A 230686-nucleotide genomic window follows, 5' to 3' on the forward strand; every position below is an offset into this window, starting at 1 on the left:
TGATCCCCTTTTCCGACATAAATTTAACTGTTGAATAAAATAAAGTAACTAATGAATCAATAATTATTTGGACCGAAACTTCCACATCTTCTCCATCGGCTGATTTTGAACATTTAGTGTTAATAAAGTCAATGTAGTCATGAAACAATCCATGAAAAAAATCATCAATTGATAAATGACGAAATGAGATTTCATTTTGATTTAATAGTTCTGTCGATATGGAAGTCTTTCCGGAACTTGAAGTTCCATTTAAAAAAACTATTAATCCTTGCTTCAATTTAATCACCCCTTATCTAAGGAATTCGTGTAGTGATTAAGGAATCCTGCCCGTTAGCGTAACAATATTATCTACTCACATCATTTAGCCGTTGTTCAAATTTAGATATCTTTTCTGCACAGCGTCTTATAGCAGCTTGGTGATTAATTATTATTCTGTCTTGCTTTAACTACTCTCGGTATTTGTTTCTCATAAATGGATAATACATTTGAAATCAATTCTTCGCTCGGATTCCCGTTATCTTTCAAAAGTGCATATATAAGGTTCAAGAAAGTCTTCGCGTCTTTCTCTGTTAAACTTTTGATTGATTCCATGGTACTATCATTTGAAAAATTTTCTTCCTTCGTCTCCATAACTATTCCTCCATCTCTAAATATCATTTATTCTTCTTACTCGACGTTATAAATGCGTTATCTCCAATCTACATCCCTTGGTTAAAACGATTCCAGTGGTTGGAAAGCTGCGTTTTTCTGCCCATTACTTCAATAAGAAAAGAGGAGCACATCGCTGCAAGCTCCTCCGCTATCGTGTCCCGTTAGCTCAATGCAACTATGTGTCGCTCACGATCTTCAACGCAAGCGACCTAGCATTGCGCTAGCCCCGAGGAACGCAAAACGATCAAAATCAAGGGAAACAACAGATTGGATGAAAAACGGTTAACCCGTCTGCTCACGCATACATCCTCTGCTATCTATCCTCGCCTGCCATTAGCAGAATTAACCTATTTGCCCCTATAGTATAGTGGCTGCCAAACAGGCTATTTGATTCCGCTTATATCATGATATGTCTTTGTTCAATGCCAGCCACTGCACCGCCAACTCGAACTTGGTTGATTTCACCGCTCTCGCTCAGGCGCAAACTTGCCTTGATTTCAGAAGGACAATCCATCGAATACCCTTGCCTGAACATGACATGCTCCACTTCCTGCAAAGATCGTTGGCCATGTTGGTACAAATAGCTGAGCAGGGCACCGTTGGATGTTCCTGTCGCGCTTTCTTCGGGAATATCGTACAGCGGCGCAAAATTCCGGCATTCCGCAGCAGCATCGTCTGGAGTATCCATCGTGAACAGATGATATCCAACCACATCATATTTTTCGCTGATGGCGGTTATAGCGTCAAAATTGGGCTGAACCTCATTCAAGAGCTTCCTGCTGCGGATCGGGATCAAAATGTCCCGCAGTCCCGTCGAAACAATTTGGATGGGTAACCCGGTTTCCAGATCTTTGGTATCCATTCCCAAGGATGGAGCTATTTCCTCACAGGATATCCTTTCAAGAAATTTTGGTAAAGCCTGTGACAAATAAACAAGACCCTCGGAGCTAATACCGACATCCAAAATCCCTGCCTTGGTTTCTATCGTATAGAAGGTCCCTTCTTTTGCCAAACCCAGCGAATGCATGAGTCCAAATGCAGCAATCGTGGCGTGTCCGCACAGATCAACTTCGCTGGCGGGGGTGAAATAACGGATTTTGTAATCCGCAAGCAAGGATTTTTCCATAAAGGCCGTCTCCGATAAGCCCAATTCCTTCGCTATGAGCTGCATTTCGGCAGCCTTCAGCGAAAGGCCATCCTCTAAGACAACACCTGCTGGATTACCGCCACGCTCCCCTTTCGAAAACGCATTTAATGTATACACTTCCACATTCATGTTCCGCTCGTCCTCTCCTTATCTTCAAAAAAACGATGTGCGCAACAGCACGTCCCATTCGCTAACTTGAGATCCAGCTGGGAAATCTCTTAGTACAGTAAATCGTATCATTAATAATACAGAAAAAATATGGCTACTTTATTTAGAACTACTCTGCCCGCTTAATGACTACACTTTTATTAAACGCTTCAGTCGCTGCTGTCCGTCGTTCAAAAACAGCCAGTTGCTTTGAGTATTCTGTCCATCCATACGAACGCCTACCACGTACATCCGGTTAATCTCGATCTGCTGTCCTCCGCATTTAAACAGTTTCCAGAAGCATCGCGCGGCGCGGTGAACAGTCGGTTCCGACCCGGTCGACTTGGATATGACGGCAGCTCTCTATAGCGAAAGTATTCGGGTTCATCACCAGAATATTGTCCTGTTCTATAGATACTGTTTTAGTAAACAAATGCTTCAATAAGCCCAGTTTGACTCTATCTGTTTGCAATAGTGCAATGAGGTGTCCGCATATTGGTTAAGTACAACGATTCTGGATTTTGAGTATTCACTAAAGCTAGCGAGATACTCTATATGTAGATCAATGAGCTGTTTGGGTGGAGTTGGGGTTAACATCAAGGTTCCAGCATTTAAAAATGTAGAAAGCGCACAATAAATTCAACATCGATTTCTAAGTAGTCTGCAATAGTAATATGTAGCTTCCAATTAGAAATTTCATAAGCGTTGTTAGATACATTACAATACCACATATTGGAACTATTCTGCCCGTTAGCGTAACGCGGCTGCCGATCCATGTCGGCAGCCGCGATTTGGTTTTTTATTACGTTATCAGGCGTAATCGAACTGCTCCCTCGCTATTGTGATAACGTACGTAAGACTGGTTTATTTCTCATAAAATCATGTGTGATTTATCGTCTTTGTAAAATAAAGCCCAACCTGTAATGTACTAGTATGGAATTCAAATTTATGCCCATCAGAGTCAGTAAAATAAACTGACCTCTTATCTCTCTCAACTCGTATACTAGCTGGGTGAATAACCCGTTAACACAACAATTAAAATACAAGGGCTAAAAGCAAATCCGGTACTGTCCAAAAATGAAATGTGCAATTGGCTCCTGGCTGAACTATCCTAAATTTCTACAACTTTTACGATAAAAAACTTATACTTAACAGACGACGATGATACCTTGATCCAACATTCTGTTCAATTCTTTAAAAGCCAGCCACACTTTTGAATAACCAAACTCGCACATAAACCGGAGTACAGCCCTAACTTGATCTATGCTTGCGCCATTTCGAAGAGCGAGTTTTACGTGGAATTCAAAAGGTTCTTCCAAAGTTTGATATAAAACATCAACGGCCAATGAAAGATATGCCCTTTCCAGAGGGGTTAATCCCCCGCGTCGCCAGACCTGTTTCATTTCACGCATAATGAAATTACTTAGATGTGGATCTAAAGATAACAACTTTTCTTTCGTATCGTCGTCAAACAACTCTGCATCTGCCGATTCGATTGATTCAGTTGACACTTCATAATTGAATTCCGGATACATCTCTTTTAATCGCGTTATTGCCTTTAGAACGATGGGATAACCTGCATGGCAGGCTAAATGTAGCAAAACTTCTTTCACTTCTTGGTGAGAATAACCATTCTCTAACGCCATGCCGACATGCAATTGAAACGGAAGATCTAACGTATTATTGCACACATCGTTAACAAGACATAGAAGAGTGCATTCCTTGACCGCCAAGCCTTTCAAACTAAAAGCCTCGGTACCAACCTGCACGGCCATCTTTCCAAAATCCGGATCGACTGCCAGGACTCCTTGATTTGCTTCTTTGTCTTTTGGCGTTATCATTATCATTACCTCCCGTACTTTTTGATTTTCCTATTCCCAAGCCCCGAATTTCTTGGGGAAACTAAAGAGCTTGAATCTCATCTTATCCAAGAATTTACTGGGCATGATTCGCGCCAATAAGGGCAATAGTTTTGACGACGGGCCTACCGGATAACGCGTCTTAGGCACCTTAGCCGTTAATGCATGGAATACAGTCCTGGCCATCATTTCCGGAGGGCTGCCGGCTTTCTCCCGCGCGACTGCAGTATTCAAAAATTCCCGAAAAATATCACCATACCGCTTCACCCCTTCTTCGGGAATTTTTAACAACAAAGCCTCACTATCAGCCATCAATTTGTCAACCGCAGGTGTAGAAATTTCACCTGGACCAATTAAACACACATGAATTCCCCAGGGATGCAGTTCCATTCGAAGAGCATCATTGATCGATTCCAAAGCATGCTTGGAACCACAAAGTGCTCCGCCGAACGGGATGGTTATTTTTCCACCGACCGAACCAACATTGATAATCCGTCCTTTGGCTTTGCGAATCAGCGGTAAAAAAGCCTGGATAACCGCAACCTGCCCGATTACATTGATTTCCATTTGCCGTCTTAGGTCGGAAATAGGCAGATACTCGATCGGTCCGGGAACACCGACTCCTGCGTTATTTACCAGTCCGACAAGGCCGGCTTCCCCAACGGCTTCTGATACAATGCTTGTGGCGGACGCAATCGATGATTCGTCGGTAACATCGATGAACAGCGGTGTTAGTTGATTGGAGGCTTCCTGCCTTAAGGAGTCGGCGTCCTTCTCCTTACGTACTCCGGCAAAAACACGGAACCCATGGCTATCCAGATAGAGGGCGCATGCTCTCCCCATTCCCGACGATGCCCCGGTTACAACAACAGCGCCTTTAACCGGAAACGAACGACCGATTTGTTTACTCATTACTAACACCCTCCAATTGATAATTTGATGGTACTCGATCACTTGTTTTGTCACTCCGGATTGCAGCTTCGTTATACGATCAATCGATCACAACTGTCTTCATAAAGAGGTCGACAATTTCTTCGATTTGTTTCGGATTGGGTCTAGAAGGAGGGGACTCTGCTGCGAAGAGACCGTCAAGAAGAACATATGTGATCAGTGGCCCGACAAACATGCGTGTTACGGCCTCCTCCTTGTCAATCTTCACCACACCTTGCGTTTTCGCTTGTTCCAAGAGAAGAGAAACATGTTGCATAATCCGCTCCGGAACGGTCGAACGAAACAGAATCCCCAACTGGGGGAACTTGGGCGTCTCTGAAATGATCAACCGTACCAAGGCCAAATACTCTGTTTGCATGAGACAGGCGATTATTTTTTGTGCCAGATAAATTAATGCTTCCTGTAATTCCTCGCGGTTGCATGGAGTTAAATTACTAACCTCGAATTCTTGAGAAAAGTTATGGATTATCCGTCGAAACACATCGATGAGAAGATCCTCTTTACCCGAATAGTAACTGTACAGCGTTTGCTTTGAAACTCCGGCTTCTGCAGCAATCGCATCCATGCTACTTGAGACAAAACCTTTTTCCAGAAATAACTGTTGTGCCGCCTTGCGGATCTGATCTCGTTTTGCCTTTGCTCTGGGTAAAAGCTCTGTCAAGTGAAAAGCCTCCTTGTTATATACTTTAATTCGCTCATAAAATCATACTGTACGGTCTAGTTTGATTTTATAACGACTCTCCCTTACTGTCAATATGTGGTAGCTAATTTTCTTTGTTAGCTGTTTGATCCTCAGAAATGAGCTCTAATCGATCCATCGCTGCTTTTGTTAGTATGTCTACAACGACTAATTTTAAAATAATATCCATATAAGTTTATATTTAACATTTTTTATTATTTCTTAAATGACGTTACTTTCAAAATTTAACCTTGCACAAATTAATGCAGACTTGACGCAAAAGGGACTCCAAACACCTACTCTCTCATTTTTCCAGTCCACATCGTTGAAGTAATCTGCCCGTTAGCGCAACGCGGCTGCCGATCTATGCCGGTAGCCGCGTTTTAGTTATTTATTAAGCTATCGTGTCCCGTTAGCATTCCTGTAGATGGATTAATTTCGTCTTTGCAAAAAGAAAAGCGCCTCGGTACGATGGGAGTACACAACGGGTCATAGCCCTTAAAATCCCATCATCCAGGAGGACGCTCTACTATGAAGTTTAAGGCACAGGAGAAACAAAATCAACTCATTGAAAAGATTACCGCCAAGCACCTCGTCGTCGGGATCGACATCGCCCAGCAAACTCATGTCGCACGTGCGGTAAACTTTCGAGGAATCGCCATTGGGAATCCCTTTTCCTTTTCAAACGATGAAGAAGGATTTCACAATCTCCTTCGGTGGGTGCAATCACTACAAGCATCACACAGTCTAACTAAAGCTATTGTCGGGATGGAACCTACCGGTCACTACTGGCTTAACCTTTCCAAGTGGCTCTCGGATCACCAATTCGAAGTCGTTCTTGTCAATCCGCATCTCGTGAAAAGGAATAAAGAAAACCGTGATAACACGCCTTCCAAGAGCGACAAAAAGGATGCTCTCGTTATTGCAGATATGGTCAAAAACGGCTATTACTCTTTCATTCGTAGCACGCCTGAGGCCTTTGTAGAGCTGCGTGTTTATCTCTCAAACCGTGACTCTGTCGTGACGAGACTCGTAAGCGCTAAAAACCAAATCCATCGCTGGGTTGACGTTGTTTTCCCTGAGCTGCGTCAAGTCTTTAAGAGCCTTATGTGTACCGGTTCGTTGGCCACACTTCGTCTTTTCCCTACACCTGAAGAACTTCGGAAATTACAGCCAAAAGAAATCATCGAAGGCTGGAAATCATTGATGAAGCGTCATTCTGGAGAGCGAAAAGCTCGAACTCTTATCGCTCTTGCTTGTAGCTCTGTGGGTTCCAGACAAGCCACGAATGCCTACAAGCTTCACTTGAAGCAGTTACTCGATGAATACGACCTTGCTTGCCAGCAGCTAAAAATAGTAGAAGCGGAGATTAGCGCCGTCTTAGATCGCATACCTTTTGCTAAATCTATGCTTGCTGTCAAAGGGATTAGCGCCATTTCACTCGCTGGTATTCTTGGTGAAGCCGGGGATTTAAGCGGATTTGTTCATGGCAATGCTCTGCTGCGGCATGCTGGCCTTAACCTCGCAGAAGCAAGCTCTGGGAAATGGACGGGTCAGATGAAAATTAGTAAACGTGGACGATCTCGCCTCCGCCGTTTCATCTTCATGATGGCCATGAGTTTGGTTGCAAACAATCCGGAATTCAAAGCGATCCATACATACAATGTTCAAGTGAAAAAGATGAAGAAAATGAGATCCCTGATGAAACTATGTGGTAAATTAGCTCGCATTCTCGTAGGGATGGCTCGTAGCAACGAGGCATACAATCCTCATAAAACGATGCCAATTCAACTAGCAGCTTAAGCTTAATATAATCGTTTCGTCGTACGAATTTTGGCTTATTCGCAGGGTTTCAAAGAAAGCACGGAGTACCGGATACATTGAACCAAAGGGCACCGACCCGTACCGTTAGCAAGACCGGCCTCCACCCCTTGGACAGGCGTAACGAAGGAATGAGAGGGCAAAGACCCGTTGAGACATGGGAGTGAGAACCTCCAGGGGCGGCGTGGAGAATGCGTGCAGTATATGGAAGAATATGGGGTTGTAACCTCCCCCTCTATTTCCCCACGCCTTCATGTTGTTCTGGTCTTCAACTAGCTTTCTCTAACTATCTTTCCGTTGTTCTTGCAAGGGCGGAATCCTGCGAATAAGCGAGTATTCGTGAGAAAACTAAATCGTACCGAGGTAGTTCAATGATCCGTACTTCTACTTATGATACGGTTCTCCGGGTTGTCTGTAACGGAAAGTTTTAAGGCCATCCTTTTTGCGGGATGGCCCTTTCTTTGTAGTGTATGACTAACTGAACTAACGTTTCCGTTTGTTAAATTATTACTTACATACCATCAATAAATTGCCATCTGGGTCACGAAATGCAAACCAGTGTCCATTTTCAATACCAGTAACCAATTCTACTCCGTTATCCTTCATGAATTGATAGGAGCTTTCAATGTCATCGGTTGCGAACATAAATGCAGGTGTCTGATAAGTAGGTGGTCCGCCTGGTTCTTTGCCTCTCCACATCGGCATCGTGTCCAAAATAAGTCCTGCACCTTGCATTGGTAGTGGGCACAGATGTCCACTCATTATTTCAGGTGTTTCCGAAATGCCGAAGATTTTGCAATACCAATCTCGTGCCCTTTCGATATCCCTAACTGGCATGAACGTCCCACCGATTCGGTTTGTAATTGGACTGGTTGATGTGCTCATAAAGCACCCCCTTAACAGAATATGGTAATTTATTCGATTTCATATACGTTATTTCCTTTGTCAATCTACAGATATTTAACGGATAGATTCTGAGGCTATTCCAAATATTTCCCCAATAGTTCAACTAATGCAGACAGCGACTTTCCACGTAATCTGCCCGTTACCTCAATGAAAACAGGGAGGAGTTAACGTGGAAATCTGCTCCCTGCCTATTAACTATCAGACCCACTGCTATACACTCAGTGAGTCGTTTTACTCTCATTTTCTAAGACATGTTAACGATGATTCTGACAGACGGTAATTACGTTGAAATCTGGATCTCTCATGTTGAAAAAGGATACTGCTTCATTTCTATGGATACCTCCATAGATTATTTCAAATCCAAGTTCTTGTACGAATGAAGCTGCTTCATCAATTTCATTTGCAGGCATAAAGAACAAAGGTGAAGCCTTCTCCGGTACAGGGACGTTTTCCATTCCATTTGAATCAATCATGATATCTAAACCTGAGGGTAGATGAAAAATATGTAGGTGTCCAAACCGTTCTTGTTGTTCTTGAGACAGCCTTAACAACTTATTATACATATCAACAGAACGTTCCAAATTCCTTGACCATAAAATTACGCCAGTTACCTTACTTAGAATCGGCGACTGATTGACCATATAGCACCTCTTTTTTATATGAAATTTTTAAAAAGCTAATTGTATATTCAACACAGAATAAACCATATCCTTCCACTACATTCACCGACTTGTATGATGTGTATCGGTTTACAAAATCGTTCCTTCCCTATTAATCCATGATATCCCACATAGAAAATATGATAGACTAGCATTAACAAGGTTTACCACTTACTGAAATAAGGAGAGTTGAGCAGATGGGTTTCCTTAAAAAGATATTCGGAGGCAAGAACGACGGGGAAAAGTCCAAGGACGGCACTACGATTTACAAATACGAAGAAAGAACTGATTATGAGCCCCCTGCTCCAATGGAATATGTGGAAGAAATCATTGCACATTTCGAAACGGTATTTCCCGGTAGAACTAGCAGTGTCTTTCATGAGATTGTATCGGACATCATACATATTGATGTGAATATCATGGAACCTACAGAAAAAGAGCCATTCTGGGTGCTTTACACGAACGGTATGAGTGACTTGCCTATGACGATTCCGAATGAGATACTAGCTGGGCTCAATGATCATTACGATCGGGCGGAAGTGATGATGTTTCTTCCTGCTTCCTGGGAACTTACACAAGAATCCGTAAAGGATGAAAACAATTACTGGCCTATCCGACTCATGAAGCAGATGGCTCGTTTTCCCCATCAGTATAATTCCTGGTTGGGATATGGACATACCATCCCAAATTACCAGGACTATGAACCATATGCCGATGGAACCGGTTTAAATGGGGTTGTACTCTATCAATTAAAAGAAGAGATCAGCGTCATCAGAGCCAAGGACGGTAATAAGATTCAAACTTATTTCTTGATTCCTCTGTATAAAGAGGAGATGGATTATAAGTTAGAGCATGGCATGGATGCATTGATGGAAAGATTATCAGAGCTCGGAAATGAAGTGCTCATGTTAAATGCGAACAGAAGAAATACCTGCAAATAACATTGTGCTGACGGTGTCAGTAAGCTCAAAAAGCCCATCCCGCAAAAGGATGGGCTTTCGTAACATTTATTTTATATATTCATGACTAACTAATGCACCTGCGATCACATCGGTCGGTATAACAAATTCCACCACACCCATATACCCCGGAGCGACTTCGTATTTATCAAAGGAGATAACAAGTTTGCCTTCATTGTTAATATAGAAGCTCTGATCTTTATCAACGGTTTCAAATCCTAATTCATTATCTAACCAATACGTCTTATCGGGGTCTTGTTTCATCTGCTGACGCATCTGTTCTTTAATATTTTCACTGATCAGGCTGATATAGCTATCATCTTTAAATAAACTTGGCAATGTAATCAAAAGTTGATTTTTCTTGTCCACCGTGTCGTATTTAAATGTTGTCGAGGATGAACCTACCGTATTTACAACAAATCTGCCTACAACAAGGATCTGATCATTATCAGTTTTGATGACATAATCGCTTTTAACGCCTGTGTGCCCTCCGCCGTTTTTCTCTAATTCCTCCATCTCTTCTTTAAAACTGTTAAACAGCTCTTTATTTTCCTCAAGGTATTTGTCATTTAGGGTGGCTTCTAGAGTTTTGTTTTCCATGTTCGTAATGGCTGGAACTTTTATATCGACTTTGGCATTACCATCATCTACTTTAAACTCAGTAAAAGTTAGTACCTTGACAAGCGAGCCAACCACGGGCACATCTGTTAAAGCATTTGCAAAAGTCGGACTGGCATTAATCCCTGTTACAAACACAATAGCTGCTACCCCGACCGCAGCGAGCCCCTTCATGATGCTCATATGTTTTCTCTTTTTTTGCTTGAGCGCTTTTTGCACGACAAAATCCAATTCATCAGGGATGGGTATATCCTTATATTTTCGTTTCAATTGTTCCATCTGTTCGTCCATGTTACTTGACCTCCTCCAAAATTTCGTTACTCATTTGAATTCGAAGTATGCGAAGCGCTTTATACAATCTTGATTTTACGGTACTGAGGTTTTCATTAAGCACTTCCGCAATTTCTTCAATTTTCATATCTTCAAAATATCTAAGTATAATTACAGTCCGAAATGCATAAGGTAGTTCCTCCAAAGCCTTTTCTAGATCAATGTCTTGATAGACATCTTCATTTGAAGGGATGTGTAATTCCAACGTCTGATCGTCCACGAGTTGTATCCTCTTTTGTTTTCTAAGGAAATCGATCGATGTATTCATCACGATTCTGTAAAACCAACTTTTCATAGCCACTTCGGATTGTATGGAATATGAAGATAACAAAGCCTTATGGATGGAATCCTGGACAATATCCAATGCATTTTCAGCATTCTTTACATAACTGAAAGCAAAACGATACAAATTCTCTTTGTTTTCTGTAATAAATCGAATTAGCTCTTTGTCTAACTTGTTATTCATGGAAAAACTCTCCTTTGATACGCGCGCATCATTCTCATGTCTTTCATATGTAAGACGTGTGAGCTACCTAAAAAGTCTATTTTCGTTAATGGGAAATGTAACTAAAAAAACTCGATGCCCCTATAGTATAGGTAATCGAGTTTTTGGTATTAGGCGGTTGGTTCCTTCTTATTGTTTTACAGTGGCCTGATTGTCCGCAAAAACGACCTTAAGTTTATTTTCTTGCCAAGATAAAACAAGATGATCTACGTATCCACCATTTCCTCCTTGAGGAGCCGTAACAATGATATCGTCCACTTTATCACCCGTATAGTCACCAACAATCAAGTTCGGTTCTCTTCCAAGCTCTCCGTACATAGTACCATCTGTACCTTTGTTCAACCAATCATATTTTGTGTACTTTTGAGTTTTTCCATCTTGTACGATGATCGATAAATCGCTGGCATATGCATCCAGTTCTCCATTATACATTTCTTTTGTACCTACCAGGATTACTCTGTCAGCAACAGAATCCCCTTGAACATCGGTAGTTTTGTAATCTAGAACATACGTATTATCCTTGAATTTAAGTTCAGGTACTATAAATTTTTGACCGATTTTTAGCTCAGATAATGTTTTCACAGCTTGCTCCGTTTTCGCTTGTGGGACGGCGGTTGCCTGCTTAGCAAATGTAACTTGATGTGTACTGATCGTCGCAGAGCAAAGGAAACCTGCCGCCAGTAAAATGGAAACTTTCTTTACGTTTAATTTTTTCATTTTCTAAACCTCCATTGATGTTTGCTTGCCTTACATAAGTAAGACGTACGAGGTACCCTAAAAAGTCTATTTTTCAATTCAAGAAGTGACATTATCAGAAAAACCCCTGAAACCAAAGGTCTCAGAGGCTCAAAATCACTCTATACTACATGCTTTACACTAAAAGAATTCTTAATTTACGTTAGCTTTTGGAGTGCATCCCTTTCTTCCAAGTATCCTTTAACGGAACGATGCGGTTAAATACAAGCCGATCACCAGAACAATATTTCTTATCTAAACAAAAATAGCCATGACGGAAAAATTGGAACTTTTGCTCCGGAAGTGCATTTTCAATGAAAGGTTCCATTAAAGCGTTCTTGATGGTAATGAGCGAGTCAGGATTTATTTTATCCGTCCAATCCTCGCTGTCCTCCTTCGGAATATCTTGGTCAAGCAGCAGTTTCTCATAAAGATGAACATCAACCTTAACGGCGTGCTCCGCAGATACCCAATGGATCGTCCCCTTTACCTTACGCCCAGTAAACCCCGTACCGCTCTTCGTGAGCGGGTCGTAAGTACAACGAAGCTCCTTAATTTCGTCTGTTTCCCGATCCTTGACTACTTCCTCGCACCGGATAAAATACGCCCCCTTTAATCTCACCTCAGCATTCGGACTCAGACGATGGAAGCCCTTGGATGGCTGCTCCATAAAATCGTCCCGCTCAATATAAATCGTTTTGGAAAACGGAACTTCTCTATGACCCAGTGCCTCATTTTCACTGTTGTTTTCAATCGTTAGCAGTTCCATGTCATCCTGAGGATAGTTGGTAATCACGACCTTTAGAGGGTGTAATACGGCCATGATACTAACCGTTTTTTCTTTGAGATCCTGCCTGAGACAATGATCCAAGAGTGAAATATCTACTATACTTTCAGTTCGAATGCTGCCAATCGTTTCTATGAAGCTGCGTATACTTTCTGGGGTAAAGCCTCTTCTTCTTAAGCCTCGAATTGTCGGAAGTCTAGGATCATCCCAACCGTCTACGAATCCTCCATTTACCAGAGACCTCAAAAACCGCTTGCTTGTCACAACACCCGTCAAGTTAAGCCGGCCGAATTCCCTTTGCCGTGGGGGATCCGGATAATCAAGCTCTTTTAAGACCCATTCGTATAATGGGCGATGATCTTTAAATTCATTTGAGCATAAGGAATAAGTGATACCCTCAATCGCATCTTGAATAGGATGGGCAAAATCATACATCGGATAAATGCACCAGTCTTTTCCCGTCCGATAATGCTCTGCATGGATAATTCGATAAATAACAGGGTCACGCAAATTTATATTGGGCGAGCTCATATCGATTTTGGCGCGAACAACCTTAGATCCAGCAGGAAAGTCGCCATTTTTCATTTTCGCAAAAACCTCCAGATTTTCCTCGACTGTTCGGTCTCGATAAGGACTGTTCCTGCCCGGCTCTGTCAAGGTTCCCCGATACTCCGACACTTGGTTCGGCGTTAAATCACAGACGTAGGCTTTTCCACGCCGGATCATTGTAATGGCGGCTTTATATATTTCTTCAGAGTAGTCCGAACCGAAATAAATATGATCTCCCGGATCGTAACCTAGCCACTTCATATCCTCGATGATCGCATTAACGTACTCAATATCCTCCTTAAGGGGATTCGTATCGTCAAAACGAAGATTGAACATCCCGTTAAAATTTTGAGCCACTGTAAAATTCGTGTTTATGGCATATGCGCTGCCGATATGAAGGTAGCCATTCGGTTCAGGTGGAAAACGCGTGCACATTTCCCTGCCAATAGGGTTCTGCTCAAGCTCTTCTCTAATCAACCTGAATATAAAATTCTCAGCTTGATGTTCTTTTTCGTTAACCATATCGACGCCTCCTAATGAACTGGATAAGGGACCATCCAAAACAAAAAAAATTTCACCTCCAAGACTCTTTTGTCTTGGGGACGAAATTTTCGTGGTGCCACCCCAGCTTCATTAATATGTCGCCATATTAACCTCTTCAAGTACGACATTGCAGGCAATGCTTATACTCTAGCTCTATAACGGGAGCTCCCGTCACGTCATCTCCGTTAAAGGTTCCGACGTACTGCTCAGAGGCTTGCTTCAGGGAAAAGCTCTTGACTCCTTTTCAGCTGCCGGAGTTCTCTGTGCAAGAACATGTTCCCTTACTCTTCTCATCATCGCGTTTGATTATTGCCTACATAATACCAAATCATTCCCATTTTTGTAAACGGCGATTCAAGGCATCGATCATTTTTATGTATTGCAGATCTCCTAGTCCATAGTGAGGAAATAGAGAGAATAATTGTTGCAATAAGTCATCCTGAGACAGACCCAAATGTTTTCTTATATAATCAGTGATTTTATTATCTTCCTTTAAATATTCTAAATATAATCTAATTCCCTGGTACATCACAGGCATTAATTTAACTTCAGGTAGACGATGATAAATCAAAACTTGTTCATAAATTTCTTTATAACCTCCTAGCAATATCTCCGTTTCTTCCACGTCATAAGTCGTCTCCTTAACCATATGAAAAAACACTTTCCCTTTATATCCCTCTTGTTCTAGAAACGCCAGTGCAGTCAGTAAATTCATTTGACAGAACATGTCATCACCAAACCATAAAACAATACATTTGTATTGGTTTTCAAATAGAGGTTTCAATGGAGTCACGGTAATCGTCTCGTAATCTTGTGTAGACACCTGATGTCCGGAAGCCCTGATTTTTATAAATTCATCACTGAAGATCGTAACAGTAGTATCATTTGAACACATCGCCTCATTAAAAGGAACATAATCACTTTTTTCCATTAACTGATGTTTATAAAATTCTTCATACATCATCTGTCCATTTAAGATATTCAATAGATCTTGATCAAACTGATCATATATTTTATTTTGTAGAGCTCCAATTTTTAATTTCTGTGAAATGTCCATCATAAAACCGTCCTTTCTACTATTGATATTAAGTTTCTTTATGGTGTTTCCAGTCAATCATCTCCTGCATCGTATTGTTCATAAGCACCCCCTCCTACATTTATTATAAATGAAAAGAATATCGTTTTTTTGATATAAGTTGTGTTGCTTATATGACGGAGGTGTATGGAAGGTGCGAAATCGGGTGCATAATCATAAAGAAAAGCAGCTCTCTTAAACAAGCTGCTTTCTCTTTTTATTAGTGGCTAAAGCCATGATCAAATAATTCCCTATAACCTAGCCTAAAAGAAATCCTTTTCCGAGCGGATCAGCAGGATCCACAATAAACTGGTGTGTGCCTGTGATGAAAGCTCTCCCCTTAATTTCGGGGATAACGGCTTCCTTATCGGCCACATACGTCTTCTCCAGAATTCGTCCGGTGAATTGACTATTCACGATGCTTTCATGGACAAAATCTTGGTCGATGTCGAGCTCCCCACGTGCATACAACGCTGCCATTCGTGCGCAGGTACCCGTTCCGCAGGGGGAACGGTCAATTTGGGCATCAGCGAAAATCGTCACATTACGCAGATGTGAACCATCCCTACGTGGCGAATCAGAGACGATAACGCCGTAAATGCCCTGCAGTTCCGGTTCCAACGGGTGTCTTACCGTAAGGGTGCTTTCGATGTATGCTTTAATCGCTGAGCCCCACTGTTGTAGATCCGGAAGTTTGGCAATATCGACCGACGTCCCAATGTCCTCCGCTTTGACAATCGCATAGAAAGCGCCCCCAAAGGCAATGTCAACCGTAAAGGACTTGCCTTCAATCACCACTGGATAGTCTTGGGCGTAAACGAAAGAGGGAACGTTTTGGAATGATACCGACTTCACTTCCGTGCCTTCGTGATCGGCATGCGCAATCACTTTCCCGGCCGGGCTATCGATAATAATTTGTGAGCGGTCTTCGGCTGCTGGGAGAAGTCCCAATTCGAGAGCTGCCGTAACGACAGCAATAACGCCATGGCCGCACATCGTGCTGAAGCCTTCATTATGCATGAACAAAACGCCAAAATCGGCGTCAGGACTCACTGGCGGAGTCATGACACAGCCGTACATTCCATGATGACCGCGTGGTTCATACATGAGCACTTTGCGAATGTAATCGTAATGTTCCCGGAAATACGCTCTTCTGGCAAGAATCGTATCGCCTTTCAATGGAGGAATGCCTCCCGTAATAATGCGCAGTGGTTCTCCGCCGGCATGCGCGTCAATCGTCGTATAATACTGTTTCAGTTCCATTTTCAACGACCTCCTTGTTTGGATTACCCGTGATCTTCCGCTGGCGGAATTAATAAAAAGCCTTCTGGATGCTCATCGTCTTCATGTATAAAAAATGTGTGCATCCCCATAACCCAGGCCGAGCCTTCAATCTTTGTCGTCACTGCAGGATAGGGGCCGACATGCGTTGTATTCACGATTCGAGCCCGGAAGAGCGATCCAACAATGCTTTCATGAACGAACTCTTCATGGATGCCTATTTCCCCGTTCGCAAACAATACAGCAAGCTTAGCTGAAGTTCCCGTACCGCAGGGTGATCTGTCAATGCCGCCAGGCGGGACGATGACGGTATTTTTCACGTCTGCTTCCGGATGCGACGGGTCTGAATAAAATTCAACATGCGTTACACCTTTCATATACAGCGCTTCGGGATGCATTACCTCGATAGATTGGTTGATTGCTTTGCGTATGCTCACTGCTTTGGCCACGATCGTGTCCGCATTCGATGGAACCAACTCAATGCCCAGTTTTCTGGCATCCGTTATTGCATAAAAATTGCCACCGTAGGCGATGTCGCAATCAACGCTCCCTACTCCTTCCACTTCCACATTCAGTCGTTTGTATAAAAAAGCGGGGACATTCTGAAAAGCCACACTCAGTACTTTCCCGTCCCGCACCGAAAGTTCCGCTTCAACCAGTCCGGCTGGGGTGTCGAGCTTCACATATGTTATTGGCTCCGTAACGGTAATCATGCCGGTTTCGACCAAAGCCGTGCATACGCCGATGGTATCGTGTCCGCACATCGGTAAATAACCGCCGGTTTCGATATAGATGACCCCGATATCCGCATCCGAACGACAAGGTTCCACGAGTACAGCGCCCGACATCACGCCATGTCCTCTCGGTTCATACATTAATATTTTCCGAATCCAATCATATTCGGTTTTCATATGAAGCATTTTTTCGGACATCGTTGCTCCAGACAGCTTGGGAATGCCGCTGATGATTGTTCTTGTGGGATTGCCTCCGGTATGCGTATCTACGGTCATAAACACTTTTTTGCTTTTCATGCATGATTCACCTTCTTCCGAAATCTCTCGAATTTTAATGGCTCAGTTGAAATAACCGTGTCAGGCTGTTCCGTTATCATTTGGCTCATCAGTTTGCCCGTTACCGCTGCTAAACTGATGCCGTCTCCTTCGTGACCTGCAGCAATATAAAATCCGGGAACCTCATCGACTGCCGATACAATCGGTAAATGATCCTGTGTCCATGGCCTGAGCCCTGTATAGGTACGGATGACGTGGAAATCGCCGATTTTTGGATAAAAGCGGAGCGTTCTTCTCGCCATCGTACGAATCGCTTCCATATTTACCGTCGTGTCAAACCCGACAAACTCCCTGCTGCTGCCGATCAGAAAATTTTGGCTCTCCGTGGGCTCGAATACGAGAGCTACTCCGTATTTCTCTGTTAATGGATCGACCTTACGCTCACCACCGAACTTGGAGATCAAATAACCGAACTCCATCACTTTGCGCATACCGACTGGCACTTGGCGGGAGGCTACAATCAAATGTCCTTTTCGCGGTACGATCGGGATATCTATGCCAACCATTTGGCCGATAACTGGCGCCCATACCCCCGCTGCGTTCACGATTTTTCGGGCTGAAAAATCACCCTGAGTTGTGCAAATCTTGAAATCAGCCGTTAATGGATTTCTCAAGATGGACTTAACCTCTGTATTTAAACTGACACGAACCCCGTATTTTTTTTGCGCATCGTCAAATAAGGCAAAGGTAAGCAGGTACGGATTAACGGTGGAGTCCGTTCCGCACTCCAATCCTCCAGGAAGGTCATCTGCAAGGAAAGGAGATTCCTGCCTTATATCCCCGCGGTCTAGCATCCGGAATGATAGCCCGAGCGCCTTCTGCCTGTTTACCCATAACTGCGCCGCCTCCATTTCCTCATCCGATTCACAGACGAGAATGCTGCCTGGCAACCTGTACTCGAACGGACTGCTGAGCTCCCTACTCAGTTCATCAATAATGCGTTGGCTGGTAAGTGACATTTGGCTGTCAAATCCAGGGTCTTTGTCAATAGCAAGAATATTGCCATCACATCGTGATGAGGTTCCGCTCGCGAGCTCTCCTTTTTCAAGTACAATGACGTTCACCCCCTCTCTGCCCAAAAAGTATGCAATAGCTGCACCGATAATCCCGCCACCGATGATGACGACCTCGGCATGGTTCACACCCATAGCCACGTTCCTTTCCAGTAGAATCATCAACTTCAAACTCATGTTCAAGTAGCAAGTTTTATGCCACACCAGATGAACTGGTCTGTTTATAGGAGAATCGAAAATTTACAAGTTATAGGACGACGTGTATAATTTAACCAATATGTTAACCCATATAAAGCGAGGTAAGCCCAATGAAACACGAAGCTCCTGCCATCATCGATCTTATCCGAACCAATTATTGTTTTATAGAAAATAATATTGATACCAGACATCGTTTGGAGCTATCTTCCTTGCAATCGGACCCGGAAATGATTCTATTTTTTAGGGATGGAAATCAGCTTTATGTTTATACAGGAACCGATTGGTCGAACGGTATGGAGCTCGATAGCATTCCTTGGCAAACTACAAGATCGGTCTGCAAAGAAGCGACGATGAAAGAGATTATTCCGCTCTTTCAGGTAAGCGATTACATTTTGGTGAATGAACTGAATGACCAACCTATCGGTTATGTCACAGCCGCTGACGCGCTTGCAACTTGTTATCAAGCACATCAATATTTGGAAGCATATTTTGAGGCCATGATTGAGACTATGGATGCCTCGGTTTCCATGATTGATGATCAGGAAAATACCGTCGTATGGACTCCAGGTGCCGAACGGATTTTTTCAATTAAGGCGAAAGACATCTTAGGCAAGCCGATGCCTGAATTTTTTCCCGTCGATATGCTGCAAATCTTAAAGACACATCAGACCGGGGAAGGTGTCTTCCAGAAACTGCACCAGCCGCGGCCAGACATATATGTTCTGATCAACTCGAATCCGATTCGGCTCAATGGGAAAATTATCGGTTCCGTCGTTGCGGAAACGGACATTACCAGCGAGGTAAGATTGAATCAAGAACTGTTTAACGCAACATCCAAAGTTCATCAGCTTCAGCAGCAAATGGCTCACTTAAATCCGTCATCCGATCCGTTCAGCCAAATCAAAGGAACAAGCAAAGCTATTAAGCGCACAGTCGATATGTGCAGAAAGATCGGATCGACCAAGGCGACTGCTCTTATTCTCGGTGAAAGCGGAGTAGGCAAAGAGCTTTTTGCCAAGGCTATTCACGATATTAGGGAGAAACCTGACGCTCCTTTTATAGCCATCAATTGCGGCGCTATTCCACCATCCCTGTTTGAAAGCGAGCTTTTCGGGTATGAAAAGGGAGCATTCTCCGGGGCTGATCTTAATGGCAAAAAGGGAAAAATCCAACTTGCTGCAGGCGGCACCTTATTTTTGGACGAAATCGGTGAAATGCCTCTCGATATGCAAGTCAAACTCCTGCGCGTGCTTCAAGAGAAAAAATTTTATGCGGTAGGCGGAACCAAGCAATTAAATGCCGACTTCCGGGTTATTGCTGCTACCAATCGCGATTTGGAAGATCAGGTCAAGAAAGGGGACTTCCGTGAAGACTTGTATTACCGGTTGAATGTCGTTACATTAGTTGTCCCCCCTCTTCGAGAAAGAAGAGAAGACATTATTGAATTGACTCATTTTTTTCTTAACGAGTTTGCCTTAAGCTATAACCGATTGATCCAAGACTTTCCGCAGGAAGTTCTCCTTGATCTGCTCCATTATCATTGGCCGGGTAATATCCGGGAGCTGCGGAATACGATTGAGCGATTAGTCGTTTTTTCATCTGACGGTACGATCGAGAGGGATTATTTACCAATGTCGATTTTATCAGATAGAAACGGCAAGGAACTCCCCCAAGCTGAAACAACTACGGGTGCGCTTCTAACGATGCAAGAGGAGCTCGAAGCGCATGAAAAACAGATCATCCTGTATGCACTGAAAATGGAAAACGGAAACAAACAGGCTGCCGCCAAAAGACTTGGCTTATCGCGGGCAACGTTGTACAACAAAATGAACAAGTTCGGTATCACCGATTAAGGCACTAAAACAACAAGTCCTTATGTCATAGAGATCTGCGTGCCAACGCCAGCCAACAACGCCCGATCATAGATTGCTTTGGCAACGACGACATCCATAGCAGCCAGACCCACTGATTTGAACACTGTTGTTTCGTCATGTCGCTCACGGCCCGGCTTCAATCCGCTGACAATCTCCCCGAGTTCTGCGTAAATAGAGGCCGGATCAAAGAGTCCTTGCTTTTCGGGAATGATGAAATCGCCCGTTTCCTCTAATGCCAATTCCCTGGATTCAACGACGATTTTGTCGGCATGGGCGATCAGGTGAGTCGGTAGTTCTTGCATATTTGGACGGAAGGATCCGACCGCATTTACATGGACCCCCGTAGGGACTGCCTCTTTGTTGAAAACAGGATGCATGGAGTTCGTAGCGGTGACGATAATATCGGTTTCCCTAATAGCTTCGTCTGCATCACTGGCAACTGTTATCTTAAGCATTCTTTGCTCTGATTCGGCAGATTCCTTCAGTTCGTGCGCCAACTCAAAGGCTTTGTGCGCATGCCGATTATACAAGCGGATTTCCTCAATAGGACGTACTTCTCTTATGGCTTGAATGATTCCTCTGGATTGCGCCCCAGTTCCAATGACGCTTAGCACTTTCGCATTTTCCTTCGCCATGAGCTTGCTGGCCAGGCCTGATGCGGCACCGGTACGGATGACCGTCAAATAAGATGCCTCCAGGATGGCCAGCGGCTCCCCCGTTTCAGTGTCTGCAAGTACCATCAAACCGTAAATCGTCTGTTTTCCCCTGGATGTATTATTCGGAAACACCGAAACGAACTTAACACCCAAGCTGTTTGCCGCTTCTACAAATGACGGCATAAATAACGACGTTCCCTCCGATTTTTTCATATAAAGAGCTGTACGGATGGGAGTGATGGCGCGCTGCCCCGAATACTCGGACAAAGCAACGCTGACTGCATCAATGACTTCCCCCATTTTGATTACTCTGCCTTGATCATTTGAAGACAAAAATAGCATGGAGATCTCCTTCCCCTCTTTTTGTGAGTAGAGGGCTTCTCCCCCTCTCGTTTTCTTAATGCAAAGTACATACCAACTCATTTCGCGCAAATAAACGAGATATCATGTCTAATTCTCTTTACAAAACACGGCTGTCATTTCAAATTTTAGACACTGATATTCAAAACAATATTGTTTTACGTTGACATAAAGCTGGCATTTTTTTTGCAAGGAAAATAATGTAGAAATCAATTTGATATAAATTGGGAGGAATTGATGTGCAAACAAGAATTGAAAAGCTTAGGGAACTGATGGAAACCCTCGAACTGGACGGCATGCTGATCGAGAGCCCAAGCAACCGCCGTTATATCACCGGATTTACCGGTACCGCAGGGACTGTGCTAATCTCTAGAAATCAAGCTAAGCTGATCACTGATTTTCGTTACGTCGAGCAAGCCGGTGCTCAAGCAATCGGATTTGAAATCGTTCGGGTGTCTAAAGCTTCAATGATTCAGCAAATTGCCGATGAAGTTTCGAAGATGAACATGAACAAATTGGGCTTCGAAAAAGAACATCTCACCTTCGGTACGTATCAGAAATTGCAAAATGCGATCGCTGCCGAGCTGGTCCCTGTTGCCGGAGTCATAGAGAACCTGCGCATGGTTAAATCCGAAACTGAAATTGGCTTCCTTCGCACTGCCGCACAAATAGCCGACACTTCGTTCGCCGAAATTCTTGAACATATTCGTCCCGGACTCACCGAAAAAGAAATAGCCAATACCTTGGAATCAACCTTGCGCAAGCATGGGGCTGACAGCTCCTCTTTCAATTTAATCGTCGTTTCCGGCCATCGCTCCGCCCTTCCTCACGGCTTGGCCAGTGAGAAAATCATTGAAAATGGCGATATGCTTACGTTCGACTTCGGCGCATATTACAAAGGCTACCGCTCCGATATCACGAGGACAATCGCCATCGGGAAGCCCGATAAACAACTGCAAGATATCTATCAGATTGTGCTGGAAGCAGAGATGAAGTGTATCGCCCTACTGAAGCCGGGAGCATTATGCAGCGAAATCGACACCTTTACGCATAATTACATCGAATCGCTTGGATATGGTGAATACTTTGGTCATGGCACGGGTCATGGTATCGGATTGGATATCCATGAAGAACCCTTCTTCTCGACCACCTCAGAAAAAGTGCTGGCTCCGGGTATGATCGTAACAGTCGAACCCGGGATATACATCCCTAATCTCGGGGGTGTCAGAATTGAGGACGATGTACTGATCACCGATACGGGATATGAAATAATTACAAATGCTTCAAGAGAGCTTATTGTTTTGTAAACAATTATTGAAACCGCTGTCATCTTCACGGAGCAATGTCGATCCGCTCATGCTGTATGTGTATAAAATGGGAGTTCAAATGACGCAAGATACCGGACGAAAGTTTATTTTTCCAGTTATATATAATTTGAACTAAAGTTTAACCATTCGCCTTCTTGATTCATGTTGTTAATCAAAGAAATAGGTACCTATTCTTTAGTTCAATTTATATAATTGGCGAGATATTTGCTGGAGAAAGTTTTAGATCTTGGTTGCAAAGCAGAACAGGAAAGGATGGTATCTAATGGAATCCCAATCAGTAATCATTTGTCGATGTGAAGAAGTGGACTTGAAGCAGTTGCTTGAAACGGCCGAACGGTTCTCCTGCTCTTCACGCGAATTGAAACTTCGTTCACGGGCAGGCATGGGATATTGCGGCGGTCGGACCTGCCGCTTGCTTGTCGATTCGATTGTACAGCAGCTCACAGATACGCAGACATCCAATGAAATACCGCTCAAACATCAGCCACCCGTTCGTCCTGTCACATTTCAAAACTTGGGAGGAGGTCTTTCATGAAATATGGTCGCGTTACGTATCATCCCGTATTGGGGACTCTAGACAAGCGAGAAAGCCTCCGCTTTCTGTTCGATGATCAAGAATTCGAAGCTTATAAGGGAGAAACAATCGCGGCAGCCTTGCTTGCCAATGGTGTACGTACACTTCGCCGTCATGAAGAGACCGGTACGCCCCGAGGCATTTATTGCAATATCGGTCATTGTTTCGAATGCCGCGTGACAATCGATGGGATAACCGGACAACGAGCTTGCCTTACAGTGCTGAAGGATGGTATGAATATTCGTTCAGGTGAGATGCTTCCTACTCCATTAAAGAAAGGAGCCCATTAATAATGACAGATGTTCTTATTGTCGGTGCTGGTCCTGCTGGCTTATCTGCCGCTATTTCTTGTGCGGAAAGAGGGTTACAGGTTCAAGTCATCGACGAATTCATGAGACCGGGAGGTAGACTGCTTGGTCAGTTGTATCAGGAGACAGACGGCTCCTGGTGGAACGGGATCGAAGAAGCGGCCAAACTTCAAGATAAGGCCGCATCACTTGGCGTCGTGCTTAAACTTGGCATATCCGTTATCGACTTAAATCAGTCGGAAGACGGCTGGATCGTTTATACATCGACCGGTATCCTTAAAGCGCCGGCCCTTTTACTCGCGACAGGCGCAGCAGAAACGGCTTGTCCTATTCCGGGTTGGACGCTGCCTGGCGTCATGTCCATCGGCGCCGCTCAAGTGATGACGAATGTACACAGAGTCCGCGTAGGTATGCGCGGAGTCATTGTAGGGATTAATGTACTGTCGATGGCGATTGCGCACGAACTTGAACTCGCGGGCATCAAGATTGCAGCCATGATGCTTCCCGCTAAAAATATGATCAACAAAGATGTGGGGGATCCTAGAAAAGTGATGCAGTCCATCGTCCGTCTCGGTCATCTTGCGCCATCTCCCCTACTTCGCCTCGGAAGTGGTTTAATGCGTTATTCCTCTCTGCAATCCTTGGGTCTTCACTTATATCCCAAACGAGGTTTTAAGGTATGGGGGATTCCTGTCCAGCTGCGTAAAGCTGCAGTAGAAATTGAAGGCATTGAGAAAGTCGAGAGCGTACGGGTGGCCAATATATCGCCAGAAGGCGATATTGTCCCGAGTACTTCTAGAAGCTTGCCGGTCGATTTCGTGTGCATGGCCGGTGGCCTTTATCCTTTAGCCGAACTGGCGGCAGTCGCCGGCTGCCCGTTTCGGTATGTCCCTGAATTAGGAGGACATGTTCCACTTCACAATGCTCGAATGGAAACGCCGCTCGCAGGCCTGTTCGTAGCTGGCAACATCACCGGCATTGAAAGCGCCAAGATCGCTGCTGCTCAAGGTTCCATTGCCGGGTTATCGATCGCGGCTTTCCATCAAGTCAGCGGAACTGAAGAAGATCTGTTGGAATCCATTCAAAATCTTCGAATAACCCGCGAGAAGGCTTCGATCCAGTTTCACCCTCAAGTCGCCGATGGACGGCGACGGCTGGAGTCGATGTTCAGCGAGAACTTCAGTTAAAAATGCGGCAGGGAATAATTCATTCCCGGCCGCATTTTTTTAGATAATTTATATCTTTTTGAGGTCTACGCAAAGGATTAATCGCAAGAAAAATTACCGCTAAATGCGGTCCTCGCTTCATAGAAGTACGTCGGTAGACGTTTTTCCTATAATATGAACTACGTATAACTTATTCCGCAAGTTTTTACTTCGCTATAGAAATCCAGCGCTGCTTGCCCTTGCTCTCGCGAGTGTGAACTTGACATTTTCATTCCGCCAAAAGGTGACTGATACTCCACACCGGCCGTTTCTTGATTGACTCGAACCATACCGGCTTGCGCATCGTCGAGAAAACGCAGACCGTTCGATAAATCCCTTGTGAACACTGAAGCGCTTAGGCCGAAAATCGATTGGTTACATAAATCAACCGCATGTTCGTAATTATCAGCCTCCAGCATGACGGCAAGTGGACCGAAAATTTCCTCTTGAACAAGTGCATGATTGCTATCGATGCCTCTAACAAGAAGCGGATAAACGTAATGCCCCTGGCATTCAGTCACTCTCTGCCGGCATTCGGCGATCACTTGAGCTTGTTCGCGGGCCATTTGCACGTAAGACATGACGCTTTGATATTGAGATGATGAGGCGACAGGCCCTAGATATGCAGTGGGATCAAGCGCCGGCCTAATGTTTAGCGACTGGATCGCTTCCTGCATCGCTTCGGTAAAAGCAGGTGCGATTTCACGTTCCACGATAATGCGGCTCGTTGCTGTGCACTTTTGCCCTGCCGATCGGAATGCCCCGCTCAGGATGGCCGGCACCGTTTTTTCCAAATCCGCGTCTTTCAGCACAACGGCTGCATTTTTCCCGCCCATTTCCGTCTGGTATTTGATATTACGTTTCGCGCACGTGGATGCAACATGCAGGCCGGTGCCGGTTGATCCGGTAAAGCTGACGGCATTCAGATCGCATTCCTCCAGCAGCGTGTCGCCAATTCGACTTCCTTTGCCAATGACGAGATTTAACACACCGGCTGGCAGTCCGGCGAAATGGAATATCTCCGCGATTTTGGTTGCCGTTAGAGACGCATATTCCGCTGGCTTCCATACGACTGTATTTCCACATATCAGAGCGGGGGCTAATTTCCAGATCGGTATTGCCACGGGAAAATTCCACGGCGTAATCAGACCGACAACGCCTAACGGAACACGCTTCGTATATTGCAGAATGTTCGTATCATAGGCCGGAATCACACTTCCGAACGAACGTACACCTTCCGCCGCATAATACTTAAGCAAATTTACACCCCGAGTGACTTCGCCTTTCATCTCCGTAATCGGTTTTCCCATTTCACGGCTAGCCAGTGTAGCCAATTCTTCGAGATTAGTTTCTAGCGCCACCGCAAGACGTGAAAGGTGTTCCCCACGTTTAGGAGCAGGTAGTCCCGCCCAACCTGAAAATGCCATGCGTGCTGCCTGTGCGGCTTGAAGCACATCGGACTTGCCAGAGAGATGAAGAACGCCTACTTGTTCCTGTATATCTGACGGGTTCATAACGGCGAGGCTTCCTTCCGTCGGTGTACTCCACTCCCCGCCAATCCAGATTCTGCTCTCAAACATAAAAAATCTCCCTACCTTTATTTATTCTTGAACGATTTTAATGGGCCGGTTGACAGCATATTTGTACGCTTCGTGAACTGCAAGCCGGTTTTCTTCCTGAAGCGGCAGCCTAGGAGGACGACTCGGTCCAGCCGGTTGACCGACTAAATCCATTACGTATTTGATCGCCTGTACCAGGCGCGGATTGGCATCAAAATGGAATAAAGGCAATAAATAGCGGTAAAGCTCAAGCGCTTCGTCCACACGGCCCGCTCTCGTCATGTTAAAGACCTCGATGCTTTCTTTCGGAAATGCATTGGCGAATCCGGCAATCCAACCGGTAGCTCCTGCCAAGGCACCTTCGAGCGCAAGATCGTCAACGCCAATCATCACTTCCAAATCGGTCTCCCGAAGAATGTCGTAAACCCGGCGCACGTCACCGGAAAACTCTTTTACAGCAACGATGTTCTCGAATTTAGACAGCTTCTGAAGGATGCGAGGTGTCAAATCAACAGGGTAATCATAAGGATTGTTATATACGATAACCGGCAATCCCGCATTGGAAACCGCCTCATAGTGAGCTATGACCTCATCTTCAGTAGGCTTATAATTGATTGGTGGCAGCGCCATAACTCCTTCTGCACCTTTTTCTTTGGAAAACTGGATCAGTTCGACTACTTGTTTGGTGGAAGGCGCTGCTCCTCCGATAACTACCGGCACACGTCCCGCGGCTGCGTCGATGGTTGCCGTGATCACCTGAGCTCGTTCTTCGCTTGTTAGAGTGGCATACTCGCCCAGCGACCCTGTCGGAACAATCCCGTCAACGCCCTCCTGAATCAGCCAGTCAACATGCTCTTTCAAACGTTTGAAATCAACTTCATAAGAAGCTGTAAAAGGTGTTACAGTTGCAACATAAATCCCTGGGAATTTGCTCATTTTTCGATTTCTCCTCTCAATTTTTATGCTGATTCTTGTACAAGTGCAAAGTTTGTTCGAGTACGCATCCCTCCTAATCAAAATTCACGACCTCATTCGTTTGTCTTCCGCATGGAGGAGCATAAGATATGTTCCTCTTCACGGTATTTGGCAACGGTTCTGCGCGATAAACAGATACCTTTCTCATTGAGCAAATTCGTAATATATTGGTCGGACAGCGGTTTCCTCTTGTCTTCCCCGTGAATCATTTCCTTGATCATGCATTTGATATTTTGAGCTGAGATATCTTCACCTTCACTTGTTTGAATGCCAATTGAGAAAAAAAACTTCAGATCAAATATGCCTCTTGGCGTACGAATGTACTTATTTTTAACCGTTCGGCTTACCGTGGACTCATGCAAAGCAAGCTTTTGCGCGATGCTTCTTAAAGTCATCGGTCTAATTCCGGGCGCCGTTCCATTCATAAAACCAGCCTGTTCTTCCACAATGGCCGTAATTACTTTTAACAGCGTTTGACTACGTTGGTCCAAGCTGCGCAACAGCCAATGAGCCTCCTTTATTTTTTCTTCATAAAAACGGGAAACCGCTCTATCATTAAGACCATCAACCATGTGAAGATACTCTTTGTTAACGCTGACTTTGACGTGATCTCGGTAATTCATCTCAATGACTAACTGATTGCTGTTCATGTAGACATGGGCATCGACGATGATGTTTTGCTCATCATCCGGTACAAAAGCTAAGCCAGGACGTGGATTGAGAGTACGAATGTATGTTAGGATTTTAGACACTTGCAACGGGTCGATGTTCAACTCTTTGGAAATTTTGTCGGTTCTGCCTTTGGAAAGGTCTTGCAAATATCCTGAAACCACCTCCAACGCCCCTTTTATTGCCTGTGGATCTCTTTCTATTTGAATCGTTAGACACTCCAGTAAAGTTCTCGCTCCAACACCAGGAGGATCAAACGATTGAAGCGTCCTGAGCGCGGTTTCCATGACATGGCTTGGCAAATTCAGCTCTTGTGAGGCTTCCTCCAGACTTACTGTCAAATAACCGGCCTCGTTCAAGTTGCCAGCCAAATAGGAAAACGCTTTTAATTCTTCTAAGGAGTAGCTCGTCATTCGAAATTGATTCATCATCCAGTTTTCCAGCGTCTCCCTTGTTGCAGCCCTAGTACCGTAAGCTTCAAGTGGGTTGAAATTAGATTTTTCCATATTTTTGACGCCGGAGCCGGAATAGAACGACTCAGATAACCATTCTATCTCTATAAAAGGATTTTCTACGGACTGCTCCTGAAGGTATGAAGCAAGATCCATTCCAGATAGCTGAAGCATGTGAAGGGACTGCTTCAGCTCTGGGGTTATGAACAGTTTTAAGTGCTGTTCCTGATTCATTTGATACGCCATCTGCATATGTTACATCCCTCCCGTAATCCAGGTGTTTTCATCATACAACCAAGCAATTTTCATGCCAGCTTGAAGAACTCCTTCAAACGATACACTTCAACGCACTGATTTCGCCATACGCAGGCATCCCAGCTACATGGGGGCTTGGTCCCTCCCGTGACTGGGCTCTCACCGGCTAAAAGATGCGTACTAATCTGGGACGCTAGCCGGTTTCGGTAATATCGCTCACCTTGAATTCGACTAAGTTATCGGTAACCTTGAAATACATCTTCATTGTTACCCCTATACTTGAAATGTCCAGTGTATAGGTTATAGTATCTCTTGTTACAACACTAGTTACAGTTGGTGTGTAAGTCATACCGTTGATTTTAACCTGGCTAAGCGTGTCTTCATTTCCGTAAAATACGGCACCGTTAGACGCTCCAGCCCCGAGCCATTGGTATTGAATAATTCTGGGAAAGGCGTCATCTACAGTCACATTCAAATTAGATGATTGAATAGTGGTCTGACTTGCCGCATAAGCTGTAGTCTCGCCAAAAAAAGGTGGATTACCAAATCCGAAAAACTGTGTCAAGAGAAACAAAAGCACCAGCATGATCCTCAGATTACTTCGTAAACTCTTTTGAATCATAATTTAATACCTCCTTTATAATTTTAAAGCGGTTTCAAAAATGAGAGATGTCATTCAATTAACCATCCCTTACGCTTTTCTTAGTGGCCACCCCCCTTTCAAAGTCACACTTATAGACAACCGTCATCTGTCACCACCTTTCGTTGCTTGCGCAAAGTTTTAATCGCAATATACGATCAATAAACTGTAGCCTACAAGGCGCAATTGTTGCACGGCTTCTTCCATGTGTAGAATTCAGCTCTTGCGGACTGTTGTCGCAATTTTTGCACGATATCGTAGAAATTAATCAGAGATGCGATTTCTATCCATAAACAAAAAACCGCGTAGATACGCGGTTTGACAGACCTTCATAAGATTCTCAATTTCCTTTGAGATGTTACCTAGCTGCTAAACGATTCCGCGGCAGCTTCGTGTTGTAGTTTATTGAGCTCTCGTTTCCGTTAGCGCAATAAAGTTATATACGTCTGTTTTGACAAATTCAGCTTATCTCCTATCTCAGTTAGATGGGATCACCGTCAGAATTAATCGGAATGAGCGTTCCGCTGAACTGTAAAGCCATAGAAGGCGGTAAGTGACCGCCTTGAAAAACAGCCTCCATGAACGCCGTCGTGGCTTCAACCGTAACGGCATGAACCGGTACCACATGTAGGTCACCGTAGTGGAGTGGCACGTCGGAGAACGACATATGCTGCGCTCCGTTTACCCGATAGAAGCAGGCATTCGTTAAGACCTTGAACATATTACGCTGTCCATCGATATAGTCGTATGCAATCTTCTCATTCATGACTGCTGCCATCGCACCATAGGTTGAAGCTTCTTGCCGCAACAGCAAAACCGGAACAGAGGACGTTACGCCATCCCAACGGATGAGGTGAAAGCTAGGATCGAGAAGGATAGCAGCCTTGATGCGATTCTCCAGCTTGGCGACTTCGAGAACAGCCGCGCCGCCCAGCGAATGCCCAACTGCAGTAACGTTTACCAGATCGAATAGTCCTTCAAACTCAGGGTCGGATCGGTTTAGAGTATCGAGATAGTCCATAACTACGGTAATTGACCGAGAGCGACTTTCCAGGAGTCGGTACCAGCCATTATAATCGGAACTCTTTAGTTCAGCCATTTCTTTCCCTTGCTTAATATAGCCACCATCAGGATATACAGTAAACACGGATTCGTGCGGGGCGCTAATAGTGACAATTATATATCCCTTCGGCACAAGCTTTGAGATAATCCCAAGATACATATCGCGTTCTACACCGAATCCCGGTGACAAGAGAACGACTGGCCATGCCCCTCTCTTTGCATCTGCTATACCACTTGTCGTCAAATCTTCGGTGACGTTCAGATTTTCGAGGTCGACGCCCATCTCTCTTAAAAAAGCAGCTACTTCTACCTGACAAGGTGCGTACAGGTCTAGCCCTCTAAGAGGGCTCCCCCCGGAAGAGGGGTAAAATATGCTGATGGCGAGACGAGGGTTCTGTTCCAAAACTCGTATGGTTCTCCCGATCATCTTATCACTCCATTCGTGAATGCTTAAACCCTACCCATCCATATTAACATTCCACTTTTTTCCACGTTTCCTGCCCTATAGCAGAACGAGGCTACCGATTCATGCCGGTAGCCTTGTCTTTATTTCTTATTGAGCTATAGTTCTTCGCAAGAATTCTACGATGACTTCTTGCGAACCGGGTATAGCATTGTAAAGTTGAATGTCTCGATTTCAGAATAGGGGATTGTGAGTGCGTTCAACGGTTCAAGCGGAACTGTCTCCATCCCGAGAACGCCTTCACGCCGATCCATTTCATATTCAGGTGACTGTTCGAGCCATGCAAATATCGCATCATATACTCGCCACATATGTGCCTCATTCCCGTACACTCGGGCGCTCACACAAAGCCCTCCGCTTACCTCCAAAGTCTCGATTCCAACCGGGACATCATTCAAACTGAACAACTTCTTAAACTTGTTATCACTCCCGCGTGTAATGCTTCATGGGCTAGTTGAAATAGCATTATCTCTCCGATCGTGTTCATGTGGAGAAACGATTTAACTAGTCTTTCTTCCAATCTTCCACGTGTTACATCTATGATATCGTCTTGTTGTTTAAATAAACTATTTCGAAGTTCAATCAGCGAGGGAGGATCTTCAACCCAGTGTGACGGCTTGCTGCCTGTAGGAAACATGATGTGATACTAGAGAGGTAGATGTCTTTCTTTTTTCAGATTGGTAAATACAGATGTGTCCAATATTCCACCTAAAATAATTCGAAAAACCAGACGGAGTAAAATCAAGAAGCTCTTCGTCCATTGAATCTACTAGTTCAATCGTCCATCTTCTCCACATTCTGAATTGTTCTTGTTTACAATTACTGCATTCGCTTCACCAACTCGATGTCTAGCTTTTCGGCCAAGTCGTCTAGTGTCTCCTTCACGTCTTCTCCTTCGAACACGATCTTACTCAATGCCGGATTTACGAAGTCCTCCAGTAATCGGAAATATGGTAGATTTGCAGGTGACACTGGAAGTGAACCTCCGTATGCCATTTCCGCCAAAATCGCACATCGCAGCGGATCGCAATCGTGCTGAGCCTCCTCATAGACTGAATGCAAAGGCGAGATAAAGCCCTGAGTCACGAGACGGGTAAGCTCGTTGCTCGTACAGCTTATCTCGTATAGTAAACTTCTTACGAGTTCCAGGTGTTGTGTTCGGGCTGAGATGCCGAATCCGCTTATCCACGGCTCATTGATTCTAACGCCTCCCTGAAAATGCGGTAATCCAGCAATGCCAAGGTCTCCTTTCAAATGCGGTTGAATCTCGTGCAGCATGATCCAATAATCGAGAACCATGCCGGTTTCATTTGCTATTAAATCGCTGTTCGAGAAATGTTCTTGCGTCGCACGAGCTACCCGGTGTTTTCGAACGAGTTCTGCTGCCCAAGTGATTGCTTTGACCGCTTCCGGGCTATTGGCGTACCCAGTCGCTTTTGTTCGGTCAGGTGACAACCAGTAAGTACCGGCAGTCAACAGAAGAAGGCCAATATATTCTTGGTGAAACGATATCCTTGCAGCGTAACGTTCTTCCCCTGGACTTACATTCGAACGCTGCAGCCGGTATGCAATTTCAAGAAAATCTTCCCATGTCCACCCTTCCTCTGGATACGGGATATTAGCCTTATCAAACCACATCTTATTGTAGAAAATGCCTTTCATTGTTGCGCTAATAGGAATGGTAGTAATCCCACTATCCGTACGTACAAGCTGCAGGATCGACGGATGAAAAAGAGCTGCAATACCAGCAGAATCGATCCACGGTTGCAAATCCAATAAAAGCCGATCCCGGCTGCTATCCGTTATATCGTCATTAAATAACTGGACAAGATCAGCAGTTGACTCGCCAGCATAAAGATCAGAACGAATAGCTCCATTCGAAACGAGATCGACATGTACGCTCACATCAGGATGCATATCTTCGAATCTTCGAGCAATAGTCTCGACCGATTCTTTCTGCCATGGCTCATCAATTGCTACCCGAAGTACTGGAATCCTCCTTTGGCACAAGGAATCTCACTTTTAGAGTAGTAACTGATTGTCTTTCCTCTTGGGGATTGCATTTATTTGATCCACCACCGTCTCATTCCTCCACGATTGCGACCGGACGGGCCCAACCGGCACTCGCTTTTTCTACTTTGATCGGAAAGCAGCAGACTTTGAATCCAAACGGCTTCGGAATTTTGTCCAAATTGGCTAGCTTTTCGATCTGGCAATATTCCCGGTCCTTGCCTACATAATGCGCTGCCCACAGAACGCCTTCCATCGGCTGCTTTTTATATGCTTCGGCCTGCAGGTTGAGTGGTATATCCCAGCCCCAGCCATCAGTACCGACTACCTTAACCCCTTGATCCAGAAGCCACCGCGTAGCATCGGCCGATACCCCGGCATGAAGGAATGCATAATGTTCGTGGTACAGCCGTTTGTCCGCATCGCTTCGGATGAGAACGATATCGAGTGGTTTTAGCGTATATGCGATCCGTTTCAGCTCGGCGATCAGGTCGTCCGTCGTAATCTCGTAACCCGTTGGCTTCGCGCTGAAATCGAGCACCACGCCGTCGGAATAAAACCATTCAAGCGGCAGTTCGTCAATCGTTCTTGCCTGCTTCCCTTCCGAAGTCGGCCAGTAGTGCCACGGCGCGTCGATATGAGTACCCGCATGCGTATTCAGCGTCACCGTTTCTGTCGCCCACGCCTTGCTCTCCGGAAAATCGTCCTGCTTGAGGCCAAGTGCTGCCGCCGCTTGTAGCGCCCCGTCTTCATGAGTCCCATATTCGATCTTTGCCGGCAACGGCTCGCGGATGCGCGGACTAATCGGCACGCTCAAGTCAATAATCTTCATCATCTATTCCCCTTCCCTCAACTCCCGTTTCATGCATATTATACCAAATTGATCCAGCTACTGATAGACCAACGTCGCGTGCAATAAAGGGCAGAACGAAGCTTCTCTTCTGATTGATCCCCTTCCATCCAAGCATGGCTTCGATGTCTTCCAGAGAAAAATGATATTTAACAACAAAAACCGCGTAAATACGCGGTCTCTATGTATATATTTGTTGTCCTATATAGACATGATCTTATTTATAATGCTTTAATATACCATGCATCACAAGCAAAATGTTCCGTTGTATTTAAAGGCTTTTCTAATTGAATGAATCCGTTCTTTTTATAGAACTTGTTGGCTGCGACCATATTGTTAAGTGTTTCAAGATAACATTTTTTATAATGTTTTTTTGCAAAATCTAGGGCTATCCCGAGTAATTCGCTTGAAATACCTGTACCACGTGCTTCTTTTAATGCATACATTTTTTGTAATTCACAAATATCCGGCATTCCCTTAATCGGTCCAATGCCACAACCAGCTACTATTTTTGTATTTTCCTCAACAATCCAATATTTAGAGCCCTCAGACCCGTACAGATTATAGAAATCTCCCAAATTCGGATCAGCCCAAGCAGTCCCTGGCTTATTTGCCCCAAATTCCACTAAACAACTTCTAATCAGACTCTCTACTTGTTTATTATCTTGTTCCTGTATCTCTCTTATTAACATGAAGCTGCCCTCCATATCAAATTTAGCCTGTCTAGTTTCCCGATTTTATCCAAACAAAAAAATTTCTTTCTTACATTACGGAGAATCATAAAAAAAGACTGCTTTTTACGAGCAGCCTTTTTCTAATTATATCGTTATTTGCAAACTGAAAGAATGAACTTCTCCAGTGATCCTGTATCAGTTATGCTCTGATTACATCCATGGTTCTCCATACATACGTACTGACCAATGGAAGAATAATTATCCAGCGAAGCCTTGGTCCTGACAGTGAAGAATGCAAGCTCTTGATGCCGATTGCAGAACAAGCAATACCCTTTCTTGTATGTCGGCGTGATTCTTCCCTCGATGCCAATGAACTGTCCTTCGAACGGATATACAATATATAATTTATTCGTGGCAATATCTACCCAGCTCAGATACGTCACATATCGAAAGTCGATGGATTGTAGATCAGGTACTTTCAATTTCTTATTCTTAGGGAATAGCTTCTGAATCTGTTTCAGCGTAATCGGCGGAAATGGCTCTAGGTATGGTTCTAATCCGCTAAGATATCTCTGGAAATCATACGCCGTCTCGAAGGACGATATTTGTTCCAGCATCTGCTGCTGATCCTCTGTCAGATAAGGAAATGCTTCAATAATGTTCGTTGCAGCACGATATCTTACGGTCTCCAATACGCTCCGATCCGCAACGGTTCGCAGTGTTTTCTGAAGGAATTCCGCTTGTTTCTTAATAATGTTATATTGATGGTTTCTAATAAATGGTGTACTCATAGCTCTTCAGCCCCTTATTTTTCATGAATGATCATAAGGTGCAAAGCCTGTTATTAGAAACGATAAAGTTAAGTTTGGGCGATTGAATCCATTTCTATCGCACCCCACGCAAAGTATCGCCCTAGATCAGGCTTTGCATGAGGACTTCCTAGCTAATGAGCAATTCAGTATTGCCATCTGTAAAACCCCCAATCAAATATCATGCGAAAAGTATAGCAGATACTCCCAGAGGGCGCAATTGATGGATAAGTCTAATCTATAATGGGGTCCCATTTGTACATTTGTTTGCTTCCAAGGCCGATTTGGAGCTGCGTTTTTTGACATACCAGGCGAAGCCCCCAAGTAGCAGAAACGTAATGCAACCGATCACTCCCAAAGTAAGGGAACCCTTTTGAACGCCGGCAAAGAGAAGGCTCATGGCTACCGTGTGTGGCAGAATGGCGATTCCTGTAGTCCACACAAAGCTTATTAAGTTGACTTTTAGCATCCCGGCGGCGTAGTTAACAAAATGATAAGGAATGAGCGGTACGAAACGAATCAGCAGCAAGCCTTTGCGCTCGTGCTGACGTAACCATCCCTCCATCTTCTGCAAATATGGATTTATTTTTTTGCCTAACAGAGGCTTGGCGATCCACCAGGTCAAATAGTAGCCTGCAACAGCCCCAAGGAGTCCACTTATCCAATTATATACGCCTCCCAGAACTGGACCGTAAATATCTAATAAGATAATGGCGGTAAACTCGCCCGGAACAGGCAGCATGTTTATCAGGCTTTGTAAAATAATCGCAGCACAGACACCGGGAAAACCCCAATTCCGAACGAATTCGATAATATGCTTCGCTTCACCAGTCTGAAGGAGATGTATGCCATAAAGAATGAACACGGTTATCCCCAGCAATCCCAGCACCATAATCGCACTTTTCTTTTTGTTCATTATTTTCTCACGGCCAACTCAGGAATTCGGCGAAGATGATGCTTCTCGTTAAGCGTTAACAACGTATCTTCAACGATTCGTTCAGCCGCATCTCCTTTGTACAAGGCAGCCATGTTGTTTCTGATTCGTTCCGCAGAAGCAGGGTCATTAAGAAAATGGATCATTTTCTCTCCTAACTCCCCGATGTCGATAGCGATATCACCCAGGCCGCTTTGTTTGAAGATCCGTGCATTCTCGCGCTCCTGTCCGCCATACGGCTTAAATATAAAAACGGGGAGATTCAATACCAGAGCCTCGGATAACGTAACTCCACCTGCTTTGGTCACGATGCAAGATGCAGCCGCCATTAGCTCGTGTATCCGCTCAACATATCCCAATACATTCACTTCCGGACGATTCGGGAACAGCGAACGCAGCTTCATAGCCATTTTCTCATGCCGTCCGCATACGAGATCAATGGCACAGTTTCCCTTCTCCAGTAGCATTTGCACTAACTCCACAATATGATGAAATACGGCAAAAGATCCCGCCATGATCAGGACTCTATTACGAGTCGATTGGGTTTTAGCTGGACTGGACATCTTCGCAGCGGTCGCAGCATGATAAAAAGACGTACGTACCGGAATCCCCGTCACACTGACGCGATCTGGAGCCGTTCCGTGTTCGTTTATCAGCTCCCTTTTGAGTGCTTCAGTGGCGACATAATATTTATCGGTATCCGGGTGGACCCACCGCGAATGCAAGGTATAATCTGTGATGATGGTAGATGTAGGAATGGAGAACTTCCTGCCTATTTCTGTGACTGCGCCGAATGGGAACGTATTAATAATGGCATCTGGCCGCACACTTTCAATCATTTCCAGCATTTTTCTTTTTCCGATGGCGTTTAAATACCGGTTAATGGACTTTACGGGATTGGCATCCCGCGTCATGTAATAGCTCCAACCGTAATAATCCAAACCGAATTGGGATGAGTACGAGCTTATTTGATACAGTTTGCAAGATACCGAGTTTAAGATCGGATGCGCTTCCTTCATGAGGTCGACAATATGTAGATCGTTAACCTGATTAGACAGGAAGCCTTGTTTCAGGGCGCGGGACACTTGTAAATGACCTTCTCCATAGCCGGCTGTCAAAATTAGAATTCGTGGGTGCTGGATGCTCACAATGATCCCTCCTATCAGCTTGGTCTGAAACGATGTTTTCGACTTAAACCCAGTATAAAACTGGTATATTAGAATTAGATTAAAAATAAGAATTTTCATGGTTCACTCACGAACCTTGCCTACATCGCGATATGATGGTGACTATAGGAAAAAGGTTTAAAAAACATGGTGTAATGTGGTATAACGTTTAATCAATAAGAAAATAATACTTAAATACAAATTCTCATGTAAATTAGTTGCAAAAATCGTTTTTTTCGCTGGATTAAATCATCTGCTAATTTCGCTCCGTGTTGAAGGAGTTCCAAATATTTTTTGCAATTTAATAATCATCTACTCAGCTATGGAAACAACTTCTTGTCCTTCTTCAATCGTCGATTATTAATCAATGAATGCATAAAAAAAAGCTGTGGAGTTACCACAGCCTTACAAACATATTATACATGGTATCCCGGCAGACAAAGTTCATGATGAACCAGTAAGAAGTATCTCATCATTTACCTCAGCGACCGATTATTTTTGCCTGCGATCAGGAAAGCCTAATCTGCTCTGGATCCATTAACCCTTGCCTGTACATCCTCTCCAAGCCATGCGCCTTGGTCAATTAACGTTTTCTGCAAAGCGGGAATATCGACATCACGATTACTACCACCTTTGCTTGCAGCCATTGCTGCTGCTGTACCTGCCGCTTGCCCCATAGCAAAACAGTTAGGCATCACGCGAAGCGAACCCTGCACTACCCGGTCAGAGGAGGCGGAACGCCCAGCCACCCATACATTATCAAGACTGACGGGCAGCAAGGAGCGGTACGGCACACCATGCGATTTCCCTGGCGGGAGATGTTTGATCTCCATCTTCGACTTACTCGTTGCAAGATGAATATCGATAAAATAGGAATTCCGTCCGATATCATCCTCGAAGCTGCGCATTTCAAGGAAATCGTCTTGCGTAAGCACGTAATCGCCTACAATCCGACGAGTTTCTCTGATGCCAATCTGCTCGCCCGTAGCGACGACATGTGCCTTCTCAAATCCGGGAACATACTTGCTCAGAAACTGTACCTGTATCTCGACAAGTTTGCGTCCATCGATGGCTCCGCGAGTCAAATCCTCTGCATTTGTTCCATCAATTCCAAACACATGTCCGAAGTTGACACCGACTAAATAATCGGCCACCCAGGCAAAGCCGGACACTTCCTTTCGCCCATGCGGCAGATCGCCATTTTCCTGAGCCTTGGATACTGCAAGCGGTATCTGATCGGTGTCTCCAGATTCCTTCAAGTATTCCTCAAACCGTATACGGTCCACATTGGTAAGGAGGTAGCACATCGTCCCCGGCTGCAGTTCACCGTCATCTCCGCCTTTTTGGAAGGGAGCTCCTGCCAAGGCAGCAATATATCCGTCACCTGTTGCGTCAATGACGTATCCGCAGCGTACTACAGACGTTCCGGACTTGTTATGAATGACCAGTCCCTCAATGCGCCTGCTATTCTCATTCCGCAAAATCTGGGTCACGCTCGTATGGAATAGCACTGCCGAACCACTGGCTAATACCGTATCATCGTAGACCCGTTTTAGAATTTCTGGATCAATGGGGACCCAATCGAGCCGCTTCTCGAATCGTGCGCGGTAATCCGACTTAAATCGCCGCTTCATTTCAAGCAGAAGTTCCAATCCAATTCCACGGATGACGGGCTTTTCATGGTCCGTAAAGGGACAGAATGCCGGAACCAACGAGACCGTACCCATCCCGCCGAAGAATCCTCTCTGCTCGATAATCAATGTACGGGCGCCATTTCGCACCGCAGCAATGGCGGCGGCTATGCCTGCCGCACCGCCGCCAACGACCGCAACATCCACATCATATGCTATCTCTGCCTCAATAGCAGGAAGCGTAACAGTATTAACCCGATTCATTCTTCTAATGCCTCCCTAGCTCAATCGAACTTGCCGAGACTGAATGTCAGCTTGGCATTCTCGTACTTTCCGTTTCGCACTTTGGTCAGGCGTCCATGATCTGTTAAGAGATATACTGTCGCTTGATTCGGGCGCTCTCCCGGTCTCAATTCGTAATCTACAGTGATCCATACAGACTTATTCCCATTGAACTTGTTTATCGTCTCTCCGTCTTCTGTAATCCTGAACTTATAGATCGGGCGGCTGTCTAAGGAAACTTCTGCATCCTCGCTCCCTAGGTTGGATAAATCCACGGTCTCCATTGACAGCTCAATTTCTGAACCCTCATGACGGAGACGATAATCTAGCATATCGGGCGCAAAATCCATTGTTGCAGCACGGCTGTTGAAGAAGACTTGATCAATCCCCTGTTCAGATGCTGCCTTGAGCATTGATGCCTGAAATACTGCAATGAACCTCTGCTCCGCCTCGATTGAAGGTATCGTAATCAGCAACTGCTTCGTAACGGATGCTGTTACTCCCTTGGTCTTGGCATAACTCTCTAATGCTGCAGTCACGCGATCAATGTTCTTTATGCTTGCCTCAACAGCCTCATCGCAGACTTGAACCTTTACCTGCTGTTGATCTGTGGCAACATCGCGTGTGTCTATCTTCACTTCGTACACTTGCTTCAAAGCCTGTTCAATTATCGTCTTTACAGCAGCTTCTTTACCTTTCATTCGTTCAGTTGTCTCTATGGCGACGTCTATCTCTTGGATACCTGACTTGATGATCTCATCGATCGAATCGATAGGCGGCACATAGATGGCTTCGAATTCCATAAGACGAGCAATTTGATCATTCGGATTCACAGGAATTCCGCCCCAAGACGGTTTGGTAATGCGAATTCGAATCGAACTCGTAACAACCGGTTCGATAATCAAATGATTAAACTCGCCTCGGAATCCGTCCTTATCATTATCTACAACCGTCGTGAGCGTCTTCCAATCATTCCCGTCCAGATATTCAATCATAAAGTCGCGAATATGCCACTTCTCCCCACTCATTGCTCCGCTCCACAGCTTAAACTCATTGATTGTTTGGGGATTCGCCCAATTGAATTGTATAAAGTGCTCATTGCTTCCGCCAAGAGACAACCATCGCCGCTCCAGACTCCCGTCAACCGCATTCGCAGCGACGTTCGTACCGTTAACCGAATCGACCGTTATTTGAGCTAGCTGCGCCAAATTATGCACAATAATGGGTCCTACAATTGCGGAAGGGAGCGAACTGCCTCCAGCGTTGTTAGCCTTGACTCGGTAATAGTAAGGCACGCCGCCCTGAGCCGTTCGATCTGTATAAGGTCTGTCTCTCTCTAACAAGCCCTTTCCCACAACCGTCCATGGCCCATCAGGATTCGTTGCCCTCTCTACTTCATACGTGACGGCCCATTGACTTGGCATCCATGAGATGGATGTGACAGTCTGAAACGGTACAATGATCGGAGCAGCAGGAACGGGAGGAATTGTGGATGCAAGGACCGGACCAATAATATTCGACGGCGCAGAAACAGCATCGCCATTCTTAGCAACCATACGATAGTAATAGACAGTTCCATTGACTGCTGTACTATCCTTGAATGGCTTGTATGGAATGTCGCTGTCCGACACATCCGCTCCGATGACACTCCACGGTCCGTTAGGAGTTTCTGCTCTCTGGATGTCGTATGTTTTGGCACCTGCAGAACCTTTCCAGGATATGGAAAGAACTGATTCGATGGGCAACAAGATCGGAGCGTCCAGGTTAATGGCCTCCAACGCTTTACCCTGAATTTCATGAGCTTTGTCCCGCATTAAATTCATGACAGCCGTTTCATTGTACCCATTGCCTGAAGGGAAGCCCGGCCATCGATAGTCAGTCCCTTTATTGTAGAATCCACCATCCCGGTTATGGAACTTCAAGGTCCACAGCAATGCGCCAGATGTCCCGTTGGCAATCACTTCGTCAAGTAAACTCTTATAATTAGCGGGATTGGATTCCCCGAATTCGCCGATAATGAACGGCTTCTTGCCGATGGTTGTATTTCTGTCTATGGCACTGCGCTGCGCATAGTTTGAGCCAGTGCCCTCATAATAATGGTTGGATACGATGTCCACATTCGGATCATCCAAGGTAGCCAATTTAATGCCGTAGCTTCCGTCCATTACAAGATGATTAGCGTCAAGGCTCTTAATATAAGCACTCATTTCATGGGTCCAGTCGTCGGTCGGATACAGTTCATTCCCTGTTTCCCACGCTAAAATTGCCTTATCGTCTTTATACTGAACACCTGTATAGGTGTTGGTACGATTTAATGTATAAGCCACAAGGTGCTGGAAGTCTTCCTTTAATTCCGGATCGGCATAGAATTGTGCTTGCGTCTTCCCCCGGAATGCGGCAAATTGTTTAACACCGCCGACATGATCCCAAGTATCAATGAAAGGAATAATGACACGAATCTGATACTTATTCGCAAACTCGAGCACCTTATCCAGATCACGGAAAAAATCCTCGCCGTAGTCTCTTAATCCATTAATATGGCTCGGCTGGTCTTTGTTGGCGATTCCGCCCTTAATCGTGAAAGGATACAAGCGGACAACCGTTCCTCCTATCTGAACGAGCGATTTGAACACATCCTCTTGTTCCCAGGCGTCCACGCGCTGCCAACTTGGGTTTGGAATGTAGGTCAGATTGGACCCGTTCATCGAGATAAAACGGAATTCCTTCTCTCCATCCATCAGTTTATCCCCTTGGCGAGAAATAAAGGTATCGAAACCCTCGATCGACGTATTGGATTTCGTATCATCGACTGGTTGCAGCGGCATATCGTCGTTCGCCCGTGCTGTGAACGGTCCCAACAGACTGAACAGTAACATCAAGCATAGTGTCATTGCCAATGAACTATTGAACCTTCGCTTCAACATCTATTCCTCCTCATACTCGGATGAACAGCGGCTTATTTCACTGCTCCGCTTGTTATACCTGAGAAAATATATCGTTGCAGAAACAGATACAGCACAATGGTAGGGATGAGTATAATCAATATTGCTGCACAAAGTACGTTCCATTGTGCACTATTCTCGCCAACGAATCGCATTAATGATGTTGATACCGTTCCGAGATGCTGTGACGGCATATAGAGAAACGGAGTATACATATCGTTATATATGCTGGCTGTCTTCAAGATCACAAGCGTAGCCGTAGCAGGAGCCAGCAGCGGGAAAATAATTTTACGATAAATTTGCAGCAAGGTTGCTCCTTCGATCATAGCGCTCTCATCCAATTCATAAGGAACATTGCGAATAAATTGTAAGTATAAATAGATTTGCATCACATCCGCCCCAACATAGAGCAGGATCGGTGCGTAGAATGTATTGAACAGCCCTAGAGACTTAATTAAACCAAAGGTTGCGACCTGCACCGTTATAAGCGGAATCATCTTGGCCAACACATAGGCTCCCAAAATCCCCTTCTTCAACCGGAACTCAAACCTTCCGAGCACATAAGCAATCATCGTACCCAGCAAAACGTTTAATGCTACGGAAACGACAATTAATATGGCGGTATTGCCGAAAGCCCTGCCTAATCCTCCAACTTCGAAAACGACGCGGAAATTTTCGAAGTTTAAAAAGTTCTGCGGCCAATCGAACACGCTTGTCTTCGCGTATTCTTCATTACCCTTAAATGCATTGATCACCATAATGTATGGAGGAAACAGGACGATGAAAGAAGCAAACAGCAAGCAAGCGTATTGAATGAACCTAATTGAAATCTTTTTCATGTTCCCCATCTTAATCCTGCCCCCTGTTCAGCACTTTGCTCTGCGAATACATTACCAGAAGGACAATCAGAAGCAAAACTACGCTCATCGAAGCTGCAAGGCCGTAATTGTTGAAGTTGAAGGCGGTATTGACCGTCTTCGTTACGAAGGTCTCGCTCGCTCCGCCAGGGCCTCCTTTAGTCAGGATGAACGGGTATTCAAATGCTTCAAGTGCACCAACCATAGTCAAGAACAGGTTCAGCTCGATCACTTTGCGAATGCTTGGCATCGTAATGTACCGGAAGCTCTGGAACGAATTCGCTCCGTCAATCTTGGCCGCTTCATATATGTCCGAAGGAACAGATTGCAGCGCACCTAAATAAATAATCATATTCATCCCCATAAACTTCCACATACCGATAAAGGCGAGTGAAAAGTTGACTAAATTCTCATCACCAAGCCATCTGGATACGAGAAAATCCAGTCCGACAGCATCTAAAAACAGGTTGATCGAGCCATTCTTGTAATCATACATAAAATCGAACATATAAGCGGTAGCAACACTATTCATAATGAACGGCAGAAACAGTAAGACTCTAAAAATATTTCTTCCCTTCAACGATCCATTCAAGAGAATGGCAAAGAACAAAGCTGCTATATTCTGAAGGATTCCTCCTAATAAATAGGCGAGATTATGAGTTAAGACTTGAAAAGTCTCCTTGTCACTCATAAGCCTCTTATAGTTATCCAATCCAGCCCATTCCCTCGAGGACAATCCATCCCACTCCATAAAGCTTAGACGGAACAAATCAAAAGTGGGATAATAGCTGAATAAAAGCAGCAGTGTGATCGGAATGAATAAGAAAGCCCAGATCAACACCATCCTTTGCGTTCGATAGGAAAGATTCAGCATAGGGTTCCCCTCTTTCTCCTTCTAAGAGATTTTCAAAAAGTCAGCAGATGAACGCCGACTTTTTGAACTCGTACGTGTAGGGGCTATTTTTTTGCGTCAGCCCATTTTTTATTGTATTTGTCGATCGTTTCTTGTTGATTTCCAGTTAGAACCTCTTGCATATACGTGCCGATATCAAATTGAGCTTTATTCAGAATTGTAGAATAATCGGCATCAAGCGGCGGATTCTCGATTACCTTCGGCCCCATCGCCATGAAATTTTTCAGCTGCTCCATTTTCGACTCCCGATCTTTAAGTACCGGCAAATATCCGCCAAAATCATCAAATCCTGAATCTTCCACCATAAACTTCACGAAGGCTTTGGCTGTATCGATGTTTTTGCTGTTCTTGCTGACACCCCAAGGCATGCCCGGCGAAATAACTGTTGTTAGACTACCGCTGTTGCCATAGGGCATCGGGAAGAATCCGATGTCCTGCGAGCTCGCGCCATTCTCAATAATTTGCGGAACGACCCAGTTCCCGAGCAAGAACATCGCTATTTTCCCGGACGCGATATCTTTTTTGGAAGCTTCCCAATTCGTAGACATCAGATCTTCTTCTACGTATCCTTTATCAATCATCGTCTTCAAGATCGCTGTGGTCTGACCAAGCGGCTTATCTGCATTGAACGGAGCATCGTCGTTCTTCCAGTTGTTCAAATACTGGGCATCGCCCGAGAGTGCCATAGCGAGTGTTCTCCACTCCCCTAGAACCCAGCTGTCCTTAAAGTTCGTAGCAAGAGGTATAATGCCTTTGCTCTTCAACTTCTCGGAAGCATCCATAAACGCATCCAATGTTCGCGGAACTTCAGTGATTCCTGCCGCTTCAAACGCCTTCTTGTTATACACAACGCCAGATGCTGTACCCCCGACAGAAATTCCGTACAGTTTGCCATCTACGGTGTAGTTGTCTTTGAAATAGATTTTATCGTTAAAGCCTAGATCATCTAGCGGTTCGAACAGATTCGGATAAGACGTGGCGGCAATTTGTGGCGATGGAATCATTATGATATCCGGCAGTTCATTCGCACTTGCACGAATCTTAATCACATTGCTGTAATCCTTGAGCGCTTCGAATTCAACCTCTGTCACTTCAGGATATTTCTTCTTGAATGCTTCTCCATACTCTTTGAATTTCGTGTTCACCAGATCGGTCCGATTCGTCGCAATGGTAATTTTCCCTTTTATGTTCTGTCCCGAAGACACAGCTTCAGGCGAAGCAGCGGGCTCGCTTTTGCCCCCGTTGTCAGGCGTCCCTCCTTGAGCACAACCGGATACTATAGCTGCCATGAGTATGGCAATGATCGATGACCTTCCAAACTTCTTCATTGATGCCCCTCCAATAAACAAATATAATTAAGCGCTTACAGGAATATTGTAATATAAACGATCTGCTCCAAATTTGCGTTAGAATTAGATTTCTTGTTCTTTATTTAGGGTTTCTTGGACATTTAGATTCCTGTACTTATTTGGCGTTACCCCTACTTCTTTCTTAAATAGCTTGTTGAAATAGGCTTGTTCAGGATATCCAACCAGATTCCCCACCTCGTAAGTTAAGAGTTCAGGATGCTCTCTCAGCAAATATTTTGCCCGGTTCAGACGAAACCGTGTTACATACTCAGTAAATGTTTCTCCTGTCTCTTGCTTGAACAATTGACTAATATAATTGGCATTTAAATGTACAACGTGAGCGACATCTTCCATGGAAATAGGTGTATGGTAATTCTCATGGACATATCGTTTCACTCGTTCTACTGCCGCCGCTTTACTGGAGGCCTTATCTGTAACCTCAATTCTTAGCGCCTCATGAGCCAGTCGGGTTGTGCTTGCCTCCATTTCCCGAAGGCTTCCAAGCTTCTCAAGCTCCTTGCTCCACAGACCGGTAGCAGGACTGAAGAGAACTTCCTTCCCCAAAATATATTGTAATCGATCTACACATGCCATCATCTGTTCAATTGAGGCACGGTGTTCCTTGAACACGCGGAACAAATGCTGGATCACCTCGTCCGACAAATCCGTATCTTTACTGCTGCATGCCTGCGCGAACCGATTCATCAGTCCATGCACCTCAGAGTCCTTCATCTTTCTGCAGTTGACATGCCTTGTGCTCGTGACTATGTAGCCCCCATTGCCATAAAGACCATAGTTGCACGCAATTCTAGCTTCAACGAAAGCAGTATGTATGGAAGATGGACCTGAATGAAGCTCGCTTTCTCCAACCAACGCCAATCCTTGGCCCGATTTGTACAATCGCTCGACAGCGGCGTCAGCTGCCAACTTTATATTTGCTAGCGCATGCGCACTTGTAATTGTATTCGGATATCGAAGCACGATGATCCCGTAAGGCTCCCGTTTCAATGCTGCTTCAAAGTAACTGTTGCTGTGGAATGTATGCATGAAAGGCTCCCAGCAGTCAGGATGAGAGAATTTCGCCGCGATTAATGCAAATTTATCATCTTGCCGATAATTATATTTCCCGAATGCAGAGGGATCGCCATCCAACATTTGTGTATAAAGACCCTGTCTCATATGTTCGAGTTCTTCCTTATCTGCTACCAAATCCTCGTTTATCGCTGTCAACAGTTGCTTCAATTCGTCCTTGTCGAATGGTTTAAGTAGATAATCCTTTACCCCAAACCGAAGACCTTGCCGAGCATATTCAAAATCATTGAAGCCGCTGAGCAATATACACCGGATATGAGGATAATTGGTTCTCACTACCTCTACCAGCTCAATCCCGTTCATATTCGGCATGCGAATATCCGTCACAATAACATCGACCTTCCCATTGCAATGCTCAAGCCATTCCAGCGCTTCTTCACCATCGGAGCAAGATGCTGCAATCGTACTGAACGGTACAATTTCGTGAATCACTTTAGCTAGTCCAAGACGAATCGTCTCTTCATCATCAACGATTATGATCGATAACATCGGCTTCCATCTCCTGTCTCAAAGGCAATCTAATTGTTATACAAGTACCCTGACCTTGTTCGCTATGTATGAGTAGCTCTGACTTATTTCCATAATGAAGTTTGATCCGTTCATACACATTCCGCAGACCAATTCCGCGATCGTTGGTAGTCTTTATGGCTGCTGATTCCATCTGATTTATCAATCCCTCCAATTGAGACACGCTCATACCAATCCCATTGTCAGCAATATGAATATATACAGACTCCGGATTGGATTCAATGTGGATTGCAATAATTCCAGTACCGCGTACACCTTCCAGTCCATGATAAATTGCGTTCTCGGCGATTGGCTGAAGCATGAGCTTCGGGCAACGCAAGTCATTCCATTCTTCCGGGATGTCTAGTTCCAAGCGGAACCTTCCACTAAAACGATAGTTCTGCAATGCCATATAGGTTTCCAAATACTGAATCTCCTGTTGCAGCGTGACCGTCTCCATACTGTGGCTGATACTGTATCTCAGCAACTTGCCCAGCAAATACGACATTTCGGATACCTTATGATCATCATTTAGCTCTGCAGTGAGACGAATCGTCTCTAATGTGTTATACATAAAATGAGGATTGATTTGACTCTGCAACACCCGCATTTCCACATCCTTTTTATGCAACGTAATTTCATAATTCTCGGTGATCAGTGCTTGAATACGCTCTAGCATCTTATTGAATTGAGCGCCTACGATGCCTACCTCATCAGAACTGGTCACTGGATAGCGAACATCGAGCATCCCCTTCTGAACATTTTTCATCAATCCGACGATTTTCCGTAATGGAATTGTAAGCGCACGGGAGACAAGAATTGAGATTGATAACGCTGTCATTATAACGATCGCGATTGACAAGACCGTGTTATACCGGATCTCGTTCGCTTTTTTCATCATTACATTCTGCGGGACGAAAGTAAGAAGCTTCCACCCTGTTTGAGGTGAACTCACACTTACGCAGAGAGACGGTTCTCCATTCCATTCGGTCATATAGTTCTCAAGACCATGTTCTAATGCCGGTCTGGTCCGGTTGTCTTCCCGTATATTCGTACCGATGATATTCTCATCAACTGCATAGATTACATAACCTTGATCATCAATCAGGAGCGCATTCCCTTTCGTCGTCTTGTTCAACTCCTCTATCTTGCCAGCAATAAGCCCCATCCCCGCATCTACTAATATGAATCCGATTGGTTTGTCTGTATAAGCGCTCGTTAGCCTTCGAACAACAGAGTAGACATATCGGTTGTTCTGACCATCTGATACTCGTTTAGGACGAAGTAGTGTTGCGCTTCCGGAGCTCTCTTCCGCAATCTGCTTCCATTTCTCATAGTTCTCATTCAAATCGTTTCTTGCTCCTGAAAATCGGGTGTGTTCGTAGTATCGCCCTTTCGTATTACTGAACAAATATATCGAGTCCGAATTTTTGATTTCACTCATAAATTGTAAGTAAAAAGATATCTTCCTATTGACGTCTAATGCATTGTCCCCTTGCTCTAGCAAGTCTTGAAGTTCGCGAATATACAGTGGCATTTTGCTTAGGTCAGACATTCCTTTCACATCATATTCAATCTGACTGACAATTCCCGTACCGATCTGAACTACATAGGTTCTCGTGTTATCGACCAATACCTTCGGATAGTAACTGTAGGAGATATATCCGATGATTGAGATCGGCAATATGATGAAAATAATAAATACGATAGCGAGCTTACGCTCCATACGAGCATTGATGAACATCCGATAAAAAAAGGACATCACAGTGCATCCCCCAATAACGCGCGAATTTGAATCATAGATTATGTCCATTCTACGATTAGAGGACTGTTTCGTCTATTAGCTAATCATAATGTGCGGCACATTCAGCAACAATCATGTGGACCTGGATTCGACGAAGTCTTAAGGTTACGTCTGTGTCTGGAGAAACCAAAGCATTCTAGGACTTTTGTTTCTTTTTTTATGCGTCCAAAGTACCGAACGACATCGAACGACATCACCGGGGAGAGAGCGGACAGTAGGACGGCGATATACAGGAAAGAGAGGCATCAGGCTGAATAGAGCTATGTTGGTTGAAATGACCGAAAGTCCCGATACTTTCAAGAAGGATGGCTTCAACACAGAACTGACTTTAAGAAATGAGCCTCTGGCCACAGAACGAAAAAAAGGAATACGTGAAATGTCAGCGAAAGTCTTAACCATCCAAATATGACATCACATGATCGCCACCTGGAAGGATATTCAAATAAAATTCAGGAGGGAATGAGCATGAAAAAAACGAAATTGCTGCTACACACTGGACTGCTGGGCACCCTACTTCTTTCCGGATCGGTCACGGCGCTTGCTGACGAAGCAGAGCTTGTGCCGATCGAATCGCTGAAACCCGCTGTACCGATGGTCAAACCAGTACTGACGGGAACCGGTGGATCCTTGATTCTGAGTGACTCCCCGGAATCCCCGAAGACGGAAGGCGCTTATTACCGGGATACGGTGACGGGATCGTTCCGGGTATTCTGGCACCATCAAAATATGACCGGTGAACCGCTGACCGTGGCGGTGGCTGTGACCAACGAAGCCGACGAGCCTGTCATGTTGTTTTCAGAGGGAATCGGTCTTGCGACGGACTACTATCCGGATGTCGCAGGACAGAATGCGCTGGCCGATTTTATGAGTAATCACGCGGCCCAGAAGAAAGAAGCGATCCTGCAGCCGGGTGAAAGTTATTATCTGACCGCCCTCACGGAAAATACGTACACCGCTAGCGGCATCGCCAATTTTACTGCTTATACGCAAAAGGGACATCGGGAAGCCACGGTAACGGTAACGACACTGGGCTACAAAGAGCAGCCGGGAAGCCCGCTCGACGTGCCGATTCTGACGAAAGATATGCACGTGCGAGGCACCTTCCCACATGCTGACCGAACCGGTACGCTACAGTACAATACATCTAGCGGCAATTCGCTGATTCGTATCTCCTCGGCCGCCTCCGGCCCATGGAGCGACAGCATGCCGGGCGAGTATGAGGAAGGCTGGAACGCGGTGGACGGCGGTACTGTCATCAACAACGGGAACTACGGCGTCATGTACCACCTGAACGTGGACATTAATAACGAAGAGGACGTGAAGCGGGTCATTTCAGTGTACGACAACCCATCCGGAGGCGCGGGCCACTATGTGATCGGCTGGGGCAAGGATCTGCTGCAGTCGCCATTCGTGAATTACCAGAAGGCCTGGAAATTTACCGAGTTTACGGTCAACAAAAAGGGCAAAACCGTGGCAGCTGAACTAAGCTTGACCGGTGGTGCGGCTGGACCGCAAACGCTTTATTTTACCAACAGTGATGTAAAATAGTCCGGTTTCTGCTTACCATACTTAAATAGGTCCTTACCATCAAGGACATCATTTATTTTAAGTAGCAAAAAGACCGCCTTGAGGCGGTCTTTTGTATTAATCATTTTAATATCTCCTTCAATGTTTGAACTGGTTCCTTGGTCATGTGATCATATTTTTCCTTTGTTCTCAGGACAATAGCCATAAATCTGGAGTATCGTTTACTTCGATCGATTTTTCTGTTTCATCTAAGTTTATTAAACAGGTATCGTATCTTATTGATTTGCTTTCTATTATTTCCTCATGGAGCTTTATCGAGGTCGTACCACCAGTAACCTTTCCGGAAATATGAATGGACTTTCAAAGTAACATCGTCTTTTTTATAAAATATGAGGTCACCATTTGTGTCGGAATATTCCCACCCTCGTTGCCCAAGATATGCGGAGAGTTGTTTCTCGGATGGACCGCGTCTCCCTACCATTTTACTGGCATCAGATGTGAGAGGGACTAAACTGGCATTTCCAGTTTCTATGGCAAGAATTGCTTTCGGTACAGAAAGAGGGTATTCCTTTACTTCCATAAGCATAATCAGGGCAATGGTCGAAAGGGCCAAAACAAACCAAACGGCTATTTTCATTTTATTTTTCCTGTGAATTCTTTCCCTGTTCACAGACGCCATCACCACCTTTTTCAGCGATGTTCCTTCTTTTTATCATATTACCATATATTTCATTCATCTCCTCTCTTCCCCTCCTTTTCATACTCTGGCGAAGGAATGAACGGGTCTATATTAAATCATTACCTCTAAGCGGATTGGAAAACGCCATTTGATCTTGCCTATTTCATCCTTCGATTAGGCGTGTACATAAGTTCTCAGAGCATCATTAACATATGTTGAAATAAAATGATTTTTGGGGTGATGTTGTGGCCAAACCCAAAAGAAATGCCTCTAAGATCGAGGACTTGTCTTCCATAGAATTAGCTAAAATTGGACTAACATTAAATGTTATCGGGGATATATTCGGTTTTTTCTCCATCATCAAAGCGGAGCAAGAGGAAGCGATCCGCTCTGCCGAGAATGATAAAAAATCGTAGTGAAAAACACCTCCAAGGTTGTTTCCATATCTAACGACGCGGTTACATTATCTTGAAGGTGTTATTAATTTACAGTTTGGGGACAACAAATATTGAGCATCCCGGAGCAAATAGGTCACAGCTTCGCTTTGAAATATGCTTGCCGTACCCTAAAGATGACGCCATCAGTGACACAGCACAAATAGGACAGCCTCTTGAAAGGCTGCCCATTATTCTTCGGAACCGGTTTTGATCATGAATGTTTTTTCTCTGTTTCATAATCATCTAATATTATATTAATAATATCATATGATTGTTTTGCTATTTCCTGGTTAGAATTTTTATTGCCATCGTATGTTATTAAAGCTTTCCAAAGTGCCCATCCTCTTGCTCTCTTCCAGGTTTCTTCATCCATTTTTAAAACATTCTTGAATAGCTTTCTACTATTTTCATCAAAAAATGTCCAGGCCATAGCAGCATCACAAGCAGGATCTCCTACGCCCAATATTCCAAAATCAATGATTGCAGAAAGTGTTCCATCCTTAACCAGTATATTTCCTGGTGCTATATCGCCATGAATCCAAACAGGTTCTAATTCCCATTTCGAATCTAATGCCAGTTCCCATATTTCATTCAGCAAGTGTTCGCTAAAGGTATCTTTATTATTCTCAATTGCAATTCTAGACTCTTCATCGTATACAGCTAAGGTTCCACCTCTATAAAAATTATGCTCTCCTGCTAAAGGACCTTCACTGGCATCAATAGATTGTAATTCAATTAAAAACGTTCCCAAGTCTCTTGCGAATTGATTAATGTCATTAATATTTTCATGAGACAAGGTCTCTCCTTCTAACCAATTATTGATAGACCACGGCCATGGATATTCTCCGCTAGGATTCCCTTTAGCTATTGGTGTGGAAATGGGTAAAGAAAGTTCTTTGTTTAGTATGGGCAGCCATTTTAGTTCTTTCTCCACTTGAGGAACATAACATGCTGCACTTGGTAACCTTACACTCATCTGTTCACCTAAATGAAAAGTTCTATTATCATTCCCACTAATTTTTACAGGTCTGATATCTAAGTTATTCCATTCGGGAAATTGTTCACTTATTAATTTTACAACTAAATCGACGTTAATTTTATTCATGAAATGCCCCTTCCAAAAAATGAGTGATTTATAAAAATTTGCTTATATATGTTAAATAGGCTGCCACTAAAGGCAGCCATTTTCTAATTATAGTGTTCCTGTATCAACCAGCCTCTTAGAACACTTTTGTCGTCCATGACTCGCAGTTCCAAACATGTGTTGCGATATCATTATAAAACTCAGGTTCGTGAGATATCATCAGGATGCTGCCCTTGTACGCTTTTAAAGCGCGCTTCAGCTCATCTTTCGCGTCTACGTCCAAGTGGTTCGTCGGTTCGTCAAGAACAAGCAAATTGGTTTCTCTGTTAATAAGCTTACACAAACGGACTTTGGCCTTTTCCCCTCCGCTAAGCACGGCGATTTTGCTCTCGATATGCTTGGTGGTAAGTCCGCATTTGGCCAGCGCGGCTCGCACTTCAAATTGGGTAAAGGAAGGGAATGCTTCCCAGATCTCCTCGATACAAGTGTTGTAATTGCCCTCTTTCATTTCTTGCTCGAAATATCCGATATCCATGTTGTAACCGAGCTCCACCGTACCGGATAAAGCGGGGATTTCACCCAGAATGCTGCGCAGCAGCGTCGTTTTCCCGATTCCGTTCGCGCCGACGAGCGCTACTTTTTGTCCACGTTCCATCTGTAGATCAAGAGGTCTGGAGAGCGGGCTATCATAGCCGATTACGAGTCCCTTGGTTTCGAAAATCATCTTACCAGAAGCCTTGGCTTCCTTAAAGTTAAATTGTGGTTTCGGTTTTTCTTTCGCCAGTTCGATGACATCCATTTTGTCGAGCTTTTTCTGTCTAGACATCGCCATATTGCGTGTAGCTACGCTGGCTTTATTACGGGCGACGAAATCCTTCAGGTCGGCGATTTCTTGCTGCTGCCGGTTATAAGCTGATTCCAACTGCTGCTTTCTCATTTCGTATACCTGCTGGAACTGATCGTAATCGCCGACATATCGCGTCAGCTTTTGGTTTTCCATGTGATAGATCAAATTAATGACGCTGTTCAGGAAAGGAATGTCGTGCGAGATCAGGATAAACGCATTCTCATACTCCTGCAGATACCGCTTCAGCCATTCAATATGCTGTTCATCCAAATAGTTGGTAGGCTCATCCAGAAGCAGAATATCCGGTTTTTCCAGCAGCAGCTTAGCCAGCAAAATTTTCGTGCGCTGACCTCCGCTCAGGTCGTTGACGTCACGATCCAGCCCAATGTCTGTGATCCCAAGTCCACGGGCCGTTTCTTGTACTTTTGCATCAATCATGTAAAAATCCTGGCTCGTCAGTGTATCTTGGATTGTTCCAACTTCTTCTAGTAGCTTGTCCAGTTCTTCGGGGGTGACTTCCCCCATTTTGTTATACATGTCATTCATTTCTTGCTCGAGATCGAACAAATATTGAAAAGCGCTCCGAAGCACGTCTTGAATCGTCATGCCTTTCGTCAGAACAGCATGCTGGTCGAGGTAACCTACGCGTACCCGTTTGGACCATTCCACTTTTCCTTCATCTGGCTGCAGCTTATTCGTAACGATGTTCATGAATGTGGACTTGCCTTCGCCGTTGGCACCGATCAATCCAATGTGTTCGCCTTTTAGAAGTCGGAAAGAAACATCCTTAAAGATGGCACGATCTCCAAAACCATGACTTAAGTTTTCAACATTTAATATGCTCATATATGGACACCTTTTTCTATTTATTATCGATCTATTATAAGCATAAAAAAGCCATGATTCCAATACAAAGAAGTCCTTTTTTACAAATCACCAGAAATCGGATCAAGTGGTTGAACTTTTGACAAACGTTGAGATGGATGAATGGTATCGATGAATAGCAAGCCATCATATTGATCACGAACAATCATATTTTCCTCCAGCACTCCCCATGATTTGGCGACTCGAGGTGTGAACATCCAAGATGTTGACGGTTCTAACTTGGCCTGTGTCAAATCAAGGAACTGGTATGGATGTCCGCCCGCATGCAATAAATCTTCAATGCTTCCTTCTTGGTGAGGCTGTGAGATTTGCTCGGTCTCCTTGCTACTCTTGTTGGAGCTTCCTTGGTAAGCATATAGGCCAATGACATAATTGTCTTTGCGAAGTGAAAAAGGTAGCAGCTCTCCCATCGTCGGATAGGGATGATTATCGTAGTCAAAGCCATTGTGCTCAGTGATCATCGTCGAGTTATGTTTCCGCACATGGTAGTTATGGCCCCACACAATGATCTTCTTGTCAGGATATAACTCTTCAGCTAACCAGGCTGCATTATTCGCCATTTGTTGATCACGAATATAACTTGCTTCTTTCATTTGGCGCTCTGGTTCAATCCCGGCAAACAGCTTCACCATATGTATGCAATACGATTCCAGCATATCGATTCGATTCTGCAGCACACGCTCGATGACGGGGACAAGCTCCGGATGAGCGGGATATACATCCTGCAGCTCCGCTTTATTCTCTTTTACGAATTGTTGGAACGTCCGATACTTCTTGATTAACTGAGGTTGTTCGCGATTGAAGCGTTCTAGGTCGTCATAGGTGTGCACCTTCAAATACCAACGCTCCGTCTGACCGAATGCTACCGATTTGCTCTTGTCTACGGTTGAAAACCACTTCTCCACGAATCCGATGAACGGCTCAGATGTGCCCTGCACGTCCAGTCCCGTCAAAATAAGCGGATGCTCCGTCTTGCTCTGCTGCGCGATATATTCAAATAACGGTAGGACTTCCTGCACATGCCATACGCCGTAGATCGATTTCTTCATCGTATCTTCCGGCGAATCTAGACCAACTTGAGCATACGCAGCTGATGCCTCGCCCAAATTCGATTCAAAGGCCAGAACATCATACCCCATTTGTTCATGCAAAAACTGTACTAGTCGTACTTTTGCTGAATTATATTCCGACGCACCATGCGATGCTTCTCCAAGACTAACCATCCCCTTGTCCTTGAGTAGGGGCTTAAGGAACTGCAAATCTTCATACTGATCTGAAGACACGCTCCCCTTGACGGCCGATTCGGGTACTATACTTGAAATAGGCTTTGCGTTCTTCTTTACCCACTGCTTCCACTGAATCACGCTTCCTTGGTTCGCCATCGCTACTTCGTCAACGGCACTCATGCAAGCTGCGTCAACAACTCCTGATACAGATGAGAATACAATCGCACAAGCGGTTGCGCTCACCGCAAGCTTTTTTCTCCAACCTATCATTCAATTCACCTTCCATGTATGTCTTGTTGATCTTCCATAATCAAGCATACCGGGTGAACTTTAAAATTCGGGAGTTCTACGTTTAAATTCAGTTTAAAAATTTCTTGTGCTGCGGATCGTTAAACACTTCTTTTATGGATCTCGCGTCTAGAACTATTCTTATATTGACATATTATATATTATGTAAACAATGTACCTCACTGAATTGATTACATGACTATTCGTTCTTTTCTTTAATTTAACCTGCTGATTTGTCCAAAGAAAGTCAATACCCATAAGTGGTTATATGCTTATTCCCCATTAACAGGATTAGGTAAAGAAGGAATATCCCGCACTTCTTCCGGAAGTTGATTTGACATACTTGGCACCTTTTTAGGGAGATATTCGATGACATCTGATGAAAAAATGGACACAGACACACTTCCACCTCCTACAAATGTCCGAATCAAAACGGGCTGGTTGTACGCATTATCAAATACAAAATCCGGACCTCCCCAGCTTACTGTCGCATCCCTTCCCGGAGGAACATAAGGAACGTGGCGGCTGTGGGAATACCGCTGTACTATGTTCAGCCCTGCCCGATCTGCCGCGTTAAATAACGTTGAGGATACCTGACAGATTCCTCCGCCAACACCTTCAGATAATTCGCCCCGTACGATCACTGCCGCCTGCCTGTACCCTCTTCCGGTAGTTCGAATTCCGACCACCTGATTAAAGGAGAAGGATTCTCCAGGAAATATGACCGTGCTGTCAATCGCCTTGGCCGCCAAAGCAATATTATGAGAACGATCCGTATTATTAGCGTTAAAATAAGTTACATAATAGCCGATTTGTTTAGCCCGCAAAGAAGCCAGCAATTCCGTATCTACCTTCGGATACACTGGATACATGGGGACTTCTATCGAAGCCGGACCACTGCTGTAGAGATATGCAAAATAACGTTTTAGAAGCTCTCTGCGGTTGAGCCGGTATCCCATTTGCCCGGATACGATTTGTCCGTTACCGTCAATGCGGGCATTTAGTGCTTCCTTATACGTTTTCCGATCCAAATCATTCACCCACTGGTTAACCTTTTCCATATCCAGCAAAGGAAACACCAAAAGGCTGTGTGCATCTCGATTCAGGCTGGAAATGGTTTTCCCCTCCTGGGTAACGGTTAGCCTGCCATTATCCTGTTCTCCGCTTTGGTCTTGCAGAAGTGTGAACAGGAGACATGCTATTGATGTCCATTTCAAGTATCATCACTCGCTTCATCATTATGATCGCAAACACTGAGTTCTTCCTGTTATTATGATTCCATTTATGGATATTCATTCAATTATTCTCCTTAAAACATCCACATGTAATAAATGTCCGATATTTGATATATTAGTCATTAACAATGCTTTATATATGAGGAAAAATACATAGAAGCAGGAGATATTATGCGCGATTTTCATAAGGTCGAAGTGGAAAAAGCAATCCATTTTATGAAGAATCATTTAGATGAAGATATTACTTCTGAACAAATAGCCGCAGAAATTGGTTATAGTCCCTATCATTTTACAAGAATTTTCAAAAGCGTAACTGGTGTATCACCTCGTCACTATCTAGCAGCCTTACGAATCGAAAAAGGGAAAAAAGAAATATTGAATAACCAGAAATCGCTTCTAAAAGTGATTTTATCGATCGGTTACCGAAGTGTAGGATCGTTTAATACTAGATTCAGGGACTATGTTGGGGTAACGCCTAAAAAGTTCTTCTCAAATGCGAAACCTCTTACATCTCACATGAACAAATATCATGATTCAGAGATAGACCTTCATCCACAGTCTCATACTTCAACTTCTCGCATCATATGTCGTATTGATACTCCGGATTCCTTTAAAGGAATCATTTTTGTAGGTCTATTCCCAAAACCAATACCTGATCAGAGACCGGTAGTAGGAACGGCGTTGAATCGTAATGGGCAGTTTCATCTATGTGGCATACCAAATGGTACCTATTATGTACTGGCTACAGGTATCCCTTGGAGCATGAACCCCCGCGATTACTTTATCCTTGATCATTCGTTGCGGGGCATGTATTCAGAGGCTATTCATGTTACCGAACAGACGGATTTAAAGATTGCAATCAAACTAAGGGAGCCGTTAATCTCAGATCCTCCAATCGTAATCAATTTGCCTCTATTATTATTTGAACATATGCAGCAAAAATAGCAATGTAGAAGAAAATAGAATCATCGATGCCTAATATAATTAATCATGAAAAAATCCATTTGGGAGGTTCTTTCATGAATAAGTTATGTGTCATTTCAATTTATGTCTCCGATCTGAGCAAGGCTAAGGAATTCTATTGTGAAAAATTAGGTTTTGAAATATCACGTGAATATGATGAGAATACCGTAAGTCTGCAGCACGATAGCATACCAATCGTTCTGTTTCAAGTTGATCAACCTTCAACAATTGAGTATCCGCAACAATCTCAAGTCGTCCTTGGGATGCAGACAGATAATATTACAGCCTCGATTCAAGAACTCGAAAGCCAAGGAATTGAGGTTATATACAAATCCCCTCAGGCCTGCCCAGTTGGTTACTATACTGCTTTCAAAGATCCGTTTGGAAATGTCATTGAACTGCTAGAGTTCAAGTAAATAACCGCAGTATCATGAGCAGCTTGTCTTTCGCGGTTTGACCTTTATATCTAATCAAAAAGTCCGCTATTTATGCGGACTTTTCAGCGTATATGTTCTTAATCCCTCAACATTACAATTTAAAAAAGCCCAAATAATCATGCTATGGTACGCAAACGAATATGGTTTTAGCTGAATTCCCCCCTATCCCTTCAGCCCCGTGGTAGCAATACCCTCGACGAAATATCGCTGCGCCGCAAAAAACAATAGCATCTGCGGAATAACAGATAGCAGTGACATAGCGAGTACCTGTCCCCAGGAGACAGCCGATTGCGTATCAATAAACATGCGTAAAGCAAGCGGTACGGTAAATTTATCGACGGTATTCAAATAAATGAGCGGGCCGAAATAATCTTCCCAGTGCCACAGAAACGAAAAGATCATCACGGTAATTAAGGCGGGCTTCATGAGCGGCAAAATAATACGCCAATAAATTCCAAACCAGGTACAACCGTCAATCTTGGCCGACTCATCCAGTTCTCCCGGAATACCTCTAATGAATTGTATAAGCAAAAAAATGAAAAATGCTCCTCCCATTGCGCTCGGTACAATAAATGGGAGATAAGTATTGATCCAATTGAATGAATGGAACATGGCGTATTGCGGGATCAACGTTACCTGGCTGGGCAGCATGATCGTCAGCAGCAGAAGGGCAAACCACATTTTTTTTAGCGGAAAATTGAGCCTTCCGAAACCGAACGCGACCAAGCTGCTTGAAATGACCGTTAAAGCGGTGGTTGTTATGGTCAATTTTATACTATTTAGAAAAAAGTATGTGAATGTATATTTCGGAAGCGCCACCCAACCATCCGAGTAGTTGTTCCATTGGAACTTGTGCGGAAATAGTGTCGGCAAACTAAGCTCCGGATTCGACTTAAAGGAAGCGCCAATCCACCACAGTACAGGATAGAACATGATCGCGCTGAAGAGCAGCAATATCACATGAGCCACGAACTTGCTCGCAGTTAACGACTTCATCGATTCCCTCCCGTATCATTCTCATAGAATACCCAGTATTTGGACACAAGGAAGTTAATCGCCGTTGCAACCGCCACGATCGCGAGCAAAATCCATGCCAATGCGGAGGCATACCCCATATGCAAGGCGGCAAAGGCTTTTTCGTATAAATACAAAGCATACATCTCCGTCGAATTTAGAGGCCCGCCTCCCGTTATAACGAAAGCAGCGGTAAATGATTGGAACGAGTTAATCAAGCCCATGATCAAATTGAAAAAAATAACGGGAGACAGCATTGGGAGCGTTACTGTGAAAAATTGCCGGAGTTTTCCCGCGCCATCCACGGATGACGCCTCATATAATTCGCCCGGAATTTGCTTTAATCCAGCTAAAAATATGATCATAGCCGAGCCAAACTGCCACACACTTAACGTGACTAACGTTCCTAATGCTGTACCCGGGGTTCCAATCCAGTTTTTTGGCGCAATGCCGAATAAAGCGGTGATGTGGTTAATAAACCCGGTCATTCCGAAAATATTTTTCCATAACACGGCTACAGCAACGCTGCCCCCAATAAGTGATGGCAAATAAATAATCGTTCGGTATAATCCGATACCTCGGATTTTTTGGTTCAAAAGCATGGCAACGAAGAGTGCAAACACGAGCCTCGCCGGAACTGAAGTGATGACGAATGTAAAAGTCACCTTTAATGAATTGTAAAAGAAGCGGTCCTCCGAAATCTCTTTGAAGTTTTGCATCCCAATCCATCGTGGTGGACTGAGCAATGAAAAATCCGTAAATGAATAGTACAACGATTGGATCATCGGCCAAACCGTTAATATAGCAAATCCGATCAACCACGGAGAAATAAACAGGTAGCCTGCTAAAGGCGCATAAGAATGGTTCTTTCCATGATTCATGCTATCTCCCCGATTCATTTTCCTTATTTCTTATTTCTCGTACTTTTTGGCGGCTTTCATCAGCGCATCATAGGCTTGTTCCGGAGTCATTTTCTCAAACATTAGCTGTTCACGAATGTCCTTCGCTTCTTTACCGAAATCCGCCCAGCCTGGCGGTCCTGGATTGAATACTTGCGAATTTAGAGCGGTTTTGTTAATCATTTCAACCGTCAGCTTATCACCAATACTGAATGCAGGCTTCAGGAACTCAAGAACATTGTTCGAAATGGGGATGCCTCTGGTCGTACCTCCGATCTCTCCTGCTTTCTGATCATTAATAAACCAATCAATGAATTTCATTGATTCTTCCTTATATTGGGAATCCTGAGATATGCTAAAGTAGAACGTTGCTTTTAACCATCCTCCTGCTTGCACCCCTTGAGGCATGGCTGCAACGCCAATCGCACCCGGCTTCAAAGAATCATAGGCAGATACTTGAGCCGCATGCAATCCCTTGAACAGCAAGTTTCCGTTAACCAGCATATCTGCGGTTGGATCCAAATCCTTATCGGCGAGCTGTACATCGGGAGGCGGTACAACGCCTTCTTTTCTTAATTGGGCAAATTTCTTTGTCCATTCGAGCCAGGTCTCTTTATCGTAATTAAATTTCCCGTCGGCAGTAATCGGCCAGCCCTTTCCTTTGCTTAGCTGAAAAGCGGCATATTGCTCCGTATCTGTTGTTCCATCTTTGATGACGTATTGTCCTTTATGAAGCTTGGGCTTAATCTCCTCAACCATCTTGAAATAATCATCCCAAGTGTAACCGTCTTTGGGCTCTGCCACGCCGAGCTTTTCCAGTGCAGCCTTATCATAGATCATGCCCCATGCGTTAAAACCGAGCGGCACAGCCGTCAATTTTCCGTTATACTTCCCAGTATCCAGCACCTTCGGATCAATATCCTTGGTATTTAGTGAAGATAGATCGGCGAGCTGCCCTCGTCCGTTCCAATCTGCCAGCCAAGCAGCATCCATTTGAATAATATCCGGTGCATTTTTGGCGGCGGCCTGGGTTGTCAGTTTATCCAGATAACCGTCAAACCCCTGATACTGCGTTTCAAAAGTAACATTCGGATGTTCTTTAGTATACAGGTCTAGTATTTTGAGCGTAGCGTCATGTCGCGCTTGCGATCCCCACCACATGATTCGAAGCTTGATTGGCTTGTCGTGAGCCGTCGCATTCGCATTAGTGGTTTCATTCGGCTGACCTTCATCCTTAACTCCAAGGGAGCTGCAACCTGCAGCCGTGATTGCCAGCACTAGCGAAGCAATGACTAATGATGTAATTTTCAGCGTGATTTTCATTAGCTATTTCCTCCCCCAATAATTGCTAAGCTCATGCACACCGTTATTTGGAAAACGATTGAGTCATATCTGTTTTAATAGCTTTGGATGGGGATTTTTGAAATTCAGAGGTCGAAATCAACTCCTGAAGCAGGCTCTCGTATTGATTCGAATCGAAAGGCACTTCCACCATTTGCTTTGTGAACGATGAGAGCATGATCCCGTTAGCAATGGTGACGGAACGGATCCCTTCCGTACCTTCAGCAATCAATTCCCCTTCTCCAGTAAGAATTTTATGTATGAACTTCTCTGTCACCACCTTGTGTCCCGAAGCCGCGTCTGTGTTCACTTCGATCTCTTCCACCGTAGATTCCACATTGCCGAATCCTTGTGACGTTTCTTGAAGATGCTTCAACATGGATATACGATTGCGATTGATCCGAAGCTTATTATTTTCGTATACGAGCCTTCCGTTTTCCCCAACGATCTCAAGACGATTGACCCCCGGAGACTCGGCCGTAGTTACGATAAAATGCCCGATCATGCCATTATCATGCTCAAAATAGGCGGTTACTTCATCCTCCACTTCAATACGGTGATACTTGCCGATATGAGCGTGACCGCTTATTCTTGCAGGAATCCCGAATACCCACTGGTAAAAATCAAGATTGTGCGGACACTGATTCGTCAGTATCCCACCTCCTTCTCCAGCCCAGGTTGCACGCCAATCACCGCTGTCATAATAAGCTTGGGAACGGAACCAGTCGGTATTGATCCAAGTCACCCTGGTTAACTGCCCCAACTCCCCACTGCCAACGATTTCTTTGATTTTTTTATAAAAAGGAAGCGTCCGTTCTTGAAACATCAAGCCGAACACCAACTCAGGGAACTTCTTTTGTGTCCGAGTATACGCATCGATGGCAAGCTTCGCATCGTTGACATGAACGGCCAATGGCTTCTCACAGAGCACATGAATTCCACGTTCAAATGCATCCACAATTATAGAGGGATGGCTGTAATGTGGTACAGCAATAATGACGGCTTCTAACCCGGATTGGTCCATAAGATCCAGATGGTTGTAATATGCTTTAGTTCCGCATTCCGCTGCGAACCGGTCCGCCTTTTCCTGGATAAGGTCACATACGCCTACTAGCTCAATTTGCTCCAACGTCATCATATTGCTGATATGGGTTTTCCCGATGTTCCCCAAACCTACTAAACCGACTTTTACTTTCTGAGTACCCATGTGATTTCCCCTCTCTATTTCAGTCATAAATTAACTCATGACCAGGCTAGACCTTCATTTTGCAGCAACTTCTTTAATGCTTGTGCCGCGATCTTAAATCGCTCTATCCCATCATGTTCCGGGAATGCTTTGTGTAAATGTGGTTCGATGGATAAAAATCCGGAATAGCCGCACTCCATCAATGCCTTCACAAATGACTGAAATTCACCGTCCCCCTCGCCTGCCGGGACAAAAATATGTGCCTGTCTGTCCGCATCTTTGATATGTACATATTCCAGGTAAGAGGACAGCAGCGGGTATGCCTCACTCATCGGCATGATATCATTCATGACAAAGTTTCCTGGATCAAAGGCAAGCTTTAGGCAAGCTGAGTCGCAATGCTGTAAAATATCTAGACAGCGCTCATCGTTATTACCGTAGACTCCACTTTCATTTTCCAATAAGAGCTTTATCTGTGCACGCTCTGCTTGATCAGTCAACTGCTTCATCCGGGAGAGCACTTCGTCACGATAAATCTCTGGGGCTTCATTCTCAGGAATATAATAAGAGAACACCCGGATATAAGGGGCATCCAGCTTTTTGGCGATATGTAAGGCGTGATCTATCTTCTCAATTTCAGGTGCAAATGGTTCCTGAATCGGATATTTACCGATCGGCGAACCGATCGAAGATACACGGATCCCTCTTTCAGTCAATGCGGATTTCAATTGGGTCAATTCACCATCGGTTAATTCCATTACATTTTTTCCATACACGCTTCGGAGTTCCAAATGTGAAATACCCTCAGAAATGAGAACATCCATTTGTTCCTCCAAATGATTTGAAATTTCATCGGCAAAACCTGTCAGCATGAGCAATATGATTCACCTCTCCTAATTATTATGTAAGCGATTACAAATACGATTGACACTTCATAGTTTAGCAGGTGACGAATCGCGAGCGGTACTTTCCGGTTGACCACGTTAACCACAACATTGTTCTAAAATTGACTTTTTACCATACGCCTATAGTTATTTGGAGTTTTACCCTCCCATTGCTTGAACACTTTACTGAAGTGGGAATGATTTTTAAAGCCGGTTGCGTAGCAAATGTCCGTCACGGATTTTTCCGGCTCAAGCAGAAACAAAATTTTGGCCTGATTGATTCGTCTTTTATATATGTAATGGAACAATGTCATTCCTGTTATTTCGTGGAAAATGCGTGCCAAATAATGTTTGTTGATATGAAGAGCCTCCTCTAGATGATCTAGACAAATATCTGACATATAATGCTTCTCAATATAGGTCAAGGCGTTCTGTACATGCTGTTCCTTTTCTGAAGGGAACTCTATTTCTTTCTCTACCGGCTTCATCATCACCTGACATATGAAAAATAACGCCTCAAGACATGAGACCCGAAACCGTTCATTTGAGATGGCATTCCCAGTGGAATAAAGCCGGTTCATTTTGCATAACAACTCTTCAAATTCGGCCTGCTCCTCTAGAGTGAGCTGCACTTTATAATTTCCAAGTCTTTCAAAAGGAAGCAATGGATTGATCGAGAATACATGTTCTGAAGCTGCGCGGAAAAATGCCGGATCAAAATTTAGAAGCGTTCGTACATATGGATGCCCGTCAAGGCTCTTAGGCATATGCAAAGTCAAGCCATGCATGACGATAAGGGTACCTGGCTTCAGCACATGAATGTTATCACCAATTAAATAATGGCCTTTTCCCTCGTGAAAATAAAAGATTTCATAGTGGTCATGGGATTGGAAATTTCCTGTCGTCACCGGAATGCTTTTCAAATACTCATATCTTAATAAGTATAATGAGTCCACGCTGATACCTCCGATCTCACTTCGAAACTCCGGGATGTAAAAAATAGAGCCAGGAAAGAACGATCCCAGCAAGGCCAGTCCAATTTCGAACATTACCTTCACAATATATGCGTGCAATCTTCGAACAATGCGAGAAAGCCAGCCAAATGGATGGCTTTCTACTCTCCTATTTCAGAATATACTTAAGTAAATCGTCCGTACTGCTTAGCATAGTATATGATTCGCTGATACAGCTCTTTATCCTGCAAATTCTTTAATGGATAAATCTGAGGCCTCGTGTTGACTTCCAAAATCCACAGTTCCCCTTTGGAATCCAAAGCGACATCCAATCCGAGTTCTCTAAATCCTTTAATATAATGGTCAAAGTGATTCCCCACAGAGACACCCAATTGTTTCAATTTTTCCTCGATCTTTTGAATAGAAGCTGAGTTGTATCCTGCACCTGACATCGTTTGATGGAAATAATCGATTTTCCCGCCTTGATTATAGTTTGTAGCAACCTTTCTCGAATCTCCAATTTTTGTGCAAACAGCAGTACTGACCCATTCCCCATTGTTCGTCTTCTGAACCATCACACGAATATCAAAAGGTTTTCCGTTTGTTCTCGCCAATGTAATGCCCTTTTGCAGCAAAAATGATCTTTTATTAGAAAAACGATGGAGATAATTGTACAAATCATTCATAGTCTTGTGAAATGACGTTACTGTCTTGTACTGAGTTTCATATCCTTGTGATTTCTTACTAATTCGAACGATATTGAATCCACCAGAACCATCCGTAGGTTTAAAATAAACAATCGAATAATCGGAAAGCATGGAAGTCAAGTTCATTTTATTAAAGAGCATCGTTGATGGAACATGCTTGCGCAGATCCTGATGCTTTATTAGCCAATTATTTTTTGTCCATTTGCTGCGAATTGAGGTGCTCGTATAGGACAATTCAATCCCCTCCCTCTTCATAGTAATATGCTTAAGGTGTGGAGCTTGTCACCGCTTTTACCTATGATCCATCCAATGAAGTATAGACCGAGATATTAATAAAAAAAATCCGCGAATTTCGCGGATCTTAAGCGTTTCTCTCTATTTTCTCAGCTCGGGCCAAACTGGTATACCCTCGAAATCAACAGCTACTACGGTATTCCATTCATCGCAATCCTCAGGTGCGAGGTCAATCGATATCCGACTGACATAATGCTCCCCATGCACTCCCCCAGACACGCCAACGGTTTCTTCCACCCGATAAGAAAGTGCCTTTCCTGTCCGGAGAAGTCTCACCTCCCTCACCTTGCCTTGGATCCAGCGAAACTCCAGTGGGAAACGAGGAATATCCTTTACATGTAGATAAACTGTATTTTCTTTGACTGTAATTGGACCGTAAAAACAGGGCGGAAAATGCACGGGTGTTCTTTTCGTACCGTAGATGCTTTCACCCGAGTGTTTCAGCCATGTTCCGATGGCCTCCAGACGCTCCAGCGCTTCCTCAGGCCAGGTTCCATCTGGGCGGGGACCGACATTCAGCAGCAGGTTACCTCCTTTGGTTGCAATCTCTAGCAATGTATTAAGTAGGGTAAGCGTACTTTTGTAGCAGGTCTTGTCTGAATGATACGCCCACTGATTGTTCATCGTCATACAGGTCTCCCACCATTCATCCGGAGGATGTACTGGAACAAATTGCTCCGGCGTCTCATAGTCCCCCGCATCCGGTAATCGATTGTTCACAATCAGATGGGGCTGCAAATTCAGCATCATTTGTTTGACCTCACTGCTCCGCCAGCGATCCGCTCCAAAACCGGGCACATCAAACCAGATCAGGTCAATCCTTCCGTAGTTGATCAACAGCTCGCGAAGCTGCTCGACAAATCGTTTATGGAATTCCCACCAGCGCATAGGATCGTACACGTTCGGTTTGGGAGATTGAATACCAGCTGAGATTGGAATCGTCGCAAAATCGGGATCATGCCAGTCAATTGTCGTAAAATAAAGCCCTACCTTAAGTCCTTCACTACGTACGGCTTCAACAAACGGCATCACTAGATCACGTTTGGGGCCTCTTTGTACAGCATTGTAGTCTGTTGTTTTCGTGTCAAACAAACAGAAGCCATCGTGGTGTTTGACGGTCAATACGATGTATTTGGCACCAGCCGCTTTGGCCGCTTTGGCCCAAACCTTCGGATCGTAGTTCAGAGGATTAAATTCATCGGCTAAACTTTCATAAACATCCACGCCCAGATGTTGACTGCTATGGGGCATAAGTGGCCAGGAAGCCTCAATTTCACGTAGGGAATAAGGCCCCCAATGGATAAAGATGCCGAATCTTGCCTCATCAAACCACTGCGCTTCAGGGTGTGTCGCTCTCACTATAAATCTCCTGCCTTTCGTATAAATAAATTGAATTTTAAACTGTTGCCGGTTCTTCAAAAATGTGATGAATCCACTAATAACCCAGTGAGGCTCCTCCATCTACAGGTAGCGCAACTCCGGTCACGAATCGCGATAAGCCGCTTGCCATAAACAAGGTTGCATCAGCTACTTCTTCGGGCAAAGCCGGTCTTCCCAATGGATGCATATCATTTAGAGCTTGTCGGGTAGCCGTAGGATCATCCTGTTCCAGCGTCCATTTCTCCAGCAGCGGAGTCGCCACACCAGCGGGACAGATGCAATTTACACGTACACCATCAATCGCATAATCAAGCGCGAGTGACTTGGTTAGCGCTACAATGGCCCCTTTGGTGGATGCATAAGTGGCGTTCTGCCTTTGCCCAATAAGTCCGTTTAGGGATGCCATGTTGACAATACTGCCCTTACTTTGCCGGAGTAATCCGATTGTGTGCTTAACTAGTAAATATACACTTTTGAGGTTCACGTTCATCATCCTCGTCCATTCTGACTCTGATACATCTTCGAGTTGTTTTGGGAGAATCGTAGCCGCATTATTAATAAGTACATCAAGCCTGCCGAAGCGAGACGTCACTTCATTGATAAAATTCTGAACTTCCATTTCAGATGAAACGTCAACTTGAAAAAAGTACGCCGAGGACGCATTGTGTTCTGCTGTAATTTCCTTGGCTGTACGGTTTCCTTCATGTGCATTCAAATCAGCGATGATGACAATAGCTCCCTCCTCGGCAAATCGTCTTGCTGTTACTTGCCCAATACCCGATGCTCCCCCTGTAATAATGCATACTTTTTCTGAAAGCAACATAGATTTACACGCCTCTCTTCTTCCTTATAGATTGCAGCTTACGCATATTTTCGGACAATCATATTAATTTCGTCCTCTGCCTGCTTTAATGCCTGTTCTTCAGACAGGTCTCCCTTAATACATGCCCTCAAGGCATTCCACAAAATATCTTCCGTTTCCGGATATTCAGCAAATTTCGGTGGAATAACTACACTTTTGGCCATTGTCTCCTCTAGAAATTGCCAACGTAGTGCCTCGATGGTTCCAGGCTGCGAGATGCCCTTCTGCCGATCCATAACGGAAAAACGAACTGGCACATGCCCACTGTCTGCATCAATCATCTGACGTTCAGGCGAGGTAAGATACTTGAGCAGCTGAACAGCCTTCTGCGGATTGCAGCTGGCGGTCGTCACGGCAAAAGAATGACTACCACAGTAAACCGCACGTTTACCTGTAGATCCTTTCGGCAAAAGTGCCAGGCCATAACAGTTCGCTACTTGACAAGCTGGGTCGCTCAGTAGACCAAAATAGCCCGGCCAATCGGCTACCATCAAGCTGTCTCCGTTTCGGAAACTTTCAGATACTTCGTCATAATGCATATCAGGTAGATTGGCAGGTGTTAAACCTTGCTGATATAGCTCTTTTAAATATTTAAGTACTTTAATTCCGGCGGTACTATTAAATGCCGACTGTAATTTTTCATCGAACAGCTTCCCACCTTCACTCATCAATAATTCGAAAAAGGTACCAAACAAACCGGATTCCTTGCCTGGGTATACGAAACCTGTATAACCTGCAGCTGTAGCGCGTTTCACTGTTTCCATTAGCTCTTCCCAGCTATCCGGAACCTGTAATCCTAGTTCTGCAAATCGATCCCTACGGTAGAAAAGTAGTCTAGCATCAAAATTTCGTGGAATACTCATCAGCCCGCCATTCACCCGCGCCAATTCAACCAAAACTGGTGATAAATCCTGAAGCTCTTCCTCTGAGAAGTATTCATCCAGAGGCAACAAATGTTCTGCTTGGGAAGGGGCATATTTCGTATGTGTGGAGATCAGATCATATTCAGCTTTCCCTGAAGAAAACGCTTCCTGAACGTGCCGATTTAAATCCGGATGAGGACCTTTGAAACCGACTTCTACCTTAATTCCTGTAGACTCCTCGAATGCTCCAAGACTACTGTAGAGCGGTTCATAAGTCGGCCCATCAACAAGAGCTACCTTCAAGGCATTGTCGACCATTTCTTTCACATCCCTTTCCATATGTATTTATGAGCAATATAATACATCATACACGATTTTATAGCTATCACATCTTCATTTTCATTCTCCGGAATCCAATAAAACCGAGACGCCATATCTCCAAATATGGCGTCCCTCTCTACAAAATCTACTGAAACCATTCTTAAGCGCCAACATGAAACAATGCGACGGAGCGAAATGTTCTAAATCCTGCCATTTCAATTGCTGTGGGGTCGGCTTTGCCAGCAAATGTTGGTTCATCCTTGTATCACTCCTCTAGATTCCTTCATGATCATGGGAATGAACTCCGTGCTATAGATATCATCCTCCTTTACAAGAGTAATGGCGAAACCAATTCTCTTGCAAGGAGGATTTTTTTCAACAAATAAGCACTCTCCTGAAATTTACTCTGGTGCTTTACCAGAAGAAAGTGTATTATATGTATCTGTCAGTACTTTTTATATATTAACCAGTGACTTTTCAAAATATTGCAGAAGGGGTTTATCATCATGACCAAACATAAATTAGGATTCTGGATGTTAACCGCCCTCGTGGTCGGCAACATGGTAGGTTCCGGAATCTTCATGCTGCCTCGATCTCTGTCGCAAGCGGCGAGTCCTGCCGGGGTCATACTTGCCTGGGCCGCTACAGGACTCGGTGTACTCATGCTTGCGCTTGTCTTCGGCAGTCTGGCTGTCCGTAAGCCTGAGCTCAGCGGAGGCCCACAAATCTATGCGAAGGAGCTGTTTCCTGAAGGTTCGCACAGATCCCTCTTGGCCGGCTTTATGTCCACATGGGGATACTGGATCGGCAATATCGCGGGTTTTGTGGCGGTTATTACGACGTTCGCGAGTTACCTGTCCACCTTCTTCCCGGTACTTACCAGTAACAAGGAATGGCTAACCATCGGGAACTTCACATTAAAAGCGGGCAACGCCCTGACGTTCCTCGTCTGCTCAGCTCTGCTGTGGGGAACGCACGCCATCTGTCTAAAAGGCATAAAGAGCGCAGGGCGGTTGAATTTTATCGCTACGATAACCAAGGTCATCGGATTTGCGCTCTTCATTGTGATTGCTCTCTTTGCATTCGAACAGAGCAAAATTGGGCCCTTCCTGGCTCCGCGTACCAATGACAGCGGGGAGACGCTGGGCCTACTCTCTCAGGTTAACGCGGCCTCGATTGCAACGCTGTGGGCTTTTATCGGCGTGGAATCCGCAATGGTCTTTGCCGCACGTGCCCGCCGCAAGCAGGATATCCGCCGTGCGACCATCGCAGGGCTGCTGATCGCCATCGTGCTGTATGTCGGCATCAGCATTCTGACGATGGGACTACTGACACAGGACCAACTGATGGCTTCCCAGAACCCGCTGGTGGATGGTATATCCACCGTACTGGGCCCTATCGGCGGCAAGCTGCTAGCAGGCCTCGGACTGATCAGTCTGCTCGGATCCACGATAGGATGGGTGCTGCTGAGTAGCGAGGTGCCGTTCCAGGCGGCCAAGCTGGGCGTGTTCCTGCCGTCCTTTTCCAAGGAGAATAGCAAGGGCATGCCGACGGCATCACTCTGGATTTCTAACGCACTCGGCCAGATTTTGCTGCTGTCCACGATTTCAGGTTCCATCTCGTCAGCGTTTGATTTTATCATCTATATCGCTACGCTCGCCTATCTGTTGCCTTATCTGATCGCATCTCTCTATCACCTCAAGCTAACCTGGACGGGCGAAACCTATTCGTTGCAAAAGGAGCGGGTGACCGAGGGGATCATTGCGGCTTTGGCCGCCATCTACTCACTGTGGGTCATCGTGGCGGGTACCGCGGATCTTAAGACATTCCTGCTTGGACTAGCACTCATTGTCAGCGGCATCCTATTTTATCCGTTTCTGCTGCAATATCAGAAAGTCCAAAACAAAAAAATGTAAGCTTAGCGTTGAATGCAGGAAAGGCGTCCATCATGAGATGGGCGCCTTTTTATATTGGAATAATACCACCACATTTCCCCCTCCCCAGCATCATATAATGTTAAAAATATGACGTACTTCGGAGGTCCCACGGAATGGGCAATGTGCTGAGCACAGTAGATGAGGAAATCGGGCGACTGACGGCATTCTTGATTCAGAAGCAGCAGCAAGATGGATCCTGGCATTTTTGTTTTGAGAACGGGATCGTTATCGATGCATATGTCATCATTCTCTTTCGGATATTGAACGTACAGAATGAAGCCCTGATCAGGCAGCTGCATGACCGCATCCTTAACGAGCAGCAGCAGGGTGGCTTCTGGAGCTTGTATCCCGATGAGGAAGAAGGGAACTTATCCGCATCGGTTGAAGCCTATTACGCCCTGCTCTACTCCGGGCACAGCAAAACTACAGACGAGCCAATACAGCGGGCTAAACGTTATATACGATCCAAAGGCGGTCTTGGAAAAGTCACCAGCATTTTGACGAAAGCTATCCTCGCCGCTACAGGGCAAATTAAATGGCCCTCAACGATCTCATCGATCCCACTTGAGATACTACTTTTCCCAAACTATTTTCCCATTAACTTTTTTGAGTTTTCTGGCTACTCAAGGGTTCATCTTACTCCTTTGCTTATCATGGCCGACCGGCGTTTTTCGATCACAACAGCTCATGCCCCTGATCTGTCAGATCTCTTGGATCCGCGTTTTGATAAAGATGAGCCAATCACCCAAGGATATCAGGAAATGCAGGACGACATCCAAACAGGGTTAAGCAGACTCATTGGCACCCCCCGCTATATCCATGAAGCCGCTACAACCAAGGCGGAACAGTTTATGCTCCAGCGTATTGAATCCGACGGTACCCTTTACAGCTACGCCAGTTGTACGATTCTCATGATTTTCGCCTTATTGGCATTGAAATACGATCAGCAGCATCCGGTCATCACGCGCGCCATTCAGGGGCTCACCGCGATGCAGTGCCGTTCTGACGATAAAACAACGATGCAGAACTCCCCTTCTACCGTGTGGGATACTGCTTTGATCGCCTACGCTTTGCAGAGTGCCGGGACTCTCAGTGATCATGCGTCAATTCGACGTGCTGCTTCGTATCTACTGTCCAGACAGCAGCATAAACTTGGCGATTGGAGCATTCATAATCCGAATACAGTACCCGGTGGTTGGGGATTTTCCGAGTCGAATACGATCAATCCGGACGTGGATGACACAACGGCAGCTTTACGGGCCATTCATAGCTTGTCGAATACAGATCCAACGTATCAGGAAGCATGGAATCGCGGATTGAATTGGGTTTTATCCATGCAAAATAAAGACGGCGGATGGCCATCTTTTGAAAAAAACACCAACAATGAAATGCTCTCTTGGCTCGCCATCGACGGTGCCAAATCCGCTGCCATTGATCCCGCGGAGGCGGATCTTACCGGTCGCACCTTGGAGTATCTCGGAAACTTTGCCGGGCTTGATGCACGACACGAATTCATCAAACGGGGAAGGAAATGGCTGATTCATCATCAAGAGAGAGATGGTTCGTGGTACGGAAGATGGGGCGTTTGTTATATCTATGGTACGTGGGCTGCATTAACAGGTTTACAGGCTGCAGGCCTTCCGGCAAACCATGAAGCGCTGCAAAAAGGAGCCAATTGGCTCTTAAGCATACAAAACGCGGACGGAGGCTGGGGAGAATCCTGTCAAAGTGATCGGCTTATGCGATATGTACCTTTAGTGGAAAGCACACCTTCTCAAACAGCCTGGGCACTTGACGCACTTATCGCTGTTCAGCCGCAGCCAACACCAGCCATAGATCAAGGAACTCTTAGACTTATCACATCTCTGCATGAAAATGATTGGAAGTCTTCTTATCCGACAGGCGCTGGCCTCCCAGGCAACTTTTATTCCCACTATCACAGCTACCGGTATATCTGGCCGCTTCTTACACTTAGTCACTACAGAAGGAAATACGGGAGTTCGTAATAGAACTCCGATTGCGGGAGTCTTCTGGAACACATAAACCGCCAAGAATGGCGGTTTATTTTAAATACACATCGTATCCCCTATCAATTTGCCAATCTGAAAAAGAGCTCATGACTTAACCTGGTCAGCCCGGTCATTTAACTATTCTTCCAGAAGTTTGGCCCGAAGCGCATTAAGCTCAGGCTCCGTCAAGCCGATCGATGCCAAGTAGTTCTCTGCTCCGCCATATTTTGCCTTCAAATGCTCCAGCATCATGATCATGTTACCGGGATCGCTGCCGAGAAACTTGTCGTAGCTCTCGTCGGGTAAGCCTTCAGGCTTACCCTTGCGCAGTTCCTCCATCAACGGAGCAATGCATTCCCCAGTCAACGAGTAGTCGGCGATAATCGTTTCCTCAGGCACTCCCGCTAAACCGAGGAGCAGCGCAGCCGTAACGCCTGTGCGGTCCTTGCCTGCGGAGCAGTGGAATAATACCGCCTGGCCGCCACCCGAAGCCAGCAATTGGAAGACGCGCAGCAGTTCTGGTTGTACGTTGTCCAGCATATCGATGTACAGATCGCCAAGGGTATGAATATCCTTACGGTTCGTCGTAGCCGGATTAACTAGACTTACATTGTAATAAGCAACTTCATTCGAATCAGAGAAAACATTTTTGAATTGCTTCAGTTCATGTTCGTGTCTCAAATCGATCACAGTATGAAGCCCTCTAACAAGCAGAGCTTTCTGATCGTCTTCTGTTAGCTTGTGCAAACCGTCAGCCCGATAAAAACGTCCCCAGTGGATTGTTCGTCCATCCATCGTGGAGTAACCCCCGAGATCACGGACATTGTATGCGCCTGATAACGACAGGCGTCTTTCTAAGGAATGAGTGACTGATGACATTAGCGCAAACCGCCTTTCACGAAGGAATCGATAATTTGTCTTTGCAGCAGTAAATAAATGATGAGAACCGGGAGACTTGCAATTGTTGTTGCTGCCATCAACGGTCCCCACATATTTGCATCCGAGGACATAAACATTTGCAGCCCTTTTTGCATCGTGGAGTGTTCCAGTTTATTCGTCACCAGAAGCGGCCAGAAGTAATCGTTCCACGATGTAATGAACAGCAAAATGCCGATAGAAGAGATCGAGGCTTTCAAATTCGGGACAATCGTGCACCATAACACGCTCCAGTCTGATGCCCCGTCCAGACGAGCGGCTTCTATTAGTGTTTTCGGAAAAGCCTTGAAGGCGTTATACAACTGCATAACCGCAAACGCTGAAACGATATTGGGAACAATCAGCCCGGTTAAAGTATCCTTCCACCCCAGATTGCTAATCACGACGTAGTTCGGAATCATAATCACCTGGAAAGGAACGAGCCATGTCAATCCGATCAATCCGTAAATAATACTGCTGCCGCGAAAATTCCAACGGGTAAACGCATATGCCGCGAGGATGCTCGTTAAAAGCTGCGCAGCCGTCTGGGAAATGGCGACCAGCATCGAATTACCGATCATCCGCGCCATCGGGATAGAATTCCATGCCTGAATATAGTTGTCGAAAGTCCAATGTTTTGGCCAAAGGCTGGCCGAGAACACTTCTCCTTCCGTTTTGAATGAAGTATTGATCATCCAATATAGCGGAAACACGGCCAAAAAACATAGCGCGATCAACATTGCATGCTTGAATAACGTGGAGGCATTGATTTTTTTCATACTCATGGTCGTCCCCTCCTAGTCGTCAAAGAACGAAAGCCGTTTGGACAGTTTCATGAAACCTAGTGCGATCAAACCGAAGCCGATAAACAGCACGACAGCGGCCGCAGAGCTCCAGCCCACTGCAAACGTTTGGAAGCCGTATTGCCACAGCAAATAGTAAATATTTGTGGTTGATCCGAGTGGGCCGCCTTGTGTCAATACGTTGATATAAGAGAAGCTCCACTCCGATGCGAACAAAATGCTCAGCATGGACATAAACAGAATGGATGGTGAAAGCAGTGGCAGCGTAATGTGGCGAATGATCTGCCAGCGGTTTGCGCGATCGATTTTGGCTGCTTCGTAATATTCTTTGTTAATACCGGTCATCGCCGCAGAGAATATTAAAGTGCTAAACCCGATCAGCTTCCAGCCCGTAATAAAAGTGATAGAGTATATCGCCCACCGCTCGTCAGTAAAAAACCGAATCGGTTCGTCAAGTCCGAAGTATTGGAGCGCCTGGTTCAAAATGCCGTTCGTAGGGTGCATAATCCAGCGCCAGACCGAAGAAACGGCTACCGGAGCCATGATCATCGGGATGAAAATCAGAGCTCGATACACGTTACGAGATCGTTTGCCGATGTTGTCCGTAAAAATAGCGATAAGGAGAGGCAAAATCAATGAAAACGGAATAACGCCGATCGTATAGATAAGCGTATTCTTTAGGGCGTTCCCCATTTCCGGCAGCGTAAGTAAATTTTCGAAATTTTGCCATCCAACGTAGGTTTTCGGCGAAGTCGGAAGCAGATTCCACTCATAAAAGCTAAGTTGAAATGTTTGGACCAGCGGACGGTACACCCAAAACCCTAACGACAGCACGACTGGGAGCAAATATAAATAGGGCTTGATGCCGCTCATACGGATTCTTAACGCTTTTCGTTGTTTCTCCCGCGGTTTCGACCCCGTTTTTGAATTTGGTAAGACCGGCGAAGTCGTCGTATCATAATTCACGTGCTTTCTCCTTTCATGAGTAAGTAGAAATTCTTGAAGGCTGAAGGAGTCCACTCCTTCTGCCTTCAAGCCACATCATTATCGTACGAGCGCCTGCGCCCGGGACTGCGCTTCTTGCATAATGGCTATAACATCATCGGTCGATTGGGTCGCCTTTTGAACTGCTTCTAGCAAAATTGTTTCAATCTGATACCAGTTCGGGCCGGGATAGGATACCCAAGGCGTAAGACGATCGAGCTGTTCCAGGTTCGGCTTAATCAGTGGATTTTTCTCCACCCATCCTTTCAAGTACTGAGGGTCATCGACAATCGCCGGACGAAGCGGCAAATAGCCAATTTCGGATGTAATGATCGTATAACCACGTTCACTGGTGACGAATTTGAGGAATTTCCAAGCCGCCTGCTGCTTAGCCGGATCGTTCGACAGAATGAACAGCGCGCTGCCGGAGTTGACCGGAGTCGTTGGCTTACCATCAAAGGAAGGCATCGCAGCCGTCTTCAGTTCCCAGCCGCCAGCCTCGGACGCCGACAGAAACGCGCTTTGTAATGCGCTGGTAAAGAGCAGCATACCGACTTTCCCTTGGCTGAACGCCTCGATAACTTCGCCGTCGTTAAGCTTGTCGCTTGCGCCGCTGCTGACCATATCCTGCCACATCTGAATGGCGCCGACCGCCTCCTTGCTCCCGAATTCAATCGTCTTCCGGTCGTCGGAAAGCACTTTGCCGCCATTACTGCCGATGAGCGCTTGAATGATCCAGTCGTTACCAACCGAGCCACCGATATGAACGCCGGAAGCCTTCGTTTTTTCGGAGATTTGAAGTGCGTACTTCTTCACTTCCGCCCACGTGGTCGGAGGCTTATTGGGATCAAGTCCGGCTTCCTCGAACAATTTGGCATTGTAAAATAGAACCGGCGTACTGAACGTAAACGGCAATCCATATGTTTTTCCGTTCAGTTGTCCGAGCTTCAGACCATTTGGTGAGAAGCCTTCGAAAGTTTGCGACAGCTCGTCCGCGGGAACGATGTCCTCCAGCGGTTTTGCGCCAAAATTATTGGCAATGTAATCTAGACCGTCAAAAACGAGCTGCGCAACGTCCGGAGGCGATCCTGCCGCAATGTCGGCCTGTACCTTAGCGGTCATATCAGGCGAGGCGACCGGAATGCCTTCAACTTCGATATCCGGATTGGCTGCTTCAAATTCATCAATCAGCTTTTGTGTGCCTGCCTTTTGTGACGCTGTTGCCAGATTGTAGCTGTAAAATGTAATCTTGGTCTTATCACCTGAAGCTGCTTTGCCTGCTGATTCGGACGTGACAGTAGTAGATCCATTTGCATTAGAGTTCCCCGCATTGTTCGTTGCCGAGTTCCCGCAAGCCGCGGTTGCCAGAATCGTTAGAGACAGCAAGCCTGCCGTCCATATTTTTTTGCCAGCCATGGATTTATACCTCTCCCTTTTCGGATTGAGCTAATTTTTTATTTATGGTCAAGTGTGAGCAGGATCCTTTTTCAAATTGTATTCGAACAAAAGCTGATGTTCCCCCGGTAAGTAGCGTGGTTGAACGGCCATTTGTCCGTTTTTGACCGTGACGAGATTGTAGCCGCTGTTGTCGAGAAAGATCATACTATCCTGTGACGTCGGATCAAGTCCGAACGCTACGCCTGTCGCCGCACAGCTTGGAATGCCATTCAGACTGCCGATGTTGTGAAAATGAATGTGGCCGGAAAGCAGTCCGATGAAGTGACGACCAGTGATGACGTTCGCAAGTTCTTCGGGATTCTGCAGCAGATGGCTGTCCATTAACGCGGTCGGCGTTGCCGTAACCGGATGATGAAGCACGACGATACTCCCCTGTTCTGCTGGTTCGTTCAATGTTTCCGTAAGCCAGTCAAGCTGAGTTTCATCCAGATGCCCGTCATGCGAACCTTGAACTTGTGTATTTAGCATCACAATCCTGAGCCCACGTTCGACGAAGCTGTAGTAATATGACTCATCAGATGGTACTTCTTCCAAGTATCCTTCGCGAAATGGTGCTCGAAAGTCATGATTACCGAGGCCCACATGCACCGGAATACCCGCTTTCCGGGATTCTTCATCGATGAGGCGCTTCAGATGACGGTAATCTTCCAGGTCCCCATCCTGCGTTAAATCGCCACTGATCAAGACAAACGACGGTTTGGTCTTCAAATTTCGAATATCCTCGAAAACCGCGCGCAGCTTTGCCGTCATGTCAATACCGAACATCGGATTGTTCTTTTCCGGAGCGTTAATGTGAATATCCGTCAGATGTGCAAAATGAATGGTCTCCACGCCCATCACCCCTCCTTTTGTTCATGCGAATGAGGCGGATACGCAGCGACATCGGTCACTCCGTCCAAATGCATAACCCGGTAGGAAACGCTACCGCTGCGAACCGTAACCCACAAGATCAGGTTGTCGTCGGCTCTTCCGGTTCCATGTGCGGCGGCTCCGGTGCGGCCCAATTGAATATAAGTACGGTTGTCTTGTTGCGAATATTCGAGCGAGTGGAAATGTCCGGCAAAAACGGTGTACGGCCGATCAGCAAGTAGTTCTTCGAGGCGGGCGAATTCCACACTTTCGGCCTTCCAGCCCGGCTTATGCATGCTGACGAAGGTATGCTTGGCGTCTGCATTTTCCGTCAGTACCTTCTCGAAAAACGCAAGCTGCTGCGCGCTGATCCCTACATTGACATGATTCATTCCCTGTTGTTGTTCCGGCGTCAGAAGGCTTATGATCTCATCGTAAAACTCCTTCATATATTCCATCGTGCGTTCGGGCTCTTGGTGGACTTTTTCTGTCGAACGTTTGACGACATCGATGAATTCGTCCGGCATCGCATCAAACGGATCTTCCGTGTTCAGCGTTAGAAATAAGGAGTCTCCGATACGGAAAGCATAGTAGTCCATCCCTTTGCGCTCGCGCCATACGTCGACCATAGCCTGCGTTCCGTAATCGTGATTGCCAATTGTCTGGAAGAAAGGCAGGCTGGTTGCCGCGATTTTCGCGTCGATGTATTCCCATTCTTCACAGGCCTTCGCCGCATCTTTCCAGTAGCCCTCGACCAGATCTCCGACAAATAGAACAAAATCCGGACGCAGATCCTGAAGCAGTTCCAGTCCCTTCTCAAACACGCCAGCTGTCATCATACCGCAGCGGTCGCCCATAACGGCGAAGGAGAAATCGTTAGTCAAACCTTCGGGCAATTGCCCAAACCAAGGTCGCTTGTCTGTGGCAATCCGGCTTTCGTCTATAAACATTTCAATAAGTTTACGTTCCAATTGAGTTGTCAATTTCCATTCGCTCTCCCTTCGGTTTTGAAAACTCGTTACAAGATGATTATGCAGGTTGTATGTAAGTTGTGTGTTAATCGAGTGCATCACTTTTGTTAATTTATTTCAATATAAATAAAAACGAGCCCAAATAAGAGCTCGCCTTGTACACCTTATATGATTCCGTTCATGATCAGATCTTCGTATGTGACCGTGTAAGTCTCCAATACCGCTTCTCTGGCTGCTTTCAAATCTCCCTTGACCAGCGCTTCATACGCCTTGCGGTTCGATTCCAGTGATTTGTGCGGCTTGTACTGGGGATATTGCTTGCGGTAAGAAATCATTTTGAATAATACCTTGCCTCTCGACTGCTCCATTACGCTCAGCATATGCTGGTTATGAAGCGTACGAATAATCGTTTCGATAAACTGCAGGAAACTCTCATAATAGGCAGGTACGTTATCGTCTTCCTTTGCCTGAATTTGGCGCTCAAGATGCTCCTGGAGTGTATGCAGATCGAAGGTGAGCTCTCGTCTCTCCGCTGTGTTGATGACGTACAGCTGCATCGATATCAGCATTTCGAGTATTTCCGCATATTCACGAAAGGAAATTTCCTTCACCAGCACTCCACGCCCTCGGAACGATTCGACAAACCCCTCCGTCACCAGCAATGAGATAGCGGCTCTGATCGGTGTCCGGCTCATTTGCAGCTGTTCAGCAAGATCATTTTCTGACAACAGCGTTCCGGGCAAATATTCTGCATAAATGATTCTGCGGCGAAGTTCCTGATAGGCCCTTGTTTCCAATGTTGGGGAAGACATTTCCTCACAAATCCTTTGCTTTTTTTAGTTTAATGTTAGCAAATCAGACCAATTTTGAAAAGACCGTCTCCAACCTGACCTAAGGATGTAGATTAGGAGAGCTAAAACTTAGGTGGATGATCTTAATACTAATAGGCTGTTGGAAAGTGGTTTTGCTATACATCATTTCTCTAACGCTAATCTGAATGCCAAAAGTGTCATCAGTATTGTTATTGGTGCAAGTATCATTTTTTCAACAGAAACCACAGAGGCAAAATTCCCGATTGTATTAAGTGAAAAATATCCAAACATTATCCATATACCAATATTATTAGCTTTCATGAATCTTTTAGTTTTTATGTAACCTATTTTTATTGAGATAACTAAAATGAACATTATTGTTAAAAATAACGCTATGCATTCTAAGATCATTAAAGATGATGAATCAACGATTTGCCCGCCCCACACTGTTTCATAAGGAACGATTCTCAACAGTATTAAAATATGAAAAATGACCAATAATACCAAAGAAATAACTAGTATATTTCCTGATAGTCTTGCACTAATGAGTTTTTCCATTTATCCTCCTCTCGTAATAACCAGGTTTATTCTCTTCGCCCCAATTGGATGTAAGGTTGTTGTAATCAGGACGCCCCAGTCATTTAATTTTGTCAAAATAAATCAATCTCAAGATCTGTTATTTCGTTAGAATCCCATTCATCTGTTATCTCTAAATGCCAAGATCTTTGCAATCATTCTAAATTGTTTTCTTCTATCCATTTGTGTAGTTTTTCATATGTATTTCTAATTTCAGAATTAGCACCTTTATGTCTAATGACTGCATATTTTTGTTTTGGAACTGCTAGAGAAACCATTCCATTAGGTACTTTTCTAATATAAGAAACGTTTCGGCAAATTATGTATCGGAATCGCATTAAGATTTGCGGTTGACTTGCCAGCAGGCAGCGTTCTTCTCCCTACTAGCTCAGTATACGCCGCATCTGCAACAACAGCTGATCAAATTATTGCTACAGGCAAGCAGTATCTAGGAGTCCCTTATAAATATGGGTCGAAATCCGGTGATACAAGTACTTTTGATTGCTCATCTTTTACTCAGTATATTTTTAAACAAAATGGTTATTTCGCTCCCACGTTCTTCCAAAGAACAATCTACCGTAGGCACATACGTGCCAAGGGATCAGTTACAGCCCGCCGCGTAATACCAACAAATGGACAAGCTGCACCGAAATCAGATTCAACAAACCAGGCTATGTTTCTCATCATCAAAACACACGGTCAACAAAGCCATAGAAATCAAGGTCACCGATCTGAAAATAGAGACTAATTGACTACAGATCCACAGGAATCTCCACTATAACTTCCGTTCTCGCTCCCTCTGTGCTCGCAATGGAAATCGATCCCTGATGCGCCTGGGCTATGGATTTCGCGATAGGAAGTCCCAGACCAGTGCCCCCCGTCTTTCGGTGACGTGAGCTATCAACCCGGTAAAAGCTTCTTGGCTCGCCATCGACGGTGCCAAATCCGCTGCCATTGATCCCTCGGAGGCGGATCTTACCGGTCGCACCTTGGAGTATCTCGGAAACTTTGCTTACGTGCAGACGTGCAAACAGCCTGGGCACTTGACGCACTTATCGCTATTCAGCCGCATCCAACACCAGCAGTAGTTCAAGGAATCCATAGACTTATCACATCTCTGCATGAAAATGATTGGAAGACCTCTTATCCGACAGGCGCTAGCCTCCCAGGCAACTTTTATTCCCACTATCACAGCTATCGGTACATCTGGCCGCTTCTTACACTTAGTCACTACAGAAGGAAATACGGGGGTTCGTAATAGAAAGAATATCTTCATAGGATAATGACCTGATTCAGCCAAAAATTCAGCTTAGCCAATGGCGCATACCAGGCCTTATAGGGACTAGGTTGTCATAACGATCAAATCGTAACGCAAGACTGATAATCTCCATCACAGTTCATGATGAGGCATTTGTGCAGCAATTCTTTGTCTTTTACTTTCCATGTATGTTCATGGAACTTAGGCCTTCGAATACAAGTATAGTTAAATTTGTCTGCCGCAAAAAATCTAAAGCCCTGTTCCCTGCAATCCTTCAAAAATAATGAATCTGAACCGACGACAATATCTGTCCGGAACGTTACATGATCAAATACGTTTTTTTTAACAACGAGAGTAGCTCCAGCGAGATGACTTACATACCTGTTTTGCCTATCTGGATACTTCAACGCCAAACATTTCTTCCTTTCAAAATAAATAAAAAATGCTCTCTTCCCCACAATATCCGCGTCCGATTCACCAAAAGCATGCATCATATCGGTCAAATAAAACGGCGCATAATAATCATCATCATCCAGTTTCGCAATATAATCATATTTTGCACGTGAAACGCCAAAGTTCAGACATGCCCCTAAATTTTGATCTTCGGGGACCTGATATACGGTAATCCCTTCATAAGTGGCAGCCTTTTCTTTCCATTTCGAGATATCCATTTCATTGTTATTCAAGATGATAATTAATTCTTTAGCGGCCCATTCCTGTCGGATATAGTTAGCAAATACATTTTCAATAAGATGCTCGCGCTTTGTGCAGGTGATGACAGATACAGCCTCATTCTCCTTCTGTTCCGCCAATTGTCTCCCAATAAATTGTTGAACTCTTTTTTTATATAAAGATATCGCAGACGGATCTTGCTGGACCGTCTTATAGTTCATCGGCAAATCATAGATTCTAGTGCTGACTTCCTTAATCCGATCACTTATTTTATGATTTACAGATATAAAAACTGTTTCCATCCCGTTGTTTTTGCAGTGTTCAAGGATCCGAAGCAGTTTGTTTTTATTAGATTTCCAATCTTTCGATGCAGATACCACTAGAAGAATATCGGGCTGTACATCTGCGATATGCTGTCTCCAGGATTTAAGATCGATTTGGTGTAAATCACATAGATCTCTGAAGCATTCCAAGCTGAATGGATCTAAAAAACCGGATACCCTTGTTTTATCCTTCATGTGAAATGGACACCTCTTTACAGATGAATGGCATTCCTCATTTTCTTAATCATTTGAATGCATTCATAGCTTCCACGACCAATTCCATTTGCTCTTCAGACATTACCGGGCTAATAGGCAGACTTAACACTTCATTATGCAGTTTTTCTGTTATTGGGTAGACGCGATCGTGCCACTCTGCATAGGCTTTCTGTTTATGAGGCGGAATCGGGTAATGAATTAACGTCTCAATTCCTTTCCCCCGTAGATACTTGGACAATTTATATCTGTCCATCGTCCGAATCACAAATAAGTGCCATACATGTCTGCTTACATCATTCCCGTACAATTCTGGAAGAACCACCTGTCGATTATCAATATTTTTTCTATAAAATTCTGCGACCAGACGCCTTTTTTGATTGTCTTCATCCAGATGCTTCAGCTTGATCCTTAAGACGGCTGCCTGGAGTTCATCTAATCTACTGTTCATTCCTTTATAGATATTTTCATATTTGATTTGAGAACCATAGTTCCGAAGAGCTTTAAGGCGCTCGGCTAAAACATCATTATTCGTCGTTACTGCGCCTCCATCTCCCATGGCGCCAAGATTTTTGCCTGGGTAAAAGCTGAATCCTGCACTATCTCCTAAACTTCCGGCACGTTTGCCTTTATAATAGGCGCCATGAGCCTGTGCAGCATCTTCGATCACAATCAGGTTATATTTCGCTGCGATCGATAATATTTCGTCCATCTCTGCGATCTGACCATACAGATGCACGACCATAATCGCTTTTGTCTTTCTCGTAATCTTTTTTTCAATTTCACTAGCCCGAATATGATAACTGTCCGGATCTGGTTCTACCAATACAGGCAATGCTCCATTGGCAGATATGGCTAGAATCGAAGCAATAAAAGTATTAGCAGGAACGATGACTTCATCATCTTTTCCGATATGGTAGGCTTGAATCGCCAGTTTTAATGCGTTCAGCCCATCTGAAACGCCTATGCAGTGCTTTACCTTGCAAAAAGCTGCATATTCCTGTTCGAAGGCCTTGACTTCGTTCCCTAAAATATACATACCGCTGCTTAGAACTCGTTCGAACGCATCTTCAATTTCCTGTTGGAAACGGGTGTTAACGGCTTGTAAATCAAGAAAGGGAACCACGTGTATGACACCTCTCTTCTATGATGTGATTCGCTCAAGTCCGCCGGTTTTCATTTTGTAATGACAACTGCATTTAGCACAAAATAAGCGATCATCCAATTTTTCTCCGCAATCGCAAATAAAGCTTCTGAATACGGCAGGATTCCCATACCACAACGTGTTATTCGGTATAGCCTTCGTCACGACGGAGCCCGCGCCGACCATGGCATATTTTCCAATATGATTTCCCGCGACAATCGTAGCATTGGCACCAATGGAAGCCCCCTGCTCTACAATCGTCTCCTCATATCTGTCCGGATAACATTTGGATCTTGGCCTTAAGTCATTGGTAAAAGTAACATTAGGACCAATAAACACGTTATCGTGGATGTGAACACCATCCCAAATATACACGCCGGATTTTATCGTCACGTTGTTTCCGATCCTTACATGACTCTCAATATAGGTATGGTCGCAAATGTTGCAGTTCTCCCCGATGACAACCCCTGAGGAAATGTGTGCAAACGCCCAAATTCTAGTTTTAGGGCCAATTTCCATTGATTCGACTAAAGCTTTCGGATGAACATAATATGTCATCGCTCCCACCCCTCATCCATTATCCTTTTGAACCGATGAATGATGTCTTTGCAGTGCCCTTTCTATCTCTGGCCAAACCTTTTGGAGCGTATTTTTGTACGAAAACCTCTCCCTGGCATACAGCATGCCTGTTTTAGCTATTTTTTGTCTTGCATTTTCATGTTTTAAATAGAAGGATATTTTCTCAATCGTTTCTTCAGGTGAGCCAGACACATCACAATGAACTCCAACTTGCAGTTTATCTCGGACTCCCGGTGTATCCGAAGTCAACAGGAAGGCTCCCGAACTCAAAATATCGTAGGTACGATTGCTGATCTGATCAAATACGTTTTGAGGGCTGATATTAATTTTGGCGGAGCTGTACACGATCGGAGTATGGTGGAAAGGCAATATGCCTTGCAATAGGTGAGCAGGCGGCTGCTTTCCAAAATATCGCACGGCCTCTGTATTCCATTTCTTCCCCCATATTTTAGTGTCGAATGGTTGATCGAACAGAGGAATAATTAAATCAGATAGGCTCTTATGAAGAAAAACATTTGGTTTGTATGAGAAATGATCGACAACAGATACCTCGCATGCATATCTGGAGTCGTACGGCATCGGCCTGTGAAATTCCGGTACAATGCCGACATCCAAGTAGGCAGCCTTAATTCCCATTTCTTTATATTTTGGAATGCAATCTTCACTTCTCGTTAATACAAAATCCGGTTTCGTAGCCGTTACATATTGCTTGGACCATCTCTCATACGATAAATAGTCCTCCTCGGCAAAATACACATGAAATAATTGATGTTGTTTTACAATTTCCGTCCTGAGATCCGAATTCCAATGCTCGATATCCCACCCCATATCGAATAACATATCTGGTTTATATGTTAGAATCGCTTCTTCCATTAAAGGTTTGCTTATCGTATTGAGATAATATACTTCATGGCCCATGGACTCTAATGCCCATCCTAAGGGTAGACGAAAAACATCATACGTCATTTGAGCGAGTATTCTCATGGGTTAAAATCACTCTGATCTGTTACGAGATATGCCGCTTCGAAACCTGTTAATTTCCTCCAAAACATCAATCCAGGATTTTCGTGGTAATAACCTGCATACATGATATAATCCAGTCCTTGAGAATAAGGATTGCCGGCATTACAAATCCATTCCATGACGGCAAAATGTAAACGATACATAATTCCATCATTCAAATAATCTCCATGACCGATAATAAGCGCGTAATAAGCAAGATTTCCAATTCGCTCCAAACAGATATAGGCAAGCAACTTTTCGTTCGTTACTACACTTCCTTGTTGATAACCAGGAATCGGTTTAAAGATCCCCCACATCATTTCGTAATGATTTGGGCAGCTAGGAAGCGATAACTTATGAGGCGCCGAAGGAGCTCCACCCATCTCCTCAACAGACTTTTTATAATAACCGGTTAAGGGTCCGCCACTGCGTATTTCCTTACTGAAATGAATCTCTACTATATCCGGTATGAACTGCTCTCTTACGAAAGGCTTGCAATAATAATCTTGCTTATCTGCTATTTGCGCAGTTCGTAAGGTACGACCCTTATTTATTTTCTTGACCTTCATCAAATAATGATCATACGTAAGATTCTTAACCGGGATCAAGGCTGATGGACACTGATCATTCGCGATCTGTCCAACCCCCAAATATCGTCCTATAACAAATTTTTGATAGACTACTTCTTTCGAAAATCTTTGACATTCGGGGGAGTGAATACAATGACCGTTATTTAATCGGAAATCAATGTTTGCCGTAGGGAACATAAAACTCACCTTCTCAAATAAAAATCATACGGGGTAATAAACGCGACATCTTTAGTGAGTAAGAAATCTATTATTTTTTCGAATTCCATAAAATCCTCCTTGCTCCATTCCTTCGGATGAACTTGCAGCACAAGGTAATCCCTTTGAGTCGTATAATGTTCTACAAACTTTGAATAATCGGGTTTTAAGGTCGGGTATTCGATGTCGCAGTACCTATACAGTACAAGCTTTCCGGACGGTTTGCCGAAAAGCCAGACTTTGATTTCATCGATTTGTTCGATCGCCTTTACGGTGTTATCATCAATCGCATTTCCGGGAGCGCCAAACGTTCGAAGGGTTATGCCCAGTTTCGTCTTCGCGAGTTGTTGTGTTTTCAGCATGTTATCGTATTGATATTCTGATGATGTATTCTGAAACTCATCAAACATTTCCCCCCGAACCTTACGCCCACGCAGCAGATGCTGGTACCCATGATTCCAAATTTCAAATAATCCAGAGGAATGAATCTCTTGTAGAGCATCGAAGTACGCGGTAACATCTGTTTCCAATGATCTGCCGATGATCCCGAGCGATGCTTTAATTTGTTTTCGCGAAATATATTCTATAAACTTGTTAAAACCAGCCGGTAACGTATGAACGGAGTCATAGATCAAATCGTCTGCTTTGAGAATGATCCATTGACTATCCGATTTGCTATCAGGCAAAAGAAACTCCTCCTCCGGGAACAAGTTCAATTTATTTGTGAATAATCAGCACTTGCTTCGGATAAATGATATCTTCTGTCAATCCGTTATTACTCTTTAGTTCATTGACCGTGGTTCCAAACTTTTTGGCTATGGACCATAGCGAGTCTCCCTTAGCTACGGTGTAGAAATCATAATCATAGCGCTCGTAATCTTTGTCGCTTGTTAGAATTCCATGTCTTTGTAACACATCAAGCATATATTGGGCGCGGAGCGTGTAAGTATCGTTGAGTACAGCAGCTCTTGCTTTTGCACGTATTTTCTCTCTTTTCTCCGGGTGATTCAGATAATAATGGACTAATTTAACTGTTTCTTCAGGTGAATTGGATATGACTAACTCCTTGCCAAGCCGGTACAAACGTCTTATTGCCGGTGTATCGGAGGTGAGCAGAAAACCGCCAGAAGCGAGAATTTCGCGCGTACGACGGGTCACTTGCGTCGTATAGTTTTGAAGCCCCAGAACAATAGATGCGGAGCTGTATACTTTGTTCGCTTCTCCATAGGGCAGGAACCCACGAATCCATTCCTTCGGTATGTCATAACCCAGGGTGTGCATCTCATCCCAGGATTTCCCCCATATATCCACACGAATATTAGATTCCAACAGAGGTTGTAGAAGCGTTTGAAGAGAATGATGGCGGTAATGCTGCGGCGAACTGCGAAGAACTTCCGGGTAAGCATTAGCAACAATGGCAATTGAGCATTTATATTTATCGGTTGCTTCCGCAGGATGATGTACACTTGGATGGTAACCAAAGTCCATATGTGCTGATGGGATCCCCATCGATTGATATAGAGCCACATTTTCAGGTGTCAAAGTAAAGACAAAATCCGGTTTCATCCGATGGATTAGAGGGATCGTAAACGTATGGGTAAAATGCGGATCTTCCGTTGCCCAGTACACCAGTGGAATTCGAAAAAGTTTAACATACTTTCTAATCCATTGCTGAGTTCGGACCTTTTGTTCTGACCCCCATCCCATGGTCAATATTAGATCCGGTCTATATTTACGAATAAGCACAGGTATGTTTTCTTCTGTTAATGGACCTGAAACCTTTAGTTTGATTCCTAAATCTCGAAATCCCTCAGGTAAACCGGTCACGTTAGCCCAGTTACTTTCAAAAAAAAGTATTCGCATTTCTTAGCACTCCATTTCAACGCAGGGTCTTCGAGTCTATAACAGAATAACATTTCCTTTATTTTCAATGTGGCTCGTAGCATTTCTAGTATCAATGACCAAGGGTGAATACTGGACGATGTCGTCGTAGGATATACAAGAATGATCTGTTAATATTAACGTACAATCACAAAGCTGTAGGTGCTCTTTCGTTAATATGGACCTCTTCAGAAGTTCTGAACTGAGTTTCAATTCCTCGATGTACGGGTCATAGAAATAAACCACTGCCCCTAAAGTCTTTAACCGTTCAATGATGGTTACGGCCTTGGATTCACGATAATCGTTGACATTTTTCTTAAAAGCAGCACCGATTACGAAGATACGGCTTTCATGAATTCGTTTCATAGGCTGTAACGACTCTTCTACCAAATGAACAATATAGCTTGGCATCTGTTCGTTGATCTTATTGGCTAGAGAAATAAAGTTAATTTCAAATTGATGCTGTTGCTTGGCTTTCCAGTGCAAATACAGAGGATCTACCGGTATGCAATGTCCTCCGATTCCCGGACCTGGATAATAAGGGGTAAACCCGAAGGGCTTCGTACCAGCTGCTTGAATGATCTCCCATACATCAATTTTCATTTCCTTACATACCATGGCGATTTCATTCATAAATGAAATATTGATGAATCGTTGGCTGTTCTCCAAAAGTTTGGTCATTTCTGCTGCTCTCGCGGAAGAAACGGCCACCACCTTGTCAAATATCGTCTCATAGACCTTCATACCTGCTTGCGTACAAAAAGGAGTCACTCCTCCAAGCACCTTAGGTATTTTTTCAATAGCCCACGTTTGCTGTCCAGGATCCACTCTTTCAGGCGAGTATACAAGGGCAACATCTTTGCCTACCTTTAACCCTTGAGATTCAATGACAGGCAGCAATTCCTCTTCCGTTGTCCCTGGATAAGTAGAGCTTTCCAGAATAATCACTTGTCCCGTATGGAGATAAGGGGCTGATGAGCGGATCGCTTCACGAATGTAGGTCAGATCCGGATTTTGACTTCGGTCTATTGGTGTCGGAACACAAATAATAACAACATCCACATCCGTGATAACGTCAAAAGATGAACCGACCTGAAAGCTCTCCTTAGCAAATAAAGCCTGAATATCCTTGTCTGAGAAATCGGATAAATAGCTTTTTCTGTGGAGCAGGCTATTCATTTTGTGCTTATCAATGTCAATTCCATAAACCATGCAGTCACCTTTATGAATAAACAGCTTCACGAGCGGGAGTCCTATATATCCAAGGCCTATAACAGCAACTTTTTGCCTTGGCGGCGCCATACAACATCACCTCTTATGTTTTAGGTAGAGCATTGTGCTAAACGGGCAAATTCTTCGATTTGGCCATATGGAAATCTACATATCCTGTTTTCGAATCTACCTCATAAATCTCCACCTTGGTTCCTTTGCAATCAAAAACGTATTTCCTTTCATCTTGTTTCTGAATATACTTTTTTTCATTTTTATAAATCCATTGCAGTTGTCTCGCCACGAGCTGCAGGGAGTGATGTTGGTCCACATACGTCTTCCCTTGTTCACCGCATCTTCTTCGTAGAATGGGGTCTTTTAACAATCGTGACAGTTTGTCGTACAGTGTTGCTGGATTGGCGGATATAATCGGCAATAGGGGGTCTAGTCTAAAACGAAGATCTTCACGAATATATGAAATGACTGCTTTACTCCTATTCATCGCTTCTACAGCAATATGGCTGTAAAATCCACACATGATTTGATCGATCACAATATCGGATTGGCTAATCACCGTGGCAATTTCATCAGGCGTTTTGTTAACTGCTCTCACATAATTAAAGCGGTGTCCATTCTCAGACAACTTATTTAAATTTTCTTCAATATACAGATACTCATCATAGAATGGATTAGGTACATGAACAATGAGGGGAACTTGCTGCTGATCCGAACCTGCCGGAGGTGTTAAATGTTTACAGCGAACAGCCAAAGGAAGAATATAGATTCTCTGATATGCTCCACTAACATACGGAACCATTTCAAAATTCGGCACAATACAAGCAGGAATATATCTACTGGCTTTCAAAAGATACTCAATTTCTGCTTCATTATGAAACTGATCTAACAACTGAAGATACGGATTATGCCTCTCTGCGATTTTCTTACTTCTGATTTCATAGCCCCAGTGATGCATCAGCCGAATACGATTCTCTTTACTTACATAAGTAAATTCTCTTCGATGACCCGAAAAAGTCTGACCTAGATGGAAATGAAAGATATCGCATTTCATTTTCTTGCGTTCAAATTTACTTAAGCGATCGATATCTGGATCTTTATAATGATAAACTTTATTTCCATTTCTAGATAATTCTTTGGAAAGCATCTTAATTTGGTCAGACATCGGATTTGGCGACATAAAAATGTTCATTCGCTCCCATATCCCCCCATACATACTATAATCATCACAAAAACGACGGCACGGCTACGATCGCTCCGACGAGAAAATTATCGCGAATCGCGATCAGACCGGCTATAGTTGGATCGGGGCTCCGCTCTGTTTTAGAGACGCATCGGATGCTTCGAGCATTCGGACAATCCTTGTACCTGAACTTGCATCGTTCATAGGCTGCCGATTGTTCTCTATACACTCCACCAAGTAATCGATTTCCTGCAGTAAGGCTTCTTTTTTGTGAACGACGGGAGCATGCATCTCCCCCATTCTGTAAGAGGCCAGATAATGATATTTACTTTCCACGGATTGAATCATGTCGACTCCGCGATTGTAGATTTTTAAGGATTCATCCGATAAAAGATCATTCCAAACGATCATGGAATGACTTCCTCCAATAAGGGTTTGTCGGATTTTCACAGGAGACAGCCAATTGACATGGATGTGGGCAATCATGTTGTTCTCATAGTAAACCGTAAGATAAGCGATATCCTCCAATCCTGTTGCATAATGCGATTTCCCAACGGCTGAGATCGCTTGAGGCTTAGAGCCTAGGATATAATCCATAATAGATAGGTCATGCGGCGCCAAATCCCAAATTACATTTACATCTTGTTGGAATAACCCTAGATTTACCCTGACGGAATCATAATAATACATTTCTCCTAGCCGCTTTTCGTCAATCAGCTGTTTGATCGTTTGAACAGCACCGGTAAAGAGAAACGTATGGTCAACCATCACGATTTTATTCTTTTTCAAAGCAAGCTCTATGATCATCTCCCCTTCTAAAGAGGTTGCAGTCATGGGCTTCTCGATCCATACATGTTTGTCATGATTCAGTGCATCAAAAGCCAACTCATAATGGGTACTGACTGGTGTAGCAATAACAACGACGTCGATATCCGGAGAACGTGTAACATCTTGAACAGAAGAAGAAAGTTCGGTCTGGGGATGTGCAAGTGCAGCAACCATTCGACGATCTTGTTTCAATTCGACGATTCGTTTCAGACAAACCCGAGGATGATTGGAGAAATTTCTAGCTAAGTTGGGCCCCCAGTATCCATAACCGATAATGCCAATATTGAGAATAATGTTCACCTTCTTCCGTTAGATCAGGCAATTAACATCATATCGATGGACTATCTTATGAATAACACAAAAAATGGACACGGCATTTGTCAGCACATGAAATAAATTCAGGAGCAAGAATCGAGGGACATATGCGATTCTATAACCTATTATTTCTATCTTGACTCGGATTTACTTGATAAAATCGTTTGTACATTTTACTGAAATAAAAAATATCCGGGATGCCGACTTGCTCGCCGATCTCAGCGATGGATAGTGGTGTCGTTCTCAGCAGCAGTCTCGCTTGCTTCATTCTGTATGCCTCCACATATTCCGTAACCGCGACGCCGAGTTGATCTTTAAACAGCTTGGAGAGATGGGAACGGCTTAAATGTACAGCGGAGCTTAGTTCATCCAAGCTTATTTTTTGCTGGTAGTTTTCATGAATATACTGTAGGGCTTGAATGATCTCTTCTCGCTGCCCCCCAAGCAATTGCAACTTCTGAAGCCATTCATGAAACAATTGTTTATATTGATGCAAACGATTCATTTGACCTTTTTCTATTCTTCGCTTGAGTTCATCGGTCACCATGTAACCCTTTTTCTCAAGAAATGCCGTCAAAAATCTCAAATCTTCCTTAATCACTTGCGGGGAACGTCTTAAATAGATGAACAGTTTAAAAAACGACTCAATCCATGAATAAAGCTGGTTTGATTGGAATGACTCCGTAAGTTCACTATCTATCTTTTGGAAAAAACCGTATAAATCGAGATCGGACCTAACGGTGCCTGTAGTCTCCTGGCATAGTATGATTGCGTCATCTTCATAGAATAGTCGATCAAAATCTTCTATATGGGCCTTTATCGCAGCAAACAATCCTTCAAATGAGGAAAAAGAATAATTGGCCAGCGAAGATGCGTCCAACTTCAAATATGCTTTCAAATTTTGCTGAATGTCCTTGCATATTTCCATGTGACGCGATGCATCGCGTTCCCCTATATGAAGCATAACGAATTTGCCATTTGCAAGATGTATGATTTCATTTCGAACATCATATGTTTTGATCTTCTCTGAAACGATATTCATAACAGAAAATACGGCGAGATCTGTCTGACCAGAGAATCTTTCCTGCGACCATATAAAAAATTGGTCTATCTCAAGAAAAGCAAAGTATGACGCCGGAATTTCATGCTGAAAAAAATCGATTTGAAGCTTTTCCGCCCTTTTTCGAAGCTCGTTCATATTCATATGCTGATAAAGACCTTCGTGAAATAAAGAGTTCAACAACATCTTCATTTCGTTCGAATTTAGACTATTGATCTTTTCCAATTCCACCCTTCGTTCTCGATACGTCATCTTCAACTCGGAGATCAGGGTTTCCTTTTCTACTGTAGCCTTAAGCACATAATTTTTGGCTCCGTAACGCATCGCCAATTGAGCGGATTCAAATTCAGCATAGTTGCTCAGTACAATAGACCAGACTTTAGGAAAATGAACTCTGGCCTCTTTAATCAGTTCAATACCATCCAAGACAGGCATGCGTATATCCGTTAACATAATATCGATAGGTTTATCTTCAAGTAGTTGAAGAGCTTCTTGACCGTTTCCCGCTTCATAAATATCAAATCCGACGTCTTGGAGCATGAACTTCAGGTGCCGTCTCATCGAGATTTCATCGTCTACAATTAAGATTTTCATGCTGCCACCTCCGATGAATAGGGGATTAACATCGTTACGGTCACACCTATATGAGGGATGCTATCTATAGAAAATTCCGCACTGTCTCCATAATGGAGTTTAATTCGCTCACGAATATTCTTGATGCCGATCGACTTTCGCGTTTGGCTTGTTTCAGTTTGGACAATCCCCGTACCGTTGTCAGTTATCGTAATAGCCAAACGATCTAATGACAAACGTACAGCACGTATACGGATCTCACCGCTCTTTCGGCCTGCGAAAGCATGCTCAAAACAGTTTTCTACCAGAGGCTGGATTAACATACGCAAAAGCGAACGCTCCATTAACTCCATTTCAAAATCAATATATACTTGAAAGCTCTCACCAAAACGCGCTCTCAGGATCTCTATATATTTTTCCAAATAGGCTTTTTCTTCACGAAATGTCCAATACTCGCCATCATTGTAGAGCTGCTGTTGTAATAAATAGGATAAAGATAGCAGCAACGAGCTTACTTTAGGTTGTTTTCTAATATCGGCAATAAAACGGATGGTGTTCAAGGAATTCAATAAGAAATGCGGATTAATCTGATGCTGGAGCATTTGCATTTCCAATTTCCTTTTTTCATCTGAAGCTTGTTTATAATTCTCTCTTGAAGCATTTAAATTATGTACAAGTTGTCTAAGCACTGCCGATAATTCAACAATATGATGATCTGAATCCATCGATATTTTCAATACAGGGGAGTGGGCAATCAGCTGATTGGAAAGGGATCGGACTTGATAAAATACTTTGCGAATGGTTCGTATGACCAACGCGGAATTAATGAGGAAAATGATAACGATTAATCCCATCGTCATATAAATGGCAAAGTCAAACCATTTCAACTGTTTTTTCAAGAAATTCGTCCCGCGAAGCTGCACTAACGACCAATCGGCAGGCTGCAACTGAATCGAAATTTGCTGATCTCCCTTACGTGTGATTTTAGAACGTTCACTTGATGACGGTGTTGAGTAAAGTACCTTGGCTTCCTCATCCTGAATTTCATAGTATGTATCGTCTGATAGCAATATTTGCTCGATATAAGAGATCGGGATAAAAATGGTTGCTATTCCTTTTGGCGTCGCTGTATCCGGCTTAAATAACAATCGTGTAAATACGATAAAACGCTGTTCACTGCTGAATTCGGCTATTGACCACTGGGAACTATGAAATATATCGGTTCCTATGATATCGTGCTTGCTATGGACAAATTGAAGCAGCTCCTGTTTCTTTACTTGCAGACGTGAAGTTTCAGAAACAAATTCATTGCCACTTCGATCTTGAATAACAACAGTATATTTTTCATTCAAGAAAAAAGCGTATTGAAGCCGTTCAACCGCCTCTAAATAGATTTGATTTTTGGTGATGTCATGAGGTTCTTTGATCTCAAGTGCATCGATAAACTGCTTGTCGTTAATAAATAAATTCGTCGCCATAAAAATTCTTTGCAACAGATCTTGTACACGAGATGCGGTTTGTTCTACTCTTATTCGGTTAATCTCTTCAACCTTCGACACCAAGGTCTGTTCAGCAAACGAATAAACAAAGTAAAGCAGCAATGATATGGGGATAAAAACCGTCATTAGCATAATCAATAGCCGCTTTTGAACAGATTTAGGTCCTCCATATCTTCTGCTGCTCCATTTCATCGTTCTTCGCCCCTAAAATTCGATTACTTATCTTTTTGCTCCGTAATCGCTTTGTCTACCTTCTGTTTCGTGTCATTCAATACCTGATCTACCGTTGCTTTTCCTGTATAGTAATTAACGATTTGATCGAGGAACGTAGATTCATATTCCTGTGGCGCTCCGAGTATAGGCTTTTCCTCAACGTTAATAGTATTAGGATCCCCACCGAACAAAAACTTCACTTGATCCAATGTGATGTCATCATCTTTTAATTGGTTAGCCAAGTCTTGATAAAATTTATCTGCATTTACTTTATTATACATTGGTAAAGTCCCTGTACTCAATGTATAATCCGATACATATTCTTTGGCAAAAATGAGCGCTTCTTTCGGGTGCTTGGCGTTTTTTGGTACTGCCAATGAATCTACACTTGACCAGTTCATATGCTTACCTGCCATTTCCTTCGGAACCGGCATTGGCGCAATGCCCGCTTTCCAATCTCTAGGAAACTTATCCTTCTTTGTTGCAGCAAGCTGCGCATACCATTGAGCGCCTACCGCCATACCGAAATTACCATTCCAGTATGAGAGAAAATCAGTATTATTTGAAATATATTCCGAAATCGGCATTGCCGCTTTGCGCACATTCATGACATCGTTCATCCACTCCAAACTGCGTTTAAACTCCGGCGCGTTAATATTGCTCATACCATCTTCCGTATAGAACTTACCATTGGTTAACTGGCTTCCATATCCATAGTAATACATGCCCCAGTTATTATAGAAAAGACCATACACTTTCGTTTTGCCCTCGGTATTCGTCAATTTTTGTGCAACATCAGCTACTTCATCCCATGTCATCGGCACTTTCGGATCCGGATAAGGAACATGGGCGTCGTCAAACACTTTTTTGTTATAATACAACATCCAATTGTTTTGCTGGATTGGGAAACGGAAATAGTGACCGTCCTTATCTGCTTTAAAATTACCGAAATCTTTGGTCATATCAACATCAACTTGCTTTGCAATGTCTTCGATCGGCATCAAAAATCCTTTATTGATAGCGTCGAACTGGTCTACGCCGTTCCCCCAAATCAAATCAACACTTTCACCGCTGGCCATCATGATATTTCTTTTACTGATATACTGTTCATGCGGAACGGAGATCGGATCGATTTTAATATTCGGATACTTTGTTTCAAAACGTTCCACAAACGATTTAAATTCAGGAGTATCCAAGTATTCAGAAATGTTCAGAATTTTCAAGGTTACCTGTTCGTCAGACTTCTCTGTATTGCTTTGAGCATTTGCTTGCTCGGATTTTTGCGTATTCCCCTCCTTAGCTGTTCCATTCGTTGTACTCGTTTTTCCACAGGCTGAGAGTAGTGATATGACTATGAAGCACCCCAATGTAATAAGCGTCAACTTCTTTAACATCTTATTGCCCTCCCTTAATTTTATCTGTTTATGTACAATTTCATTATCAACGAGTTTCCTGCAGGTATGAATGTAGAAATCAATTTCTCAATTTGTAATATTGCATTTTTCTGTATTACGATTTCACCCTTTGATTCCCGAGGAAACGACACTCTCTATAAAATGTCTCTGTAACGTAAGGAAGACTGCCAATACTGGAACAATCGCCAAGCATGCAAGCGCCATTTGCTGCGCATAGGCTTTACCGAATTGCGTCTGAAAGCTTTGCAAACCTATTGGAATCGTAAACAACTCCTTTGATTTAAGAAAAATTAATGGCTGATAATATTGATCCCAAATCATGAAAAAGCTCAATAGACCCAGGGTAACTAATGGCGTTTTAGCGAGAGGCAGCGCTATTTTAACAAAAGATTTAAAGACGCCGCACCCCTCCATATAAGCTGCACTGATTAATTCTCTCGGGAAGCTAAGAAAGAATTGTCTCATCATAAAAATGGATAAAATGTCGATCATGTTGGGAATAATAAGCGCCCATCGCGTATCCAATAATCCAATGTATCGATAAACGATAAATTGCGGAAGCAAGGTTAACTGATAAGGCACAAACAACGTCATTAGAAAGAGGAAGAAAATAGCCCCAGAGTATTTGAATTTTAAAAAGCCAAATGCATATCCTCCGAATACAGATAGGATTAACCTCAGGATGACAGAAAAACAAACGACAAAAATAGAATTCCAAAACCAGGTTAAAAACGGAGTATCCATCAATATGGTTCTATAATTATCGAAGTTTACATGTCCCCAATGCACGAACGTAAAGGGCTGTTCAAATACTTGATTCTCAAATTTAAAAGATGTGGACAACATCCAGAGCAATGGAGTAATAAAGATAATTCCTATAAGCAAGAAAACAATGCTTGTCGATAATTTCCGAATGGATAATTGTGACATGTTGACTCTTCCTCCTTTCTGTTTTTGGGATTACTGGTAAAATACCCATTTCTTCTGCGTGAGCCAATTCATCAAAATAAATACTAACGTTAATGCGAATAAGAACACACCAACCGCTGAAGCATATGAAAAATCGTAGAATTCGAATGCGGACCGATAAATGTAATACGTTAATGTCGTTGTGCTGAATGCAGGTCCACCTTTCGTCAAGAGAGCCATCTGATAGAAGGCTTGTAGACCGCCTATAATTGTAATCAACAACAAGAAAAACGTTGTCGGAGAAATTAAAGGAAAAGTAATATGCTTAAATCTCTGCCAGCGATTGGCGCCATCAATGGAAGATGCCTCTAAGAAGTCTTTCGAGACTCCTTGTAGTGCTGCCAAAAATAAAATACAGTGATAACCTACGTCTTTCCAAGAACCGATAAAGGCCAGCACCGGAAGTGCCCAATGGCTATCCACCATATATTGGGGAGGATGTGAGAAGCCTATGCTCATCAATAAGCTGTTTAACGGTCCTTCTGTTGGATGCAAAAACACGTTCCAGACCACCAATGTCGCTACATATGTCGTAATGTACGGAATAATAAAGAAGGTTCTAACGACTCCCCGCAAGTACATTTTTGAGTTTAAGATCATGGCCATAGATAACCCTAAAGTTAGTGTTAATGGAACGTAAATAACTAAATAAACGACAGTGTTCCTTACTGACCGCCAAAAATCCTCGTCATTCAACATCTTGTTGTAGTACTTCATTCCTTCTAGACTAAACTGTCCAGACATTAAATCCAGTTTACTGAAACTCAGCACAAGCACAGTTAACATCGGTAACAAAATAAATACCAGAAACCCGACCATGCTCGGCAAAGCAAACAGAAAACCCATTTGCCGTTCTCTTCTTTCTAAAGAGTAACTTTTCACCATTACTAGCTCCTCCTATCCTCGTCTATATCTCAATTATCTATATTTTTGACAGGATAGGTATGGAGCATCCCCTGCAATGATTTGTAATATTGTCTGCATAAATAAACCGCCATGTAATGAAAGCATTACATGACGGTTTATAGAAATTTTCAGATTATTTTGACCAATCTGCAATGATCGCCTTGGCATCAGCAATCAGAGCTTGCTTCGCATCGTAGGATATTTCACCCTGATCAGCTTTATCTATATGCTTAAGGAAATCCTCCATGTGTTTGACCGCCTGGTCCTTATGTCCTTTATCGAAATGGTCCGACGCTTGATTTAAACGATTCGTAAGTTGATTCTGAAGCGATCCATTTAATTCACCGGATGCTGAATATCTGTCCAGAAGCTGCTGCATAACATTCGTATTAGTCGTTACGTTTACATTGATCGTCGATTGGTTAACGTTGCCCGCCAGATCCATAACCGAAATCTCAATAAGATGACTACCAAGCTTTCCGGCCCAATCAAGCGGAGAACCTGGGGCATACTGCACTCCATTCACCGAAATCATTTGAGTCACTATGCCCGACAGGCTATCCGAGACTTCTAGGTCCAACGTTATCAATTGACCGTCCTCCAAATTCGTCTCTGAGGAAAGCAGATTACCGTTAGCTGTCAGATCAAATGCCGGTGGTGTCAAATCGGATTTGACGGTAATTGTTTTCGCAATTTCTATATTCCCTGCAATATCCGTCGAACGAAACTGCACTTCATAAATTCCTTCACCGAGTGTAATCGGCGATGTATAAGGAATGAACCCGTTGGTCGATTGAACTTCGCTTCCGTCTGCACTCTGTATGACTTTCAAGGCATATTCGGTCGAAGCAACCCCGGAATCATCCGTTGCCTGAAGGGAAATCTCCGTGTTCGAAACGTACCAATCATTCAAGCCAATGTTCCCGGATATGGAAGCTGTGGTTACCGGAGCCTTTAGGTCGGCATCAGAATTCCCGTAGATTTCAAATTCTGATATGTTCGGTTCCCTTCCCCAGCCATTCGAATCGGTTTGAGTTCCGGTAATATAGAGCCTAACTTTCTGTGCTGTAATACTCGGGAATGATTGGGTAGTCGACGAATTTATCGTTGTTCCAGTTACAATATCGACCCAAGTTGAGCCGTTATAATACTGTACTTTATATCCTGTTGTCCTGTTCAAATATTCCTTGATTGTTACCTGATTGAACGTTTTATGGGTTCCAAAGTCCATTTCGAGCCACTCGTTTACACCATTTCCAGACTGAGGGGCCCATTTGGTGCTGGTGTTTCCATCTTTCGCATTACTAGGCGTGAAACTTGCATTATATTGACTCGATGCGGTCGCAATGGCATTCAAAGAAAGATTTTGAAGATTTTGTGGCACACGTTCAACATTCAATTCAGCAGCCGAAGCAAAACCACCGTGTCCACTGGTAGCTGTAAGTTTTACATAATTTGCAGATACAGGATTGAAGGTTGCAGTCTTTTCTGTTTTATCATCTGCCCACGTACCGGACGATACGTTCGTAAAATTAACTCCATCCGTACTAGTAGCGATGGTGTATTCCGTAATAACACCGTTGGAATTGCTGTCTTGTCTTGGCTGGTACCTTAATTTCGTAATCGTATAAGCACCTCCAAGATTGATGGATATAGACTGAGGTAGATTTGCCATCGGGGACCATTCCGCATGCCAAAACGTTGAACTGTCCCCGTCAATTGCTTTACTTGCCTCATTACCGTTATGCTGGCTGTTAGCAGTTGCTATCATTTGCGATTGCGGGATGTCGTTAGGATTAGGAACAACAGGAACATAATTGTTGCTTCTCGTTACCGTAAAACCTTGAGACGAGTCAATGGTATCGGTATCCGTATACATGTTGGAAAGGTTTATACTTTTGGTTACCCCACTCTGTACAAATTTATTTCCTGTGATCGTTACATTTTTTGAACCTTGGGCATTAATCTGAAATCCACCTTCTTGAGCGGTATTATTAGTGAAATTAAATCCATCCACACTACCGGCATAGATCGAAGAGGTACCGCCTGTCTTATAAAATATATTGTCTTTAATACTTATGTTGCTATGCACGGTCTGATCAGGGTTCGTGGAAGGCGCACTAGGCTCAATACTTATGACAGAATTCCCTGTGTTATTGAACGTGTTATTGCTTATGGTCACGTTCCTGACCATACCGGATTCATACCAACTGCTGGCATCGTCAGCAATTAAAATTGCGCTCATAATCATTTGGTTGAACATATTATGATCAATCAAAACATTTCCACGGGTAGTCACCAAGATACCTCTTGTAGGAATGGATTCAAACGTTGAATTCATAATTGTGACATCCGGGGTCCACGTTACGTTTTCCACAAAGTAATCATTGACGGTTACCGAGCTTGGAACATTTTGATTCAGTGTAAGAAGGATATTATTATCATCTAATCGGGTCACACCGGTTATGGTAGCGCTGCCGGAGGAAGTTAGTGTAGATCCCTTTATAAAATCGATGTTGTCATTAACCGCAAAAGCGTCGAATCCCCAGCTCTGGGAATGCTTAAATCTTACTTTGACCTGGTTTGGTGCTGGTTTATCGACGATCTGCAGGTGAGTGCCATGGACATTAATCGGGTCATCATGCGCTCCGAAGAAGTTGGAATTGTTAACCGTAATCTGGCCTTTGCACCCGGAAAATTGCATAAAATCGGCCATAGATGCGTTTGTTCGCCCACTCCCCGTTTTCGGTGCGAAATTCAATTGATCAAAGGTAAGGTTTTCACTATACTGCCCAACGATACCTAACCCAGGAGCAGCGTAGAAGTTTACACCAGTCCAGGTTACATTCTTACTCCGGTAAATAAATGCACCTTGTTCTTTGCGAACGTCGTTTCTGAGCTGATAGGTATGTCCGATTGTTAGGTTCGGGGCGCTGGTATAATTAAACCTTACTCTCCTTTCTCCCAAATCCTGCACACTGGAGGAGCTTGCAAACGGATTTGACGTTCTCCAAGTCTTTTTTGTATTCGGATCGTACTCCTGCACAACAGTGATTTTTGAGTACCCCTTGGCCACCCAATTGTCTAAGGCAGCTCCAGTACTGTCAACCTCGCCCGTCCATTGCAGTTTATTATTTACAATCTGATACAATGAATCCGGATGAACATTCATATCAATATAGTTACTGCCAACTGCAGCCACCGTCATCTCGGACATAACCGGCCGCTTGAAATCAAAGCTAATGTCATTCATGTTCACATTAACGGCATGATCAAATACAATGGGCGTCATTACTCCGTGAAACATCATCGTTGACCCGTTTCCCCGAATCGTCAAGTCGCTTATGTTTTTAAACAAAAGCCCGACCTTTCTCCACCCGCCTGGCGTTTCTGATGCTGTTGAAGCATTGGAAATATAATATTGAGCATCAATGGCGGACGAATCTTTAAAGTGATATGTGGCTTTCGGAAAATCCAATATGACCGGTTTTGCGGCGCTTCTAGCGGCTTCAATCGCTTCATTTATTGCCAGACCTGCATCATCCCCGGAATAAGTGACAGTTATAACCGAATAATGAACACCGTCAATTGTTTCCGTTGTTTGGGTATAATTTGCTGAAGTAGCATTTGCCCTCGGTATCTGAACCACTATTGCGAATAAAACTGCAAATACAGTTAGAATCAGAAACATAGAAATTGAAGTCTTACTCACTTGAAGCATTTTAAACATACTATTTTCCACCTTTCCTGAAACTTCAACTCGAATTCTGTTGCACTTTCCGTTGAGAAGCCTCTGGCTGAATTTGTCCCCCCTTCAATTACAAATTTAAATTGTAAGCGCACTCAAATTATAATTCATTAAACGCTAAACGCTTTGTAGTTTTAGCTGAAACCATTTGTATTTTGTTATCAATGTTTATGTAAATTCAGTTTCCATATCATTGCTTTACTTCATTCATAGCTCTTTGTATAATTCGGACTAATGTAGAATACTGCTTAGACGATACTGACATGAAGGAAGAGTGACGTTTCGATGATTGTTTCACCTTATGAGCTTATCTTGTATTTTGGTAATGATCATATTTCATTTCTGACGAACAAAGTAGATGCAAGCAATCACAGCCATCATTATATTCAATTGACCGTTGGTCTCGAACAGAACGTAAACATCACTATTGCGGGACAGCCTGTACAAGCCCAGGGCGTCATACTTCAATCCAACACAGTTCATCGATTAGACGGAAGCCGGCAATGGCAGTGGTACTTGCTTATCAACCCTGAATCCATGTTCGGAGAACTGCTTAAACGCACCTATTTCAACAATAAAAGTATGCATGTACTGGACAATGATCAGGTAGAGCTGCTGCAGCAACTGGCAATCCAGTCGATATTCTCGGTAACCTGTTCAGCCGATTATGGAAGTGCGATAGAGCAATGCAAACAAATATTACAGCTTGAAAAAAATAGTATAGAATCCATCTTGGATGAACGCATTCAGCATGTTTTACAAATAATTGAAACACATCGTATGGATCAAATGTCTGTGAAAGCTCTCAGTGAGCGCATGTACTTATCGGAGAGTAGACTATCTCATTTGTTCAAAGAAAAGGTTGGAATATCGCTAGCCAGTTACATCGTTCATCATAAATTGGAAGCTGCATTCCATTACATATTCGGCGGCTCGTCTATAACGGAAGCAGCGATTGAAGCAGGTTTCAACAGCTCCTCTCATTTCTCGAGTACGGCAAGAGACAAGCTCGGAATGGCTCCGCGCTCAATCGTTCAAAATAGCAGATATTTGAAAGTCTAATCATCCCAACTCCCTTATAGTTAAGTCAGAAAGGGTGATGGGAATGAAACCATATTTACAAGAAACCAAATTAGTGGACTATATCCATCCAACGATTCAAAAACTAATTGCACAGCAGCAATGGAATCATGCTGAGGAGTACGAAGCAATTCGCCAAATATACGATTTTGTCCGCAATCAGATCAAATTCGGCTACAACCGGGGCGATGATATTCCTGCTTCCGAGGTGCTGTCCGATGGCTATGGACAGTGTAATACGAAAAGCATACTGCTCATGGCATTACTGCGGGGCGTAGGCATTCCCTGTAGAATTCATGGATTCTACATTGATAAGAAAATGCAGAAAGGAGCTCTTACCGGTGTTATCTACGCGTTAGCTCCTAGCAAAATCGTACACGCTTGGACGGAAGTGTTGTTCAAGGACAAATGGATGGCACTAGAAGGAGTCATTATCGACGATTCTTATCTGAATGAGGTGCAGGATAAGTTGTGCAGTTATAACGGTGGGTACATTGGATACGGTATATCCATTAAGAGCAAAGACCAGGTCAATTTATGCTGGCGCGGTGACAGCACATATATTCAGAGCTTCTCGATTACGGAGGATCTAGGGTATTACAACAATCCAGATGAATTCTTTGAAACCTACAACAATACTAAGAGTTCTTTCAAAAAGGCAGTCCTTAATCTGTTACGTAAACGGGTCAATCAGCGTACGGATGCTATTCGAGAAGGCAAATTTAACAAGTAATCAAAATGTCAATGAAAAATTAACGCAGGAATTCTCATCGAATTCTAATTTTGCTGGTCAAAGCCTTGCCAACACTCGTCTCACGACTCCTCTGGAAAATGGCGGAAACTTTTATTGTGTTATGGTTGATGCAGGTGATCAAACCTAATCCAATAAGTAGATGGAGGAGAGTTATGAATACTACATCTAAGAAACGTTTCAGCAAATTATGTATCGGAATCGCATTAAGCTTTGCGGTTATCTTGCCAGCAGGAAGCGTTCTTCTTCCTACTAGCTCAGCATTCGCCGCATCTGCATCAACAGCTGATCAAATTATTGCTACAGGCAAGCAGTATCTAGGAGTCCCTTATAAATATGGGTCGAAATCCGGTGATACAAGTACTTTTGATTGCTCATCTTTTACTCAGTATATTTTTAAACAAAATGGCATTTCACTCCCTCGTTCTTCTAAAGAACAATCAACCGTAGGCACATATGTGTCAAGGGATCAGTTACAGCCCGGCGATCTGGTGTTCTTCTATTCTCCAATCCACCACGTTGCGGTGTACATGGGGAACGGTAAGATACTTCATACGTACGGAAAAGGCGGAGTTACGATCTCCGATTTGAACTCCGGTTGGTGGAACTCACATTACACGACGGCTCGCCGCGTAATACCAACAAATGGACAAGCTGCACCGAAATCAGATTCAACAAACCAGGCTGCAGCTTCCGATTCTAGCCAAGTATCCGCTCCTGATTCCAGCCAAGGTTTACAAGATCAGTCCGTAGATAATGGTTCATCCGAGCAAAACAATCAACACAGTAATGTTTCACATCATCAAAACAAATCACATGATAAACAAACCCATAATCATCAAGGCCACCAAGCTGAGAATAGAGACTAATTGACCACAGCATAAAACTACGTTTAACCACCGTGTTAAACGTAGTTTTTTCTATTGGCCGCCTTCATATCACTTCGCTGATCGTTCAATCAGATCCATCGGAATTTCCACTTTAACTTCCGTTCCCGCTCCCTCTGTGCTCACAATGGAAATCGATCCCTGATGCTCCTGGGCTATGGATTTCGCGATAGGAAGCCCGAGACCAGTGCCCCCAGTCTTTCGGTGACGCGAGCTGTCAACACGGTAAAAGCGTTCGAACACATGATGAACCTCATCTGCCGGAATACCTATACCATAATCTTTTACATAGATTACAGCATTCCCTTCTTCACTTGAAATATGGAACTCGACCGTTTCGGAACTGTATTTGAGCGCATTGTCTCCTAAAATGAGCAGCAGCTGTTTTATCTTGGTTCGGTCAGCATACAGGTTCAATTTTCTTTGTGGATTGTATAGCTTAATATCCCGGGGATACAATTGTTTCAAATTCGAGATCACTTCACTGCAGCATTCCGCCAAATCAAATTTCTCAAACTTTAACGGCACACCATGCTGAAATGATGCTAAGTCCAGCAGTTGCTGGGTCATGATGCGCATTCTCTTTGTTTCCTCAAAAATCGAATTCACGGCTTCGTTCTGAATTTCCTTATCCTGATTTCCCCACCGCCTCAGCATGCTTGCGTACCCCTGCACGATCGTAACCGTCGTATTCAGTTCATGCGAGGCATCCGAAACAAACTGCTGCTGACGTACAAAGCTTTCCTCCAGTCTATCGATCATACGGTTAAAAGTCTCGGTCATTTTGTAGAGTTCGGCATTGGAATTACCGCGTACAGGAATTTTTTTAAAGAGGAGGCTGCTCTCAATTTCCTGCATCGTTTGAATACTGCTGGCGATCGGTTTAACAATCGTCCTCGAAATTAGAATTCCCCCAAAAATACAGGCGATGATGGCTCCGATCGTGGAAAATGTAAGAATACTAACCAGTATCTCCATATTCGTATCGAGTGTATCCCATTTTTCGGAGATCTCAAACGTGCCTATTCGTTCGCTACCGGACATCATTGGCAAATGGACGATCAATATTTTCCGGTCATCGATATTAGCTAGCGTCGAATAGATATTCGGATCGAACGTGATATCCGACAGACTGTAATTTGCCCCGTTCCGGTATTCATGGATCAGCCGCGACTGCGCGTCGAAAATCCGGATCATCATATCTTCTGTCAAGTAACTGCTCAAATCAACCTTGGCATTTTGAACAGCTTCCACACCTGTCTTCTCAGCGATCGGCTCCCATTTATCGTGAAGCTGCTCTACTTCATTCTGTGTTGCGGTACGAATAAACAACAGATATACAGCCACGTCAACACACAGAAGGATGACGATCAGGAGGCTTGTGGTCAGCAGTGTAATTTTCGTTCTGAGCTTCACGGCTCTTCACTGTCCTTCTTCTCGAATACAGTAACCGACACCACGTATCGTTTGAATCAATTTCCCTTTGAAATTCTGTTCGATCTTTTTCCGGACATACCGGATATATACATCCACGATATTCGTATCACCAAAAAAATCATAACCCCATACATGTGTAATGATCTGCTCACGACTTAGCACATGATTTTTATTCTCCAATAAATAAAGCAGAAGATCATATTCTTTAGGTGTCAGGTCGATATCCTGTCCTTCCCGTTTGACGCTTCTTGATTTCCTGTTTAAGACCAGGCTCCCGATCTCCAAGACGTCCTGATTTTGACCCTGCTGCAGCGTTTCGTCAACTCTGTGTCTAATGTTAGCCCGGATTCTGGCAAGCAGCTCCTCGATCTCGAACGGCTTTGTGATATAGTCATTTGCGCCTTGATCGAGTCCAGCTACCTTATCAGGCGTGGTGTTGCGGGCAGTGACCAGAATAACCGGTGTGACCAGATCCACTTTTCGAAGTCTTCTCAGCACTTCAACCCCATTCAATTCCGGGAGCATAATATCCAGTATGATCAGGTCCCAGGATTGGTGCTGCGCCTTTTCCAGACCTTCACGCCCGTTATCCGCAAGCTCTACTTCATAACCTTCGTGCGTGAGTTCCAGCTCAAGCAGTCTGGATATTTTCACTTCATCATCAATAATGAGAATCCTTTTTTGCACGATCTTCCCCCGGTTCATGTCATGTAAGGGTATGAGAAAAGTATAAAAATAACGATGCTATTGTTCAGTATCACCAAGTTGAAGGCGGCTATTCGGTACAAAAAAAGAACCCACTTTTTATAAGTGGGCCCATCTAGTATCGGATAATTAAATGCGTAAAATAAAATAGTACGTAAAAGGACCAATTGACTCCTATTCCGCTTTCTTCGGTTCTGGAGCCATCCTCTTCGCCAAAAATACGGCTACGAAAATCGCCGAAATTCCGCCGACAAGCTTACCGCAAATCATTGGGAAAATCATTTCTTTCGCTACCCCAGCCGTAAAGCCGAGATGATCGCCGAACACAAACGCTGCAGATACGGCAAATGCGACGTTGATGACTTTGCCTCGCGCATCCATGTCTTTCATCATGCCGAACATCGGAATGACGTTGGCAAGCGTAGCCACGAGGCCTGCCGCTGCGATCTCGTTCATGCCGAGCAATTTGCCCAGTTTCATGAGCGGCTTTTTGAATACTTTCGTGATGACGAATACCATCGCAAAAGCACCAGCCAACACAATAGAAATATCACCAACGACCTTGATTCCGTCTTCAATTGGAGCAAGACCCGGAATAATGGTAATACCCGTCAACTGCTGCACGATACCAGCTGCGAGTCCCAATGTCGCTACGATAACAATAAACTGGCCAAAGATCGTGAAGCCTTTGATCATGCCTTGCGGGAACTTCCACAACCCAAGCACGATAAGTACAGCAAACAAAATGATTGGTACAAGGTTAGACAAAATCATCGAAAGCTCGAAACCAGCCACTAATCCACCGATCAAACAACCAAGTGGAATCGTGATGATACCAGCCAACACGCCGGTAGCTAAATATTTATGGTCTTCCTTTTTGATAATGCCAAGCGCAACCGGAATGATGAATACAATGGTAGGACCAAGCATAGCCCCTAGAATTGTACCTGCGAATAAACCCGCCTCCGGACTTTGTGCCAGTTCCTGAGCCAGTGCGAATCCACCCATGTCATTTGCAAGCAGCGTAGTTGCAAACATAGCAGGGTCTGCTCCCAGCGCCGTATACAATGGAACGACAATCGGACTCAGCAAGTTAGCTATTACCGGAGACAAGGAGATGATCCCCACCATAGCCAGCGTAAGCGAACCCATGGCCATAATACCCTCATCGAATTGTTGCCCGAGTCCGAACTTATACCCAAGGCACTTATCGATGGCACCAAGAATCATGAAAATAACCATGCCGTAAATGATGATTTCATTAATCCCCACGAAAATGCTCCTCCATTCTTTCACTATGTGATCAAAAGCGAATCTTCTAAAACTTCCTATCGGAAATGCTGCTGGATTTCCTCGGACGGGGAACGAAGTACGGTGTAATGAATAATCCGCTTTTGATCCATGGAGGATACGAACACCTTCATCCCCTGCTCGACATCACTGACACTTCCCGTGAACACGGCGAGGAACTTACCGCCAATCGCCATGCCAAGATTCATTTTCTTTACATGAATATCACACTGCTTTAGAGCCTCATTAAGTGCAAATATACCGGAAGATACCGTAGACGTCTCTACTATTCCAAGTGCATCTACAGGCTGAGAAGATTGCCGACGTTTCAATCCGTTCACAATATCAGGATGAACGCCATGCAGTTCAAAATCACTGATCCGGAATTCTCCGGATTCCGCCTTGGCTGTCTCCATCGCTGCCTGTACGTCTGCGGTATCGCCGCTCATGATGATGAGAAACTTGCCCGGACAGATCGGCTTCATGTGATGCACCTCGACTGGGGAAGTCTTCAGCATGCGGTCTGCCGTCTCATAGCCTTTGCTAATGCTGCGCAGCTCGACAACACCTATTGCACTAGTCATGGGGCACCTCGATAGAATCGACGATACCTACGATGACAGCGTCAACGGGTACGTCTGTATTGGCAAGTGATGTTCGAGCCGCACTTCCTGTCGTCACCAGAACTGTATCCCCTATGCCAGCTCCTGCGTTATCCGCAGCTACAAAATAGTCGCGCTCGACAGGTTCATTGTTATATGATAGCGGCTTGACCACCAGAAAGGTCAGCCCGTTCAGCTTATTATCCTTGCGGGTAGCCCACAGGCTTCCCGTAACTTGTCCCACGATCATAGGTTCACCTCGCCCGTTATCTTCTGTGCACCTGCATCTGCTGCGTGCGCAAGTAATCCTGAGCAAGCGGCGTAATGATACTATGCCGGTCAATTACGATTTCTTTCCGATTTTTCAGACGGCACTTTTTGAGTTCCGCTTCGGTAATGACTTTCCGATTCAGCACTTCCGGTTGATTCGATCCATCGAAAGATTCGGTACGATGATCAACCTTATGAATATCGGGACTCCGGCCTTCCTCTATACAAGTCGTAAGCACATCCTGTTTTTTGACTACCCGGATGCCATAATTGCTCAACTTGTCCGTAAATTCTTCGTACATCTTGTACAACAGGACGGGTGCCGTTGACTTGTATTTACGGTAATTCAGACCTTCCTCCAGAGCAACAACTTTTCGTCCCTTCAGCAGCATCGTCAACACAAACCGTTCACGCGGGCCTGCACTGATACCGTTCGCGAGATTGGATAACAGCTGAAGACATAGATTCGTAATAATCAGCACATCGCAATCTCTAAGGGTCTCGTCATAATAACGAACCTCAAAATATGGCTTTAGCATGTTTTCAAGTTCCGGCAACGGTTCTACAGTCAGAAGAACCGCTTGCTTTTTACATGCAATCGGTTCGTCCTTCTGCCCCAGCCTCTTCATGACTTCAGCCGTGACGGCTTCAACAATTGCAGCCCGATCCAGAGCTTCTATGTTCATTTTTTCACGCTCCTAAACCTGGATGCCCTACTTCAAAATTTTCCCCTTCGTACCTTTCGTAAAACCGCATGCATTCGCCTCATCATAGTCAATATGCATGTAGGTTTCATAGCTCTCGCTGACTCTTACAAGCACGTCGTCGAAAATAAGAGGGCGTTTGCCGTACACTTTCACCTGTACAATCTCGCCGTTCTTCACGTTGTATTTTTCCGCGTCTTCCGCTTTCACGTGAATATGACGCTGTGCAGCGATTAAGCCTCGGTCGAGCCGAATCATATTGCTGCCCGAAGCGATGACTATACCCGGGGTTCCATCCAGCTTGCCGCTTTCATTTACCGGAGCAGACACGCCGAGCACGACCGAATCCGTAAGCGAAACCTCGACTTGTGATTCTTTGCGTTCCGGACCGAGCACGACAACATTATGCAGAGAGCCTTTTGGCCCGATCAGCGTGACGCGTTCTTTGCATGCATATTGTCCCGGCTGGGAAAGATCCTTTGCTTTCGTCAATTGATAGCCTTCGCCAAACAACGCATCAATCGCCTCACGGTTCAAATGCACATGCTTGCCGGATGCTTCAATCTCGATACAGGTTTCATCCTGCACTCTCTTGACTACTTCATTGATAATGCTCTCTACCAGAGTGTTATCCACCATTATCACCTCATCAGTTGTACTGTCCGACACGGATGCGGAACATGATAATCCAGAACAAGGAAGATAAACGGTTCAATGTCCGAATGATGTCTTCACGCTCTACATCTCCGTGTTCCTTCTTGAAGGCTTGATAAGCCAGCAGTTCCGTCTCTCTTGTCAATGTGCGTAACGCATTTATGACAACAACCGCTTCGCCCATATCATAGCTGGGTTGAAAATGTTCCAATCCAAAATACTTCTTGGGAAAATGGGATTGCTCCCGCAATTCCTTAGGTGTCATCCCAAGCAGATTAAACTCTTCAATACTTTCGCTCAGCACTTCACAGCGTACGATTCGCCGTACGAATTGCAAGATCTCTTCCAAATCGTCGACCAGCTTGGTCATATTCAGCTTGAAGCAGCTGATTTGCGCTTCCAATATTTTCGTTTCCAATGAATCTAGCTTACCGCGGAATAATATCCGTGGATGATCTTTAAACACGAGCATATTTCCATGCAAATGCGTCATATGCTCCGGCTTCGTTTCCAAAAATCCGCCGTACAGTGTTCGAAACCGCTTTTTTCCTCCTGTTGCCGGTTCAACATCCAGGTTGGTTGTAATTTGAAGCTTAACTTCCTTTTGGGCTGCCGACGTTGATGCCGGTGCAGGTGCATCCACTGTACCTTTATCATCCTCAGGAGCTTTCACATATCGAAGTTCAATCTGATGATCGGTCAAAAAGCTTTTGGCCGATGGTGTCAGAATCGTTCCAGGCGCCGTCTCATAAACGGCAACTTCCTTTAGATTCTGATTCCGATAGTGCTTACGAAGCTCACTTTCCGTAATCAAAGCCATGTTCTCACATCCTTCTAAGGCGAATGCGTGTTCATATTACCTCTATACGCGATCGCCCGAGCTGTTACTTGCCAGGGCATCGCTTATAGGCAGGAAGTGGAATGCGGGCCTAAGCCCGCATTCTACTGTCCACCTAATCTGGCTTGTCCGGAATGTATTATTCTGCCTTTGTCTTAGGCAGAATTGCGTCCACTTCCGCATGTGGTCTTGGAATGACGTGTACCGACAACAATTCTCCAACGCGTTCTGCTGCTGCTGCGCCTGCATCAGTAGCTGCCTTAACCGCACCCACATCACCGCGAACCATAACAGTAACGAGACCTGCACCGATTTGCTCTTTACCAATCAATGTAACGTTAGCTGCTTTCACCATTGCGTCTGCTGCTTCGATTGCTCCTACCAAACCTTTAGTTTCTACCATTCCCAATGCGTTTGCGTTTGCCATGATTAAATTCCTCCTAGAAATTGTTATTTATAATAAATTTTTGTGTAACCTTTGGTTGTTTAACTCTGACGAGGATACGGTAATTTAGATCTTTTCTAGAATGCGTGCCACGATCATACTGATCAACTGCTCTGTATCTTCCAGGTTCATGCTCGCCGCTTTCGGCTGCGATTCTGGCTTCGATTCCTCCGGCTGCTCTACCAAATCTTCCATTTCCTTCAGTCCGTACGCGACTCTACGAATGTTGAGCAGATTGAGCGGACTGATGTTGTCGGATGTTGAGCTTCCACCAACTGCGCCACATCCCAGTGTAAGCGCTGGTGCGATGGCAGTTGTTGCGCCAATGCCGCCAAGTGTGCCCGGCGTGTTGACCAATAAGCGGGATACCGGCTTTTTCAGAGCGAACTGACGTACAATCTCTTCGTTTTCCGAGTGAATGCACATCGTATGACCGGCGCCTTCGCCATTCAGAATTTCGATGCAGCGCTCGCATGCCGCTTCCCAGCTGTCTTCGGTGTAGAAAGCCAGAATCGGTGCTAATTTCTCGCGTGAATATGGAACATTGTGTCCAACGCGAGTTTCTTCTGCGATCAGTACGCGTGTGCCCGCTGGAATATCCAGTTTCGCGAGCTTCGCGATATGCTCTACGCTGCGGCCAACGATTTGCGGGTTCATGGTGCCATTGGCCCGCATAATGAATTTGCCGAGCTTGTCAGCTTCCTCTGCGGAGAGGAAGTAAGCTCCCTGCTTCTTGAATTCAGCCACAACCGCTTCCTTGCTGCACGCTTCGACAACGACGGATTGCTCAGATGCGCAGATTGTGCCATTATCGAATGTTTTGGAATCCATAATGCGCTTGACAGCAAGCGGAATATTCGCACTCTTCTCGATGAAAGCAGGGCCGTTACCCGGACCAACACCGATCGCAGGCGTACCGGATGAGTAAGCGGCTTTGACCATCGCCGTTCCGCCGGTTGCGAGAATCAAGGCAACATCGTTGTGCTTCATCAATTGATCTGTTCCTTGAATTGTTGGAACTGTCATGACGCCGATGGCGCCTTCTGGACATCCTGCCTGTATAGCTGCTTCGCTGATGAGCTTCACTGTTTCCATGATGCACTTCAGTGCATTCGGATGCGGGGAGAACACGATGCTGTTCCCGGCTTTAAGTGCGATCAGCGCTTTGTAGATGACCGTTGATGTTGGGTTGGTGGACGGTATCAGGCCAGCGATGACGCCGACAGGAACTGCTACCTCCATCAACTTATTCTCTTTGTCATCTTTGAGTACGCCAACTGTCTTCATGTCCTTGATCGACTCGTATACCTGCTGCGAAGCAAATGCATTTTTGACGATCTTGTCCTGCCAACGACCGAAACCTGTCTCCTCATTGGCCATCTTCGCCAATTTCTCGCGATGCTTATAGCCGGCATCGGCAACTGCTTTGACGATTGTATCGATCTGCTCTTGCGTCATAGCGGCAAGCTTGACTTGCGCTTCTTTGGCTTTCTTAATCAGATCTCGGACTTCTTGAATGGATCTTAGGTCTTTATCCAATGCTTCCATCAATATTCCTACTCTCTACCACGTATTTACATCGATAAACGTTTTCTTACGAACTTGCTTTTTTCTTCTTCTTGCTGGATTTCGCTGCCTGTGTATGCGCCTGCACTCGCGGATTTCCGCCATTGTTCTGGCCTTTCGGTGTACCGCTTTGCTTCTCAGCCGTTGCTGATATCTTGACTACAGCATCCGCCTGTTCGGTTACTGGCTTAACCTCACCAGCTTCTTTGGTTACCACCGTGGATACCGGATCTGCCTTAGTTTGCATATCTGCCGCGGCTGCAGGTTTCTTAGACTCAGCAGCGTCCGATGCCTTGTCCTTGAGCGGCTCTGACTTTTGAGCCTCAGTTGCTTTTAAAGCTTCCGCTTTCGAATTTGCCCCAGATTCCATCGATTTCTCAGCAACTGATGCTTCAGACGCTGCTTTGCTAACCGCGTGTTTGGCGTTATCTTCGACAGAAACTTGTGCAGTGACCTTTTCAAGACCGTTTCCAGTAGCTTGAACAGCTTCTTTCTCCTGCTCTTTGTCCATGGCTTTGCTCTTCTCCGGTTGACGCTGGCCTTCGCCTATGTCAACCGGACCCGCCACCAGAGCTGCCGTCTCTTCATGCATTCTTGCAATCACATGACGGGTCACCAGCACATCTAATTGCTTCGCCATCTCCGCGCCAGCCTCAACGGCAGCTTGTACAGCTCCGACATCGCCATCCAGCTTGACTGTCACCAGTCCACCCTTGATGATCTCCACACCGATGCAGGTAACGCTTGCCGCCTTCAATGCGGCATCCGCTACAGCGACTGCACCCAAATACCCTCTGACTTCCACCAGACCTAACGCGCTATGTCTCATGGGCTGTTACCTTAATAACTCGTCGGATTGTCTGCAACGAATTGAACTGCGTCTGCAAAGGCATCACATGCCGCTTTGCAAGCCGATTGACTGCCCGTAAGCAATGCACCACCAAAGTTGGTCTCGGAAGGCGGACCGAAGAAAGTAGCAATCGTCACATCAGCGGCCTTGAGTGCTGCGTCGAGCGCATACATCGCTTCCAGCGGCGGAGCGATCAGATATGCCAGTGCCTCTCCTTCTTTAATGCCAGCAGTCTCGGATAAATAGGAGCCTGTACGGGATACGCAATGGGCGAAATATGTGATGCTGTCATCCTCGTTGGCGCTAATGAAATGAGCACCGCTCTCGAAGAAATCAACGACGGCGTTCAAGCCGCTGCGCACTTCCTCCGGACTTGGCCCTGCCAGAATCCCAATGACCTCACCGGCCAGCTTCGTCGAAGCATTAGCCGATCCGGCATAAAAGCTTCTTGCATACACAACATCTACAACAGCGGCCTTCGTCGCTTCATCGAGCGCTGCATAAGTTACGTCATCAGTGTCAGCAGTAATGATACCCAAACTTTTATGGTGTGGCTTCAGCTCCAGCTTGCTTGCCATATCCAGACTTACATTGGAAATGATCTTGATGCCAAGCACTTTTGCTTGAATCGGTTCGTTTCTCATACGTGCCTCCTTGCCTTTCCTATAATTTCAGATCAATACCTGATGCTTTGCGCTCAATCATCGTCTTGATCAGTTCAGCAATGTGTGCACCCGCTTCCACTGCAGGCGTTCCGCCAGAGTGAATGTTGGAGATCACGGTACGTCTTGCTTCAGGCATGCCTACAGTCGGTTTATATGCAATGTAGGCACTCATGGATTCTGCAGTTACAAGTCCTGGACGCTCGCCGACTAACAGGCAAACCACGTCTGCTTCTGTTACATCGCCAATCACATCCATAGAAGGAACACGGCAATGCTTGACGAACAAGATATTGCCTACGTCCAAACCGTACATTTTGAAACCTTGTGTAATGGATGGAATAATATCGCGCAAGTTGGCTTCAATTGCTGCTGAGCTTAAGCCGTCTCCAACCATAATCTGCACTTTTGCCTGCTTGGTCGTATTCTGCTTGATGTACTCGATGGTTTCTTCAGAAAATTGACGTCCCAAGTCTGGGCGTGTAATATATTCGTCCTTATCGCGGCACTTCGTTGCAACCGGTACAAGGTTCATTTCCTTTACGAACTCTTCAGATACGTAGGAGAATACGGCATCTTGCGCAGCAGCATGGTCAGCACGGAAACGCAGCGATGTAATGGTCTTGTACCGAGGGCCTGCACGCCAAACACCTAGACGAGCTGGTGTCTTTTCTTTCATTTTCAAATATCCTTCGCGATCCTCTGGATCAGGGACAAGCAGCAGCTTGCGAAGATCAATTTCCGTAATATCCTCCAGGCATTCGCCGTCGTCCTCTTGTACTTCCTCAGGCACACTTGCCTGTACAAGCTCACTTTCGTTCGACTCTGCAGCTGCCACTGTTTCAACAGGCTTCGCTGTTTCTGTTTCTTGCTCTGCCTTGTTTCCTACCATTTCGTTTAAGATCGATTCAATCATCGATTTCAGATCTTTTTCGTTCATGAGAGCTTCCTCCTTCCCTTACTTGAGAAATACTGATGCATCCCCAGCTTTTTTAGTCAGCTTGCCATTTTCAATAAATCCCATCTTCTCCATCCATTGTTCGAACTCCCGGATTGGACGGAGGCCCAGCATTTCACGCAGCGTCGCCGTCTCATGATATCCGGTCGTTTGATAATTGAGCATGACGTCGTCACCATGCGGGATACCCATGAAGAAGTTACATCCAGCATTGGACAAGAGAACCGCGAGGTTTTCCAAGTCGTTCTGATCAGCCTTCATATGGTTCGTGTAACAAGCATCACAACCCATGGAGATGCCCGTCAGCTTACCCATGAAGTGGTCTTCCAATCCTGCACGAATAACTTGCTTCGCATCGTACAGATACTCTGGACCGATAAAACCGACTACGGTATTGACGATGAACGGGTTGTATCTCTTCGCGAAGCCGTAGCAGCGCGCTTCCATCGTCACTTGGTCGATTCCGTGATGGGCTTCGGAAGACAGCTCGGAGCCTTGACCTGTCTCGAAATACATCACGTTTGGTCCAACCACTTGACCTTGATGGAGTGCAAGATACTGTGCTTCATCAATCGTGGCTGCATTGAAGCCGAACGCTTCATTACCTTTCTGCGAACCTGCGATCGATTGGAAAATGAGTCCTGTTGGCGCTCCGCGCTTCACAGCTTCCATCTGAGTTGTAACGTGAGCCAATACGCAAGTTTGCGTTGGAATATCCCATTTCTGACGGAACTCCTCGAACCGTTTCAGAACACGTGTCACGCTTTCTACGGAGTCATCGACCGGATTGAGACCAAGCACCGCATCCCCGATACCAAAGGTTAAACCTTCCATCAAGGAAGCCATAATGCCGTCAGGATCATCTGTCGGATGATTCGGCTGTAAGCGAGCCGATAATGTACCCGGACGCCCGATTGTCGTGTTGGCGTGCGCCGTAACCCGGATTTTACTCGCGCCATAAATGAGGTCAAGGTTAGACATGATCTTCGCGACCGCAGCGATCATCTCAGCTGTCAGTCCACGGGACACACGCTTGATGTCGGCTTCCGTTGTGTTATCATCCAAGATCCACTCCCGAAGCTCTTCGACAGTCCAGTTCTTAATTTCATCGTAAATGCGCTCATTCACTGCATCCTGAATAATGCGGGTAACTTCATCCTCTTCGTAAGGAACCGCTGGATTGTTGCGCAAGTCCGACAATTTGATTTGGGATAGCACCACCTTTGCGGCTACGCGTTCTTCAGATGAAGTAGCGCCAACTCCGGCCAGCGTATCCCCCGACTTTTCCTCGTTGGCTTTTGCCATAACTTCCATGAGTGTTTTGAATTGATAGACACGGCCAAACAGTTTCGTTTTTAAAATCACAAAAGCTCCTCCTTCCAATACTCGATTCGTTAATGTTCAATCTTCTTTAGTGAAAAACGAGCGTTTTAATGACGACAGGGAGCACCTTGCCATCAGCAATCGGCTTGCCGATGTCGATATAGTCGCCATTGTCTACCTGTACGCTGTCGATGCAGATGACATCTTTCTTGTAGCCTAGCAAAGCGTACAGTGACTGACCTAGCACCTTGGCCATATCGTGCTGGACGATTACGATGAGCGGGTACTCTCGTGCCAGCAGTTCGGACATTCCTTGGTGCAGACCTTGTGCATATTTCTGAACCTCTAGGAAGCTCGGGCTCTTCTTCCCTTCAAGCGCAATAGCGACCCGCTGCAAATCATTGTTCAGCTTGAACCAATTCAGCTTATCGGCAATAGCCCCAGCCAGCTGCTCGCTACTTCCCGATTCATCTGCTACAGCAAGCTTCAGAATCGGTATATTCTTGATCGGGAAGCTCTCTTCCGTATAGGTTATCGTGCTCCCGCTGATCTCTGTCGTATGAGAGCCCGCTCCGACAACGGTAGCCCGGATGGTCTCGACTGAACGCGCAACGGTCAGCTGCTGCGTTAACGGAGAAGCGGCGATCGCTCTTCCGAGCAATATGCCGATGTCTCCGAACTCAAACACATCGCCAGTCGCTTCTTGATAAATGTAGTCCGCTACCCCACCGGAGAAAGATATGCACGGAATCGCCCGATCCAGCCTCAGCCCTTTGTTCGTGATAATGGTGTCGTAGAAGTCGCTTGGCGGTTTGAGGCCGACACTTTCTTCAAGCAGCTTAACCATTTCCCCGATAATCGGCTGAAGATCTGCCGGAGTTACCCGCTGCCCCAAAGCGAGATATAATCCCTTTCGCTCCGCAAGTTGTATGATCTTAGGCGCGATGTACGTAATCTCATGAGTGCTCTGGTCAACCTTGATTAGCCGCCCTCCGATATCCAGACATCCCGTGTCCAGCAGTTCACCGCCTGCGAATAGCGCCAAATTGCTTGTACCGCCGCCAATGTCGATGTTGACGATGGAAGTGGAATGCTCTTTAGAATACGTATGGGCACCCGCGCCTTTGGCGGCGATGATGCTTTCCAAATCTGGACCCGCAGTTGCGACCACGAAATCTCCAGCGAAGCCGCTTAGCGACAGCAGCACTTCATTCGCGTTATCCTTACGTGCCGTTTCACCCGTAATAATGACCGCGCCTGTCTGAATCTCGTCCTTGTGGATTCCGGCCTTTTCATACTGTTCCTGTACGAATGACTGGATCTGCAGCATATCGATTCGATTATCCGCTAGCACGGGCGTGAAGCAGATATCACTTCGATAGACCACTTCTTTGTCCGTGATGACCAGGCGGGGCACCGAAAATGATGAAGCCAAGTTCTGAATATGGAGCTTCGATAACACGAGCTGGGTCGTTGATGTCCCCATGTCGATGCCTACGCTCAGCAATTGCTCATTCACTTTTCTCACCCCCATGGCTTGATTTCCACTTACATTCGAACTTTCGTCTTGAAGAATACAAAAAGGCTTAAAGTGATAACCTCCCGGATGTATCGGAATGGTTAACTTTAAGCCTCATCGCTTCAAAGACTACACCTTTGTAGTCCGAATATTCACTTTTTGAACGTAAACGTAACCGTTGTGCCCACATCGCCCGAGACGATCGCGAGCTTGCCTTTCAGTTTGTCCTTTACATAACTGCGGACAATCGACAGCCCTAAGCTTTTACTCGAAGCTTCTTCAACTATGAATCCGGCCCCATCGTCCGCAACGACGACCGTCACCAGTCCGCCTTCAACCCGCGCCTTGACAGTAATCTTGCCTTCCGAGCAATCACCAAAAGCATGCTCATAGCAATTATGTAGCAGTTCGCTTACAATAAGCGCGATGGTTGCGGTTCGATCGCTGTCTAAGCAGATGCTCTGCTCTGAAGTGATGTCTACCTTAATTGAACGACAATGGACAAAGCAGCGTTCGATATTCGACGCGATCAGGCAAATGACATCCAGCAAATCCACTTGTGCTTCGATTTCGGTCGATAGCAATTCATGGGTTGCCGCGATTGCGAGCACCCGGCTGACGCTGTCGTCCAGGCATTTCTTCGCCTCGGGGCTCTTGCATTGTCGTCCCTGGATGCGTAAGAGAGATGCCACCGTCTGCAAATTGTTTTTTACCCGATGGTGAATTTCGCGGATGGCCACCGATTTAGAAATAATTTCCGCTTCCTTGTTTTTAATCTCGGTGATATCATGCAAAATCACACCTACACATAAATCCTTTTCCTCAATGAACAGCCGCTTCACTTGGTAATAACCGCCAGCCGCTTTCACTTCTGTCGTCAATGGACAGCATGGTGAAGATGAGTGCTGCTTCATTACTTCAGAGAACATCGTCTGATCAAGCGACAAATTATCATAGTGCAGGCCTTGAATATCTTCCAAATATCCAAGCTGTCTGTAATACACATCTGCCTGTTCATTTTTCAGCTTCAAAAACCCGTATTTGTCAAACACCAGAACGGCGTCCTCCAATTGGTTGATGATCGGATCCTTGAACCGCAGCATGGCCGCCAGCATCGAAGACATCTCGCCATCCTCGCATGGTTTTCCCATCATATTGAAGTGAGCTTGAATATTGTCGCTGATATCTTTTTCATAGATGAGGACGGCAATGACGCCGGTTTGATTTTTGATCGGGTATACCGTTTGACGAACCAAATGATCCTCCTGCGTATTGGCGACGAGTCCTTGTGACATAATTCCTGTCTCCAATGTGCGCAGGACACCGGGCTCGTTCTTGCGCAGCGCCCTCTCGCCTGCTACCGGCAGCTGATACAGCGATTTGCCTTCGCCAGGACGGCGGTGATAGACCACAACGGCCTCGTTAGCCATGCTGGACAGTACGTCGATGAAGACATCATCTTCCACCTCGGTCATTTCAAAAGACTCTGCTATTCCGCATATCCGCGCAATATCTGCTTCCGACAACCCGGTATGAAGGGAGCACAGTTGTTCGATCCGTTCTTTGAAATCAATCATAGGAAATGACGATGGTGGTTGCAATTTCAATCATAGGACATCGCCGATCCATACTAAGTTTGCGCAGGGTTTGATAGGCTTCCTCTTCGGTATAGCCATTTTCCTTCATCAGGATCCCTTTTGCTTTCTCGACCGCTTTGCGCTCTTCCATTTTCTGCGTAAGCTTCGAAAGATCTTGTTCCAGCTTGCGTATTTCCTTGCCTTTGGCAATCGTTACTTCCACCATAGGAATGAACGACTTTTCATCAAGCGGCTTTACCAGATAACCAAGCGCTCCGACAGAGGATGCTTTTTCAATCGTCTGTTTGTCACTGTAGGCAGTTAAGAGAATAATCCCGCCCGCCAGCTGCTCTGATATGATTCGTTTGCCCGCCTTGAGCCCATCCAAAATGGGCATTTGAACATCCATGATGACGAGGTCAGGCAGATGCTTCTTGCATAATTCGATAGCTTCAAAGCCATCAGAAGCTTCGCCTACTACATTGTAGTTCGCCTCTTCGAGCATCTCACGAATATCCATTCTTGTAATAGGTTCGTCATCGACTATTACAATTTTTCCATTCATGTGTCATGCACCTCATAATCTGTCGTTATTTGCTTATCTATGCTAAAGCCTCTCTTGTAAAGGTTGTTCAAAAAGTCCGCTTTTGATCACGAAGTAATAAAAGAAAAAGTCGTTTACGCCTCCAAATACTGTTGAAGTGCATCCACTCCTACATTCTCAATCGTCGAGACTTCAAAAATCCGCTCTACTCCTGCCGCTTCCAAATAGGCTCTAGCTTGCGCGATTTCCTCTTGCGACTTTGCGAGTTCCACCTTCGTGACTACGCCGATGACCGGCTTGGCGAATACCGTCGCAAAGGCTGGCGGGAAGTAGCTGTCTTCCTTCGTGCAATCTTGAACAAGTCCGATTACATCAGCATCTACGCTGGATACTAACAGCATTTTGTATAAATATCGGTTCTCGATGCATTCGCCTGGCGTATCAATCGCCTGTTCGAAATTCTCGACGGCTTGCGTCTTTTTGTAGGTAATTTCCTGGCCGTGCAACCGTTGGCACAACGTGGTTTTACCCGACCCAGTGCTTCCGGCAAATATAATTTTCTTCATCGCAGCTTCTCCTACGTTCTCGTAATGTTTGCAGCAGCCGAGAAGCCTAGAATATTCTGCAATCCACGCAGCACTTCACTGATAGCTGATTCCACAGAAGACACATCACCTGTTATGACGAGCGAACCACTGAAGCGATCTACAAAGCCGATTTGGACTCCAGCCGCTTTCGTAGCGATATCCGCTGCAATAATGGAGGCTTCGCTTGGCGTGATCGTCATTACACCGATGGAATTATGCGCGTCGCTTCCGAGTCCCAGCTTCTTGTAGATATCCGGATTCGGATTCGCGATAATGTGAGCCAACGTGACCTGTTTACCAGGCACATACTCCTGAATGACACGTTGTTTCTCGGCTCGTTGTTCCATACTCATCATCTCACTCTCATGTCTGAAACACGTGATTATCTGTAAAAAACAATAAAAGCCCCTTAAAAAGTTCACGTGGAATTTTTAAGAAGCTCCTTCGCTTTTAATTGTATGCAACACGCCGTTGTGTTACTTTTACTATATTTTATTATTGCAAGCGATGTCAATACATAATCAGACAAAATTCGACTTGGATTTAGAATTGAAACATTTTGTTCAAAATTTCAGCGACATCCCCTGCAGTTGGAACACGAGGATTCGTAGCCGTGCATCCATCTTTCAGTGCACCTTCAGCAATAGAATCTCTCATGTCTTCGAGCATTGCTTGATCTACACCACACTCTCGCAGCGTTTGCGGCATATTCAATTGCTTCTGCAGCTGCTTGATCGCTTGTACCAAACTCCGGACGCCACTCTTTGCATTAGGAGACGGCAATCCAAGTATTTTGGATATTTCGGCATATCGAACCGCTGCGCGATTACTTTCTTCCTTGCCATAACCCGGCTTGTAATCGGCATTGAATTCGATGACATGCGGAAGCAATATCGCATTCATCCGTCCATGAGCAATCTTGAATTTGGCTCCAGCTACATGTGCAATCCCATGATTAAGCCCAAGCGACGTAATATTAAACGCCATCCCAGCGAGGCAAGATGCATTATGCATTTTCTCGCGTGCCTCAAGATCATTTCCGTCCTTAAAAGCTCTTGGCAAATACGCAAAGACCAGCTTAATCGCCTTCTCCGCCAGCGCATCTGAAATATCATTCGCTTTGGTGGATACGTAGGATTCAATAGCATGCGTCAGAACATCCATCCCTGTATCGGCGGTAATGAAGTCCGGCACGCTTTTCGTAAGTTCCGGATCCAAAATCGCCTCTTGTGGCAGCATATCATTGGATACAAGCGGATACTTAATGTTTTTCTGCTTGTCGCTGATGACGGAGAATGACGTTACCTCTGAACCCGTTCCGCTTGTCGTCGGAATTGCTACGAACGGGATGTCGCGCTGGTTCAGCAGCTTTTGAGCAAACAGCTTCATCGCTTTGGCCGCATCAATGGCAGAACCACCGCCAATGGCGATGATCAAATCGGTGTTGAACGAACTGAGCGCCTCGACACCTTCCGTGACGATTTCTACTGGTGGATCGGGCACGATGTTGCTGAATATATACTGCTCATTACTGCTGTGCAAGCGATCGAACACCATGTTAATCATTCCCGACTTCACTATGAATGGATCCGTGACGATGAAGATTCGTTTGTTTCGCCACTCTGTAAGACGATCCATAGCGCCTTGTCCCATATAGAGATCGGCTTTGATAGAAAGCTTATCCATGTAATGCACCTCCAAGGAGTATTTACAACAAAAAAAGAGGTCTCTCAAAGGAAAATTCCCTTCAAAAGCCTCTTTGCTTGTTATCGATTGTGCACGCCATTGTGCAGCTTATCATTATTTGATTTTGCAATTATACTGTACACCGTAGTTCCGATATTCGTCAACCGATTCCAGTACTTGTCCTTAGATCAGACACATAAGATGAATTCGCGAGTTCCAAAATTAAGTTTTCATGTACATTTTTTAGAAAAAAGGGATATGCACGCCAATGTGCATATGATTCTTCGCCATAGAAGAACTTCCCGTTTGTTTGCTATACCCCATTGTATATGTTCGGCGGCGACACCTGGTTTTTTCCGACAGCATTGTCGGCAGCCATTGGCTACAACAAAAAAAGCCTAGCGAGGCGTTTAACATCACTAGACTTGTAAACCAGCCACTTTCGCCTCGAAATGACTGGTCTGGCAAAGTTATTAGACAAAAGACCTGACTTAAGACCGAGCATCCGATCTATTACAGTGGCGGGACCGTGTTGGATTTGCACCAAACTTCCATTGCCTATAACTTCTTCTATTGTGTTTGACGTGAATGGTCGTCCATTCGACATAATTATAGCATAAAAGATTCGTTTGGCAATATGAAAATGAAGAACGTGACGGATTTTATCCACGCATTCCGTAAGTTTTGCCCTAATTTCAGTAAACCTTCGAAATCATGTCTCTCATGACTTTTGCTGAATTTTCAAGGGCATCGCGCTCCTTGCTGTCCAGCTCGATTTCAATTACCTCTCTTACTCCGCCACGGTTTACAATTGCCGGTGTGCTGATATATAAGTCGCTCTCTCCGTAATGGCCTTCCATCAAACAGGAAACAGTCAAGATGCTGTTTTCGTCATGGAAAATCGCTTTTGTAATCCGCGTCAAACACATGCCGATCCCGTAATATGTTGCCCCTTTGCGGTCAATAATGTGGTACGCCGCGTCTCGTACGTTCTCAAAAATTTTATCCAACTGTTCTTTGTCTTCAGGATTGTTCCGGCGTTCCAGTACTTTGCACAGTCGCTCTATTCCTATAGACGCTTGCGACCACACAGGGAATTCGCTGTCCCCATGTTCCCCAATGATCGCGGCGTGAATATTGCGCGGGTCAAGGCCAAAATACTCGCCAAGCATATACCGGAAACGGGCCGTATCAAGAGTTGTGCCTGACCCGATAACCCGCTCCTTCGGCAGTCCACTTTCCTTCCACACCACATATGTCAGGATATCCACGGGGTTAGTCGCGACAAGGAAAATGCCATTAAACCCGCTTTTCATAATTTCGGACACAATGCCCTTCATTACCTTTGCGTTCTTGTCGATAAGCTCCAGCCGTGTTTCACCTGGCTTCTGCGGAACCCCTGCCGTAATAACGACAACGTCTACGTTGCCGCAGTCTTCATACGAGCCTGATGTCACACGTGTAGGAGAGGTTGCGAACGCCATCCCGTGTTGCATATCCATTGCTTCGCCTTCTGCACGCTTTTCGTTGATGTCAATCAAAATCATTTCTTCTGCCACGCCTTGATTGATCATGGAGTAAGCGTATGAGCACCCAACTGCTCCAGTTCCGATCAGTGCTACTCGGTTTATTTTGTTTTTCATCATATCTCGCTCCTTTTGCTTTCTAATAGATCAGAAGGTTAATTATACCAACAACCACCAAAAATATAACGCTTATTTTAATGGTGAATTTGAACAGCTCGTTTTCCCTTCCCGTCAGACCCACTGCTGCGGCAGCAACCGCAACCGACTGCGGACTAATCATTTTCGCCATATCTCCGCCAATAACATTTGCGGCTACCATTGCTGCAGGCGAAATTCCAATCTGCGCCGCTGTTACGGCCTGTAGAGGTGCAAACAGCGAACCGCAGTTCACAACCGATCCGGTGAGGAATACGCCTATCCATCCGAGCACCGGCGCGAACAACGGGAACATCCCCCCGGTTGAAGCGAGCGCAAGCCCAAGAGTTGAGGACATACCCGAATAGTTGCAGATGTAGGCGAATGCCAGAACCGCGCAGATCGTCACGATTGGCAAAAAGAGTTCCTTCCCCGTCTCCCTTGCTGCGTCTTTTATTATTCCCCACGGTATTTTGAATATGAGAATGGTCAGCAAACCGGCAAGCAGTATCGCAACTGTAGTTGACGCGAATTCTATTTTGAACACCGCCGCGTATGGAGTAGGCTTTGAAACGATCGGTGGGAGTCGGTATACCATTTTATCAAGTCCCATAATCGGGAGATTAAGCGTTAAGCCATTAAATACATCCTTGAACGACTTAAGGGAAAACAGAATGACAAGTGCCGTCAACAATCCAAACGGTAACCACGCTTTTGCTATCTCTCCACGGGAATGTTTAATCACTTCAGCTGATTCTCCCTCTACTATGCGGTATATCTGTTTTGGTCTCCATTTACGCAAAAACAACGTCAAAGCAAGTAACGCTGCCAGTGCCGATAGGATGTCAACCAACACGGCTCCAAGTGTGTTAAGGACTACAAACTGTACTGCCGCAAACGTACCACTGCAAACAAGGATTGCCGGGTATGTCTGCTTAATCCCCTTCATCCTGTCCACAAGGAACACAAGTAGAAACGCAAGCACAATGCTGATAAGAGGGATGATATAGCTTGTGCGGCTTGCGATCTCTAACGCCGGTAAGTCAGTCAACGTAGCAGGAGTTGTTACTGGGATCCCCATTGCACCGTATGAGCCACCTGCGATATTGGCAACTAAGCACAAACCAGCTGCTTTTACCGGCTTAAATCCTAATCCGATGAGGATCACCGCCGTAATCGCGACGGGTGCACCAAACCCCGCTGCCCCTTCGAGGAATGCCCCGAAACAATACGCCACGAGCAGAACCTGTATTCGCTGGTCTGCCGTTATGCTCGTAATGCTGTTTTTGATGATTTCAAACTTTCCTGTTTTTACAGTCAGTTTGTACAGGAATATCGCCGCCAGCACGATTGTTGCCACGGGGTAGAGCCCGGACAAAGCTCCGAAAACGCCTGCTCCTACGACTTTTCCAAACGGCATACCGTAAGCCATTAAAGCTACCAAAGCGGCAACAGCCACACTTGCAAGTCCTGCTACATACCCTTTGAGCTTAAATACCGTCAATGCAATGATAAAAAACAATATCGGAATGGCCGCCACAAGCGCGGATATCCATATGTTACCCAGCGGATTGTACACTTGCTCCCATATCACAAAAAAACTCAACCCCTCGAACCTCTGTTTGTGTTGCACATAATGTTCCCGCTATACTTTGCGCATATTCCCTTTTTTTGATTTTAGCGACAGCATGTGTATAAGGTCACAAACAGTGAGGTGCGGCGACCGAAGAGGTGCCTTTCATATTTACAATCATCACCCCATTTTTATGGGTAACGATTTAGATTCAGGGTGAGAAATTGAGGAAGGAAAAATGATTGTGATCGGGAAGAAAATCAAGGCCTTATGGAAGGGAGCGGACTGATATAACACGAAGTGGCGGAAAAGCTCAAACTAAATCGTGCGAGTATTAGTAACGATGCAGAATGCCGGACCTTTGACCTATTCAAATGTACTTTCGAAAAAAGGCCCTTCAACATCATTTATGTAGTTTTCAATGATCTTTCTCATCGGTTGGGGGAGAAGATTATGTCGGTCCATTTCATTTATAGGTATCCAATAAAACTCTAAATGGCTCTCTTTGGATTCTGGATTCTTTGTATAATCTACGTTTTCTAATTTTGTAATAAATACATGAGTTATTTCTTGATGGTATATACCTTTATATTCGTATCCAGATTCTACGGCTCCTATGTACGACCCAACCTCACTGATTAAACCAAGTTCTTCATGAATCTCTCTATACAAAGATGTTCTAATACTTTCATAAAACTCAACATGTCCTCCTGGTAAAAACGTGTTATCCATTCCTATGCAATGTGCAACTAAAAGATGGTTATCATTTAAAATGACTCCACGAGCCAGCACGTGATACTCATGTGGTTGTTCTTCTTTTTTCATCTTGAAGTCTCCTTCTAAAAATGTTGTTTTTTATGAGGTTATTATGCTTCCGAGTGTCATCGTCTCTTCCCTTCTATCCCGGATTCACGAACCCGAGAAGTGCAACCAACTATTTTTCAATCTACTTACAAATGAAATTTTGATATCTTCTTCCGTTCTTAATTGTTACCTTTACTTCCCCATCAGATATTTCTTCTATTACCCTATCCCAGAACTTCTGTGCTGGAATATTATTCTCAAGCTGATAAAGCTCCCACTCTCCCTTGGACATCTTGAATATATGTTTAGCTGCCTTCGTACCTATTCCTACTCTCCTAAATTTTCGAAGAATAAAAAAAATGCGCTAAATAGTTGTTCTTTCTGGTATCATCTTTTTCTTTAGTCAAAATAAATCCCGCTATTTCACCGTTTACTTTAATTTATCACCTAGGTTACTTAAATTTATTACTCTCTACTTATTCGGATTAAAGTAATCAAGTATTATTAAAGATTGCTTCATCGTAATCTCATTAATATATTTCATATAATATGGTTTAAAAATTGGGTCTATGGAGACAACTACTATCGAAAAAATAATTATTAATAAAGAATCAATCCGTGATAAATTCTGATTCTTTACAATGAAAGTACTTCCAAATATCCACAATAAAAAAATTAATAATGCTGTTCCAACTATAAGAATTTCTGGCACATATCCTTCCATGCACCAATAATACAATCTACTCCAATACAAACTAATCAAGGTCCAAAGGATATTAAATGATATCAATATAAATTTACCCTTCATTTACAACCCTCATTCTAATGCTTAAATTAACTCGATTTTATTCGTACGGACAGAGGGCCGAATAGCCCGAAGCGTATACTTACTCATTCTTCTTTCCAGATCCAAATGCAATGATGTAATGATCAGGGTCTTTAATTGAAAACTCTTTCCATGATCCCCATTCAAAATCATATAATTCCGGCTCTTGATTAATTATTGCTCCCTTACATTTTAATTCCTTATATAATTCATCTAAATCATGATGTGTTTCAACATATGAATAAGTATCCCATACTTTCTCTTGGCCATTTCCTATTTTATTTGGCTGAATGTCCTCAGTTGACTTTGCCTCTATTAACTTAAAACCTAATCTAAAGTCATCTCTCACTGCCCACCAATCATTGACTTCACATCCTAGCACATCTTGATAAAATGCTCTTGATTGTTCTAAATTCGAGACCACTAATACCTGAACAGAAAATTGGATTTTGCTCATGGGAGACCTCCAAAAATGTTTTTTTATAATTTCTGATAACGTTCTTGTGTTCACGAACTTGAGAACCTTAGAGGGCAGCTGCGACACGGTTAGGCTTGCGGATTAAATAATAATACTCGAAATTAATCTCGTTTTCCTTTCTTGCGACGAAAAAGTGAAATTCCTCCGAAACCACTTATGACAGCGAGGTAAAATCCAAAATCATACCACCAACCCGAGTTATATATTTCATACAACCTGATTTTATGATTGAATACTCCAATTATTAATGAAATAGGAGCGATCCATCCATGCCATATTCCCCAAAAAAAACCAGCATGATTTAGAGGGTTGTTAGTTCCATCTCCAGGTACACACCCCGTTAAAAGAGACATGATGATAAATAATGTCGCCATAATTAAGAAATACCTTAATTTCATACCCATCACCTTTCACCTAATTATTATATTTCAACAAATATTCGTGAGGCATTGCCGTTATGATCCTCAAGTGGTTCCAGATGGTTTTATTTTTGTGCTGATTTCTTATAACGTTTCATGGATTCACGACGGACGTCCACCTGAGATATCCTAATATTCGCATCATTTTGATTTCTCTTGATCGTACTTATTATCTCCCTTCAGGCCGCTTTTCCATCCCTTATTTTTGGTTAGATGCAACAAATTGCTCCTTGTTTTTAAGTACTTTAAGTTCAATACAATCCTTTCTATTGTCGTCAGTTATAAGTTTTAATTTGACAATCAAATTGACTATAAAACTCACTCCTTGTTTATTAACGGTTTATTAACGGTTCTATTACCCTGCCTAACCACTTCATGTGAACAAGAGGTGAACGCCCCGCGTCGTAGGAAGTTTAAATCTTTTTCGTTATACCAGAATTCTTCTTCGATATATAGCCAATCGTCATTAACTGACTTAAAGTAATTAAGTGCTGGACCCCAAACTAATATTTCTTCTTCATTGAAATACTTACAATATTATTATGCTTGAAGGCATTTATAGAATGTTTCATTAAAATAATTCTGATCTTCAGTGTAGTCTTCTGTATATTTATTTAACATTCGAACTCCTACTGCATTAAGCTCTGGCACAATTACACAGTGGCAACCTGCTGCACCTGATGCATAATAGCACTTATCCTGATAGTACCATCCAAAAATTCTGTTCTTATCTTCGGTGTCTATTCGCAATTGATCAACGAGTCTAAAAACTTCAACTGGGACTAACTCATTATGATTAATTAAACCTCTATTTAGATGTAAATTTCCCCACTGTGCCAAATCTCTCGCACTTGAATACAGATTTCTTTCATGACCTTCATTTGACTCAATTCTAACTGATGCATAGCCGTCTGCAGCTTGAAAATCACAAACTAATTTCTCTGTATGTACTGAAATCCACTCGGTATCAGTCAACTTCATTGGTTTAAATATTCGTTTTGTCAGTAGTTCAGCAATATTATATCCTGTAAGTTTCTTTATGAGTTCACACGCTACTTCCTCGCGTTCAATACGTTTTGGTCCAAAATACTTAGCACCTGATTTTGTTGCCAAATCTCTTATTGTGGTATTACCCAACTCATATTCAGGAAATTTTGTGAGAACATCTGAAACTTTACAGTCAATGGACATTTTGCTTTCTACAACAGCAATTGCTGTAGCAAATCCGACATACGTCTTCCTTAGTGAATACAAGTTAAACATAGAATCAGTTGTTACTGCGAGAGATCCATTCTTAAAATGATGCTTTCCTGAATACCATTCTGTTAAAATTTTATTGTCCTGAATTATCACAATAGACGCAGCTGAAGACCCATACTTTTCTTTTGCTTTTTCCGTATATGAAATTAAAGGTAAAAATTTGTTATCAGTTAGTGCGGGTGCTATCATGATTTCGACCTCCAATTATTATTTTTCATTACTTTCACATAACGTTTCCGTGCTCACGACCCCTGCGACATCATGAGATACCCTCAAATATTCTTCTCGTCATTGAATTCAACACAAAAAGGGTGCATTTCAGGTTTTAAACAATACTCAATTCTTTGTCTAAAATCTTTCCATTCAACTTTTTTTAGTGCTTCTTCTATTGGAAAAAAGCCTGACTCCAAGCTCTCTGATGATTGTATTAATTCTCCACCTATAGGCTTCGCTAAAAATAGTGTATTGAAAATTGAATTTCCTACGTTCTGAAATATTCCACAGAATTTGATAATTTCTATGTCTATCCCTGACTCCTCTTTGGTTTCTCTTATGGCTGCATGACTTAAGGATTCTCCTTCTTCAACTTGACCACCAGGCATCTCCCAGCCTCTTCTTGGTCCTTTTATAAGTAACAACTCGTTTTTTTCATTTATTACAATGGCAGCTGCCGAAACAATATGTTTGGGTGGGTTCATAAAAGTCTCTCCTTAATAGATTAATGTGGGCAAAGCCATTTGGTTCCCCATGACCTCCTCCATAGTTTGACAAACTATAAACATAAAATTCGATTAATCTATTTTGAAAATCTTCAATCTTCATGAAGTCACCCCCCGTACTTTTCCACTTCTCCGAAAAGCCTCGGGCAGATCAAGGGAGCTATCTCCCGCAGCGTGAATGCGTTGGTATATAATGTTAGCGGCTCCCTTGAGTTACTCCAAAAAATAATCCTTTATGTTGCTGAAATATATAACTCAAGTATTGAATCTTCGGCCATTGGGTTAAATCGTTCATCATATCTTTCAAAACTCAGACCACTCAATTGACAATTATCTGATATCTGATTCCAAGTGTTCATCAAAGTAAATATAGGTCCTTTATGAATGAACACATTATATGGTCTTTCAGGTATAATTATTGAAAACATACCTTCAGGAATATCATTAATTAATTGGACTTGTACACCAGCAATATATAATCCATTATCAATGACTCCATATCCAACTTTTGTATTAGTAATATTTCTTATTTCACCCATTCGGTCATAAAGTTGATCCCATAAATGCTTTGCTCCATTGGGTCCTAACTTATCCTGAAAACCAACTATAATCATTTCAGGAACATCTACTTGCTTGATTTCTAAATTCTTATTCATTTTCTACCTCCAGAATTTATTTATGGTTTTGGAAAAACTCTTTGCGCTAATTTCATATAACGTTTATGTATTCCTGAACCTGAGAGGCTTAAAGGAGTGTATGCGACTGGGTGGCTTTGCCACTTAGCCTCGCAGGGTTGTCTGCCTGAATCTCTTCCTTGAATTGCCTCGGCAGACCAAGGAGCGTTAGCGACGCAGCGTAGATACAGTGTTATAAGATGTCCACGCCTTCTTTGAGATACGTGTATATAGTTTATTGTAATTGCTTTATTAGGCTTACTCGTACAACTTCATCCCAAATCGGCCCTCTTCTTACTATCCTATATCCTAATTTCTCATTAAGTTCGATAACGTGTTTATTCTTCTCTTCTGTATGTGTGTATATTAGGTTCACATCATTTGTTATTGCTAATTCCTCAAGTTTGAGTTTAAGCTTCGTTGCAATACCGCTTCGCCTATATTCCGGGGCTACCCATAATTGAAATATCTCTACGAATCGTCCGTCTTTCTGAAACAAATTTCGATCCAATTCTTGAAAGATGGTTTTCCAAGGAAATATAGCATCTCGGTTAACAATCGAGTACATGATTAAGCCTATTCTCTTTTTACTTTCCTCTTCTTCAAAAATAAATGCCCCTCTATCTTCTTCAACAACAAATCTCAATATCTTACTTGAATGCTCTTTCAACTCTTCTTCCGTCTTTAGAGAATCAGAAGTAGTAACACCTTCATCTTTCAGATCAATTTGAATCATAAAATCAAAATCTGTAATTCCTGCTTTTCTGATCATCTCTTCACCACCAGCAACTATCTTTTATATTGGTTTTTAGGCTTTGCAGGGATTTCTTATAACGTTCTTGTATCTGCGAACCCGAAAGGCTTAAAGGAGTGTATGCGACTGGGTGGCTTTGCCACTTAGCCTTGCAGGCTTGTCTGCCTGAATCTCTTCCTTGAATTGCCTCGGGCAGACCAAGGAGCGTTAGCGATGCAGCGCAGATACGTTGTAATAAGTTGTCCCCGCCTTCGAAGCTGATCCCGCACTTACTTCTTAAGTTCTGTCATTCTCTTCTCAATGTTCTTTCTTCTTGTCTTTGGGTTCTTAAAGTGGCTTATCCCATATATGAATTTTGATTTTTCGGGATACGATAAGTTCTGAAAAAGATTGTTTGCTACTTCATCTTTCTCAAATGCTTCTTTAAAATCCTGTGGAATCTTCACATTTATTTCTTTGTTTTTATAGATTTCATCAATGTAGAGCTCCATAAAATGCGTAATTTCCCCATTAGGTTCATACTTCGATTCAAATACGCCATATTCCGGATCATAAAAAGTTCCATCGCAGTAAAGCACACTATGTGTATATGTTGGAAACTTAACGAGTAATACGCAAAGTGGTGGAAGTTCATCAATCGTATCAATATCACGCCAACTCAAGTAATCAATCTTATATCTTTTTAGAGCTTTATAAAAATCTGAAGTTCCTGAACCTTTCTTTCCTCTCATTGCAGCCATTGCTTCTTCAATAGTAATTTGTGCTATCATTGCTAAGCATGCCTCATCACACGATGAAAAATCTGGCTGAGGTACATAATTAATCTTAAATTCGTTCATCTTCCAGCACCTCATGTAATTGTTGTGTTTAATTGTTTGCGGGGATTTCTTATAACGTTACCGTCACGACGTCCATTCAGCCTAAGCTGCACGAGTCGTGCGGTAAGCACGATCTCAGCCGGCCGCGACTGCGGTTGGGTGAATGGATGTGTCGCCTGATTCTGCTTCCTCGACTTATCTTCTGGCGACCGTGGGACGGCGAATGCCGGCATGAAGCGTAAACACATTGTTATAAGATGTCAGCGCCTTCTTCGAGTAATGTTCAGATCAGCTACTTTTTCCCGTTAGGCAACGAAGTAGCTAGAAATCCTGCAAGTGCCCCCTTTGTATACTAAATAATCCGTTCGTCATACTCAAAGGGTACTTCACATGAATAAATTTCATGGAAAAATCCCTTGAACGGGATATCATCTTCCAAGCATTTAATGAGATACGACAGTTCTTCGTCACACTCCGGCTCTTCGCCGTTGTTCCGCATTACCTCGAATGTATCAATAATATTTTCCATGAGCGATACTTGGATAAATAGGGGCAGTTTGTCCAACATCAAATCATCAATCCCGGTCTCGGATCTGTATCCCGTGAGGACTGTTTCAAAATAATCATCCATGAAATTTTTACGTTTACCGGCGTCTGGTTCAAATTGTATCCAACCCACTCCTTGTGTCCAGATACCTGCTAGGTCAAACATATACCAACAGTAACATGAACTATCGAAGTCATATACAGTTATTTGCCCGGTATCAAAATCGATCGAATAATTCCCATCGTTGTAATCAAAATGGACCATACCAAAGTACTCATGGTTCCTGTCCAATCCTTCCAAGGTTTTAAGGAGCTTAAACAGCTTTTCCTTTAGCAGAGGTAACGAGTCGGGTATCAATTTATCGATATATTCAGCATTGTATTTGTCAAAAAAACTATACCGGCGATGTGCAGGAGTGTATCCTTTCGATATTTGGTGCAGTTTCCCCAAGACTTTACCGCAATTATAATAATATTCTTTGATTGGAACCCCTTCCCTGTATCGATAATGATTTTCCACAAGCATTTTTCCCTTAGCCTTTTTAAATAGGCAGATAAAATAGGTGCGATTATTAAGAGTTATCTCTTCCAACAGATTCCCCTTCCGGGAGCTGATTACATCTGAGACACTTCCGCCATGAGCAAATAAATATCTGACGTATTCAACTTCGCCCAAAAGATCTTCCCGGCTTCTGTCATTTAAGAAAGCGATTCGAAGTATCTTTGCTTCGACACCTTCTTTTTCGCAGGTATAAACGACATTACGCCCTCCTTCATGTGCCGGAATCAGTTGGATTTCATAGCCTTTCAAGTCGTACAGCTCCGATATTAATGGAAGTAAATGTACATCCCCGATTCTAACAACCTCGTTATAAGTAGTAATATCTTCTCCTCTCAAAACCACTCAATAATGAACCCGAAAGGCTTAAGGCGCGTAGCGCTGGGTGGCTTTGCCACTTAGCCTTGCAGGATTGTCCGCTGAATCTTCTTCTTCGAGTTGCTATAATTAACAATTTCATTATGGAATCAATGGTACAGAATTCATAGATACCTTATCAGCAATAATTGTATAAAATGCAGGGATATTGTTATTAATGTGGTGTGGTTCCTCTTCAAATTTTCTTAGAAACATATTCTTTTCCGCTAAAGTGGACAGTATTTCACCAATTGTCCATTTTTTTAATAAGACTTTTGGCAAACTTTTACGATCCTTCTCGGACAAAAAATCCGCAAAGGCTATATCTTCTTCAACAAAGTTAGAATTGAAGTAATTTGCATTTTCCTTAAATGAGACTGTACCATTTGTGTCATTTATTAGTTTGCTTGAAAATGGATGGAAATCAGTTAGAATGAATCGACCATTATTTTTCAGCAAATTATGTACCAATTCAAAAATTGGATTTAAATTAGCAAAGTAATGTAAGATTCCAAACTCCATGAGAACAATATCGTACTCATGCAGGTTTAAGTCATCTGGTATATTTAATACATCTGCTAAAATGTAATTCAACTTTACTCCAGCATAATTTGCAACTTCCAAAGCGTATTGTCGGTTCTCGCTAGACATATCAATTATTGTGACGTCCGCACCGAGTAAAGCTAAAGGAATTGCTTTACCTCCAGTTGATCCCAGAAGATTAATAATCCGATTTCTTTTGGATCACCAATGTATTTTAACCAACGACGAAGTGTGTACTTGGCGTTAATCTTTAAGTCTTCTGCCCTTTCTTTGGGTGTTCCAAAATGCGTCAACCAAGCTTCATATGCTTTCGTATTCCAAGCTTGCCTATTTACAGTTGTTTGTCTTTCCTGCATGAGACACCTCATTCTGAGTTATTTGTTTTGAGGGGATTTCTTATAACGTTCCCATATTCACGACGTCCTACCGTCTAACTGCGCTTGCGCAGTTAGTCGGTGCGGATGTGTCCGCTGAATTCACTTCCCTGCCAATCTCTTCTCGCGGACCGAGGAGCCGCCAGGCTCCGAAGCGTGAATATAATGTTATCAGAAGTTATTGCCTTCATTGAATTAGCTCTCTATATTTCTTTAGCCTTATCACATATTTTTCTGTATTTTTCAGTACCTCATTTGATCCCTCAATAATACTTCTTCTTAAAAATTCTCCTTCGAGTTTCGTTTTGTCGTAGTCATCTTTTGTTATTAATCCTTCGCTTAATGCACTTTCTAGTTCATCTACATCTTTTGTGATCAATTGCCCATTAGGAATTAAAATATAGTCTAAGTACATATCATTCATATATGGTACTCCTTCATTTGTGAGCCCTATAGATTGAATCATGTCAAAGTACCATTGAAGTACTTCATACTTCTGATTAATCATTATTGTTAAACTATACGGCTTCCCCGTCGGAAAGAGCATTATCCATGAGTAACCATTATCTGCAATACAGAATCTCTCCAATTCATACGTTACTGTTAGTGGTTCTTTAACTTTATCAAGTAGTAAATAAGTGATATATCCATCAAAGTATTCATCACTTATATATTCTTGAAAATATCGTTTTTCAATTATTCGTCCCCAATTGGGACGATCCGCTTGTTTTTGTTTCATCGATACTCCCTCCTGAAATACTACAAACACTCATGCAATAATTTCTTTGATAACTATTATTCTGCGAATATCGCAATACTTCCTCCATTCAGAATTATTGTCACATTCGTAATAATCAGTACATCAAATTCACGGGTTATCGTTGTAACAAAATGATTCAAAGAGAATATGATACTTGTTTTTATCGCTCGACATTAATTAATAAAGGTTTAAGCATTTTCCTCTCACGTTTTTAAACGTTATAAAATAGACCCAGTACCTAAGCGGTACCGGGTCTATTTTTTCAGCTATCAGTTTGCATTTTACAGGGATCTTCCCTCATACGTATTTCCCCATCAGAATTTATAAAAGGATCATTCCTTTGGCTTAGCGGGTTCTCCATGCCAATATGCCGGCGTTCACGCTTCGGCAAGCCTCAATTGCTTTTTGTGGAGTATTATACGCCCCAATTATTTATATATATTACACTTTCCGAATCCAGAACTCATACGCTAGATCCTGATCGGACTTGATGCGATATTCCTCATGAACTGGAGCTCCCCAGCTGTCGTCACCGCCTACACCCATTTGGCGGACAGCTACTGTAACAACTGTGTAATGGACTTGCGGCAGCTCATATGGATGCATGGCTTGCTCAAGCTCGAATGCGGTATATGGCGAGATATTGCATTCCACTGGTGCAGATGTGGGTGCACTAATCTGAATCCCTCGTCCTGCCTGATTCGTGATATTCACACGACGCACACCAATCCGATTGCCCGACTCTTGCGGTACGATGTACGGTGATACATTATCCGCAGCTTCATTCTGGAAGGTACACAATCTGGCACCATGACAACGATCGATGTAGTTCTCTTCAGGTCCCAATGCATACCAGTCAAGCTTATGATAATCTGCCGACAGCTTGAAGGATACTGCGAAGATTGGCATATCTGGCAGCCCTTGAACACCATGATAGCTTGGCTTCACCTGAATACTTCCATCTCCATACACCGAATACGCCACTTGTACACGCACATCTGGGTGAATGTTTACCAAGTAAGTGAACGTAATCGTTGCATGATCGGCTTCTTCCACCAATGCGGCATCGATACATTTAGGCTTTAGACTTGCACCATACCAAGCTCCGAGGTCAAAGCCCATTACTGTACCCCGATCATTATCCGTCGTCGCTCTCCAGAATAATGGATAAACAGGATGCGCAATCAGCTCCTGACCTTCATAGTTAACTGATGTTAAACTTCCTGCCATTTTGGAGAACTGGATGCTAAAGCCTTCGCCCTTCACACCGATATTGACATCGCCTTGAGCTGCTCGGATTGACCCTCTTGGTACAGTGTTAGCCTTTTCTAATTTCTGTTCGAACACGTTCTGTCCAAATGCCACCTCATGTCCTGCCTGCGCCCATAACGTGCTTGACTTAAGCTTCATTGACGTATTAAAGGTATATTCCCCTTCTGCATCCGCATATTGTTTCCAGTTCAGCTCGATATACTGCTCTTCTCCTGGGGCAACGCCAACGTCCATCTGTCCAACATATACCTGATGCCCTTCATGACATACACTGTATTCCAGCACATAGCCCGCTGTATCGATAAACAGGTTCTCATTCGTAATTTTGACACCTGCTTGATCTGGTACAAGTTTTACGTTCTGATATAAAAATTTCACTTCCTGCATCTTCGGAGATAGTGTTCGATCTGCACAAACAATACCATTAGCAACGAAATTGTAGTCCGTCGGACGATCACCGAAGTCTCCACCATAGGCCATAAATTCCTTACCGTAACGATCCTTCTTCAGAATCGTTTGATCGATGAAATCCCAAATAAATCCGCCTTGGTACATCTGATACTTCTGTTCAAGCTCCGTATACTTATGCATACCGCCCACTGAATTGCCCATTGCATGGATATATTCACAGTTAATGAATGGCTTGGACGGATTATCGTTTAAGTATGCTTCGATATCCACCGGCTTCGCATACATTCGGCTTTCCATGTCGCTTGTATCATTGAAGCTGCGATCATGGAAGATGCCTTCGTAATGAACAAGTCGGCTTGGGTCGGTCTTGCGGAAATACTCTGATACGTTATAAATGACTTCTCCACCGTAGGATTCATTACCGCATGACCAAATAATAATCGCAGGATGATTCTTGTCACGCTCAAGCATCGACACTGCACGATCCATAACGATGGGTTGCCACTCAGGCAGATTACCAGGGATTGCCCATGATGGGTCTACATCCCCCAACTTTTGCCACGAACCATGGGTTTCAAGGTTCATTTCATCGATGACATATAAACCATACTCATCACACAGCTCGTACCATAAGCTCTGATTCGGATAGTGGGATGTACGAACCGCGTTGATATTGTTCTGCTTCATCGTTTGAATATCCCATAGCATATCCTGCCTGGTTACAGCCCGACCGCTTCTGCAGTTGAATTCATGACGATTCACGCCTTTGAACACAATTCGCTTGCCATTAATGAGCATCAATTTATCGATCATCTCGAACTTGCGGAAGCCTACTTTTTGCGGAACGACTTGGGCGAGCTGACCCGCTTCATCATAAACCTGTATAAACAACGTATACAAATACGGCTGCTCAGCACTCCATAACTCCACCTGCTCAAGCGAGGATTGAGCCTGTGCACCATCCGCAGATAGAACAGCTTCACCACTTGCAACCACTATCCCACTGCGATCACACAGCTCATACTCCACTTTGCCTGCTGGTTTTCCTGTCAGCTTAATATCTACCGAGAGGTTGGCTCCCTTATAAGCAGCATCCAGATCTGTCCGAACGAATATATCTTGAATATGAACTTCTGGAACCGTATAGAGATATACATCACGGAAAATACCCGAGAAACGCCAGAAATCTTGATCCTCCAGCCAGCTTCCTGTACTACGTTGGTAAACCTCAACAGCGAGTTTATTGGCACCTGCTTGTACAAATGGGGTTAAATCAAATTCCGCTGGCGTAAAGCTATCCTCGCTATATCCTACAAACTGTCCATTGAGCCATACATAGAAAGCGGATTCAACACCTTGAAAGGAAATAAATACAGGGCAGTCTTGCATCGACTCAGGCAATTCAAAATGCTTCACGTAGCTGCCAACTGCATTAAACTCTTCTGAAATAGCAGGCGGGCGAAGCTCTTCATGACCATCCCACGGATATTGGGTGTTCACATACTGAGGTGCGCCAAATCCTTGCAATTGAATATGTCCGGGTACTTGAATCTCATTCCAAGCCTCGCAACTAAATTCTTTCGAATAAAATTCAGCTGGACGACTTGCAGGATTAATAGCGTAATGGAATTTCCATGTACCGTTAAGACTGTGCCGCATAGACATGGAAGCGAAGCTTTGTGCCTCCTCCTTGCTTGTATAGTAACGGTGGTCGGAGTGTGCAGGCACCCGATTCACTGCAAATACATTCAAATCACTCAGCCATGCTAATGTCGGTTTCAATTGTTCCATTTCCCTCTCCCCTTACCTTTGATATTCATCAAGCTATAATTACTTCACTGAGCCCATCATACCTGCTACAAAATGTTTCTGCATTATAAAAAACACAGCTGCTGTTGGAATTGTCGCAATTACAATCGCCGTCATGATCACACCATAATCAGGTGCATAGCCAGCCCCCAAGTTGGATATCAATAGCGGAATGGTTGTGTTCTCAGGCGTTTGCAGTACGATCAGAGGCCATAAATAGTTGTTCCAACTGGACATGAACGTGATAATGGCAGCTGCTGCATAGGTGGTCTTCATCGTTGGCATATAGATTTTGATGAACACGCCTAGCTCATTTAATCCATCCATTCGGCCTGCTTCGAGCAGATCCTTCGGAAACATCTTCGTGCTTTGACGGAAGAAGAAGATCAGAAAGGCAGTCGTCATGGTTGGCAAAATAACTGCAGAAAGCGTATCGATCCCTATTGCTGGGGCGACTTTCGAAATTTGGGCAAAGAAGCGGTACAACGGTACCATCAATGCTGCGAACGGAATCATCATTGACAAGAGAATAATGTTAAAGACGATATCTCTCGATTTGCTACGGAAGACTTGAAAGCCATAGCCTGCCATTGAAGCAATGAACAAAGCTAATATGGTTGTAATAACAGCAATTTGGGCCGAATTAAGCAGCGCCGTCGTCAAATCTGTTGTATTGAGCAAGTTTCTAAGGTTCTCCATAAAATGTGTACCCGGCAGCAAGCTGCCCTTCGTTACATCGACAGACTTATTCGTAGAACTAATAATCATCCACAGAAATGGAAAGATTGACACAAACGATACGATGCTAAGAAATATATAAGTTAAGCTGCGTTTGATTTTATGCATCTTTATCACCTGCCACTTTAAACTGAATAATTGCTAGGATCACAATCATAAAGACAATCGAATAAGAAACCGTTGCCGCATAACCAAAGTCTGCGTTGTATTTGAAGGATAGATTATAAATGTATTGCGAAATCGACAACGTAGCATTACCAGGACCACCCTTGGTAATATTCATGACCTCATCAAATAATTGCAAGGTACCAATTGTCGAGGTAATCGATGTGAACAGAATGATCGGCTTTAACATCGGAATTGTGATGTTAAAAAATTGCCTTGGTGCATTCGCACCATCAATCTTGGCTGCTTCATAAATGGACTTATCAATATTTTGCAATGCGGATAAATAGAAAATCATATTATATCCTGTCCAACGCCATGTAATGGCGATAATAATCGTAATTTTGGCCCAAAACGGATCGGTAAGCCACTGAATCGGATCTGCGATGAGATGTAGCTTCATCAGCAGCATATTGACTAATCCATCTGCAGCAAATAAGTATTTAAAAATGATTGAATATGCTACAAGTGAAGTTACACACGGCAGGAAAATGGCCGTACGAAAAAATCCTCTTCCTTTAAGATTACTGTCATTTAATAAAACCGAAATAAACAGTGCCAAAATGATCATTACAGGTACTTGTATAATTAAGTAGAAAAACGTATTCGATACAGCTGTAATAAATGTACTATCCGTAAACAGTCGTTTGTAATTGTCGAGACCTACAAATTGTAAGTTGGCGCCCATACCCGATTTAAACGAGAGCAGCAATGCATCAATCATCGGATAAAAATAAAATAGAACAATTATGGAAACTGCGATTATAATAAAGGACCATGCTGTAAGCCCTGTAGTTTTGTGCAAACTAAGGCCTGATTTTTTTTCTTTCACGACACCCCAGCTCCTTCCGGTACTGAATAGGAAACCTCAGACCGCTCCCTTGCCTGAGGTTTCCGTCTTCATCTTTCTCCTACTTCAATTGTGCCTCAGCTTGTTTCTGAGCATCGTTTAGAACTTGATCAATATCCTTGCCCTTCAAGTAATTCTGAAGCTCAACCTTCATAATATCCTCGATAGCGTAAGTGTGAATACCATAGTTCACTTTAGGAATCGTCTTCGTCCATTCAGCAAAGTCAGCTGTAATGTTCTGTCCGCCAAAGAACTCATCACCTGATTTATAAGCTGGTCCACTTGTTGCTGGTGTATAGGTACCGATCGCACCAACGTCAGTTAATAGCTTTTGGTAGAAGTCTACATCTGCACCGAAAGTTTTGGCCAAGAAGTCAGCAGCCACATCTGCACCATCCATATTCAGAACATACCAGGAGCTTCCGCCCAAGTTTGAAGAATTAGTAGCATTTGGAGTTTTCGTTAATCTTGGTGTTGCTGCAACTGCCCATTTACCAGATTGGGATGCCTCTGCCTTAACAGATGGCGTAATCCAGTTTCCTTGTACTAGTGATGCTACATTGCCGCTATTGAAACCAGCAAGCATTTGGCTCCAGTCGGAGTGAATCGTCATAATGCCTTCATCCAGCATTTGCTTATAGATTTCCAAGGACTCTTTCAACGCTTCATTTCCAGCCAGATTAGGTGTCTTACCGTCTTCCTTCAAGTACCAGGAGCCTGCAGACTGCATCATAACACGGAGAATACCAAGATCATTCGGATCTGTTGACATCATGAACTTTCCTGTTTTCTCCTTCACTTTCTTCCCGATCTCAATATATTTGTCCCAAGTGATATTTTCCATATCTTTAGCTGTATATCCAGCTTGCTCCAAGTAATCTGTTCTGTAATACAAACCTGTTACACCAGAGTCGAATGGAACACCATATTGCTTGCCATCATAGCTTGTTGGACCAATTTTGTAATCTGCAAAGTCCGAAGCTTTGATTACATCAGATAAGTCATAGAACGCATCAGGATAAGACTGTAAGAAGCCTTGTGCACGATAATCCTCCATTAGAATAATGTTTGGAAGACCTTTCGTTGTGCCTGAATTCAAGCCAGTATTCAGCTTCTGAATCGTATCCGGTTGTGCATATTCAACAATGTTAATTTTTACATCCGGATTGATTTTGGCATAAGCTTCCTTCGCTATGTTCAGTGCAGCAATGTTGAATTTAGGATCCCATGCCCATATTGTAATTTCTTTCGTTTCTTTGCCGCTGTTAGCGCCGTTTGCACCAGGTTTGTTAGCTGCATCCTTAGATCCTGATGAGCAACCAGCTAGAAGCAGCACACTTGCCATAATGATGGCCATTAGTTTCTTCAAAATCATCTACCCCTTTTTGTGTAATATGATGTGAAGCTTATTTGTAAGCGCGTTCATCTTACGAATTAAGCATATCATTCAGCCGAAAGGGGCCGTTAGGAATATATTTGTCCGCATTTGTTCTTTCTTTATCAAATTGCAAACGCTTTCTTAGAGATTGTTTTCACATTGGTAAAATTTTTGGAAACTATAAAAATTTTAATGAGAATCTTTCATAATAAGCGGGAGGCGTATATTAACCTTAGTTCCCTCGCCAAGTTGACTCGAGATGGTTACGCCATATTCATCACCATACAGCAGCCCAATACGACTATGGACGTTCTTTACACCAATTCCTGAAAATAGCTGACGCTTGCCTCTCATATATGGCAGACCCTGATGATCAGCAGCTATTTCCATACCATCGCCATTATCATTGACTTCGCAAACCAGCGAATCGGCTTCTTTGTGTACCATTACTTGGATAGTCCCTTCGCCCTTCTTATTGAATGCATGAAAGAACGCATTTTCGATAAAAGGTTGAATAACCAGCTTAGGCACCTGATACTCCAAACAATCGGGCGAGATAAAATAGTACACTCGTATCCGTTCACCATATCGAACTTGATTGATATAGACATAGCTTTTGAGAATAACCATTTCTTCCTCTATACTATTCGTTTCATTAATATTACCGATCGCGTTCTGCAGCAAGACAATGAGTGCATTAATCGTTTCTGCTGCCTTTTCCTTGCTTCCTTGCTGAACAAGAATCTTAATCGATGCAAGGGTATTATAGAGAAAATGAGGATTAATCTGCCTTTGCAGTGCAGCTAGCTCAGCATTGCGTTGTTCTTTTTGAGTTTCAACGAGCTTGTCGACATAATCATGGATCTCATCCAGCATATAGTTATATGCATCGCCCAGTTCTCTAATCTCATAAGAGCCTTTAATCTTGACGTAGTTGTCAAAATTGTTGCGAGTCACCTTTGACATTTGCCTTACCAGCATCGTTAATGACTTTGTAATTTTTCGAGTGATTAAGAACACGATAATCAGGGCAATAACAACAATTGCTGCTGTGATTAAAGTAACGGCTTTGTGATCCAGAATTTGCCCCATCGCTGCCTTTTTATCAATTACATTGACCAGATAATAACCAAAGTCCGGCATGTACTCAGAAAGCACAATACTGTCTTGACCCATAACATTCACGTTTAAGCTGTCAATTTGTTCCGATACGATTTTTTGGGCAATCCCCATTAAGCTCACATCTGTCTGTCCAATCCAATCCTCGCGATTACTGGATACGATAACTCCAGAAGCATCCAAGAGCGCGATATCATTACCTTCACTCGTCATATTGTTATACAGCTGCTTAAAATCTCTCTCAAACATCGTCACATACATCGTCCCGTATACAACGCCTGTCGACCTCTCCATCAATGCCTTTGTTGCAATAATAAGCGGTTTTCCTTGATAGTCCGGATTCAGACTGCTGTTATAGTACTGGTATATCAGCCTTTTAGGCTCTGCTTGTGCAATCATGGTTATCTCATGCTTCTTCAGTTCTTGATCTGACATCGGAGGCGCTATATTGCTATTCGTCGAGTAGCTTCGTCCATTCACGCCCAATATTTTAATGCCAACGCTATACGAATCCAATACAGATCCGAACATCTTTACCTGCTGACTGATATCGTAGTACATTCTCGCTGTTGTCACTGAGTCTACTTCCGGCCCAGTCAAGAAAGACTTAATAGAACCGCTTTGCTGAAGCTCGCCAGCTGTGGTGACAACGGAATAATTGAACGTTTCGAAATTCGTTTTGATCTGATTCACTACTTTGGAATTGGTAATTCCGAAGGTTTTCATGAATACATCAGTAGTCATGTTTATGGTCAACCAAGACGTCAGCATCGTAACCCCAGCAATACTGACAACCATCACCACAAATATTTTGAGAAATAGGCTATGCCATTTCAACTTATCGTAGATGATCCGCATATTCGTTTCTCTTTTCTAGTTATTATGGTTTCTGCGATATTGACTAGGCGACAAACCTGTAAATTTCTTAAATACCTTGCAAAAATAACTATGATCCGAAAACCCAACCATACCGCTAATCTCCGAGATCGAAGCTGCCTTATCACGAAGTAATTCAGCTGCCTTTTCAATCCGCACCCGGTTCAAATATTCATTAAAGCCTTCTTTGTTATTTGCTGCAAAATAACTGGATAAATAGGAGGGATTAAAATGAAAATGTTTCGCCATTTCGGACAACGTTAGCGCTTCTGCATAATGCTTCTGTACATAGTCCAATAATCGTTTCATATTCTGATTGCTGTGTTGATCCTGACTTTCAAAAAAGCTCGCAGCTTCATTCAGGAAGGTTTGCAGCAATTCTATGGTCTGTACCGCATACAGTGCTTCATCAATCGCCTTAAAATATCGATACTTCGCCTCATCTAATTCCGTTATATCCATTCCCATATTGGACATGATGATGGTGATATTAAAAATCATATTGCTGAGAAAGGACTTGAACTCATAGATATCCGTTCGATAATTGCGGGACATCCGCTGAGCATGCTCGAGGAGATCCTGAAAAGCTTCTTGATAGCGCCCTCGTTTCAAATCCTCTGTAAGCCCGTTTAACTGGAATTTTAAATCCACCGCCTCAGCATTAGGCAATTCATTGTTTACCATAATCAGACGCTCTGGAAAATAGTATTGATATTGGAAAAGCTTAATTATCTGCTCTTGATAGACCGTGGCCAAATTGTTAGCGCCCTCGAATACATCGCTAAGCGCCCAGCACATTCTCAAATCTTGGTTCATAAACCCTTTTACCGCTTCGCTTGCCATACACGAAATCTCATGCAAGTGAACATGATTCTGGTTGATGATAAAAATAGCAATGTGAGGCTCCGGATATACAGTATAGAGATTCATTTGTTCCTGCTGTATATTTGCCTCGAGTGCAGTTCTAAGCTTATCTTCGAGCCCTTTACAATTAGGCTTGGCTTGTCCAGGCTTCAATTGAATGCCGAGCAGAGCAAATTGACGGTAGGGCAGCACATCTGCCAGTAGAGAAGACTCACTGTCTTCGCTCTCGAGGTCATATCCCGTTATCGCTTTAGTCAGAACGTGATCAATCGATAATTGATGATCTAGTTCATTCGGTTTTAACTGAAGCGTAGGAATGAGTGCAGCTGTCTTCTGTAAAACACGCAGCAGTTCCTCAGACTCTAGCTTAGGTTTCAAAATATAATCTACCACGCCATGCTGGAAGGTTGATTTAACATAGTCAAATTCACTGAAGCTGCTAAGTACGATCACTTCGATCTCTGGATATTGCAGCTTCACCCTGCGTGTTAATTCTTGACCATCCATTACAGGCATCACAACATCTGTTATAATGATGTGCGGATGTAACTGCTCGACCAGTTGCAAAGCATCCTGTCCATTCGAGGCTTCCCCAACCAGTTGAAATCCTTCTTTTTCCCAATTGATATAGTGTTTGATCCCCTGCCTAACCAACAACTCATCATCAACAATCAACACTTTGCATAGCTCGCTCATAAAAAGGACTATCCCCCATTCTCTCTCAGCTTGTACCTTTTAAAGCGTTTACACAATACATTATAGCAGAAGCAGGAAAAGTGTAAGATTATAAGATGAGTTACTTTGCTAACCCCTGACGCTTTAATACTCTCCTATTTTGAAGTATAGCATCGTCAATTCGTTATGGATTCGTATCAACGTAGAATGTGGAATTTTTGTTTGGAATTCATGCGAACTTTTTGTTAGTTACTTGACAATATATACTTAAGAAGTTTATGATGATAACAGACAAAGAAAGTGAAGACAGAACATTAATGATATGAGAAGAATGAGGAGGTAAATTCAATGTCGAAATTGAACATCGGAATCATCTTAGGAAGCACCCGTCAAGGTCGTTTAAGTCCACAAGTTGGTGAATGGGTAAAAAGTATCGGGGATCAACGTGAAGATGCCAATTATGAAATTGTAGATATCGCAGATTACAAACTTCCACTTCTGGGGGAAGCCGATGCATCAGAACAAGCAGCCGCTTGGAATATCAAGCTTGCAAGTTTGGACGGCTTTGTATTTATCGTACAGGAGTACAATCACAGTATTAGTGCATCATTGAAAAATGCGCTGGATTATGCGCGTGACGCGTGGAACAATAAAGCAGCAGGTATTGTAAGCTATGGCTCAGTAGGCGGTGCTCGGGCTGCTGAACACTTGCGTGGCATTTTGGGAGAATTGTCTGTAGCTGACGTTCGAGTGCATCCAGCGCTCTCTTTATTCACTGATTTTGAAAATATATCTACACCTGATGCGGTTTTCAAACCTGCCGATCTGCACCTTACCAATCTTAACGGGATGCTTGATCAAGTCCTCGCTTGGAGTGGAGCACTGAAAACTTTACGCTAATCCAAAGTCGATGGATGTGGTGAAGAAAGAGCTATTGGAGATTCTCCAATAGCTCTTTCTTGTATTTACGTGTTCTGGTATGCTTTCTGTTTGTGCTTACTTGAATAACCAAATTCTTATTTATCCGCCAGTAAAAGAGCATCTCTAGGGCTTAGCGGGTTCTCCATGCCAATATGCCGGCGTTCACGCTTCTGCAAGCCTCAATTGCTTTTTGAGGAGTATTATACTCTTTCCCCCATGCCACAACGTATCGGAATTCATAGAAACCTCCCAAGGTCGCAGCGAAGTTCGTTTCCCAGTAATTGTTCATCGTCCATGCATACAGATGTGCCGGATCTTCTGCAAGCTTGGCATGACCACTCAGTAATCGGGATTCATATTCTAAAGAACCTAGCTGAATTAACGGGGTGTCCGGCATTGCAATGAGAACACCCTTCGTATCGCCTACGTAAGCCACACCCTCGCCAACACAGTAGTAATCCGCTAAAGAGCCTGGCAATTGATCCACGCGAGGACGTTCCAGCGCATCTACCTTATCAATCCACAATTGTTCATTGCTTGCCGAAGATGTGCTTCCAAACGGCAGCGACACATACAGGTTCTCCGGATCCCAGACACTGTGTTTATGGATGCGAACCGCAACATCGACACGCGGCCGGTCCGCATATGCCGTAATAAGCAGCGAATAATGGTCACAGCCATCCACTTCATAAGTCAGTTGAACTTTGCCAAACACCGCTCCATTTTCGACCACCGTTGCGGAAACAAGGTTGCCTATGGATACCAGGGCATCAGGACCTTTACGGTTACGTCCCATCTTTCTACGAACCTCATTCATGCTGTCTAAACCTTTCGCCTTCGTTACATCATAAACAGGTGTAAAGGCATCATGCAGCCGATCCGCTCGCAGCATATCCTGATCTGTAAGTTTATCGATCCAATTCGTAATTCCCTGCCCCTTCTTCCAGCTGATCCGGACGAAAGGCGTCTCTATATATGTCGGCGTGACATAAATCGCTTGCTCCTCGGGAGGTATGATATCCATCATGCGGTCCGAGCCGACGAAGTCGTTTCGGAATGCTGTTTTTGTCGGCGGTCCCGTCAAAGGTTGAATTTTCAGAACGCGTTCCTCTTTAGGTTGAAGCAATACGGGTGCACTTACAATGACTCCACGAGGAGCTAAGGTCATCTGAGATGGGAAAATAGTGCCGTCCTGCTCATCAATCACCTCAAAGCCTTCCTTAATTAGGTCGTAATGCCAATTCTCCATAATCAGATGGACAACATCCGATTGCACATAGTCGTACGGGTTATGGACCTTAAAGCGCATAGGACGATCAGGCTTCAGAAGTGCATCTCCCTTAACTTCCAAAATGTCATAAAGCGCTGTATGTGCGAGCCTGCTTGCGTTCGTAGCGTATGCTTCCTTCCGCAATCCCAGCTCCTGCACGAACGGATTCCAAGGCTCGCTGACGGACGAATGATAACCCCATGTATGTTCAGCGAATAATGCCAGTTCATACTCCATCTCTTGAATTCGTTCCGCTGATATGATCTGCTGATCTGGATCCAGCTGCTTCACCTTGTGATAAACGCGCTGTGCTTCACGGAATACTTGCACATGCTTAGGTGTTGAGCATGCCCCATCGGTCCACCAATCCGGCCAATCGCCGCGATAAACCTGGATCGCATCCGGATGCTGTTCCGCATATTCCCGAACTTCATTGAAGAAATCTTCCAGCGTAGCCGGTACGATGCAGATTTCCTCGCCATGCTTTTCATTCCATGCGTTAACAAATTCCATCATCTTAGGGTTAGGTGAACCATTATCTGTCGGAAGGCCCGACAGCATCACTGGAGCAAATGGCATTTCCAAACCGTCTGCCGCCAACCGTTCAATATAGCGCTTTATTCGAACCTCCGCAATTTCGAACGTAACTCCCCTGCTGGTGTCAAACTCATCTTTTATCGTATATGAGCCGCCTAAACCTGGCATTATTCCAAGATCGTTACCAAACACATAATGCTCTCCATTCCAGGTCAGGATACGATCCCCCTCTGGGGTCTCCCACCAAAATGGCATTTGCTTTTTCCATAGTGGAAACATCGAATGATGTGTATGAATACAGGTTGCCAGATTGCGAATCCCAGCATCGGCCAGAACTTGCCCGTAACCCCAACCAAAACCGGTAATATCAGCAGTCATCGCACAATGGACAGGATTCTCTATACTGTTTCCATAGTCTGTAATCCGCTTGGTCACTGCTTCCAGAAGTTCCTTTCCAATCAGCTCACCAAAGTTAAGATACGTTCCAGACAAACCGATCGTACCGCTTTTTACAGCTCGCTTGAATTGCTCCTTCTCCCGCTCCGTTGCTTTCTTTAAGAAGGATTCCACGGGCCAGAATGTTTCGCATACCCACTTATAGCCCGTCCATTCGGGACGACGTCCGGATTCAATCTCTTCGAAAATATGCAATGCTTGCCGGATGTAATCTACATGATACTGCTGTATCTTCTCCTGTCTCTCGGTATAGCCTACATCAGTGTGTGAATGTTGGATCGCGTAAAGTTTCCATGGTTTTTTGTTGTCTGTCATCATCATCGCTCCCTATCCCCAATGTTTGGGGGTGTATTTAAAAAAACTCTATAAATAGGATGTAAAGCTCAATTTGAATCGGAAAAGAGCATCCTCTTCATACCAGGCAGGAAAATTGGTTCCCCAAACATTGTTATGCAGATTCACATGCATACCTCCTGTCAACGGGGCAAAGGAATGATCGAATTGCAGTAATCTCCGTTCACCTGGGCTTACAAGCGCCGCGTCCAAAGTTTCAATCGTAACCTCACCGTCTGCGCCACGATAGTACATGCCCTCATGAACCGCATGCATATTCCGATTTCCACCCTGTACAACCTCGAGCGGAGAGATAAGTTGTCCAATCTTGTCCAGCTCCCACAAATTACAATTATTCACTACCGGATTGAACGTCATCCAAGAGGCTTCAGGTAAACGATAGGCATCTTTACCAAACCACATGAGCTTGCATTCAACGATAGACTCATCGGCAGGAAATACATATTCTATGATAATCTCCCTTGGGCCACCCATCTGTTCAACTGCTTCTTTAGGCATAATTAGCTTGGCGCATACCGTGTCTTTCTCAACCGATTGCTGATGCGTCAGTGAAACCAACTTAGGAGTAACCGATTGATGCTTAATCCACTGCTTTGTCAGATCCATTCCTGGTTTACCGAAATCGCCGACCACCCAGAAATGAGTCTTATCCCAACGCACATGATACTCTTGATACCAGCGATCATAATCTGCTTGAGCAAATGTTTCGTAGGTAAACAACCCAATCCGGTTCTTAGGACTTGCCCATTGCTTGCCTGTTTGATCCTGCAAACCGATGACCGATCCATCATCAGAAAATATGACCTGAAAGGAGCCCAACTGGTATGCTTGATCGATTATCAACTCTGAAGTTCCATCGATAACTGAAATTTTCTTGGGCTGCAGCGCTTCCAAAGCGGATTCTGCTTCCTTTTTTCTTTCAGTACTAAGGGCATTGACCGCCTTTTCCAGATAATCGCGCTGTTCTTGCCAAGACTTCTCCATTAATCCATAAGAACGTGCTTCCAGCTTCGCAGTTGCCTCGTCTCCAAACATTTCAATGATTTCAGCACGTGAATTTTCTTCCAGGAAACGGTACACCTGCGGATTCAAGCTAACATTCGTTTTATCGTTTTTGCGCGCCCGCTGGAAATCGTCCTTGTCATAGTGTGCGTAATCCGCCAAATAACGTTTAATGTCCATGCCCCATGTATGCTCCGGAATCATGATCAGCTCATCGCAAAATGCTGCATATTCGTCATCCGTTTCCTTAAGTGAACCCTCATTCAACCATTTGCTCTTCAATCTAAGCAGTTCACGATATGCGGCAAGCTTATAAGGATCCGTCGAAGCGCCATGAATCCAGGTGTCACCGATTTCTTCCTCTACCACCGGAAGCGTGTCACGCAGGGCCCAGATCTTTTCAGCGTATTGATCCAGTGTTGAAGCCTTGATTATGGCATCCGGGTAGGATCTACGCAGTTGGGCAAATTCGTCCTCGATCTGCTGAACTGATGATGGACCGTGATTGTCATGAGTATGTGCAAAATACAGCATATCTGATAAACCTTCTACCCTGATGGAATCGCCGTAATCTTTGCTGTACTGCACAATGATTTCGGAGCCATCCTTATTTCTCCACAGGAATAAATCAGGAACATGAGGTACATGGCTTGATGCGTTCACGCCCAGATGCAAATATTTAATTCCCGCCTTTGCCAAATATGTAATCATCGAACGGGTATGACCAGGAACATCTGTCATCTTGGCTGCAATCGTTTTTTTGCCAAATCGCTGATCCAATGCGCTAGATATGCCGAGGCTATATTTCAGCAGCTGCGGATCAAAAAGCTCTGTGTATGTTGTAAAAGGAAGACCATGCCAGGTTAAATAACCCTTGCGAATAGCCTCTTCCGTCTTGGACTTCTCACTCTCACTACCATGCTTTAATAGATAATCGATCAACCACGAACCTGTAGTCCAAACAAATTCTCCCTTCTCTTTATGCTCAGCAAAATATTCCGCTGCCTCAATGGCCTTGGGAAAAAATACGCTCATATAACGTGAAACGACGTGCTCTGCAAGATCGGTGTAGCCGATGTCCAGATGAGTTTTGAATACCACGTGGATATGATGGGGTTGATTTTCCACAATGATCACCTCCTAAAATCCTTTTCATCTCCATAGTAAGGTTTATAAAGAAATTTGACTTTCTAAATCATATCTAATAGGATCAGAAACATTAGGAGTAATGCAGGAGGGTTCATTGATGTCTTCTTACATACATGACGAGCGCTGGGTATATGAATGTGGAGATCATTCCGAACTGAAACAACTAAGCGAAATCGTTCTCTTAGGGTATGATCATTATAATAAAGCCGAGCAGCTCAGTAATCATATACATGAGAATGCATATGAGTTTGTTTATATCGAGCAAGGGGCTGTTAGCTGGGACGTAAACGGAGAAACGTATCATATGCATGCGCAGCAAATATTTCACACTCGACCAGGGGAACTGCATAGAGCAAGCTTTGATTATATCGGGCCATGCAAAATGTGGTGGATGATTATTCGGGACCCCCAACATGCGGGAAGCTGGTTTTCTTTAGGAAAAGAGGATCGTGAACAATTTAGCCAAGTTCTACGTCATCTACCACGGATCATTTCTACGAACAAAGTAGTGGCTGAATCCTTTCGCAGTTTAAGAAAATTAATCGAACAGCCAGGAGCAATGCTACTGGAGTATCAGGTGCGCCATCATGTGCTTGAGGTCTTCCTTCATCTCATGCATTCCTCTAGCGCATCGCTTCAATCTCCTGATATTCACGATTTTTCCATAGAACTGGCCAAGCGAATTGAGATGAATCCTGCATTAAGGTTATCGACCAGGCAGCTGGCTGCGGAGTTGGGTTTAAGCGAATCTCATTTTTATCGTGTGTTTCGGGAAACCAATGGACAGTCGCCGGCTTTGTATATGGAGCGCGTAAGAATGGGATGCGCCTGTCGGTTGCTGCTGCAGTCCTCGTTGTCTATTACGAACATTGCACACGATCTGGGATTCAAGACTAGTCAGCACTTTGCGACTGTATTCAAAAAATATATCGGAATGACCCCCAGGGAATGGCGTAGTCAGGAAAATAAGTGAGGGTTTTTCGGGTGGAGTATGTTTAAAAAGCTGGGGCGTTTGTTGACTGAGCTACTTCTATGATTAAGGGGCGATAGTATCTGTTTTTGTTTAAAATGCTATTTTACTTTTCGAATTTCAGTCTTTTCTATAATGTTTAATTTCGCTTTTTCAATTCACTTCTTTTTCCAATTGTGTTATCATATTTTTAAAGAAGCCGAGTGCGGCTAACACTCGGCTGAACAATTGGCTTGGATAGGTTTATCCTTCTTGAGTCTAAATTGGATAAGAACCCACCTGTGGCGTTAACCTTTGGGTGGGTTTTTACTTTTTCTTGTTGTTATCTGAATATGCCCACCCAAGATTCAATTGTCTTTTCTATTCTACCATGTTATACCATTAAAATGAAGAACGATTGTTCGTGTATATATAGTCATTTGAATGTTTAAATCTTGTTAATTGCGTCAAACGTTGTTGTGTTCACGACGTCCTACTGACTTAAGGAGTGCCAGCATTCGGCTGCAATGCAGTTAGTCGGTGCGGATGTCACGCGGTTCAAGCGGATTTTGAAGCGTATATTTTTTTGCTGTCTGACTGTATTTATATCCTAAGAGGAGGGACCTTATAACTCTAATGCACCCCATTTTCCACGAATACTCTTTGCTTCTTTAACCATTCGGTCGATCAACTCGGAAACTGTAGGAATATCGTGGATCATCCCAGTCACTTGGCCTGCCCAGCCGAAGCCTTCTTCTTTCATGCCATCGTAAATCCAGCGCTTGTTGGCTTCGCCGCTTATATAATCTTTTAACGCCTCATAGGTAGGTGTCTCACGTTCAATGGCGAGAATGTTATCGATGTAGCTGCCTCGCAATACCCTGCCAGGGGAACCGATTGAACGTTTGATAACAGCTGTATCCGACTCTGAACTCTCTACTAAGGCCTTTTTATAAGAAGCAGAGGCATCAACGCATTCCTGGGTAGCGATAAAGCGTGTGCCCATTTCGATTCCCTCCGCTCCTAGTGCATGGGATGCCATCCATCCACGGCCGTCCCCGATTCCACCCGAGGCAATGACAGGGATTGTTACAGCATCAACGACCTGAGGCACGAGCACCATCGTTCCAACGTCGTCACGTCCTATGTGCCCTCCTCCCTCCTGCCCGACGACAATTACAGCAGATGCACCGAGTTGTTCAGCTTTTTGCGCCTGTCTTCGTGAGGAAACGAGTACTAATGTTTGGATATCCGTAGGCTGCATCATCTCTAGAATAGGGGCAGGGTTCCCTCCCGTAATGCTCACAACAGGTACTAGCTCGTCGATTGCAACCTGCACCCGATCCACGTAGTCGACACCATGCATGCCGATGGCAAAGTTAACTCCGAATGGCTTGTCAGAAAGGGTACGAACACGTTGAATTTCAGTTCGCAGGGCATCTACACTAGAAAGACTCATGGCTGTGATTTGACCCAGTCCTCCTGCGTTCGAGACTGCTGCAGCAAGATCTGCGTACGCTAAATAGGCGAGCCCTCCTTGAATGATGGGATACTTGATTTGCAGTAGCTCCGTCAGGCGTGTGTTCCATTTCATCGTCATCCCTCCCCATTATTCTTCCTTAGCAGCTTGTTCAAAATATATATGATAATGATTGGCACATCTCTCATTGAAAATGGCATGGCAATGCGGACAGCTGACTGCATTCATATACTGTCTGATGGTCAATTCAGTATGGCAGTTGCCGCAAAGGATGGCCAATTCGTCAAACTGCTCCTGCGGCCAGCGCTCAATGCTGTGATCCGCATCCTCTTCATGGCATTTGTAGCATGGATAATATCGATTGCAACATTTGAACTTTATCGCGATAATATCCTTTTCTGTATGATAATGAACACATCTTGTTGCATTGTCCACGACAGCTCCGTAAACGTGCACCTAAATTCCCCCAATCTTGAAAAACAGCAGGGTCACCGTAAATACAATGGCTAATCCCATTGCAAAGTAATCAGTTCGTTCAAATTTCAGTTGCCTGTAAACGGTTCTTCCCTTGCCATTCCCATATGCTCGTGCATCGATCGCAGAGGTCAGCTGTTCGGCACGTTGAATGGTCGTCATGAACAGCGGAATAAGAATAGGAATATACGCAAAAATGCGTTTCGGCAGTTTGACGGATGATATATCATAACCTCTAGCCTTTTGCGCCAAAAGAATACGATCCAGCTCCTGCACAATCGTTGGAATAAAACGAATCGCAATAACGATCATTAAGGAAAACTGCTCCACGGGCACATTTATTTTAGAGAGTGGTGCCAGCAGCTTCTCCAGCCCCTGGGCTAATGATAACGGCTTTGTAGTCAACGTTAACACTGACGCGAGCAAGATAAGAAGAACAATACGCCAGACGACGCGCGTTCCATTTTGCAGTCCCTCCACTGTCACATGAATGAATGACCAAGACCAAATGATTGTCCCTTTTGTCATGAAGACATTATATAGAAAAGTAAACATCAAAATAAATAAGATCGGCTTTAATCCTCTTCCAAACATGCGTAACGGGATTTTTGATGTTACTAAAATAATCAAAACAAAGATGGTTGCGACCACGTAGCTGATAAACGATTCCAGCATCAGAAAGCTCAGCATAATCACGATCATACTTAAAAGTTTGGCCCGTGGGTCCAAACGGTGGATGATGGAATTCGTCTCCGTAAACTGTCCTATTAATATGCTATTTTCCATTGATAAGACCTCTGGCCTGCCAGATTGGCAGCACTTTTTTGAAAATATCCTGCTCTCTGCAGCTCTCTACTTCAATTTTATGACCGGTTAATTCCTCTACCAGCTTTAAGAATTGTACAGGCTCAGGCAGTGGCAATTGGGCTCCCGTGAGCAATTCCGTCTTCTCCAAAAATAAAGTGCTCGCGTCAAAATGCCCTACTAGGCGTCCTGCATGGAAAACAATCACTTCATCCGAATATTCAGCAACATCATCCATGTGGTGTGAGATAAATAGAATCGTGCGGTTGTCTTGCTGCTGCCATTGTTTTAACATCCGCAGTAGATCCGCACGACTTAATGGGTCAAGGCCTGCTGTTGGTTCGTCTAAAATAAGCAGCCTCGGATTCATCAACAACACCGAAGCAATGGCAATGCGGCGCTTTTGACCTCCACTTAATTGAAATGGAGCATATGGAAGAATCTCTTTGGAAAGACCCACTTGCGGCAAAATAAGTTCAATAACCTGCTCGATCTGCTGAGCTGAATAACCCTGCATTTTTGGAGCGAAGGCAAGCTCTTTGTATACTGTCGTCTCAAATAATTGATGCTCTGGATATTGAAAAACAAAACCGACATCCGGGACAACCTTTACCCGCCCTTTGGAATCTCTGGGAATAGACTGCTGATCCATCAAATATTCTCCGTTAAAGTCGGGTATCAGCCCCTTCAGTATTTTGGCGAATGTTGACTTGCCGGCCCCGGTTTGACCAATGACGGAAATCCACTTACCTTCCTGAATGGTGCAACTGACATCCTGAAGAGCCGTGCGACCGGCATAGCTCACGCTCACTTGGTTTAGCTCATAGACCATTCCGAACGAATCATCTCCTTCCAGTCTGCCGTCAGTGGTGCATTTAAACCAAGTAATTTATGTAACCGTACGGCAAAAGGTTGGTCCAATTGATAGTCCGTTACAGATATGGTATCAAAAAAGGTCGAAGGGTCACCATCAAACTCTAGCCGGCCTTGATGTATCAGCAAGACGCGCTCTGCAGACAGTACTTCGTCCATATGATGGGTGATGTGAATGATGGTTAAGCCCTGGTGGTGTAGCTCATGCATAATAGATAGCACCTGCTTCCTCCCCAAGGGATCAAGCATGGAGGTTGCCTCGTCGAAAATGATAATCTGGGGGCGCATAGCCAGTATCGCTGCAATAGCGACTCGCTGCTTTTGACCACCGGAAAGCTGATGCGGCATTGCTTCTAAATAATCTTCCATCTGAACAGCTTGTAAGGCTTGATCTAAGCGAAGGCGAATTTCTTCCCTTGGCACGCGAATATTTTCTAAGCCGAATATCACTTCATCCAAAACCGTCGTGGTGATGAATTGATCCTCCGGATTTTGAAATACGAAGCCGATTTGCTCATGAATCCGGGCAAGTTCCGTCGGCTCTGAAGTGTCCAGACCATTAAAATTCACATGTCCTTCCTTCGGCAGCAGTAGACCATCCATGAGCTTGGCGATCGTGGATTTCCCGCAGCCATTGCTTCCGATGATCGCTACGAACTCGCCTTCTTCAATTGTAAAGGTCATATTGTCTATGACAGGCTGTCCTTTTCGATAATAAAAATGAACTTGATCAAATGTAAGCATTAATTCCTTCCCCTCTGCTGGTTCCATGCTGCGAAAAATGCCTCTGGTCCGTTAGCGGAAAAGGCAGGCGTTGGCTTTTGCCATCTAGTCACCTTCGTACCGTTAACCCCAAATATTTCACCTGTTAAATCCTTATCCGGCTGTGCGAGCAGTGCGACCACGAACCGGGCGACATCATCCGCTTCACCCACTTGCCAGAAATCGGGAAACGGCTCATTTCGGCTGGCGTATTTTTGCTGAAGATGCTCGATTACAGGCCTTGTCATATCCGTTAAGGCGGCAGGTGAAATGGCATTCACCCTGATCTGATTCCGCTGCAGTTCGGCTGCGAGCGTCCACACCATGCCGAGCATACCCGCTTTAGCCGCACTGTAATTCACCTGCCCCACGGAACCTGATAATCCGGCAGTCGAAGTCATCAGAAGAATATCACCACCCCGTTCCGGAAAATAAGGTAATACCCGCTGAATACAATAAAAGGCGCCGTTCAAATGCACATCCAGCACAGACTGCCACTCTTCATCCGTCATCCGCAGACATTTCTGGTCATGTAAATTTCCGGCATTATGGATCAATACATCAATACAGCCATATTTCGCAATAACAGCATCCACCATTCTCGTGACGGCTGACGGATCTGAAACATTGGCACAGTATCCAGTTGCCACACCACCAGTTTGACGGATTTCGCTCACAACTTCGTCAATTAACGCTTGCTTCGTACCATTGACGACCACTTGATAGCCGCTTGTCCCGAGCTGTAAGGCGATACTGCGCCCAATACCCCGCGTCGCGCCTGTAATTAAGGCTGTTTTCGCCATCAGAAACTCTCCTTCACCGAAAAACTGCCCAACGCAATCACCTCGCCAGTTTCTGTGGTAACGGTAACGTGGATTGTGTCTTCACAAGCCTCAAAATCAAAGCTCGCCATCGTATCTATGAAAAGTGGCTTTAGGAATTTCATGCTGTAGTCATGGATCCATAGCGCCTGATGTTCTGCCAAATATAAGGACTGAGCAAGTCCCATAATATACATTCCGTGTGCAATGGGCCGCTCATACCCGGCCTTAGCTGCGGCTTCAGCATTCAGATGAATGGCAGCCGTATCACGGGAAGCGGCGGCATATTGCCGAACAGCGTCAGCTGTAATTCGTTTTTTCATGTTCCATCACCTAATGAGATTAATACAGTTTCCGCTGTGACAATGAGATCTCCGTTGCACGTACAAACAAGGTTATGGGTAAACAATGTCAACTCCCCCTTACGGCCTGCTTTTTTCTCCACTTTCGTTAACGATAATTCACAATCCAAGGTCATGCCCGCCATGATCGGTTTCTCGTATGAAAAATGCTGTGAGCCGTGAATTAAGGGAACATTCTTGTTGAGCCAAGGAATATCAAATTCGTTCCAGAAAATAATAGGCATGGTTGTAGGAGCGATCTGAACGCCGTTTAACATTTGCACGGGGGCTTCGATGCTTTTCGCATACTGCGTAATCGCCTCGGCAGATATATACAGCTGATGTTGGAGCTTTTTCATTCGACCGCCTCCACTAAGGTAGCGAGACCGATTCCGCCGCCAATGCCAAGCGTGGCAAGCCCGCGCTTGTATGGTTGTTGCATCATTTCAGCACATAGGCGCGTCATTAAGATAGCACCAGATGCACCGTAAGGATGGCCAATGGCTAGTGCGCCACCGCCGAGATTAACTTTGTCCTGAGGGATCTGAAGCTCTTTTAATGAGGCCAGCACTTGGGAGGCAAAGGCTTCATTAAACTCTACGATATCCAAATCGTTAACTGTTAGCTGCTGACGGCGTAGCAACTTTTGGACGGCTGGAACCGGCCCGATGCCTAAATAATGCGGATCTACCCCTGCAGCCTGAGCATCCACCACACGCAAAATTGGCTTTAGCTTAAGCTCCTCGCATTTTTTTCGCGACATGATGAGAACAAGAGCTGCCCCGTCATTGAGTGGACATGCATTGCCGGCGGCTACGGTTCCTTGATCCAGAAAAACAGGCGGTAGTTTCTGCAACTTTTCCAGGCTCGTATCGGATCTTGGACATTCGTCGGCGGTAACCCACTTTCCATCCGTTTGTAGAGGTACAATTTCCTGAGTGAAACGTCCCGTTTCCTGTGAATGGATAGCCTTCTGATGACTTTTCAAGGCATAACGGTCCTGTTCGTCTCTCGTAATTGCGAATTTCCGGGCTACATTCTCCGCAGCGATGCCCATATCCGGGTCGCCGTAAGAGCTTGGAGTGAAATGAGCTCGCGTATAAAGCTGCGGCACACCCATTAAGGTTTGGGGCTTGGCCATTTTCCACGGTGCCCGACTGGTGCTTTCGACGCCACCTGCTAAATACACCTCGCCTGCGCCACTCTGAATGAGTCGTGCCGCTATATTAATAGCTTCAAGGCCGGAACCGCACTGCCGATCAATCGTTACACCCGGAACCGTTACAGGAAGCCCTGCTTCCAAAGCAGCCACCCGTGCTATATTGCCTCCCGGACCAACGACATTGCCTATAATCACATCATCGATGCAGGTCTTTGGTAAATTCGTTTCTGATACAATATGCTGAATAAGCGGCGCTAATAATGCCTCCGGTTCAAGCCTACTCAATTGGCCGCCCATCCTTCCGATCGGCGTACGTTTAGCTATGACAATTACAGCTTCTATCATATCATCACTCTTTTCACGTATTCTTTCATCGCATGTCGAGCCATTTTCCCGCTGCTTGTATAGATGAACTGATCTACCGTGATGAGCTGCTTCGGCGCTTTATAGCTTGCCAAATGCTGGCGGCAATATTTTTTAATTTCATCTTGAGTTAGACGCTGTTCTCCGCTCCATTTCACAATGGCTGTCACCTGTTCTCCCCAGTATTCATCCGGCACTCCAAACACCATGACCTCCTGAATTTCCGGCAGTTGCTGCAGCACAGCTTCCACTTCTTCGGGGAAAACATTCAGACCACCGGATACCATCATATTTTTGACTCGACCGGCCATATGCAAATAGCCATCCATATCCATCGACGCATAATCTCCAAGCTTGAGCCATCCATCACGAAAAACGGAAGCTGTTTCCTCAGGCAAATGATAATACCCTGAAAAAATCATCCCGCTCCGAACGTAAAGCTGCCCGATGGTTCCGACAGGAACCTCCTGAAAATGTTCATCACGAATGGAAATCTCTACGCCATTGAAGGGACGGCCTACCGAATTGGGCTTGTTTTCAGCATAGACATCTATATAACTGATATAGCTCGCTTCTGAAGAGCCGTAATATTCATATAGCTTCGACCCGCCAAAAACCTCCTTGCTCCTTTTCTTGGAGGCCTCTGACCATTTCCCGCCCGAGCTAATCAGCGCTTGGATTTGAGTTTGACCAGGGAGCGCGTGCTGCATCATCGATTCAATCATCGTTGGCACGACGAACAAAATCATATTCGGAATCTGTTTACACAGCTGCAATACCTTCCCCGCGTCAAAATGCTGGGCGATATGAAACGTCGCACCCCAGTAGAGGCTCTGCATCAAAGCGAATAACGACAAGGAGTGTACGAGAGGACCTGGGGCTAAAATATGCTCCATGCTGTTCAACTGGAAGGCTTCACTCGTTGCCTCAAAGCTTGTCATCCACGACAAATGAGTCCGCATATACCCCTTTGGCGTCCCTGTTGTGCCTGAAGTAAAACCAATAAATAATAATTCGTTGGTGTTATCCACTTCAGCTTCCGGCTTTAAAGAATCTAACCAGTCGTCATAGGATCCCGGTTCTTCAGCAGTAAAGGTGAGAAGCTGGGTGTCCCTGTCCTGCATGACCAGATGCTTTGTAAATGCCGTTTCTGCAAAAATCATGCCAGGCTCACACTGCTGTAAAATGGCGTTCACTTCCGCGTTACTCCATTTTGGATCCATCGGAACGGGCACACACCCTGCATAGATCGCTCCCAGAAAAACCTCCACAAATTCGATGCGATTCGTAGATAAAATGGCGATCTTGTTATGGCTCAGACCATTTTGCTGTAAACCATGAGCGATTTTTTTTACACGCTGCATCAATGCCGAATAAGTAAGCCTCTCTTGGTTATGGGATAATGCGATTTTATCCGGATGATGCGCTGCATGGCGCAGTAACGGCATTACTAGATTCATTTCTCATCACACCTATTTCAAATTTCGTACATTATGAGTTATGCACTTTTTCTTCAATTGGACTAATTGATTTTAATTGTACTGCAATAATGGCTGCGATGATCGCTTTGATACAATCTCCCGGTAAAAATGCAGCAGAACCTGCTAGTCCGGCCCAGACCGATGTATGCGTAATGATAGCCATGACCGGAGCACCGATTAAATTGACAAGGAGAACTCCAAATACAATATTAATAACAATTAATTTCCATGTTTTTAACGTCGCCCATACCTTCTCAGTCATAAATCCGATACAGAATGCGGCTATAGGCCAGCTTATAAAGTATCCGGTGGATGGTCCTATTAAGTGAGAAAGACCTCCGCGTCCTCCAGATAATAAAGGTAAACCAATAGCGACTAATACGAGAAACAAGATTACGCTGATCGCACCTGTTTTCTTCCCCAAAAAGCATCCTGCCAGCATAACGCCAAGTGTTTGTACGGTAATGGGAACTGGGATAAATCCTAACGGAATAGGTGGAATCAGGCCTAATACTCCTATAAATGCGGCGAATAAAGCTGCGAATACCATTTCTTTTGTCTTCAACGTGCTACCTCCGATCAGGTTAAGAAAGCTATGTTCTATTAGAGTCGACATCTAATGCAATAGCAATTATAGCCTGATGTAAAACAATTGTAAACCTAAACATTTTTGACTGGTTGACATTATATTTCGATATGTATTGGAAACGGATAATCCTTGGTGAAAATAAAAAAGAGGCGTATAACCGGTAAGGTATACACCCCTTTAAATTTTTCACCTGACTACTCCAGAGGAATCGCATACGGTGCGGCCTTGATCCAAAAGCTTTTAAGTTCCCTGGAATTTACGACTCCGGCGGTATCGTTTCGAACAGCTTCTTCTAACCCGAGCGTAGGATAGCTTGAAAAAGGCTCCAGTCCAATATTGTAATGCCGGCCATACCAGGGATAACACTCTGTTGCACCGTATTCCTGCCAATACCACAAATACGGCATAGCAGCTGCATCCCATTCAACTTTCAAACCCATACTCAGAGAGTTATTTTCAATCCGATACCACGCTTGATCGCTAAAGCCCGTAAGATATATCATCTCCGATGGCGTACCTTTTTCAGGGAGATGGGAAAAATCAACAAGTTTACCCGTTTCAGCCACTCCAGACGGCCATTCGTAAGAAGCACCTCGCTTCACTCTCCCTGGCCTCGAGACGGGGGATTCGATGGATTCCGTTATCAATTTAACATTATCCGGCAAAATAATGTTGCATCCCGGCTCCAAAAATGGCTTGCCAAACGCGATATGCTGTCCCCACATATACCGTAATGGGATGTCACTCAAATTTTCCAATTGTTCTTCAATCAGAAGAGTAGCCGATCCGCTATCCAGTGTTAATGTTTTGGTCAGCTGAAAAGGAAGTTTTTTAGTCCTCACACGAAAGCGAACGGCTATACGCGTCGCCGTATCCTGAACAATGTCATAGTCCCACGGCATCTGCGCCACTTCTCCGTGCTGCCCGAACTGTGCGCCGAGATAGACGCTCGTCGGTCCCCCATTAGGGAAGACTTCCTGCCACCCGCCGGGATAATAATCAATAAATGTAGAGACAGGATCAGGAGATGTAGGTAAATAATCGTTCGGATTTTGTACGCCGTTTTCGGAAAGCCACATGAAATCGAGATCCTTCGGTTTATACAAATACTCGAAAATTTCCGTACCTTTATCCACTAATATGGATATTCGCACCAAATCATTTTCCAGTACAACTGTACGTAAACCAAAGTAACTGTTCTGATCATGAATCCTGCATCCGTAATTGCGCTGGGGCCGATATCGAGACAATGCCCTTCCCCCTTACATCTATTTTTAACCTCGTGTATGATCTGCCCAGCGTTCATTAGGCACTATTGGATACCAATCCGGTCTTACCGGGTCTTTATCATACGAATATCCGCCAAGCTCACGATATAATTCTGCATATTGACGTACCTTTTCTCGGTCAACTTTAATGCCAAGGCCCGGCCCATCCGGTACTTGGATTGCTCCGTTCACGTACTTCATTTTGCCGCCGACCAGGATATCATCACACAATTGGTGGTAGTGAGCATCTGCCGCATGAGACAGATTTGGAACTACCGCTCCCATGTGCAGCATCGTGGCTAATTGAATACCCAGTTCGCCCGACGAGTGAACCGCAGTTCCCAACTGAAAAGTTTCGCACACGCCAGCTGCCTTGATACAAGGCCTGATTCCACCCCAAAATGTCGTATCCAGCAAAATAACGTCCACAGCCAAATCAAGGATATTCGCTGCAAGCTGTTCAAAGTTAACGACCACTGTATTGGTCGCTGTAGGAATGCGCACCATTGATCGTACACGCCGCATCCCGTTCAATCCCCATGTCGGATCTTCGAAATAATCGTTGTTCAGATGCTCAATCGCTTGACCGAACCGGATTGCTTCTTCCACGTTTAGCGAAGCATTTGGATCATATCGCAGCTTGTCTTTCGGAAATGCAGCCGCTAAAGCATGATAGCATTCCAGCTCATAGTCTGGATGGAACACGCCGCCTTTTAGTTTATGTACTGTAAAGCCATGCTCCCGCTTCAAATCAGCGCAATGCTGAACCAATTGCTCCGGAGTTCTGACTTCTCCTGGACCGCCCGGGTTATTCGGAGAACGGAAAAATAAATAGCTAGCAAACGGAATGTGATCGCGAATTTTACCACCAAGCAGTTGATGGACAGGAACTCCCAGCTTCTGCCCCATAATATCCAGGCAAGCAAACTCGATTGCCGCATGAAGCTGTGTCCGATTGTTATACAAACTTGCTGTTGGATTGCATATTTTAAAGCGGAGTTGTTCCAAGCAAAATGGATCGTGACCGATCAAATAACTTTTCAGTCCGGCAAAAGCGAGTTCCGCGCTTTCTCCGCCGCCTCCCATTTCTCCATACCCAATAATGCCTTCGTCCGTTTCCACCTCGATGATCGTCCGTACGAACCGCCCCCAATGCGCGCCTACCGCGTGCCGTAAAGTCGCTTCGAGCGGAACGGTAATCGTCGTTGCCCGAATATCTACGATTTTCATCCTGATAACCTCTCCTCTACTAATCCGGTAGTTTCACGCCGACTGTCGCTAACAATCCACCGTCAACCTTGATATCTGCTCCGGTAATAAAACCAGCTGCATCGCTGCACAAGTATGCGATAAGTTCCGCCACTTCCTCTGTTGTTCCCACACGTCCGATCGGATGCATTTTGCCCCAGGATTGGATCACTTCTTCCTGTGTAGATTCTCCTTTAAACTTGTCTGCAGCCCAACGCAGCATCGGCGTATCGACGGAAGCAGGGCATACCACGTTTACGCGAATATTTTCCGATGCATGATCCACCGCCATAGCACGTGTCAATGCATTAATTCCGCCTTTGGAGGCCGAATAAGCCGCCACCTGCTGTTGGGCAACATAAGCCTGGACAGAGGAAACATTTACAATCGCCCCACCACCCCGTTTTCTCATCTGCGGAATGCAATATTTGGAGGCAAGATACATTCCTTTTAAATTCACGTCAATCACTTCATCCCACACGGATTCATCCGTATCTACCACATCGCCATAGCGCTGAACGCCTGCGCTGTTGACTAGCATATCTATCCCGCCAAATGAATCTACTGTCTGCTGCACAGCTTCTTGTACCTGCACGGCCTTCGAAACATTCGCTTGAATGGCTATAACCCGCTTATCTCCTAACATTTCACATAGTTCATTGGCAATGTCTGTCGCTGCATGAGAAGAAATGATTGCAACTGAGGCCCCTTCTTGGGCCAAAAACCGCGCAGCAGCGAGCCCAATTCCTTTGCTCCCTCCTGTTACAAGTGCGACCTTGCCGTCAAAACGCATCATGCCTCTCCTCCTCATTCTTCATCATAATCTAGGCCATTTTCCCAAATGTGCACCCGCCGTCAATGTACATAGGTGAACCCATCATAAACTTCGATTCGTCCGAGGCGAGGAAGAGAGCCGCATTCGCCACATCCTCAGGTCTTCCCAGTTCTCCTCCTAACTGCCGCTTTCGAATCGTATTCAGACCTTCTTCAGGATCCGAATAGGACTCCTTTAAGTACTTCTCGACAAACGGGGTTAAAATGGTACCGGGTAAGAGTGCATTGACGCGGATGTTATAAGGGGCATAATCGACCTGCATACATTTCGTTAGCGTCAACACAGCTCCTTTGGTCGCCGCATATACCGCTCTCCTCATCAGCCCGATCTCCGCGATCGCCGAAGACATGTTAATGATGGTGCCGCTCTTATTTTCCATCATGTGAGGAACGATATATTTGCAAGGGAGAAACACGCCTTTCATATTCACATTCACCACGCGGTCCCACAGTTCCTCGGTAAGTTCGTGTATGGCGCCAACACCGGAAATCCCTGCATTGTTGAACAAAATATCAATTCTGCCAAAATGGCCAAGTGCTTGATTGACCATCCTTTCTACAGCCTCAGCATTTGTTACATCGGCCTGAATAAATACAGCTTCGCCTCCCTGTTGTACAATTTCTGCAGCCGTTTGCTTTCCACTCTCTTCAGCCAAATCAACCACCACGACCTTAGCTCCCTCTTTCGCAAACAACAGTGCCGTTGATTTTCCGATGCCTGAGCCGGAGCCCGTGATTAGAGCAACTTTATTTTGCAGTCTCATGATTTTGATCATCCTTTCTTAGATAAATGATTTGTGTGTGATAAAATACTCCCACCTGCGAATGCTCCACCAAGCTGCTCGTTAATACGCAGAAGCTGATTATATTTGGATAAACGTGAAGAGCGCGCAAGTGAGCCAATTTTAATCTGTCCGCCATTTAGTCCAACTGCCAAATCTGAGAGTGTAGCGTCTTCCGTCTCGCCCGAACGGGCAGAAATGACGGTTTGAAATCCAGCGCTCTTGGCTAAACGAACGGCTGCTACCGTTTCCGTTAAGGTACCGATCTGATTCATTTTGACCAGTACAGCATTTCCTGCTTTGATATCGATCCCATGTTGAATACGATTAGGATTGGTAGTGAAAAGGTCGTCCCCTACTAATTGCACTTTTCCACCAAGCCTTGCCGTCAGCTCCTGCCAGCCTTCCCAGTCATCTTCAGCAAGCCCATCCTCAATAGACAAGATCGGGTAACGGTGAATCCATTGTTCTAACATATCAATCATTTGCGAGGAGGAGAGGATTCGCTGCTCAGAATGAAGCTCGTATACATGGTTATTAATGTTATAGAAATGCGACGAAGCAATATCTAGCGCAATACCTACCTCTTCACCCAATTTTAAACCTGCAAGCTCGATCGCACTGCAAAGCAATTCTAGCGCTTCCTCATTCGATGACAGCGCAGGGCCGAATCCGCCTTCATCAGCCAATAAGTAACCGACGTAGCCCTTTTTTAAAATCAGCTCTTGAGTCTTCCAGTACACGGCAGATATCATTTCGAGCGCTTGAGGGTAAGTTTCTGCACCGACGGGGTAAATTAAAAAATCTTGGATATCGATATTTTTTCCTGCATGAAGTCCCCCGCTAATGATATTTACCATAGGCAGCGGAATGGACAAACGCTCATTTTCGGACAGGTACATATCAGCCAAATGCCTATACAACGGTTTGCCAGCCGCAGATGCGACAGCGTGAGCCGCCGCAAATGAAATTCCTAGAATCGCATTTGCCCCTAGCCTCGATTTATTGTCCGTTCCATCCAGTTCCAGCATCCGATGATCTAGATTCGCTTGATCTTCAGCATCTTGACCGATGAGTATTCCAGACAACTCATGATTGACATGATGAACGGCTTTTTGCACACCTTTTCCACGAAAACGGGAGGAATCGCCGTCCCTTAATTCCCACGCTTCAAATCGTCCTGTCGATGCCCCGGATGGAACCATCATGCGTCCGGTATGCCCGGATTCAAGCGTTACATCCACCTCCACGGTGGGGTTCCCTCTTGAATCCAAGATTTCTCTTCCTGTAATGCTTTTGATTCTATTCACGTTCTGGTTCTCCTTTCAGTGCTTTTTCAATCACAGGTAGCGGATTCTCAACGGATGTCGATTGGATCCACGCGATAGCGGTTGAACGGATGATGTCTATTAGTTCATCCTTGATATAATCGACCGTCGATTTCCCATCCAGTCTCGCTAACAGCAGCAACCCGATATGAGGAAGCAGATGTCTGGTTTCTAATTGATACTCGTTCATAAACGCCTGAATAAGAGCATAGCTCTCACGTTCTCTTTTCAACCCCCACCCTTTGAGCAATAAATGGGTCAGCAGAAAAGCGACATCAAAAACCGGGTTTCCCCAATGCGCCACTTCATAGTCCAATAAAATCATTCGATCGTTATCGTCAACCAACATATTTTTGGGCGAAAAATCACCATGTACAATGCAGCTCGAATTTTCGGTTAATTCCCATATTAAGTCATCGATTTCGCTTTGAAGCTGTGGGTACAGACGTTTCAGGTAGACATAGAAGGGATCTACTCGCAATTGTTCGAAATAGCTGAGATCCTGAAAAACTTTGATCTGCTCTAGAGGAGCAGTTCGGCTGTTGAAATGCATCATACGCAGCAGCTCTCCAGCTTGACGTGCGACCTCAACCGAGAACCGGCCTTCCATAAGCACGCTTTTCCAAGTCTTAGCCCCTTCTGGCGCGCACGTCATGACATAAAGATGCTCATTCGGATCTTCATGCACGATTTGCGGGAGTGAATTTTCAGGAAGCAGTTGTGTGAGAAACTTCATCGCTTGAACTTCGCGCACAATTCTGTTCACATCGGAATACCACTCTGCTTGAACATTCAACTTGGCAAGCGCTTGCTTCAGCACAAGCCTCGTTTCACCGCAAGTTATTTTCCAGACCTGACAAGAAACTCCGCCTGCTAACTGTTCAACTACAGCTTCGTGATCTGGATGGATCAGCCTTGTCTTGATTACGTATTCCTTGACTTCTTCGGAGGAAATTAACACTTTAGTCGCCTGCCTTTACATAATCTGATGTCAATGCCAGAACATTCGGACGATCAACTATTTCTGAAGCTGTAAATTCGAGAAATACTCATCTTTTAAAAAGGTTTGTGATTCCGCCAAGTTATCTCCATTAATCAGTGCAGCATTAACCAATATATCGTCTGTGTTCGTCATCTCTCTCTTTCCATTGATGATCTCAAGAAGCGTATCCACAGTCGCTCGTGCGAGCTCCTTTGGTTTATTGGCTACGGCCAGCTTCAAGGCGCTGTTTGGATCCATAATTTTGAGGACCTCAGGCTCTGAGCCGTCATGGCTGACAACAAGCTCAGTTGCAGAGGTTCCTCTTCCACGCGCTTCCAACGCCGCTAAAGCTCCAAGTGACATATCGCCATTACCGCCATAGAATACATTGGCGTCCGAGTTCTTTTGCAGGAAATCCTCCGTGACATTCAAAGCAACATCTTTCTTCGATTTACCGTCCAATCTGCCTGCAATCTTGGCGTTAGGAAGCACTTTTTGAAAGCCTTTAACGAAGCCGTCAATTCGATCGTTCACAGGTTTAATGCCAATGCTATCAATCAAGCAAAGTACAGGCGCTTTATCCGGGAACTTCTTCTGGAAGGTTTTAGCTGCCTCTTCGCCTCCTAATGCTCCAGCATCTGATTCCGGTATGCCGACAAATGGTGCCTTGGCAATGGCGGGATCGTGTTTAATGGCAAAAGTCGCGACCGGAATGCCTGCTTGCTGCGCTTCATTGATATCTGCGGATGCAGCTTTCGGTTCAAGCAAAGCATAGATAATTCCATCAACCTTTTGGGCGATCAGATTTTCCATCTGCGTTGTCATGTTGGCTTGGTCTGCTTTCCCGTCCAGTTCGACCAATTCAATGCCCTTTTCTTTGGCATATGCTTGCGTTTGTTTGGCATGTGCTTGATAGTACGGATGTTCCGCGGTTAAATAAATGACACCGATCTTCAGTTTCTTTTTGGTATTGTCCCCACCGGCGGTCTTGGTTTCACCGCATCCTGCTGCAATCGCTGCCGTTAGTAACAATATCAACGTCAGTGCAACAAATTTACGAACATTAACCATTCACGCTTCCTCCCCTTTGGACATTTTTCAATAACCCTTTAAAATTGATACCGTTCCCTTTTAGTGTCATATCAACCATGACCGCAAGGACAAGTACAACACCCTTAATGATGTATTGATAGAATGCATTGACACCCAAAAGGTTGAGTCCATTGGAAAGAACACCAACGATCATTGTCCCGATGAGCGTGCCTGTTAAAGAGCCTTCTCCGCCTTTTACACTAACCCCGCCAAGGAAAACGGCAATGATAACATCAAATTCGAACCCCTGACCGATCTGCGGATTGCCTGAGTTTAATCTAGATGCCATGATGACCCCGCTAAGACCTGTTAACAATCCAACAATGACATACAAGGAAAACATCACTTTTTTAACAGGAATGCCGGATAATCTCGCTGTTTCGATATTTCCTCCAATGGCATAGGTATATTTGCCAAGCAAGGTTTTGCTTAGAATGAAACCGAAAACAACGTAAATGATCAACAAAATAAGGACAGGAATAGGCAGAAATCCGATATACCCCCTTCCCAAGTTCATGAATTCCAGCGGAAGTCCATTGACGACAGCCTGCCCATCTGCAAGGAGATACGCGATTCCACGTACCGCATACATCGTACCGAGTGTGGCAATGACAGGGTTTATTTTCGCTCCAACAATCATGGCTGCATTTAACGATCCGATAATTCCTCCGGATACAACCGCCAAAATTGCTGCCAAAAGTATAGGTATGCCTCCCTGAACCAATAGAGCAAATACGACGCCCGACAGCGCCAGAGTACTGCCTACAGAAATATCAAGTCCGCATGTAATCATGATGAATGTCGCGCCGGCAGCAGCGATCGCTACCATAGACTGCTGTCTAATCAAATTCGTTATATTCGTGACGGTGAAAAAATCCTCGGATAACAACGCCATGACCAGTGAAAACAAAATCAATATGCCAAGCAAAATGAACTGCTGCAAACTTTTGGTGTTATTGAACTTCATGCGTTACACCTCCAACAGACAACTCCATGATTTTTTCCTGTGTGGCTTCTCGCTTCGGTAAAATGTCAACTACCCTGCCTTCTCGTAACACCATAATCTCATCACACATGCCGAGCAGCTCCGGCAATTCCGAAGAAAACATCATAATGGCCTTGCCTTCTTTGGCTAACTGGTTCATAATTTCATAAATTTCTTTTTTGGCTCCGATATCGATCCCACGTGTAGGTTCATCAAGAAGAATGACGTCCGCATCCGTGTTGATCCATTTGGAGAAAATCGCCTTTTGCTGATTGCCGCCGCTTAAATACTGAATTTGCTGCTCACTGCTTGGCGTTTTTATTTTATAGCGGCTGATCGCCTTATCTGCTAACTCTTTATCTTTTTTTCGCTGAATGACCTTCCACCTTGAAATCAATTGGCTGCTTGATAGAGAAATATTTTCACGAACTGTCATCACGCCTACGATTCCTTGCGAGCGCCTTTCTTCAGGGAGCAGGGCAATGCCAAGTTTGATCGCTTCCTCCGGCGTATTCATCGGTTTAACACGTTTGCCTTTGTAAAAGATTTCTCCTTTAATAATTTTGTTATCTCCAAATAACGTCCGCGCCAGCTCCGTCTTACCTGCACCTGCAAGGCCTGACACACCAAGGATTTGTCCTTGCTTGAGCACAAAACTAACGTCTTTAAGCAATTCCGCGGCGTAAACATGTTCCACCTTCAACACTTCTTCACCGATCACTTTATCCGATACAGGAAATGTTTCATTCAATTCCCTGCCTACCATGAGCTTAATAATCTCGCCTTTATCGGTTTCACTGACCTGCACAACCCCGGTGTTTTCCCCATCTCGAAGTACCGTTATCCGATCCCCGACCGTGAAAATATCTTCAAATCGATGTGAAACTAACAGAAACGAAATTCCTTTCTCTTTTAATGCGAGCATCATTTTGAATAGCTCTTTCGACTCCGCATCCGTAAGCGACGCGGTTGGTTCATCCATAACGATCAGCTTCGCTCTCTCTGAAAGCGCTTTAGAGATTAGCATCATTTGTTTTTGTGATACGCTAAGATCCCTCACTAATTGATGAGCGTTTAGCTTGATATGAAGCTCTTTCAGTATTTGATCCGTCTTTTCCGCATTTCGTTTACGTCCAATCACGCCGAATCTGGCATACTCATTGCCGAGCGTCATGTTTTCTTCTACTGTAAGCATATTAATCACACTGAGTTCTTGGAAAATAAAGCTGATCCCCAATTTCCGTGCATCATAAGGCTTTCTTATATTCGCACGAACACCATCAAAGACAATCTCCCCGTCATCCAATAAATCAGCGCCCGCAAGCAATTTGATCAGCGTCGATTTGCCTGCCCCGTTCTCCCCCATGAGGCAATGAATCTCCCCAGGCTTGATGAAAAGGCTTGCACCTTTTAGCGCTTGAACTCCAGGGTAGCTTTTGCGAATATTGGTCATTTCGAGCAGGTATTTCGCCACGCCTTCTCCCTCCATTATCAAACGGATCGCCTCTAATGCCTTATTCGTTATTTACAATAGATAGCGCCGCTTTCATATAGCCGAGTGCATAAGCCATACCGGCATGCCATGGGGCATTGCAAGAGATCTGGGGGGTATGGTCCGGAATAAACACGCCATCGAAATTATTCTTCTTGTAAATGCGAAGCGCCTTGATCATATCAATATCGCCTTCATCGACAAATACTTCTCTGTATTCAGGTACTTTCCCGATCACATTCCGGAAATGGACATAGCAGATTTTATTTTGTTTCGTAAGTTGATCTATCGTCTCGTAGAGATTCCCTTCTGACATTTCCTGGACGGTCCCCATGCAAAAATCTAATGCATTCGCATGACTCGGCACCGAATCCAGCATTTTTTGAAATAAATGAGGTTGATATACCAGGCGAGGGGTTCCCCGAAGCTGCGGCATTGGAGGATCATCTGGGTGTGCAGCCAAGCGAACTCCGGTTTCTTCAGCTACAGGAACCAGCTCTTTTAGAAAATAAGTATATCGTTCCCAAAGCTCACCCTCGGAGATTTGCGGCATGGTGCCTTCTGGCGCTTGCGGATCATAAGTCATGTTCCATACTTCACCTTGAGGGATTGGCGTCTGATCATTTGCATTACTTGGCGTAAAACCGACGGAAACCGCTCCTCCTCTAGCAAATTCCCCCTTCGTATGTCCCCATACACCAGCTAAGCTGAAATTGTAGCCCATGACAGGGATGCCTGCCTTACCGACATTGCGAATGATCGACTTCAATAATTCTATCTGTTCATCTCGGCGAGGACCGTTCAACAGCACGTCATGCCAGTGGGCAGGATCGAAGTTTTCGATCGCATATAATTCAAGTCCCTCTTCATTGATCTCATCTTTCAATTTTCTCAGAGATTCATAAGACCAATCTTCCATATTTCCAGATGTTATACCCCAATTGTTAGTTGCATCGGTTGCTGGAATACCATCCTTGGACATCGTAGGAAAATAATCAACAAGGTGAGCTATAATGTGTGTGCATCCCGCTTGTTTGGCAAAGCGATAATTCTCTCTGGTCAGCATGTGGCGATAAAGACCTATCCCTAATTTCATAACCATGATTCCTCCCGCTTTACAGAACGCCAAAGGTATCAAAAGCTTCTCTGACCGACATACCGCCTCTGATGGCATCCCTTACTTTATTCTCACTGGACACTTTCTTCAACGCTTCAGTTATTACTTTATCTTCCAAATATTGAGGAATGATGACGATACCGTCAAAATCGCAAAACATAAGATCATTCGGCTGAATCATTATACCGCCGCATTCAATCGGCACTCTATGCTGCAAAATAATGTTTCTGCCCTTGCTGTCGCGTGGAATATAGCCAGAAGAGAATACGGGGAATTCGAGCAATTCAATTTTATCCGTATCGCGGATGTATCCATCCACAATAGCCCCTCGTCCCCCACGGGCAATGGCGGCATTAGACACCAGTTCACCCCAAACGGCGGATCTACCTGAAGGAAGACTTACCACATAGATATCACCCGGCAGGATGGCATCAAGAGAATCAATTAACCCATCATAAGGCTGCTCCAGCGTCTCGAAGACATCGACAGCAAGCACAGGGTACGCACGGCCAACAGCTTTCATTCGTCGTTCAAGCGGACGGATTGAACTATTTAACGTTTGATTCCGATACCCAAAGTCGTCCAATATATCCGAAATAACCGATGAGTTCAAATTCTTCGTAAGCTCGTCAAAATAATCATGATCCCTGTTCATAGCTTCCACCTCTCCCTATCTTCGTGTACTGGATTCATACCATAATTCTTTTTTCCAAGGATATCAATTTACCATATACAAGTCGCCAGCTTGAAGGATTCTCCCATCTTGAACAGCTTCTTTCAAATGTGCATGCACCATCGCAAGTCCTCGGAACTCGTAGATTCTACCCATTCGATCACATACCGATTTCCAAATTGGTTCAAGAGAGAGCGGTTCGCCAGCGTCTACTAGTATTTGATGAATGGTCCAATCAATTTCATCAATCAAATAATGAATCTTATGTAATAAATAATTCAGCCCTTCAGCATCCGTCGGTTCAAAATGAGCTGTAAGCACTTGGGTAAAATGATGCTCTCGATTCAGATCGGCCAGTTTCTTGAGCGTAGCCCTGTACTGTCTTGGACTTAAATGTCCCGGAAAAAATCCCGCTTCATATACGGTTATGGCATCACCCAAGATAAGCGTATTGGTACTGTGTTCAATAAATCCGATTTCGTAAAGCATATGCCCCGGAAATGTGAACGTTGTGAGCTGTGTTTTGGGATCCAATGTGATCGTTAATCCCTCAGATACCGATAGATCAACTTTGGAGCCCCCGTCCATTAATCCGAGAATTTCTTGCTTGGTGTCATCCGAATGAGGCAATATTTCCGGAAAAGGTAGACAAAATTGCTCGTAATGATACTCCATATCTTCGATCCAGCGTTCAGATCCAATTGGCGCTGCAACCAGTAGGTCATACTTTGTTTTGAGATTCTTGTTACTTCCGATATGGTCAGCATGCGGATGGGTATTAAAGAGAATTCTGACATTTGTCGAATGGGATTCTTCAACCATCCCCACAATATCTTGAAACATGGAGGAAATGCCCGAATCTATCAGAACGGAAAAGTCTTTCCCTTTGACAAGATAGGTATACAAAGGGATGGTGTCACTAAGCATGATTTTCGTAGCAAATATCTTTTCATTGATTTTCATCCTTAACATCCTCTCTAACGAATTGTAATATGTAACATGTTACTGATTCGAAAAATTTTAATCTACGCCCAATTTTGCCAGTAACCCGCCATCGACAGGAATTGAACCACCGCCGCATATGCCAGGACTCCTTTTTGTGATGAAAACGCTTGCACAGAGGAGGTGTTTACAATGGAACCGCCTGCGACTTGAGCTTTTTTCCTTGAAGCATATGCGTTCCCTACAAGATCATTATTTCTGTAAACGAAGCAAGCCTTCTTTTCCAGCAATAATGTGATTGGTTATCATTTCGAGAACACGGTCCACATCTCTATTCTCGAATGCCTCGACAATCGCAAGATGATCATGATGACTAGATTTCGCCTTTTCATAAGCGATTTCATAATAAGCTCGTTCAGTAATTCTATGCGCGTTCAGTCCTTTATATAAGTCTAGCATGCACTGATTTTGACCCATCTTCACAATATGATAGTGAAATTGGATATCCAGTTCATTGAAGCTCATGAAATCAAAAGGCTTATCGTTGTAATGTTTATCCATCTGTTGGCACAATGTTTGCAAAATCTGAAAATCCTCTTGTGCTGCATTCGAAACTCCAATTTTCGCTGCCCATGTCTCGAATACGATACGAGCATCAAGGACTTCAATGATCTTATGCAAATCGATTTCTGCCACGTAAGTTCCTTTGCGCGGCTTGATCACGACTAATCCTTCAAGACGCAAGCGGTTAAAAGCTTCTTTCACTGGGGTTCTACTAACATTAAATTGTTCTGCCAATTCGAATATATCCAGCTTTTGACCAGGTGCCAACATTCGTTTTAAAATTGCATTTTTAAGTTCTTTATACACTCGATCCGCCGTTAATAAATTGTCAATTTGAGTAAACTTCATCATATGTACGAATTCTCCTGTAATGTCTGTAACATGTTACACTTCACAATTCTGATGATATCTGGGCTTGTAAATTTTGTCAATGACAATTTGAACTTAAAGCGATTTATAAAAGAAGAAACCTACAATCAGAAGATTATAGGTCTCTAAAGATTTTGAGCAAGTCTTCAATTTCATTAAATAACTTATCTTCGTGGAGATGATTAAAATCCATGCCGATCCATTGCACCTCTATTTGATCAAAAGAAATAGTGATAAGGCTGTCTGTATGGATTTTTATCGTTTTGATCAGACCATTCTCTACATTAAGTAAAACTTGAATAATGCCAAGAGATGTTTTTCTCTCCAGTATTACATCATATTTTGGACTCTCACCATATATCCACTTGGGATCATTGTACTTATTCAAATTTGTAGGTGTATAGTTTTTACTATTATATATTAGCGGCTTGCAAGTCTCTCCATAGGCTTCTGTAAAATAGATCGTTAACAATTCTATCAATTTATCTACAGAAAAAGAAGGATTGAGTTTTTTCAAATTAACAACTCTGCTCTTCACAGAAGTGATCCCTTTAGCTTCCATTTTTAGCTTGGAGGGCTTCAGCACTTTGGCTAATTGGCTCAATTCCACATCTACCATTAATGTCCCATGATGAAATTCATTACCGCTCTCCGCATAAAATGCATGTCCGGAAAATTTTTGGCCCTGTATTGTCAAATCATTTCTACCTGACAGCTCAACTGCAACTCCAAAGGTTTCAACGGCCTTCTTAATCACGTTCAACTGCTTTTCCAAATTTTTATTGCTCTCATTATAAATGAAGGTGAAGTTCAAATTTCCTAAGTCATGATAAACGGCTCCTCCACCTGAGATCCGTCTTGCCAAGTGGATCCCCCTTGCAGTCAATTCTGAGACATCACATTCAAGATAAGGGTTTTGATTTCTGCCAATAACGACGGTTTTTTCGTTCTGCCATAGGTACAGTATTACCTCATCCTGGCGAACGTTCTTTAGCAAATCTTCTTCCAGTGCCAAATTGTAATAAGGATCATGCTCCTCAGAAACAACAATTCTATTCATCACAATGCAAAGCCCCTATACTCAAACCTAATACTGCCTCGTGAATAACTTCCCCCGTCGTAGGATGGGCAAAAATAGTATGCGCAATTTCACTCTCGCTTATATTGGAGTTGATCATTAACGTTAATGTGCTGATTAAGGCAGAAGCTTCAGGACCTATGATTGAGGCGCCAATCATCTTGCCGCTGTCCAGGTCTTTAACCAATTTGATGAATCCCCTTGCTTCTCTCATCGTTAATGCTTTTCCATTGGCCTGGAAAGGAAATTTGCTCACCTGAATATTCTTACCCACTAGCTTAGCCTGGTCTTCATTCAATCCAATTGCAGCGATTTCAGGCGATGTAAAGATTACATTGGGCACCATCCCATAATCAACATGAGCGTCGATACCCAAAATATGATCCACTGCTGCTATTCCTTCATGTGAAGCCACATGTGCCAGTTGAATGCGGTTGGTTACGTCTCCGATAGCATAAATATGATCAACTGAAGTTCTCAAATGTTCATCTACTGCAATGCCTTTTCCATTGTCATTCAATTCAATTCCTGTTTTTTCAATATCCAGACCCTCAATATTCGGCGTTCTGCCAATCGCCACCAAAACCTTTTCACTCGAAATGAACTTTTCGGTGCCATCTTGTTCAAAAATAACGATAGCTTTTCCCGTCTGGTCTTTCTCAATTCTAGTAACCTTAGCGCCCGTATAAACACCGATCCCTCGTTCAACGGCAATATTAGCAATCTCCTCCGAGACATCCTTATCTACCATCGTCAGCAGCCTGTCGCAGAATTCTAGAACATTGACCTGAATTCCGAAATTAGAATATAAGAACGCAAACTCCATACCGATTACACCGCCACCGATAATCGTGACTGAGCTGATATTTTCCTTGTATTCAAGAGCGGATGTACTGTTCATTACAAAATCATGATCTATACCAGGCAGATGAATGTCAGAGATTTTTGAACCTGTAGCAATCAACGCGTGCTTACTTTCTATGGTGTATTCATCTTTTCCGTTCTTCACCAACACCTGGTTGTCGTTCAGAAAGGAAGCCGTTCCCTTTATGACTCTAATTTTATTCTTGCTGAGAAGGTATTCTATTCCTGATACCAAAGTGCCTTTGATCTCATCCTTCTTATCAATCACCTTCGCCATATCGAGTTCCACTTCTTTGACGGCTAGTCCGAAATCATCGGCATTCATCAATTGATGGAAAACCTCGGAGGACTTGATTAAGGCCTTGGTCGGGATACAGCCTACATTCAGACAAGTTCCGCCCATGGAGTCCTTTTCCACAAGAACGGTTTGGATTCCTTTTTTGGCTGCATATAGGGCTGCGACATATCCTCCTGGACCAGCACCGATAATAAGCAGTTCGGTTTTAACCTCTTCCTTTTTACCGCTTAAAAGCCCGCCAAAATAGTCCAGTTTGGGTTTGGCCTGTACGGACTCTTCTGCAGTGACTTCAAACAGGCTTTGCCCGATTTCAATTTCGTGACCTTCCTCGACCAGCACCTTATCTATCGTACATTTGAATTTGGATAACAAAGGAGAATTCCCTTTTTTACTTTCCATCTGAAGTAATGCTTGACCTACTTGTACCTGATCTCCTTCGGCAACATTGAGCTTTCCGATTTTGGCCTTTTTTTCATGCCCTGTTAGCTGCTCTAACTTAATAATCATGATGATTGCCTCCGTACGTATAAGATCATTTAAAGTCTTTTTCAAACTCATCGATGGAATCCTTGAGCAAAGTTACAGAATAAGCCATGCTTGGCCCGCCGCCAAATGCAACGGCAACCATAGCCGCTTCTATGATCTGTGCACGGGTTGCGCCTGCTTCCAATGCTTTATATACGTGGAAAACAATGCAGTATTCGCAACGGTTATAAGCGGCAATCCCTACACTGATTAACTCTTTCGTTTTAGTATCAAGGGCGCCATCCGCATAGTTGGTTCCGAGCAAATTCATAAATGCATTTACGCTCTCCGGATTCGTTCCAGACAATTCTTGCAAGCCACCCGTAAAATCATTCAACATTTGTCTGACATCTTTCTTCATTTTTACCAGCTCCTTATGTTTGTGAATTGATTCACTTGTTCTGATATTAGTTTACACTGCATTGGTTGCAATGTAAAGTATTAAACGAAAATAATCGACTTCCCCTACCCATGGTTACTTTGTGAAGCTTTATTTTGTTAAATTAGATACCATTTTTTCTAACACATTTTTGAAAATATCCAATTCCGACGGAGAAATCCCTTTCGTGGCATCCTCATGAAAAATTTGTCCTAATGGCAATAGCTCAGCTCTTAATTGCTCTCCCTTTGAAGTTAGGCTAATTCTAATAATTCTACGATCCGATGTATCTCTTGTTCTTATGCATAAATCGTCTTTTTCCATCCGTTCAAGAAGTCTGGCTATAGATGATTCATTAGCATTCATCCTTTGAGCTAATTCTTTCTGAGAGATATTATTGACTTCACCAATAAAAAACAAGGCAATCCATTTTACTCTAGTTATTTGATGTTCTTGTAATCGTACGTTAAATGCGTCGACTATTTTTTTGGAGGCTGTATTTGTAATGAATCCAATACAATCGTTTAGATTAAACACAGGTGACATCCCTTCCTTATTGTTTTCAAGTTAATTATTTTGCTTGTTCCATTCTAACTATAACATATAATGTAAATCACCCGCTTTACAACACCTTCTCCAGAAAACTTGGATCGTGTTTAACAAAAGTGCTTCCCTATCCCAATATTTAGATTATCTTAAAGAACAATTAAGGTTCCTCTCAGGTTTGCTGTTTACAATGACTTCAAGTTGAAACAATCACATCCCGTAAACTTTACGCGCATGACGGCACCAAAAAACTAGAAAAGAGGATTTTTAACCATGAACATAAGGCGAATAATGATTATTGGAACGATGGTAGTAGTTATTTCCTTCGGAGGAACCGCGTTTAAAGGCTCCATTGCAAGCGCAAGTCCGGTAGTGAAGTTCTCCCCCTCTGACACTACGGAAAATGATGACCTGCTGGAAGCACTCAATCAATCATCCGACGAGGAGCTGTATAATTCCCTGCAGGAAGGCAAATCCCTACATGACATTGCAGCCGATCAAGGCGGAGACATCGCGAATGTCATTGAACTGCAAATGGCACAGCTTACACAGCAGCTGGATGACCGCCTGTACAGTGGAAGCATTACCGCTGAGCAATATGCCGCTTACAAGGAAGAACTCAAGGATATCGTCGAACAGAGCGTCTTCACTTCCTTCGGTTAACAGGAGGTACATAATATAGTCAGAGACGCTTACCAATAAACACTACATTCTTAGGCATTCAAAAGGACTTTCCCTCAATCAGAACGGTCTTGGCAAAAGATGCCAAACTTTCTGTCGGGGGAAGTCCTTTTTTACAATCATCAGTTGCGGCACATATAGTTCCACTTAAATTGTACAAATAAAAGCTCCCACAGGTTTTGAAATTATTAATTCTCCTCCACTGAAATCATCCCTGTACAACCGAATAATTTGGATGCTGACAGCAAATAATGTACTCAGATCCAAAACTGGCAAAAAAGATTGGCAGGTGGAAAAGTTGCAAAAAATTATCTTCATTTGTGTCGATACTTTAATGAGTCATGCGATTGATAAGGGAATCGAGCAGCAAAAACTTCCCGCCTTTCAGTTCTTGATCGAACACGGTCAATACTATAAAAATGTCGTCACCTCTTTTCCGACAATGTCCGTCTCGATCGATTGTACCCTGCTGACTGGAACATTTCCGGATCAACACCGCGTACCGGGATTGGTCTGGTACTCTACACAAGATAAGAAAATCATTAATTATGGTACCGGAATTCTGGAAGTATGCAGGAATGGGATCAATCAATTTCTGGGTGACGCACTGATTCGTTTGAACGAAAAACACTTGAATCCACAAACTCCAACCATCTTTGAAGAATTGGCCCAAATGGGGCTGACATCGGGTTCCATCAATGCTTTGGTTTACCGTGGAAGCTCAGATCACGAGCTGACTTTTCCGCTTTGGATTCATATGCCTACCGCATTACCCAAAAGCCTCAACGTAAAAGGACCCGATTTATTGGCGTATGGTGCTTTCTCGAACCCTTTGGAAGGGATAAAACCTATGCCTGCTGTCAGCCTATTCAACCGATTTGGCTTAAATAATGAATATTCTCTCGAAATGGTGAAGTATCTCATTCAGAACAATCAATTACCTGATTTTCTATATGTCTATTTTCCCGATCTGGACGTCAAGATACATAAAAAGGGACCTGAGGATTTGGAAGGTGTTATCCGCTCAGATCAACAAATCCAGTCATTACTGCAGACATTTGGTTCTTGGGAGGAGGCTTTGAAAAAAGCCGTCATCATCATTTTGGGGGATAACGGTATGGCTCATGTCGTCCCCGCAGATCAACAACCGGTGATTGACATAACCCAATCCTTAAAGGGATATCACGTTTTACCGCCGGGAGCCGACGTTACGGATCAAACCGAGATTATTCTTGCAATAAATGACAGGATGGCTTACCTATATAAGCTAACTCCTCAATATTCATTTGAACAAATAGCGAATACCCTGAAAGCTGATCAGAGATTTGATGTCCTGGCTTGGAAAGATAATGAATGGATTCGCGTTGTACGAGCAGGATCATCCAAAGAATTCGCCTATCGATCGCAAGGAAATATGGTCGATCCATATAAACAATCATGGACATTAGCCGAAAACCCGGAAGTGTTGGATTTACACATCGATACACAAAAGTCCACATTGGAATACGGACATTATTCCGATGTTCTACAGCGATTGTATTCAGCCTTAAATTCACATGATGGTGAATATATGGTGATCACCGTAAAGCCCGGATATGAACTGAAATATGGAAGCTCACCTACCCACATAGGCGCAGGACACGGCGGCATAAGTCAAATAGAGTCGCTCATTCCGCTTATTATTGCCGGAACCGACCGTAAACCAGAGTCCCTACGGATCGTCGATTTAAAATCATATTTCCTTCAGATTTTGAAAGGATAGGGCTGTTCCCCCCCTCTGATTCCAAAGTAAAATCTCAAAAGTGTATACTTCAAAAAGAGGTCGCCTAAACTTAGGTGGCCTTCTTTTACCTCGCAAGAATCAAAATCATGAGAAACAATCTAAAATTATCGTTTTACGATATATTTTAATTGACATACAGGATGTTATTGTTCATAATACAGGTATCTTAGTTAGGAGGTAATTGTTTATGAAGCATAAAGAATTATCAACGTGGTTAAAGTTGATAATTGTTTTTTGTGGAATATTTGGGCTGTTATTTTGTAGTTATTTGGCCCCTGAATTTGGAAAGAGAATGCTGCTCGATTCAGAAAGTCTGAAGAACCTATACCATCCTTTTGTTGTATTCATATGGATTACAGGTATTCCATTCTTTATCTCCTTATTTCTTGGATGGCAAATATGTTCGTGTATTGGCGCTGGCCAAGCTTTCACATTGAAAAATGCGGAAAGATTGAAAGTCATCAGTGTGTTATCCATGATTGAAGGTGTTTTGTACATCGGTGCTCTACTCTATCTTTTTGTTAATGGCAGTAATTACTCTTATATCCTGAGCGTTCTGTTATTAATCCTTTTCTTTGCAGTCATTATTTCCATATTTACTTCCTTACTTTCGAACTTGGTCAGAGAAGCCAGTGAAATGAAGCAAGATAACGATTTGACGATATGAGGTATTGAGCGATGGCGATCATAGTAAATCTGGATGTCATGTTGGCTAAGAGAAAAATGAGTGTTACAGAACTGTCAGAGAAAATTGGGATTACAATGGCAAACGTATCAGTATTGAAAAATGGTAAGGCTAAAGCGATTAAATTCTCAACTTTAGAGAAGATATGCGAGGTTTTAGAGTGTCAACCCGGGGACATTTTAGAATATAAAAATGAATCTGAATAAGGAGACTATGATATGAAAATAAATAAAAAATACGTATTAGCTTCTACTCCCATCTTGTTAGCTGTCATTTGTTTTATCATCGCAGGAATGGGTGGTTCAAGTGTAGCAGCTGATGGAAGATTGATTGAGCCCTATTTTTTCATGATCCCAATTGGCTATCTACTGTTTTTTGGAGGCATCATTTCACTCCTATTTGTAGCCATCATTTCAACCATTAAAAAAAGCAAAATCATAAAATAAACCTTGATTATATATGCTGTTCGATCCCAAATTAAAATGAAATTCAAACGCCGACAAAGCCTCTGTGCTGACATTGTCGGCTTTTTTATATGATTAAGAGCTTTGATGATATGTATTAATCTTCGTATTAGATTCAAACACCATGTTATAGTTTTTTTCAATTATCGTAAAATGGTGTTTCTCGTGTATAACCAGAATCTGAATGGACTGAATGAGATTAGGATAATGAGCGATCGGATCCAAAAACACAATGTGTCCCGCAATGTCTTCTTCCATATTTTCAACTAATGCTTTCATTTCATTAGTCTCGTTCAACAGTAATTGTTCTAATTCTCGCGCATTCATAGCATAACGGATCTTATTTGGTGGTTCTAAAATCCAAGGGGCTCTCATCCCTCTTCCTTTTTTTTCTTTAAATTCCACATAAATATCATGTATTTCCGTTGCGAATGGCTTATTTCTTTTCATTTTGGCATATGGAATAAGCACGAAAGACCATTTAGTCGTGACTTTAAGCATTCTCATTATCAAATATAGATGATATACATGCTCTCCAATAGACCATTTTCCCTCTTCTTTTCGATCCCATAGTTGTTCTTGTGACAGTGAGTGTAATTGGAGCGTGAATTGACTTCTCTGCTGAAATAATGTGTGAAAATGCTGTGCCATACTTTCAGATTTCATCGCTAGATTCATTCCCTTTCATTTCTTTTCATTTCACTTTAAAAGATCAAAACCACATGCAATTCCTGCCATGTGGTTAAACCAACTCAATTCTTACCGCTGCTCATGCTTGCGAAATGCATTTTGTTTCGTTCATGGGATTTTTTTATATGATCAGCCATCGCTTCGGCAGCGCCGCCCGAGTCCCTTAGCAGCAGTTTTTGTAAAATAGCATTATGCTCCGACCATTCCGCGTTTGTATTGTCAACATCCAGGTTCAATTTAATAAAAGTTAAATATCTTTGGATTTGCTCGATGTAATTTTTGATTAGATTTTTTAAATTTGCATTATCACAATACTCAAGAATAACGCCATGGATGGAAGCATTCATTTTCTTGATCGCTTCCAGCCCAGGGTTCTCCCGGGATGACTGATCGGAATTCAGGGATGCCATCGTTTCATGAAGCCATTCGAGTTTGCTGTCAGGTATGTTTAGTGCCGCTTTTTTCACAGCCTGAGGTTCAAGATACAATCTGATCTCATAGATTTCGTTCAACTCCTGAACGGTCATCTGGTTAACGAACATGCCTTTAAAAGGCACAGTATGCAAATATCCTTCAGATTGCAATCTGGAAAGCGCCTCGCGAATCGGAATATTGCTTACTTCCAGATCGCGGGCCAATTGATCAATATTGATTTTTTCACCAGCTGCAAATCGATGCGATAAAATATCTTCTTTGACAATCTGGTAAATTTCATCCGTCAAATTATTTCGGCTTAACTTGCTGCCCATTCAATGATCACCATGCTTTTTACATTAATATATCATGTACGATGTAATGAATTCAATTGATCCCACCATTCGGTTGGTAAACGGACAGCTTCCGTCACACATTTTAGCGAATACGGTATTTTTCGAAGCAATCGGGTCTTATTTCAGTAGATGCACCGGGCATTTGCGGCAATACGTAAAAACCATTCCTAACCGTTGCCGGCTCGACAAAGATATCCCGGATCCATGGAATGTATTCGAGCATGATGGCATCCTGTGTTGAGGCGACGAGATGCTGATGAATTTGCCCCATGTCGCCCACGTGCGGGCAAATCGGCAGGTTGTATGAAGCGGCGAGTCCGGCCACCTGCAGCCATTCCGTAATACCGGCGAGTCTCGTCACATCGGCTTGCACGTATTCGACGGCCCCGCTATGGATGTAATCCCGGAATGCGAACTTGGTATAGACATGTTCCCCAAGGGCAATCGGCACATTTAGTGCATCCGCCAGCTTCTTATGCCCCATGATGTCATCCGGATTAAGTGGCTCCTCGAGCCAGAACAAATCGAATTCTTCGAGCCGTTTTCCCCATGTCATAGCGGTATTGATATTCCATTGCTGGTTAACATCGATCATAAAAATAACATCGTCACCAATTGCCTTCCGAACCGCTTTCACCCGGTCATAATCCTCTCGTGGGTCAGGCTTGCCCACCTTGATTTTTACACCGGTAAAACCTTCCTCAACGATGGATGTTACATCCTGCAGCAGCTTTTCCTTGCTCCAATTCAGCCAGCCGCCGTTGGTGTTATAGGCCTTGATTTGCTTGTCTTTATGTCCGCCAAGGTATTGCCAAAGCGGCCTCCCCGCTGCCTTCGACATAATATCCCAGAGGGCGATATCCACGGCAGCTAATGCCATATGTGCAATTCCCGCCCTGCCAACCCAATGCATCTTGCCAAAACGCATTTCATCCCAAAGCTGTTTGACCATGAATGGATCTTTCCCGAGCAAAATGGGAGCATAATACCGGTCAATCGTATCGACAATCATGTGATCGCCTTCAGCACAGGTTCCTGTATATCCGTAGCCAACGATATTCTCATCCGTGAAGATTCTTACGCCGGATAATCCCCAATGCGTCGCAACATTGATCGCATCCGTAATCGGCGGGGTAATGGGGACATGCAAAATAAAGCTCTCCACTTTCGTAATTTTCATCGGATCTCTCTCCTTATTATTTCATATATCATGTATGATTTATATTATATATCTGCTCTTGAGGTTTGGCAATAAAGCGTTTGCATCCCAATGAACAGACAGGAGCATCCAAACAAAAAAAGAACAAGGCCAACTGAAATTTCCAGTGACCTCGTTCTCGCTCATTTTTTAGCTTTTCTACCATCAGGTACATCATTTCTTCACGTTTAGGCCCTCGGCTTCTTTTGGAGTTTGCCTACAAGCCACTGTGTACTAATACCGAAGGATATCAAGATAAGCAGCGTCAAGACAATCCATCCTACAAAAGGAATATTCACGAGTCCTGTTAGAATAACCGCTCCGATCGTAACTTTCATCCACTCGGACTTTTGTACTGGAACATTGAACATGCCGCCAAGACGGGAGCTCACAATGGTAATACCTAAAGTAACCGCTCCGACGATCATAAGAAGTATAGGAATTAAAATGGGAATGCCAATAACCGATATGAGCAGCAATGTACACAGGGCCGTGATAACCAATCCGCTAAGGAAACCAGCAAATAGCAAACGTCCCATTGACACGTGGTGATACTGATCAATAAAAGTTGCTATTTTCTGTCTGCCCATAACTCTAATTAGCACTGGTATGAGAATCAATAAAAGACTTCCAACCAGCTGTAACAACCTTAAGCCCAGCATCAGACCGCCTCCGATCAGGAGGCTGTTTTGTGTCGCATTGTCTAGAGAAAAATTATAAATATCATCACCTAACACGGCACCAGGGTCTTGCTTCACATCTCCCCCGATCACTACAACGACACCATTAACAACTGCCTTACTTCCAAGATGTAAATTGCCATTAATGACAACAACGATACCGGTTACGTTACCGGATACCTCGGCATCACCTCCGACCACGTACACATCATTAACTGTTTGTCCTACTGGAACAGTCGTATTTTGATGCTCGAAAATACTCTTCGCTGAGGCAATACCCGGGATGAGGATCATCATAAGTAAAAAACAGAATACAGTGTATAAAAGCTTTCTCAATGTTTTCATCCCTTCAACTGGTTGTGGTTTGAAACATCCGTCTTAGTGTGTAAATCGATAATGTAAGGATAGTTAGAGAAAGAACGACCGTCACACCACTAAAGACCGGTAAGCTTGAAATGAAATGCGAGATCATATACACCATAGCAGTCAATAAGGTAAAGCTTCCATGGATCAGCTTGATTAAAAAGCCACCGATGCTGAAAAAGATGATGCAAATTACCAATACAGCAAGAAAAGGAATGAGAAGCCACCCCTTTATGAATCCCACCGATTCTTTCTCTATTTCAATCGACTGTAGAACTCGATCTTCGAGATCGGCCGGTTCTTGGATCGAGTAAAATGCTTGCTTAAGGTCACTTTGCATGGCTATAAGTTCATTCATAAGTGCCTGACATGAATCGCATGTAGCGATGTGATTTTCCACTTGCTTTTTTTCATATTCGCTTAACTCGTTATCAATATAAGCTGAAAGTTGATCTTCAGGATGAATGGTCATTATTTATCCTCCCCTCGCAGTTGTTTTCGTAATGCCATTCGTGCTGCGAATAGTCGTGATTTTATTGTACCTAGGGGGACTTCAATCATATCGGCGATTTCTTCATAGCGGAACCCCTCTATGTCATGTAACAATATGACTTCCCGGTGTTCGACAGAAAGTCTGCTTATTCCTTCCTCAATAGACAGCCTCTCCAAAGGATCGGAAAAGTTTGTATCCACGATTGTTTCATTCACCTCACGAACTAACATACGTTCTTTTGTGATTTTTTTCAAACGATCTTTGCAAAGGTTAGAAACAATGCGAAATAACCACGATGAAAAAGCGTATTCGTTGTCCAAATTTGATAATGAAAAGAATGCTTTGACGAATGCTTCTTGTGATGCATCCTCTGCATCCATACGATCGTTCAACATACCCATCGCATATCGAAATACAAGGCCTTTATAGCGTCTGACGAGATCAGCAAACGCTTCACGATCACCATGTTTGGCTCGGTGAATAATCTGGTACAATTCCTCGTTCACTACTCGTTTTCACTCCTACGATAAGGAAGCATTCTTTATCATCTTCTGTGGGTCTCTTTATGTCCGAATCTCTTTGCTTCTTTGAAGTACCCTGAGAACCTCGAGCAAAATGATATTAAGGCTTATCCATACCCCGCCGAACACATAACCTGCGGCAACATCACTAGGAAATTGCACGTTGAAATAGATCCGACTAATGCCCACAAGAAGGCATATCAGTATGACAGTCAGAATAACTGGAATTTGTAATCTCCTCTTGCTGTAATGACGGAGCAGTAAAAAAGCAGAAAATCCCCAAACCGTGATCGCTGTAAGTGTATCTTCACTTGGGAATGTATTAAGGAATCGAAATCCCGAAACAACCGGACCCGGGCGATGGAAAAGCATACGAAGCCCATCATCGAGCAGTTCTCCTCCAATGACGACCCAGAATAGGAATGATAACTCCAACCATTGATCGCGAGCTTTCTTTATAACCCATATCGCTGTCAGAACAATTAGCGGTCCATAGAAATAGATCGAACCTAGTTTTGAAAAATAGTTCATCGGATCATGCCACTCGGGTCCGAATACTACGTGGACGATATAGGAAGTGATCTCGTCGAATAGATTAAATTCCTTTGCAAAAAAATCCTGAATGAGTCCAAGCATCAATGAAACGAACATCACAAAGGCCGCAAACGAAGCCAGAACTAGGGATCTGACTTTGCCCAGTGAATTAAAATAGTCTAACCCTTTGGTTAGTAAATTCATAATAAATCCTGCTATACGTTTTCGATGATTCCGATAAACATATACCAATAATGTCAATACTACGGAGGCAACTCCAAAAATAATCAAATAGTGGTTCACAGTATCATGATAAAGTTCCCACTTTGGTCCAAGCACCCTGCCCAGTGTTATGAACACACTGACCCAAAAAATCGCACCCGGATATGCATACATTGCATATTTCCTGAATGGCATATGGGTGAGTCCGCAAAAGTATCCAGTGAAATGTCTTACACCAGGGATGAAATATACAACAAACAACAGTTTATTTCCATATTTCTCAAACCATGTGGTCAATTTCGCCAGTTGTTTATCTCCCAAATGAATATAATGACCATACTTCGTTACGAGTGTCTTACCTACAAAGTAACCAATCCAGTATGATAGTGTTACACCAGCCGAGACGCCCGCACTCGCTATCACGATGCTAAGCGTTCCGTTCAATTTCCCTTCAAAAACGAGTAAACCGGTATAGCTCATCATCACTTCACCGGGAATCGGCAAAGCAAGCATTTCAAGGAGTAAGGAAAGAAAAATTACGATATATCCATAATGCTCAAGCCAAGATGTCAAATCCATTGAATATCCTCCTTTACCAGTAGTTTGCTCGAAAAACATAATTAAATCCATTTAATACTTATGATGAATATTTAAAAAAGTAAGAAAAGCGAATGCCGATTGTATTGACCGGCACTCGCTAATACAATCTAAACAAGCAATAGGTTACAAAGTTTAATCAGACCGTTTTGCTTTTCATCACGGTATCAACAGGATGTTTTTCTTTCCGGTTCATCCATTCATATATGATCGGAATGACCACAAAACTGTTGAGTGTAGAAGTCACCATACCGCCTATTACAACAATGCCCAGCACTTGAGAAATAACCGTATCCGTGCTATGGGACAAAGCCAGCGGAATCAAGGTAAGCACTGTTGTTCCTGCGGTCATAAAGATTGGCCGAACACGGGACAGACTGCCCTGTACCACAGCTTCCCGCAGATCAAGTCCCTCACGGCGATTACGCTCGATTTTATCAATCAATACAATTCCGTTTGTAACCACGATACCCGTAAGCATTAATACCCCAATGAGCGCAGCGAGATTCCACTCCCCGTGGATCGCGTATAGAGCGAGAACTACACCGGACAAAGCAAGCGGAATACTGATCATTACGGCAAATGGCGCTTTCCAGCCTTTGAAGACAAAGCCAATGATTAGCACAACAAGCAGGATCGATATGAGTACTGCAACTGTCATTTCAACAATCATCTGTGAAACTTGCTGCGTAATACCCCCTAGTGAATACGTAACTCCATTTGGAAGCGGGGTGTTTTTCAATGTCTGGTCGACTGCATTCGATACTTTACTTACTTCATTGGAGACGATCTGCGCAGATACAACCGTGAATGGCTGACCGTCACGTTCTTGAATGGTAGATACGGCATCACTTTTATGAATGGTTGCCAACTGATCCAAACGGTACGTTTGGCCGTTGCTGCCGGTAAGTGTTTCCGCCGCAAGCGAGGACATCACTTGTTCTGGTGTATATACTGGCAGAGACTTGGAATTTGAGTTAACTCCTTTTTGGATAGGGTCAATATATACATCCACTGGAATCGTACCTGTTCCTGTCGATGTTGAGATATCAAAATCCTTGCCTTTAGCCATATACCGGCTTAAAACCTTATTGATATCATCCGGTTTCACTCCGGCTTTTGCAACTTTTTCCTTGTCTATTGTGACAGCATACTTAGGATTACCGCTTGTCAGGTCCGTTTTTCCTGCGACACTTAGGCCTGGTATATCAGCCAGTTCTGTACGCACCTGCTGAGCGGTATTCTCCAATGTTTGACCATCCGCACCACTAAGCATAATTTTAATCGTTGAATCGTCACCTGAAATGTTCTGGTTCGAGACCGTAATGGCCGCTTGATCCGAAAATTGTGACAACTCAGATTGCAGTGCTGGAATGAACGCATCAACGTCCTTTTTATTTTTCAATGTAACGGACAAGTTAGCAACGTTAGGCTGTTGAATATATCCGCCACCTTGGTCAAAGACATCATCTGCCTGCGGGGTAAATGAAGAACCAAATGTGGAAGAGAAGGAATCAATGTTTTCATTTTTCTTCAGCACATCTTCTACCTTGTGTACTTCTTTATCTACCTCTGACAAAGGTGTTCCTTTAGGGAGCTCGACCTTTATGGCAACTTGTCCACTCTTTTGGCTTGGCAGCAAACTGAACGAGAACTGTGTGGCAACCACAGCAGAGATGATAAAAATAACGAGCGAAATACTTATGACTGTTTTTTTGTGCTTCAGTGCCGATAGAAGAATAGGCTTCATCAATGGCTCAAGCGTTACAGATTCGGTACTCGGTTTTCTCCATCCCAAAAATGTAAATGTCGGAATGACGAGCATTGCGACCAGGAACGATACCGTAATCGCAATGACAACGGACCAGGCAAATCCGGAATACGATGCGCTGACAATGCCTCCAACGAGAGTAATCGGAATATAGACGGCAATAGTCGTCGCGGTGGATGCAAAAATGGCCGGCAGCATTTCCACTACAGAAGAGGATAATACATGCAGCACTGGTTTATCCTCGTTTTCCTGAACTCGTTTATACATGTTGTCCATGATTACAATCGAATCGTCTACGATCCGCCCCATCGCTACGATGAGACCGGAAATGGTTAGAATGTTTAGGGTCACGCCCATCGACTTAAGTATCGCTGTTGTTGCGAGCAGTGATATGGGCAGCGATACGGCAATCAACAAGGTAGATCGCACATTACGGAAGAAGAACAAGACGCAAATCATGGAGAACAAGCAGCCAAGCAATCCTTCGCGAACAAGTCCCATTAAGGACTCGTTCAGATCATGCGCCCGATCGGTTAATAACGTCATCGATACATCGCCATTTTTCACAGGGGCAATGTTCGCAACCCGTTCCTTTACTTGATGAGAAACATCCGTAATTGAGGCGTCAGGCGTCTTGATGACATTGACGAGAACATTTGGTTCACCATTCGTCCGTGAGACAGTCTTCACATCTGTAAGTGATTGAGAAACCGTTGCAACGGCTGATAATGGTACGCTGTTCCCGTCTTTATTAGTGATGGTCAAATTGTTCAGCTGTTGTTCAGTTAGATCCCAACCTTCCACCCTGATTGGGAAAGAACCCTTCACATTGGCAATGTTTCCTTGCAGGCTGGGCACTTCTTTGGCAATGGATTTATTAAAATCGTCCATTGTAATGTTGTTAGCCGCAAGATCTTTCATATTGAGCACAATCACATAGCCCCTGTTTGAGCCACCAACAGTCTGAACATCGGCGACACCAGGCACGGATTTGATTTGTTTTACGATATCCGATTGTACTGTGGATTGAAGGGTCAGGTCGTCTATTTGATCACTATTGGCAGTCAGACTGTAGCTTAGTATAGGAAAAGTACTTGATGTCAGTCTAGTAACAGTAGGCTTGCTGACTCCATCCGGCAATGAGACATCATTCAATTGTTGTTTGAGGTCGCTCTCTGCTTTCCCCATATCATAATCCATAGGATAGTAAATATTCATCAAGAGTCCGCCATCATAGGAAGTCGTCTCTAGATTCGTAAACCCGCCCGATTTACGGATCGCGTCCTCAAGCGGAGCTGTAATGTCTCGCCTAATTTGGTCCGCTTGATACGATGACGCTCGTAGCGACACCATCAGGGTTGAGTTGTTAATACTCGGCATATATTCTCTTTGCATTTGAAAAGCAGAATATGCTCCCCATCCTAAAATGAGCACAACACAAACAATTATGATTGTTGCGCGCTGCATGACAGATTCTATCATTCTCTTCATTGATTAGTCTCCTCTCCAGTGTATAAAAGAAAAGACTCTGTCATAGGTCAAATTGTTCATTGTGAAAAAAACTTTTTTTTGGGGCGCCTCGATAATAAAGACATTCGATTAAGTTGAAAAGTTCATTCTGTTGTTTTAAAAAAGCGGAAAATCTCTAACAAAACCACATTTAAGCTGAGCCAAACGCCGCCGAATACGTATCCTGCAGCAACGTCACTTGGATACTGCACTTCAAAAAATATAAGACTTATACCTACAAGTAAACAAACAACTATTACAATCAAGGAAACCGCATATCGAATCCATGTGCTTTTAACGTGTCGCACCAATATAAAAGCACAAAAACCAAGCACAATGAGTGTAATAAAAGTTTGCTCGCTTGGAAATGTATATTGTACTTGACCACTTGATGTTACATGTCCTGCTCGATGAAAGAAACGCCGTAAAACTTCTTCCCATACTTCTCCACCGATAACGACAATTAGCATAAAAATGGTTTCTAGAATTTGATCTTTCCCTTTAAAGATTATCCACAACAGTGTCAATACGACAATGGGCACCAAAACCTGTAAAGAAGCCAAGAATGCGAAGTCATTCATTAATGACGACCAGCTTTCATCAAACATCGCATGAATAATATACGAGGTCACGAAATCGAAGTCCCCAAATTCTTTGGCCAAAAAATCTTGAATTAAACCGAGCATAAAAACGAATAGCGATAAAAAGACTGCGAACGTGACGACAATCAAAATTTTTACACGGCGCGGGGAATGAAAGATCTCTTCGCCTTTTTTGAATGATTTTTTTAAGAATTCAATGATGTTAACCTTATACATGTTATAAAGGAAAGACAAAACAAACACTACTACGATCATAACGGTTATAACTGCCACGTATTTATTTATTTGGGTCTGATATTGTTCCCATTGCGGCCCGAGGAGCTTACCGAAAGAAACGAACGTAGCAGCCCACAGGAAAGCCCCGATGTATGCATAAAGTATATACGTTCGAAATGGAATCCGTGTAATACCTGAAAAATACCCTGTAATATGCCGGACCCCCGTAATGAAATAATTAATGGTAATGACCTTGTTTCCGTATCTCTGAAACCACTTAGAAACCTTATTAAATCGTTCAGGTCCCATATGGATGCGAGATCCGTATTTTTCAAAAAAGGGTGTACCCAATTTATAACCGATCCAATAAGCAAGGGTCGTGCCGATCGCACTACCTGTAGCCGCAACCAAAATACTGATCAACCAATTTAATTTCCCTTGAAAAACAAGAAAACCTCCATACCCCATAACAAATTCCGCGGAAACCGGTAGAAAAAGCAGCTCCAGCATGGGAACAAAAAATAAAACGAGATATCCGTGCAGATCTATCCACTGCATGATCCAATCGAGCATAACCACCTTCCTCCTAATCTGCTGAGCTTAAATCTTTTTTTTAAAATTTTTTGTTCCACATTTTCATAAACGCCAATCCCAGAATTCGTGCACTTCTGAGCAAAAGACCATCGAGCAAATAGGCGATGTACCATTACCGCTGACATAACGCCAATCAATGCTCCAGCTACAACATCAGATGGATATTAAAAGCGCATTACGGGATTTATAGACGTATAAACACCCGCTAACTGATTAATCATTTGAAATAATTATCCATACTATCTCCTCTTTCCTACACTCTTATGTGATTCAACGATAATAAATTGCATACAAAACAAGACTTATTCCGATGCCTAATATACCACCGACGATTACTTCAATTGGGCGGTGACCAAGCAGTTCTTTTAACACTTTGATTTTCTGATTACCTGGTTGTTCTTGAAATAGATGTTGAAATTCCTCGATAAAACGATTGAGTATTACTGCATGCTCTCCTGCATAGCGACGTACACCAGCCGCATCGAACATGATTATTGCACTGAAGAGCACAGCAATAGCGAAAGGAACCGAAGATATTCCGCTATAAATGCCAACAGCTGTCGAAAGGGAAGTAACGGCAGCTGAATGTGAGCTAGGCATTCCTCCGGTACTAAACGCAAGCCCAAAATTCCATGAACGATTTTTCACAAAATGTAAAGGTACTTTAATGAATTGTGCAAGAAGTATAGATGTTAACGCTGCGATAAGTGGATAATTAATGAAAATGTCCAAATGATTATGCTCCTTTCTCTTATTCTAGGATTTTTCAGAGGGTTCATAGCTTTTGAGCAAGTGATCTAAATTGGCTCTTCACGCTACTAGGTAGGTTAATGTCTACTAACGAGATTCATAACCCTTCCGCTTCCTCGCGATGGACACCCTTGCCCTTGGCTAGTGGTTGGCCACTAGCCCCCACAGCGGACTTTCACCGCCAAGTTAATCACCATGCGTGGCGCACTATAAAAAGCACGCAGCAGGTTTCCTGTGCGTGCCTCTGTCATTTACTCTTTTTCCTCCAACTCATCCGGTACGTCGTATTTATTGATATGTGAGGTCATCGCTGCGACTGCATCATCGACATCCGTCGTGGCAGGTTCTCGTCCAACCACATCATCCGTAACGTCATGAAAATTCAAACGGTCCGCTTCGATCTCTTTCTCTTTATTCTTTTCCATTCTGGGTTCTGCCTCCTTCTTAATCCAATGCCTGTTCTTCTTCTGTTAACGAGTACAGAGGTACTTCCCGCTCTTCTTCAGGTTTATTCAGCGCGTAAATGCGTGCCGTCTCACTCTGCTCATTCACATGCTGTATATAGATCGGTATCCCATAGCACAGCACATTCGCCATTACGGGAGAGGACGCAATTTCTTGTGCTCTTTGAACATTCATGCAAAAAGACCTCCCTTACTGAGTAGAGTTTCGTCTTTACTATGCTCGAAGTAAATATCTGTTATGCACATTTCGTACCAACGCAAAAAAAGCATGCCGGTAAGCGGCATGCTTTGTATGTTTTAATTTATTCAATTGGATACGAACGACAATCGGAAGCGGAATCTCATGTCTTCCTCAAACCACATTCGGAAATTCGTTCCCCATACGTTATTGTGCAAATTAAAGTGAAACCCGCCAGCAAGTGGAGCGAAGGAATTGTCGAATTGGAGCAACCTTCTTTCACCTGGACAAACGACAGGAGCATCCAGCGTCTCTATTGCCATGATTCCGTCTGCGCCTTCGTAGTAGAGCCCTTTATTTACAGCATGCATATTTCGGTTACCGTTCTTAACGACAGATAAGGGTGAGATCTGTTCGCCAAGCTTATCCATGACCCACCTGTTCGGATTATCAACGGAAGGGATGAAAGAGAACCAGCTTGCTTCCGGTAATCGACAAGCAGGTTTGTCTTTCCACTGCAGCTCCGCATCTAATATAGGCTCGTCATGATGGAAAGTGTAGACGATCGCAAGCTCACGAGGCGCACCGAAATGCAGGCTTGCGTCAGAAGGCATCTCCAGCTTAATCCAAACTTTGTCGCCTCCCATTTGCTTTTCCAAATGAATGCTTCTTACTACAGGACTGTATCGCTTAGGCTCTATTGATGGTTCGGCATATTCTAATCCGGGTTTGCCAAGATCAGGATCTGCCCAGCTATAATGTCGGTTAAGGTGAACGGCATACTCCTTGAAAAAGCGATCATAATTTTCTTTGCCAAACGTCTCATATCGAAAAACGCCTAGCTTATGTTCATCTTCCGCCCAGGACTTTCCGTTGCCATCAACCAGATGGTGAATCGAACCGTCCGAAGCGAAGCTAACGCGAAATTGCCCTACATCGTAGAAGCTACCTATCTCCAATTTTTCTGCATTTTCTATGGATGTAAAGTTAAGTGAATTCTCAGGGAGTAATCTTTCAAAAGCATCCCGCGTTTCGTTCTGCAAGTCCAAGCTAAGTGCTGACAGCGCTTGATCAATATACGCGCGTTGCTCCTCCCACGAGCTTTCGAAGAACTGGTAACTGCAGTTTGGGCGCGAAATTCGATATAGATAATGGTATTTATCTGTCATCGATTCGACAACAACTTGGTTGTTGGCTCTTGCAGCAGCGAACTCTCCCGCCGAATAATGGGCGTAATCCCCCAAATACACTTTTTCATCCAAGCCCCATGTATGTTCCGGAATGAGCATCAGACGATTGCAAAACTTCGCGAAGCTCTCGCTATTCGTTTCAAGAAGGCCTGATTCCGTCCACTTGTCTCTTAATCGAAGTAATTCCCGATACCGGGCAACTTTCGTTGGATCTGAAGCAACTCCGTGAATCCATGAATCTCCAATCTCCTCGCAAACAACTGGAAGTGAATGCTGGAATGGCAGCAGTTTCTCGGCAAAAGCATCCAGCGTTGAAGCGAAAATCTCCGCTTCGGGGTAATCCTGCCGCAATCGGCTGTAAACCCTTTCAATTTCTTCTGTTGAAGAGGGACCATGATTATCTCCGGTATGGGCAAAATACAGCGCATCCTCCAGACCCTCCACTTTTAACGATTGGCCGTAATCCGCAGCATAGTTCACGATAATCTCCGAACCGTCGCTCGCACGCCAAACAAATACAGGAGGTACGCTCGGAGGCTTGCACGCCGGATTCACGCCAATATGCAAATAACGGATACCGTTTCTAGCCAATAAGGGCACCATTGCGATCGTATGGCCTGGAACATCCGTCATTTTGGCGGCAATCGTTTGTTTCCCGAATTTATGGTCCAGATTCTTCGAGATCGACAAGCCAAACTTAAACAATTGTTTATCCATCAGCTCTGTATGGGTCGTAAACGGAAGACCGTGCCATGCAATATGACCTCTACGAATAGCCTCTTCCATTCGAATGCGTTGTTCATCCGTCGCCGATTGCAAATATTCATGAATCAACCAGGACCCGACTGTCCAAATGAATCTCGGTTTCCCGTCATCCGTCGCCATCTGCTCAGATAATGCGATAGCTTGCGGAATAAATTGATTCATATACTTTTCAACAACTGTACCTGCAAGATCCGTAAATCCGATATCCAAATGCGTTTTGAAAATGACATGCACTCTTTTAATGGTTGTCACAAGATCAGCCCTCCGTTACTCTTTTACAGAACCTAGTACGATTCCGTGAATAAAGTATTTTTGTAAAAATGGGTATATCAGCAGCAATGGAATCATCGCTACCACTAGTTTAGCAGAATTTAACGTTTTATCGGAAGCTTTTAATAATTGGATCAATTGATCGGTAGTCAAAGAACTTAACAATTCCGGATCGATACGTACGACCAATTGCTGAATATACGTCTGAAGCGGATAATTGTCTGGCTTATTCATATAAATCAATCCGTCAAAAAAAGCGTTCCAGTGGCCGACAATACTGAATAGTGTGACAGTAGCCAACGCCGGCAGAGATACCGGAATAAATATTCGCACGAGCGTATGCAAAGGGCCTGAGCCATCAACAATGGCCGCCTCTTCAAGCTCTTTAGGCAAATTTCTAAAAAAATTCATGATCAAAATGACATTAAAAATCGGTACGGCACCCGGTAGAACAAGCGCCCAAATCGAATCGAGCATATGCAGCTCGGCAATGGTCATATATAGAGGGATCAGCCCTCCTGAAAACAGCATGCAAAACACTAAAAACCACATATACATGTTGCGTCCAGGAAACATCGATCGATCTCGAGCTAACGGATAAGCCATCAACACGGTTAAAATAAGGTTAATTGCTCCGCCGATTACAACTCTCTTCACTGAAACGAAAAAAGCCGAAAAAAATTTATGATCCTCAAGGATGATGCGGTAAGAAGACAAATTAAAACCAACTGGCCATAAAGATACTATTCCTGCATTCGCAGCTGATTTATCGCTGAAGGAAAGAGCAACCGTATACCAGAGAGGAAATAGAGAAATGCAAAACACTAGGGTCAGAAACAAGTAAATGCCTATATCTGTACTGCGGCTAAGCCACGTTTTGGATTGCACCATGACAGTCGTTCCTCCTTGCTTAAAAAATACGATAGTTGGCGAATTTAGCCGCTAGTTTGTAGGACAGAGCGATTAATATAATAGCGATGACCGACTTTAATAAACCGACGGCCGTAGCTAATCCATATTGCCCATCGACGAGTCCTATTCGATAAACGTAGGTATCAATGATGTCTCCCGTGGAGTATACAAGCGGATTATATAAGTTAAATACCTGGTCAAATCCGGCATTTAATATATTTCCTAAACTGAGCGTAGATAACAAAATAACCGTGGAGATAATGCCGGGAAGCGTTACATGGCGCAACTGGCGGTACCTGCCTGCACCATCAATTGCCGCCGCTTCATACAAAGAGGGATTGATTCCCGCGAGTGCGGCCAAATAAACGATGGCACTGAAGCCAAACTCCTTCCAAATGTCACTCCCCACGATAATATAACGAAACCAAGTGTTGCTGGCCAAAAACATGATCGGTTCAACACCAAACAGACTCAGCATCCGGTTCATAATGCCGTCCAAGGAAAGCATCGAGACCATAATCCCCGATAAAATAACCCAAGAAATAAAATGCGGCAGATATACAACGGTTTGCACCCAACGTTTGAACCAACGAGTACGCACCTCATTTAAGAATAATGCAAAGGTAACGGGCACGATGATCCCTGCAATCATTTTCATCGATGCAATGATAATCGTATTCAGAAATATGCGGCGGCTATCCGGAAGCTGGAACATGAATGTGAAATTATCGAGTCCGGCCCATGATTGCTTGAAGATTGGAATACCTGGAATAAAATCTTGAAACGCGATGACAACTCCGAACATCGGGATGATACTGAACAAGATGAGAATTAACATTCCCGGAAGCAGCATCAAATGATAGCTGATGATCCGCTTGCTCGACCTCATGCGTGAACCTCCAATCTATTGCTTTGAATGAAGGAGAAGCGCCAGCTTCACGCTTGGCGCTGCCCTTCTTCATTTCGTTATTTGTTTAGTTCTTGCCCGATTTCCTCAATAATTTGTTTTCCACCAAGATTATTCCATTGAGTGACAAATGAATCGAAGCTGTCGAGCGGTGCATCACCCATAATGATCTTTAGGAACGTTTCGCTTTCAAGCTTTTGTAAAACCGCCCATTTTGTGCCCATTGTTTTGGTTTTTCCAAAAAACACGTTTCTTTTCACGTTGATTTTATCGGAGCCCATCAATGCGGATCCATCCATCCTTGACATTGCATTGGACCAGGCGTTAAGATCTTTCTTCGGATTTTCTTGATTTTTCATATAATCGTCGTAATAAAGTTTCAGCTCGGCATTCAAAGAAGAAGGCTCTTTCGCGTCAATAGCTTTCTTTAACTCTAAATGCGTTTGGTACACAGTGTCTTCCGGACCGACTTGCAGAGTAAATGGCCACAACGCCCAATTCCCAGCGATTCCAGGAACATCTTTGTATATGTCCTTGGCTTCCGGATCGAATTGTCTTATTCCGTCATACTCCACGTTCAGCACTCTGACAACGGCTTCCGGATGCTCATAACCTTTGCGTACAACCAGAAAAGAGCCTGTAGGATCCTGATCGGGCACATTAAACTTGCCATTCTCGTCAAGCGGCGCAAGGAATGGCTTCCACTCTGCTTTCGGATCATTCTTCAAGGAGTCCGGGAGCGGAGAATAAGGAATCCACCAGGGTCCGAATACGATACCGACTTTATTGTTAGCTACCAGTTCGTTCGGATCTTTGCGAACCGCAAACTCTTTGTCAATAATGCCCTGTGCATACAGGTCATGCAGCTTGCCTAATGCTGTCTTCATCTCAGGCAATGTTGAACTGTACACGATGTTGCCGGAAGCATCTTTAATCCATTGACTCTTGTAAGCATTCAAAGCCCCTAAAATCGGGTCAAAGCCATGCACGGCGTTCCAACCGGCAAGCTGCGGAATACCTGTCATGCCAACCGTCCCTTTGCCGCTGGCATCTTTATCAATAAATGTCTTCGCGATGTTCACCAGATCATCCAATGTTTGCGGTGGCTTCAGTCCGAGCGTGTCCAACCAGTCTTGGCGAATCCACACGATATTAAATTGCTGACCGATCTGCGTGCTTGGAAGCGCCATCAACTTTCCATTAAACGTTGCTCTTCCGAGAACACGATTATCATACGAATCATATAACCCTCTGATATAGTCATTTGCATTGTTTTTGTATGCATCTGTAAGGTCTTCAATAAGGTCGGCAGCTACCAGCTGTTTCAATTGCTGTTCGTTTACGATAAAGGCGTCGGGTAAATCCCGGCCAGCTATGGATACGCCAATTTTTTGATTATAGGCATCCGAGGTCTCTACTTGCCAAGCTTCAGTTACTTTTACATTAAGCTTCTTCTCGACGTATCGAATATACTCGTTGTTTTCTACTGTATCTCCATTCGGAAGGTTTAAATCTTTGGTATTGTATGCTTTTGCGATTTTAAGTGAAACGGACTGATCGTATTTGCCGTAAGGATCGCCTTTTGCCGTTATTGGCGAATCCGAACTTGGACTCTTCTTCTCAGTACTGGAAGGAGTTGCTTCATTTTTCGTACCACTGCATGCGCTTACAAAAACCATTAGTAATATCAAAGCTAATGCGACCCGTTTTTTTGGCATCTCTTTGCCCCCTTAATGAGTATGAATTACATCTTAATCTTATCCGTGAGCAGGAAATAACTGAGAGAGAATTGCGACGTTATCGGTATGAAAGTCGTCATTTTTATGATTAGACTACTAGCTTAAAACTATTTTCTTATCGACTGTGACTGTTTTCTAACTGATTGTGACCATTTTCATACACATTGTTGGTAATCACCTTAGGAAATTGCAAAGGAATGATCAGCGTAACGACGGTTCCTTGTCCCACATAACTTTCGATTTTAAACTGGCATTGAACACCGTAACTCGCTTTCAGCATTCTTTTCACATAATCAAGTCCAATTCCCAGACCTGATTCCTTCAATGGATTTTTTTCTTCCGCAATGACTTGTGAAATCTCTTCAGGAGTCATCCCCTGTCCATTATCTTTGACTTCGATTAGCATGGAATGACCGGACCCTCTGTGGATGCTGACCGTGATCATGCCGTTCTCGTCATGAAGACCATGATAAAAAGCATTTTCCACAATGGGCTGAAGAATAAATCTCGGAATGTTGATTTCCAAGAGTCCTTCATCGATATCGGATATAACTTTAAACTGATGATCGTAACGAATCCGCTGTAATGCAGCATAGTCCTGTAAAGCTTCCAGTTCGGCTTTTAGCGGCACGACTTCTCCCTTTTTCCCAAGGTTATAATTAAGTACGCGAGTGAATACAGAAACAAGTTGGTCAATCTCGTTTTGACCATTCATTTTGGCTAGCCACTGAATCGTATTTAGCGTGTTATGAATAAAATGCGGATTAATCTGATAGAGCAGCTTTTCTACTTCCAATTTGCGTTTATTGATTTCACGCTGTTCCACATCGGAGATTAGTTCTTGAATCCGATTTCTCATTTGATAGGAAGTGTGCACCAGCACATCAAATTCAGCAATATTCGTGTAAGGAATAGAGGAAGTGAAACGGTTATCCGCCATTAGCTTAATATCTTTTCCTACTTTTCTTAACGGTCGATACACCATTCCCCACAACGCATATGCAAATAGCAGGCTAATGATTAGCCCCGTGCAGACAATCAAGACGAACATCCAAAGCCAAGAATTAAATTCTTTTTGGTAGTCCTTTTTATCGATGACCGCGAGCAGACTCCAGCCTTGTTCATTCCGCTGTCCGAATATATATTGATTTCCTTTGATCGTCTTAAAGGTGGTACCTATTGATTCAGGAACCGAATAGCGCATTCCAGGCTTATAATCATCTACTGAATCACTGTATACAATGATGCCTTGATCGTTTATAAGTACATTGGATGCGGTCATACCATATTGTTGCTTGTTCAAAATCTGTTCGAACAATTTCAAATTCGTTTCAATATAAACATAGACTTGATTATCATTAGAGCCGCCGCTGGGATCATAGATTGGTCTCAGCAATGAAAAAACCTGGTTATTGCCATAACGGTAAAGTGTCGTGTGAGGTCCCGAAAAAACAACGCCCTTCCATTTCGCTAGCAAAGGAAGCTTAAAAAAATCTGCATCCGGACGAATATTCATATTTTGAAAAAGAATTTCGTTTCCTTTGGTCAAATGATACAGAATCAAGCCGAGACTTGGGTTGGTGAAGTTCACCAAGTTCATATTGCTTTGTATGTCCTGACTCAATTCTAATTTTTGATACCTGCTGTCCATGGATAAATAATTGAACAGCTTTTGACCCACACTGCCCTCACTCGTAAGCTGCAAAGAAACATAATCCATGTTGTTCAAAGTACTTTCAAGATTTGAGCTCGTCAACTTCAACGCATTAAACAACCCGTTTTCAATTTTTTTGTTCGTCATTTTTTCGATAGAAAGAATCGATACTGCGCCTAATAATGCAAGCGGAATTAATGTGGTCAACAAAAGAATGGCAATCATTCGCGATTTTAAGGTGCGCGGAGTTTTAATGATGATACCTCTTTTCATACGTTCTCCTTGTTATTCGCAATCCATTGCTTACGATAATCCAGCGGATTCTTCCCAAAATAATTACGAAACACTTTACTGAAATATTTATCATCCTGAAAGCCTGTTAGTTCAGCGATCTGATAAATAGGACGATTCGTTTCCTGCAAATAGATAACAGCTTTGCTTAGCCGAGTTTCTTTAACGTATTCACCATAGGCTTTGCTCACGATGTCTTTGAAGATTTGGCTGAAGTAGCTTCCGCTCATCAAATATTTGGCAGCCAATTCATCCCGGCTAAAGCTGTAGTCGTCGGATTGTTGAATATGGCGAATCGCTTTAACCAGATTAACGATTATTGCAGGTGTATATGTATATCGTTTCATTTCATTTTGAATATCTGACCGTATTGATTTTAACCAACTTACACATAGACTCCATAATGGGAACACCCCCTCGTGATGCAAGCGCTTTCGATTAAGTTCATTTTTAATGACCATAGCCCATGGAGCCAACAACCCGTTCATCAAGTTATCAACTTTCTCCCGCTCCGGCATGGTGTGGGCCATTTTGTCGATTAAAGAAGCGAATTCGTCATCATCAAAAATCCAGTTCATATCTAACCACTTTCGTTCTAATATTTCCCACTCTTCAAATGAATTCAAGCGCTGAGCTGCAACGTGATTTAGAGAACATTCTCCTACCTTTTGACCTGGTTCAAAATGATAAAATAAAAATAAGGGGATCGAAGTGCGAAGAGTTATGTAAAAAGCCGAGGTTGATTGCTGACTCTTCCCTTGAATATCCAACCAAATCCAATGATCCTGACAATAAATAAAGGATTGAGCTTGAAAATAATCATTACGGTTCTTCATTGAGCTAATGTACCATATTCCGTTATTTATCTTGAACACCAATTCAGGTTCTATAAAATTAAGAGGGAAATCGGCCGTCGTTTCTCCAACCAGCACATGACCACTTAATTCGGATGCATCGTTAGCTTCACTTTGTGCCATCATTCGATAATGCTTTTCCTTCAAAATTCGGCTTGTGATCCGTGCCAGAATTTCCTCTATCGTTTCTTGATCGAGCTGTGTTTTGACGATATAGTCAATAGCCCCAAGGCGCATAGCCTCTTGAACATAGTTAAAATCCTGGTGACATGTAAGGACAACCATCCAAGTGTCCGGGAATCGCTCCCTAACTTTTCTCATCAATTCCAGACCACCCATGACGGGCATCGTCAAATCGACAAAAATAAGCTCAGCGGGATTTTCCTGCAGCAGCTTAAGAGCAATTTCTCCATTTCCGGCTTCACCCATGATTTCAATTTGGTATTGATCCCATGGAAAAACAGAAATGATTCCTTTTCTGACAAGCTTTTCGTCATCCACAATCAGCGCCTTTATCATTCACATTCCCCCTATTCTATGAGCTATTCTTTTAGAATGAATTATACAGAGTTTTGTCGAAAATATGTATGAAAATAAGAAAAACGTCTATCGACGTACATTCTCAGAGGACAGACCGCTATTAGAGGTTGTTTTTCTTGCGATATAAGGATGCATACTCTTTGAAGTTTATACTTTCTTATATCTTAACCAAAAACCCTACCAGCATATGCCAGTAGGGTCCGAGCGATCTATAAACAGAATATTTTCGCGATAATGACTAATAGAATGAACAAGACCAGGATCATCCCTGTAGACCTGAACAAATGATGATGGTGGTGGCAGCAATGATGTCTATGTTCCAGAACCTCACTCATTTTCATCCCTCCCATTTGTCTTGATTACATCCATAGTATATGTACCTAGACAAAAAGCGAACCGGGACAAATGACTATTTAAATGGTCGGTTTCATGATGTTTGACCATCATCAACTAGCTTGCTTATACCTAAAAACGGCTCCGCCCGCAATCGCGCGAACAGAGCCGTTTTCTAAACTTATATTATTGATGTGACTCCGTATAGATCTGCCAGGTAACACCAAACTTATCCGTTATAATGCCGTAAGCAGAGCTGAAAAAAGTCTCTTGAAGAGGCATGTCCACTGTGCCATCTTGTTTCAAGCCTTCGAAGTACTGTGTCGACTGTTCTTTGTCGCTCGTCGAAATACAGATGGTGACTTGGTTCCCAGATTGATGAGGTTGACCAGGAAACGTATCGGAAAACATTACAGCATCTTCTCCGATTTGTATTGTTGCATGCGATACAAGTCCCTTAGCCTCCGCTGGTAAAGGCATTTCAGGATTTTCCGGCATCTCGCCAAAAGTTTGTTTAAAAGCAACTTTCGCGCCGAGCGCCTTTTCATAAAAATCAATAGCCTCAGTTGCATTACCATTCATTACGAGATAAGGTATTAATTTAACTGCCATCACCACAACTCCTTCGTTCCTCAAATTTTTCTTTTCAACTTTCTCAAATCAACTTCTATTATAACACATAACTGATAACTTAATTCCCAAGTGTACCGGAAAATACCAGTCATTATTGAGCCAGTGATTATTCAAATAAGTTTTCGGAAATAATTAGGAAATGCAATCATTATTTTTATGGAGATGGGTTATGGATATGATTTGGCAATACTCGATGAGAACTTTGTTAGGTTTTGGATTTTTACTGCTATTAACGCGCATTTTAGGAAAAAAACAATTAAGTCATATGACATTTTTCACATATATTACGGGAATTGCTCTCGGAAACATTGCTGGTGAGATGGTCATACACAAAGAAATTCCGGTACTCGCTGGCATAACTGGATTGACCTTGTGGACAATATTAACCATATTCATTGAAAAACTAAGTCTTAAATCACCATGGGTTAGAGTTATACTCGATGGAGAACCGGCAATCGTCATCAAAAATGGACGAATTCAGCCTAAAGCCATGGCTTTAGCCAAATTAAATATGGACGATTTAAGCATGCTGCTTAGAGAAAACAATGTTTTCTCTGTTCGGGAGGTTGACTATGCTATTTTAGAACCCAATGGAAGATTAAGTGTATTAAAGAAACAAGAAGAGGAAAATCCAACAAAAAAGGATCTGCAGATACCTATTCAAAAGCGTTTATATCTTCCGACTGAACTTATTTCTGACGGCAAAATCGTAGAAAAGAACTTAAAGAATCTGCAATTAAGCCACGAGTGGCTTGAACAACAAATCAAACAACTCGGGGCGCAGTCCATACATGAAGTATTCTTTGCCGAGCTTCAAAGTGATGGGAGTATTTTTATAGATAAAAAAATGGATCAATAGTACTTTCTGATATCTTTAAATAGCAAAGGTCTTGCCTCCAGAATATCTAGGAGACAAGACCCAATGGCTGTGGTAATCACAGTGAAATACCTTTATCATTTCCAAGCGAATTCTTCTGCAATTTTGGGATCAAGGCATAAGCAAACGTGCATAATGGGCTTAACCACAAGAAAATGGCATAAGGTGCATATTCAATAACCGGAACACCTAGCGTTGCTGCGAAGAAGGCGCCACTGACGCCCCATGGAATCAATGGGTTCACGAGCGTACCGCAATCTTCCAGTGTACGGGATAGCGTCTTCGCTGGAATATTTCTGCGGGTATATTCATCCTTGAACATTTGACCTGGCAAAAGGATCGAGAGATATTGCTCACCGGTCATACCGTTTACCGCAATCGACGATACACCTGTCATGAGGACAATGCTGCTTTTACGCTTCAGTGGTTGAATGACTTTACGGAAGAAGGATTCAATGACACCGCAATGCTGCAGCAATCCTCCTAACGATAAAGCAATTAAGATTAGCGATATGGACCACATCATCGATTGCAAGCCGCCGCGGTTGACGATGGAAGCGACCGTTTCGTTGGCGATCGTGCTCTTGTAGCCGCTCTGCATCACACTGAACCAGACATCGATTGCCGTCTGCTGCTGAACCAAGGCGGTCACTAGAAGTCCAGTAACAATACCGATCACTAGCGTCGGAAGAATCGGAACCCGCTTAATAGAGCACACAATAACAGCGAGCGGTGAAAGCAACGTTAGCCAGTGAATATGGAACCCCTCTTGCAATGCAAGCTTAATTTGCTCTATCGATGAAACATCGATGATATCGGACTTTGGCGCTAGCAGGAAAAAAGCAGTAGTAACAATAAGCGCCGGAATCGTTGTATATAACATGTTACGAATATGCGTGAATATAGAAATTCCTGCTACCGCGGGAGCAAAATTCGTCGTATCGGACAAGGGCGACATTTTATCGCCAAAACAAGCCCCACAGATGATCGCTCCAGCTGCCAAAGTTGGTGAAACGCCCGTCGTTAGTGCTATCCCCATGAAGGCTACGCCGACCGTACTGACCGTCGTAAACGAGCTGCCTGTGAACATGGAAACGATAATCGTGACATATAACGCGCTAACCGCAAAATAATGAGGATTAATATAATCCAAACCATAGTATAAAATCGTCGGTACCGTGCCGCTCATCATCCATACGGCGATCAGAATCCCTATAAGCGAGAGGATCAGAATTGGCATGATGGCCGTTTGAATACCTTGAATGATGGCGGATTCGATCCTTTTCCAAGGAAAACCGAATAAGCGCAATAAGGTAGCTGTGCCAACGGTTGCTGTAAGAAGCGGAAGATGCGGTTCCGATTTAAACAGAAAGATCGATACAAACAGAAGTGCTAGAATAAAAACGATGATCATAATGCTTTTTGAAAAACTAAGCTGTCGTTCCATGCTGATAAGGCTCCTTGTACATTGTTGTGGCGGAAAAAGATTCATATCTCTGTCCACTTTTGTCATATTAGTTTATGGCCTCTTCCGCTTTCAAGCTTTTTTGCTTTTTTGCATTGAAGCACAAATGTAATATTAACATAAGTAGGGTTAGAGTCAATGTCTATGAGCATAAATAACGGGATTTCCCAGCTGTTTAGACCAAATCGACATATGTGAAAATGCCGAAAAAGGCGACAGCTTCGAGCCGTCGCCTTCAAACCAATCTCGTTTATTTCACGTAGTAATGAAGTGGATATGTGCGGTATTGAGCCGGAGCCATTTTCTCGGATGTGTAGAACCCGGCCGGAGCCTGAAGCAAATCTGGGATGCGGTTGACAACCGTTGCACACGTAAGCTCTACCGTTGCTGGGCATGCGATGTTGACCTCTGTCTTCGGCTCACCTTTAATTACCCAATCGTTGTGATCCACTTCGTCCTCCGCATACACTTTACCAATACATTCCGCTACGATGACCGGTCCCTGATGGGTAACGGTTGTAACGACCGCGGACATGCCGGTGGCATCTCCAGCAGGAATCGTTTTGCCAAGTGTAGTGGAGTAAAGATCTTTATCATGCGTCATCGGAATCAATTGCTGATCCATCGATTTAATCGTCCATCCAAACTGTGAGCACAGCCATTCGTTGGCGTTTCTCATAAAGGACGGAAGATCGTTGTTGCTGGCTATCTTCTCTTCGAATTCTTTAAGCGTTAGACCTGCACCGTGAACTTCTGCGAGAGCGATGCCGTACTCTTCAACATTGTAACTGGACTTGCCTTCAATTTTCGTAATCTGATGCGTTGCACCCGCGAGTACGGTGATTAAATTGCCCCAGAACACATCCTGATACCCCGAACCGGTTAAGGTACAATTGTTGTCTTTGGCAAGACGGTCCAAACGGTTCGTCAATGCAGGAGAAGTCGTCCAAGGATAGAACGCTTCTTCACATGTACTGATCGCGTTCACGCCGTAACGTGCAGCCAATTCAAAAGCGCTATACGTATCCGTCAATAAGCTTGTCGTTGAAATGATGCACACCTCTGCGTCGCATTCTTTGAATACTTCCTCGGCATCGGAGCGAACAGGAACATTCAATTTCACACCCAAGCCGGCTACCTCTCCTACATCTTTGCCGACGACGTTCGGATTGAGATCGATCGCCCCTACGATTTCTGCGCCTTTCTCATACAAATATCTAAGAAAAACCTGTCCCATTTTACCGCAGCCGTATTGAATAACTCTAATTTTTTCTTTCATGTGGATAGCCTCCTGCATTGTTATTTTTTTCACAAATCATGATTGAACCAATGAATGGTAGGAGCTCCTATGCCCTTATCATAAACTCTATAGTAACTATAGAGTCAACCCCTCTTTATCGGAACTTGCAATTTCATAAACATATTACGTTCGTCATGATGGAATACCGGCAGCTCCACCACCACTTCACAGATATAATCCCCGATCACCTCGTAGCCCTGCTCATGTACATAATCGAACAATTTGTCCGCATACTCCCGCTCGTAAAAGAAACTGTCGCAATATATGCACAAGTAGTCGTGCTCCGGGATGATCTCTACTCCTGCCTGCATTTCAAAATCGGGATCTACGAACAAAAAAACTTCCGTAGATACAAACTGTCCCTGTTCAATCGTATCCTGTCGGATAATGGAGCCGACATTGCAAAAATAAGCCATCGGCAAATGGTTGACGATCGCTTGAGCCCGCAGCTCCCGTAGTATGTATTCATATGTTTCAAGCGTATTTTCATAAATATTGACTTCGCTGTCATAGCAATAGATTTTTCGCTCCGGAATATGCTGCAGAACGATATGCCCATCCTCCGGAGCGTTCATATACGTGTCATAATTTTTAATGCTGACCTGGACCGCTTTTTTCATCTGATCCAGTTCTTTCATTTTGTGCTCAATAAGAGCCGCTTGCTGCTGCAGCATCTCGGGGATCGATTCCACATTTTCAGTGTCAAACCAAGCTTTAATATTGTCTAATGACATGCCCAAATATTTCATATAGTTAATCATGTCCAGTCTGGCGCATTGCTTGATCCCGTAATACCGGTATCCCGTATTTTCATCAACATACTCAGGCTCTAACAGCCCCAGCTTGGCATAATATCGCAGCGTTTGCACAGATGTGTGATTCAATTCGGCCATACGGCCGATCGATAATTTATCCATAACAATAAACCCTTTCATTCATGTCTATGCCATATCTAATATTTGGAAGCTACAACAATGGCGAAATTAATCGCATCAGAGATTCTAGAATCCGTTTTAGGATACTTCGCTTATGAAAAGAGTCCCATGTAATCCGAATGGAATCGTTAAAGTCTTTTTCAAAATCACGTTTAATATCGAGAACCGTTGGTGATTCATACAGCACAGCTGTCAATTCATAATTCAGCTCAAAGCTGCGGATGTCCATATTTGCTGTACCAATTGTTGAGATTTCATCATCAACCAGCACAATTTTCGCATGCACAAAACCATCTTTATAATGATAGATCGAAGCTCCTGCTTTGAGGAGTGGCGTAAAGTAGGATTGAGATGCCTGGTCACTAATGACACTATCGCTTATTCCCGGGTAAAGGATACGGACATCAATTCCGGCTGTTGCGCTAAGTCGCAGTAATGTTAATGTCTCTTGATCCGGTATGAAGTATGGCGTTGCAATCCAAATCGATTTTTTGGCTGACCCCATAATAGCTAATAGTGCGTTGCGGATGCTTGTGTCATCTGAGCTTGGACCGCTTGCAACGATTTGAACAGCGCCACCTGTTTGATGCTTTTCATGATTCGGAAAGTATTCTCTGTTAATAAATGAATCCCAATCATAAGGGTTTCCATCACTGGTAGCGTAGAGCCAATCTTCCAGAAAAATAGCTTGCAGCTTATATAATGCTTTTCCTTCGATTTTGAGATGACTATCACGCCAGACAGGAAATCTTTTAGAACGGCTGAGATATTCATCACCGACGTTAAGCCCGCCTGTAAAGCCAATGACTCCATCTACGATCACAATTTTGCGGTGATTACGATAATTTACGGTTTCGAGCAGCCATGGAGAAAGAACGGGATCAAATTCGACAACCTCAATTCCAGCATCTTTCATGGGCTGTAAGAAGCTTTTGCGTAATGTATGGCTTCCGAGATCATCGAAAAGAAAACGTACGATAACACCGGATTTCGCTTTTTTGATCAATGCGTCCCGAATGGTTGTACCGATTTCATCTGATCGATAAATATAGTATTGGATATGGATATGATGTGTGGCATTTTCAATAGCTTGCAAAATTTCAGTAAATGTCTCTTCCCCATTGGTCAGGAGTTGGGTTGTTGTTTCCGTTGCGACAGGGCCGCCGCTAAATTTTTGTATTGCTTTTGTCAAAAAGTCAGAGCGCTCGCTTAAAGAGGCAGAGGGTTCCAAATTCAAACGTCTTCCTGCTAAAATATCCCGGAATAACTTTCTTTGCTCTTCCGCACGACGTAAATGCTTTTTCCGTCTCCAACGGCTTCTTCCAAAAAGCAGGTAGAATACTACACCTATTGCCGGAAGAAATGCTAATATTAAAAACCAAGCTAATGTACTTTGCGGTGATCGATTTTCAATAAAAATAATGAAGCAAATACCTAAAATAGTAATGGGCCATATGATACCTATAAGAGTCTTTAACGATATAACGGATTTATCTATGACAATCAAACAAGACACCACAAGTGCAAAAACGATCACCAATTGAACGACACGATTTTTCATATGATTAAATGATATACCCCCCGGTCAAGAAAAAAGGACATTTTCGCGTTGAGTTGCGAATGTCCATTTATGATATACAACAATATATATTTTTACAGTATTCACCTGTGTTCGTCAATATCCTACCTAGTGGGCCTGCATCCCTGTCGTATTCCATAGAATTGTCTACGTTATTTTGATCTCACTATCGTTAACCAAACCGATGGCTTTCGAGTCGTTCGGCCATTGATTGTCGGATATCGTAACATTCTTACACGCCTTAAGCTCTATTGGGTATTTCATGACATGATGCGGTGGATAAGAGTCGCTTGTTTCGATGACATTGTTGACGAAGCGGATCCCGTCGACCGAATGGCCGCTTACGATTCCGACATCGAATGTAACGAATCGATTATTTTCAATAGAAATATTACGATGATAACATTGCTCGTATGCTTCCGGGTTTTCGATTTCGGGATCGATATCGATGACGGCACGCCCCCAATCTGGGCAGCAATAATTGCAATCCATAAATTCATTGTTGCGAATCATGACCTGCTTCACGTCACCAGACTCGAACCAATAGTTTGCATCGCCGGATATTTTGATGCCTGCTCCAGGTGTGCTGATTTTATTATGCTCAAGCAGTACGCTACCAGCTGTGGTGATCAAAAAGCCTCGTGCGCGGTTCGCCCTTACTGTGGAATGCGTGACAGTTAGATCGGGATTCGATGATCTATTCCCGATGACATCATGGATATGAACATCATCTGGCAGCGGCTGATCAAATGTAACGATAATATAATCTTTATTCAATACTTTCACATTTTTAGCCCTTAAGTTTGCATACGGCAATAGGGAGTCGCGTCGTACGAATTCGATGAGGTCCCCGGGTTCAGCGATTTTGATCCCCTTGGACATCCCATGAGCGAGTTCGACCATAAGCTGATCTTCGCCAAGCTTTTCGGTGATTCTAGCATAAATACCGTGCACATTGCATGGATCGTCCAATTGATTCTCCAATAGACATTGGTCGATCGTGATCTGGCCGCGGCAAAATACAAAGTGAGTGGCATCTGCCGTCGCAGTTACCATACGATCTGATCCGGGTCTACGCATGACGTTGAATTTATGCAGGCGTATATTCCTGCACCATTGTGCAAGCAGTCCCATCCCCGGCGCATGATGGATGTTAATGGAATCCAAGATGACGTTCTCCCCGCCATTAACGAAAAAAGCCGGATTCTCTCTTCTACTGAATCGCATGACGATGACGTTGCCGATCTGCGGAAGCTGTATATTCTTGCCTCGATACGTAATAACACCTGGACGCGATTCTTCGATACGCACCTTCCGATAATTGCCCCAGCTTATTCTATCGCCGCTTTGGTAGGCAGGCGCTTTGGTTCGAGGATCGAATTCGTTGAGTCCCCACACCTTTTCAGTTTTCCCGCCAAAATTAAACCAAACACCATCGTTTTCGATTTTATAGTTCGTCCCTTCCGGTAATTGTAAATCAAATGAATCATCGTCAGCGCGGATAACCGTTCCTTGGGCAAACATAGGGTTTTCCCAATCGATTACAATATTCCGAATCGTTGCATTACGGCAGTGATCGATCACGAAGGGAATCATCGGACCATGAAAGATAAATTCCGAGCCTTGGCCATCGATCGTAATCCCGTTATGATCTGTTAGTTGAAAAGCGATTCGACGCAATCCCTCCTGATCATGGTTCGAAATGAACAACTGCTTCTCTGCTGCTTTATCAGGCCAAAAATGATATCTGCCTTGCGGAAAAACAAGCTCAGCGCCTTCTATTTCCCTGCAATATTCCAGTGCGGACATGACGGCGAGCGTATTATCGAAGCCTTGTTCAGGCTTTGCACCAAACTGATCCATAGATATAATCATAATTTTATCCTCCTCTTAGTTACTCGGGTGGTCTCTATTTCCCGTTGCGATACTCTTGCGGGGTAACATCGTTACACTTCTTGAAAAAACGGGTAAAGGCAAGCCCAGATAGATAGCCCACCGCTTTAGCGATATCCTGGGTTTTCATGTTCGTTTCCTTTAACAGCTTTTTTGCTTCTTCGTTGCGAACCGAAGCAATATACTCGGATATGCCGATACCTGTCACGTTTTTATACAAGCGTGATAAATAAGAAGCATTCAAATGAACTTGTTCGGCAAGGTCTGTTAGTGATATATTGCCGGCGATATTTGCATGAACATATTCGCGCACCTTATCGATGATAATATGCGAACTTTTATCCTTATCGTTGTTTTGGCAATCGAATATACATTCCGCCAATCGCTTGAAATATTCAATCAATTCCACCCACGAAATAATATTGCTTGTGTCGAACAGCTTGTCGATCGGCACCTGCTCAACCACTTTGCGCATGAGACCATGCCTGTTCATATAAGACATGAAGATCGATGCAAGGGAATGATAAATTTCCATTTTGAGGTAATCATTGCATTCGTCTTCCGCGAGACTGCCCAGAACTTCCTTCAGTACAATCGTAAATTGCTCTTCTCCTCCATTTTCAAGATGGAAGTTCATGAGCTGAAATTTCCTTAGCAGCGAGAATCCGATTACTTTATTCGCGCTTGCGGTCTCCATCTCCGATATGGGAGAATGATTACCTTCAACCAATAACACTTCACATTGTAAACCGATTTCTTGCGCCAACAGTGACAGGAACCGGTCGAACTTTTCGGAGATCCCAGTCCATTCGCAGGGCTGATCGCTTAAAACGAAAGAAACGGGCAATCGCAGCAAATCCCGGCACGCGTTCTGTATCGTTTCAAGTATTCCTTTAACGAAATAGAACGTACGCTGCCATACTTCGTCTTCAGTAAGGAACGCTTCTGATTTTTTGGGCTGGATGAAGCATATCATTTTGGATTGTTCGTACACGACCGATATAAATTTCGCACCCTCGCCTAGGCATTCCTCCATGATGTTCTGTACGGCGAAGATTAGCAGATCCTGCTCGGGTCTCATCGAGATATTGCGCCAGCTGTCAATGCGTGCAATAAGTAGATAAACAGGAAAGCGGCTATGCAGAGGCATACCTATCTCAGCAAAATCTTTTTCGATGCGAGCATGATTTTTCGATTTTCCATGCAGCAGCGCCATCATGTACTCCTTCTGCAGCATTGGGATGGCTAACTTCATGTGCCGTTCTGCTTTTTCGACTAGCTTCTTCGCTGTAAATTCTTCCTCGATCGATTGAATGGCCCTTGATACGACTTGAACAATTTTGGACTGCTCTTCTGTTTTCAATATGTAGTCGAACGCACCCAGACTCAGCGCGCTTTGCACATAATCAAAATCGTTATAACTGGTCAAAAAGATGACTTTGCAGCTCGGCCACTGCACTTTAATCTCTTGCAGCAATTCGATCCCTTCCATATGAGGCATCTTGATATCGGACAGGACGATGTCGATTTTATTTTTCATGAGGATTTCAAGCGCTTGCATGCCTGAATATGCTTTATATACTTCAACATCAAGCTGTACTTCCTCCAGAAGCGTTTCAGATAAATGATCGACAATAATCGGAACGTCATCTACGATTAACAGACGATGCAAATTCAATCTCCCCTTAATTCAGGAATAGGCTCTTTTTTAAATCGAAGTCGTACCCATAAGCCGCCCAAACCAGATCTACCGAGCTTAATTCCACTGTCTGGTCCAAACTTGATCCGGATGCGTCTGTGTACATTGTTTAGACCCGATATATCTTCGTTAGTACCTGGTGTGCGTAGAACCTGTTCTTGCAACTGAGAGATGTCATCATCCGTCAACAAATCGCCGTTATCCTCAACATGGATCATGATGTGGGTATCATCTTCGTTCACATGAATGAAGAGCTTGCCGCCGGAATGTTTATTGCTGAACGCATATTTATACGCATTTTCAATGACAGGCTGTACAATTAATCTCGGTACGGCCAATGATTGACTGAACGAAATTTGCTCCGGAAAAGTAACGTCAACGCGGTCCATAAAACATATTTTTTGAATGTTCACATACGTCTGGCTATGGTTCATTTCGGTTACTAACGGTATTTCATCGGCACCGTCCCGTGTCATAAGTTGAAAGTACTGCCCGACTGATAACGAGAAACGGTAAGCGGTCTCAATATCTTCCGATAAAATCAGCTGATTTAGAACGAACAGACAATTATATAGAAAGTGTGGATTAATTTGTGATTGCAACCGCTTTAATTCATGGCGCTGACTGATAATTTTCTGGTGATACACTTCCGAGATGAGCTCGTCCAATCTTTCGACCATATCATTATAGCCTTGATATAAATAAGCAAATTCATCATTGCGACGCGGTACCTCGATCGGCTGCAGTTGACCCGTCTTCGTACGCTTGAACGCGATGACCAGTTTTTTAAGCGGCTTGTGAATGATACGGTAGATCGAGTAAGAAAAGAGGACGATCAATATGAGCGACACGGCAAAGAGTATCCACAGCTTTATTTCGTACTTTCTCAATTCCCCCAGCAAGCTGCTTTCCGGGATAAAAGTTACCATGTACATCCCCAGTGTTGGAGACAGACGATACGCAAGCATATATCGTTCTTTTTGGTAAGTAACATACTCGATTCCCTCAGTAGCTTTCCATTGATGAAGATGGTTTTGCAGCCATATGGTACGTTTCGGGTCAATTCCAGTGGAGACGAATGATCCCTCAAAAAAACCGGCAAGCTCCGTGCTTATCCCTACCGATTGAGGGGTGTCAGATAACAGATTCCGAAGTTCAGGCAAGGAAAGCTCCACACTTTGCACAAATAGCGGACGATTATTCTGAGCACCTCCGTATCGGAAACGAATCCATAGACGCCCGTCCCAGGAAACCAAGGATCCTTCATGGGTGTACAACTTCACCATAGCCTCATATTCCGGAGCATTGATAGAGGTAAAATACTCCGAGCTCGAGATGGTCCGGTTAATGGAAGGAATATAGGTCTTCACCTCTGAAATAAACGGACTCGATTGCTTCACAAGCTTGAGTCTTCGTTGAATCGACTGTATTTTCTCGACTTTCTCATAGTCGTCCAATTCATTGCCATTTGCAGCCAATATCAGCAGATCTTTATCCAATACGAACTCCGGCAGCAGCCGTAGAATCCGTTCGCTCTCAATTTCCAACAAATGCAGGACGTTCATATTGCTGGCCAGGATCGACTCCGAAATTTTATTCTTCAGATCTTCTTTCCCGTTATTGACGAATGTAAGCATGATGAGAAACAAAGGAGTCAATATCATGATAAAGGCTAATATAAGCCGCAAAAAAATCGGTGACGATCTGCGGATTCCATGCACCAATAATCACTCTCCTTGTTTCATACATCAAAATTCTCGTTGTCTATTATTCTTTGACACTGCCCATGACAATCCCTTTTACGAAGAAACGCTGCAGGAAAGGATATACGAGCAAAATCGGCAGGGCTGCAACATAGATTTGAGCGGCAGTACTTGTACGATCGGACATTTGCAGCAGCAGCTCCGCTTCCTGAGCCGATAAAAAACGCGGATCTTTGCTAATCACGATGGTTTGCAGAAAGGTTTGCAACGGGTAGTTGTCCGGGTTATTCATCAGAATTAACCCATCAAACCAGCTGTTCCAATGTCCTACCATACTGAATAGTGTAATCGTTGCCAAAGCAGGAAGCGAGAGCGGAACATAAAATTTCCACAAAATCATAAAATGTCCTGCTCCATCTATACGGGCCGATTCTTCCAGCTCCTTCGGCAAACTGCGGAAAAAATTAAGAAGTAAAATGACATTAAATACAGGCACAGCCGATGGAAGGACAAGCGCCCAGATCGAATCCATTAGCCCCGTTGCCTTGATCGTCATAAACCATGGAATCAGTCCGCCACTAAATAACATCGTAATAACGAATATCCAGACATATACGGTCCGGGGACGAAAATAGGATGAATCTTTCGATAACGGATAAGCAGCCGTAATTGTCAGCAGCAAATTGATTCCCGTTCCCAGCAGTACACGTTTGACGGATACCCAAAAGGCAGTAAAGTATTGGGGCTTATCAAATATATTCTGATATGCTGCCGTTGTAAATTCGACAGGCCAGAGCTTCACAATTCCGGCCGAAGCCGCAGCCCCTGAACTTAGCGATACCGCAAAAATATGGACGAGCGGCAACACACAGAGAAGAGAAAGCGCCATCAAAAAGACGTAGTTGCAGACAACGAATATTTTTCTGCTTATAGAAGCGTGGGAAACCATGATTGTACTCCCCTCCGGGTTAGAAAATACGGTAGTTGGCAAAACGGTAAGCCATAAAATAAGAACAAGCAATCATAATTAAGGAGACGGTGGACTTCAGCAGTCCAACTGCCGTAGCAAGTCCGTATTGGGATTGTAAAATGCCAAGACGATAGACAAGCGTGTCGATGATATCGCCGCTTTCATATACGGGCGGACTATACAAGTTAAAAATTTGATCGAAGCCCGCATTCAGAACATTCCCGATACTAAGCGTCACCATTAAAATGGCAATGGGCATAATCCCCGGCAGCGTTACATGCCACATCTGGCGAATCCGATTGGCTCCATCGATGCTTGCAGCTTCGTATAAAGTAGGGTTAATACCCGTTAACGCCGCTAAATACACGATCGTGCTGAATCCGAATTCTTTCCAAACATCGGACGACACGAGAATAAACCGAAACCAGTTATTGTCTCCAAGAAAAAAAATCGGTTGAACACCGAATATTCCGAGGGTTTGATTGACTAATCCGTTTGACGGAGACAACAGATCGATCAGAATCCCGCCTAAAATAACCCAGGAAAGAAAATGAGGCAAATAAACAAGGGTTTGAAACGTTCTTTTAAACATCGTTTTTCTTACTTCATTCAAAAGTAATGCAACGAAAATTGGTACGATGAGACCTGCGATTATTTTCATCGATGCGATCAACAGTGTATTTACGAAGACTCTCTTTGTATCCGGTAGATTGAACAAATACTCAAAATTTCTCCAACCTACCCAAGGAGATCCGAATATTCCTTTAGTGGGAATATACTTCTCAAAAGCGATCACAATCCCCGCCATCGGCCAGTAGCTATAGACAGCCAATATCGCCAAACTTGGCAGCAGCATGAGATGTAAAGGCAACCGTTCATTTCGTAGAAACTTCAGCATGTCTTAAGAAACCTCCGTTTATAGAATGTCCATGATGGATTGAAGTGCTCTGAATGCGAATCTTATTCGCTTCCCGAGCACTTCTTTCCGCCCTATTTCTTTACTGTTTCATACCATTCATTGGCTTCCTTGGTCATTTGTTCGCCGCCAAGCTTTTTCCATTCCTCTACGAATTTATCGAATTCGTCCACCGATACTTTGTTCATAATGATTTTGGTGAAGGTTTCCTTCGTTTTTTCTCCCAGTATTCCTTTCATCTCGAGCATAGCCGGTGTCAAGGTTCCATAAAACTCATCTACCTGGTACCGTTTCTCCTGGTCATACTGATTCATGATCGCAAACGATCCGCCTGGCTTGGAGATCGCCCATTCGTTCCACATATTCAGGTCTCCCGCCAAATATTGCTGTACGCGCTTGTAACGTAAATTGATTTCAGGGTTCGTTCCGAGCAGCGACGGGTCTTTCGCTTCGATTGCTTTTGGAAGCAGTTTTCCAGCAGGAAGATTCTCATCTTGGGCGAAAAATACGGTTGGATTGATCTTCCATAGCAACGCGCTCTTATCAACCTCCGATTTTCCGAACATGTACACTTTATTATCATCCCTCGAACTAGTTTGGATCTCAATCCACTTATTGATAATCTTCATCACGGCTTCAGGATGCTTCGCCTTTTTGGATACAACGAAATAAGAGTCTACACCGATACCTGTGGCGGTCTTCGCTGGATTATCGTCAATTGACACAATTGGATAAGCTTCCCAATCTTGAGCAAGCTTCCCATTCTGTACTGCAGCTGATTGAAGAGGCCAAATGCTCTGCCAGAACGCCCCATATGCTATGCCTATTTTGCCCGCAACGACAAGCTCGTTTTCCTTATCCTGATCTTTAACGGCAAATTCGGGATCGATCATTCCCGCTTTGTACATATCCTGGAGTTGCTTGAGTGCCTGCTTCATTTCCGGCATGATGGTTCCAAACATCAACTTGCCTGAGGAATCTTTGACCCATATGCCCGGATAGGCATGGTACCCGTTGAAGAAGCCTTGCAGATCATATGCTCCGCCATTAATATAGTCACTGTTAAGAGCGAAAGCATAGGTCTTGCCGGTTCCACTAGGATCCTGTTTTGTGAATTCTTCGGCGATCTTGATCACGTCCTGCATCGTCTGCGGCTTAGGTAAGCCAAGCTTCTCCAGCCAGTCCTTGCGAATCCACAAATAGCTGGAAGAGTTATAAGGATTGTCTGTAGCAGGGAAAGCCATTAGTCGGTTATCGAACGTAGCGGTGCTTAACTGGCGCCCTCCGTCAAGATTGAACCATTCCTTCGTCTTCGGAGTTGCATATTTATCGAATATATCCGTTACGTCCGCAATCATATCTGCTTCCTGTAACTCTTGCAGTTCACTAGCTGAGACACGGAAAAAGTCCGGAATGTTATTCGAGGCAATGCTGATTTTGAGCTTTTCCGAATACTTGTCGGAAACCCAGCTGTTCTTGATTTTAATGCCGAGATCCTTCTCATAGGCATCGTAAACCGCATTCTTATCGATGGATTCACCTTCATCAAACTTAATGTTGCTAACGGAACGTATCGTTGTCAATTCAATTGGCGGATCATACTTAGCCATCGGGTCGGTAGGAGTTTCCCCCGTTTTTTCAGTCGGCGCAGACGTTTCTCCCTGTGGCTGATTTGACGAATTACCGCCGCAAGCTGTCATGAAACTCAATGCAGATACGAGTGCAATGGACAAGCCCATTTTTAACAATCTCTTCTTCATGGCAAAGATCCCCCTACTTTTCATTTGCTATTTATGAAAGAAACCGGTTTCTTTGTCTTCATTATATTGGGAGGAGGAAATATCAGACAACATACGCATTTTTACATTGTAATACTCACTTTTACCATTTCATAATCAACTAGAGTAAAAGATTAATGACAAATTGAATAAGGGGATTTATTTGTCATTGATTCACGACACATAATTCCCCTTAGAAATTTGTAATTTTCATTTAATGATGTCCATTCGCTTCAGGAATCTGTACATAAGTAGAGGCAAAAAGATCAAAATCGGTAGACCTTCAAGCAACACTTTCGAGCCATATTTTATTTAAAAATTCTTCCTACAGCCAAAATATATTTTAATTTTTCATCATAATTACTGGCCGTAAATTTCTCTACCCTGTTGAATGTTTGATCCTTATGGAGAGCTGGCCGTGGTCGTTCATTATTCTGATCCGTAGTGTTCCAGTCGGCTTCCATTTGGAAAGCATGTTCAAACATAAAGATGATGTGAAGATCTTCTTTTCCTTGGGCAATGGCTTTGCCGGTTACATTTTGTGCAGTCATAGCGATCGAACCGTTTTGTAATTCCCCTTTCGTTGCCCCACTTAAAGTTAAATCGTAACGAAGAGGAAGAATGGCATAATTATCTTCAATGGAATCGCTAGAAAGATCAGATTCTTTCATGAGTTCGATCATTTGATACTTGTCTAATAATTCACTTTCAAGATGCACCAATCCTGTCTTGGGATCTACTTTCGCTTGAAGATTTAAATGATCAATTAGTGCACGCACCGGAATAAACAAAGACTGTTTATACATGACCGGAATGGTATCAATTGTTTTTGCAACGTTATTGACTTCAATATCCTTGGATCCGGCTGTAATCTTTAATACTTTGTCGTTCAATTGGATGGAAGCTGTTTTTGATGCCGAGTCGTAACTTACTTTGGCACCGATTAGCTCGCTTACTGCGCGCAAAGGGATCATCAGGCGATGATTTTCATCGAGGTAAGGCTGTTTCGGAAAAGTATACAGCACATCAAATTCGTTGATTTGCAGCAATACCGGTACATTCTTTTCGATCGTGAATGAAGAAGCATAACTGTGCTTGGTTAATCCTGAAAATGCGGCTATTACGGTCATCGCTGCGATGAAAATCTTCGCCTTTTTCATTCTTCTTTCACTCCTAAGTTTGATTTGTAGTGGTAGGAAACAATATAACTGTATGAAATTGTTTCACTGTAAAAAACGTTCAATTAATCAAAAAGTTATATATGAAAACGAAAATCATTAAGAAAATCCAATATGGTTCCACCTCATACAAAAACAAAACAAGCCCGTGCTATCACAGACTTGTTTGTTCCATACATTGCTATGTTTTCACCTGGAATGCTTCTAAAATCCGAGTTTGAACGTTTGGATTTTTTTAGGAAGGCAATGCACATGCAAAGCCCCTTCCCGCAGTTCGATTTCCTCCGTCACCTGTTCCAGCAAATCGGTTTCAAATGCGGATTTCATATTTTGATAGCAGCGAATACTGACCTGTGCAGGTTCAGTCTCCGCGTTATAATTCCGCAGCACAAGCCCATGACCATCCTCTGAACCTTTTAAAGCGGATAGAATAACATCCCCTTGAATATCAAACATTTTCGCTGATAATGGCAGAGGCGGTTTGTTCTCGTTCGGATCCACTCGTGTAAATTGGGATTGAATCTCTGTGTCCTGTACCCACGGACGTCCGCTGGACCATTTCAGTTCATCCATTGGCAGCACCTTCTGCTTTAAGCCCTGATGAAACAATTCGGCCTCTTTATACAGATGTGAAGCTGACTCCATAGCAATGGGCCGTACAGCTAAATCAAACGAATGAATACCTAAACACTGGCCCTGGATTTGATCATCCACATCTAGTGGAATTTCACTAAAATGAATGGCGTGTACCCCACGGATTAACGTGACCGCGAGTTCTTGCCCTTGCTGAACCATTTCATATTCATGAAGCCCTTTCGCATAACAAGCCAAACCATACTCACCATAATCCGCAGCAACCATTTTCCAGAACGGATGGATATACGCATTTCTTGCCCACTCTTCATCCGCACCCGGAAGACGCGTCACCATATCAAATTGCCCTCCGGCAATACTTGTTTTCATGGTTTGACCTGATGAAAAGATATATCTGATTCGATGATTTCTGGCGTGGTTATTGATTTGTATTTTAATGCTCATTTGCTTTGAGAATTTGTCCAGCTGAAAAGATGCGGAACATTCACAAGGTACAAGGTTCGGTATTCTTGTTCGGGTCATAATATCTAAACCTTCAGGCAAATTCCATGTAAAGCGGTAAGATACGGCTTCATAGAGGTCGTTGGAAATGACCGTTGAAAACTGAACATCATCTGAAAATCTCTTCGCTTCATCTGCTGCCCTGAATACATACAGATTACCTTGATCCCCTTGCTCCTCCCACATGCCAAGCTGATCATGCCATTGGTTATTTACCTTGTCCAAGAGACGGAAAGAACCATTTGGCATAAATTCGGCCCGTAAATACTCATTCTCTAAGATAGGAGACTGGCGGAATTGATCTTGAATAACGATGCCCTCCTGATGGGGCCGGACCGCATAAACTGCATACCCTAACGCGGGTACCGTCGGCGTCCACTCGATGACTACTTTTTTGCAATCAAAGCTATTCGGCAAGTTAATCGGACTTAAAGTCCGGATGCGACTGTCAGCCTCTTGTATAATCCGGTAAGGTACTGATCTCCCCTGTTCGTCTTCTATGGAGAATTGGTTCACCTTCTCCTCTCGGATAAAGTAAAGCTCCGTTTGAACAACATGGCGTTCAGCAGATTGGGATGTGTTCACAATTAGCAATTTCTGATCCTCTTGTTTGAACCTTTGCCGATCAATCTGTCTAGCCAGAATCTCAAGCTTCTGATCCAAAATCGCTTCCCCGGCCTCCCGAATGGAGGCATAGCGGCTCATCATATGTGCATGGACATCATCGTGGCTGCAACCGCAAATGCTGTCATGCGGGTGATTCTGCATCCATAGCTTCCACAGATAAGTCATATAATCGTTGTCATAGGGATCCAGGTTTAACATGGAACACCAGCTCGATACGGGCTCCAGCCATTTTTCGATGAGATCATGACATTCTGCATCCGCCTGTTTAATATAGACCCTGCTTGAGAGCGTACTTGCAAGTACGGATTGATCGTTGCCTTCCCTTAGTTCATGTGAGACAACAGGAAAGGCATCCCGGTTTTCGAGCATAAAGCGGCGAATTATATCTATATATCGAGGCAAAGAATCATGTACAAATTCATAGTCGTTATCATAATGGTTCCGCAAAATATGGAGTGCCTCAGGCAGATCCTCCTGAGCTTCCAAATGATCGACACCGTTCATCATGAGATAATGAGGGAATTCCGTAACGGCGAACGCTTTGTCTTTGATCATTTCGAACGTTTTCAATAAATCCTTCGTCTCGGTCGGCAAGCGCTGTGCGTTATTGTACCAATTCGCCATATAAATTGCTGATACCTCAGAACCGTCAGGAGCACTCCAGAAAAAATGCGGGCTGCCGTGCTTATGGATATCGTATCCCCGACCAAAAACGGTATTATCAATTCCAACCCCTAGTAGAATTTGGGGCATCTGTCCGATGAGTCCAAAATGATCAGGAAAATACCCGTTTTTCATCTCTCCACCTATCGAGCGGGCGTAGCGTATGCCTTCCATCAAGTTGCGAATGGTCGACTCCCCACTTGTCAGGAACACATCGTTTTGGACATACCAGGGACCCGTTAAGATTCGGCCCTCACGTACATAACGCTCCAGTTGTGCTCTTTTATGAGGTCTGATGGCCAAATAGTCTTCAAATATGATCGTTTGCGCATCCAAATGAAAATAACGAAATTCCGGAGTTGAATCTAACAGCTCCAGTAAATGATCGATTAGCTGCACAAGCCGGAAGCGGAATTGTTCAAACGTCAAATACCATTCCCTGTCCCAATGCGTATGTGAAATAAAATGGAACACGGGTTTGCTATGTATTGGCTTCAATTTCTAGTCCTCCCTGCTCTCTTTTGGTTTCATTATAGGTTCAAGTTCGAATGCTTCTCCAGTATCCGATCATGATTATTGTATCTTTGATTTACTTTAGTCCTCTCTTTTTCAATCTTACGTATTCTAAACAAGCAGCCAAGTAACAGCAAAGTGCAGCCGACAATGACCCAAATGGTGACTGTTGCTTGATACCGCTCCAAACTCCATCCGATCACTAAGGGAAGCAAGGCACCTCCCACTCCTCCAGATGCAATCAGAATGCTCGTGATTTGTTTCGTATTTCCTGCGAATACCCGATTGGCAAAGACGATCAATATTGCAAAAATACCCGATAAGAAAAGTCCGATCATGAAGACCATGGCAAAAGAGACAGCCGTTCCTTTCGCTAACGCGATGCAAACCAGGAACAGGGCTGCGCCTACCGTACTGAAAAACAAATATCTATAATAGTTAATCTTCTCGGCAATATATCCAGAAAATAAGCGGCCAATGACCATAGAGATCCAAAAAAACGTAACGGAAAGCGTAGCTTCCGACGATCCTAACCCAAGATGCTGTACAAATAGAGATGGTAAAAAGTTCACGATGCTCGTTTCAATGCCAACATAGAGGAATACAAAAGCGATAAAGAAAGCGAGCTTGGATAATTGGGTCTTCGCGGTGATTACATCGTTTTCCTGCTTCTTTGCCAGGCTATACTGTGACACTCCAGGGAGATGGTTAAGATGATTAACGAACTTATTGCTCCACAATACCAGGTTAATGATTGCAAAAAGTACCACGACGGCAAACGACCAAATCCAGCTGTGCTGAGCAATGAATAATCCGGAAGCTAAAGGCATGAACAAGGCCCCTATTCCAAAGGCAACCTCAAGCCTGCTCATCATAATAGCTCCGTTTTGATCAACAGCTTCGAGCAAGAAGGTTCCAATTGCCGTTTGAGTCATCCCAAAGCCGAAGCCGTTCAATACCGCAAGTCCTAAGACCACGAACCAGTACGGATGGCAAAGCAGGAGCGCATGGACGAAAATCAAACTAAGCATTCCAATACATATCGTCTTCTGGTAACCCAGACGCGTTGACAATCTTGGCGCCAAATTGACTCCGATGAAAAAACCTGCAAATTGTGCGAAAACTAACTGACCGCCGCTGCTGTAACCTAGGCCGTAGTCCCGCAGCATTTCCGGTAATAAAGCGCCAAATACAACCGTTGCAAGTCCGACCATAAAATACGCCATGCATCCCAACCAAACGATACGTTTCAATCGCTCATCGCCTTTCATAGCTTAACTATGAACAACACTGTACGGTTATGTAGTGAAGATCAAATTTATTCATGCGTATCATCGAGAAATAAGGAGTACGTTCATTATGCGAACAATTTAATGTGGTGTTGACTAAGAGGAGATGCTGAGGAACAAAAAAAACGGAACGTACGTTCCGTTTTTGGGGCATTTGAATTAAAAATAGGGATTAACCAATTTTTACATTATTAGTATAAAACAAAATTTAATAACAGTCTATATTTTTCACTGATTTCTTATTAATATTTTGCTTACCGCGGAAAACATTAAAGTGAGGTAATCAAATGAAAATACGTTCATGGGATTTAAACTTAAAGATAAGGTTAGGCGGAGAAACTCTATTCAATTTGCTGTATTGGATGTACTTTCCCTTTATAACCATTTACTTTAGCCAAGCTTTAGGTAAACACATTGCAGGTATATTGATGACAGTCCCTCCCCTAATATCCATGTTTGGAAGTATCATTGGCGGTTACTTGGCAGATAAGTTAGGGCGAAGGCCTGTAATGTTACTGGGTGTCTCTATTCAAACAATCATGTTTGTTTCATTTGCTGTATCAGATCATATTTGGATTAGTTATATATCCTTTATTGGTATCGGTTTAGGCGGTGCTTTATACGGTCCAGCCAGTAGCGCAATGGTTGCTGATTTAACTCCACCTCATGAAAGAAAGCAAATTTTTGCGACTTTTGTTACTGCTAATAATATAGGTGCGGTGTTAGGTCCTGCACTCGGGGCATTTCTCTTCTTTCATTATCGCAGTACATTGCTATGGGTTTGCGCTCTTGTGATGTTTTTATATTCGATAGCGATCTATCTTAAAATCCATGAATCCATGCCGAATTATGATCAAAAACGTCTAGAGGTAAAAAGCTTCAGAAATGCATTTAAAGAGGAGTGGAGCGGATATGGAACCATTTTTCGTGATAAAGCTTTCTTATTATATATTTTAGGAGGAGCACTTTCCGTAATAACGATAATGCAGTTGGACTTGTATCTTGCCATTTATGTAACCAACTATGTACCAACCCAAGATCTGATTCATTGGAATAACCTACGAATTTCACTCAGTAGCAATGAAATTTTAGGGTGGATTCTCGGCTTAAACGGACTTTTGTTTGTAATATTTGTGATTCCTATAACGAAGTGGTTGTCACACTGGACGGATCGGAATGTCTTTATACTCTCCGCATTTCTTGCGGGGCTCGGAATATTTTTATTCGGATTTACTACCAACATATGGATTTTATTTGTACTTACGATTATTTTTACTTTTGGAGAAATTGTTAGAGCCCCTGTTCTAGATAATTTTATTGCGGAATACGCTCCTGAACATGCGAGAGGTAAATATATGGGGGCATCCAGGTTGCAGTTTTCGATTGGAAGATTTTTAGCACCTATAACTGTATTCTTATCGGAATGGATTTCGCCTATAGGCGTATTTAGTATCATGCTACTGTTTGCTTGTTTAAGTGCATTGTCATATATAAAGCTCTATAAAATTGTTGATCATTCTAAAACAGCTAAAATTAAACCGGAAATCCCTGATTTCAATCCATAAGATTACGAGGTGCCAACCTTTTCACTCTCATCCTTTTGCTCACTAAAAAGCCGCAGATGAACGGATGTCCATCTACGACTCTCCATCACACACCCATGTTTCAGCTCAATGGGCCAAGAAGTCGGCAGCTTTTAATAAAATAGTGACCGACTCTGCCCGGGTAGCCGTTTCACTCGCTGCAAACAGGTTCCCGCTTCGGCCTTGGATGATTCCTTGTTTTACTGCGGCATTTGCTGCACCTTTTGCCCACACAGGGATGGAATGGTCATCAGCAAAAGTGGTTTTTGCTCCTCCATCAATGTTCAGCTTCAAGGCACGGGCAACCATGGAGACCATTTCTCCACGATTAATGGATGCATTGGGCCGGAAGGTACCGTCTTCGTAGCCGTTAATAATTCCTGACTCAACCGCATGCGCTACAGCTGTCTTGGCCCATGCTCCAATATCGTCTTTATCAGAAAATGTTACTGAGCCGCCGCTGCCCTGCAACTTGAGAGCTCTTACCAGCATGGCTGCAAATTCTGCCCGCGTCACTGCACCATTGGGCCGGAAGGTTCCGTCCGGATAGCCGTTTACGATCCCCTTCTGAACGGCTTTTTCAATGTCGACTGCAGCCCAGTGATTCTGAATGTCCGGGAATGCGATTACTGACAGAGAAGGTTGAACGTCTACCGCGAATACTGCATAAATTCCAACGTTCAGTACGTCTACGCTAATCTGTTTACCGGATACCTTACCACCGACTTCGATCCATTTCTTTTGTCTCTGATCATAGGTGAAGATCGATGCTTTTTGGTTCCTTCCAAGCTTATCGCTGTTAAAGGATAACGAAAGCTGGATTGGTTTTTCGAAGCTGCCCTCCGTGGTTTTGGTCATTTCAAACACGGGACTAATGACAGAAGCTTTGTCATTTAAGATTGCAGACGCATCTTCCATCCTCCGCACACGTAAATATGTGGCTTCTTTAGCTGCACCTGTCGGGATTTGGATGATCAATTGATCATTTAACTTTAACGTACCTGCTGCTCCTGCCTGCAAGGAAATTTCAGCCTCATTTAGAGCCGGGGAACTACCACCACTGGAGACATTCGTGTTTCCTCCACTGCCGGAAGACCCTCCACCTGGATCTCCCGGATTCGTCGGTGGCAGATCCATAGAAGTCTTTAAGCGGGTAACCAGATCCTGCAGTTGGTCGGTAACTTTCTCAAAATGATAAGGGTACCGGTTAAGCAGGGCAAGAAGTTGACTGCGTATGGCCGGATCACCTTTTCCTGTAGCCAGCCCTTTCTCGGCTTGATGGATCAGTTCATTGTAAGCAACCATCTGATCATCGCCGTATACTTCCAGTTCCCAAATCGAATAGCCGTATTTGGTATCGCCTACCGGCCGTCTCTCTACGCCTTGAAATTTAACGTATCTAGCTTGAACTGGTTCAAAATCGACTGTATCCAATTTCGCGTTCGACCTTAAGATTTCGTCATTTGGCTTCACGTTGGTCCAGCTTTGCTTATCATTGGACACTAAAATCTTGTATTTTTCCGCTTGTGTCTCCCAGGCAATCGTAACCTTGTTGATTTTTTGGGTCTTTCCAAGATCCACGATCATCCACGAGGCGTCATCATACGCGCTGGACCAGCGGGTGGAAAGATTGCCGTCAACGGCTTTGTCAGGTGTTAATACGTCCGCTTCCAAAGGGGAAGATTCCGCAGCTGCGTTCAAGGCATAGTTGTTAACGTCAAGCAGCGGCGTGTATTGATTATAGATTTGAAGATTATCGATCGCTCCTTTGAAAGCATGGGTCTTGCTTCCAATGATGCCCGCAGGCAGCACTAGGGTTTGAATCTTCGGTACGGGCTGTCCCAGCTTCTCCACATACTCATTTCCATTCACATACAGTGATACACCGATCTGATCCCCTGTCAACAGAATATGCGTCCATTGGTTGGGCGGGACTGTATAGTTAAACACGCTGTCGTATCCTTCTTTGGAGAATCCCAGCTTCCCGGTGTTCCCCTGTTTCAGCTTGATTGTACCATTCGGGGATTCCATTAATACGGCATCATCCGGATTGTCTGCATCCGGTTTGATCCACATGGATACCGTCCAGCCAAACCAAAGCGGGCTGAGCGGAGTTTGAATATAACTTTCCCCTCCATGGAACTGAGCGCCTTTTCCATATTTGCCCTCACTTAAAGTCACATTCGTAGCTTTTCCATCCCATTGATTGGCGGAAGTATCCTTAAAGCCGTCCTCGAAAGCATAGTTGATGACGTTTCCTTCTGGATTATCGACTTTGATGCGGTGAGACAGATCCGTATTGGGAGCGTCACCAATGTCTGAAGCCGCTCTCATGAATTCATTGTAGTCGGCTCCTTCCCGGGTTCCTTGCCACATTTTTTCCGAAAGAACCTGCATCGCAGGAAGCAATCTCGCGTGGGAATCATCCATCGATAAGCCGGATTCGTAAGAGATATCATTCCATAATGCAAGCATTCCACCTTTTAACTGCGGAAGACCGTAAGGCAGTGTCACCCCCAGCCATTTTACAGGCTCCCATTCCTTATAAAGCAGAGGAGTATTCAAATAATCTCGGTACAGCCGCGGTACAAGGTACATATAGTTCGTATCCGTGTTTATGATATCGTATCCTTCATCCATAGCCTGCTGCGGTCCCTCGTAAGGCTCATACCAGATCGCCATCGTTGCTTGATTGCTAACAGGCGTCGTCCCGGCAAATTGCTTTAGACCGCCCCATACGTATGGATGTTTTCCCTTGTCATTGATATGCCGGATCAGTGTATCCATGTACTTACGGAAATTTTCACTGGATCCGCCTGCATACTCATCCGTCCCGATATGGACATCTGGTCCCAAGAAGGTAGGTTCGGCGTCGGTTCCGTATCCGTCTATATATTCATCAAAAAGATTGGTGATGAACTCGGTGGCAGCCGGCTTCGTAATGTCCAGAAAACTGTCTTTTCCAAGCGATGGATCATAAGATGTGAAAGCGCGTGAATGACCCGGCGTATCGATCTCGGGAATAATGTTAATGCCGTAATCACGGCCTAACCGCTGTAAATCCCGGAATTCCTGCTTGGTGTAATGTTCCTTACTCGCAAGACCTGGATAACGTTCGCTTTCCAGCCGGAATGCAGACCGTTTGCCGTCCGGGAAAGGAGAGCCGACATCATCATTCAAATGAATTTGCAGATCCGTCATCTTATACCATGACATCATTTTGACATACTCACGCAAAAAATCGATAGTATAAAATTTCCGTGCCACGTCAATCATCAGACCGCGGGTTTCATATTTGGG

General features: G+C 43.8%; 206 protein-coding genes, 3 pseudogenes, 1 riboswitch and 1 other annotated feature (1 of these 211 cut by a window edge). Of the genes and pseudogenes, 27 read left to right on the top strand and 182 right to left on the bottom strand.

Annotated features, from left to right (window positions below; translation table 11 throughout):
- The 7 genes and pseudogenes from MUG84_RS17125 to MUG84_RS17155 form a co-directional block, all read right to left on the bottom strand.
- Positions 1-277, bottom strand: a 277-nt coding sequence (locus MUG84_RS17125) for a chloramphenicol phosphotransferase CPT family protein (RefSeq protein WP_244726919.1), incomplete at its 3' end; no start/stop codon positions are given.
- 143 nt (positions 278-420) lie between these two features.
- The gene (locus tag MUG84_RS17130; RefSeq protein ID WP_244726921.1) at positions 421-630 is read right to left on the bottom strand and encodes a hypothetical protein; all 210 of its coding nucleotides are present in this window, start codon (positions 628-630) and stop codon (positions 421-423) included.
- 418 nt (positions 631-1048) lie between these two features.
- Positions 1049-1927: a PhzF family phenazine biosynthesis protein gene (locus MUG84_RS17135; RefSeq protein ID WP_078499051.1), complete on the bottom strand. Its 879-nt coding sequence runs from the start codon at positions 1925-1927 to the stop codon at positions 1049-1051.
- A gap of 889 nt (positions 1928-2816) precedes the next feature.
- Positions 2817-2962, bottom strand: a pseudogene (locus MUG84_RS17140) (metallothiol transferase FosB); the annotation flags it as partial.
- A 131-nt stretch (positions 2963-3093) separates the two neighbouring features.
- Entirely contained in the window at positions 3094-3786 is a 693-nt protein-coding gene (locus MUG84_RS17145) for a carboxymuconolactone decarboxylase family protein (protein WP_244726923.1), read from the bottom strand.
- A 30-nt stretch (positions 3787-3816) separates the two neighbouring features.
- The gene (locus MUG84_RS17150; RefSeq protein ID WP_244726925.1) at positions 3817-4716 is read right to left on the bottom strand and encodes an SDR family oxidoreductase; all 900 of its coding nucleotides are present in this window, start codon (positions 4714-4716) and stop codon (positions 3817-3819) included.
- A gap of 79 nt (positions 4717-4795) precedes the next feature.
- On the bottom strand, positions 4796-5416 hold the full coding sequence (locus MUG84_RS17155; protein ID WP_244726927.1) for a TetR/AcrR family transcriptional regulator: 621 nt from the start codon (positions 5414-5416) through the stop codon (positions 4796-4798).
- A 549-nt stretch (positions 5417-5965) separates the two neighbouring features.
- On the opposite strand from MUG84_RS17155, the gene MUG84_RS17160 reads away from it, so the two are divergent.
- Complete coding sequence (locus MUG84_RS17160) at positions 5966-7237, top strand: IS110 family RNA-guided transposase (RefSeq protein WP_244726930.1); 1272 nt, start codon at positions 5966-5968, stop codon at positions 7235-7237.
- A gap of 525 nt (positions 7238-7762) precedes the next feature.
- Here MUG84_RS17160 and MUG84_RS17165 read toward each other — a convergent pair.
- Both MUG84_RS17165 and MUG84_RS17170 read right to left on the bottom strand, forming a co-directional pair.
- Positions 7763-8140: a VOC family protein gene (locus tag MUG84_RS17165; RefSeq protein ID WP_244726932.1), complete on the bottom strand. Its 378-nt coding sequence runs from the start codon at positions 8138-8140 to the stop codon at positions 7763-7765.
- 275 nt (positions 8141-8415) lie between these two features.
- Positions 8416-8802: a VOC family protein gene (locus MUG84_RS17170; protein ID WP_244726934.1), complete on the bottom strand. Its 387-nt coding sequence runs from the start codon at positions 8800-8802 to the stop codon at positions 8416-8418.
- A 215-nt stretch (positions 8803-9017) separates the two neighbouring features.
- Here MUG84_RS17170 and MUG84_RS17175 point away from each other — a divergent pair, with 215 nt between their 5' ends.
- Complete coding sequence (locus tag MUG84_RS17175) at positions 9018-9761, top strand: suppressor of fused domain protein (protein ID WP_244726937.1); 744 nt, start codon at positions 9018-9020, stop codon at positions 9759-9761.
- A 66-nt stretch (positions 9762-9827) separates the two neighbouring features.
- On the opposite strand, the gene rsiV is transcribed toward MUG84_RS17175, so the two are convergent.
- The 8 genes from rsiV to MUG84_RS17215 form a co-directional block, all read right to left on the bottom strand.
- The gene (rsiV, locus tag MUG84_RS17180; protein ID WP_244726939.1) at positions 9828-10688 is read right to left on the bottom strand and encodes an anti-sigma-V factor RsiV; all 861 of its coding nucleotides are present in this window, start codon (positions 10686-10688) and stop codon (positions 9828-9830) included.
- A 1-nt stretch (position 10689) separates the two neighbouring features.
- Positions 10690-11193, bottom strand: a complete 504-nt coding sequence (locus MUG84_RS17185; protein WP_244726941.1) for an RNA polymerase sigma factor SigV — start codon at positions 11191-11193, stop codon at positions 10690-10692.
- A gap of 168 nt (positions 11194-11361) precedes the next feature.
- A complete protein-coding gene (locus MUG84_RS17190) occupies positions 11362-11949 on the bottom strand; it encodes a hypothetical protein (RefSeq protein ID WP_244726943.1) in 588 nt (195 codons plus the stop codon).
- A gap of 181 nt (positions 11950-12130) precedes the next feature.
- Positions 12131-13825 carry a glutamine--tRNA ligase/YqeY domain fusion protein gene (locus MUG84_RS17195; protein ID WP_244726945.1) on the bottom strand — a complete coding sequence of 565 codons (1695 nt, stop codon included), beginning with the start codon at positions 13823-13825 and terminating at the stop codon, positions 12131-12133.
- Between the two features lie 73 nt (positions 13826-13898).
- Positions 13899-14152 (bottom strand) — a binding site (T-box leader).
- A gap of 22 nt (positions 14153-14174) precedes the next feature.
- On the bottom strand, positions 14175-14906 hold the full coding sequence (locus tag MUG84_RS17200; RefSeq protein WP_244726947.1) for an AraC family transcriptional regulator: 732 nt from the start codon (positions 14904-14906) through the stop codon (positions 14175-14177).
- 273 nt (positions 14907-15179) lie between these two features.
- A complete protein-coding gene (locus MUG84_RS17205) occupies positions 15180-16184 on the bottom strand; it encodes a proline racemase family protein (RefSeq protein WP_244726949.1) in 1005 nt (334 codons plus the stop codon).
- A gap of 23 nt (positions 16185-16207) precedes the next feature.
- Entirely contained in the window at positions 16208-17233 is a 1026-nt protein-coding gene (locus MUG84_RS17210) for a proline racemase family protein (protein WP_244726951.1), read from the bottom strand.
- Positions 17230-18447: an NAD(P)/FAD-dependent oxidoreductase gene (locus MUG84_RS17215; protein ID WP_244726953.1), complete on the bottom strand. Its 1218-nt coding sequence runs from the start codon at positions 18445-18447 to the stop codon at positions 17230-17232. Before MUG84_RS17215 ends, MUG84_RS17210 begins: the two co-directional genes overlap by 4 nt.
- A 146-nt stretch (positions 18448-18593) precedes the next feature.
- Between MUG84_RS17215 and MUG84_RS17220 the strand changes: the two genes are divergently transcribed.
- Complete coding sequence (locus MUG84_RS17220) at positions 18594-20336, top strand: sigma-54 interaction domain-containing protein (RefSeq protein WP_244726956.1); 1743 nt, start codon at positions 18594-18596, stop codon at positions 20334-20336.
- 20 nt (positions 20337-20356) lie between these two features.
- Here the strand turns inward: MUG84_RS17220 and MUG84_RS17225 are convergent, their stop codons facing one another.
- On the bottom strand, positions 20357-21355 hold the full coding sequence (locus MUG84_RS17225) for an ornithine cyclodeaminase family protein (RefSeq protein WP_244726958.1): 999 nt from the start codon (positions 21353-21355) through the stop codon (positions 20357-20359).
- A gap of 257 nt (positions 21356-21612) precedes the next feature.
- On the opposite strand from MUG84_RS17225, the gene MUG84_RS17230 reads away from it, so the two are divergent.
- The 4 genes from MUG84_RS17230 (at position 21613) to MUG84_RS17245 (ending at position 24770) form a co-directional block, all read left to right on the top strand.
- On the top strand, positions 21613-22680 hold the full coding sequence (locus MUG84_RS17230; protein WP_342346127.1) for a M24 family metallopeptidase: 1068 nt from the start codon (positions 21613-21615) through the stop codon (positions 22678-22680).
- A gap of 283 nt (positions 22681-22963) precedes the next feature.
- Positions 22964-23236 carry a (2Fe-2S)-binding protein gene (locus tag MUG84_RS17235; RefSeq protein WP_244726961.1) on the top strand — a complete coding sequence of 91 codons (273 nt, stop codon included), beginning with the start codon at positions 22964-22966 and terminating at the stop codon, positions 23234-23236.
- Positions 23233-23565 carry a (2Fe-2S)-binding protein gene (locus MUG84_RS17240; RefSeq protein WP_244726963.1) on the top strand — a complete coding sequence of 111 codons (333 nt, stop codon included), beginning with the start codon at positions 23233-23235 and terminating at the stop codon, positions 23563-23565. The genes MUG84_RS17235 and MUG84_RS17240 overlap by 4 nt, the downstream gene beginning before the upstream one ends.
- 2 nt (positions 23566-23567) lie before the next feature.
- Positions 23568-24770, top strand: a complete 1203-nt coding sequence (locus tag MUG84_RS17245) for an NAD(P)/FAD-dependent oxidoreductase (RefSeq protein ID WP_244726965.1) — start codon at positions 23568-23570, stop codon at positions 24768-24770.
- 158 nt (positions 24771-24928) lie between these two features.
- Here MUG84_RS17245 and MUG84_RS17250 read toward each other — a convergent pair whose 3' ends face one another.
- The 20 genes from MUG84_RS17250 to MUG84_RS17340 form a co-directional block, all read right to left on the bottom strand.
- Positions 24929-26368, bottom strand: coding sequence for an aldehyde dehydrogenase family protein (locus MUG84_RS17250; RefSeq protein ID WP_244726967.1), 1440 nt, complete (start codon positions 26366-26368; stop codon positions 24929-24931).
- 21 nt (positions 26369-26389) lie between these two features.
- Positions 26390-27283 carry a dihydrodipicolinate synthase family protein gene (locus MUG84_RS17255; protein ID WP_244726969.1) on the bottom strand — a complete coding sequence of 298 codons (894 nt, stop codon included), beginning with the start codon at positions 27281-27283 and terminating at the stop codon, positions 26390-26392.
- A gap of 92 nt (positions 27284-27375) precedes the next feature.
- A complete protein-coding gene (gene rpoN / locus MUG84_RS17260; RefSeq protein WP_244726971.1) occupies positions 27376-28695 on the bottom strand; it encodes an RNA polymerase factor sigma-54 in 1320 nt (439 codons plus the stop codon).
- Between the two features lie 196 nt (positions 28696-28891).
- Entirely contained in the window at positions 28892-29320 is a 429-nt protein-coding gene (locus tag MUG84_RS17265; protein ID WP_244726974.1) for a hypothetical protein, read from the bottom strand.
- A gap of 499 nt (positions 29321-29819) precedes the next feature.
- The gene (locus MUG84_RS17270; RefSeq protein WP_244726976.1) at positions 29820-30803 is read right to left on the bottom strand and encodes an alpha/beta hydrolase family protein; all 984 of its coding nucleotides are present in this window, start codon (positions 30801-30803) and stop codon (positions 29820-29822) included.
- A 179-nt stretch (positions 30804-30982) separates the two neighbouring features.
- A complete protein-coding gene (locus MUG84_RS17275; protein WP_244726978.1) occupies positions 30983-31207 on the bottom strand; it encodes a hypothetical protein in 225 nt (74 codons plus the stop codon).
- 255 nt (positions 31208-31462) lie between these two features.
- Complete coding sequence (locus tag MUG84_RS27745; protein ID WP_483310669.1) at positions 31463-31660, bottom strand: hypothetical protein; 198 nt, start codon at positions 31658-31660, stop codon at positions 31463-31465.
- A gap of 22 nt (positions 31661-31682) precedes the next feature.
- Complete coding sequence (locus MUG84_RS17280) at positions 31683-32873, bottom strand: extracellular solute-binding protein (RefSeq protein WP_244726980.1); 1191 nt, start codon at positions 32871-32873, stop codon at positions 31683-31685.
- Positions 32874-32946: 73 nt separating this feature from the next.
- Complete coding sequence (locus MUG84_RS17285) at positions 32947-33705, bottom strand: cyclase family protein (protein WP_244727587.1); 759 nt, start codon at positions 33703-33705, stop codon at positions 32947-32949.
- 239 nt (positions 33706-33944) lie between these two features.
- Positions 33945-34415, bottom strand: a complete 471-nt coding sequence (locus MUG84_RS17290) for a GNAT family N-acetyltransferase (RefSeq protein ID WP_244726982.1) — start codon at positions 34413-34415, stop codon at positions 33945-33947.
- A gap of 134 nt (positions 34416-34549) precedes the next feature.
- On the bottom strand, positions 34550-35188 hold the full coding sequence (locus MUG84_RS17295) for a FusB/FusC family EF-G-binding protein (RefSeq protein ID WP_244726984.1): 639 nt from the start codon (positions 35186-35188) through the stop codon (positions 34550-34552).
- 256 nt (positions 35189-35444) lie between these two features.
- Positions 35445-36122 (bottom strand): TVP38/TMEM64 family protein, encoded by a 678-nt coding sequence (locus tag MUG84_RS17300; RefSeq protein WP_244726987.1) that lies wholly within the window; start codon positions 36120-36122, stop codon positions 35445-35447.
- Positions 36122-37288 (bottom strand): MGDG synthase family glycosyltransferase, encoded by a 1167-nt coding sequence (locus tag MUG84_RS17305; RefSeq protein WP_244726989.1) that lies wholly within the window; start codon positions 37286-37288, stop codon positions 36122-36124. Before MUG84_RS17305 ends, MUG84_RS17300 begins: the two co-directional genes overlap by 1 nt.
- A gap of 536 nt (positions 37289-37824) precedes the next feature.
- Positions 37825-39201, bottom strand: coding sequence for an FAD-dependent oxidoreductase (locus tag MUG84_RS17310; RefSeq protein WP_244726991.1), 1377 nt, complete (start codon positions 39199-39201; stop codon positions 37825-37827).
- Positions 39202-39221: 20 nt separating this feature from the next.
- Positions 39222-42143: a discoidin domain-containing protein gene (locus MUG84_RS17315; protein ID WP_244726994.1), complete on the bottom strand. Its 2922-nt coding sequence runs from the start codon at positions 42141-42143 to the stop codon at positions 39222-39224.
- A 32-nt stretch (positions 42144-42175) separates the two neighbouring features.
- Positions 42176-43009 (bottom strand): carbohydrate ABC transporter permease, encoded by an 834-nt coding sequence (locus MUG84_RS17320; protein ID WP_244726995.1) that lies wholly within the window; start codon positions 43007-43009, stop codon positions 42176-42178.
- Between the two features lies 1 nt (position 43010).
- A complete protein-coding gene (locus MUG84_RS17325; RefSeq protein ID WP_244726997.1) occupies positions 43011-43892 on the bottom strand; it encodes a carbohydrate ABC transporter permease in 882 nt (293 codons plus the stop codon).
- 83 nt (positions 43893-43975) lie between these two features.
- Positions 43976-45259: an ABC transporter substrate-binding protein gene (locus tag MUG84_RS17330; RefSeq protein WP_244726999.1), complete on the bottom strand. Its 1284-nt coding sequence runs from the start codon at positions 45257-45259 to the stop codon at positions 43976-43978.
- An 84-nt stretch (positions 45260-45343) separates the two neighbouring features.
- Positions 45344-46861 carry a response regulator gene (locus tag MUG84_RS17335; RefSeq protein WP_244727001.1) on the bottom strand — a complete coding sequence of 506 codons (1518 nt, stop codon included), beginning with the start codon at positions 46859-46861 and terminating at the stop codon, positions 45344-45346.
- A complete protein-coding gene (locus tag MUG84_RS17340) occupies positions 46839-48641 on the bottom strand; it encodes a cache domain-containing sensor histidine kinase (RefSeq protein ID WP_244727004.1) in 1803 nt (600 codons plus the stop codon). The genes MUG84_RS17335 and MUG84_RS17340 overlap by 23 nt, the downstream gene beginning before the upstream one ends.
- 507 nt (positions 48642-49148) lie before the next feature.
- On the opposite strand from MUG84_RS17340, the gene MUG84_RS17345 reads away from it, so the two are divergent.
- Entirely contained in the window at positions 49149-50231 is a 1083-nt protein-coding gene (locus MUG84_RS17345) for a hypothetical protein (RefSeq protein ID WP_244727006.1), read from the top strand.
- Between the two features lie 280 nt (positions 50232-50511).
- On the opposite strand, the gene MUG84_RS17350 is transcribed toward MUG84_RS17345, so the two are convergent.
- Positions 50512-50880 (bottom strand): hypothetical protein, encoded by a 369-nt coding sequence (locus MUG84_RS17350; protein WP_244727008.1) that lies wholly within the window; start codon positions 50878-50880, stop codon positions 50512-50514.
- A 254-nt stretch (positions 50881-51134) separates the two neighbouring features.
- On the opposite strand from MUG84_RS17350, the gene MUG84_RS17355 reads away from it, so the two are divergent.
- Positions 51135-51305, top strand: coding sequence for a hypothetical protein (locus MUG84_RS17355; protein WP_244727010.1), 171 nt, complete (start codon positions 51135-51137; stop codon positions 51303-51305).
- A gap of 232 nt (positions 51306-51537) precedes the next feature.
- On the opposite strand, the gene MUG84_RS17360 is transcribed toward MUG84_RS17355, so the two are convergent.
- The 4 genes from MUG84_RS17360 to MUG84_RS17375 all read right to left on the bottom strand — a co-directional run bounded on the left by MUG84_RS17360 (position 51538) and on the right by MUG84_RS17375 (position 56873).
- Positions 51538-52431 (bottom strand): aminoglycoside phosphotransferase family protein, encoded by an 894-nt coding sequence (locus MUG84_RS17360; RefSeq protein WP_244727012.1) that lies wholly within the window; start codon positions 52429-52431, stop codon positions 51538-51540.
- Positions 52432-52546: 115 nt separating this feature from the next.
- On the bottom strand, positions 52547-54103 hold the full coding sequence (locus MUG84_RS17365) for an ABC-F family ATP-binding cassette domain-containing protein (protein WP_244727014.1): 1557 nt from the start codon (positions 54101-54103) through the stop codon (positions 52547-52549).
- Positions 54104-54183: 80 nt separating this feature from the next.
- Positions 54184-55638, bottom strand: coding sequence for an erythromycin esterase family protein (locus MUG84_RS17370; RefSeq protein WP_244727016.1), 1455 nt, complete (start codon positions 55636-55638; stop codon positions 54184-54186).
- Between the two features lie 290 nt (positions 55639-55928).
- Positions 55929-56873, bottom strand: a complete 945-nt coding sequence (locus MUG84_RS17375) for a VanW family protein (protein WP_244727018.1) — start codon at positions 56871-56873, stop codon at positions 55929-55931.
- Between the two features lie 189 nt (positions 56874-57062).
- On the opposite strand from MUG84_RS17375, the gene MUG84_RS17380 reads away from it, so the two are divergent.
- A complete protein-coding gene (locus MUG84_RS17380) occupies positions 57063-57836 on the top strand; it encodes a helix-turn-helix domain-containing protein (protein ID WP_244727020.1) in 774 nt (257 codons plus the stop codon).
- Between the two features lie 74 nt (positions 57837-57910).
- Entirely contained in the window at positions 57911-58270 is a 360-nt protein-coding gene (locus tag MUG84_RS17385; protein WP_244727023.1) for a VOC family protein, read from the top strand.
- A gap of 183 nt (positions 58271-58453) precedes the next feature.
- Here the strand turns inward: MUG84_RS17385 and MUG84_RS17390 are convergent, their stop codons facing one another.
- The 10 genes from MUG84_RS17390 to MUG84_RS17435 form a co-directional block, all read right to left on the bottom strand.
- Complete coding sequence (locus tag MUG84_RS17390) at positions 58454-59287, bottom strand: carbohydrate ABC transporter permease (protein ID WP_244727025.1); 834 nt, start codon at positions 59285-59287, stop codon at positions 58454-58456.
- Positions 59284-60186 carry a carbohydrate ABC transporter permease gene (locus MUG84_RS17395; RefSeq protein ID WP_244727027.1) on the bottom strand — a complete coding sequence of 301 codons (903 nt, stop codon included), beginning with the start codon at positions 60184-60186 and terminating at the stop codon, positions 59284-59286. The genes MUG84_RS17390 and MUG84_RS17395 overlap by 4 nt, the downstream gene beginning before the upstream one ends.
- A 30-nt stretch (positions 60187-60216) precedes the next feature.
- The gene (locus MUG84_RS17400; protein WP_244727029.1) at positions 60217-61527 is read right to left on the bottom strand and encodes an ABC transporter substrate-binding protein; all 1311 of its coding nucleotides are present in this window, start codon (positions 61525-61527) and stop codon (positions 60217-60219) included.
- 43 nt (positions 61528-61570) lie between these two features.
- On the bottom strand, positions 61571-62752 hold the full coding sequence (locus MUG84_RS17405) for a Gfo/Idh/MocA family protein (protein ID WP_244727031.1): 1182 nt from the start codon (positions 62750-62752) through the stop codon (positions 61571-61573).
- 35 nt (positions 62753-62787) lie between these two features.
- Entirely contained in the window at positions 62788-63603 is an 816-nt protein-coding gene (locus MUG84_RS17410) for a sugar phosphate isomerase/epimerase family protein (protein WP_244727589.1), read from the bottom strand.
- A 128-nt stretch (positions 63604-63731) separates the two neighbouring features.
- Positions 63732-64571 carry a helix-turn-helix domain-containing protein gene (locus MUG84_RS17415; protein ID WP_244727033.1) on the bottom strand — a complete coding sequence of 280 codons (840 nt, stop codon included), beginning with the start codon at positions 64569-64571 and terminating at the stop codon, positions 63732-63734.
- Positions 64572-64753: 182 nt separating this feature from the next.
- A complete protein-coding gene (locus MUG84_RS17420) occupies positions 64754-65509 on the bottom strand; it encodes a YheC/YheD family protein (RefSeq protein WP_244727035.1) in 756 nt (251 codons plus the stop codon).
- A 141-nt stretch (positions 65510-65650) separates the two neighbouring features.
- Positions 65651-66928 carry an alpha-L-fucosidase gene (locus tag MUG84_RS17425; RefSeq protein WP_244727037.1) on the bottom strand — a complete coding sequence of 426 codons (1278 nt, stop codon included), beginning with the start codon at positions 66926-66928 and terminating at the stop codon, positions 65651-65653.
- A 76-nt stretch (positions 66929-67004) separates the two neighbouring features.
- Positions 67005-67772 (bottom strand): SDR family NAD(P)-dependent oxidoreductase, encoded by a 768-nt coding sequence (locus MUG84_RS17430; protein WP_244727039.1) that lies wholly within the window; start codon positions 67770-67772, stop codon positions 67005-67007.
- Between the two features lie 38 nt (positions 67773-67810).
- Positions 67811-68992, bottom strand: a complete 1182-nt coding sequence (locus MUG84_RS17435; RefSeq protein WP_244727041.1) for an extracellular solute-binding protein — start codon at positions 68990-68992, stop codon at positions 67811-67813.
- A gap of 509 nt (positions 68993-69501) precedes the next feature.
- Here MUG84_RS17435 and MUG84_RS17440 point away from each other — a divergent pair.
- Positions 69502-70911: an amino acid permease gene (locus MUG84_RS17440; protein WP_244727043.1), complete on the top strand. Its 1410-nt coding sequence runs from the start codon at positions 69502-69504 to the stop codon at positions 70909-70911.
- A gap of 134 nt (positions 70912-71045) precedes the next feature.
- Positions 71046-72938: a squalene--hopene cyclase gene (gene shc, locus MUG84_RS17445; RefSeq protein WP_244727045.1), complete on the top strand. Its 1893-nt coding sequence runs from the start codon at positions 71046-71048 to the stop codon at positions 72936-72938.
- A gap of 141 nt (positions 72939-73079) precedes the next feature.
- Here the strand turns inward: shc and MUG84_RS17450 are convergent, their stop codons facing one another.
- The 9 genes from MUG84_RS17450 to MUG84_RS17490 form a co-directional block, all read right to left on the bottom strand.
- The gene (locus tag MUG84_RS17450; protein WP_244727047.1) at positions 73080-73820 is read right to left on the bottom strand and encodes a tyrosine-protein phosphatase; all 741 of its coding nucleotides are present in this window, start codon (positions 73818-73820) and stop codon (positions 73080-73082) included.
- Positions 73820-74641, bottom strand: coding sequence for a carbohydrate ABC transporter permease (locus MUG84_RS17455; RefSeq protein ID WP_244727049.1), 822 nt, complete (start codon positions 74639-74641; stop codon positions 73820-73822). The genes MUG84_RS17450 and MUG84_RS17455 overlap by 1 nt, the downstream gene beginning before the upstream one ends.
- Positions 74642-74653: 12 nt before the next feature.
- Positions 74654-75625: a carbohydrate ABC transporter permease gene (locus tag MUG84_RS17460; RefSeq protein WP_244727052.1), complete on the bottom strand. Its 972-nt coding sequence runs from the start codon at positions 75623-75625 to the stop codon at positions 74654-74656.
- A gap of 78 nt (positions 75626-75703) precedes the next feature.
- Positions 75704-77059, bottom strand: coding sequence for an ABC transporter substrate-binding protein (locus tag MUG84_RS17465; protein WP_244727054.1), 1356 nt, complete (start codon positions 77057-77059; stop codon positions 75704-75706).
- Positions 77060-77107: 48 nt separating this feature from the next.
- Positions 77108-77932, bottom strand: coding sequence for a metallophosphoesterase family protein (locus MUG84_RS17470; RefSeq protein WP_244727056.1), 825 nt, complete (start codon positions 77930-77932; stop codon positions 77108-77110).
- A 5-nt stretch (positions 77933-77937) separates the two neighbouring features.
- Positions 77938-78933, bottom strand: a complete 996-nt coding sequence (locus tag MUG84_RS17475; RefSeq protein ID WP_244727058.1) for a metallophosphoesterase family protein — start codon at positions 78931-78933, stop codon at positions 77938-77940.
- 152 nt (positions 78934-79085) lie between these two features.
- Positions 79086-79733, bottom strand: a complete 648-nt coding sequence (locus MUG84_RS17480) for a GntR family transcriptional regulator (RefSeq protein WP_244727060.1) — start codon at positions 79731-79733, stop codon at positions 79086-79088.
- A gap of 162 nt (positions 79734-79895) precedes the next feature.
- A complete protein-coding gene (locus MUG84_RS17485) occupies positions 79896-80291 on the bottom strand; it encodes a hypothetical protein (RefSeq protein ID WP_244727062.1) in 396 nt (131 codons plus the stop codon).
- A gap of 173 nt (positions 80292-80464) precedes the next feature.
- Positions 80465-80647 (bottom strand): GyrI-like domain-containing protein, encoded by a 183-nt coding sequence (locus MUG84_RS17490; protein ID WP_342346128.1) that lies wholly within the window; start codon positions 80645-80647, stop codon positions 80465-80467.
- Between the two features lie 17 nt (positions 80648-80664).
- Between MUG84_RS17490 and MUG84_RS17495 the strand changes: the two genes are divergently transcribed.
- The gene (locus MUG84_RS17495; RefSeq protein ID WP_244727067.1) at positions 80665-81057 is read left to right on the top strand and encodes an NlpC/P60 family protein; all 393 of its coding nucleotides are present in this window, start codon (positions 80665-80667) and stop codon (positions 81055-81057) included.
- Positions 81058-81061: 4 nt separating this feature from the next.
- Here the strand turns inward: MUG84_RS17495 and MUG84_RS27670 are convergent, their stop codons facing one another.
- Entirely contained in the window at positions 81062-81331 is a 270-nt protein-coding gene (locus MUG84_RS27670; protein WP_425313236.1) for an ATP-binding protein, read from the bottom strand.
- On the opposite strand from MUG84_RS27670, the pseudogene MUG84_RS17505 reads away from it, so the two are divergent.
- Positions 81227-81567: pseudogene (locus MUG84_RS17505) on the top strand (hypothetical protein); the annotation flags it as partial. The gene MUG84_RS27670 and the pseudogene MUG84_RS17505 sit on opposite strands and share 105 nt — an antisense overlap.
- Before the next feature lie 101 nt (positions 81568-81668).
- On the opposite strand, the gene MUG84_RS17510 reads toward MUG84_RS17505, so the two are convergent.
- The 16 genes from MUG84_RS17510 to MUG84_RS17590 all read right to left on the bottom strand — a co-directional run bounded on the left by MUG84_RS17510 (position 81669) and on the right by MUG84_RS17590 (position 102081).
- Complete coding sequence (locus MUG84_RS17510) at positions 81669-82757, bottom strand: glycosyltransferase family 2 protein (protein ID WP_244727069.1); 1089 nt, start codon at positions 82755-82757, stop codon at positions 81669-81671.
- A gap of 49 nt (positions 82758-82806) precedes the next feature.
- A complete protein-coding gene (locus MUG84_RS17515; RefSeq protein WP_244727072.1) occupies positions 82807-83901 on the bottom strand; it encodes a DegT/DnrJ/EryC1/StrS family aminotransferase in 1095 nt (364 codons plus the stop codon).
- Between the two features lie 18 nt (positions 83902-83919).
- Entirely contained in the window at positions 83920-84477 is a 558-nt protein-coding gene (locus tag MUG84_RS17520; RefSeq protein ID WP_244727074.1) for an acyltransferase, read from the bottom strand.
- Between the two features lie 12 nt (positions 84478-84489).
- A complete protein-coding gene (locus tag MUG84_RS17525) occupies positions 84490-85482 on the bottom strand; it encodes a CgeB family protein (protein WP_483310670.1) in 993 nt (330 codons plus the stop codon).
- Positions 85479-86267, bottom strand: coding sequence for a hypothetical protein (locus MUG84_RS17530; RefSeq protein ID WP_244727079.1), 789 nt, complete (start codon positions 86265-86267; stop codon positions 85479-85481). Before MUG84_RS17530 ends, MUG84_RS17525 begins: the two co-directional genes overlap by 4 nt.
- A gap of 5 nt (positions 86268-86272) precedes the next feature.
- Positions 86273-86971 carry a polysaccharide deacetylase family protein gene (locus tag MUG84_RS17535; RefSeq protein WP_244727081.1) on the bottom strand — a complete coding sequence of 233 codons (699 nt, stop codon included), beginning with the start codon at positions 86969-86971 and terminating at the stop codon, positions 86273-86275.
- Positions 86972-87002: 31 nt separating this feature from the next.
- Positions 87003-88148 (bottom strand): DUF3880 domain-containing protein, encoded by a 1146-nt coding sequence (locus tag MUG84_RS27335; protein ID WP_280521382.1) that lies wholly within the window; start codon positions 88146-88148, stop codon positions 87003-87005.
- Positions 88149-88184: 36 nt separating this feature from the next.
- On the bottom strand, positions 88185-89468 hold the full coding sequence (locus MUG84_RS17550; RefSeq protein WP_244727083.1) for a nucleotide sugar dehydrogenase: 1284 nt from the start codon (positions 89466-89468) through the stop codon (positions 88185-88187).
- Positions 89469-89505: 37 nt separating this feature from the next.
- Positions 89506-90582 carry a glycosyltransferase family protein gene (locus tag MUG84_RS17555; RefSeq protein ID WP_244727086.1) on the bottom strand — a complete coding sequence of 359 codons (1077 nt, stop codon included), beginning with the start codon at positions 90580-90582 and terminating at the stop codon, positions 89506-89508.
- A gap of 102 nt (positions 90583-90684) precedes the next feature.
- Positions 90685-91701, bottom strand: a complete 1017-nt coding sequence (locus MUG84_RS27525; RefSeq protein ID WP_244727088.1) for a Gfo/Idh/MocA family protein — start codon at positions 91699-91701, stop codon at positions 90685-90687.
- Between the two features lie 130 nt (positions 91702-91831).
- Entirely contained in the window at positions 91832-93370 is a 1539-nt protein-coding gene (locus MUG84_RS17565) for a response regulator (RefSeq protein WP_244727090.1), read from the bottom strand.
- The gene (locus tag MUG84_RS17570; RefSeq protein ID WP_244727092.1) at positions 93367-95040 is read right to left on the bottom strand and encodes a sensor histidine kinase; all 1674 of its coding nucleotides are present in this window, start codon (positions 95038-95040) and stop codon (positions 93367-93369) included. Before MUG84_RS17570 ends, MUG84_RS17565 begins: the two co-directional genes overlap by 4 nt.
- 23 nt (positions 95041-95063) lie before the next feature.
- The gene (locus tag MUG84_RS17575; protein WP_244727094.1) at positions 95064-96455 is read right to left on the bottom strand and encodes an ABC transporter substrate-binding protein; all 1392 of its coding nucleotides are present in this window, start codon (positions 96453-96455) and stop codon (positions 95064-95066) included.
- Positions 96456-96578: 123 nt separating this feature from the next.
- Complete coding sequence (locus MUG84_RS17580) at positions 96579-97406, bottom strand: carbohydrate ABC transporter permease (protein WP_244727097.1); 828 nt, start codon at positions 97404-97406, stop codon at positions 96579-96581.
- Between the two features lie 30 nt (positions 97407-97436).
- Complete coding sequence (locus tag MUG84_RS17585; protein ID WP_244727099.1) at positions 97437-98330, bottom strand: carbohydrate ABC transporter permease; 894 nt, start codon at positions 98328-98330, stop codon at positions 97437-97439.
- Between the two features lie 154 nt (positions 98331-98484).
- The gene (locus MUG84_RS17590; RefSeq protein WP_244727101.1) at positions 98485-102081 is read right to left on the bottom strand and encodes a discoidin domain-containing protein; all 3597 of its coding nucleotides are present in this window, start codon (positions 102079-102081) and stop codon (positions 98485-98487) included.
- A gap of 303 nt (positions 102082-102384) precedes the next feature.
- Between MUG84_RS17590 and MUG84_RS17595 the strand changes: the two genes are divergently transcribed.
- The 3 genes and pseudogenes from MUG84_RS17595 to MUG84_RS17605 all read left to right on the top strand — a co-directional run.
- Positions 102385-103161 carry a helix-turn-helix domain-containing protein gene (locus tag MUG84_RS17595; RefSeq protein ID WP_244727103.1) on the top strand — a complete coding sequence of 259 codons (777 nt, stop codon included), beginning with the start codon at positions 102385-102387 and terminating at the stop codon, positions 103159-103161.
- A gap of 43 nt (positions 103162-103204) precedes the next feature.
- Complete coding sequence (locus MUG84_RS17600; RefSeq protein WP_244727105.1) at positions 103205-103912, top strand: transglutaminase-like domain-containing protein; 708 nt, start codon at positions 103205-103207, stop codon at positions 103910-103912.
- A gap of 173 nt (positions 103913-104085) precedes the next feature.
- Positions 104086-104568, top strand: a pseudogene (locus MUG84_RS17605) (C40 family peptidase); the annotation flags it as partial.
- Positions 104569-104868: 300 nt separating this feature from the next.
- Here the strand turns inward: MUG84_RS17605 and MUG84_RS17610 are convergent.
- From MUG84_RS17610 to MUG84_RS17805, 40 genes are all read right to left on the bottom strand, one after another.
- Positions 104869-106233: a sensor histidine kinase gene (locus tag MUG84_RS17610; protein WP_244727107.1), complete on the bottom strand. Its 1365-nt coding sequence runs from the start codon at positions 106231-106233 to the stop codon at positions 104869-104871.
- A 6-nt stretch (positions 106234-106239) separates the two neighbouring features.
- Positions 106240-106959, bottom strand: a complete 720-nt coding sequence (locus tag MUG84_RS17615; RefSeq protein WP_280521383.1) for a response regulator transcription factor — start codon at positions 106957-106959, stop codon at positions 106240-106242.
- Positions 106960-107133: 174 nt separating this feature from the next.
- Positions 107134-108231 carry an ethanolamine utilization protein EutH gene (gene eutH / locus MUG84_RS17620; protein ID WP_244727112.1) on the bottom strand — a complete coding sequence of 366 codons (1098 nt, stop codon included), beginning with the start codon at positions 108229-108231 and terminating at the stop codon, positions 107134-107136.
- Positions 108232-108287: 56 nt separating this feature from the next.
- Entirely contained in the window at positions 108288-108833 is a 546-nt protein-coding gene (locus MUG84_RS17625) for a BMC domain-containing protein (RefSeq protein WP_244727114.1), read from the bottom strand.
- On the bottom strand, positions 108826-109101 hold the full coding sequence (locus MUG84_RS17630; protein WP_244727117.1) for a EutN/CcmL family microcompartment protein: 276 nt from the start codon (positions 109099-109101) through the stop codon (positions 108826-108828). The genes MUG84_RS17625 and MUG84_RS17630 overlap by 8 nt, the downstream gene beginning before the upstream one ends.
- Positions 109102-109117: 16 nt before the next feature.
- On the bottom strand, positions 109118-109807 hold the full coding sequence (locus tag MUG84_RS17635; RefSeq protein ID WP_244727119.1) for an ethanolamine utilization protein: 690 nt from the start codon (positions 109805-109807) through the stop codon (positions 109118-109120).
- 27 nt (positions 109808-109834) lie between these two features.
- Positions 109835-110461, bottom strand: a complete 627-nt coding sequence (gene eutD / locus MUG84_RS17640; protein WP_244727591.1) for an ethanolamine utilization phosphate acetyltransferase EutD — start codon at positions 110459-110461, stop codon at positions 109835-109837.
- A 13-nt stretch (positions 110462-110474) separates the two neighbouring features.
- Positions 110475-111299, bottom strand: a complete 825-nt coding sequence (locus tag MUG84_RS17645; protein WP_244727121.1) for a cobalamin adenosyltransferase — start codon at positions 111297-111299, stop codon at positions 110475-110477.
- 157 nt (positions 111300-111456) lie between these two features.
- Complete coding sequence (locus tag MUG84_RS17650; RefSeq protein WP_098747751.1) at positions 111457-111744, bottom strand: BMC domain-containing protein; 288 nt, start codon at positions 111742-111744, stop codon at positions 111457-111459.
- Positions 111745-111828: 84 nt separating this feature from the next.
- Complete coding sequence (locus MUG84_RS17655; protein WP_244727123.1) at positions 111829-113310, bottom strand: acetaldehyde dehydrogenase (acetylating); 1482 nt, start codon at positions 113308-113310, stop codon at positions 111829-111831.
- Between the two features lie 46 nt (positions 113311-113356).
- Entirely contained in the window at positions 113357-114157 is an 801-nt protein-coding gene (locus MUG84_RS17660; protein WP_244727125.1) for a BMC domain-containing protein, read from the bottom strand.
- Between the two features lie 11 nt (positions 114158-114168).
- Complete coding sequence (gene eutL / locus MUG84_RS17665; RefSeq protein ID WP_244727128.1) at positions 114169-114822, bottom strand: ethanolamine utilization microcompartment protein EutL; 654 nt, start codon at positions 114820-114822, stop codon at positions 114169-114171.
- A 19-nt stretch (positions 114823-114841) separates the two neighbouring features.
- Positions 114842-115780 (bottom strand): ethanolamine ammonia-lyase subunit EutC, encoded by a 939-nt coding sequence (gene eutC, locus MUG84_RS17670; RefSeq protein ID WP_244727130.1) that lies wholly within the window; start codon positions 115778-115780, stop codon positions 114842-114844.
- An 18-nt stretch (positions 115781-115798) separates the two neighbouring features.
- The gene (locus MUG84_RS17675) at positions 115799-117163 is read right to left on the bottom strand and encodes an ethanolamine ammonia-lyase subunit EutB (protein ID WP_244727132.1); all 1365 of its coding nucleotides are present in this window, start codon (positions 117161-117163) and stop codon (positions 115799-115801) included.
- Positions 117164-117209: 46 nt separating this feature from the next.
- Positions 117210-118640 carry an ethanolamine ammonia-lyase reactivating factor EutA gene (gene eutA / locus MUG84_RS17680; RefSeq protein ID WP_244727135.1) on the bottom strand — a complete coding sequence of 477 codons (1431 nt, stop codon included), beginning with the start codon at positions 118638-118640 and terminating at the stop codon, positions 117210-117212.
- Positions 118641-118792: 152 nt separating this feature from the next.
- Complete coding sequence (locus MUG84_RS17685) at positions 118793-120217, bottom strand: sensor histidine kinase (protein WP_244727593.1); 1425 nt, start codon at positions 120215-120217, stop codon at positions 118793-118795.
- The gene (locus MUG84_RS17690; protein WP_244727137.1) at positions 120210-120782 is read right to left on the bottom strand and encodes an ANTAR domain-containing response regulator; all 573 of its coding nucleotides are present in this window, start codon (positions 120780-120782) and stop codon (positions 120210-120212) included. Before MUG84_RS17690 ends, MUG84_RS17685 begins: the two co-directional genes overlap by 8 nt.
- 113 nt (positions 120783-120895) lie before the next feature.
- Positions 120896-121327 (bottom strand): EutP/PduV family microcompartment system protein, encoded by a 432-nt coding sequence (locus MUG84_RS17695; RefSeq protein ID WP_244727140.1) that lies wholly within the window; start codon positions 121325-121327, stop codon positions 120896-120898.
- A gap of 11 nt (positions 121328-121338) precedes the next feature.
- Positions 121339-121695, bottom strand: coding sequence for a BMC domain-containing protein (locus tag MUG84_RS17700; RefSeq protein ID WP_244727142.1), 357 nt, complete (start codon positions 121693-121695; stop codon positions 121339-121341).
- A 196-nt stretch (positions 121696-121891) separates the two neighbouring features.
- Entirely contained in the window at positions 121892-123034 is a 1143-nt protein-coding gene (locus MUG84_RS17705) for a 1-propanol dehydrogenase PduQ (protein ID WP_244727144.1), read from the bottom strand.
- Positions 123035-123461: 427 nt separating this feature from the next.
- Positions 123462-123613, bottom strand: a riboswitch (adenosylcobalamin (AdoCbl) riboswitch).
- Between the two features lie 116 nt (positions 123614-123729).
- Positions 123730-124677: an L-lactate dehydrogenase gene (locus MUG84_RS17710; protein WP_244727595.1), complete on the bottom strand. Its 948-nt coding sequence runs from the start codon at positions 124675-124677 to the stop codon at positions 123730-123732.
- Between the two features lie 22 nt (positions 124678-124699).
- Positions 124700-126289 (bottom strand): L-lactate permease, encoded by a 1590-nt coding sequence (locus MUG84_RS17715; protein WP_244727146.1) that lies wholly within the window; start codon positions 126287-126289, stop codon positions 124700-124702.
- 345 nt (positions 126290-126634) lie between these two features.
- Positions 126635-127093: an NUDIX domain-containing protein gene (locus MUG84_RS17720; RefSeq protein ID WP_244727148.1), complete on the bottom strand. Its 459-nt coding sequence runs from the start codon at positions 127091-127093 to the stop codon at positions 126635-126637.
- An 866-nt stretch (positions 127094-127959) separates the two neighbouring features.
- Complete coding sequence (locus MUG84_RS17725; RefSeq protein ID WP_244727150.1) at positions 127960-128355, bottom strand: VOC family protein; 396 nt, start codon at positions 128353-128355, stop codon at positions 127960-127962.
- A 122-nt stretch (positions 128356-128477) separates the two neighbouring features.
- Positions 128478-128780, bottom strand: a complete 303-nt coding sequence (locus tag MUG84_RS17730; protein ID WP_244727152.1) for a hypothetical protein — start codon at positions 128778-128780, stop codon at positions 128478-128480.
- 555 nt (positions 128781-129335) lie between these two features.
- Positions 129336-130244 carry a serine hydrolase domain-containing protein gene (locus MUG84_RS17735; protein WP_244727154.1) on the bottom strand — a complete coding sequence of 303 codons (909 nt, stop codon included), beginning with the start codon at positions 130242-130244 and terminating at the stop codon, positions 129336-129338.
- An 83-nt stretch (positions 130245-130327) separates the two neighbouring features.
- Positions 130328-130753: an NUDIX hydrolase gene (locus MUG84_RS17740; protein WP_244727156.1), complete on the bottom strand. Its 426-nt coding sequence runs from the start codon at positions 130751-130753 to the stop codon at positions 130328-130330.
- 254 nt (positions 130754-131007) lie between these two features.
- A complete protein-coding gene (locus tag MUG84_RS17745; protein WP_244727158.1) occupies positions 131008-131430 on the bottom strand; it encodes a GyrI-like domain-containing protein in 423 nt (140 codons plus the stop codon).
- 253 nt (positions 131431-131683) lie between these two features.
- Positions 131684-132220, bottom strand: coding sequence for a GNAT family N-acetyltransferase (locus MUG84_RS17750; RefSeq protein ID WP_244727160.1), 537 nt, complete (start codon positions 132218-132220; stop codon positions 131684-131686).
- A gap of 251 nt (positions 132221-132471) precedes the next feature.
- Positions 132472-133041 (bottom strand): YdeI/OmpD-associated family protein, encoded by a 570-nt coding sequence (locus MUG84_RS17755; RefSeq protein WP_244727162.1) that lies wholly within the window; start codon positions 133039-133041, stop codon positions 132472-132474.
- 331 nt (positions 133042-133372) lie between these two features.
- Positions 133373-134464, bottom strand: a complete 1092-nt coding sequence (locus tag MUG84_RS17760) for a phosphotransferase enzyme family protein (protein WP_425313234.1) — start codon at positions 134462-134464, stop codon at positions 133373-133375.
- 120 nt (positions 134465-134584) lie between these two features.
- Positions 134585-135133 (bottom strand): class I SAM-dependent methyltransferase, encoded by a 549-nt coding sequence (locus MUG84_RS17765; protein ID WP_244727166.1) that lies wholly within the window; start codon positions 135131-135133, stop codon positions 134585-134587.
- Positions 135134-135165: 32 nt separating this feature from the next.
- Complete coding sequence (locus tag MUG84_RS17770; RefSeq protein ID WP_244727168.1) at positions 135166-135381, bottom strand: hypothetical protein; 216 nt, start codon at positions 135379-135381, stop codon at positions 135166-135168.
- A 205-nt stretch (positions 135382-135586) separates the two neighbouring features.
- Entirely contained in the window at positions 135587-136138 is a 552-nt protein-coding gene (locus MUG84_RS17775) for a ribonuclease FAU-1 family protein (RefSeq protein WP_244727171.1), read from the bottom strand.
- Positions 136139-136600: 462 nt separating this feature from the next.
- Positions 136601-139633: a beta-galactosidase, LacZ type gene (gene lacZ / locus MUG84_RS17780; protein WP_244727173.1), complete on the bottom strand. Its 3033-nt coding sequence runs from the start codon at positions 139631-139633 to the stop codon at positions 136601-136603.
- Positions 139634-139672: 39 nt separating this feature from the next.
- A complete protein-coding gene (locus MUG84_RS17785; protein ID WP_244727176.1) occupies positions 139673-140497 on the bottom strand; it encodes a carbohydrate ABC transporter permease in 825 nt (274 codons plus the stop codon).
- Complete coding sequence (locus tag MUG84_RS17790) at positions 140490-141386, bottom strand: carbohydrate ABC transporter permease (protein ID WP_244727178.1); 897 nt, start codon at positions 141384-141386, stop codon at positions 140490-140492. The genes MUG84_RS17785 and MUG84_RS17790 overlap by 8 nt, the downstream gene beginning before the upstream one ends.
- A 79-nt stretch (positions 141387-141465) precedes the next feature.
- Complete coding sequence (locus tag MUG84_RS17795; RefSeq protein ID WP_244727181.1) at positions 141466-142773, bottom strand: ABC transporter substrate-binding protein; 1308 nt, start codon at positions 142771-142773, stop codon at positions 141466-141468.
- Positions 142774-142971: 198 nt separating this feature from the next.
- Positions 142972-144759 carry a sensor histidine kinase gene (locus MUG84_RS17800; protein WP_244727183.1) on the bottom strand — a complete coding sequence of 596 codons (1788 nt, stop codon included), beginning with the start codon at positions 144757-144759 and terminating at the stop codon, positions 142972-142974.
- A gap of 15 nt (positions 144760-144774) precedes the next feature.
- Positions 144775-146337, bottom strand: a complete 1563-nt coding sequence (locus MUG84_RS17805; protein ID WP_244727185.1) for a response regulator transcription factor — start codon at positions 146335-146337, stop codon at positions 144775-144777.
- Positions 146338-146664: 327 nt separating this feature from the next.
- Here MUG84_RS17805 and MUG84_RS17810 point away from each other — a divergent pair, with 327 nt between their 5' ends.
- Positions 146665-147216: an NADPH-dependent FMN reductase gene (locus MUG84_RS17810; protein WP_244727187.1), complete on the top strand. Its 552-nt coding sequence runs from the start codon at positions 146665-146667 to the stop codon at positions 147214-147216.
- Positions 147217-147367: 151 nt separating this feature from the next.
- Here the strand turns inward: MUG84_RS17810 and MUG84_RS17815 are convergent, their stop codons facing one another.
- Positions 147368-149821, bottom strand: a complete 2454-nt coding sequence (locus tag MUG84_RS17815) for a glycoside hydrolase family 38 N-terminal domain-containing protein (RefSeq protein ID WP_244727189.1) — start codon at positions 149819-149821, stop codon at positions 147368-147370.
- Positions 149822-149863: 42 nt separating this feature from the next.
- A complete protein-coding gene (locus MUG84_RS17820) occupies positions 149864-151984 on the bottom strand; it encodes a DUF5054 domain-containing protein (RefSeq protein ID WP_244727192.1) in 2121 nt (706 codons plus the stop codon).
- Between the two features lie 118 nt (positions 151985-152102).
- Here MUG84_RS17820 and MUG84_RS17825 point away from each other — a divergent pair, with 118 nt between their 5' ends.
- Positions 152103-152978 (top strand): AraC family transcriptional regulator, encoded by an 876-nt coding sequence (locus tag MUG84_RS17825; protein ID WP_244727194.1) that lies wholly within the window; start codon positions 152103-152105, stop codon positions 152976-152978.
- A 601-nt stretch (positions 152979-153579) separates the two neighbouring features.
- Here the strand turns inward: MUG84_RS17825 and MUG84_RS17830 are convergent.
- The 28 genes from MUG84_RS17830 to MUG84_RS17965 all read right to left on the bottom strand — a co-directional run bounded on the left by MUG84_RS17830 (position 153580) and on the right by MUG84_RS17965 (position 179461).
- Positions 153580-154548: an NAD(P)H-dependent flavin oxidoreductase gene (locus tag MUG84_RS17830; RefSeq protein WP_244727197.1), complete on the bottom strand. Its 969-nt coding sequence runs from the start codon at positions 154546-154548 to the stop codon at positions 153580-153582.
- 15 nt (positions 154549-154563) lie between these two features.
- Entirely contained in the window at positions 154564-154890 is a 327-nt protein-coding gene (locus MUG84_RS17835) for a CHY zinc finger protein (protein WP_244727199.1), read from the bottom strand.
- Entirely contained in the window at positions 154891-155694 is an 804-nt protein-coding gene (locus MUG84_RS17840) for an energy-coupling factor transporter transmembrane component T family protein (protein WP_244727201.1), read from the bottom strand.
- Positions 155684-156544 (bottom strand): ATP-binding cassette domain-containing protein, encoded by an 861-nt coding sequence (locus MUG84_RS17845; protein ID WP_244727203.1) that lies wholly within the window; start codon positions 156542-156544, stop codon positions 155684-155686. The genes MUG84_RS17840 and MUG84_RS17845 overlap by 11 nt, the downstream gene beginning before the upstream one ends.
- Positions 156529-157329: an energy-coupling factor transporter ATPase gene (locus MUG84_RS17850; protein WP_244727206.1), complete on the bottom strand. Its 801-nt coding sequence runs from the start codon at positions 157327-157329 to the stop codon at positions 156529-156531. Before MUG84_RS17850 ends, MUG84_RS17845 begins: the two co-directional genes overlap by 16 nt.
- Complete coding sequence (locus MUG84_RS17855; protein WP_244727208.1) at positions 157329-158150, bottom strand: SDR family NAD(P)-dependent oxidoreductase; 822 nt, start codon at positions 158148-158150, stop codon at positions 157329-157331. The genes MUG84_RS17850 and MUG84_RS17855 overlap by 1 nt, the downstream gene beginning before the upstream one ends.
- Positions 158150-158491, bottom strand: coding sequence for a MaoC family dehydratase (locus tag MUG84_RS17860; protein WP_244727210.1), 342 nt, complete (start codon positions 158489-158491; stop codon positions 158150-158152). Before MUG84_RS17860 ends, MUG84_RS17855 begins: the two co-directional genes overlap by 1 nt.
- The gene (locus MUG84_RS17865) at positions 158488-158868 is read right to left on the bottom strand and encodes an FAS1-like dehydratase domain-containing protein (RefSeq protein WP_244727212.1); all 381 of its coding nucleotides are present in this window, start codon (positions 158866-158868) and stop codon (positions 158488-158490) included. The genes MUG84_RS17860 and MUG84_RS17865 overlap by 4 nt, the downstream gene beginning before the upstream one ends.
- A complete protein-coding gene (locus tag MUG84_RS17870; protein WP_244727214.1) occupies positions 158865-160016 on the bottom strand; it encodes a thiolase family protein in 1152 nt (383 codons plus the stop codon). The genes MUG84_RS17865 and MUG84_RS17870 overlap by 4 nt, the downstream gene beginning before the upstream one ends.
- Positions 160013-161494, bottom strand: coding sequence for an AMP-binding protein (locus MUG84_RS17875; RefSeq protein WP_244727217.1), 1482 nt, complete (start codon positions 161492-161494; stop codon positions 160013-160015). Before MUG84_RS17875 ends, MUG84_RS17870 begins: the two co-directional genes overlap by 4 nt.
- Before the next feature lie 31 nt (positions 161495-161525).
- Positions 161526-162080, bottom strand: coding sequence for a biotin transporter BioY (locus tag MUG84_RS17880; RefSeq protein ID WP_244727219.1), 555 nt, complete (start codon positions 162078-162080; stop codon positions 161526-161528).
- Between the two features lie 218 nt (positions 162081-162298).
- Positions 162299-163354 carry a DUF4432 family protein gene (locus tag MUG84_RS17885; RefSeq protein WP_244727221.1) on the bottom strand — a complete coding sequence of 352 codons (1056 nt, stop codon included), beginning with the start codon at positions 163352-163354 and terminating at the stop codon, positions 162299-162301.
- A 24-nt stretch (positions 163355-163378) separates the two neighbouring features.
- Entirely contained in the window at positions 163379-164602 is a 1224-nt protein-coding gene (locus MUG84_RS17890) for an enolase C-terminal domain-like protein (RefSeq protein WP_244727224.1), read from the bottom strand.
- Between the two features lie 19 nt (positions 164603-164621).
- A complete protein-coding gene (locus tag MUG84_RS17895; RefSeq protein ID WP_244727226.1) occupies positions 164622-165416 on the bottom strand; it encodes an SDR family NAD(P)-dependent oxidoreductase in 795 nt (264 codons plus the stop codon).
- A 28-nt stretch (positions 165417-165444) separates the two neighbouring features.
- Positions 165445-166218 (bottom strand): SDR family NAD(P)-dependent oxidoreductase, encoded by a 774-nt coding sequence (locus tag MUG84_RS17900; protein ID WP_244727228.1) that lies wholly within the window; start codon positions 166216-166218, stop codon positions 165445-165447.
- An 8-nt stretch (positions 166219-166226) separates the two neighbouring features.
- Positions 166227-167546, bottom strand: a complete 1320-nt coding sequence (gene eno / locus MUG84_RS17905) for a phosphopyruvate hydratase (RefSeq protein ID WP_244727230.1) — start codon at positions 167544-167546, stop codon at positions 166227-166229.
- On the bottom strand, positions 167539-168525 hold the full coding sequence (locus MUG84_RS17910) for a phosphotransferase family protein (protein ID WP_244727233.1): 987 nt from the start codon (positions 168523-168525) through the stop codon (positions 167539-167541). Before MUG84_RS17910 ends, eno begins: the two co-directional genes overlap by 8 nt.
- Positions 168526-168582: 57 nt before the next feature.
- Positions 168583-169617 carry a sugar ABC transporter substrate-binding protein gene (locus tag MUG84_RS17915; protein WP_244727235.1) on the bottom strand — a complete coding sequence of 345 codons (1035 nt, stop codon included), beginning with the start codon at positions 169615-169617 and terminating at the stop codon, positions 168583-168585.
- The gene (locus MUG84_RS17920; RefSeq protein WP_244727238.1) at positions 169610-170605 is read right to left on the bottom strand and encodes an ABC transporter permease; all 996 of its coding nucleotides are present in this window, start codon (positions 170603-170605) and stop codon (positions 169610-169612) included. Before MUG84_RS17920 ends, MUG84_RS17915 begins: the two co-directional genes overlap by 8 nt.
- Positions 170592-172097 carry a sugar ABC transporter ATP-binding protein gene (locus MUG84_RS17925; RefSeq protein WP_244727240.1) on the bottom strand — a complete coding sequence of 502 codons (1506 nt, stop codon included), beginning with the start codon at positions 172095-172097 and terminating at the stop codon, positions 170592-170594. Before MUG84_RS17925 ends, MUG84_RS17920 begins: the two co-directional genes overlap by 14 nt.
- A gap of 40 nt (positions 172098-172137) precedes the next feature.
- Positions 172138-173211 carry a mannonate dehydratase gene (locus tag MUG84_RS17930; protein ID WP_244727242.1) on the bottom strand — a complete coding sequence of 358 codons (1074 nt, stop codon included), beginning with the start codon at positions 173209-173211 and terminating at the stop codon, positions 172138-172140.
- 19 nt (positions 173212-173230) lie between these two features.
- On the bottom strand, positions 173231-173887 hold the full coding sequence (locus MUG84_RS17935) for an RraA family protein (protein WP_244727244.1): 657 nt from the start codon (positions 173885-173887) through the stop codon (positions 173231-173233).
- Positions 173888-173950: 63 nt separating this feature from the next.
- Positions 173951-174868, bottom strand: a complete 918-nt coding sequence (locus tag MUG84_RS17940; RefSeq protein WP_244727246.1) for an MBL fold metallo-hydrolase — start codon at positions 174866-174868, stop codon at positions 173951-173953.
- A 231-nt stretch (positions 174869-175099) separates the two neighbouring features.
- Entirely contained in the window at positions 175100-175762 is a 663-nt protein-coding gene (locus tag MUG84_RS17945) for a GntR family transcriptional regulator (protein WP_244727248.1), read from the bottom strand.
- Positions 175763-175895: 133 nt separating this feature from the next.
- Positions 175896-176840, bottom strand: coding sequence for a lipoate--protein ligase (lplA, locus tag MUG84_RS17950; RefSeq protein WP_244727597.1), 945 nt, complete (start codon positions 176838-176840; stop codon positions 175896-175898).
- On the bottom strand, positions 176833-178527 hold the full coding sequence (lpdA, locus tag MUG84_RS17955; protein WP_244727250.1) for a dihydrolipoyl dehydrogenase: 1695 nt from the start codon (positions 178525-178527) through the stop codon (positions 176833-176835). The genes lplA and lpdA overlap by 8 nt, the downstream gene beginning before the upstream one ends.
- Positions 178528-178552: 25 nt before the next feature.
- A complete protein-coding gene (locus MUG84_RS17960) occupies positions 178553-178906 on the bottom strand; it encodes a carboxymuconolactone decarboxylase family protein (RefSeq protein WP_244727252.1) in 354 nt (117 codons plus the stop codon).
- 129 nt (positions 178907-179035) lie between these two features.
- On the bottom strand, positions 179036-179461 hold the full coding sequence (locus MUG84_RS17965; RefSeq protein WP_244727254.1) for a MarR family winged helix-turn-helix transcriptional regulator: 426 nt from the start codon (positions 179459-179461) through the stop codon (positions 179036-179038).
- Between the two features lie 282 nt (positions 179462-179743).
- Between MUG84_RS17965 and MUG84_RS17970 the strand changes: the two genes are divergently transcribed.
- From MUG84_RS17970 to MUG84_RS17990, 5 genes are all read left to right on the top strand, one after another.
- Positions 179744-180133 (top strand): hypothetical protein, encoded by a 390-nt coding sequence (locus MUG84_RS17970; RefSeq protein WP_244727257.1) that lies wholly within the window; start codon positions 179744-179746, stop codon positions 180131-180133.
- Positions 180134-180449: 316 nt separating this feature from the next.
- On the top strand, positions 180450-181913 hold the full coding sequence (locus tag MUG84_RS17975; protein ID WP_244727259.1) for an alkaline phosphatase family protein: 1464 nt from the start codon (positions 180450-180452) through the stop codon (positions 181911-181913).
- 208 nt (positions 181914-182121) lie between these two features.
- Complete coding sequence (locus MUG84_RS17980) at positions 182122-182601, top strand: DUF2975 domain-containing protein (RefSeq protein WP_244727261.1); 480 nt, start codon at positions 182122-182124, stop codon at positions 182599-182601.
- An 11-nt stretch (positions 182602-182612) separates the two neighbouring features.
- Positions 182613-182825 (top strand): helix-turn-helix domain-containing protein, encoded by a 213-nt coding sequence (locus tag MUG84_RS17985; protein WP_244727263.1) that lies wholly within the window; start codon positions 182613-182615, stop codon positions 182823-182825.
- Between the two features lie 12 nt (positions 182826-182837).
- Positions 182838-183065, top strand: coding sequence for a DUF3955 domain-containing protein (locus MUG84_RS17990; RefSeq protein ID WP_280521388.1), 228 nt, complete (start codon positions 182838-182840; stop codon positions 183063-183065).
- 93 nt (positions 183066-183158) lie between these two features.
- On the opposite strand, the gene MUG84_RS17995 is transcribed toward MUG84_RS17990, so the two are convergent.
- The 19 genes from MUG84_RS17995 to MUG84_RS18085 form a co-directional block, all read right to left on the bottom strand.
- The gene (locus MUG84_RS17995) at positions 183159-183749 is read right to left on the bottom strand and encodes a DinB family protein (RefSeq protein ID WP_244727602.1); all 591 of its coding nucleotides are present in this window, start codon (positions 183747-183749) and stop codon (positions 183159-183161) included.
- Between the two features lie 86 nt (positions 183750-183835).
- Entirely contained in the window at positions 183836-184522 is a 687-nt protein-coding gene (locus tag MUG84_RS18000; protein ID WP_244727265.1) for a GntR family transcriptional regulator, read from the bottom strand.
- Positions 184523-184625: 103 nt separating this feature from the next.
- Positions 184626-185723, bottom strand: a complete 1098-nt coding sequence (locus tag MUG84_RS18005) for a mandelate racemase/muconate lactonizing enzyme family protein (RefSeq protein ID WP_244727268.1) — start codon at positions 185721-185723, stop codon at positions 184626-184628.
- A gap of 206 nt (positions 185724-185929) precedes the next feature.
- On the bottom strand, positions 185930-186757 hold the full coding sequence (locus MUG84_RS18010; RefSeq protein ID WP_244727270.1) for a hypothetical protein: 828 nt from the start codon (positions 186755-186757) through the stop codon (positions 185930-185932).
- A gap of 13 nt (positions 186758-186770) precedes the next feature.
- Positions 186771-187256, bottom strand: coding sequence for an anti-sigma factor family protein (locus MUG84_RS18015; protein WP_244727272.1), 486 nt, complete (start codon positions 187254-187256; stop codon positions 186771-186773).
- Complete coding sequence (locus MUG84_RS18020; protein ID WP_244727274.1) at positions 187256-187783, bottom strand: RNA polymerase sigma factor; 528 nt, start codon at positions 187781-187783, stop codon at positions 187256-187258. Before MUG84_RS18020 ends, MUG84_RS18015 begins: the two co-directional genes overlap by 1 nt.
- Before the next feature lie 57 nt (positions 187784-187840).
- Positions 187841-189133 (bottom strand): bifunctional DedA family/phosphatase PAP2 family protein, encoded by a 1293-nt coding sequence (locus MUG84_RS18025; protein ID WP_244727277.1) that lies wholly within the window; start codon positions 189131-189133, stop codon positions 187841-187843.
- Positions 189134-189290: 157 nt separating this feature from the next.
- On the bottom strand, positions 189291-192413 hold the full coding sequence (locus MUG84_RS18030) for an efflux RND transporter permease subunit (protein WP_244727279.1): 3123 nt from the start codon (positions 192411-192413) through the stop codon (positions 189291-189293).
- A 122-nt stretch (positions 192414-192535) separates the two neighbouring features.
- The gene (locus MUG84_RS18035) at positions 192536-193822 is read right to left on the bottom strand and encodes a VTT domain-containing protein (protein WP_244727281.1); all 1287 of its coding nucleotides are present in this window, start codon (positions 193820-193822) and stop codon (positions 192536-192538) included.
- A 291-nt stretch (positions 193823-194113) separates the two neighbouring features.
- Positions 194114-194575, bottom strand: coding sequence for a divergent PAP2 family protein (locus tag MUG84_RS18040; protein WP_244727284.1), 462 nt, complete (start codon positions 194573-194575; stop codon positions 194114-194116).
- A 269-nt stretch (positions 194576-194844) separates the two neighbouring features.
- Positions 194845-195018, bottom strand: a complete 174-nt coding sequence (locus MUG84_RS18045) for a hypothetical protein (RefSeq protein WP_244727286.1) — start codon at positions 195016-195018, stop codon at positions 194845-194847.
- A gap of 19 nt (positions 195019-195037) precedes the next feature.
- Entirely contained in the window at positions 195038-195232 is a 195-nt protein-coding gene (locus tag MUG84_RS18050) for an H-type small acid-soluble spore protein (RefSeq protein ID WP_244727288.1), read from the bottom strand.
- A 131-nt stretch (positions 195233-195363) separates the two neighbouring features.
- A complete protein-coding gene (locus tag MUG84_RS18055) occupies positions 195364-197442 on the bottom strand; it encodes a DUF5054 domain-containing protein (RefSeq protein WP_244727291.1) in 2079 nt (692 codons plus the stop codon).
- Between the two features lie 15 nt (positions 197443-197457).
- Complete coding sequence (locus MUG84_RS18060) at positions 197458-198351, bottom strand: carbohydrate ABC transporter permease (protein WP_244727292.1); 894 nt, start codon at positions 198349-198351, stop codon at positions 197458-197460.
- Positions 198352-198370: 19 nt separating this feature from the next.
- A complete protein-coding gene (locus MUG84_RS18065; protein ID WP_244727294.1) occupies positions 198371-199261 on the bottom strand; it encodes an ABC transporter permease in 891 nt (296 codons plus the stop codon).
- Positions 199262-199338: 77 nt separating this feature from the next.
- Complete coding sequence (locus MUG84_RS18070) at positions 199339-200997, bottom strand: type 2 periplasmic-binding domain-containing protein (protein ID WP_244727295.1); 1659 nt, start codon at positions 200995-200997, stop codon at positions 199339-199341.
- A gap of 136 nt (positions 200998-201133) precedes the next feature.
- Complete coding sequence (locus MUG84_RS18075) at positions 201134-202945, bottom strand: cache domain-containing sensor histidine kinase (RefSeq protein ID WP_244727297.1); 1812 nt, start codon at positions 202943-202945, stop codon at positions 201134-201136.
- Positions 202942-204336, bottom strand: a complete 1395-nt coding sequence (locus MUG84_RS18080) for a response regulator (RefSeq protein WP_244727299.1) — start codon at positions 204334-204336, stop codon at positions 202942-202944. Before MUG84_RS18080 ends, MUG84_RS18075 begins: the two co-directional genes overlap by 4 nt.
- A gap of 540 nt (positions 204337-204876) precedes the next feature.
- Positions 204877-205302, bottom strand: coding sequence for a VOC family protein (locus MUG84_RS18085; protein WP_244727302.1), 426 nt, complete (start codon positions 205300-205302; stop codon positions 204877-204879).
- A gap of 190 nt (positions 205303-205492) precedes the next feature.
- Here MUG84_RS18085 and MUG84_RS18090 point away from each other — a divergent pair, with 190 nt between their 5' ends.
- Positions 205493-206182 (top strand): YetF domain-containing protein, encoded by a 690-nt coding sequence (locus tag MUG84_RS18090; RefSeq protein ID WP_244727304.1) that lies wholly within the window; start codon positions 205493-205495, stop codon positions 206180-206182.
- A 76-nt stretch (positions 206183-206258) separates the two neighbouring features.
- On the opposite strand, the gene nhaC is transcribed toward MUG84_RS18090, so the two are convergent.
- The 13 genes from nhaC to MUG84_RS18155 all read right to left on the bottom strand — a co-directional run bounded on the left by nhaC (position 206259) and on the right by MUG84_RS18155 (position 225767).
- A complete protein-coding gene (gene nhaC / locus MUG84_RS18095) occupies positions 206259-207647 on the bottom strand; it encodes a Na+/H+ antiporter NhaC (protein ID WP_244727307.1) in 1389 nt (462 codons plus the stop codon).
- Between the two features lie 268 nt (positions 207648-207915).
- Positions 207916-208944 (bottom strand): NAD(P)H-dependent amine dehydrogenase family protein, encoded by a 1029-nt coding sequence (locus tag MUG84_RS18100; RefSeq protein ID WP_244727309.1) that lies wholly within the window; start codon positions 208942-208944, stop codon positions 207916-207918.
- Positions 208945-209048: 104 nt separating this feature from the next.
- Positions 209049-209882 carry a MerR family transcriptional regulator gene (locus tag MUG84_RS18105; RefSeq protein WP_244727311.1) on the bottom strand — a complete coding sequence of 278 codons (834 nt, stop codon included), beginning with the start codon at positions 209880-209882 and terminating at the stop codon, positions 209049-209051.
- 49 nt (positions 209883-209931) lie between these two features.
- A complete protein-coding gene (locus MUG84_RS18110) occupies positions 209932-211461 on the bottom strand; it encodes a cardiolipin synthase (RefSeq protein WP_244727313.1) in 1530 nt (509 codons plus the stop codon).
- A 165-nt stretch (positions 211462-211626) separates the two neighbouring features.
- On the bottom strand, positions 211627-213354 hold the full coding sequence (locus MUG84_RS18115; RefSeq protein ID WP_244727315.1) for an alpha-1,3-galactosidase-related protein: 1728 nt from the start codon (positions 213352-213354) through the stop codon (positions 211627-211629).
- 34 nt (positions 213355-213388) lie between these two features.
- Positions 213389-215044 (bottom strand): response regulator, encoded by a 1656-nt coding sequence (locus MUG84_RS18120; protein WP_244727317.1) that lies wholly within the window; start codon positions 215042-215044, stop codon positions 213389-213391.
- A gap of 2 nt (positions 215045-215046) precedes the next feature.
- Entirely contained in the window at positions 215047-216792 is a 1746-nt protein-coding gene (locus MUG84_RS18125) for a sensor histidine kinase (RefSeq protein WP_244727604.1), read from the bottom strand.
- A 46-nt stretch (positions 216793-216838) separates the two neighbouring features.
- Positions 216839-217723 (bottom strand): carbohydrate ABC transporter permease, encoded by an 885-nt coding sequence (locus MUG84_RS18130; protein ID WP_244727319.1) that lies wholly within the window; start codon positions 217721-217723, stop codon positions 216839-216841.
- A gap of 19 nt (positions 217724-217742) precedes the next feature.
- Positions 217743-218642, bottom strand: a complete 900-nt coding sequence (locus tag MUG84_RS18135) for an ABC transporter permease (protein WP_244727321.1) — start codon at positions 218640-218642, stop codon at positions 217743-217745.
- Between the two features lie 92 nt (positions 218643-218734).
- Positions 218735-220420, bottom strand: a complete 1686-nt coding sequence (locus tag MUG84_RS18140) for an extracellular solute-binding protein (RefSeq protein WP_244727322.1) — start codon at positions 220418-220420, stop codon at positions 218735-218737.
- A gap of 326 nt (positions 220421-220746) precedes the next feature.
- The gene (locus MUG84_RS18145; protein WP_244727324.1) at positions 220747-221598 is read right to left on the bottom strand and encodes a copper amine oxidase N-terminal domain-containing protein; all 852 of its coding nucleotides are present in this window, start codon (positions 221596-221598) and stop codon (positions 220747-220749) included.
- A gap of 222 nt (positions 221599-221820) precedes the next feature.
- The gene (locus tag MUG84_RS18150; protein WP_244727325.1) at positions 221821-224499 is read right to left on the bottom strand and encodes a glycoside hydrolase family 38 N-terminal domain-containing protein; all 2679 of its coding nucleotides are present in this window, start codon (positions 224497-224499) and stop codon (positions 221821-221823) included.
- A gap of 32 nt (positions 224500-224531) precedes the next feature.
- The gene (locus tag MUG84_RS18155; RefSeq protein ID WP_244727327.1) at positions 224532-225767 is read right to left on the bottom strand and encodes an MFS transporter; all 1236 of its coding nucleotides are present in this window, start codon (positions 225765-225767) and stop codon (positions 224532-224534) included.
- Positions 225768-226090: 323 nt separating this feature from the next.
- Between MUG84_RS18155 and MUG84_RS18160 the strand changes: the two genes are divergently transcribed.
- Positions 226091-227368 (top strand): MDR family MFS transporter, encoded by a 1278-nt coding sequence (locus tag MUG84_RS18160; protein ID WP_244727329.1) that lies wholly within the window; start codon positions 226091-226093, stop codon positions 227366-227368.
- 105 nt (positions 227369-227473) lie between these two features.
- Here MUG84_RS18160 and MUG84_RS18165 read toward each other — a convergent pair whose 3' ends face one another.
- A protein-coding gene (locus MUG84_RS18165; RefSeq protein WP_244727333.1) for a discoidin domain-containing protein crosses the window boundary here: on the bottom strand, positions 227474-230686 show its 3' portion. Its footprint extends 1293 nt past the window's final position; 3213 of the gene's 4506 nt are visible here — the last part of the coding sequence; the start codon falls outside the window, past its right edge — the gene reads right to left on this strand; its stop codon occupies positions 227474-227476.

The organism is Paenibacillus mangrovi (genome assembly GCF_022898935.1).
Taxonomy (GTDB): domain Bacteria; phylum Bacillota; class Bacilli; order Paenibacillales; family Paenibacillaceae; genus Paenibacillus_AQ; species Paenibacillus_AQ mangrovi.

Coding starts and splice junctions, on each gene's coding strand:
- MUG84_RS17405 (WP_244727031.1), bottom strand. CDS start 62,752: ATGGGTACTCAGAAAGTAAAAGTCGGTTTAGTAGGTTTGGGGAACATC.
- MUG84_RS17770 (WP_244727168.1), bottom strand. CDS start 135,381: ATGCAGGAAAGACAAACAACTGTAAATAGGCAAGCTTGGAATACGAAA.
- MUG84_RS18065 (WP_244727294.1), bottom strand. CDS start 199,261: ATGAGGTCGAGCAAGCGGATCATCAGCTATCATTTGATGCTGCTTCCG.
- MUG84_RS17360 (WP_244727012.1), bottom strand. CDS start 52,431: ATGAATAAAATTAACGTCGATTTAGTTGTAAAATTAATAAGTGAACAA.
- MUG84_RS17455 (WP_244727049.1), bottom strand. CDS start 74,641: ATGAGTATGAAAAAAATCAATGCCTCCACGTTATTCAAGCATGCAATG.
- MUG84_RS17345 (WP_244727006.1), top strand. CDS start 49,149: ATGAAAAAAACGAAATTGCTGCTACACACTGGACTGCTGGGCACCCTA.
- MUG84_RS17225 (WP_244726958.1), bottom strand. CDS start 21,355: ATGCTATTTTTGTCTTCAAATGATCAAGGCAGAGTAATCAAAATGGGG.
- MUG84_RS17855 (WP_244727208.1), bottom strand. CDS start 158,150: ATGGCGAAAACAGCCTTAATTACAGGCGCGACGCGGGGTATTGGGCGC.
- MUG84_RS18015 (WP_244727272.1), bottom strand. CDS start 187,256: ATGACCATTCATCCTGAAGATCAACTTTCAGCTTATATTGATAACGAG.
- MUG84_RS17200 (WP_244726947.1), bottom strand. CDS start 14,906: ATGATGGACATTTCACAGAAATTAAAAATTGGAGCTCTACAAAATAAA.
- MUG84_RS18005 (WP_244727268.1), bottom strand. CDS start 185,723: ATGAAAATTACGAAAGTGGAGAGCTTTATTTTGCATGTCCCCATTACC.
- MUG84_RS17130 (WP_244726921.1), bottom strand. CDS start 630: ATGGAGACGAAGGAAGAAAATTTTTCAAATGATAGTACCATGGAATCA.
- MUG84_RS17315 (WP_244726994.1), bottom strand. CDS start 42,143: ATGTTGAAGCGAAGGTTCAATAGTTCATTGGCAATGACACTATGCTTG.
- MUG84_RS17170 (WP_244726934.1), bottom strand. CDS start 8,802: ATGGTCAATCAGTCGCCGATTCTAAGTAAGGTAACTGGCGTAATTTTA.
- MUG84_RS17205 (WP_244726949.1), bottom strand. CDS start 16,184: ATGGAACTGAAACAGTATTATACGACGATTGACGCGCATGCCGGCGGA.
- MUG84_RS17930 (WP_244727242.1), bottom strand. CDS start 173,211: ATGAAATTAGGGATAGGTCTTTATCGCCACATGCTGACCAGAGAGAAT.
- MUG84_RS17825 (WP_244727194.1), top strand. CDS start 152,103: ATGTCTTCTTACATACATGACGAGCGCTGGGTATATGAATGTGGAGAT.
- MUG84_RS18160 (WP_244727329.1), top strand. CDS start 226,091: ATGAAAATACGTTCATGGGATTTAAACTTAAAGATAAGGTTAGGCGGA.
- MUG84_RS18080 (WP_244727299.1), bottom strand. CDS start 204,336: ATGATAAAGGCGCTGATTGTGGATGACGAAAAGCTTGTCAGAAAAGGA.
- lpdA (WP_244727250.1), bottom strand. CDS start 178,527: ATGATTATTAAGTTAGAGCAGCTAACAGGGCATGAAAAAAAGGCCAAA.
- MUG84_RS17245 (WP_244726965.1), top strand. CDS start 23,568: ATGACAGATGTTCTTATTGTCGGTGCTGGTCCTGCTGGCTTATCTGCC.
- MUG84_RS17870 (WP_244727214.1), bottom strand. CDS start 160,016: ATGATAGAAGCTGTAATTGTCATAGCTAAACGTACGCCGATCGGAAGG.
- MUG84_RS18140 (WP_244727322.1), bottom strand. CDS start 220,420: ATGAAGAAGAGATTGTTAAAAATGGGCTTGTCCATTGCACTCGTATCT.
- MUG84_RS17645 (WP_244727121.1), bottom strand. CDS start 111,299: ATGGCTTTGATTACGGAAAGTGAGCTTCGTAAGCACTATCGGAATCAG.
- lacZ (WP_244727173.1), bottom strand. CDS start 139,633: ATGGAACAATTGAAACCGACATTAGCATGGCTGAGTGATTTGAATGTA.
- MUG84_RS17920 (WP_244727238.1), bottom strand. CDS start 170,605: ATGAAGTTCAATAACACCAAAAGTTTGCAGCAGTTCATTTTGCTTGGC.
- MUG84_RS17410 (WP_244727589.1), bottom strand. CDS start 63,603: ATGCTGACAGGTTTTGCCGATGAAATTTCAAATCATTTGGAGGAACAA.
- MUG84_RS17740 (WP_244727156.1), bottom strand. CDS start 130,753: ATGAACCCACCCAAACATATTGTTTCGGCAGCTGCCATTGTAATAAAT.
- MUG84_RS17220 (WP_244726956.1), top strand. CDS start 18,594: ATGAAACACGAAGCTCCTGCCATCATCGATCTTATCCGAACCAATTAT.
- MUG84_RS17250 (WP_244726967.1), bottom strand. CDS start 26,368: ATGTTTGAGAGCAGAATCTGGATTGGCGGGGAGTGGAGTACACCGACG.
- MUG84_RS17240 (WP_244726963.1), top strand. CDS start 23,233: ATGAAATATGGTCGCGTTACGTATCATCCCGTATTGGGGACTCTAGAC.
- MUG84_RS17325 (WP_244726997.1), bottom strand. CDS start 43,892: ATGCTGAATCTTTCCTATCGAACGCAAAGGATGGTGTTGATCTGGGCT.
- MUG84_RS17700 (WP_244727142.1), bottom strand. CDS start 121,695: ATGGAACAACGAGCCGAGAAACAACGTGTCATTCAGGAGTATGTGCCT.
- MUG84_RS17135 (WP_078499051.1), bottom strand. CDS start 1,927: ATGAATGTGGAAGTGTATACATTAAATGCGTTTTCGAAAGGGGAGCGT.
- MUG84_RS17650 (WP_098747751.1), bottom strand. CDS start 111,744: ATGGCAAACGCAAACGCATTGGGAATGGTAGAAACTAAAGGTTTGGTA.
- MUG84_RS17805 (WP_244727185.1), bottom strand. CDS start 146,337: ATGAGCGAGCTATGCAAAGTGTTGATTGTTGATGATGAGTTGTTGGTT.
- MUG84_RS17690 (WP_244727137.1), bottom strand. CDS start 120,782: ATGAATGGAAAAATTGTAATAGTCGATGACGAACCTATTACAAGAATG.
- MUG84_RS17575 (WP_244727094.1), bottom strand. CDS start 96,455: ATGTTAAAGAAGTTGACGCTTATTACATTGGGGTGCTTCATAGTCATA.
- MUG84_RS27745 (WP_483310669.1), bottom strand. CDS start 31,660: ATGTGGAGAAGATGGACGATTGAACTAGTAGATTCAATGGACGAAGAG.
- MUG84_RS18090 (WP_244727304.1), top strand. CDS start 205,493: ATGGATATGATTTGGCAATACTCGATGAGAACTTTGTTAGGTTTTGGA.
- MUG84_RS17595 (WP_244727103.1), top strand. CDS start 102,385: ATGATTGTTTCACCTTATGAGCTTATCTTGTATTTTGGTAATGATCAT.
- MUG84_RS17295 (WP_244726984.1), bottom strand. CDS start 35,188: ATGAGTACACCATTTATTAGAAACCATCAATATAACATTATTAAGAAA.
- MUG84_RS17185 (WP_244726941.1), bottom strand. CDS start 11,193: ATGAATAACAAGTTAGACAAAGAGCTAATTCGATTTATTACAGAAAAC.
- MUG84_RS17520 (WP_244727074.1), bottom strand. CDS start 84,477: ATGACATATTATGTTCATCCGAAAGCTTTAGTCGAATCAATGGAAATT.
- eutC (WP_244727130.1), bottom strand. CDS start 115,780: ATGAACGAAAAAGATCTGAAATCGATGATTGAATCGATCTTAAACGAA.
- MUG84_RS17710 (WP_244727595.1), bottom strand. CDS start 124,677: ATGAAAAACAAAATAAACCGAGTAGCACTGATCGGAACTGGAGCAGTT.
- MUG84_RS17745 (WP_244727158.1), bottom strand. CDS start 131,430: ATGAATAAGAATTTAGAAATCAAGCAAGTAGATGTTCCTGAAATGATT.
- MUG84_RS17430 (WP_244727039.1), bottom strand. CDS start 67,772: ATGTTGCTTTCAGAAAAAGTATGCATTATTACAGGGGGAGCATCGGGT.
- MUG84_RS17840 (WP_244727201.1), bottom strand. CDS start 155,694: ATGGAAAATAGCATATTAATAGGACAGTTTACGGAGACGAATTCCATC.
- MUG84_RS17935 (WP_244727244.1), bottom strand. CDS start 173,887: ATGAACAGGGATCATGATTATTTTGACGAGCTTACGAAGAATTTGAAC.
- MUG84_RS17845 (WP_244727203.1), bottom strand. CDS start 156,544: ATGGTCTATGAGCTAAACCAAGTGAGCGTGAGCTATGCCGGTCGCACG.
- MUG84_RS17785 (WP_244727176.1), bottom strand. CDS start 140,497: ATGCATAAAATCAAACGCAGCTTAACTTATATATTTCTTAGCATCGTA.
- MUG84_RS17380 (WP_244727020.1), top strand. CDS start 57,063: ATGCGCGATTTTCATAAGGTCGAAGTGGAAAAAGCAATCCATTTTATG.
- MUG84_RS17265 (WP_244726974.1), bottom strand. CDS start 29,320: ATGATTCAAAAGAGTTTACGAAGTAATCTGAGGATCATGCTGGTGCTT.
- MUG84_RS17330 (WP_244726999.1), bottom strand. CDS start 45,259: ATGAAGAAGTTTGGAAGGTCATCGATCATTGCCATACTCATGGCAGCT.
- eutL (WP_244727128.1), bottom strand. CDS start 114,822: ATGAGAAACGAACCGATTCAAGCAAAAGTGCTTGGCATCAAGATCATT.
- MUG84_RS17300 (WP_244726987.1), bottom strand. CDS start 36,122: ATGAACAAAAAGAAAAGTGCGATTATGGTGCTGGGATTGCTGGGGATA.
- MUG84_RS18035 (WP_244727281.1), bottom strand. CDS start 193,822: ATGCTCGATTGGATCATGCAGTGGATAGATCTGCACGGATATCTCGTT.
- MUG84_RS17210 (WP_244726951.1), bottom strand. CDS start 17,233: ATGAAAAGCAAAAAAGTGTTTATGACCGTAGATACGCATACCGGAGGC.
- MUG84_RS17510 (WP_244727069.1), bottom strand. CDS start 82,757: ATGAAGGATAAAACAAGGGTATCCGGTTTTTTAGATCCATTCAGCTTG.
- MUG84_RS17165 (WP_244726932.1), bottom strand. CDS start 8,140: ATGAGCACATCAACCAGTCCAATTACAAACCGAATCGGTGGGACGTTC.
- MUG84_RS17590 (WP_244727101.1), bottom strand. CDS start 102,081: ATGTTTAAAATGCTTCAAGTGAGTAAGACTTCAATTTCTATGTTTCTG.
- MUG84_RS17995 (WP_244727602.1), bottom strand. CDS start 183,749: ATGAAATCTGAAAGTATGGCACAGCATTTTCACACATTATTTCAGCAG.
- MUG84_RS17195 (WP_244726945.1), bottom strand. CDS start 13,825: ATGGTTAACGAAAAAGAACATCAAGCTGAGAATTTTATATTCAGGTTG.
- MUG84_RS17525 (WP_483310670.1), bottom strand. CDS start 85,482: ATGAGAATACTCGCTCAAATGACGTATGATGTTTTTCGTCTACCCTTA.
- rpoN (WP_244726971.1), bottom strand. CDS start 28,695: ATGCAGATGGCGTATCAAATGAATCAGGAACAGCACTTAAAACTGTTC.
- MUG84_RS17160 (WP_244726930.1), top strand. CDS start 5,966: ATGAAGTTTAAGGCACAGGAGAAACAAAATCAACTCATTGAAAAGATT.
- MUG84_RS17150 (WP_244726925.1), bottom strand. CDS start 4,716: ATGAGTAAACAAATCGGTCGTTCGTTTCCGGTTAAAGGCGCTGTTGTT.
- MUG84_RS17565 (WP_244727090.1), bottom strand. CDS start 93,370: ATGAAAATCTTAATTGTAGACGATGAAATCTCGATGAGACGGCACCTG.
- MUG84_RS17190 (WP_244726943.1), bottom strand. CDS start 11,949: ATGAAAAAATTAAACGTAAAGAAAGTTTCCATTTTACTGGCGGCAGGT.
- MUG84_RS17530 (WP_244727079.1), bottom strand. CDS start 86,267: ATGTTCCCTACGGCAAACATTGATTTCCGATTAAATAACGGTCATTGT.
- MUG84_RS17850 (WP_244727206.1), bottom strand. CDS start 157,329: ATGCTTACATTTGATCAAGTTCATTTTTATTATCGAAAAGGACAGCCT.
- MUG84_RS17600 (WP_244727105.1), top strand. CDS start 103,205: ATGAAACCATATTTACAAGAAACCAAATTAGTGGACTATATCCATCCA.
- MUG84_RS18105 (WP_244727311.1), bottom strand. CDS start 209,882: ATGGATAAATTATCGATCGGCCGTATGGCCGAATTGAATCACACATCT.
- MUG84_RS18075 (WP_244727297.1), bottom strand. CDS start 202,945: ATGAAAAGAGGTATCATCATTAAAACTCCGCGCACCTTAAAATCGCGA.
- MUG84_RS17570 (WP_244727092.1), bottom strand. CDS start 95,040: ATGAAATGGAGCAGCAGAAGATATGGAGGACCTAAATCTGTTCAAAAG.
- MUG84_RS17890 (WP_244727224.1), bottom strand. CDS start 164,602: ATGAAAATCGTAGATATTCGGGCAACGACGATTACCGTTCCGCTCGAA.
- MUG84_RS17860 (WP_244727210.1), bottom strand. CDS start 158,491: ATGAAAAAACGAATTACAGCTGACGCTGTTCGGCAATATGCCGCCGCT.
- MUG84_RS17630 (WP_244727117.1), bottom strand. CDS start 109,101: ATGATCGTGGGACAAGTTACGGGAAGCCTGTGGGCTACCCGCAAGGAT.
- MUG84_RS18070 (WP_244727295.1), bottom strand. CDS start 200,997: ATGCCAAAAAAACGGGTCGCATTAGCTTTGATATTACTAATGGTTTTT.
- MUG84_RS17550 (WP_244727083.1), bottom strand. CDS start 89,468: ATGGCGCCGCCAAGGCAAAAAGTTGCTGTTATAGGCCTTGGATATATA.
- MUG84_RS17765 (WP_244727166.1), bottom strand. CDS start 135,133: ATGTCTAGCGAGAACCGACAATACGCTTTGGAAGTTGCAAATTATGCT.
- MUG84_RS18100 (WP_244727309.1), bottom strand. CDS start 208,944: ATGAAAGAAAAAATTAGAGTTATTCAATACGGCTGCGGTAAAATGGGA.
- MUG84_RS17725 (WP_244727150.1), bottom strand. CDS start 128,355: ATGAGCAAAATCCAATTTTCTGTTCAGGTATTAGTGGTCTCGAATTTA.
- MUG84_RS17320 (WP_244726995.1), bottom strand. CDS start 43,009: ATGGGGAACATGAAAAAGATTTCAATTAGGTTCATTCAATACGCTTGC.
- MUG84_RS18060 (WP_244727292.1), bottom strand. CDS start 198,351: ATGGTGCAATCCAAAACGTGGCTTAGCCGCAGTACAGATATAGGCATT.
- MUG84_RS17370 (WP_244727016.1), bottom strand. CDS start 55,638: ATGATAGGTTGGAGAAAAAAGCTTGCGGTGAGCGCAACCGCTTGTGCG.
- MUG84_RS17480 (WP_244727060.1), bottom strand. CDS start 79,733: ATGTCTTCCCCAACATTGGAAACAAGGGCCTATCAGGAACTTCGCCGC.
- MUG84_RS17340 (WP_244727004.1), bottom strand. CDS start 48,641: ATGTCCTTTTTTTATCGGATGTTCATCAATGCTCGTATGGAGCGTAAG.
- MUG84_RS18135 (WP_244727321.1), bottom strand. CDS start 218,642: ATGCTGAAGTTTCTACGAAATGAACGGTTGCCTTTACATCTCATGCTG.
- MUG84_RS18085 (WP_244727302.1), bottom strand. CDS start 205,302: ATGGCAGTTAAATTAATACCTTATCTCGTAATGAATGGTAATGCAACT.
- MUG84_RS17400 (WP_244727029.1), bottom strand. CDS start 61,527: ATGAAAATCACGCTGAAAATTACATCATTAGTCATTGCTTCGCTAGTG.
- MUG84_RS17985 (WP_244727263.1), top strand. CDS start 182,613: ATGGCGATCATAGTAAATCTGGATGTCATGTTGGCTAAGAGAAAAATG.
- MUG84_RS17625 (WP_244727114.1), bottom strand. CDS start 108,833: ATGACTAGTGCAATAGGTGTTGTCGAGCTGCGCAGCATTAGCAAAGGC.
- MUG84_RS17485 (WP_244727062.1), bottom strand. CDS start 80,291: ATGGAAAAACTCATTAGTGCAAGACTATCAGGAAATATACTAGTTATT.
- MUG84_RS17735 (WP_244727154.1), bottom strand. CDS start 130,244: ATGATAGCACCCGCACTAACTGATAACAAATTTTTACCTTTAATTTCA.
- shc (WP_244727045.1), top strand. CDS start 71,046: ATGGGCAATGTGCTGAGCACAGTAGATGAGGAAATCGGGCGACTGACG.
- MUG84_RS17635 (WP_244727119.1), bottom strand. CDS start 109,807: ATGAACATAGAAGCTCTGGATCGGGCTGCAATTGTTGAAGCCGTCACG.
- rsiV (WP_244726939.1), bottom strand. CDS start 10,688: ATGGACGAACAGATGGAACAATTGAAACGAAAATATAAGGATATACCC.
- MUG84_RS18045 (WP_244727286.1), bottom strand. CDS start 195,018: ATGGAAAAGAATAAAGAGAAAGAGATCGAAGCGGACCGTTTGAATTTT.
- lplA (WP_244727597.1), bottom strand. CDS start 176,840: ATGAATAGAATTGTTGTTTCTGAGGAGCATGATCCTTATTACAATTTG.
- MUG84_RS17685 (WP_244727593.1), bottom strand. CDS start 120,217: ATGATTGATTTCAAAGAACGGATCGAACAACTGTGCTCCCTTCATACC.
- MUG84_RS18110 (WP_244727313.1), bottom strand. CDS start 211,461: ATGAAAAATCGTGTCGTTCAATTGGTGATCGTTTTTGCACTTGTGGTG.
- MUG84_RS18130 (WP_244727319.1), bottom strand. CDS start 217,723: ATGGTTTCCCACGCTTCTATAAGCAGAAAAATATTCGTTGTCTGCAAC.
- MUG84_RS17875 (WP_244727217.1), bottom strand. CDS start 161,494: ATGAATCTAGTAATGCCGTTACTGCGCCATGCAGCGCATCATCCGGAT.
- MUG84_RS17615 (WP_280521383.1), bottom strand. CDS start 106,959: ATGAACCGGGGGAAGATCGTGCAAAAAAGGATTCTCATTATTGATGAT.
- MUG84_RS17285 (WP_244727587.1), bottom strand. CDS start 33,705: ATGAAGATTATTGACTTGAGCGTGCCGATTAGTCCGCGCATCCGCGAG.
- MUG84_RS17960 (WP_244727252.1), bottom strand. CDS start 178,906: ATGAAGAAAGATGTCAGACAAATGTTGAATGATTTTACGGGTGGCTTG.
- MUG84_RS17490 (WP_342346128.1), bottom strand. CDS start 80,647: ATGCGATTCCGATACATAATTTGCCGAAACGTTTCTTATATTAGAAAA.
- MUG84_RS18115 (WP_244727315.1), bottom strand. CDS start 213,354: ATGATTATATCTATGGATCAGTTTGGTGCAAAGCCTGAACAAGGCTTC.
- MUG84_RS17660 (WP_244727125.1), bottom strand. CDS start 114,157: ATGAGACATAGCGCGTTAGGTCTGGTGGAAGTCAGAGGGTATTTGGGT.
- MUG84_RS17865 (WP_244727212.1), bottom strand. CDS start 158,868: ATGAAAAAGCTCCAACATCAGCTGTATATATCTGCCGAGGCGATTACG.
- MUG84_RS17385 (WP_244727023.1), top strand. CDS start 57,911: ATGAATAAGTTATGTGTCATTTCAATTTATGTCTCCGATCTGAGCAAG.
- MUG84_RS17335 (WP_244727001.1), bottom strand. CDS start 46,861: ATGTTATCGATCATAATCGTTGATGATGAAGAGACGATTCGTCTTGGA.
- MUG84_RS17310 (WP_244726991.1), bottom strand. CDS start 39,201: ATGAATCGGGTTAATACTGTTACGCTTCCTGCTATTGAGGCAGAGATA.
- MUG84_RS17255 (WP_244726969.1), bottom strand. CDS start 27,283: ATGAGCAAATTCCCAGGGATTTATGTTGCAACTGTAACACCTTTTACA.
- MUG84_RS17730 (WP_244727152.1), bottom strand. CDS start 128,780: ATGGGTATGAAATTAAGGTATTTCTTAATTATGGCGACATTATTTATC.
- MUG84_RS18050 (WP_244727288.1), bottom strand. CDS start 195,232: ATGAATGTTCAAAGAGCACAAGAAATTGCGTCCTCTCCCGTAATGGCG.
- MUG84_RS17465 (WP_244727054.1), bottom strand. CDS start 77,059: ATGGCTGGCAAAAAAATATGGACGGCAGGCTTGCTGTCTCTAACGATT.
- MUG84_RS18025 (WP_244727277.1), bottom strand. CDS start 189,133: ATGGATTTGACATCTTGGCTTGAGCATTATGGATATATCGTAATTTTT.
- MUG84_RS17945 (WP_244727248.1), bottom strand. CDS start 175,762: ATGATGAAGTTTACTCAAATTGACAATTTATTAACGGCGGATCGAGTG.
- MUG84_RS17145 (WP_244726923.1), bottom strand. CDS start 3,786: ATGATAACGCCAAAAGACAAAGAAGCAAATCAAGGAGTCCTGGCAGTC.
- MUG84_RS27335 (WP_280521382.1), bottom strand. CDS start 88,148: ATGCGAATACTTTTTTTTGAAAGTAACTGGGCTAACGTGACCGGTTTA.
- MUG84_RS17435 (WP_244727041.1), bottom strand. CDS start 68,992: ATGGTCGACAATGCCTTGAAGGTAGCTCTTGTTGATGGGCCGACTTAT.
- MUG84_RS17585 (WP_244727099.1), bottom strand. CDS start 98,330: ATGGTGAAAAGTTACTCTTTAGAAAGAAGAGAACGGCAAATGGGTTTT.
- MUG84_RS17215 (WP_244726953.1), bottom strand. CDS start 18,447: ATGATTCTACTGGAAAGGAACGTGGCTATGGGTGTGAACCATGCCGAG.
- MUG84_RS17290 (WP_244726982.1), bottom strand. CDS start 34,415: ATGTTAATAAGAGAGATACAGGAACAAGATAATAAACAAGTAGAGAGT.
- MUG84_RS17580 (WP_244727097.1), bottom strand. CDS start 97,406: ATGTCACAATTATCCATTCGGAAATTATCGACAAGCATTGTTTTCTTG.
- MUG84_RS18000 (WP_244727265.1), bottom strand. CDS start 184,522: ATGGGCAGCAAGTTAAGCCGAAATAATTTGACGGATGAAATTTACCAG.
- MUG84_RS17175 (WP_244726937.1), top strand. CDS start 9,018: ATGGGTTTCCTTAAAAAGATATTCGGAGGCAAGAACGACGGGGAAAAG.
- MUG84_RS17830 (WP_244727197.1), bottom strand. CDS start 154,548: ATGAAATGGAACACACGCCTGACGGAGCTACTGCAAATCAAGTATCCC.
- MUG84_RS17915 (WP_244727235.1), bottom strand. CDS start 169,617: ATGGTTAATGTTCGTAAATTTGTTGCACTGACGTTGATATTGTTACTA.
- MUG84_RS18145 (WP_244727324.1), bottom strand. CDS start 221,598: ATGAAAAAGGCGAAGATTTTCATCGCAGCGATGACCGTAATAGCCGCA.
- MUG84_RS17810 (WP_244727187.1), top strand. CDS start 146,665: ATGTCGAAATTGAACATCGGAATCATCTTAGGAAGCACCCGTCAAGGT.
- MUG84_RS17395 (WP_244727027.1), bottom strand. CDS start 60,186: ATGAATCATGGAAAGAACCATTCTTATGCGCCTTTAGCAGGCTACCTG.
- MUG84_RS17720 (WP_244727148.1), bottom strand. CDS start 127,093: ATGAAAAAAGAAGAACAACCACATGAGTATCACGTGCTGGCTCGTGGA.
- MUG84_RS17990 (WP_280521388.1), top strand. CDS start 182,838: ATGAAAATAAATAAAAAATACGTATTAGCTTCTACTCCCATCTTGTTA.
- MUG84_RS17695 (WP_244727140.1), bottom strand. CDS start 121,327: ATGAAGAAAATTATATTTGCCGGAAGCACTGGGTCGGGTAAAACCACG.
- nhaC (WP_244727307.1), bottom strand. CDS start 207,647: ATGGAACGACAGCTTAGTTTTTCAAAAAGCATTATGATCATCGTTTTT.
- MUG84_RS18030 (WP_244727279.1), bottom strand. CDS start 192,413: ATGAAGAGAATGATAGAATCTGTCATGCAGCGCGCAACAATCATAATT.
- MUG84_RS17555 (WP_244727086.1), bottom strand. CDS start 90,582: ATGAACATTTTTATGTCGCCAAATCCGATGTCTGACCAAATTAAGATG.
- MUG84_RS17655 (WP_244727123.1), bottom strand. CDS start 113,310: ATGGAAGCATTGGATAAAGACCTAAGATCCATTCAAGAAGTCCGAGAT.
- MUG84_RS17390 (WP_244727025.1), bottom strand. CDS start 59,287: ATGAAGTCGTTAACTGCGAGCAAGTTCGTGGCTCATGTGATATTGCTG.
- MUG84_RS17900 (WP_244727228.1), bottom strand. CDS start 166,218: ATGAGACTGCAAAATAAAGTTGCTCTAATCACGGGCTCCGGCTCAGGC.
- MUG84_RS17755 (WP_244727162.1), bottom strand. CDS start 133,041: ATGAACGAATTTAAGATTAATTATGTACCTCAGCCAGATTTTTCATCG.
- MUG84_RS17450 (WP_244727047.1), bottom strand. CDS start 73,820: ATGTCATCAGTCACTCATTCCTTAGAAAGACGCCTGTCGTTATCAGGC.
- MUG84_RS17235 (WP_244726961.1), top strand. CDS start 22,964: ATGGAATCCCAATCAGTAATCATTTGTCGATGTGAAGAAGTGGACTTG.
- MUG84_RS17750 (WP_244727160.1), bottom strand. CDS start 132,220: ATGATCAGAAAAGCAGGAATTACAGATTTTGATTTTATGATTCAAATT.
- MUG84_RS17705 (WP_244727144.1), bottom strand. CDS start 123,034: ATGGATAAGCTTTCTATCAAAGCCGATCTCTATATGGGACAAGGCGCT.
- MUG84_RS17970 (WP_244727257.1), top strand. CDS start 179,744: ATGAACATAAGGCGAATAATGATTATTGGAACGATGGTAGTAGTTATT.
- MUG84_RS17940 (WP_244727246.1), bottom strand. CDS start 174,868: ATGAAAATCAATGAAAAGATATTTGCTACGAAAATCATGCTTAGTGAC.
- MUG84_RS17365 (WP_244727014.1), bottom strand. CDS start 54,103: ATGAGCATATTAAATGTTGAAAACTTAAGTCATGGTTTTGGAGATCGT.
- MUG84_RS17440 (WP_244727043.1), top strand. CDS start 69,502: ATGACCAAACATAAATTAGGATTCTGGATGTTAACCGCCCTCGTGGTC.
- MUG84_RS17775 (WP_244727171.1), bottom strand. CDS start 136,138: ATGAAACAAAAACAAGCGGATCGTCCCAATTGGGGACGAATAATTGAA.
- MUG84_RS17800 (WP_244727183.1), bottom strand. CDS start 144,759: ATGCGGATCATCTACGATAAGTTGAAATGGCATAGCCTATTTCTCAAA.
- MUG84_RS17815 (WP_244727189.1), bottom strand. CDS start 149,821: ATGATGATGACAGACAACAAAAAACCATGGAAACTTTACGCGATCCAA.
- MUG84_RS17895 (WP_244727226.1), bottom strand. CDS start 165,416: ATGATGCGTTTTGACGGCAAGGTCGCACTTGTAACAGGAGGGAGCAAA.
- MUG84_RS17980 (WP_244727261.1), top strand. CDS start 182,122: ATGAAGCATAAAGAATTATCAACGTGGTTAAAGTTGATAATTGTTTTT.